The 188,458-nt window shown below is 73.0% G+C and carries 145 protein-coding genes, 1 tRNA gene and 1 other RNA gene; 82 read left to right on the top strand and 65 right to left on the bottom strand.

Annotation, left to right across the window (positions count from 1 at the left end; translation table 11 throughout):
- Positions 1–53 precede the first annotated feature (53 nt).
- The 7 genes from mtnA (at position 54) to LG396_RS27690 (ending at position 8,544) form a co-directional block, all read left to right on the top strand.
- Entirely contained in the window at positions 54–1,154 is a 1,101-nt protein-coding gene (gene mtnA / locus LG396_RS27660) for an S-methyl-5-thioribose-1-phosphate isomerase (protein WP_225796847.1), read from the top strand.
- Positions 1,155–1,259: 105 nt separating this feature from the next.
- Positions 1,260–1,937 carry a two-component system response regulator MtrA gene (gene mtrA / locus LG396_RS27665; protein ID WP_047016058.1) on the top strand — a complete coding sequence of 226 codons (678 nt, stop codon included), beginning with the start codon at positions 1,260–1,262 and terminating at the stop codon, positions 1,935–1,937.
- A gap of 1 nt (position 1,938) precedes the next feature.
- On the top strand, positions 1,939–3,966 hold the full coding sequence (gene mtrB, locus LG396_RS27670; protein ID WP_225796848.1) for an MtrAB system histidine kinase MtrB: 2,028 nt from the start codon (positions 1,939–1,941) through the stop codon (positions 3,964–3,966).
- Between the two features lie 67 nt (positions 3,967–4,033).
- Positions 4,034–5,845: an LpqB family beta-propeller domain-containing protein gene (locus LG396_RS27675; protein ID WP_225796849.1), complete on the top strand. Its 1,812-nt coding sequence runs from the start codon at positions 4,034–4,036 to the stop codon at positions 5,843–5,845.
- Between the two features lie 112 nt (positions 5,846–5,957).
- Positions 5,958–6,683, top strand: a complete 726-nt coding sequence (locus LG396_RS27680) for a ComF family protein (RefSeq protein ID WP_225796850.1) — start codon at positions 5,958–5,960, stop codon at positions 6,681–6,683.
- A gap of 329 nt (positions 6,684–7,012) precedes the next feature.
- Complete coding sequence (hpf, locus tag LG396_RS27685; protein WP_027745639.1) at positions 7,013–7,732, top strand: ribosome hibernation-promoting factor, HPF/YfiA family; 720 nt, start codon at positions 7,013–7,015, stop codon at positions 7,730–7,732.
- A gap of 92 nt (positions 7,733–7,824) precedes the next feature.
- The gene (locus tag LG396_RS27690; protein ID WP_018840459.1) at positions 7,825–8,544 is read left to right on the top strand and encodes a response regulator; all 720 of its coding nucleotides are present in this window, start codon (positions 7,825–7,827) and stop codon (positions 8,542–8,544) included.
- 73 nt (positions 8,545–8,617) lie between these two features.
- Here the strand turns inward: LG396_RS27690 and LG396_RS27695 are convergent, their stop codons facing one another.
- The 3 genes from LG396_RS27695 to LG396_RS27705 all read right to left on the bottom strand — a co-directional run bounded on the left by LG396_RS27695 (position 8,618) and on the right by LG396_RS27705 (position 11,279).
- Positions 8,618–9,817, bottom strand: a complete 1,200-nt coding sequence (locus LG396_RS27695; RefSeq protein WP_225796852.1) for a winged helix-turn-helix domain-containing protein — start codon at positions 9,815–9,817, stop codon at positions 8,618–8,620.
- A gap of 114 nt (positions 9,818–9,931) precedes the next feature.
- Positions 9,932–10,534, bottom strand: coding sequence for a GNAT family N-acetyltransferase (locus tag LG396_RS27700; protein WP_225796853.1), 603 nt, complete (start codon positions 10,532–10,534; stop codon positions 9,932–9,934).
- Between the two features lie 151 nt (positions 10,535–10,685).
- Positions 10,686–11,279 carry a GNAT family N-acetyltransferase gene (locus LG396_RS27705; protein ID WP_225796854.1) on the bottom strand — a complete coding sequence of 198 codons (594 nt, stop codon included), beginning with the start codon at positions 11,277–11,279 and terminating at the stop codon, positions 10,686–10,688.
- A 306-nt stretch (positions 11,280–11,585) separates the two neighbouring features.
- On the opposite strand from LG396_RS27705, the gene secA reads away from it, so the two are divergent.
- Positions 11,586–14,429: a preprotein translocase subunit SecA gene (gene secA, locus LG396_RS27710; RefSeq protein WP_100303121.1), complete on the top strand. Its 2,844-nt coding sequence runs from the start codon at positions 11,586–11,588 to the stop codon at positions 14,427–14,429.
- A 117-nt stretch (positions 14,430–14,546) separates the two neighbouring features.
- Here secA and LG396_RS27715 read toward each other — a convergent pair whose 3' ends face one another.
- On the bottom strand, positions 14,547–15,314 hold the full coding sequence (locus tag LG396_RS27715) for an Rv3235 family protein (protein ID WP_225796855.1): 768 nt from the start codon (positions 15,312–15,314) through the stop codon (positions 14,547–14,549).
- Between the two features lie 241 nt (positions 15,315–15,555).
- On the opposite strand from LG396_RS27715, the gene LG396_RS27720 reads away from it, so the two are divergent.
- The 7 genes from LG396_RS27720 (at position 15,556) to LG396_RS39430 (ending at position 28,068) form a co-directional block, all read left to right on the top strand.
- Positions 15,556–16,068, top strand: a complete 513-nt coding sequence (locus tag LG396_RS27720) for a DUF6912 family protein (protein ID WP_037752132.1) — start codon at positions 15,556–15,558, stop codon at positions 16,066–16,068.
- Between the two features lie 46 nt (positions 16,069–16,114).
- Positions 16,115–16,768 carry an HAD family hydrolase gene (locus LG396_RS27725; protein ID WP_018840466.1) on the top strand — a complete coding sequence of 218 codons (654 nt, stop codon included), beginning with the start codon at positions 16,115–16,117 and terminating at the stop codon, positions 16,766–16,768.
- Positions 16,769–17,328: 560 nt separating this feature from the next.
- Positions 17,329–22,323, top strand: coding sequence for an NAD-glutamate dehydrogenase (locus LG396_RS27730; RefSeq protein ID WP_225796856.1), 4,995 nt, complete (start codon positions 17,329–17,331; stop codon positions 22,321–22,323).
- Positions 22,324–22,573: 250 nt separating this feature from the next.
- The gene (locus LG396_RS27735; RefSeq protein ID WP_225796857.1) at positions 22,574–24,193 is read left to right on the top strand and encodes a stealth family protein; all 1,620 of its coding nucleotides are present in this window, start codon (positions 22,574–22,576) and stop codon (positions 24,191–24,193) included.
- 7 nt (positions 24,194–24,200) lie between these two features.
- Positions 24,201–25,259, top strand: a complete 1,059-nt coding sequence (locus LG396_RS27740) for a hypothetical protein (protein WP_225796945.1) — start codon at positions 24,201–24,203, stop codon at positions 25,257–25,259.
- The gene (locus tag LG396_RS27745) at positions 25,256–26,863 is read left to right on the top strand and encodes a hypothetical protein (protein ID WP_225796858.1); all 1,608 of its coding nucleotides are present in this window, start codon (positions 25,256–25,258) and stop codon (positions 26,861–26,863) included. Before LG396_RS27740 ends, LG396_RS27745 begins: the two co-directional genes overlap by 4 nt.
- Positions 26,860–28,068, top strand: coding sequence for a glycosyltransferase (locus tag LG396_RS39430; protein WP_308190135.1), 1,209 nt, complete (start codon positions 26,860–26,862; stop codon positions 28,066–28,068). The genes LG396_RS27745 and LG396_RS39430 overlap by 4 nt, the downstream gene beginning before the upstream one ends.
- Before the next feature lie 155 nt (positions 28,069–28,223).
- Here LG396_RS39430 and LG396_RS27755 read toward each other — a convergent pair whose 3' ends face one another.
- The 8 genes from LG396_RS27755 to LG396_RS27790 all read right to left on the bottom strand — a co-directional run bounded on the left by LG396_RS27755 (position 28,224) and on the right by LG396_RS27790 (position 43,748).
- The gene (locus LG396_RS27755) at positions 28,224–29,870 is read right to left on the bottom strand and encodes an oligosaccharide flippase family protein (RefSeq protein ID WP_225796859.1); all 1,647 of its coding nucleotides are present in this window, start codon (positions 29,868–29,870) and stop codon (positions 28,224–28,226) included.
- Positions 29,867–30,862, bottom strand: a complete 996-nt coding sequence (locus LG396_RS27760; RefSeq protein WP_225796860.1) for an FkbM family methyltransferase — start codon at positions 30,860–30,862, stop codon at positions 29,867–29,869. Before LG396_RS27760 ends, LG396_RS27755 begins: the two co-directional genes overlap by 4 nt.
- Positions 30,863–30,869: 7 nt before the next feature.
- Positions 30,870–32,795: a stealth family protein gene (locus tag LG396_RS27765; protein ID WP_225796861.1), complete on the bottom strand. Its 1,926-nt coding sequence runs from the start codon at positions 32,793–32,795 to the stop codon at positions 30,870–30,872.
- 11 nt (positions 32,796–32,806) lie between these two features.
- Positions 32,807–35,068: a bifunctional glycosyltransferase/CDP-glycerol:glycerophosphate glycerophosphotransferase gene (locus LG396_RS27770; protein ID WP_225796862.1), complete on the bottom strand. Its 2,262-nt coding sequence runs from the start codon at positions 35,066–35,068 to the stop codon at positions 32,807–32,809.
- A 173-nt stretch (positions 35,069–35,241) separates the two neighbouring features.
- The gene (locus LG396_RS27775) at positions 35,242–36,165 is read right to left on the bottom strand and encodes a carbohydrate ABC transporter permease (protein ID WP_018840476.1); all 924 of its coding nucleotides are present in this window, start codon (positions 36,163–36,165) and stop codon (positions 35,242–35,244) included.
- Positions 36,162–37,568 carry a carbohydrate ABC transporter permease gene (locus LG396_RS27780; protein ID WP_018854432.1) on the bottom strand — a complete coding sequence of 469 codons (1,407 nt, stop codon included), beginning with the start codon at positions 37,566–37,568 and terminating at the stop codon, positions 36,162–36,164. Before LG396_RS27780 ends, LG396_RS27775 begins: the two co-directional genes overlap by 4 nt.
- Positions 37,569–37,590: 22 nt before the next feature.
- A complete protein-coding gene (locus tag LG396_RS27785) occupies positions 37,591–38,967 on the bottom strand; it encodes an ABC transporter substrate-binding protein (protein ID WP_225796863.1) in 1,377 nt (458 codons plus the stop codon).
- Positions 38,968–39,494: 527 nt separating this feature from the next.
- Entirely contained in the window at positions 39,495–43,748 is a 4,254-nt protein-coding gene (locus LG396_RS27790) for an FHA domain-containing protein (RefSeq protein WP_225796939.1), read from the bottom strand.
- A gap of 536 nt (positions 43,749–44,284) precedes the next feature.
- Between LG396_RS27790 and LG396_RS27795 the strand changes: the two genes are divergently transcribed.
- The 4 genes from LG396_RS27795 (at position 44,285) to LG396_RS27810 (ending at position 50,026) form a co-directional block, all read left to right on the top strand.
- Positions 44,285–46,024, top strand: a complete 1,740-nt coding sequence (locus LG396_RS27795; RefSeq protein WP_225796864.1) for a serine/threonine-protein kinase — start codon at positions 44,285–44,287, stop codon at positions 46,022–46,024.
- 127 nt (positions 46,025–46,151) lie between these two features.
- Positions 46,152–47,549, top strand: coding sequence for a serine/threonine-protein kinase (locus tag LG396_RS27800; RefSeq protein ID WP_225796865.1), 1,398 nt, complete (start codon positions 46,152–46,154; stop codon positions 47,547–47,549).
- Positions 47,550–47,828: 279 nt separating this feature from the next.
- The gene (gene prfB / locus LG396_RS27805; protein ID WP_037730399.1) at positions 47,829–48,947 is read left to right on the top strand and encodes a peptide chain release factor 2; all 1,119 of its coding nucleotides are present in this window, start codon (positions 47,829–47,831) and stop codon (positions 48,945–48,947) included.
- Between the two features lie 293 nt (positions 48,948–49,240).
- The gene (locus LG396_RS27810) at positions 49,241–50,026 is read left to right on the top strand and encodes a hypothetical protein (RefSeq protein WP_225796866.1); all 786 of its coding nucleotides are present in this window, start codon (positions 49,241–49,243) and stop codon (positions 50,024–50,026) included.
- A 175-nt stretch (positions 50,027–50,201) separates the two neighbouring features.
- Here the strand turns inward: LG396_RS27810 and LG396_RS27815 are convergent, their stop codons facing one another.
- Complete coding sequence (locus LG396_RS27815; RefSeq protein ID WP_037753127.1) at positions 50,202–50,399, bottom strand: hypothetical protein; 198 nt, start codon at positions 50,397–50,399, stop codon at positions 50,202–50,204.
- Between the two features lie 237 nt (positions 50,400–50,636).
- On the opposite strand from LG396_RS27815, the gene ftsE reads away from it, so the two are divergent.
- The 5 genes from ftsE (at position 50,637) to ssrA (ending at position 54,516) form a co-directional block, all read left to right on the top strand.
- Entirely contained in the window at positions 50,637–51,326 is a 690-nt protein-coding gene (gene ftsE, locus LG396_RS27820) for a cell division ATP-binding protein FtsE (protein WP_018840485.1), read from the top strand.
- Between the two features lie 30 nt (positions 51,327–51,356).
- Positions 51,357–52,268 carry a permease-like cell division protein FtsX gene (ftsX, locus tag LG396_RS27825; RefSeq protein WP_018840486.1) on the top strand — a complete coding sequence of 304 codons (912 nt, stop codon included), beginning with the start codon at positions 51,357–51,359 and terminating at the stop codon, positions 52,266–52,268.
- Positions 52,269–52,421: 153 nt separating this feature from the next.
- Positions 52,422–53,537, top strand: coding sequence for a S41 family peptidase (locus tag LG396_RS27830; protein ID WP_225796940.1), 1,116 nt, complete (start codon positions 52,422–52,424; stop codon positions 53,535–53,537).
- 17 nt (positions 53,538–53,554) lie between these two features.
- The gene (gene smpB, locus LG396_RS27835; RefSeq protein ID WP_018840488.1) at positions 53,555–54,034 is read left to right on the top strand and encodes an SsrA-binding protein SmpB; all 480 of its coding nucleotides are present in this window, start codon (positions 53,555–53,557) and stop codon (positions 54,032–54,034) included.
- 112 nt (positions 54,035–54,146) lie between these two features.
- Positions 54,147–54,516, top strand: a transfer-messenger RNA (tmRNA) gene (gene ssrA / locus LG396_RS27840).
- A 110-nt stretch (positions 54,517–54,626) separates the two neighbouring features.
- Here ssrA and LG396_RS27845 read toward each other — a convergent pair.
- Both LG396_RS27845 and LG396_RS27850 read right to left on the bottom strand, forming a co-directional pair.
- Entirely contained in the window at positions 54,627–55,775 is a 1,149-nt protein-coding gene (locus LG396_RS27845) for a PP2C family protein-serine/threonine phosphatase (RefSeq protein ID WP_225796867.1), read from the bottom strand.
- A 167-nt stretch (positions 55,776–55,942) separates the two neighbouring features.
- Positions 55,943–56,803: a Crp/Fnr family transcriptional regulator gene (locus LG396_RS27850; protein WP_225796868.1), complete on the bottom strand. Its 861-nt coding sequence runs from the start codon at positions 56,801–56,803 to the stop codon at positions 55,943–55,945.
- A 24-nt stretch (positions 56,804–56,827) separates the two neighbouring features.
- Between LG396_RS27850 and LG396_RS27855 the strand changes: the two genes are divergently transcribed.
- Both LG396_RS27855 and LG396_RS27860 read left to right on the top strand, forming a co-directional pair.
- The gene (locus LG396_RS27855; RefSeq protein ID WP_225796869.1) at positions 56,828–57,088 is read left to right on the top strand and encodes a YciI family protein; all 261 of its coding nucleotides are present in this window, start codon (positions 56,828–56,830) and stop codon (positions 57,086–57,088) included.
- 92 nt (positions 57,089–57,180) lie between these two features.
- On the top strand, positions 57,181–58,479 hold the full coding sequence (locus LG396_RS27860; protein WP_225796870.1) for an MFS transporter: 1,299 nt from the start codon (positions 57,181–57,183) through the stop codon (positions 58,477–58,479).
- 162 nt (positions 58,480–58,641) lie between these two features.
- Here the strand turns inward: LG396_RS27860 and LG396_RS27865 are convergent, their stop codons facing one another.
- Positions 58,642–59,637: a YobF C-terminal domain-containing protein gene (locus tag LG396_RS27865; RefSeq protein WP_225796871.1), complete on the bottom strand. Its 996-nt coding sequence runs from the start codon at positions 59,635–59,637 to the stop codon at positions 58,642–58,644.
- Positions 59,634–60,833 carry an MFS transporter gene (locus LG396_RS27870; protein ID WP_225796872.1) on the bottom strand — a complete coding sequence of 400 codons (1,200 nt, stop codon included), beginning with the start codon at positions 60,831–60,833 and terminating at the stop codon, positions 59,634–59,636. Before LG396_RS27870 ends, LG396_RS27865 begins: the two co-directional genes overlap by 4 nt.
- Before the next feature lie 251 nt (positions 60,834–61,084).
- On the opposite strand from LG396_RS27870, the gene LG396_RS27875 reads away from it, so the two are divergent.
- Both LG396_RS27875 and LG396_RS27880 read left to right on the top strand, forming a co-directional pair.
- Positions 61,085–61,972 carry a LysR family transcriptional regulator gene (locus LG396_RS27875; protein WP_225796941.1) on the top strand — a complete coding sequence of 296 codons (888 nt, stop codon included), beginning with the start codon at positions 61,085–61,087 and terminating at the stop codon, positions 61,970–61,972.
- Between the two features lie 1,049 nt (positions 61,973–63,021).
- Positions 63,022–63,456, top strand: coding sequence for a hypothetical protein (locus tag LG396_RS27880; protein WP_225796873.1), 435 nt, complete (start codon positions 63,022–63,024; stop codon positions 63,454–63,456).
- 147 nt (positions 63,457–63,603) lie between these two features.
- On the opposite strand, the gene LG396_RS27885 is transcribed toward LG396_RS27880, so the two are convergent.
- On the bottom strand, positions 63,604–65,283 hold the full coding sequence (locus LG396_RS27885) for a beta-N-acetylhexosaminidase (protein ID WP_225796874.1): 1,680 nt from the start codon (positions 65,281–65,283) through the stop codon (positions 63,604–63,606).
- Positions 65,284–65,412: 129 nt separating this feature from the next.
- Here LG396_RS27885 and LG396_RS27890 point away from each other — a divergent pair, with 129 nt between their 5' ends.
- Genes LG396_RS27890 through LG396_RS27900 form a run of 3 tightly spaced genes read left to right on the top strand, consistent with a single transcriptional unit; the run spans position 65,413 to position 69,928 of the window.
- A complete protein-coding gene (locus LG396_RS27890) occupies positions 65,413–66,714 on the top strand; it encodes an ROK family transcriptional regulator (RefSeq protein WP_037753101.1) in 1,302 nt (433 codons plus the stop codon).
- Positions 66,711–68,651, top strand: a complete 1,941-nt coding sequence (locus tag LG396_RS27895) for an ABC transporter permease (protein WP_225796875.1) — start codon at positions 66,711–66,713, stop codon at positions 68,649–68,651. Before LG396_RS27890 ends, LG396_RS27895 begins: the two co-directional genes overlap by 4 nt.
- Positions 68,648–69,928, top strand: a complete 1,281-nt coding sequence (locus LG396_RS27900; protein WP_225796876.1) for an extracellular solute-binding protein — start codon at positions 68,648–68,650, stop codon at positions 69,926–69,928. The genes LG396_RS27895 and LG396_RS27900 overlap by 4 nt, the downstream gene beginning before the upstream one ends.
- Before the next feature lie 153 nt (positions 69,929–70,081).
- On the opposite strand, the gene LG396_RS27905 is transcribed toward LG396_RS27900, so the two are convergent.
- The 7 genes from LG396_RS27905 to LG396_RS27935 all read right to left on the bottom strand — a co-directional run bounded on the left by LG396_RS27905 (position 70,082) and on the right by LG396_RS27935 (position 80,731).
- Positions 70,082–72,988, bottom strand: a complete 2,907-nt coding sequence (locus tag LG396_RS27905; protein WP_225796877.1) for a glycoside hydrolase family 3 protein — start codon at positions 72,986–72,988, stop codon at positions 70,082–70,084.
- Between the two features lie 87 nt (positions 72,989–73,075).
- Positions 73,076–74,119 (bottom strand): LacI family DNA-binding transcriptional regulator, encoded by a 1,044-nt coding sequence (locus tag LG396_RS27910; protein WP_225796878.1) that lies wholly within the window; start codon positions 74,117–74,119, stop codon positions 73,076–73,078.
- Positions 74,120–74,135: 16 nt separating this feature from the next.
- Positions 74,136–76,421: an alpha-xylosidase gene (gene yicI / locus LG396_RS27915; RefSeq protein WP_225796879.1), complete on the bottom strand. Its 2,286-nt coding sequence runs from the start codon at positions 76,419–76,421 to the stop codon at positions 74,136–74,138.
- Between the two features lie 28 nt (positions 76,422–76,449).
- A complete protein-coding gene (locus LG396_RS27920; protein ID WP_225796942.1) occupies positions 76,450–77,214 on the bottom strand; it encodes a carbohydrate ABC transporter permease in 765 nt (254 codons plus the stop codon).
- A 53-nt stretch (positions 77,215–77,267) separates the two neighbouring features.
- Positions 77,268–78,278, bottom strand: a complete 1,011-nt coding sequence (locus tag LG396_RS27925; RefSeq protein ID WP_225796880.1) for a carbohydrate ABC transporter permease — start codon at positions 78,276–78,278, stop codon at positions 77,268–77,270.
- Positions 78,275–79,579: an ABC transporter substrate-binding protein gene (locus tag LG396_RS27930; RefSeq protein WP_225796881.1), complete on the bottom strand. Its 1,305-nt coding sequence runs from the start codon at positions 79,577–79,579 to the stop codon at positions 78,275–78,277. The genes LG396_RS27925 and LG396_RS27930 overlap by 4 nt, the downstream gene beginning before the upstream one ends.
- A 147-nt stretch (positions 79,580–79,726) precedes the next feature.
- Entirely contained in the window at positions 79,727–80,731 is a 1,005-nt protein-coding gene (locus LG396_RS27935; protein WP_225796882.1) for an NADP-dependent oxidoreductase, read from the bottom strand.
- A 101-nt stretch (positions 80,732–80,832) separates the two neighbouring features.
- Between LG396_RS27935 and LG396_RS27940 the strand changes: the two genes are divergently transcribed.
- The gene (locus LG396_RS27940; protein WP_225796883.1) at positions 80,833–81,813 is read left to right on the top strand and encodes a LysR family transcriptional regulator; all 981 of its coding nucleotides are present in this window, start codon (positions 80,833–80,835) and stop codon (positions 81,811–81,813) included.
- Here LG396_RS27940 and LG396_RS27945 read toward each other — a convergent pair.
- The 3 genes from LG396_RS27945 to LG396_RS27955 form a co-directional block, all read right to left on the bottom strand.
- Positions 81,810–83,075 carry a lactonase family protein gene (locus LG396_RS27945; RefSeq protein WP_225796884.1) on the bottom strand — a complete coding sequence of 422 codons (1,266 nt, stop codon included), beginning with the start codon at positions 83,073–83,075 and terminating at the stop codon, positions 81,810–81,812. The two genes, LG396_RS27940 and LG396_RS27945, sit on opposite strands and share 4 nt — an antisense overlap.
- Positions 83,076–83,449: 374 nt before the next feature.
- A complete protein-coding gene (locus LG396_RS27950; protein WP_225796885.1) occupies positions 83,450–85,087 on the bottom strand; it encodes an FAD-binding oxidoreductase in 1,638 nt (545 codons plus the stop codon).
- 327 nt (positions 85,088–85,414) lie between these two features.
- Complete coding sequence (locus tag LG396_RS27955; protein WP_225796886.1) at positions 85,415–86,686, bottom strand: MFS transporter; 1,272 nt, start codon at positions 86,684–86,686, stop codon at positions 85,415–85,417.
- 84 nt (positions 86,687–86,770) lie between these two features.
- Between LG396_RS27955 and LG396_RS27960 the strand changes: the two genes are divergently transcribed.
- The 6 genes from LG396_RS27960 to LG396_RS27985 all read left to right on the top strand — a co-directional run bounded on the left by LG396_RS27960 (position 86,771) and on the right by LG396_RS27985 (position 94,624).
- Entirely contained in the window at positions 86,771–87,736 is a 966-nt protein-coding gene (locus LG396_RS27960) for a LysR family transcriptional regulator (RefSeq protein ID WP_225796887.1), read from the top strand.
- Positions 87,737–87,961: 225 nt separating this feature from the next.
- Positions 87,962–90,409 carry an EcoAI/FtnUII family type I restriction enzme subunit R gene (hsdR, locus tag LG396_RS27965; protein ID WP_225796888.1) on the top strand — a complete coding sequence of 816 codons (2,448 nt, stop codon included), beginning with the start codon at positions 87,962–87,964 and terminating at the stop codon, positions 90,407–90,409.
- 85 nt (positions 90,410–90,494) lie between these two features.
- Positions 90,495–91,094 carry a type IV toxin-antitoxin system AbiEi family antitoxin domain-containing protein gene (locus LG396_RS27970; RefSeq protein ID WP_225796889.1) on the top strand — a complete coding sequence of 200 codons (600 nt, stop codon included), beginning with the start codon at positions 90,495–90,497 and terminating at the stop codon, positions 91,092–91,094.
- The gene (locus LG396_RS27975; RefSeq protein ID WP_225796890.1) at positions 91,091–91,987 is read left to right on the top strand and encodes a nucleotidyl transferase AbiEii/AbiGii toxin family protein; all 897 of its coding nucleotides are present in this window, start codon (positions 91,091–91,093) and stop codon (positions 91,985–91,987) included. Before LG396_RS27970 ends, LG396_RS27975 begins: the two co-directional genes overlap by 4 nt.
- A 1-nt stretch (position 91,988) precedes the next feature.
- Positions 91,989–93,494, top strand: a complete 1,506-nt coding sequence (locus LG396_RS27980; protein WP_225796891.1) for a class I SAM-dependent DNA methyltransferase — start codon at positions 91,989–91,991, stop codon at positions 93,492–93,494.
- On the top strand, positions 93,491–94,624 hold the full coding sequence (locus LG396_RS27985) for a restriction endonuclease subunit S (protein WP_225796892.1): 1,134 nt from the start codon (positions 93,491–93,493) through the stop codon (positions 94,622–94,624). The genes LG396_RS27980 and LG396_RS27985 overlap by 4 nt, the downstream gene beginning before the upstream one ends.
- A 25-nt stretch (positions 94,625–94,649) precedes the next feature.
- Here LG396_RS27985 and LG396_RS27990 read toward each other — a convergent pair whose 3' ends face one another.
- The 6 genes from LG396_RS27990 to LG396_RS28010 form a co-directional block, all read right to left on the bottom strand.
- A complete protein-coding gene (locus LG396_RS27990) occupies positions 94,650–95,321 on the bottom strand; it encodes a JAB domain-containing protein (protein ID WP_225796893.1) in 672 nt (223 codons plus the stop codon).
- 18 nt (positions 95,322–95,339) lie between these two features.
- Entirely contained in the window at positions 95,340–97,010 is a 1,671-nt protein-coding gene (locus LG396_RS27995; protein WP_225796894.1) for a DUF262 domain-containing protein, read from the bottom strand.
- A 466-nt stretch (positions 97,011–97,476) separates the two neighbouring features.
- Positions 97,477–98,145, bottom strand: coding sequence for a methyltransferase domain-containing protein (locus tag LG396_RS39820; RefSeq protein WP_308190136.1), 669 nt, complete (start codon positions 98,143–98,145; stop codon positions 97,477–97,479).
- A complete protein-coding gene (locus tag LG396_RS39825; RefSeq protein ID WP_308190137.1) occupies positions 98,142–98,465 on the bottom strand; it encodes a hypothetical protein in 324 nt (107 codons plus the stop codon). The genes LG396_RS39820 and LG396_RS39825 overlap by 4 nt, the downstream gene beginning before the upstream one ends.
- Positions 98,466–98,797: 332 nt before the next feature.
- A complete protein-coding gene (locus LG396_RS28005; RefSeq protein ID WP_225796895.1) occupies positions 98,798–99,205 on the bottom strand; it encodes a recombinase family protein in 408 nt (135 codons plus the stop codon).
- A gap of 91 nt (positions 99,206–99,296) precedes the next feature.
- Positions 99,297–100,505, bottom strand: a complete 1,209-nt coding sequence (locus LG396_RS28010) for a helix-turn-helix domain-containing protein (protein WP_225796896.1) — start codon at positions 100,503–100,505, stop codon at positions 99,297–99,299.
- A gap of 491 nt (positions 100,506–100,996) precedes the next feature.
- Here LG396_RS28010 and LG396_RS28015 point away from each other — a divergent pair, with 491 nt between their 5' ends.
- Both LG396_RS28015 and LG396_RS28020 read left to right on the top strand, forming a co-directional pair.
- Complete coding sequence (locus tag LG396_RS28015; RefSeq protein WP_225796897.1) at positions 100,997–101,614, top strand: dirigent protein; 618 nt, start codon at positions 100,997–100,999, stop codon at positions 101,612–101,614.
- A 31-nt stretch (positions 101,615–101,645) separates the two neighbouring features.
- Positions 101,646–102,155, top strand: a complete 510-nt coding sequence (locus LG396_RS28020) for a hypothetical protein (protein ID WP_225796898.1) — start codon at positions 101,646–101,648, stop codon at positions 102,153–102,155.
- 76 nt (positions 102,156–102,231) lie between these two features.
- Here the strand turns inward: LG396_RS28020 and LG396_RS28025 are convergent, their stop codons facing one another.
- Positions 102,232–104,034 carry a serine/threonine-protein kinase gene (locus tag LG396_RS28025; protein ID WP_225796899.1) on the bottom strand — a complete coding sequence of 601 codons (1,803 nt, stop codon included), beginning with the start codon at positions 104,032–104,034 and terminating at the stop codon, positions 102,232–102,234.
- A 199-nt stretch (positions 104,035–104,233) separates the two neighbouring features.
- On the opposite strand from LG396_RS28025, the gene LG396_RS28030 reads away from it, so the two are divergent.
- The 9 genes from LG396_RS28030 (at position 104,234) to LG396_RS28070 (ending at position 117,963) form a co-directional block, all read left to right on the top strand.
- Positions 104,234–107,479 carry a GH116 family glycosyl hydrolase gene (locus LG396_RS28030; RefSeq protein ID WP_225796900.1) on the top strand — a complete coding sequence of 1,082 codons (3,246 nt, stop codon included), beginning with the start codon at positions 104,234–104,236 and terminating at the stop codon, positions 107,477–107,479.
- Positions 107,476–108,747 (top strand): GTP-binding protein, encoded by a 1,272-nt coding sequence (locus tag LG396_RS28035; protein ID WP_225796901.1) that lies wholly within the window; start codon positions 107,476–107,478, stop codon positions 108,745–108,747. Before LG396_RS28030 ends, LG396_RS28035 begins: the two co-directional genes overlap by 4 nt.
- Before the next feature lie 458 nt (positions 108,748–109,205).
- Positions 109,206–110,591, top strand: a complete 1,386-nt coding sequence (locus LG396_RS28040; protein ID WP_225796902.1) for a nitrate/nitrite transporter — start codon at positions 109,206–109,208, stop codon at positions 110,589–110,591.
- Positions 110,592–110,642: 51 nt separating this feature from the next.
- Positions 110,643–111,782: a uroporphyrinogen-III synthase gene (locus LG396_RS28045; RefSeq protein ID WP_037753040.1), complete on the top strand. Its 1,140-nt coding sequence runs from the start codon at positions 110,643–110,645 to the stop codon at positions 111,780–111,782.
- Positions 111,783–111,912: 130 nt separating this feature from the next.
- Positions 111,913–112,461, top strand: a complete 549-nt coding sequence (locus LG396_RS28050) for a sigma-70 family RNA polymerase sigma factor (protein WP_018833997.1) — start codon at positions 111,913–111,915, stop codon at positions 112,459–112,461.
- Positions 112,458–113,177, top strand: a complete 720-nt coding sequence (locus LG396_RS28055) for a zf-HC2 domain-containing protein (protein WP_225796903.1) — start codon at positions 112,458–112,460, stop codon at positions 113,175–113,177. Before LG396_RS28050 ends, LG396_RS28055 begins: the two co-directional genes overlap by 4 nt.
- Positions 113,178–113,292: 115 nt before the next feature.
- Positions 113,293–115,581 (top strand): HelD family protein, encoded by a 2,289-nt coding sequence (locus tag LG396_RS28060; RefSeq protein WP_225796904.1) that lies wholly within the window; start codon positions 113,293–113,295, stop codon positions 115,579–115,581.
- A 387-nt stretch (positions 115,582–115,968) separates the two neighbouring features.
- Positions 115,969–117,402 carry an NAD-dependent malic enzyme gene (locus tag LG396_RS28065; protein ID WP_018834000.1) on the top strand — a complete coding sequence of 478 codons (1,434 nt, stop codon included), beginning with the start codon at positions 115,969–115,971 and terminating at the stop codon, positions 117,400–117,402.
- A 279-nt stretch (positions 117,403–117,681) separates the two neighbouring features.
- Positions 117,682–117,963, top strand: coding sequence for an HU family DNA-binding protein (locus tag LG396_RS28070; protein ID WP_018834001.1), 282 nt, complete (start codon positions 117,682–117,684; stop codon positions 117,961–117,963).
- A gap of 102 nt (positions 117,964–118,065) precedes the next feature.
- On the opposite strand, the gene murA is transcribed toward LG396_RS28070, so the two are convergent.
- Positions 118,066–119,427, bottom strand: a complete 1,362-nt coding sequence (gene murA / locus LG396_RS28075) for a UDP-N-acetylglucosamine 1-carboxyvinyltransferase (protein ID WP_018843844.1) — start codon at positions 119,425–119,427, stop codon at positions 118,066–118,068.
- 367 nt (positions 119,428–119,794) lie between these two features.
- Here murA and LG396_RS28080 point away from each other — a divergent pair, with 367 nt between their 5' ends.
- From LG396_RS28080 to LG396_RS28115, 8 genes are all read left to right on the top strand, one after another.
- Positions 119,795–120,379: a YqgE/AlgH family protein gene (locus LG396_RS28080; protein ID WP_018834003.1), complete on the top strand. Its 585-nt coding sequence runs from the start codon at positions 119,795–119,797 to the stop codon at positions 120,377–120,379.
- Between the two features lie 30 nt (positions 120,380–120,409).
- Complete coding sequence (locus tag LG396_RS28085) at positions 120,410–120,709, top strand: DUF3039 domain-containing protein (protein WP_018843843.1); 300 nt, start codon at positions 120,410–120,412, stop codon at positions 120,707–120,709.
- A 110-nt stretch (positions 120,710–120,819) separates the two neighbouring features.
- Positions 120,820–122,469, top strand: coding sequence for a beta-N-acetylhexosaminidase (locus tag LG396_RS28090; RefSeq protein ID WP_225796905.1), 1,650 nt, complete (start codon positions 120,820–120,822; stop codon positions 122,467–122,469).
- A 250-nt stretch (positions 122,470–122,719) separates the two neighbouring features.
- Complete coding sequence (locus tag LG396_RS28095) at positions 122,720–123,616, top strand: FAD binding domain-containing protein (protein ID WP_130456102.1); 897 nt, start codon at positions 122,720–122,722, stop codon at positions 123,614–123,616.
- Entirely contained in the window at positions 123,613–125,256 is a 1,644-nt protein-coding gene (locus tag LG396_RS28100; protein ID WP_225796906.1) for a 2Fe-2S iron-sulfur cluster-binding protein, read from the top strand. The genes LG396_RS28095 and LG396_RS28100 overlap by 4 nt, the downstream gene beginning before the upstream one ends.
- 85 nt (positions 125,257–125,341) lie before the next feature.
- Positions 125,342–127,642, top strand: coding sequence for a xanthine dehydrogenase family protein molybdopterin-binding subunit (locus tag LG396_RS28105; protein WP_018834008.1), 2,301 nt, complete (start codon positions 125,342–125,344; stop codon positions 127,640–127,642).
- 239 nt (positions 127,643–127,881) lie between these two features.
- The gene (locus LG396_RS28110) at positions 127,882–129,447 is read left to right on the top strand and encodes an IPT/TIG domain-containing protein (protein ID WP_225796907.1); all 1,566 of its coding nucleotides are present in this window, start codon (positions 127,882–127,884) and stop codon (positions 129,445–129,447) included.
- 112 nt (positions 129,448–129,559) lie between these two features.
- Positions 129,560–130,138, top strand: a complete 579-nt coding sequence (locus LG396_RS28115; RefSeq protein WP_225796908.1) for a dihydrofolate reductase family protein — start codon at positions 129,560–129,562, stop codon at positions 130,136–130,138.
- Here LG396_RS28115 and LG396_RS28120 read toward each other — a convergent pair.
- Complete coding sequence (locus LG396_RS28120) at positions 130,120–130,830, bottom strand: AraC family transcriptional regulator (RefSeq protein WP_225796909.1); 711 nt, start codon at positions 130,828–130,830, stop codon at positions 130,120–130,122. The genes LG396_RS28115 and LG396_RS28120 overlap by 19 nt on opposite strands.
- Before the next feature lie 398 nt (positions 130,831–131,228).
- On the opposite strand from LG396_RS28120, the gene LG396_RS28125 reads away from it, so the two are divergent.
- The 3 genes from LG396_RS28125 to LG396_RS28135 all read left to right on the top strand — a co-directional run bounded on the left by LG396_RS28125 (position 131,229) and on the right by LG396_RS28135 (position 141,981).
- Positions 131,229–135,470, top strand: a complete 4,242-nt coding sequence (locus LG396_RS28125) for a GDSL-type esterase/lipase family protein (RefSeq protein ID WP_225796910.1) — start codon at positions 131,229–131,231, stop codon at positions 135,468–135,470.
- Positions 135,471–135,499: 29 nt separating this feature from the next.
- Complete coding sequence (locus LG396_RS28130) at positions 135,500–138,634, top strand: golvesin C-terminal-like domain-containing protein (RefSeq protein ID WP_225796911.1); 3,135 nt, start codon at positions 135,500–135,502, stop codon at positions 138,632–138,634.
- 107 nt (positions 138,635–138,741) lie between these two features.
- Entirely contained in the window at positions 138,742–141,981 is a 3,240-nt protein-coding gene (locus tag LG396_RS28135) for a family 78 glycoside hydrolase catalytic domain (RefSeq protein WP_504968454.1), read from the top strand.
- Between the two features lie 211 nt (positions 141,982–142,192).
- On the opposite strand, the gene LG396_RS28140 is transcribed toward LG396_RS28135, so the two are convergent.
- Positions 142,193–142,267, bottom strand: a tRNA-Cys gene (locus LG396_RS28140).
- Between the two features lie 201 nt (positions 142,268–142,468).
- Between LG396_RS28140 and LG396_RS28145 the strand changes: the two genes are divergently transcribed.
- Complete coding sequence (locus tag LG396_RS28145) at positions 142,469–143,926, top strand: MFS transporter (RefSeq protein ID WP_026275990.1); 1,458 nt, start codon at positions 142,469–142,471, stop codon at positions 143,924–143,926.
- Between the two features lie 179 nt (positions 143,927–144,105).
- Positions 144,106–145,887: a DEAD/DEAH box helicase gene (locus LG396_RS28150; RefSeq protein ID WP_037753014.1), complete on the top strand. Its 1,782-nt coding sequence runs from the start codon at positions 144,106–144,108 to the stop codon at positions 145,885–145,887.
- A 23-nt stretch (positions 145,888–145,910) separates the two neighbouring features.
- Here LG396_RS28150 and LG396_RS28155 read toward each other — a convergent pair whose 3' ends face one another.
- Positions 145,911–146,309, bottom strand: a complete 399-nt coding sequence (locus LG396_RS28155) for a winged helix-turn-helix transcriptional regulator (RefSeq protein WP_225796913.1) — start codon at positions 146,307–146,309, stop codon at positions 145,911–145,913.
- A gap of 24 nt (positions 146,310–146,333) precedes the next feature.
- Here LG396_RS28155 and LG396_RS28160 point away from each other — a divergent pair, with 24 nt between their 5' ends.
- Positions 146,334–146,750: a YybH family protein gene (locus LG396_RS28160; protein WP_225796914.1), complete on the top strand. Its 417-nt coding sequence runs from the start codon at positions 146,334–146,336 to the stop codon at positions 146,748–146,750.
- A 25-nt stretch (positions 146,751–146,775) separates the two neighbouring features.
- The gene (locus LG396_RS28165; RefSeq protein WP_225796915.1) at positions 146,776–147,417 is read left to right on the top strand and encodes a GyrI-like domain-containing protein; all 642 of its coding nucleotides are present in this window, start codon (positions 146,776–146,778) and stop codon (positions 147,415–147,417) included.
- Here LG396_RS28165 and LG396_RS28170 read toward each other — a convergent pair.
- Positions 147,389–148,459, bottom strand: a complete 1,071-nt coding sequence (locus tag LG396_RS28170) for a DUF8692 domain-containing protein (RefSeq protein ID WP_225796916.1) — start codon at positions 148,457–148,459, stop codon at positions 147,389–147,391. The genes LG396_RS28165 and LG396_RS28170 overlap by 29 nt on opposite strands.
- Before the next feature lie 213 nt (positions 148,460–148,672).
- Positions 148,673–150,004 carry an FAD-dependent oxidoreductase gene (locus tag LG396_RS28175; protein WP_225796917.1) on the bottom strand — a complete coding sequence of 444 codons (1,332 nt, stop codon included), beginning with the start codon at positions 150,002–150,004 and terminating at the stop codon, positions 148,673–148,675.
- 233 nt (positions 150,005–150,237) lie between these two features.
- Between LG396_RS28175 and LG396_RS28180 the strand changes: the two genes are divergently transcribed.
- Positions 150,238–150,792, top strand: coding sequence for a COG4315 family predicted lipoprotein (locus tag LG396_RS28180; protein WP_225796918.1), 555 nt, complete (start codon positions 150,238–150,240; stop codon positions 150,790–150,792).
- A 41-nt stretch (positions 150,793–150,833) separates the two neighbouring features.
- A complete protein-coding gene (locus LG396_RS28185; RefSeq protein ID WP_037752999.1) occupies positions 150,834–151,418 on the top strand; it encodes a DUF6529 family protein in 585 nt (194 codons plus the stop codon).
- A gap of 18 nt (positions 151,419–151,436) precedes the next feature.
- Here the strand turns inward: LG396_RS28185 and LG396_RS28190 are convergent, their stop codons facing one another.
- From LG396_RS28190 to LG396_RS28205, 4 genes are read right to left on the bottom strand one after another with little or no spacing between them, the layout of a single operon-like run.
- Positions 151,437–151,976: a GNAT family N-acetyltransferase gene (locus LG396_RS28190; protein WP_225796919.1), complete on the bottom strand. Its 540-nt coding sequence runs from the start codon at positions 151,974–151,976 to the stop codon at positions 151,437–151,439.
- Positions 151,977–152,027: 51 nt separating this feature from the next.
- Positions 152,028–152,483 (bottom strand): DNA-binding protein, encoded by a 456-nt coding sequence (locus LG396_RS28195; RefSeq protein WP_225796920.1) that lies wholly within the window; start codon positions 152,481–152,483, stop codon positions 152,028–152,030.
- 45 nt (positions 152,484–152,528) lie between these two features.
- Positions 152,529–152,750, bottom strand: coding sequence for a DUF397 domain-containing protein (locus tag LG396_RS28200; protein WP_225796921.1), 222 nt, complete (start codon positions 152,748–152,750; stop codon positions 152,529–152,531).
- Positions 152,747–153,589 carry a helix-turn-helix domain-containing protein gene (locus LG396_RS28205; RefSeq protein WP_037753218.1) on the bottom strand — a complete coding sequence of 281 codons (843 nt, stop codon included), beginning with the start codon at positions 153,587–153,589 and terminating at the stop codon, positions 152,747–152,749. Before LG396_RS28205 ends, LG396_RS28200 begins: the two co-directional genes overlap by 4 nt.
- A gap of 168 nt (positions 153,590–153,757) precedes the next feature.
- Between LG396_RS28205 and LG396_RS28210 the strand changes: the two genes are divergently transcribed.
- Positions 153,758–154,216, top strand: a complete 459-nt coding sequence (locus LG396_RS28210) for an ATP-binding protein (protein WP_225796922.1) — start codon at positions 153,758–153,760, stop codon at positions 154,214–154,216.
- Here the strand turns inward: LG396_RS28210 and LG396_RS28215 are convergent.
- The 3 genes from LG396_RS28215 to hppD form a co-directional block, all read right to left on the bottom strand.
- Entirely contained in the window at positions 154,191–155,609 is a 1,419-nt protein-coding gene (locus LG396_RS28215; protein ID WP_225796923.1) for an FAD-binding oxidoreductase, read from the bottom strand. The genes LG396_RS28210 and LG396_RS28215 overlap by 26 nt on opposite strands.
- A 66-nt stretch (positions 155,610–155,675) precedes the next feature.
- Complete coding sequence (locus LG396_RS28220) at positions 155,676–157,868, bottom strand: acyltransferase family protein (RefSeq protein WP_225796924.1); 2,193 nt, start codon at positions 157,866–157,868, stop codon at positions 155,676–155,678.
- Positions 157,869–157,962: 94 nt separating this feature from the next.
- Positions 157,963–159,108, bottom strand: coding sequence for a 4-hydroxyphenylpyruvate dioxygenase (gene hppD / locus LG396_RS28225; protein ID WP_018851336.1), 1,146 nt, complete (start codon positions 159,106–159,108; stop codon positions 157,963–157,965).
- 125 nt (positions 159,109–159,233) lie between these two features.
- On the opposite strand from hppD, the gene LG396_RS28230 reads away from it, so the two are divergent.
- Positions 159,234–159,770 carry an Lrp/AsnC family transcriptional regulator gene (locus LG396_RS28230; RefSeq protein ID WP_225796925.1) on the top strand — a complete coding sequence of 179 codons (537 nt, stop codon included), beginning with the start codon at positions 159,234–159,236 and terminating at the stop codon, positions 159,768–159,770.
- Here the strand turns inward: LG396_RS28230 and LG396_RS28235 are convergent.
- The 4 genes from LG396_RS28235 to LG396_RS28250 all read right to left on the bottom strand — a co-directional run bounded on the left by LG396_RS28235 (position 159,748) and on the right by LG396_RS28250 (position 163,391).
- The gene (locus LG396_RS28235) at positions 159,748–160,260 is read right to left on the bottom strand and encodes an FBP domain-containing protein (protein WP_100303057.1); all 513 of its coding nucleotides are present in this window, start codon (positions 160,258–160,260) and stop codon (positions 159,748–159,750) included. The genes LG396_RS28230 and LG396_RS28235 overlap by 23 nt on opposite strands.
- 72 nt (positions 160,261–160,332) lie before the next feature.
- On the bottom strand, positions 160,333–161,628 hold the full coding sequence (gene serS / locus LG396_RS28240; protein ID WP_225796926.1) for a serine--tRNA ligase: 1,296 nt from the start codon (positions 161,626–161,628) through the stop codon (positions 160,333–160,335).
- A gap of 58 nt (positions 161,629–161,686) precedes the next feature.
- Complete coding sequence (locus LG396_RS28245; protein WP_225796943.1) at positions 161,687–162,439, bottom strand: S16 family serine protease; 753 nt, start codon at positions 162,437–162,439, stop codon at positions 161,687–161,689.
- Positions 162,440–162,731: 292 nt separating this feature from the next.
- Entirely contained in the window at positions 162,732–163,391 is a 660-nt protein-coding gene (locus LG396_RS28250) for an IclR family transcriptional regulator (RefSeq protein WP_018834033.1), read from the bottom strand.
- A 309-nt stretch (positions 163,392–163,700) separates the two neighbouring features.
- Here LG396_RS28250 and LG396_RS28255 point away from each other — a divergent pair, with 309 nt between their 5' ends.
- Positions 163,701–164,744, top strand: coding sequence for a GlxA family transcriptional regulator (locus LG396_RS28255; protein ID WP_225796927.1), 1,044 nt, complete (start codon positions 163,701–163,703; stop codon positions 164,742–164,744).
- A gap of 72 nt (positions 164,745–164,816) precedes the next feature.
- Here the strand turns inward: LG396_RS28255 and LG396_RS28260 are convergent, their stop codons facing one another.
- Positions 164,817–165,287, bottom strand: a complete 471-nt coding sequence (locus tag LG396_RS28260) for an SsgA family sporulation/cell division regulator (protein ID WP_225796928.1) — start codon at positions 165,285–165,287, stop codon at positions 164,817–164,819.
- A 184-nt stretch (positions 165,288–165,471) separates the two neighbouring features.
- Between LG396_RS28260 and LG396_RS28265 the strand changes: the two genes are divergently transcribed.
- Positions 165,472–167,283: an RDD family protein gene (locus tag LG396_RS28265; protein ID WP_225796929.1), complete on the top strand. Its 1,812-nt coding sequence runs from the start codon at positions 165,472–165,474 to the stop codon at positions 167,281–167,283.
- 55 nt (positions 167,284–167,338) lie between these two features.
- Positions 167,339–168,547 carry an RDD family protein gene (locus LG396_RS28270; RefSeq protein WP_225796930.1) on the top strand — a complete coding sequence of 403 codons (1,209 nt, stop codon included), beginning with the start codon at positions 167,339–167,341 and terminating at the stop codon, positions 168,545–168,547.
- Positions 168,548–168,676: 129 nt separating this feature from the next.
- Here the strand turns inward: LG396_RS28270 and LG396_RS28275 are convergent, their stop codons facing one another.
- Positions 168,677–168,964: a hypothetical protein gene (locus tag LG396_RS28275; RefSeq protein ID WP_026277039.1), complete on the bottom strand. Its 288-nt coding sequence runs from the start codon at positions 168,962–168,964 to the stop codon at positions 168,677–168,679.
- Between the two features lie 537 nt (positions 168,965–169,501).
- Between LG396_RS28275 and LG396_RS28280 the strand changes: the two genes are divergently transcribed.
- Complete coding sequence (locus LG396_RS28280; RefSeq protein ID WP_225796944.1) at positions 169,502–171,685, top strand: immune inhibitor A domain-containing protein; 2,184 nt, start codon at positions 169,502–169,504, stop codon at positions 171,683–171,685.
- A 115-nt stretch (positions 171,686–171,800) separates the two neighbouring features.
- Complete coding sequence (locus LG396_RS28285) at positions 171,801–172,106, top strand: hypothetical protein (protein WP_018834040.1); 306 nt, start codon at positions 171,801–171,803, stop codon at positions 172,104–172,106.
- A 279-nt stretch (positions 172,107–172,385) separates the two neighbouring features.
- Here LG396_RS28285 and LG396_RS28290 read toward each other — a convergent pair whose 3' ends face one another.
- Positions 172,386–172,973 carry an isochorismatase family protein gene (locus LG396_RS28290; RefSeq protein ID WP_018834041.1) on the bottom strand — a complete coding sequence of 196 codons (588 nt, stop codon included), beginning with the start codon at positions 172,971–172,973 and terminating at the stop codon, positions 172,386–172,388.
- Between the two features lie 93 nt (positions 172,974–173,066).
- Positions 173,067–174,389, bottom strand: coding sequence for a nicotinate phosphoribosyltransferase (locus tag LG396_RS28295; RefSeq protein WP_037752957.1), 1,323 nt, complete (start codon positions 174,387–174,389; stop codon positions 173,067–173,069).
- 137 nt (positions 174,390–174,526) lie between these two features.
- Here LG396_RS28295 and clpS point away from each other — a divergent pair, with 137 nt between their 5' ends.
- The 3 genes from clpS to LG396_RS28310 all read left to right on the top strand — a co-directional run bounded on the left by clpS (position 174,527) and on the right by LG396_RS28310 (position 176,978).
- Positions 174,527–174,835 (top strand): ATP-dependent Clp protease adapter ClpS, encoded by a 309-nt coding sequence (gene clpS / locus LG396_RS28300; RefSeq protein WP_018834043.1) that lies wholly within the window; start codon positions 174,527–174,529, stop codon positions 174,833–174,835.
- The gene (locus tag LG396_RS28305) at positions 174,835–175,434 is read left to right on the top strand and encodes a DUF2017 domain-containing protein (protein WP_018834044.1); all 600 of its coding nucleotides are present in this window, start codon (positions 174,835–174,837) and stop codon (positions 175,432–175,434) included. The genes clpS and LG396_RS28305 overlap by 1 nt, the downstream gene beginning before the upstream one ends.
- A 110-nt stretch (positions 175,435–175,544) precedes the next feature.
- On the top strand, positions 175,545–176,978 hold the full coding sequence (locus LG396_RS28310; RefSeq protein WP_225796931.1) for an amino acid permease: 1,434 nt from the start codon (positions 175,545–175,547) through the stop codon (positions 176,976–176,978).
- Between the two features lie 69 nt (positions 176,979–177,047).
- On the opposite strand, the gene LG396_RS28315 is transcribed toward LG396_RS28310, so the two are convergent.
- The 5 genes from LG396_RS28315 to LG396_RS28335 form a co-directional block, all read right to left on the bottom strand.
- Positions 177,048–177,998: a PLP-dependent cysteine synthase family protein gene (locus LG396_RS28315; RefSeq protein WP_018834046.1), complete on the bottom strand. Its 951-nt coding sequence runs from the start codon at positions 177,996–177,998 to the stop codon at positions 177,048–177,050.
- A complete protein-coding gene (locus LG396_RS28320; RefSeq protein WP_018834047.1) occupies positions 177,998–178,276 on the bottom strand; it encodes a MoaD/ThiS family protein in 279 nt (92 codons plus the stop codon). The genes LG396_RS28315 and LG396_RS28320 overlap by 1 nt, the downstream gene beginning before the upstream one ends.
- A 117-nt stretch (positions 178,277–178,393) precedes the next feature.
- Positions 178,394–178,528 (bottom strand): putative leader peptide, encoded by a 135-nt coding sequence (locus LG396_RS28325; RefSeq protein ID WP_372483578.1) that lies wholly within the window; start codon positions 178,526–178,528, stop codon positions 178,394–178,396.
- A 64-nt stretch (positions 178,529–178,592) separates the two neighbouring features.
- Positions 178,593–179,045 carry a M67 family metallopeptidase gene (locus tag LG396_RS28330; RefSeq protein WP_018851326.1) on the bottom strand — a complete coding sequence of 151 codons (453 nt, stop codon included), beginning with the start codon at positions 179,043–179,045 and terminating at the stop codon, positions 178,593–178,595.
- A gap of 105 nt (positions 179,046–179,150) precedes the next feature.
- Entirely contained in the window at positions 179,151–179,567 is a 417-nt protein-coding gene (locus tag LG396_RS28335) for a type II toxin-antitoxin system PemK/MazF family toxin (protein WP_100303049.1), read from the bottom strand.
- Between the two features lie 267 nt (positions 179,568–179,834).
- Between LG396_RS28335 and LG396_RS28340 the strand changes: the two genes are divergently transcribed.
- From LG396_RS28340 to rdgB, 4 genes are all read left to right on the top strand, one after another.
- Complete coding sequence (locus LG396_RS28340) at positions 179,835–180,587, top strand: MBL fold metallo-hydrolase (RefSeq protein WP_027741729.1); 753 nt, start codon at positions 179,835–179,837, stop codon at positions 180,585–180,587.
- 125 nt (positions 180,588–180,712) lie between these two features.
- Positions 180,713–181,471, top strand: coding sequence for a ribonuclease PH (rph, locus tag LG396_RS28345; protein ID WP_018834051.1), 759 nt, complete (start codon positions 180,713–180,715; stop codon positions 181,469–181,471).
- The gene (locus tag LG396_RS28350) at positions 181,471–181,857 is read left to right on the top strand and encodes a hypothetical protein (protein ID WP_018851324.1); all 387 of its coding nucleotides are present in this window, start codon (positions 181,471–181,473) and stop codon (positions 181,855–181,857) included. The genes rph and LG396_RS28350 overlap by 1 nt, the downstream gene beginning before the upstream one ends.
- Positions 181,854–182,465 carry an RdgB/HAM1 family non-canonical purine NTP pyrophosphatase gene (gene rdgB / locus LG396_RS28355; RefSeq protein WP_225796932.1) on the top strand — a complete coding sequence of 204 codons (612 nt, stop codon included), beginning with the start codon at positions 181,854–181,856 and terminating at the stop codon, positions 182,463–182,465. The genes LG396_RS28350 and rdgB overlap by 4 nt, the downstream gene beginning before the upstream one ends.
- Positions 182,466–182,565: 100 nt before the next feature.
- Here the strand turns inward: rdgB and LG396_RS28360 are convergent, their stop codons facing one another.
- From LG396_RS28360 to LG396_RS28375, 4 genes are all read right to left on the bottom strand, one after another.
- Positions 182,566–183,423, bottom strand: coding sequence for a fumarylacetoacetate hydrolase family protein (locus tag LG396_RS28360; RefSeq protein ID WP_225796933.1), 858 nt, complete (start codon positions 183,421–183,423; stop codon positions 182,566–182,568).
- A 48-nt stretch (positions 183,424–183,471) separates the two neighbouring features.
- Positions 183,472–184,293 carry a YidC/Oxa1 family membrane protein insertase gene (locus LG396_RS28365; protein WP_225796934.1) on the bottom strand — a complete coding sequence of 274 codons (822 nt, stop codon included), beginning with the start codon at positions 184,291–184,293 and terminating at the stop codon, positions 183,472–183,474.
- 125 nt (positions 184,294–184,418) lie between these two features.
- The gene (locus LG396_RS28370) at positions 184,419–184,742 is read right to left on the bottom strand and encodes a DUF6412 domain-containing protein (RefSeq protein WP_026275994.1); all 324 of its coding nucleotides are present in this window, start codon (positions 184,740–184,742) and stop codon (positions 184,419–184,421) included.
- Between the two features lie 154 nt (positions 184,743–184,896).
- Positions 184,897–186,189 (bottom strand): DUF445 domain-containing protein, encoded by a 1,293-nt coding sequence (locus LG396_RS28375; protein ID WP_225796935.1) that lies wholly within the window; start codon positions 186,187–186,189, stop codon positions 184,897–184,899.
- Between the two features lie 176 nt (positions 186,190–186,365).
- On the opposite strand from LG396_RS28375, the gene LG396_RS28380 reads away from it, so the two are divergent.
- Both LG396_RS28380 and LG396_RS28385 read left to right on the top strand, forming a co-directional pair.
- On the top strand, positions 186,366–186,908 hold the full coding sequence (locus tag LG396_RS28380; RefSeq protein WP_225796936.1) for a TetR/AcrR family transcriptional regulator: 543 nt from the start codon (positions 186,366–186,368) through the stop codon (positions 186,906–186,908).
- Positions 186,909–186,977: 69 nt separating this feature from the next.
- Positions 186,978–188,458: MFS transporter (locus LG396_RS28385; RefSeq protein WP_225796937.1), on the top strand; the 1,481-nt coding region annotated here is incomplete at its 3' end.

Here is a 188,458-nt window from a genome sequence, read left to right on the forward strand (position 1 = left end):
TGGGCTGCGGCCCAGGGGTTGAGTCATTTCCGGGGTCCTTGCAGACTGGGACAATGGCCGAGGAGATAGCCGCGCTTCGTTGGGATGAGCCGTCGGACGGGGGCGCCCCTGTGGTCGTCCTGCTGGATCAGACACGACTGCCCGTCGACGAGGTGGAGTTGGTCTGTGCCGATGTGCCGGCGTTGGTGCGGGCGATTCAGACGCTTGCCGTGCGGGGTGCTCCGTTGCTCGGTATTGCCGGGGCGTACGGGGTCGCTCTGGCGGCCGTGCGGGGTGATGACGTCGACCAGGCCGCCGACGTGCTTGCCGCGGCGCGGCCGACCGCCGTCAATCTGGCGTACGGCGTACGGAAGGCGCAGGGCGCCTTCCGGGCCGCTGTGGAGGCCGGGGACGGCGGTGACGGTGCTGCCGGGGCCGCTCTTGCCGAGGCGCGGCGGTTGCACGCCGACGATGCGCGGGCCAGCGCGCGGATGGCGGAGCACGGGCTGCGGCTGCTCGGCGAGCTGGTGCCCCGCGGTGGCTACCGGGTACTCACGCACTGCAATACCGGGGCGCTGGTGTCCGGTGGCGGGGGTACGGCTTTCGCGGTGGCGCTGGCGGCGCACCGGTCCGGGGAACTGCGGCAGCTGTGGGTGGACGAGACGCGTCCGCTGTTGCAGGGGGCCCGGCTGACCGCGTACGAGGCCGGCCGGGCGGGCATGCCGCACACGCTGCTGACGGACAACGCGGCCGGGTCGCTTTTCGCGAACGGGCAGGTCGACGCGGTGGTCCTCGGGGCGGACCGCATTGCTGCGGACGGGTCGGTGGCCAACAAGGTCGGGACGTATCCGCTGGCGGTGCTCGCCCGCTACCATCGGGTTCCGTTCCTCGTCGTCGCGCCGACGACGACGGTGGACTTCAGTACGCCGGACGGCTCGGCCATAGAGGTGGAGCAGCGGGCCGGGGGTGAGGTCACGGAGTTCTCCGTGCCGCACGCCGCCGGCTCCGGTCCGGGACAGGCCGCGGTTGCGTACGCGGTCGCACCTGCGGGCACGCAGGCGTACAACCCGGCATTCGACGTCACCCCGCCGGAGCTGGTGACGGCTCTGGTCACGGAGCGCGGGGTGGCCTCGCCGGTGACGGGGGATTCACTCGCGGAGCTGGTCGTGCGTTGACCGAGAGTGATCGTCTGGGGAAAGAGGCGCGTCGCGGCGGTGGCCGGGGCGTGACCTGGGACACGGGATTCTCTGTATGGGATGTGTAAATGGGATGATGTCGACATGAAGGGACGCGTTCTCGTCGTCGACGACGACACCGCACTGGCCGAGATGCTCGGCATCGTGCTGCGCGGGGAAGGCTTCGAGCCGTCATTCGTATCGGACGGTGACAGGGCGCTTGCCGCGTTTCGCGAGTCGAAGCCCGACCTGGTGCTTCTCGACCTCATGCTGCCCGGCAGGGACGGTATCGAGGTCTGCCGCCTGATCAGGGCGGAGTCAGGTGTGCCGATCGTCATGCTGACGGCGAAGAGCGACACCGTGGATGTCGTCGTGGGCCTGGAATCCGGGGCCGACGACTACATCGTCAAGCCGTTCAAGCCCAAGGAGCTGGTGGCCCGTATCCGGGCCCGGCTGCGCCGGTCGGAGGAGCCGGTGCCGGAGCAGTTGGCCATCGGCGATCTGGTGATCGACGTCGCCGGGCATTCGGTGAAGCGCGGCGGTGAGCCGATCGCGCTGACGCCGCTGGAGTTCGACCTCCTGGTCGCGCTCGCGCGGAAGCCGTGGCAGGTCTTCACGCGCGAGGTGCTGCTGGAGCAGGTCTGGGGCTACCGGCACGCCGCCGACACGCGCCTCGTGAACGTCCACGTGCAGCGGCTGCGCTCGAAGGTCGAGAAGGACCCGGAGAAGCCGGAGATCGTGGTGACCGTCCGCGGCGTCGGCTACAAGGCGGGACCGAGCTGACGTGTTCCGCGTGCTGCCGCGGGAGGGCGTGCCCGGCGGGCCTGTGCAGCCGTTCGTCCGGCTGTGCGTGCGCTGGGTACGCCGCCCGTTGCGTATCGCGACGAAGCTCTACCGGCGCAACATCCAGCTGCGGGTGGTCGCCACCACGCTGCTGATGTCGCTGGGCGTCGTCGTGCTGCTCGGGATCGTCGTCATCGGGCAGGTCCGCAACGGGCTGCTGGAGGCGAAGCTCGGAGCCGCGCACGGGCAGGCGCAGAGCGGCTTCGCGCAGGCGGAGATCCGGGGTGCCGCGGAGGAGCCCGGCAGCGGCAGTGAGGCGACCGCGGCCGTGAACTCCGCCGAGTGGCGGGCGGCCCTGGTCGAGCAGCTCATGGGCAGCGGGCAGGGGGTGGTGTCCGTACTGGTGATGAGCTCCAGCGTGAACAACGAGGCCACCGGCTCCTCCGACAACCCGCGCGGCTCGCTCGTCTCGGACGACACCTCGGTGGACAGCATCCCGGCCGATCTCCGCGAGAAGGTCGACAACGGCGGCGGCTCGGGGATCTACGAGCAGTACGCGCGCGTCTGGAAGCGCGGCTCGGGCGAGAGCGAGTCCTCGCTGATCATCGGCAAGCGGCTGAACGACCCGAACAACAACCCCTACCAGCTCTACTTCGTGTTCCCCTTCACGCAGGAGGAGAAGACGCTGAGCCTGGTGAAGGGCACGCTGGCGACCGCCGGCGTGTTCGTGGTGGTGCTGCTCGGCGCCATCGCCTGGCTCGTCGTACGGCAGGTCGTCACGCCCGTGCGGATGGCCGCCGGCATCGCCGAGCGGCTGGCGGCGGGCCGGCTGCAGGAGCGGATGAAGGTCAGCGGCGAGGACGACATCGCCCGGCTGGGCCAGTCGTTCAACAAGATGGCGCAGAACCTCCAGGTGAAGATCCAGCAGCTCGAGGAGCTGTCGCGGATGCAGCGCCGGTTCGTCTCCGACGTCTCGCACGAGCTGCGCACCCCGCTGACGACGGTGCGGATGGCCGCGGACGTCATCCACGAGGCGCGCGAGGACTTCGATCCGGTGACCGCCCGCTCCGCCGAGCTGCTGCTCGACCAGCTGGACCGGTTCGAGTCGCTGCTCTCCGACCTGCTGGAGATCAGCCGCTTCGACGCCGGTGCCGCGGCGCTGGACGCCGAGCCCGTCGACCTGCGGGAGATCGTGCGGCGGGTCGTGGGCGGGGCGCAGATGCTGGCGGACGCCAAGGGCGGGCGGCTGCTGGTCAAGGGCGACGAGGAGCCCGTGATCGCGGAGGTCGACGCGCGGCGCGTGGAGCGGGTGCTGCGCAATCTGGTGGTCAACGCGGTGGAGCACGGCGAGGGCCGCGATGTCGTCGTACGCCTCGGGGCGTCGGAGAGCGCGGTGGCGGTGGCCGTCCGCGACTACGGCGTGGGGTTGAAGCCCGGCGAGGCGACGCGGGTGTTCAACCGCTTCTGGCGCGCCGATCCGGCCCGCGCCCGTACCACGGGCGGTACGGGCCTGGGGCTGTCGATCTCCCTGGAGGACGCCCGGCTGCACGGCGGGTGGCTGCAGGCGTGGGGCGAGCCGGGCGGCGGGTCGCAGTTCCGGCTGACGCTGCCGCGGACCGGCGGGGAGCCGCTGCACGGTTCGCCGGTGCCGCTGGAGCCGGAGGACTCGCGGGCGCGGCGGGCGGCGCGGACGGCGCTGGAGCCGGGTGCGCTGACCGTGGCGCCGGCCGGTCCGACGGCGACCGGTGAGCTGCTGGGGACCGTACCGGCGCAGGGCGGGCGCGGCACGGGCGCCGCCGCGCGGGCGGCGGCGCCGCGGCCCTCGGCGCGGGCGGAGGCGGACCCGACGGCGCTGCCGGGCAGCGGGCGGCGGGTCAGCGGATATGCGGGGGCGGCCGACGAGGCGCCGGGTGCCGGGAGCGAGGATGGGCCCGGGAACGGGTCTGAGAGCGCGCCTGAGGGCGGCGAAGGCGGCGGTGAGGTCCCTAGTGAGGTCGGCGGCGAGGGGGAGCGCGGTGGTCGCGTCTAGGCGTGCGGAAGGGATGCCGGCGGTACGCGGGGCGGCGTCGGGTCCCCCGGGGCCGTACCGGCGCCGGATGCCGACGCGTACGCGCCGGTACGCCGCCGCGGCGCTGCTCGGCTCCTTCCTGCTCCTCGCCGGCTGCGCGTCCATGCCCGACAGCGGGGGCGTGCACCAGGTGCCGCTGTCGGAGCAGCGCGAGGATCCACGCGCGCGTACGTACGCGGAGCGGCCGGAGCCCGGTGCCACTCCGCAGCGCATCGTGTCCGACTTCCTGGAGGCCCTGCGCAGCGACGACTACGCCACCGTCGCCAAGGCGTATCTGACGAAGAAGGCGCGCACGTGGACGCCGGGGGAGACCATCGTGCTCGCCGAGGCGCCCTCGGTGATCCAGGAGCAGCCGAGCGGGTCGAAGCCGGTGACCAACGACAAGAGAAGCTCGGTGGTCGTCCGGCTGCAGGGGGCCAAGGTCGCGTGGCTCAACGAGGCGGGCACGTACACGCCGGACGAGCGTCCGTACAGCCTGAACATCGAGCTGTCGAAGGACCGCAAGTCGGGGCAGTGGCGGATCGCGGATCCGCCGCGGGGGCTGGTGATCAGCCGGGCGGACTTCGAGCGGACCTTCCAGCCGGCCAGTACGTACCACTTCACGGCGCGCAGCCGGGACACGCTGGTGGCCGACCCCGTGTACGTGCGGCGGCGGATCGACCCGGTGACGGACGCGGTGCGCACGCTGCTCGACGGGCCGGGCGGTCTGATCGGGTCGGTCACGGAGACGACGTTCCCCGCGCGGACGACGCTGGCGAAGAACCAGCGGCTGGCCGTCGACGAGGAGGGCACGCTGCGGGTGCGGCTCGCGCTGGAGACGAAGCCGGGGCTGCACACGTGCGAGCGGATGGCGGCGCAGGTGCTGCACACCGCGGAGAGCCAGGAGGGCGTGCGCGTCGACGATGTGGAGCTGCTGACGGCCAGGGACACCAAGATGTGCGACCTGAGCGCGGCGGCGGGCGAGCGCTACGCGCCGGACCGGCTGGCGCGCCATCCCGCGTCGCTGTACTTCATCGACGGCAAGAACCGGCTGGTACGGACCCCCACGGGGCCGGAAGGGGGCGAGGCGGGCCCGGCGACGGTGATCAGCCCGCTCGGAGACGGCAAGCCGGCGTTCGGGTCCGCGGCGGTGGCCAGGTCGGAGAAGAAGGCGGCGGGGGTGACGGCCACGGGGCGGTCGCTGTACGTGTCGTCGCTGGACGAGTCCTCGTCGCTGGGGGAGCCGCTGCTGACCAGCGATGCCACCGATGCGCAGGCCGAGCGCGGCGACGGGCTCACGGCGGCGAGCTGGGACGGGCTGGGCGACCTGTGGGTGGCCGACCGGGTCGGCGGCGAGTCGCGGCTGTACTGGATGGCGGGCGGCGCCGGTGACCCGGTGCGTATCGACGTCACAGGGCTGGAGGGGCGGATCGAGGCTCTGCGGATGTCGGCGGAGGGGGCGCGGATAGCGCTGGTCGTCAGCGAGGGGGAGGAGAGCCGCCTGGTGCTGGGGGCGGTGTCGGTGAAGGACGGCGTGCCGGTGGTGGCGCAGTTGCGTGACACGGGGGCGCTGGAGGAGGTGCGGGCCGTGTCGTGGGCGGGCGAGAGCCGGCTGCTGGTCGTGGGGCGTGAGTCCGAGGGCGTGCAGCAGATGCGGCTGGTCTCGACGGACGGGTCGGTGCCGCCGGCGGCGGAGCTGGGGCAGGGGCTGACCGGGGTGACCGCGGTGGCGGCGGCGGAGGACGGTACGAAGCCGCTGGTGGCCGCGACGGAGGACGGGATCGTGCGGCTGCCGCAGAACGCGTACTGGAAGGCGGTGCTGGGCGGCGAGGGCGGCACGGCGCCGGTGTACCCGGGGTAGGGCCGGGGGTCTGACCCGGGGTTCTGCCAGGGGGTTGTGCCGCCGGTTGTCCACAGCCGGGCGGTTGTCCACAGGGGTCGCGGGTGCCGGTGGCGGCGGGCATGGTGGACGCATGCGGGGGACAGGACGGGAATTGGCGGGGTTGGTGCTGCCCGCCGGCTGCGCGGGATGCGGGGCCGGGCGGGGTGCGGGGGCGCTGTGCGCGGAGTGCGCGGGGGAACTGACGGCGGGGGCGGTGCGGCGGGTGGTGCCCCGGCCGCGGCCGCCGGGGCTGCCCGCGGTGTTCGCGGCCGGGGCGTATGCGGGCGCGGTCCGGGGAGCGCTGCTGGCGCACAAGGAGCGGGGCGCGCTGCGGCTGGCCCGGCCGCTGGGCGCGGCCCTCGCGGCGGGGGCGCGGGCCGCGGCTGGGGACCGCGGTGAGCGCGTCGTGCTCGTGCCGGTGCCGTCGGCGCGGGGGGCCGTGGTGCGGCGGGGGCACGACCCGGTGCGGCGGCTCGCGCTCGTGGCCGCGGAGCGGCTGCGGCGGAGCGGGATACGGGCGGAGCTGCTGCCGGTGCTGCGGCAGCGGCGGGCGGTGGCGGACCAGGCGGGGCTGAACGCGGCGGCGCGGCGGCGGAACGTCTCCGGGGCGCTGGAGGCGGTGCGGGCCGGTGCGCTGCTGCTGCGGGCGCCCGGGTGCCGGGTGGTGCTCGTGGACGACGTCATGACGACCGGGGCGTCGCTCGCCGAGGCTGCCCGGGCCGTGCGCGCGGCAGGCTGCCCCGGCGGGCCGGCGGCGGCCGTCGTGGCCGCGCCGCGTGACGCGTTCGAAGCTGGTCGCGCGTGTTCGCGCCCTTGATCGCAATCTTACGTTTCCGCAGGTAGAACGGAGGTATAAGTACCTGATCGGACCACATCCGCCTCAGGGGGTGCCGTGGCATCTCAGGCGAGCTATGTTCGATTGTGAGGAGGGTGTGAGGACAGTGGATGGGCCGAATCCGCTGGATCCGATGGGGTGTCGATCTTGTCGGTGGGGGAGGAGGAGGTGAAAGCCGGTCCTCCCGCGAGGAGGTTCCGGCGGCAAAGAACCCCGAGGCTCCGGCAACCACCGGAGCCCCAGCGCACCAAAGGACCGGCTTCGCCCGTCAGCTCAGCGGTACGCGGAGCCGCTCCAGAACGGAGTTCTGCGTGGACATCGTCGTCAAGGGCCGCAAGACCGAGGTTCCCGAGCGGTTTCGTCGGCACGTGGCCGAGAAGCTGAAGCTGGACAAGATCCAGAAGTTCGACGGCAAGGTGATCAGCCTTGATGTCGAGGTGTCCAAGGAGCACAACCCGCGGCTGGCCGACCGCTGCGACCGGGTGGAGATCACAGTTCACTCCCGGGGGCCCGTGGTGCGCGCCGAGGCGGCCGCGGCCGACCCGTACGCAGCCCTGGACCTGGCGACGGCCAAGCTGGAGGCGAGGCTGCGCAAGCAGCACGACAAGCGCAAGACGAGGCGGCCCGGCAAGGACCGCAGGACCGCCGCCGAGGTGGGCGAGGTCGTCGCGCACGCGGCGCTGCTCACCGACGACGGGGAGCTGACGACCCCGTCCATGGAGACGACTGCGGAGAGCGAGACGCGGCCGAACGGCTCCCGGCTCCTTCGCCGCGGCCCGCTGGAGGTGGACGGCGACGGCCCGCTGGTGGTGCGCGAGAAGACGCACGCCGCCCCGCCGATGACGCTGGACCAGGCGCTGTACGAGATGGAGCTCGTCGGGCACGACTTCTATCTTTTCGTCGACTCGGACAAGAAGCTGCCCAGCGTGGTCTACCGCAGGCACGCGTATGACTACGGCGTGATCCACCTCGACCCGTATCCGATCGAGGAGTCCATGCCCGATGGCGCTGGGGGCGCGTTGGGCGGCTGAAAGGCGACGGTAGGCGGGCGGCGGGGGCGTCACCCCGCCGCCCGATCGTGAAATCATGTGCGCGCACGGCAAATCGGTGCCTGGGGGCAAGCGTGGCGGAGTTCGAGCTGAGCGGAGCTGGTGAGCCGAAGGCGTCGGTCGGTCCCCGGGAGGAGCCGATCCGGGTCCTCGTCGTGGACGACCATGAGCTCTTCCGCCGCGGCTTGGAGATCGTCCTCGCGCAGGAGGAGGACATCCAGGTCGTCGGCGAGGCCGGCGACGGCGCCGAGGCCGTGGACAAGGCCGCCGACCTCCTTCCGGACATCGTGCTGATGGACATCCGGATGCCGCGGCGCAGCGGCATCGAGGCGTGCACGGCCATCAAGGAAGTCGCCCCGAGCGCGAAGATCATCATGCTGACGATCAGCGACGAGGAAGCCGACCTCTACGACGCGATCAAGGCGGGCGCGACCGGCTACCTCCTCAAGGAGATCTCCACCGACGAGGTCTCCACCGCGATCCGCGCCGTGGCCGACGGGCAGTCGCAGATCAGCCCGTCGATGGCGTCGAAGCTGCTGACCGAGTTCAAGTCGATGATCCAGCGCACCGACGAGCGGCGTCTCGTGCCGGCCCCGCGGCTGACCGACCGGGAGCTGGAAGTGCTCAAGCTCGTGGCCACCGGGATGAACAACCGCGACATCGCCAAAGAGCTGTTCATCAGCGAGAACACGGTGAAGAACCACGTGCGCAACATCCTGGAGAAGCTGCAGCTGCACTCCCGGATGGAGGCCGTCGTCTACGCGATGCGCGAGAAGATCCTCGAAATCCGCTGAGCCCCGCGGGCGCCGCGCCGGCGCCCGAAGCCCCGCCGCACGCAGATGCCGTGGGGCTCAGGAACCGGGCCGGTCAGCCTGCGGCCACGGCCTTCTCCGCCGCACGTGCGAGCGGCGTGTGCAGCTCCGGCGGACTGACCCGCTCCACCCGCACCGACTGCGCACCGACCCAGGTCGCCGCCTCCGCCAGCGCCGCCGCCGTGGGCTCCACGGCCTTCGCCGGCGTGACGCCGTTCGGCCGGTCGGCACCCAGCGTCACCTGGCGGGCCACGAGCGTGCTCCCCTCGCGGCCCGGGTCGACCCGGCCGACGAGCTGGCCGCCGGCGAGCACCGGCATGGCGAAATACCCGTGTATCCGCCGGGGCTTCGGCACGTACGCCTCCAGCCGGTGCGTCAGTCCGAAGATCCGCTCCGTGCGCGGGCGGTCCCAGATCAGGGAGTCGAACGGGGACAGCAGCGTCGTCCGGTGCCGTCCCCGCGGGGCGTCTGCCAGCGCTTCCGGGTCGGCCCACGCCTGCTTGCCCCAGCCCTCGACCTCCACCTCGACAAGGTCCGTGTCACCCACGACGGAGGCGACCTGCTCGCCCTTGAGGCGGTGATAATCAGCCAGGTCCGCGCGCGTGCCCACGCCGAGCGCCCGGCCCGTCTGGGCCACGAGCCGGCGCAGGCACTCCTCGTCCGCCAGGTCGTCGTGGAACAGGGCATCGGGCACGGCGCGTTCCGCCAGGTCGTACACCCGCTTCCAGCCGCGCCGGGCCGTGACGACCACCTCGCCGGCGTCGAGCAGCGTCTCCACCGCGATCTTCGTCTCCGACCAGTCCCACCACGGGCCGCCGTTCTTCGCCCCGCCCAGGTCCGTGGAGGTCAGCGGGCCGTCCGCACGCAGCCGGTCCAGGACGGCGGCGCGGGAGCCGGCCGGGTCCTGCAGACGGTGCCAGCGGTAGCCGCGGGCGCGGTGGTCCCGGCGGCGGAAGGCGAACAGCGGCCACTCCTCGATGGGCAGGACGCACGCGGCATGCGACCAGTACTCGAAGGCGGTCGTCCCCGACCAGTACGCCGACTCCACCGCCTCGCGGCCGATCGCGCCCAGGCGCGCGTACGGCACCAGCTCGTGCGACCGGGCGAGCACCGAGATCGTGTCCAACTGCACCGCGCCCAGCCGCCGCAGCACACCGCGGGCCCCGGCGCGGCGGTCGGGCGCACCGAGCAGCCCCTGGGCGCGCAGGGCGATACGGCGGGCGTCGTCGGCGGAGAGAGACACGTTCGTGGTCATGCCGGCGAGCGTAGAGCCTGCCTCTGACAACCCGGGCCCGCAGCCCCGCCCGCCTGCCTTCCCGGCCGCCTGCCTCCCTGGCGGTCCGCCTTCGCGCCGGTCGTCCGGCCCGGGTCAGCCCGCCGTGCCCGCCCTGTGTGCGGTACGGGCCTCGTACGGCACCTGCGGGGCGAGGCCCAGGTCCGACGGCAGCAGCGACGCGACCCACGCGTCCCGCCGCACGCCCCGGTGGACGAGCCGGGAGCGCAGCACGCCCTCCATCGTGAAGCCGGCCTTGCGCGCCACCGACCGCGATCCCTCGTTGCCCACCTGGGCCAGCCACTCCAGCCGGTCCGCGCCCAGCTCCGTGAACGCCCACCGCGCCAGCGCCGCCACCGCCTCTCCCGCATACCCCTGCCCGCGGTGCCCCGGGGCGGTCCAGAAGCCGACCGAGCGGACGCGCTCCTCGGGCCCGGCCGTGCGGCCGACGCCGGCCGAGCCCACCAGCGCACCGCTCTCCAGGTCGGTGAGGACCAGGTCGTACTGCCGGTCCTCGCGCCAGCCGGCGGGGATGATCTTCAATACGTACTCCTCGGCGTGCTCCCGCTCGTACGGCGAGGGGACCGGCAGCCAGCGCTGGATACCGGGGTCCTGGCAGGCGGCCAGGACGGCGTCGACGTCACCCGGCTCCGCGGGCCGCAGCAGCAGGCGGTCGGTGACCAGCGTGATCGGGTCCATGGTGAAGATTGTCCGCTTCCCGGGCGGGCCGCGCCAGCAGCACAGTTGGACACCCCGTACGCCGTCGGACACTCACCGCGATGGCGCGGGCGGCCCCTGCGGCGGCCACGGCGCGGCCGGCCCGGGCCGGGCCCTTCCGTACGTACGGCGATCAAGCCGCCGGCGGCGCCGGGAGATACGGCAGCCGCGACTCCAGCCCCGCGTCCGAGGGCAGCAGCGAGCCCACCCAGGCGTCCCGCCGCGTGCCGTGGTTGACGAACCACGAGCGCAGTGTGCCCTCCATCGTGAACCCCGCCCGCAGCGCGACCGCCCGCGACGCCTCGTTGCCGACTTCGGCGAACCACTCCACCCGGTCGATGCCCACCTCCGTGAACGCCCACCGCACGACGGCGTCCACCGCCTCCGCCGTGTACCCGCGCCGCCGCTGCTCCGGCGCCGTCCAGTACCCCAGCTCCGCGACGCGCTCCGCGTGCCGCGACGGCGTGAAGCCGACGAGTCCCATCGAGCCCACCAGCGACCCGCCGTCGCGGGTGAAGACGCCGAAGTTGTACATCGTGTCCTCGCGCCAGCCCGCCGGGCCGACCTTGAGGACGAAGTCCTCCGCGTGCGCGCGCCCGTACGGCGACGGCACGCGCGTCCAGCGCTGCACGTCGGGGTCCTGGCAGGCCGCCAGGACGGCGTCGATATCGCGGGCTTCCATGGGCCGCAGCAGCAGCCGGTCGGTATCCAGTGTGACGGGTTCCATCCCGGGATTCTCCGCCCGCGCCCCCCGCCCCGCCACGGCTTTTCCGCCCCTCCGCCCCCGGCCGTGCACCCCCTTCGCGGCGGGCCGCGGGGGCCTTTGCGGCACTTTCCGCGGGGTTCCGCCGTTGACACGTACGGTGACGGCACCTAACGTCCCTGGGCTGGACCTCCCGGGGCGCCCGCGTCCTCGCATACGATGGCCGGTGCGGCCGTGGGCTCCGCGAGGCCCGAGAGGAGCCCCAGAGGACAGGGGCCGCACCAGCGCACCCGACCGTGCCAGGCCCGACCGGCAAGGAGCCAGCCCAAAGTGTCCGTCTTCGGAAAGATCATGCGCGCAGGAGAAGGAAAGATCCTGCGCAAGCTCAACCGCATCGCGGACCAGGTCAACTCCATCGAAGAGGACTTCACCAGCCTCACCGATGCCGAGCTGCGCGCACTGACCGAGGAATACAAGCAGCGGTACGAGGACGGCGAGTCCCTCGACGACATCATGCCCGAGGCATTCGCCACCGTCCGCGAGGCGGCCAGCCGCATCCTCGGCGAGCGGCACTACGACGTCCAGATCATGGGCGGCGCGGCGCTGCACGCGGGCTATGTGGCGGAGATGAAGACCGGCGAGGGCAAGACCCTGGTCGGCACGCTGCCCGCGTACCTCAACGCGATCTCCGGCAAGGGCGTGCACATCGTCACGGTCAACGACTACCTGGCGCAGCGCGACTCGGAGTGGATGGGCCGCGTCCACCGCTTCCTCGGCCTGTCGGTCGGCTGCATCCTGGCCAACATGCCGCCGGCGCAGCGCCGCGAGCAGTACAAGTGCGACATCACCTACGGGACGAACAACGAGTTCGGCTTCGACTACCTGCGCGACAACATGGCGTGGTCGAAGGACGAGCTGGTGCAGCGCGGCCACAACTTCGCGATCGTCGACGAGGTCGACTCCATCCTCATCGACGAGGCCCGTACGCCGCTGATCATCTCCGGCCCCGCCGACCAGGCCACCAAGTGGTACGCGGACTTCGCCAAGCTCGTCACCCGGCTGTCCAAGGGCGAGCCGGGCGACCCGCGCCTCGGCAAGCAGGAGACCGGCGACTACGACGTGGACGAGAAGAAGCGGACCGTCGCCATCCACGAGGCGGGCGTCGCCAAGGTGGAGAACTACCTGGGCATCGACAACCTCTACGAGTCCGTGAACACGCCCCTGGTCGGCTATCTGAACAACGCCATCAAGGCCAAGGAGCTGTTCAAGAAGGACAAGGACTACGTCGTCATGAACGGCGAAGTCATGATCGTCGACGAGCACACGGGCCGTATCCTCGCCGGCCGCCGCTACAACGAGGGCATGCACCAGGCGATCGAGGCCAAAGAGGGCGTCGACATCAAGGACGAGAACCAGACGCTCGCCACGATCACCCTGCAGAACTTCTTCCGCCTCTACAAGCGCCACGACCGCGACGGCAAGGAGGAGCCGGGCCTGGCCGGCATGACCGGTACGGCCATGACCGAGGCCGCCGAGTTCCAGCAGATCTACAAGCTCGGCGTGGTGCCCATCCCCACCAACCGGCCGCTGGCGCGCATGGACCAGTCCGACCTGATCTACCGCACGGAGGAGGCGAAGTTCTCCGCCGTCGTCGACGACATCTCGGAGAAGTACGAGAAGGGCCAGCCGGTGCTGGTCGGCACGACGTCGGTGGAGAAGTCGGAGTACCTCTCGCAGCAGCTCAGCAAGCGCGGCGTACCGCACGAGGTGCTCAATGCCAAGCAGCACGACCGCGAGGCCGTGATCGTCGCCCAGGCCGGCCGCCGCGGCGCGATCACCGTCGCCACGAACATGGCCGGCCGCGGCACCGACATCAAGCTCGGCGGCAACCCCGAGGACCTCGCCGAGGCCGACCTGCGCCAGCAGAACCTGGACCCGGTCGAGCACTCCGAGCAGTGGGCGGCGCTGCTGCCGGCCGCGCTGGAGAAGGCGGAGGCGGCGGTCAAGGCCGAGTACGAGGAGGTCAAGGACCTCGGCGGGCTGTACGTGCTGGGCACCGAGCGGCACGAGTCGCGGCGCATCGACAACCAGCTGCGCGGCCGCTCCGGCCGCCAGGGCGACCCTGGCGAGTCCCGCTTCTATCTCTCCCTCGGCGACGACCTGATGCGGCTGTTCAAGGCGCAGCTCGTGGAGCGCGTCATGTCGATGGCCAACGTGCCCGACGACGTGCCGATCGAGAACAAGATGGTCACCCGCGCCATCGCGTCGGCCCAGTCGCAGGTCGAGCAGCAGAACTTCGAGACGCGCAAGAACGTCCTGAAGTACGACGAGGTCATGAACCGCCAGCGCGAGGTCATCTACGGCGAGCGCAAGCGGGTGCTGGAGGGCGAGGACCTGCACGAGCAGGTACGCCACTTCATGGACGACACCATCGACGCCTACATCCAGGCCGAGACCGTCGAGGGCTTCGCCGAGGAGTGGGACCTCGACCGGCTGTGGCGCGCCTTCAAGCAGCTCTACCCCGTCTCCGTGACGGTCGAGGAGCTGGAGGAGGCCGCGGGTGACCGGGCGGGCATCACCCCCGAGTTCATCGAGGACATGGTCAAGGACGACGTCCGCGCCCAGTACGCCAAGCGCGAGGAGCAGCTCGGCCCGGAGATCATGCGGGAGCTGGAGCGCCGGGTCGTGCTGTCGGTGCTGGACCGCAAGTGGCGTGAGCACCTCTACGAGATGGACTACCTCCAGGAGGGCATCCAGCTGCGCGCGATGGCGCAGAAGGACCCGCTGGTGGAGTTCCAGCGCGAGGGCTTCGACATGTTCAACGCCATGATGGACGGCATCAAGGAGGAGTCCGTCGGCTACCTGTTCAACCTGGAGGTCCAGGTCGAGCAGCAGGTCGAGGAGGTCCCGGTGCAGGACGCGGCGCCCGCCGACGCCGCGCCGCAGGACGCGGCGCCCGCGCCGGCGATCCTCGCCAAGGGCCTCGACCAGCCGCAGCGCCCCGACCGGCTGCACTTCTCCGCGCCCACCGCGGAGGGCGGCGTCGAGGAGGGCGAGTTGGCCACCGACGGCGCCCAGGCGCCGGCGGCCGCGGGCGCGGGCGACGGCCGCACCCGCGCGGAGCGCCGCCGGGCCCAGAAGGGCGGCTCGAAGGGCAAGCGCCGCAAGAAGTGACGGCGTAGCGCGTTTTCCGTACGGCGGGGCCGGTCCGGTGGGACCGGCCCCGCCGTCGTCGTCGCGGGTACGGGTACGGGGGCGCCGGCCCCGTACCCGTGCGGGCCCCGGCCGGCCTCAGGCCGGGTCGCGCTGCGGACTCGGGTCCATCTCGACCGCGGCGCAGCGCCAGCGGCGGTCCGGGCCCAGCTCCAGGCGGAAGGCCAGCGCCCGCAGCCGGTCGCCGACGGCGACGCGGGCGAACGCCTCGATGACGTCGGGCGCCGGGCGGCAGTAGCCGCACGCGCGCAGCTCCGGGCGCGGGCCGTCGCGCAGCGGCAGGTCGTCGGCGAAGGCGGCGAGTTGGTCGTAGGCGCCGCCCGCCGTGTGGCCCAGCAGCCAGTGCATCGGCCGCCGGCCGCTGAGCACGAGCAGCAGCCGTTCGGCGAACCACTCGTGCGGGCGCAGTTCCCCGGACGGGCGGCGTGCGGGCACGCGCGCGGGGCGGCGGGTGTCGCGCCGGTCCGGCGGGGCGGTACGGGCGCGCGGCCGGCGGCGCGGGCGGGCCGGGGCGCACCGGGGTTTCCCGGGCGCCGGCCGGTGCGCCGGGTCCGGGTCGTACGCGCCGCCGGGTGCCGGCTCCTCTGCCGGCTCCCGCGCCCCTTGGGGGACGGGGTCCGGCGGTGGTGCGCACGCCGGTCCGGCCGCCGGTACGTACGGCACGTACGGCCGGTCCCGGGCCTCCTCGCGCGGTGTCCGGTGAGCCGGGCCGCCCGCGGTGCCGCGGTCCGGCCCGTGCCGGGCCCCCGTGCCGTCGCCGGAATGCTCCTCCGGCTGCGGCCCGCCGTCAGCGTCAGGCCCGTCCGTCGGCCGGCCGGCGCCCGGCCGGGTGTGTGTGGTCGTCACGCTGTCACCCCCGTGATGCGTGTGGTTCGCGATGCCCGAAGGTCTACCGGCGCCCCGCGCCGCCCGCAACGCCCCCCGCTCTTCCGCGGTCCCTCGTGGGAATTCACCCCTCCAGGTGACGCACCCCCTCCCGCGCCCGCCCGCGGGGCCCGTCGCGCCTGCCCGGGGCGTCGCAGCCGGTGCCGTCCTCCGCGCCCGGGCAACCCACTCGGACGGGGGACCGCCGCCGTATAGTTCGCCCATGCGCGTGTACGTCCCCCTGACCCTGCCCGGCCTGGCGCGGGCGCACGAAGCCGGTGAGCTGGGCCCGGCGCCGCTGGCGGCCTATGCCGTGACGCCGGCGCTGCGCGAGTGGTACGTCTCGGACAACCTCGAAGAGCTGGAGTACGCGGCCCTCACCCGCGCCGCCCAGGCGTCGCTGCGGCTGCTGGCGATCGCCCCCGCACCCGGTGCCCCGCCGCGCCGGGTCGTGGTCGCGGCGGAGCTGCCCGACGGCGCCGCGACCGCCGACCCCGATCGGGGGATGGACCCCGCCGCCATCGGCGAGGTGCGGGTCGCGGCGGCGGTGCCGCTGAGGCTGGCGGCGGCGGTGCACGTGGACGCGGACGACGCGGCGGCGGACGTCGCGGCGGCCGTGGCGGCGCTCGGCGCCGCGGACGCCGGGGACGACGACGCGCGGTTCACCGTCGACGGCGCGGAGGACCACGAACTGCTCTGGTACGGCGTACAGGAGATCGGGAACCTCGTCGGCTGACGAAAATCCCGGCCCGGTTGTCACACCGGCCGGTTACCTTTCTGGGGTGCGTACACACCTCGTCTGGGACTGGAACGGGACGCTCTTCCACGACATCCAGGCGGTGATCGAGGCGACCAACGCCTCCTTCACCGAGCTGGGCCTGCCGCCGATCACGCTGGAGCGCTACCGCGAGCTGTACTGCGTCCCGGTGCCGCGGTTCTACGAGCGGCTGATGGGCCGGCTGCCGACCTCCGAGGAGTGGGAGGTCATGGACGAGGCGTTCCACCGGCACTACTGGGTGCGGGCCGAGGCGGCCGCTCTGGCGGAGGGTGCGGCGGAGCTGCTGGCGCAGCGGCGGGCCGCGGGGCAGACGCAGTCGCTGTGCTCCCTCGCGCCGCACGAGCAACTGCTGCCGATGGTGCGCTCGCACGGCATCGCGGACCACTTCGTCCGGATCGACGGCCGCACGGGCCCCTCCGACGGCGGCAAGGCGACGCACATGGTGCGGCACCTCGGCGCCCTCCAGGGCATAGACCCGTCCCGTACGGTCGTCATCGGGGACGCGGTGGACGACGCCACGGCCGCGCGGCACGCGGGTGTACGGGCCGTGCTGTACACCGGTGGTTCGCACAGCCGGGCGAGCCTGGAGGCGGCGGGCGTCCCGGTGGTGGACAGCCTGGCGGAGGCGGTCGCGGCGGCGGACGAGCTGGCGGCGTAGGGGCGTGGCGGCGGGGCGAACCGGCGGCACAGTAGTGGCCGCCGGGCCCCTCCGGCACCCCCGGCCCCTACCCCCGCCGAGGTGACGTTCGCCACCTTGGGAGCACTCTCCCCAACCGGGTCATGCGGAAGGCTTTAGTCCAGGTGAAGGACGTTCCGCAGGGTGGAGAAGCTGTGCAGAACGTCAAAGAACGGGGGCTGTGTTTGTACACATTCGGCCGTGGACGCCGCCTGGCCCCAAGGGGATAGCCTGGTGGGCGTGATCAGCCCGATATCTCATTGGGGCGACGGAGGTGGGGCCCGCGGGGCCCCCACCGCGCTCGCCCCGGCGTCGGTCGGCGCCGGGGGCCCCGCCCGGGGGACGGCTGATCGGCGAAACCGGTGCCGCCGCCCGATGATGGCCGGAAGCGGACCGGTGCGCTTCCCGTTCCGGCACGATGCCGCACATGGCCCGGAGGCATCCGGGCCGCGGTGCCGTGCCCGCTCGTCAGCAAGGGCCGGGGAGGACTCCCGGCCCACAAGAACCGTCACGCAACGGCGCGCGACAGGAGCCTGAGGACCATGCAGATCAAGCTGGCTGAAGCCAAGAACGAGCTGCTCGCGCGCGCGGCGCGGGTGGACGGGACGGGTGAGGGGGGTTTGGCTCCCGACACCCTCGACGCGTACCTCCAGCGCTATTACCTGCATACCGCGCCCGAGGACCTGCTCGGCCGTGACCCGGTCGACGTCTTCGGCGCCGCGCTCTCCCACTACCGCCTGGCCCAGAACCGTCCGCAGGGCACCGCCAACGTGCGCGTGCACACGCCCACGGTCGAGGAGAACGGCTGGACGTCCAGCCACAGTGTCGTTGAGGTAGTAACTGACGATATGCCCTTTTTGGTGGATTCCGTCACTAATGAGTTGTCCCGTCAGGGACGCGGCATTCATCTGGTGATCCACCCGCAGATCGTCGTCCGCCGGGACGTCACCGGACGGCTGCTGGAGGTGCTGGACGCCGGCCGCGACCCGAACGCCTCGCCGCCGTACGCCCGCGGCCTCGAAGACCTGCCGCACGACGCCGTCATCGAGTCCTGGATCCACGTCGAGATCGACCGCGAGTCCGACCGCCAGGACCTCAAGCAGATCACCGCCGATCTGCTGCGGGTGCTGTCCGACGCGCGCGAGGCCGTCGAGGACTGGCAGAAGATGCGCGACTCCGCCCTGCGCATCGCCGACGACCTCGACGAGGAGCCGCTGCCGGACGACATGCCCACGCAGGAGGTGGAGGAGGCCCGGGAGCTGCTGCGCTGGCTCGCCGCCGACCACTTCACCTTCCTCGGGTACCGCGAGTACCGCCTGACGGTCAACAGCGACGGCGAGGAGCTGACCGCCGTCCCCGGCACCGGCCTCGGCATCCTGCGCGCCGACCCGTCGCACGCCGCGTACGGCAAGGACGACGGCAGGCCGCAGCCCGCCTCCGAGTCCTTCCACCGGCTGCCCGCCGACGTCCGCGCCAAGGCCCGCGAGCACCGCATGCTGGTGCTCACCAAGGCCAACAGCCGCGCCACCGTGCACCGCCCGGCCTACCTCGACTACGTCGGCGTCAAGAAGTTCGACCCCGAGGGCAACGTCATCGGGGAGCGGCGCTTCCTCGGCCTGTTCTCCTCCGCCGCGTACACCGAGTCCGTACGCCGCGTGCCCGTCGTCCGCCGCAAGGTCGCCGAGGTCCTCAGCCGCGCGGGCTTCACGCCCAACAGCCACGACGGCCGCGACCTGCTGCAGATCCTGGAGACCTACCCGCGCGACGAGCTGTTCCAGATCCCCGTCGCGGAGCTGCAGTCCATCGTCATCAGCGTGCTGTACCTCCAGGAGCGCCGCCGGCTGCGGCTCTTCCTCCGGCAGGAGGAGTACGGGCGCTACTATTCGGCGCTCGTCTACCTGCCGCGCGACCGCTACACCACGTCCGTGCGGCTGCGGCTCGTCGAGATCCTCAAGGAGGAGCTGGGCGGCACCGCCGTCGACTTCACCGCCTGGAACACCGAGTCGGTCCTGTCCCGGCTGCACTTCGTCGTCCGCGTCGACCCCGGCACCGGGCTGCGCGAGCTGACCGAGACCGACGTCCATCGCATCGAGAACCGCCTCGCCGACGCCTCCCGCTCCTGGAACGACGGCTTCACCGAGGCGCTCGTCGCCGAGTTCGGCGAGGAGCGCGCCGCCGAGCTGGCCCACCGATACGCCGGCGCCTTCCCCGAGGGCTACAAGGAGGACTTCCCGCCCCGCGCGGCCGTCTCGGACCTCCAGCACTTCGAGAAGCTCAGCGAGCGGAGCGGCGCCGACAAGTTCGCCCTCAGCCTGTACGAGCCGGTGGGCGCCGCGCCCAACGAGCGCCGGCTGAAGGTGTACGGGGCGGGCGCGCCGTTCTCGCTGACCCGGGTGCTGCCCGTGCTGCACAACCTCGGCGTCGAGGTCACCGAGGAGCGGCCGTACCTGCTGCGCTGCAACGGCGGCGGCACGGACTCCTGGGTCTCCGACTTCGGGCTGCAGTTCCCGCCGTCGCAGAACGGCGGCGGCCTGGAGGTCGGCGAGGACGCGCGCGAGCGCTTCCAGGAGACCTTCGCCGCGGTGTGGAACGGCGAGGCGGAGGACGACGGGCTCAACGCCCTGGTGCCCGTCGCCGGGCTGACCTGGCGGCAGGCGATGGTGCTGCGCGCGTACGCCCGCTATCTGCGCCAGGCCGGCTCGAAGTTCACCCCGGCGTACATGGAGGACACCCTCCGCACCAACGTGCACACCACCCGGCTGCTGGTCAGCCTCTTCGAGGCGCGTATGGCGCCGGAGCGGCAGCACGCCGGGCGGGAGCTGACGGACGGCATCCTGGAGGAGCTGAACGGCGCGCTGGACCAGGTGGCCTCCCTCGACGAGGACCGCATCCTGCGCTCGTTCCTCACCGCCATCCAGGCCACGCTGCGCACCAACTACTTCCAGCACGACGACGACGGCAGCTGGCACTCCTACCTGTCGCTGAAGCTCGACCCGCAGGCCATCCCCGGACTGCCCGAGCCGCGCCCGGAGTACGAGATCTGGGTGTACTCGCCGCGCGTCGAGGGCGTGCACCTGCGCTTCGGCAAGGTCGCGCGCGGCGGGCTGCGCTGGTCCGACCGGCGCGAGGACTTCCGCACGGAGATCCTGGGCCTGGTCAAGGCGCAGGAGGTGAAGAACACCGTCATCGTCCCGGCCGGCGCCAAGGGCGGCTTCGTCGGCAAGCGGCTGCCGGACCCGTCGGCGGACCGCGACGCCTGGCTGGCCGAGGGCATCGCCTGCTACAAGACGTTCATCTACGGCCTCCTCGACATCACCGACAACCTCGTCGGCGGCGAGGTCGTGCACCCCAAGAACGTCGTACGGCACGACGAGGACGACACGTACCTGGTGGTCGCCGCCGACAAGGGCACCGCGACCTTCTCCGACATCGCCAACGAGGTCGCCGTCTCGTACGACTTCTGGCTGGGCGACGCCTTCGCCTCCGGCGGCTCCGCCGGATACGACCACAAGGGCATGGGCATCACCGCCCGCGGCGCCTGGGAGTCGGTCAAGCGGCACTTCCGCGAGCTGGGCGTGGACTGCCAGACGGAGGACTTCACCGCCGTCGGCATCGGCGACATGTCGGGCGACGTCTTCGGCAACGGGATGCTGCTCAGCGAGCACACCCGGCTGATCGCCGCGTTCGACCACCGGCACATCATCGTCGACCCCGACCCGGACCCGGCCGTCTCCTACGCCGAGCGCCGCCGGCTCTTCGAGCTGCCGCGCTCCTCCTGGGAGGACTACGACACCGCCAAACTCTCCGAGGGCGGCGGGGTGTTCTCGCGCAAGGCGAAGGCGATCCCGGTGAACGCCAGGATGCGCCGGGCGCTCGGCATCGGCGACGGTGCGGCGAAGATGACGCCCGCCGAGCTGATGAAGGCGATCCTCCAGGCCCCGGTCGACCTGCTGTGGAACGGCGGCATCGGTACGTATGTGAAGGCCTCGACGGAGGCGCAGGCCGACGCCGGCGACCGGGCGAACGACGCGATCCGGGTGGACGGCGCCGACGTACGGGCGCGGGTCGTCGGCGAGGGCGGCAACCTCGGGGCGACGCAGCTCGGCCGGATCGAGTTCGCGCGCATCGGCGGCCCCGAGGCCCGGGGCGGAAAGATCAACACCGACGCGATCGACAACAGCGCGGGTGTGGACACGTCCGACCACGAAGTGAACATCAAGATCCTGCTCAACCAGGTCATCGGCGACGGCGACATGACCGTCAAGCAGCGCAACAGGCTGCTGGGCGAGATGACCGACGAGGTCGCGGCGCTGGTGCTGCGCAACAACTACGCGCAGAACACCGCCCTGGCCAACGCCGTCGCGCAGGCACCCAGCCTGCTCCAGGCCCACCACCGGTACATGCGCAAGCTGAGCAAGGAGGGCGCGCTCGACCGGGACCTGGAGTTCCTGCCCGGCGAGAAGCAGATGCGCGAGCGCCTCGCCGCGGGCCTGGGCCTGACCCAGCCCGAGCTGGCGGTGCTCCTCGGCTATACGAAGATCACCACGGCCGAGGACCTGGTCGCCACCGGGCTGCCGGACGACCCGTACCTGGAGCGGCTGCTGTTCGCGTACTTCCCGCAGCCGCTGCGCGAGCGCTTCCCCGACCAGATCCGCGCGCACGCGCTGCGCCGCGAGATCGTCACCACGGTGCTGGTCAACGACACGGTCAACACCGGCGGTACGACGTTCGTGCACCGGCTGAAGGAGGAGACCGGCGCGTCGACCGAGGAGATCGTACGGGCGCACACCGCGGCCCGCGCGATCTTCCACCTGGGCGACTTCTGGGACGAGGTCGAGACCCTCGACAACGTCATCGCGGCCGACGTCCAGACCCGCATCCGGCTGCACTCCCGCCGGCTCGTCGAGCGCGCCACCCGCTGGCTGCTCAACAACCGGCCGCAGCCGCTGCAGCTGGGCGAGACCATCGACTTCTTCAGCGAGCGCATCGGGCAGGTCTGGGCGGCGCTGCCCAAGCTGCTGCGCGGCACGGACCTGGAGTGGTACGAGCGCAACCAGAACGAGCTGACCGACAACGGCGTCCCGGCCGAGCTGGCGCAGCGGGTCGCGACGTTCTCGGCGGCGTTCCCGACGCTGGACATCGTCGCGGTCGCCGACCGGACCGGGCACGAGCCGCTGGACGTCGCGGAGGTGTACTACGACCTCGGGGACAGGCTGCACATCAGCAAGCTGATGGACCGCATCGTGGAGCTGCCGCGGGCCGACCGCTGGCAGTCCATGGCCCGCGCGGCGATCCGCGAGGACCTGTACGCGGCGCACGCGCTGCTCACCGCGGCGGTGCTGTCGGCGGAGCCGGACCAGGAGGGCGACGCGGTCACGCCGGAGCTGCGGTTCAAGACCTGGGAGGAGAAGAACGCGGCGATCCTCGGGCGGGCGCGCGCCACGCTGGAGGAGATCCAGGGCTCGGAGTCGTTCGACCTGGCGAACCTGTCGGTGGCGATGCGGACGATGCGCACCCTGCTGCGGACGAACCGCTAGGGCCTGTCGTTTGGGTCCCGCCGCGAGCCCGGCGAAGATTCAAACGACAGACCCTGGGGCCGGCGGTGGTGTCGGTGCGGCGCGGGGGCGCGTTGGCGCTTGCGTGCGCGGGCGTGCGGGCGGCTCACGGGCCGCCCGCACGCGGCATGCGGTCGGCGTGCGTCGAGATGCACTCGGCGTGCGGGCGACGTGGGTGACGCGGGGCGTTGCACGCAAGTCCGAGGCGGGCGAATGACGTAGTTTGTCCCGCATGGGGCAGACAGCCACGGACCAGCGACCGCCGCGCACCGGCCCCGGTACGGCGTCCGTCGTCGCCGCGTACCGCCGCGCGCTCCCCCGCGCCGTCCGCCGCCAGCTCGCCGCCCTGGCCGCCCCGCACCACGCCGACAGGCTCCGCGCCGCGCTCAAGGCCCGCCGCGAGCAGGCCGCCTCCGAGGCCCCCGGCCGCATCGTCGTCACCGTCGACGGCCGGCCGTACATCGCCCACCTGCAGCGCGCGCTCTCCCCGGTGCAGGCCCGCCGCGTCGCCGTGCTCGCCGTCACCCGGGCGCTGCGCACCGCCGGCGTCCCGTACTTCGCGGTGCGGGCCCGGGCATGCGGCCCCGCGGTCGTCGCCGTCCCGGCCGCCGCCCGCCACCGGGCCGGCCGGGCGCTGGCCCGGCTGTGCCGGGTGCAGCCGGCGTACGTGACGGTGGTGGCGGGCGCGGGTACTCCAGGTCGCGCGGATGCGGACGCCCGCGGGCACGCGGGTACGGGTGCGGGTACGAGGGCGGGGGCGCGCGGCGCCGGAACTCGGGCCGGGCTCGCGCAGGAGGGCGCCGCCGGTCCGTACCCCCGGCTCGTGCCCGGCTACGAGCCGGGCGTCTGGCAGCAGTTGGAGAAGGCCGACGTGCTGCGCCTCACGTGGTTCCGCACCGAGCCCGGCCGGCGCCTGGTGATCGGTGCCGACTCCGGCTGCGAGGTCGAGTTCTGGCACGCGGACCCCACCGGCGACCGGCTCCTCGCGCCGCGCCCCGGCCGCGTCACCGACAGCGTCCCGGCCGGCGCCACCACCGTGAAGATGACCGACCGCGGCTCCTGGGGCTGCGGGAGCCGGCTCACGCTGCGTACCCGCGAGGAGTTCGTGCACCCGCTGCCCGAGGACGTCACGTACGCGATCGACGCCGTCTACACCTGGACCGACCCCGAACTCCGCTACGCGCTGCGCTCCCTCGCCACCTACGCGCCCTGGATCCGCCGCATCCACCTGCTCACCGACGACGGCGCCCCGCCGTGGCTCGACACCGCGCACCCGGGGCTGTCCGTCGTCGGGCACCGCGAGGTCTTCGCCGACCCCACCGTGCTGCCGACGTCCAACCCGCGCGCCGTCGAGAGCCAGCTGCACCACATCGACGGCCTCGCCGAGCACTTCCTGTACTTCGGCGACCGCCTCTTCCTCGGCACCGAGACCGTCCCGGAGAACTTCTTCCTCGCCAACGGACTCACGCGTTTCTTCGTCTCCCCCGCGCAGGAGCCGCTGCGGCACGCCCCGCACCCCCTGCGGCGCAGCGTGCTGTGCGAGATCGAGCGCGAGTTCGGCAACCGGCACACCGCCACCGCCGCCCACAGCGTCCCCCGCCGCGACGACCTGGCGATCCCGTCGTCGCTGTACCACCACTACGCCGCCCACACCGGCCGCGCCGCCGCCGCGACGCTGCGCCACGCGGACGTCGACCTGTCCGCGGGCGGCGCGGACGCCGCGCTGCGGGGCCTGCTGGCGGCACGGGACCGGACGGTGATCCGGGTCCGGGGCGAGGGCGCGCCGGGGCTGCTGGGGGCGTTCCTGGAGGCGTACTTCCCGGTGCCGAGCGCGTACGAGCTGCCGGGGTGAGCGCGGGGTGACGGCGGTGGTCGGGTTCCTGGACGCCGAGCACCTGACGGTGCTGGACGGGCGGACGCTGAACGTGTGCGTGCGGCTGCCGGAGGGCGGGGCGCGCCGGTCCGGCGCGTGGCTGCGGGTCGGGGACCGGGCGCTGCGGCTTCAGGCGGCGGGGGAGCGGGCGTTCGGCACGTACGTGGTGGAGCCGGTGGCGGGAGGGACCGGCGGGGCACGCGGGTGGCGGGGGCGGTGGCCCGGGCCGGAGCGCCGGAAGAGCGCGGCGGCGGGGCACGGGCTCGAGGTGATCGCCGTCGGGGAGGGCGAGGTGCGGGAGTTGGGCGTGGCGGTGGCGCTGGAGGGCCGGCGGGGGCGCGAGGAGTACGGGCTGAGGGCGCCGGGCGCGGTGGCACACGGGGCGGTCGCGGAACACCGCGCCGGCGCCGCCGCGGGCGCTTCCGGCGGGCCCACCCGGCTCGATCCGCCGCACCCGGACGGCTGGCGCATCACCGTCGCGCCGCCGCGGGAGGGGGGCGTCGCGGCGCTGCGGGCGGACCGGCTGCCGCCGCACGCGGAAGTGGACAGGGTGGCGTTGGGCTGGACGGAACTGGCGATCCACGGGCGGGTCGTGGGCCCCGGGGCACCGGCGGCGCAGCGGCGGCCGGGCGACCCGCCCGCGCGCCGGCGTTCCGGCCGGGCCGCCGAGGAGGCGTCCCCCGGGTCCTCCGGACCCGCACCCGGCGGGGAGTTCGCGTGCGAGCTGGTGGGGCGCGGGGCGGCGTGTGCGCTGCGGGTGGCGGGCTGCCGGGACGGGCGGTTCGTCGCGGTGCTGGGGGGCTGGGAGTTGGCGCGGCTGGCGGAGTGGGGCGGGGAGCGGACCTGGGATCTGCGCGTACGGGCCTGGGGGTGCGCGGTGCCGGTGGGGCGGCTGCTCGGCGACGTCGTCGACCCCGGGCGCGTACACCGGTTGCCGAACCGTTTGCTCATCGCCGACTCCGGCGACGTCCTGCGGGTCGCCCCGCGCTACACCGCCGCCGGGCGGCTGGTCGTCGTCACCGAGGTCGTGGGGGAGGCGCGGTGAGGATCACGTTCCTGGGGGTTCCGGCCGCCGCGGCACAGGACGGCGCCGTACGGGGCCTCGCTTCGCGGCACGACGTGGAGTTCCTCGCCGGTCCTGACCCCGCCGCCCTGCGCACGCTCGACGCCGACGTGCTCGTCACCGCGGACCCCGGCCACGTACCCGCCGTCTGCGCCCTCGCCCCCGCCCGCACCCTCACCGTCCACCGGGCCCCCGGCCCCGGCCGCCCGCCGCCGCCCGGCGCCCCGGAGCTGGACGCGCTCGTCGTACCGGCGGAGGCCGACCGCGCGGCGTACGAGGCGGAGTTGGGCCCGGCGGCGCCGCGGATCGCGGTCGTCCCCGACGGCGCGCACGCCGCCGACCGCTGGCACGCCCTCCTGACCGAGCTGGCCGCCCTCCGCGCCGACGAACCCCGCCGCCAGCGCGACCGCGCCGACCGCGCCGCCTTCCACCGCGCCGCCCTCGCCCCCGGCCTCCCGTCCCGCACCCCGCCACCGCATCCGGTGCCCCCGGCGGCGGAGCTGCGGCGGTGGGAGGAGGCCGTACGGGCCGGGGGGAGCGGGGCCGCGCGACTCGTCCGGGCCGCGGGGCAGGTGGCCGAGGTACGCGACGACCTGCTCGCCGCCGACGCGTACGCCGCCAACCTCCGCCTCGCCGCGGACGCGCTGGAGGCAGCGGACGTGCCGTACATCCTGCTGCGCGAGGCTCCCGACGCCGACGACCTTCGCGACGGCGCTGCCGATGGCGCCCCCGCTGCGGGCACCGCCCCCCGCCACCGCCTCGCCGTCGACGCCGGCCTGCGCTCGCGCACTTGCCGCGCGCTCGCCGGCGCGTATCCCGGCCAGGCCGTCTACGTCGCGCCCCGCCACAGCGACGCCCCCGCCCTCCCCGCCGAACTGCTCACCGCCGCGGGCGAACCGCCCGCGCTGCGCGTCCACCGCCCGTACCTCACCTCCGGCCGCACCCTCCGCTACGGCCCCGAGCACGGCTGCGACATCGAGTTCTGGCACCGCCCCCACCGCGGCGGCGCGTACGCCGCCCCGTGCGCCCCCACCGCGCTCGGCGTCACCCTGCCGTCGCTGACGCCGACCGCCGTGCTCTACGTGGACGACCGCGCGTTCCCCACGCTGCGCGAGTTCGTCACCGAGCCCCGCCCGCCCGCGGAAGCCGTCTACACCAGCACCGGCCCCGCGCTGCGCTACTCGCTCCGCTCCCTGGCGATGTTCGCGCCCTGGATCGGCCACACCTACGTCGTCGCCGAGACCCCGCCGCCCTGGCTGGACACCGACCGCCCCGGCCTCACCGTCGTCGACCGGCGCCACCCCCTCGACGGCCTCTCCGCGCACGTCCTGCCCCTCGCCGACGACGTGTTCCTCGGCCGCGCGCTCCACGCCCGGCGCCGTACGGGTCCGCTGCACGTCGACTCCGCGGGCGGCCACGAGCCGCGGCGGCTCGACAGACTGTTCGCCGGCCGCGACACCGACGTCTTCTGCCTCTGCCTCGACGGCAAACTTCCGCGGGGCGTACAGGCGTTTCTGGAGGGGTACTTCCCGGTGCCGTCGCCCTACGAGCGCGCGGGGGCGCGCAGGGAGGGCGTGCGGGCGTGAGGATCGTCTTCCTGGTCACCCGCGCCGACGAGCCGGGCGGCCTCGCTCACGCCGTCCGCACCCGGGCCGGCCACCTCGCCGCCCGCCACGACGTCGAGGTCGTCAGCGTCTTCCGCACCCGAGACCGGCCCCCGCCCGGTCTCGACGACCGCGTCCGGCTGCGCCACCTCGTCGACCGCACCGGCCCCGTCCCCGTACCGCTGCGGCCGACCGCCCTCACCGACCGCGCCCGGCAGCAGCTCGCCGCCGTACCCAGCGCGCTCGTCGACCCGGACCTGGACCCGGACTTCGACGCGCTCGCCGACACCGAACTCGCCCTCGCCCTGCGCACCCTCGACGCCGACGTCCTCGTCACGGCCTCGCCCGCGCTGCCGGGTGCCGCCGCGGACCACGCCCCGGCGGAGGTGGTGCGGATCCACGAGGAGCACGGTGCGGGCGAGGGGGCGCCGCCGGCGCGGGTGGGGGAGTGCGATGCGGTGGTGGTACGGACGGAGAGCGCGCGCCGGCGGCTGGCGGCGGCGCTGGGCGCGGCGGCGCGGGACCCGGCGGCGGGCCCGGCGGCGCCGCGGCTGGCGGCGATCCCGTACCCGGCGCCGGACGGCTTCCGGCCGCGGTCGTCGCGTACGACGCGGACCGCGGTGCTGGCCGGCCCGCTGACGCGGGCGGACCAGGCGATCGCGGCGTTCGCGGCGGCCGCCCCGGACGGCTCCGGCTGGCGGCTGCGGATCTTCGGGGACGGCCCGGAGCTGCCGCGGTTGCGCCGACGGGTGGCGGAACTGGGGCTGTACGAGCGGGTGGAGCTGCTGGGCCCGAGCCCGTCGATGGCGGCGGAGTGGGCGAAGGCGGGCTTCGCGGTGCTGCCGCAGGGGAGCGCCGAGGTGCTGGAGGCGTACGCGGCGGGCGTCCCCGCGGTGGCGCACGACGTCGCCGGCGGGGCGGCGGACGTCGTACGGGACGGGGTGGACGGCCTGCTGGTGCCGCCGGACGACGTGGCGGCGCTGGCGGGCGCGATGGCCCGGCTGATGGCGCCGGACGCGGAGCTGCTGCACCGGCTGGGGGCGGGCGCCCTCGCGGGGACGGGGCGGTTCGCGGCGGACGGCGTGACGCGGCGGTGGGAGGAGCTGTGCGCGGAGCTGGCCGCGGTGCCGGTGGCGGTACGGGCCGGGCGCGCGTCGCGGCACCGCGGGGGCGGGCCGGACGGTTAGGACGCGGCCGAGCGGGCGGATCCGGGGGCCCGGGACCGTACGGCCCTCGGGCCCGGCGGGGCCGCGGGACGGCGCCTCCCGGTACGCGCCGTCCCCTGCCGCCGATCCGAGCAACAACGCCCCTGCCGCCGTGTCCGATACGTGCCGCGGTGCCGTTACGGGACCGGGGCGCCCGCCTGGCCGCGGGGTGCCGGGGTGCGGGTCGACGTCCGGGGGCGCGGGGGCGGCGCCGGGGTCGCGTGGTGGCCGGACAGCGCCGCGGAGAGCGGCAACTGCCGGTGCAGCGCCGCGCACAGCAGCGCGACGGGCGCGAGCGCCAGCAGACCGTAGAGCAGCGCGGGACCCGGCTCCGCCGCCGTGGATCCGGCCAGCGCCGCCAGGGCCCCGGCCGCCGCCCCGATGCCGGCGTGCACCGCGTGCGCCCGCAGCACCTCCCGTACCCGCACCAGCCCGCACCGCCCCCACCGCGCCAGTTGCAGCGCGTGCCCCGCGGCGGGCCCGGCGGCAGCGGCGCAGGCCAGCAGCGGCAGGGCGGGGCCCGAGCCGCGCCACGGGAGGACGGCGGCGAGGGCGGCGGCGGTGGTGAGGAGCACGACCAGGTGCGTACCGAGGAGTTCGCGGCGCCGGCCGCGGGCGAGGTCGAGGGAGCAGCCGGCGGCGTAGACGAGTTGCAGCGCCGCGGCGGCGCAGAGCCACGGCACGAGCGCCGCGGCGGACTCCCAGCCCGGGCCGAGGAGCAGGGCGAGCGCGGCGGGCCCGGCACCGGCGGCGGCGCCGAACACGGCGAAGGCGGCGGCGGAGGCGGCGGTGACGGCGAGGCGGGCGGTGGGCGCGCCGACGCGGTGAGGGCGCCCCGGCCGGCGTCCGGTGCCTGCGCGCGTCCCAGCGCCTGCGCCGGGGCCGGTGACGTCGCCCTGCCCCGTGTCCAGGCGCAGGTCCCGGCCGAGCCCTCCGTGCGCGCCCCCGCCCCAGCCCGTCGCCCGGCTCAGCACCCTGCCGTACACCGCCACCGGTACCTCGCACAGCACCGCGGCCCGCGAGAACACCGCCGCCGCGCCGGGACCGAGCAGCCCGCAGACCGCCCACAGCGGGGCGCCAGCGACGACCAGCCGCAGCAGCCCGAACCAGGTCGTGAACCGCGGGGCGCGGATCAGCGCCGCGGCCTGCACCGCGGGGCCGTCCGGCAGCGGCGTACGGGACAGGAGCAGCGCCGCGGCGCCGAGTGTCACGGCGGCGGCGACCGGCAGCATGGCGGCCAGGCCGAGGGGGTCGGCGTCCGCGGTGAGCAGCAGGATGCCGGTCGCGGCGCCGGCCGCCTGCCCGCCGGTGTCCGCCAGTACGGCGGCGCGGGCGCGGCCGGCGCGGCGGAGCGCGATGACCGCGGCCTCGGCGGCGGGGTGGCAGAGGAAGGCGCAGGCGAGGAGGCGGAGGAGGGGTGTGGTGTCGGGGGTGTGCAGGAGCAGGGCGGGCAGCGGCGCGGCGAGTTGCGCGACGGCGAAGCCGGTGAACCCGGTGATCCCGGCGAGCCGGAGCGCGGCGTGCGCGGTGGGCCGCGTCGGCGTCCCGGGGCGGTGCAGACAGGCGGCGGCGCCGGTGGCGGCGAGGTGGGCGAGGAGGTGGACGGCGGTCAGCGCCACCGCGTACGCGCCGAGGGCCGCGGGGGAGACGTGGCGGGCGGCGTAGGCGAGGCAGCAGAGCTGGAGCAGCAGCCCGAACGCGGCGCCCGCGAACTGCCAGCCGCCGGACGTGGACCCGGCCGCCCGCCCCGTCCGGCCCGCTCCGCCGGCGGCGGCCCCGGTCACCGTCCCACCGCCTGGCGCCACATCCGCGGCAGCCGCCCCACCGGCACCCGGCGCGGCCGCGGCGGTGCCCCGGCCGCCTCGTGCGGTGCGTTCCACCCGCGGGGGAACGGCTCGCCCGGCGGCACCAGGACGTTCTCCTCCTTGCCGCACGCCAGCACCGCCCGGAGCCACTGCCGCTGCGCGGCGTAGAAGTCGTCCGTCAGCGGCTGCGGTGCGAACAGCCAGTCGCGGCACTGCCCCTGGACGTGCGGCCCGTAGCTCTTCGCGTCGTGCGTATGCCACGGCGTCTCCGGGTGGATGAGGTGCAGCCCGTACCCCAGTGCCGTCAGCTCCGCGAGCACCGCCGCCATCGCGGCCGCGTCCGTGCCGGGCAGCACCTCGCAGACGATCCACGGGCGGTGCTCGCGCAGCACCCGGCGCGCGCCCGCGAGGACTTCGGGCTCGTGCGTCTCGACGTCGATCTTGATCAGGTACGGCGCGTGCCCGTGCCGCTCCGCGAACTCGTCGACCGTGCCGACAGGTACCCGCACCGACTCGGTGTGCGCGCGGTGCGCGGCGTTGAGGGAGTTGGAGCTCTCCGCCTTCAGCGACAGGTACAGCTCCGCCGTGCGGCTGCGGTCCGAGAGCGCCAGCTGCCGTACGTCGAAGCGCAGTCCGTTGCCGTCGCGCAGGCCGCGGCACAGCTCCGCGGTGCGCGGGGTCGGCTCGAAGGCGACGGTCTGGAGCCGTTTGGCGCCGTGGACGAGGTCGACGAGGGCCGCGTACAGCCCGATGTGGGCGCCGATGTCGTAGACCGCCGCGTGCGGCGGAGCCTGCTGGGCGAGCGCCAGCAGCGCCGCCTGCGTCAGCGGCTCGTAGCCGGCGAGGCCCGCGCGGCGCAGCTGGCGCTGGACCGCGGTCTCCTTGCGGCTGAGCACGTTGAGCGCGCGGGGGTACGCGCCGGTGCCGGGCGGCGCTGCCGGGTTCACCGGCGTGCGGACGGCCAGGGGCATGGCCTGCTCACCTCTCGAACGGGCTGGGATGGGGGAAGTACGCCTCCAGGAACGGCCGTACGAGCGCCACCTGCCCGGCCAGGTCGCCCGCGCCGGAGAGCGTGTCGTTGAGGCAGAAGACGTTCCGGTCGCGGCGGCGCAGCAGCCGCGCCAGGCGGGCGGCGAGGTCCGGGTGGGCGAGGTCGAAGTAGTCGTACGGGATCTGCCCGGGGACCGCGCGGCCGGTGAAGGCGGCGTAGTAGTGGTGGAACGCGGACGGGATGCTCAGGTCCGTGGCGCTGCGGAAGCGGCTCGCCGCGGTCTGCCGGTGCCGGTCGGGGAAGCGCTCCTCGATCTCGGCCAGGGTGCTGCGGCGCAGGGCGTGCGGCGTGTGCTTCATCTTCTGTGTGACGTACGTGCCGAACCTCTGCTGGAGCAGCGCTCTGTTGTTCTTTCCCGCGATCGACACCGGTACGTCGCCGGGGGCCGGCGGCCCGGAGGGCAGCAGCGCGCGGGACGGGAAGTAGCGGGTGATGCCGCTGGGCAGGAAGAAGCGGTCGGGCAGCAGCGGGGCGCCGAGGAAGACGTCGTCGTTGAAGTAGAGGAAGTGCTCGGCGAGGCCGTCGATGTGGTGCAGTTGGCTCTCGATGGCGTGGGAGTTGAACGTGGGCAGGACGCCCGGGTCGGCGAAGACGTCGCGGTGGTCGATGACCGTGAGGCGGGGGTGGGCGGTGTCGAGCCAGTCGGGGGCCTGGTCGTCGGTGACGAGGTGGACGTGCCGGATCCAGGGGGCGTACAGGTGCAGTGAACGGAGCGAGTAGCGAAGCTCGTCGCGGTTGAGGTAGCGGGCGTCGTTCGCGGCCTCGGCGTGGTACGGGACACCGCCCGCGGCGGCGCGGCGGCGGCGCCACGCGGGGTCGTCCCCGTCGACCCACGTGTAGACGGCGTCGACGGGGAAGGGCAGGTCGTCGGGGAGCGGGACGGTCATCTCGGGGCGGGTGCGGACCTCGGGGGCGCGGCCGAGGGAGTCGGCGAGGACGAAGCGGGTGAAGAGGTGCCCGGGCGCGGTGACATGCGCGCCGTCGCGCGGCACGGACTCGACGGCGCGGTTGAACCGGGGCGCCACCAGCCGGCCGCGGCCCTCTTCCGCGTCGTCCGGGCCGCTCTCCTCGTCCGGTTCCTCCGCCCAGAACTCCACGTCGCAGCCGTAGCCCGGGCCCAGCAGCGTGTGCCCGCCGCGGTCGGCGTAGTAGCAGGCGAACCGGACGACGGCCGCCCCGGCGAGCGCCTCCCACGCGGCGGGCTCGGCCGCGGAACGCACCCGGCGCTCGGGGCGCCTGCGGCGGTCGGGGAGGCAGACGTAGCCGGGGTGCTCCGCGCACAGGGCGGTGAGCGCGGCGACGGCGCGGGCGCGGAGGGAGGCGGGGACGGCGACGGCGGTGGAGACGTTGCCGTAGCCGCGGACGGCGAAGTGCTCGACGCCCGCCGCGTCGAGGGCGCCGGTGACCAGGCGCAGGTTCTCGTTGCGGGCGTGCAGCGGCGTGGGGGCGTCGAGCACGGCGGCCAGCCGGGTCTGGCCGCGGTGGTGGACGACCCGGCGGTCTGGTCTGTCGAGTTGGCCGGTGGCGCGCAGCTCGCGCAGCACCGAGCGCTGCCCCGGCTCTGGCACCCGCCGGGAGACGGCGCCGAGCGCGCGCTGCACCCGGTGGCGGGCGGCGGGGGTGGCGACGGCGACGACGAGCCGGCGCACGCGCCGCGGCACCGCGCGCCGGTAGCGGCGCACGAGCCACGGCTGCCCGGGCTGCGCCCCGTTGGCCTCCGCGGCGTACGGGGGGTGCGGGGGGTGCGCCGGGTACGGGCCGGGCTGCGCCGGTCCGGGGCGGGGGCGGCCGGCTCCTGCGGCGGGGGGTGCCGGGGGCGCGGCGGCGGGTCGCGTGCCGCGGGTCTGTGTCATCCGTACCTCCGTCATTCGCTGTGCGCCACCGCGCTTCCCGTCGGCCGCGGCAGCACCCCGGGGACACCCCGCGCCACCTCCCCGGGCCCCGGCACCGGCGGCCGGCCGGCCTCGCCCAGGAACACGTGGCGGACGACGCGCTCCGCGGCGTGCCCGTCGTCGTACGGGCAGAAGCGCTGCCGGAACCGCGCGAGCAGCGCCGCGGCGGCGGGGGCGGCGTGGGCGCCCGCCGCCAGCGCGCCGGCGATCTCGTCCGCGCTGCGGCAGACGAGGCCGGGCGGCTCCGCGGTGATGTCGAAGTACGTGCCGCGCGCGAGCCGGTACGCCTCCCAGTCGGCGGCGTGGACCACGATCGGGCGGCCGAGCAGGGCGTAGTCGAACATCACCGACGAGTAGTCCGTGAGCAGCGCGTCGGAGGCGAGGCACAACTCGTCGAGCGACGGGTGCGCGGTGACGTCGAGCACGCCGGCGGGCGGGGCGCCGGCGGGCGCCGCGTCGTGGAAGTAGTGCGCGCGGGCGAGCAGCACGACGTGCGCGCCGTGTGCGCGCAGCGCATGGGCGAGGGCGCCGAGGTCGAGCGGGGGGACGTGGCCGGGCAGGTAGTCGCGGTGGGTGGGCGCGTACAGGACGGCGGTGGCGCCCTCGGGGATGCCGAGCCGGGCGCGCAGTTCGGCGCGCGCGGAGCGCGCGAGGGGCGCGCCGGCGAGGACGTCGTTGCGCGGGTAGCCGTACTCCAGGGTGGTGTGGTCGGCCGGGTAGGCGCGGCTCCAGGCCAGGGTGGAGTGGCGGTTGGCGGAGAGGCTGTAGTCCCAGCGGTCGACGCGGGCCATGAGCGCCGCGAAGTCCATGCCCGCCGCGCCCGCCGGGTGGTCGGCGAGGTCCAGGCCCATCTTCTTCAGCGGCGTGCCGTGGTGGGTCTGCACGTGGACCTGGCCGCGGCGCTTGACCACGTACTGCGGGAAGTTGACGTTGTTGACGAGGTACGTGGCGCGCGCCAGGGCGCGGTGGCAGGCGCGCGAGCCGGGGTGCAGCACCCGTACGCCCGGCGGCACGGTGTGCGCGTGGCCGGGGTGGGCGATCCACGCGGTTGCCAGGCCGGGCACCAGCTCCCTGGCCTTGGCTTCGAGGGCCGCGGGGTTGCAGGAGTAGCCGCGGTACCAGTACGCGGCGAAGACCGCCAGGTGCGGGTCGAGCGGCAGGCGCAGTTGGATGCGGTAGTAGAGCCGGCCGCAGCCGGCGCGGGCGCGGCGTGCGGCGCGGCCGGCGAGGTCGCGGGTGCGGGAGAGGAGGCGGCCGGTGGCGCCGAGCAGGTGGAACGCCCGCCGGGAGCCGAACCGTACGAGCAGGTGCCGCGTCCGGGCCCGCAGCCCGGGCCCGGCCCGTACGGCCCGTACACCGCCCCCGTACCGCGCGTACTGCGCCCGCGCCCGCCGGAAGAACTCCGCCCGCTTGTGCCGCGGCACCCGCCCGCTCTTGTTGAAGATCGTGGTCAGGTGGTCCACCATCCGCACGAACAGCACCGGCCGCCACCCGTCCAGCCGCCGCGCGGCGAGGAACGCGAACACCCGGTCGTACTGCTCGAAGACGTCGAGGTGCTGCTCGCCCGGCGTGCCGAGGATGTTGCCGGACCGCCGCTGCCGGTAGTGCACGCACACCCGGTCCAGCACCGCGACCCGCTCCGCGGACAGCAGCGCGGGGTACGTCCACGGGGTGTCCTCGTAGTACCCCGGCGGGAAGCTGAGGCCCTGGGCGGCGACGAAGTCCCGCCGGTACGCCTTGTTCCACACCACCATCAGCAGCCGCAGCAGCTCCGGCCGCTCCGCCAGCCGGAAGACCCGCGGCTCGCGCTCGGCGAGCAGGTCGGCCCGTACGTTGCGGGCGTGCCGGCCGTCCCAGTAGGTGCGGGCGTAGTCGTAGACCAGGACGTCCGGGTCCGCGGTGGCCGCGAGCCGGTCGGCGATCGCCTGGAGCGCGCCGGGGACGAGGGTGTCGTCGCCGTCGAGGAAGAGGACGTAGTCGCCGGTGGCGCGCTCCAGGCCGGCGTTGCGGGCGCGGCCGAGGCCGACGTTGGCGGTCAGGTGGACGGCGGTCAGCCGCGGGTCGCGGGCGGCGGCGCCGTCGATGATCTCGCCGCAGAAATCGGGGGAGCAGTCGTCGACCGCGATGACCTCCACGTCCGTGAAGGACTGCGCGAGCACGGACTCCAGGCACTCGTCGAGATACGCCTGGACCCTGTACGCGGGGACGATGACGCTGAACCGGGGCACGGACACATCCGAGGGGCGGGCGGCGGCGGAAGGACAGTCCGCTGGTCGGAATGTCCTTATTTCTGGTATCCGCCACCGTAACGGCGGCGCCGCGCACCCGGCCGTACGACAGTACGGCCGCCCGGGTGATCCACCCGGACGGCCGTACCGCGTCAGTGTGTCCGTACCTGCCGCATTCCCTACTTCACGGCGCCCGCCATCACACCCGAGACGAACTGCCGCTGGAAGGCGAAGAAGACGATCAGCGGGATGATCATCGAGATGAACGCGCCGGACGCGATCAGCTCGATGTTGCTGTCGAACTGCCGCGTCTGCTGCTGCACCGCCACCGTCAGCGGCGGCTTGCCCGGGTCGGCGAAGACCAGGGCCACCAGCATGTCGTTCCACACCCACAGGAACTGGAAGATGCTCAGCGCCGCGATCGCGGGCCCGCCCAGGGGCATCACGACGCGGAAGAAGAGCCGCATCTCGCTCGCCCCGTCGATACGCGCCGCCTCCAGCAGCTCCCGCGGGATCTCCGCGAAGAAGTTCCGCAACAGGAAGATGGCGAACGGCAGCCCGAACGCGGTATGGAAGAGCACCACGCCCGTGATCGTGTGGAACAGGTTCAGATCCCGGTACAGCGACGCGATCGGGATCAGCGCCACCTGCACCGGCACCACCAGCAGGCCCACCACCGCGAGGAACACCCAGTCCCGGCCGGGGAAGTCCATCCACGCGAACGCATAGCCCGCCAGCGCGCCGATGACGACCACCAGCACCGTGGACGGCACGGTGATCCAGATCGTCGTCGGCAGCGCGCCCATCACGTCGTCGTTGCCGAAGAGCGCGTCGTACGTGTCCGTGGTGAGCTGCCCCGGATCGCCGAAGACCTTCCACCAGCCGGTCGTCGCGATGTCCGCCGGGTCGCGGAACGACGACAGCAGCAGCCCCACCGTCGGCGTCAGCCACAGGAAGGCCACGATCACCAGGAACGCCCGGACCGCGCCGCCGCCCGCGTACCGCCCGATGCGGGAGGCGACCGACTCCTTCGCCGGGGCCTCGCTCTTCGCCTCCCGCGGTTCCGGCTTCGGTGCGGTCTCCGCCGCTGCTGCGGTGGTCATCGGCCGGACTCCTTTCGCAGGCGGCGGATATTGAAGATCATCACGGGGATGACCAGGAGCAGCAGTACGACGGAGATCGCGCTGCCCACGCCCAGGTCGGGCTCGGTGCCGGCGAACGCCTGCTGGAACAGCTCGACGGCGAGCACGTTGCCGTCCTCCAGCCGGGCGCTCGGCACGATGATGTAGACGAGGTCGAAGATTTTCAGCACGTTGATCATCAACGTGACGAGCACGACGGCGAGTACGGGCGCCAGCACCGGCACCGTGATGCGCCGGAACACCTGCCACTCGTTCGCGCCGTCGACCCGCGCCGCCTCCATCAGCTCCCGAGGCACCGACGCCAGACCCGCGGCGATCAGCACCATCGCGAACCCGGCCCACATCCACACGTACGCCGCGATCACCGCCGGCGTCACCAGCGAGGGACCGAGCCAGTCGACGCCGCCGTACGCCTCCGCGAAGTTCGAGGCGGGCAGCCGGAGCTGCGCCCCGTCCGCCGCGGCGGGCAGGGTGAACGTACCGTCGGACGCCGTCGTGGCCGAGGCGACGACCTTGCCGTCCTTGACCGCCTCGACCTTGATGTCCTTCAGCGCCTTCTCGCCGCTGTCGACGACGTCGGGCTCGCCGCCGCCGGGCTTGAAGTCCAGCCACACGGTGCCGTTGACGCCGTCGCCGCCCGCCTTCGGCTCGGCGGCCGGCTGCTCGCCCTCCGCGTCCTGCGGCTTCACCGCGACCAGCGGCAGCAGCGCCGTCCGCCCGGCGCTGACCGTGGCATCGGAGGTGTACGGGCCCTTGTCGGGGCCCTTCAGATCGCCGTTGGGGCGCGGGCGGGCGCCCGGCCAGGGCGCGGGGTCGCTGAACGTGTCGTGGATGGTCGTCCACGCCGCGTTCGCGGCGCCGCGCTCCGGCTCGTTCTGGTAGACGAGGCTGAAGATGACGCCCGCCGCCAGCATCGAGATGGCCATCGGCATGAAGACGACCATCTTGAACGCCGTGCCCCACCGCACCTTCTCGGTGAGGACGGCGAAGATCAGGCCCAGCGCCGTGCAGATCGCGGGCGCGACGAGGACCCAGATCAGGTTGTTGCGCAGCGCGGTGCGGATGCGGTCGTCGCTGAACAGCTCGGTGTAGTTGTCCAGGCCGATGAACTCGTCGCCGGAGACGTCGAAGAGGCTGCGCCAGACCGAGTACCCGATCGGGTACAGGACCAGCGCCCCGAGCAGGACCAGCGCCGGCAGCAGGAACGCCACCGTGATCCAGCTCTTGGTCCGTACGACCGACCTGGGCGGCTTGCTCTGCTTCTTCTCCTGTGACGCGTTCTTCTCTGGTGACGTGCGGCCCGGCGGTGCGAGGGGGGAGGGTGCGGCGGAGTCCGCCGCACCCCCCGCCGACGAGGTCGACATCAGGGTCTCCCTGCTCCGTCCGTCAGCTCTTGTACGCCGCGGCCGCGGCCTTCTCGAGGGCCTGCTGCGCGCCCTCGACGTCCTTCGGATCGGCCAGGAAGTCCTGCAGCGCCTTCCACTCGCCCTTGCCCGCGGTGCCGCCGAAGTCGGCGGGCGCCTGGTCGGACATGTCGAAGCGGAAGTCGTCCCCGGCGTCGACGAGCGCCTGCGCGATCTCGCGCTGCACGTCGTTCGGGTACGCGGCCGCGTCCATGTTCTTGTTCGGCGAGATGAAGCCGCCCGGCTCCGCCCACGTCTCGGCCGCCTCGGTGGACGACAGGAACGTCAGCAGCGCCTGCGCGCCCTTCGAACCGGTCAGGGACACGGCCGCGTCGCCGCCGGTGACCACCGGCTTGTCCGGGCCGACCGCCGGGAACGGGAAGATCTTCGCGTCCTCGCCGACCTTCGCGTCCGTCTCGTTGACGAACGCGCCGACGAAGTCGGCCTCGAAGACCATGGCGGCCTTCGGGTTCTCCAGGTCGGCGAAGGGGGCGATCGCCGAGTCCGGGAACGCCATCTTCGTGGCCTTCTGCTTGCCGCCCGCGACCAGGTTGTCGTCGCCGAACAGCTCGCCGAGGGTGGTCAGCGCGTCCGTCACCGACTTGTCGGTCCACGGGATCTCGTGCGCGGCGAGCTTGTCGTAGTTCTCCGGCCCGGCCTGCGAGAGGTAGATGTTCTCGAACCAGTCCGTGAGCGTCCAGCCGTCCGCGCCGCCGACCGCCACCGGCGGCACGCCGGAGTCGGAGACGAGCTGCGCGGTGTCCATGAAGCCCTGCCAGTCCTCCGGCTCCTGGGCGCCCGCGTTCTCGAAGGCCGTGGTGTTGTACCAGACCAGGGACTTGTTGGCCGCCTTGCAGTACACGCCGTACTGCTCGCCGTCCACCGCGCCCAGGTCCTGCCAGCCCTGCGAGAAGTTCTTGCCCAGCTCCTTCTTCGCGGCGGCGTTCAGGGGCTTCGCCCAGCCCTCCTTGACGAACTCCTGCAACACGCCCACCTGCGGCGCGAACACGACGTCCGGCGGCTTGCCGCCGGCGACCTGGGTACGGACGAAGGACGCGACGTTGTCGCCGGTGGGCACGTACTCCACCGTGGCGCCGGTCTGCTCTTCGAAGACGTCGAGGACCGCCTCGAAGTTCTTCTGCTCCGGCCCCGTCCACACGGCGCCGACGCGCAGTGACTCACCGTCCAGCTTAGGCAGCTTGACGCTCGAACCGGACTTGTCCGTGTTCCCGCCGCCGTTGTCGTCATCGCCGTCGTCGCCGCACCCGGCGGCGGTCACGGCGAGGGCGCCTGCGGCGACGATCGCCACCGCGGCCCGCACGACTCTCACGTGCTGCAGTGTCTGCAGCGAACTGCGCATCCCAGCCTCCCCAGGAACGCGGGGCAGATGGGGTGTCCCGTGCCGGCACAAACCTGCCCCGCAAGGTCTGTGCCGTGTACCGGTGCGAATTGCTGTGGAGTATGTCCTACGCCCGGACCGGCAGCCCCGCAATAGCGCCTTCTGCGCAATCCTCGTAAGCGGCCGTTTCGTGATCCGTCCGTGACAGGGAGCGTTCGGGAGGTGAAGGCGGGCCCGGGCGGGCCGGAGGTGGGGAAAGGCGCAGAAACCGCTGGTGGGGGGCGACTTGAAGAGAAGTGGGTGCGGTCGTGGGGCGTGACGGGAGAGTTCGGCCGTTGGAGGGAGGCTGGTTGCGGTGGGTTGACGGCGGAGACACCTGGGGTAGCAGATTGTTGCTGGGGGGACGGGTGGGGCGGATGGTGCGAGTGGGGCGTTGAGGGCAGGAGCGTGCGCGGACGGGCGCGCACGAAGCGTGCGAGAGGCGTACGTGGCCACCGCGCGGCCGCGGCGCAGACGCGGCGGGCCGGCCGGGGGCGGGGCCGCGGGTCCTACGGGGACGGGGTGCGGGTGTCGTCCGGCTGGGCGGCGGGCGAGCCCGCGGCGCGCTGGAGGGCGCTGGCGAGGAGGGCGAGGTCCGTGGGCCCGTTGCCGAGTTCGCGCAGGGGGCGGCTCGTCGGGGGCGAGCCCATGCGGGCCCACTCCAGCGGGACGACGGTCGGCCGCGCGGTCGCCGTACGGGGGATGCGGCCGGTGACCCGGGCCGCCTGGAGCGGCACGGGCTCCGCCCCGGCGGCGCAGAGCAGCCCGCGCCCGGGCGGCATGTCCTCGCCGCCGAGCACGACGTGGTGCGCGGCGCCGGAGACGGCGGCGGTGCCGGCGGTCGCCTCGGGCTGCGCGGAGGCGGTGACCAGATGTATGCCGAGCGGGCCGCCGTCGCGTGCGATGGCCTCCACGACGCGGACGACCGACCCGGCGGCCGGGCGCGCGCGGCTGCCGAGGGCGGGGGCGACGAGGGCGTCGTAGTCGTCGACGAGCACCACGACGGCGGGCGGGGTCTGCCGCCGCCCGGCGTGAGCGGTGGCGGCAGCGGGGGCGCCGGGCGCCGGTGTGCCGTACGCGGCTGCGGCGCCCGGGCGGTGCGGCGGTGCGGACGTCCGGGTGCCGCGGGGCGGGGTCGCCTCGCGGCTGCCGGCGGCGCCCTCCGGGCCGGGGGAGGCACCCGGGCCGGCCCCCGCACCGGTTCCGGCCGGTGTTCCCGTACCGCCTGCCGCGCCCGGCGCCTCCTCGGGCGCCGACCGGGGGCGCAGGCGCAGTGTGTTGCTCTGCGGGGCCTGTATGTCCGCCGCGCCGCCCGGCCGCGGCTCGCCCGCCGACCGCGGGCCCGGGATCGCCGGGCCCTGCGGCGCCGGCTCGCCCTCCGGGGCGTACAGCGCCGCGCGGCGCTTGAACTCCGCCCCCAGCTCCTGCGCGAACTCCCGCATCCGCACCGGGTCGGAGGCCACCAGATACCCCGAGACGTGCGGCAGGTCCGCCGCCGCGCCGAGCGCGTCGCCGCGCTCCCGCCCGGCGCCGTCGACCAGCACCAACTGCAGCCGCTCCGGCGGCTCCCCGGCCGCCAGCGCGGCGGCGAACGAGCGCAGCAGCTCCGACTTGCCGCCGCGCGGGGCGCCCTCGACCGCCAGCGGCCCGGCGCCGAGGTCGGCCATGAGCCGCCCGGCGGGGCCCTCGCCGAGCACCGCGGCCACGCGCGGGGCGCCGGCCCGGGACTCCAGCCAGCGGGCGGTGAGCGCGGTGGGGGTGGCGCGGGCGAGGTCCAGCTCGTCGAGGAGGCGCACGGCGCCCGGGAGGGTGCCGCGGCGGGCGGGGTGGGCGCCGTCGGCGTCGTCGCGCTCGCCGTACGGGGCCAGCGCGCGGGCCAGCCGCTCCGCCCACGCCGCCGACACCGCGTCGACCGTGCCGGCCGGCGCCGCGGAGCCCTGACCGGAGGCGGCGGCCTCGAACCAGGCGCCGGCCGCGGCGGGTTCGGCAGGCGCCGCGAAGCCGTCGCCGCGCATGCGGGCGCGGCCGGTGCCGTAGGCGGTCGCGGGGGAGGAGGCGTCGCCGTGGTCGCGGCCGGCGTCGTACGCCCCGGCCGCGGGCTGCTCCGCCGCGGGCTGCTCCGCCGGGGCGGGCGGCGCCGAGGCGCCGGGGGCGCCCGGCCCCGTGGTGCCGCTGCCCGGCGCCGCCGCCGGGCGCTGGAGGAGGCGCAGGCCGGTGCCCACGTCGCCGCTGAGCAGCCCCACCGCGCCGCAGGCGGCGAAGCCGGGCGCCGCCGCGCCGGCCGCGGCGTAGGTCGCTGTCAACGGCGAGGCGGGGGTGGCGGGTGCGGTCTCGGCGAGGCAGACGACGTGCACGCCCGCGGCGGGCCCGCGCTCGGCGAGCCGGGCGACGGCGTCGCGGACGGCGGCCGTGCCCGGATCGCCGTCGACGACGACCACGCTGCGCGTCCCCGGCACCGGCTGCTCCAGCCGCCGCTGCAACTCGCCCACGCGCGCGGCCGCCTGCTCCCGGTCGTACGCGACCAGCAGCCGGCAGTCCTGGCCCAGCCGCGGCCGCACGTGCGGGAGCCAGCCGGCCCACGCCCAGTCCTCGACGCGCGCCTCGTGCGACCGGGTCGGGTCTGCGGAGATCAGCACGATTTCGAGGGCGTCGGGCCCGTGCAGCGCGGCGAGTTGGGCCACGACGGACCGTGCGAGCCCGGCGAGCCTGCTCCGCGGCCCGGCGAGCGCGAGGGACCCGGCCCGGCGCAGGTCGACGGTCAGGGGAGCGGTGCCGCCCCCGCCCCGGAACTCGGTTCCCAGCCGCACCACGAGCGCGTCGGCGTGCGCACTCCCGCGGTGGAAGACGAGGCCGCGGCCGCCGGTGCCGCTGGGCGGGGCGGAGTCGCGTGCCTGGGTGCCGGGACGGCGGGAGCCGTCCGCGGCGCCGGTCGCGCCGGGATGTGCGGTGTCGCCGGACCGGGCGGGCGCGTGACCGCCGGCGCCGGGATGCGGGAGTCCGCCCGGGTCGCCTTGGGACACCGTGCCGCCCGGATGCCCGGAGTGGTCCGCCGGAATGCCGCCCGCGGCGTGGAGGAAACCCGGGCGGTACGCCGCTTCGCTGGCCAGGGCCGCGAGCAGGAGGGCGGCGGCGTCCGGGTAGCGCTCGTGCAGGTCGGTCCGCGCGGTGCCGGCGGGGAGGGCGCGGGCCGTCGTGGCCGGGGAGGGAGCTGCCGCTCCCAGCCCGTCCTCCCGGCCACCGAGCCGGCGCGCCCACGCCCGGATCCCGCGCCGCGGCGAAGCCGGCGGCGCTACGGACGCGGCCCCCGCGGCACCGCCGCGGGACCGCAGCTCCGGCGGCACGACCGTGCCCCGCGTGGGCGTGCCGCCCCTGCGCGGCGCGGAGTCGCCGGGTCCGCGCGCCCCTTCGGCGCCCGCGCGGCCGCGCTCACGCCCGGCGCCGGGCTCCGGGCCCCGCCCGGCACCGGGCTCCGCGTCCCGCCCGGCGCCGTGTCCGGGATCCGCGGCCGGGGGCCCGCTCTGCGCCTCGCCGTACCGCGGGTCGGCCGCCGCGGGGCGTCCGCCCCGCCCGGTGGGCATGTGCCCGTCGCCGTACCCCGATTCCGTGGCCGCGGCGGGGGCGCTCCGCCCGGGGGCGCCGTGGTCCTCGCCGTACCCGGGTGGCGCCGGGGCGGGGCCGCGCCCGGCCCGCGCGCCGCCGGCGTCGCGGGATCCCCCGCCGCCGTGCGCACCGGGCCCACCGGCGTACCCGCGGGCCGCCCCCCTCAGGCCCGGGCGACCGCTGCCGGACCCGCCACCGCGGCCGGGCTCCCCGCCCGCGCCGCCGGGCTCCGCGCCCCGCGCGCCGCCGTCCGCCCCGTCGGCGGCGCCGCCTCCGTGCTCCGGGCCGCCGCCCGCCGGCCAGCCGGTGCCCAGGCCGCTCGTCGTCCTGCCCGGCTCCTCCTGCGGCCGGCGCTGCTCGGGGACCCGGCTGTGCTCCGCCGACCCCGACTCCGCGCCGGGCTCCGCTCCGTCCGCTCCGCCCGCGCGCGTACGCCCTGACCCGGACGACGCGCTGGGCCCCCCGCCGTGCCCGGCGTCCGCGCTCCCGTACCCCGCGCTCCCGTGCTCCTCCGCCCCCGCGCCCCCGGCCCCGCGTTCCGCCGGCGCGGCGATCCGCAGCGCGGACTCCCCCACCCGCAGCACCGCGTCCGCCCGCAGCGGCACCGGGTCCGTGCCCACCGGGGTGCCGTCGACCGTCGTGCCGTTCGTCGAGCCCAGGTCCGCCACCGTGATGGCGCCGTCCGGCGCGACCGTCAGCGTGCAGTGCAGGCGCGAGACGTCCGGGTCGTCCAGGGGGACATCCGCCTCCGCCGATCTGCCGATCCGGATCTGGCCGCCGTGCAGCAGGTGGACCCCGCCCGCGTCGGGGCCGGCCACCACCCGCAGGCTCGTGACCGCCGTCGCGTCCGCCTCCGGACCCGGGCCGTGGCCCGGGTCTGCGGGGCCGCCGAGGCTCAGGACGGCGCCGTCGACCAGCGGGGGTTCGCCGAGGAGGGTGCGGTCCGGGTCGAGGAGCCGCCGGCCCGCGTACACCGCGACGCCCGCGCCGCCGCCCGTGCCGCCCGCGGTGCTCCCGCCGCCGCTCGCGGCGGCCGCCGCGGCGTCGAGGAGGCCGCCGGCGACGGCGCCCAGTGCCGTGCCGGCAGGTGCGGTGACGATCACATCGCGGCCGCGGGCGACCGCGCCGCCGCGCGTCGCCTGGACGGTCAGCCGGATCTGCATGCCGGTCACCGCTCCCTTCCCTGGGCAGGGCCGATTCGAGGGCCGCGGTCATATTCCCATCTCCCACCGACAGCCCGCTGCGAGACCGGTGTTGGTGGATCTTGTATGGCCGCTTCCTGCCCCGACTCCGACTCAAAATTTGCTATTACGGACCACTGTTGACACCTTCGTCAGCCCTACGGGGCAACCAACGACCGGGAAGCTGACGTCTCTCCTTCGCACAGGCGTCACGGAACGGCTGCGGACGGGCGATACGGCGGTACGGCACGGGTGAGAGCGCGCCGCGAACGGGTACTGCGTCCGCACGGGGTGCGGGACGCCCACGGCGAACGGGCACCGGACGGGCCCGGGACGACGGAAAACAGACAGGGCACCTTCCGGGGAACCGGGCGGGCGGGGGCGGGCCGGGAAGCCGGGCCCCCGGTGCCGCCCGACCCCGCCGGGTGCCGCGGCGGCGCCACTAGAGTGGTGCAGATGGCCCACGGACCGACCGGTCCGCGGGCCGGGAGAACGATCACGACCAGGGAGCGCATGACGTGCGGCCGGTAGGCAGCAAGTACCTCCTCGAAGAGCCGCTCGGGCGGGGTGCCACGGGCACCGTGTGGCGTGGCCGCCAGCGCGAGACGGCGGGGGCGGAAGCCGCCGTGGCGGGCAGCCCCGGCGAGGTGGTCGCCATCAAGGTCCTCAAGGAGGAGCTGGCGGGCGACCCCGACGTGGTGATGCGGTTCCTGCGCGAGCGCTCCGCGCTCCTGCGCCTGACCCACCCGAACATCGTCCGCACCCGCGACCTCGTGGTCGAGGGCGATCTGCTGGCCCTCGTCATGGACCTCGTCGACGGCCCCGACCTGCACCGCTACCTCCGCGACAACGGCCCCTTCACGCCCGTGGGCGCCGCGCTGCTCACCGCCCAGATCGCGGACGCGCTCGCCGCCAGCCACGCCGACGGCATCGTCCACCGCGACCTCAAGCCCGCGAACGTGCTGCTCGCCGGCAGCGCGGGGCCCGACGGCGTCGGCCGGATGCAGCCGATGCTCACCGACTTCGGCATCGCCCGGCTCGCGGACTCCCCGGGCCTGACGCGCGCCAACGAGTTCGTCGGCACCCCCGCGTACGTGGCGCCCGAGTCCGCCGAGGGCCGCCCGCAGACCTCCGCGGTGGACGTCTACGGTGCCGGCATCCTGCTCTACGAGCTGCTCACCGGCCGGCCGCCCTTCGGCGGCACCTCCGCCCTCGAGGTGCTCCACCAGCACCTCAACCAGGAGGCGCAGCGCCCGCCGGGCCTGCCGGACCCGATGTGGACCGTCGTCCAGTCCTGCCTGCGCAAGAACCCGGACGAGCGCCCCAGCGCCGAGAACCTGGCCCGCGGGCTGCGCACCGTGGCCGCCGGCATCGGCGCCGGCGCCACCCCGGAGCAGGCGACCGCCGCCCTCGGCGTCGCCGCGCTCCTCGCCGCCGACCCGCACCCCACGCAGGTCCCGGGCACCGGCGTCGGGGCGGCCGATCCGACGCAGATCCTCCCCGGGGGCAGCGGCCCCGGGCAGCAGGGCGCGTACGACCCGAACGCCGCCACCAGCGTCCTGCCCGCCGGCGCCGCGGGAGCCGCGGCCGGTGGCGCGGCGGGCGCCGCCGCGGCGCACGGCCGGCAGAGCCCGGGCGGGCCCGGCGCCGAGGACGGCACCCGCGTCATGCCCATCACCGACGGGCCGCCGCAGCCGGAGGGCCCGCACCCCTGGGAGACCCAGATGCGCGCCGCCCGCGACCGCGGCGAGCAGACCCAGCAGATCGGCTACCTCGACCCCAGCGAGGACCCCCTGCGCCGCCGCCCGCCGCGGCGCGTCCAGCGGCGCCAGCCGCCGCCCGAGGCGTACGCGGCCCCGCCGCCCCGCCGCGAGCCGCAGCCCCAGCGCTACGAGCCCCGCCCGCAGCAGCCCGCGCCCCCGCCCCAGCAGCCCCCGCGCGAGCGGCGGCGCAGCGCGAACCCGATGCGCATCCCGGGCCTGGGCTGTCTGAAGGGCTGCCTGTTCACGGTCCTCATCCTGGTCGTCGGCTCCTGGCTGGTCTGGGAGCTGACCCCCCTCCAGGACGCGATCGCGGACGGCAAGGGCTTCTGGGACCAGGTCACGGACTGGACCACCGACCTCAAGAACTGGATCTCGGACCTCAACGACGCCGCCGACGACGCCGAGAAGACCGGCGACAAGATCAACGAAGGTGTCAACGACCTCCAGGACGCCCAGAACGGACTGAACGACCTCAAGGACGCCACGGGCCAGTGACCTCCGGGGTGCGCCCGGGCCGTGAACCGCACTCCGACCTGTGAGCATGCCGACAAGTCGACACCCACGGGGGGTTTCCGGGCCGGTCCGGCACCCAACGTCCGCGACGCCGCGTAGCTTTGACGCCATGGCACGCAGAATCGGCAGCCGATACGCCGCCCATCAGGTGATCGGACGCGGCAGCGCGGGCACGGTGTGGCTGGGCGAGGGACCGGACGGGCCGGTCGCCGTCAAGCTGCTCCGCGAGGACCTGGCCGAGGACCGGGAGCTGGTCGAGCGCTTCCTCGGCGAGCGCACCGCGCTGATGAGCCTGGACCACCCGCGCGTCGTCGGCGTCCGCGACCTCGTCGTCGACGGCCGCGACCTGGCGCTCGTCATGGACCTCGTCCGCGGTACGGACCTGCGCACCCGGCTGGAGCGCGACCGCCGGCTGCTGCCGCAGGCCGCCGCCGCCATCGCCGCCGACGTCGCCGAGGCCCTGGCCGCCGCGCACGCCGCGGGGGTCGTGCACCGGGACGTCAAGCCCGAGAACGTCCTGCTGGACTCCGACGCGCCCGCCGGCCCCGGCGGGGCGCCGCCCGCGCTGCTCACCGACTTCGGCGTCGCCAAGCTCATCGACGCCCCCGGCCGCGCCGCGCAGCCGCCCCCGGCGCCCGGAGGACGCGGGGGCACCCCCGCCCCGCCCCGCGGGCGCGGCGGCGCCGCCGTGGGCACCCGGGTGCCCACCCAGCGGCGCGTCATCGGCACCCCCGACTACGTCGCCCCCGAGATCGTCGAGGGCCTGCCCGCCCGCGCGGCCGTCGACATCTACGCCCTGGCCACCGTGCTGTACGAACTGCTGGCCGGCTTCACGCCCTTCGGCGGCGGCCACCCCGGCGCCGTGCTGCGCCGGCACGTGACGGAGACCGTCGCGCCGCTGCCCGGCATCCCCGACGAGCTGTGGGAGCTGCTGCTCCAGTGCCTGGCGAAGGCGCCGGCATCGAGGCTGCGGGCGGCGGAGCTGGCCACGCGGCTGCGCGAGATCCTGCCGGACCTGGAGGGGCTGCCGCCGCTGGACGTCGAGGAGTCGGCGGACGGGGCGGACGACCCCGGCGACGGCCGTTCGCCGCACACGATGCGGCTCGGCGGCGACCGCGCGGCGGCCGCCGGGGCCCTCGCGGGGGCCGGCGAGCCGGGCATGACCGGCGCCGGCGGCGCGCCGCTGCGCGGCTCGGTGCCGCTGGTGCGGTCCGCGGCGCCGGACTCCAACCGGGACACCCACACGAGCATGCGCATGCCCAGCGCCGACGAGCTGGCCGGCGGCGCCCGCGGCACCGCGCGCGTACCGCGGCTGGCCGGCCAGCCGCGGCCGGGCTCGGCCCGCGCCGCCCGCGCGGGCACGACGCGCGCGAAGAGGCTGAAGCTCACGGTCGCGGCGGCGGTCATCGCCATCGCGGGCGTCGGCGGCTGGCTGGTCGCGTCCGGCGGCGGTGACGACGGCGGCGGGAGCGGCGGCGGCGACCGCTCCACCACCTCGGAGCCCTGAGCCCGGCCCGAGCCCCCGGCCCCCGGCCCGTACCGGCGACCGGGTGCGCCCGGTCCGCAAGGAGGCGAGGGGACCCGCGGGCGCCGCACCGCACAGGCGCAGGTCCCGGCGGGCGGCTCCGCGAAGGCGGCCCGGGCCTCCGGCCGCGCATCCGCCGCTCCGCGTCGGCCGGAGCCGCCGGCCGGGCGGGACCCCCGGCACCGGCCCGCGTCCCGCGGAACACGCGTCCCGCGGATACGCGCCACCTGCGGCCGCCGTGTGCAGCGGTACGCTGGTGGGGTGGCAGCACCTGATGTATCCGAATCGCTCAAGGCCCTCAGCTCGACCATGGACTCCATCGAGGCGGTGCTCGACCTCGACAAGCTGAGGGCCGGCATTGCCGCGCTCGAAGAGGAGGCGGCGGCTCCCGCCCTCTGGGAAGACCCCGAGAACGCGCAGCGGGTCACCAGCCGGCTGTCCCTGTTGCAGGGGCAGTTGCGCAAGACCGAAGAGCTGCGCGGGCGGATCGACGACCTCGAGGTCCTCTTCGAGCTCGCCGAGAGCGAGGGCGACGCCGACACGCAGCGCGAGGCCGAGGGCGAGCTGTCCGACGTCCGGCGCGCGGTCGAGGAGCTGGAGGTGCGCACGCTGCTGTCCGGCGAGTACGACCAGCGCGAGGCCATGGTCAACATCCGCGCGGAGGCGGGCGGCGTGGACGCCGCGGACTTCGCCGAGCAGCTGCAGCGCATGTACCTGCGCTGGGCCGAGCACAAGGGCTATCCGACGGAGGTGCTGGACACCTCGTACGCGGAGGAGGCCGGCATCAAGTCGACGACCTTCGCGGTCAAGGCCCCGTACGCGTACGGCACTCTCTCCGTCGAGCAGGGGACGCACCGCATGGTGCGCATCTCTCCCTACGACAACCAGGGCCGCCGCCAGACGTCGTTCGCCGGCGTCGAGGTGCTGCCCGTCGTGGAGCAGACCGACCACATCGACATCCCGGAGAACGAGATCCGGATCGATGTCTTCCGCTCCTCCGGGCCCGGCGGCCAGTCCGTCAACACCACGGACTCCGCGATCCGGATCACGCACCTGCCGACCGGCATCGTCGTCTCCTGCCAGAACGAGAAGTCGCAGATCCAGAACCGCGCCGCCGCCATGCGCGTGCTGCAGGCCCGCCTGCTCGCCAAGCGCAAGGAGGAGGAGCAGGCGAAGATGAACGCGCTCAAGGGCGACAGCGCCGGCTCGTGGGGCAACCAGATGCGGTCGTACGTGCTGCAGCCCTACCAGATGGTCAAGGACCTGCGCACGACGCACGAGGTGGGCAACCCGCAGGCGGTCCTCGACGGCGAGATCGACGGCTTCCTGGAGGCGGGCATCCGCTGGCGCAAGCAGCAGGAGCAGGCCGCCGACGGCTGAGTCCCGGCGGTCGCAGGGCGGGTGCGCACACCCGTTCGCCTGCTGCAATTCCACGTCTGACCGCGGGCGTTGCGAGTGTCACAGTCGTGCACCACTTACCCCGGACATTGGCCGGAAAAGGGTACAACCCCGCCTCAACTCGCTTGACGCTCCAGTGAATACCCGAGAGGCTGGCCGCCGAGCTTTGTAGGTGTGTGGGGTTCGTGTGACTCAGGGGGGTAAACCCGCCGCGAACAGGCCCCGTACCGACGCCAGCCCAAACTGACGAGTACGGCTACTGGGGGTAGCGAGCAATGACGAACAAAGTGCGTGTACGGGTGGCGCGGGTCGCCGCCAGCGCGCTGATCGCCGGCGGGGCCTCGCTCGCCGCCGCGGGTGCCGCGCAGGCCACCGGCGACGACGGTGGCGAGACCGGTCGCCAGGGCCTCGGGATCGAGATCAACGCCATCGGCGGTGGAGGCGAGGACGACGGCGGCCTCACCGACGGCGGCGAGATCGCCGGCCCCGGTGGCGTCGATGACGGTGGCACCACGGACGACGGTGGCACGACCGACGATGGCGGGACCACCGATGATGGCGGGACCACCGACGACGGTGGCACGACCGATGATGGCGGGACCACCGATGACGGCGGGACCACCGACGACGGTGGCACGACCGACGATGGCGGGACCACCGATGACGGCGGGACCACCGACGACGGCGGCACCACGGACGACGGCGGGTCCACTGACGGCGGTGCCGACGACGGCGGGTCCACTGACGCCGGTGCCGACGACGGCGGTTCCGGTGACGACGGTGGTCAGCAGACCACCGGCGGCCAGCAGACCACCGGCGGCACCGGCGGCGGCGACACCGACTGCGAGCTGGACGGCGACAGCGTGATCTGCGAGGCCGAGTCGACCTCCGGCGGCAGCGAGCCGTCCCCGGCCGGCGACAGCAAGCCGCAGGACGAGCTCGCCGACACCGGTTCCAGCGGCACCACGTACCTGCTCGTGGGTGCGGCCAGCATCATCGCCGGCGGCGTCGGCTTCCGGCTGCTGCCGCGGCTGATGACGCGCAACGAGTCGGCTGCCTGACCCGCAGCGCACGCCGTACAGGCGACACGGAGGGCCCGGAGCGATTCGCTCCGGGCCCTTCCGCGTGCTTCGTGGCGCTGCGTCACACGCCGTCGATCATGAATATGTGATACGGATCACACGCGCGGGTGCTCTGTGTACCGCACTCCCGCGCCGCCCCCGCCGACTTCGCCGGCTATGCCGTCCGCTGCTGGAGGAACAGCACCGCAGCCACGGCCGCCAGCAGCGCCAGCAGTATCCACACCGTGGTCGGCGGCACGCTGCGCCAGCCGCTCTCCTGGCGCATGCGCTCCCTGCTCGCCCGGCAGACGGGACAACGGCCCTCGCTCACGGGTCCCGCACAGTTCGCGCAGACCAGCCAGTCGCGTGTCATGTGCCTCCTCCTCCCGCTTCGCTCGTGGTGCCCCGCAGGTTCCACTTCTCCACCTACCACTGTGCCAGGTCCGGACCGAATCGGCGCGCGCCGACCGGTCCCCGCCCGATCCCCGACCGATACCCGTCCGGGCCCCGGGCGGTTTGTCCGTGACGAAACGCACCAACCGCCCACGGCGACTGCGCGCCCCCTCCGCATTCGCGTAAGGTCACCTGCGACCGCGACAGGGAGCCCAGCGTGATCCGATTCGACAACGTCACCAAGCTGTACCCCAAGCAGAACCGCCCCGCGCTCCAGGACGTCTCGCTGGAGATCGAGCGCGGCGAGTTCGTGTTCCTCGTGGGGTCCTCCGGCTCGGGCAAGTCCACGTTCCTGCGGCTCATCCTGCGGGAGGAGCGGACCACCCACGGCCAGGTGCACGTGCTCGGCAAGGATCTCGCCCGGCTGTCCAACTGGAAGGTGCCGCACATGCGGCGCCAGTTGGGCACCGTCTTCCAGGACTTCCGGCTGCTGCCGAACAAGACCGTCGCGGAGAACGTCGCGTTCGCCCTCGAAGTGATCGGCAAGCCCCGCGGCCAGATCCGCAAGACCGTCCCCGAGGTGCTCGACCTGGTGGGGCTCTCCGGCAAGGGCGAGCGGATGCCCGGCGAGCTGTCCGGCGGTGAGCAGCAGCGCGTCGCCGTCGCGCGGGCGTTCGTCAACCGGCCGATGCTCCTCATCGCGGACGAGCCGACGGGCAACCTCGACCCGCAGACCTCGGTCGGCATCATGAAGCTGCTCGACCGCATCAACAGGACCGGTACCACAGTGATCATGGCCACGCATGATCAGCAGATCGTCGACCAGATGCGCCGGCGCGTCATTGAACTCGAGTTGGGGCGGCTGGTACGCGACCAGTCCCGCGGTGTGTACGGATACCAGCACTGAGCTGCTGCCCCCGGAGCTGAAAGGACGGGCATGCGCGCCCAGTTCGTCTTCTCGGAGATCGGTGTCGGTCTCCGCCGCAACCTGACGATGACCTTCGCGGTGATCGTCTCCGTGGCCCTGTCGCTGGCCCTGTTCGGAGCCTCCTGGCTCATGGGCAAGCAGGTCGACACCATGAAGGGCTACTGGTACGACAAGGTCAACGTCTCCATCTTCTTCTGCAACGAAGTGGACGCCGAGACCTCGCCCAACTGTGAGAAGGGCGCGGTCACGGCGGAGCAGAAGAAGGAGATCCAGGACGACCTGAACGCCCTGGACATCGTCGAGGACGTCCAGTACGAGTCCAGCGAAGAGGCGTACAAGCACTACAAGGAGCAGTTCGGCGACTCCCCGCTGGCCTCCTCCCTCACGCCGGACCAGATGCAGGAGTCGTTCCGCGTCAAGCTGACGGACCCCGAGCGGTACGAGGTCATCACCAGCGCCTTCGCCGACAGACCCGGTGTTCAGGAGGTGCAGGACCAGCGCAATGTGCTGGAGAGCCTGTTCAACCTGCTCAACGGCATGACGTACGCGGCGATCGGCGTGATGGCGCTGATGCTGGTCGTGGCGATCATGCTGATCGTCAACACCGTACGGGTGTCGGCGTTCAGCAGGCGCCGGGAGACCGGGATCATGCGGCTGGTGGGGGCGTCCAGCGTCTACATCCAGTTGCCGTTCATCGTCGAGGCCGCCGTCGCCGGACTGATCGGCGCGAGCTTCGCCGCCGTGCTGCTGGTCGGCGGCAAGCACTTCCTCATCGACAACTGGCTCGCCGACAAGATCCTGTTGATCAACTTCATCGGCTGGGACGAGGTGATCCGGGTCCTGCCGCTCGTCGTCGCGATCGGCCTGCTCATGCCGGGCATCGCCGCGTTCTTCGCGCTGCGTAAATACCTCAAGGTCTGACAATCAGGGCGGGTGTGGCCTACGCCACGTGCGTGCCGCGGCGTGGTCAACTCCCCCTGCGGCACCCGCCGCTGTCCTACACTCAGCGGCATGTCGGGTTCGTCTGACAGCGACAGGCCCCGCAGCGCCTTCCGCCGCGGGGCCTCCCTGACGTTGGTCTTCGTCAGCGTCCTGGCCACCGGCGCCGCCACCGGGTCCTGGCCCGGCGAGCCCGAGCGCCCGCCCAAGGTGCTCACCGGCCACGTCGCCGACGAGCAGGCCTACGAACCGCGCGCCGGCGAGGGCGGCACCGCCGACTCCGCGGGCGAGCTGGTCAGCCGCAGCGGAGACCGCTGGTCGACGGCGTACAGCGCGCGCGAGTACGAGTCGCTCCAGCAGATGCTGGCCGGCAGATACGTCGGCGTCGGGCTGTGGATCAAGACCGACCGGGCCGGCGCCATGGAGATCGCCCAGGTCGGGGCGGACAGCCCCGCCGACGAGGCGGGCATCCGCACCGGCGACACGCTGCGCGCCGTCGACGGCACCCCGGTCGCGGGCCGCCCCGTCACCGAGGTCGTCGCGCTGCTGCGCGGCGAGGAACTGGGGGAGGGGGCGCGCGGAAGCACGGTGGTGCTTGCGCTGCAGCGCGGCGAGCGGCGGTGGGCGCGGCCCGTGCGCCGGGTCGAGCTGAGGACCGAGCCCGTGACCGTACGGCAGGACAAGCCGGAGGACGACGGCGCCGCCGCCCCCGTGATCCGGGTGGAGAGCTTCACCCGCGGCAGCGGCGCGGAGGTGCGCCGGGCCGCGGCCGGGGCCCGCGGCAGCGACGGCGTCATCCTCGACCTGCGGGGCAACTCCGGCGGCCTGGTCGTGGAGGCCGTCGAGGCGGCGTCGGGCTTCCTCGACGACGGGGTGGTGGCGACGTACGACCTGAACGGCAACCAGCAGGCGCTGTACGCGAAGCCGGGCGGCAACACCCGTACGCCGCTGGTCGTCCTCGTCGACGGGGGCACGATGAGCAGCGCCGAGCTGCTGGCCGGCGCGCTCCAGGACCGCGGCCGCGCCGTCGTCGTCGGCACCCGCACCTTCGGCAAGGGCTCCGTGCAGCTGCCGAAGGCGCTGCCGGACGGCTCGGTCGCCGAGCTGACGGTCGGCGAGTACCGCACCCCGGCCGGGCGCAGCCTCGAGGGAGTCGGCGTCACCCCGGACCTCGACCTGGCCGTCACCGGCGACCGGGACGCCGAGGAGGAGGCCCGCACGGTTTTGAGTGGCCTCGGGAGCGGCGTCTAGGCGACAATGGCCCGGCTATGGGTAAAGACACGGGTCGCAAGCTGATCGCGCAGAACAAGAAGGCGCGGCACGACTACCTCATCCTTGACACGTACGAGGCGGGTCTCGTGCTGACCGGTACCGAGGTCAAGTCGCTCCGCCAGGGGCGGGCCTCGCTGGCCGACGGCTTCGCGCACCTCGACGGCGGCGAGATCTATCTGCACAACGTGCACATCCCGGAGTACTCGCAGGGTACGTGGACGAACCACACCGCGCGCCGCAAGCGCAAGCTGCTGCTGCACCGCGCCGAGATCGACAAGCTGATCGGCAAGACGCAGGAGACCGGGCTGACGATCGTGCCGCTGGCGCTGTACTTCAAGGACGGCCGGGCGAAGGTCGAGATCGCGCTGGCGCGCGGCAAGCGGGAGTACGACAAGCGGCAGACGCTGCGGGAGAAGCAGGACAACCGCGAGGCGCAGAAGGCGATCTCCGCGGCACGGCGCAAGTTCCGCGGCTGACCTGCGCGGACGCGCGCGTGCCGCGGTGGAATACGGTGGCACGGTGTGGCGTTGTTCCAGTAGGCTGTGTCCAGCAGCTCCGCGTGGGTTGCGCACCTTGAAAACACCACATGGGGATGATCGGTTTCGACAGCGGCTGTCGGAGCAGGAGAAGCGAGCCGAGGAAGCGGCCATGATCTCGTTAACCACAGGCCGAAACAAATAATCGCCAACACCAAGCGCGATTCCTTCGCCCTCGCTGCCTAAGTAGCGACTTGCGAAGTGTCAGCCCGGGGGTGTTCCCGACCCGGATCCTGGCATCAGCTAGGGAACTCCACTGCTAGACCCGGTCACGGGGTGTAGCAGGACAAACCACAGTGACTGAGCCCGTCGGAGACTTGTCCGCGTGATCTCCGGGGCCGAGAAAAACGTAGCGGACTGCGCTCGGAGAAGTCCTGTCCCTGCACCGTTGGACGCGGGTTCGATTCCCGCCATCTCCACGAACGCGATAGGCGACGTGTGCCCACGGAAGGCGTGGGCGGGCGTCGCCTTCGTCGTTTCTGCGCGGCTTCGCCTTCGTCGTTTCTGTGTAGCTCCCCCTTCCCGTGCCTGGTCAGAGCGGTGGCGGGGTGTCGGGGAGGCGTTCGATGGCGAGGAGGGCCGCGTCGTCGGCGAGCTGTCGGCCGGCGTGCCGGAGCAGGTCGGCCCGTACCCCCGCGACGAAGCCGTCCAGGTCCTTGTCCGCATGCCGCGCGGCGCTTTCGGCCAGGGGGAAGTAGACCCCGTTCTCGTTGCGGGCCTCGATGAACCCGTCGGTGTACAGCAGCAGCCGCGCCCCGGGGCGGAAGTCGATCGTCTGCGGGACCGGCAGCGTGCCGACGAGGCCGCCGAGCCCGATCGGGAGGCCGGGCCGGTCGGGCAGCTGGCCCGTGACGGTGCCGGAGTTGATGAGCAGCGGCTCGGGGTGGCCCAGGTGCACGATGCGGGCCACGGGCTCCTCGGTCGGGATCTCCACCAGCAGGGCGGTGGTGAAGCGCTCGCTGTACGCCTCGCACGGGTCGTCCCGGTCGATCTCCCGCAGCGCGGTCTCCTCCATCCGCCCGGCGACCTCGCCGATCGTCGGCTCACGGTACGCAGCCTCGCGGAAGCACCCGGTCAGCACGGCGGAGACGCCGACGGCCGGCAGCCCCTTGCCCCGTACGTCCCCGATGAGCACCCGGGCGCCGAACGGGGTCTGCAGCGTCTCGTACAGGTCCCCGCCGATCTGCGCCTCCGCCTCGGCGGCGAGGTAGACGCTGCGCACGGCGAGCCGGTCGATGCGCGGCGGCGGCGGTCGCAGCAGCGCGCGCTGCGCCGCTTCTGCCACCGACCGGACCTGTCTCAGCTCCGCCTCGCGCTTCTCCCGGATGACGGCCGCCACGATGCTGGCCAGGCCCACGGCGGCGGCGGACGCGAGTGTCATGTCGGAGCTGAGGGCGCCCCAGACGTCGTGGTAGACGTTCATCGCCACCGTCAGGGCGACGACGATGGCGGAGATCACGGCGGTGGCCCGTACGGAGATGGTCGCCGCGGCCACCACCGGTGCGGCGACCAGCAGCGGCGCCACCTGCGTCGTGCGCGGGGTCGCGACGTCGATGACCACCGTGATGGCGATGATCAGCACCGGAAACAGGACGAGGGGGACCCGGGACGCGCCGGGAGGAGCGGGGGTCTCGGCGCCTCCGACATCGCGGCGGTGGCCGCCGCGCGGCGGGAGTCGCATGGCGATGGCGTCCTTAGGGCGGTTTGTACCTTATGTTCCGACTCATTCGAGGATATGCCACGTCAGAGGAGGCGACGCCACCACGCGGCCCGATCGGGGGCGGTGGAGTGGCTACGGGGAGGTAGGGCGCGGCGGCGGCAGGGAGCGGGTGCCGTCCCGCGGCGCGGTCAGTGCTCTCCCGGCGCGGCGCGCAGCGCCAGGGCCTCGGGGGCGGTGATCTCCACCTCGCCGCGGGCGTACGTCAGCAGGCCCTCGCGGCGCAGCCCCGACAGCGCGCGGTTCAGGGTCACGCGGGTGACGCCGAGGTGATCGGCCAGGGGCTGCTGGCCGCCGGGCAGGGGGACGCGGGCCGAGTGGAGCCGGGCGGCCTCGGCCAGCAGCCAGGCCGCGAGCCGGGCGGGCGTGGGGAGGGTCGCCGCCGCGGTGAATCGGGTCTGCTGGTCGCGGGCCTGGGCGGCGAGGGTGCGCAGGACGTGGGCGCGTACGGCGGCGGCGCCGTCGACGAGGGCGAGGAAGTCGGCGCGGGGCAGGCTGCGCGCGGTGCTGGGGGTGAGGGCGGTGAACGTGGCGGTGTGGCCGCGGTCGTCGATCACCGCGACCTTGTCCAGCGCGCACGGCCCGGACCACGCCCCGACCCGTACGACGCGGCCGGCCGCGGACACGACGGTGGCGGCGACCCGGCCGTCGAGGAGGAGCAGCAGGTGGCCGGCGGGGTCCCCGGCCGTGCGCAGGACGTCCCCGGCGGCGTAGCGGCGGGGGACGGAGCGGTGCCAGAGGGCGCGGAGGCGGGCAGGGGGGAGGCCGCGGAGCAGCGGTACGCCCCGGAGGACGGCGGCCGGCCCGGCGTCCGGCGAGCCGGGTGCGGCGGTTTGTGCCCTGGCTTTCGGCGTCCCGGGTCCGGCGGCCTGTGCCTCGGTCCCTGCGGTCCCGGGGCCGTCGGCGGGTGCTCCGGCATCCGGCGGCCCGGGAGGCGCAGCCTGCTCCGGCGGTCTCCCGTCGCGTGTATCGGGCGATACAGATCCGCTCACACCCCTGACCGTACCGTCCCCGCCATGCTCGTACTCGAACTGCGCTTCGCCCCCGCCCCCGCCCGCCTCGCGGCCCGGCCCGCCCACCGCGACCGGCTCGTCCGGCTCCAGCGCGACGGGACCCTCCTCGCCGCCGGCCCCTGGGCCGACGACTCCGGGGCCCTGCTCGTCTTCGACGCGACCCGCGACCGGCTCGACGCGCTCATGGCCGACGACCCCTACTACCGCACCGACGGCGTGCAGGTCGTCGGCGTACGCGAGTGGACCCCCGTCGTCGGCCCGTGACTCATCCTCCTGGCCATCCTCCCGGCCCTTCCTGGTTCGTCTCCTGGCCGCGCCCTTGACCTCGACCTTGGTTCACCCGCAACGCTGGCGGCGTGATCCGCCCCCTCGTCCCGCGCGCCTACCGCCCCGTGCTCGCCCACCCCCGGCTGCGCCGCCTGCTGCCCGCCTTCGTGGCCTCGGACTTCGGCGGCGGCATGAGCATGGTCGCCGTGGCGTGGCTGGCCATCGTCATCGCCCCCGAGGGCCGCGAGGGCCTGCTCGTCGGCGCGGCGCTCGCCGCGTACGCGCTGCCGGGGGCGGCGGGTGTCCTGCTCCTCGGGCGGTGGCTGCGGAAGCTGCCCGCGCGCCGGCTGCTCATGGCCAACTGCGCGCTGCGCGGCACCCTGCTGGGGTGCGTCCCTCTGGCCTGGGCCTTCGGGGTCCTGGACCCCGTGACGTACGTCGTGCTGCTCGGCTGCTCGTCGGTGCTGACGGCCTGGGGGAACGCGGGGAAGTTCACGCTGGTCGGCGAGTTGCTGCCGGAGCGGCACCGGCTGGCCGCCAACGCCCTGCTCGGCGCCAGCATGTCCACGAGCATCGTCGCCGGCCCCGCCGCGGCCGGGTTCCTCGCCGCGGCCGTCAGCCCGGCGTGGGTCATCGGCCTGGACGCGCTCACGTACGGGGTGCTCGCGGTGCAGACGGCGCGGCTGGGACCGGGATCCGGGGAGCGCCCCGAGGCGGCGCCCGGGCCCGCCGGCCGCGGGCTGCGGCTCCTCGCCCGACAGCGCGAACTCCTCGCGATCCTCGTCCTCACCTGGCTGTTCTTCGCCCTCTACGGTCCCGTCGAGGTCGCACTCCCGCTCTATGTCACCGGGACGCTCGACGGCGACGCCGGGCTCCTCGGCCTCTTCTGGACCGCCTTCGGCGTCGGCGCGGTCGTCGGCGGGCTGACGGTCGGCGCGCTGCGGCGGCTGCCGCTGTGGCCGGTGACGCTCGGGATCGTCGCGGGCTGGGGTACGACGCTGCTGCTGCCGTACGGGCTCGGGGCCGGAACCGCCGCGGCGATGGCGTGCTTCGCGCTGGGCGGCGCGGTGTACGGCCCGTACCCGGCGCTGTCGTTCACCCTCTTCCAGAACCGCACCCCGCAGGGCTGGCTGACCACGGTGCTCGCGGCGCGCGGCGCGGTGCTGCTCACGTCGACACCGGTCGGGGCGGCGCTCGGGGGACCGCTGGTCGCGGCGTTCGGGGCGCGGGCGGTGCTGGCGGGGTCGGGGGCGGCGACGGTGGGGGTGGCGGCGCTGGGGGCGGGGGTGTGGCTGGCGTCGCGGAGGGCCGGTGCCGTGGCGGAGGCGGGCGACCGGCCGCCCGACGACGACGGGGGACGGGGGGACGGCGCGCAGGCGGCGGTGTGACGTGGGCGGGGGTGCTGTGGCCCGCGCGTGTGCCGGGACCTGCGCGTGGATCCCGGACCTGCGCGCGGACGCCGGGACCTGCGCATGGACGCCGGGGCCTGCGCCTGGGCTGCCGTGACCTGGGCGTACGCGCCGTGGCCTGCCCGTGCCCGCCGTGAACTCTCAGGCCGCCGCCTCCAGTTCCCTCCGCAGCCGCCCGTACGTCGGCGCCAGCCTGCGCAGCACCTCCGCCACCGCGGCGCCGTCCCCGCGCACCAGCGGGTACTGCACCGCTCCCACCAGCCGGGCCTGTTCGCGCAGCACCCCCGCCGCGGCCGGAAGCCCCGCCCGTTCCACGTGTACCGCAGCGTCCGCGAGCCGCCGGGCCCCGACCCGTACGGCGAACGCCTCCATCAGCCCGCGCGCCCCGGCGCCCAGCCGGCCGTGGTCTCCGCCGCCCGGTCCGCCGTCCATACCCGCCTCGACCCGCGCCGCCAGCCTCTCCAGCGCCTCCGCCCCGGCGACCGTCCCCGCCGGCACCGCCCGGTCCGCGCGCCCCGCGAGCCACGCCACCGCGCCCGGCAGCGCCGCCCGTACCGCCGCCACCTCCGTCACCGCACGCACCCTCTCGAACCCCGCCCGCATCACATACGGCTCCGCCGTGTACTCCACCGCCTCCGCCCGCCAGGACGCCAGGAACTCGGGCACGGGCAGCGTCGCGTACGGGTGGCCGTGCGGGTCGTGGAGGAGGACCGTCCGGTCGTCCGCGGCCAGGGCGACCACGTAGTGGTCGTTGCCGTCGTACGGGCTGCCGCCGCCCGGCGGCCCCCAGGGGGTGCCGGGGTGGTACAGCAGCAGGCCCATGTCGACCGGCCCGACCAGCACCGGCCCCCGCGCGCAGGCCTCCCGCAGCCGCGCCATCGCCTCGTCCGCGGACCCGCCGGAGGTGCGGTCGCAGCGCAGGCCGAGCAGGTCGACGGCGTCGTCGAGCCCGATGTCCGGGTCCCAGCCGTACGGGTCGAAGAGCGGGACCGTACCGCCGAGGAGCTGGACGCCGAACGGCGAGCCGGTGAGTGTCTCCACGAGGGAGGGCGAGGGGGCGGGGGTGCCGAGGGTCCCGAGGGACATGACGAGGGAGTTGGCGTAGCAGTAGGGGCCGGAGCCCGTGTAGTCGGTCATGAGTCCAGGCAACTGCCTGACACGGTGGGAGAGTCCAGCGTGCGCGGGGCCGGCTGAGGGGCGGCGGCGGTGTGCGTCGCGGGTACGCGCCCGAGGAGCGTCACCGCGAGCGCGCCCAGCGCCAGCGCGCCGCCCAGCCACAGCACCGACCGCGTGCCGAAGCCGTCGACCATCCGGCCGCCCGTGAACGCACCGAGGGCGATGGCCCCGTTGAACACCGCCACGAACAGCGACGTCGCGCCCTCCCGGGCCCGCGGGGCGGCCATGCCGAGCCACGTCTGCGTACTCACCGACACCCCTCCGTACGCCAGCCCCCACACGACCAGCAGGACCGCCGCACCCGCCACCGACAGCCCGAGCAGCGGCACGAGCAGCAGGGAGCCGGCGAGCGTGGCGCCGATCACCAGCACGGTGCCGCGCAGCCGCCGGCCGACGCGGGCGCCGGCGGCGAAGTTGCCGGCGATACCGGCGATTCCGTACGCCAGGAGGAGGGCGCCGATCATCGACGGCCCGACGCCCGAGAGGTCCTCCAGGATGGGCCGTACATACGTGTACGCGGCGAAGTGGCCCGTGACCAGCAGGAACACCACCGCGAGCCCGGTGGCCACCCGGCTGTTGCCGGCCAGCCGCAGCACCCCGCCGAGCGCGACCGCCTCCTCGGCGGGCAGCGGCGGCAGCAGCACGGCCATGGCCGCGGTCACGAGCAGCGCCAGCCCGGCGACGACGAGGAACGCGGCGCGCCAGCCGACGAGTTCGCCGATGTACGCGCCCGCGGGCACGCCCACGACGGAGGCGACGGCGACGCCGCTGAAGATGAGGGAGGTGGCGGGACCGACGGCCGCCGGGGGCACCAGCCGTACGCCGAGGCCGCCGGCGAGGGACCAGACGCCGCCGAGGCCGATGCCGACGAGCACGCGGGCGGCCATCATGACGGCGAAGCCGGGCGACCAGGCGGCGAGCACGTTGGCCGCGGCCAGGAGCACCATCAGGGAGCAGAGGACGAGGCGCCGGTCGAGCCGGCCGACGGCGGCGGTGACGAGGGGGGCGGAGAAGGCGGCGATGAGGCCGGTGACGGTGAGCGTCAGGCCGGCCGTGCCTTCGCTGACGTACAGCGAACCGCTGATGGGCGTGAGCAGACCGACCGGCAGCATCTCGGACGTGACCACGGTGAAGGTGCCGGCCGCCACGGTCGCCACGGCGGGCCAGCCGCCGGATCCCGGCGCGGGTGGGGATGGGGATGGGGGTGAGGGGGATGAGGGTGCGGACGGCTCGTCGGGTTTTGCCATGGCCTCAGCCAAGCCGGGCGGGAGGGAGGGGAACAAGCGCGAAGTGTTCATGCTTCTATGAGGTGGGCTCATCGAACGGCGGCGCGTGAAGGCGCCGCGCTGAGGGGCGGCACGGCATGGGGAGCGCAGGTCAGGGGGCTGAGGGCGGGAATCCGGCGGCGGTGGGGAGGGTGGAGATCCGCGAGCTGGAGTGCTTCCTGGTCCTCGCGGAGGAGCTGCACTTCGGACGTACCGGCGAACGGCTGTATGTATCGCAGAGCCGGGTCAGTCAGCTCCTCGGCGCGCTGGAACGCCGCGTCGGCGCCCGGCTGGTGGACCGCACCAGCCGCCGGGTCGGGCTGACCCCGGCGGGCGAGGACTTCCTCGCCGCCCTCCGCCCGGCGTACGCGGCGCTGCGGGCGGCGGTCGACGGTGCCAGGGAGCGGGCGCTGGGGGTCGGAGGGCCGCTGCGCATCGGGTTCCAGGGGGTGGTGGGGTACGGATTCATGGACGTGGTCGGGGAGTTCGAGGAGCGGCACCCGGGCTGCACGACGCGGATCACCGAACTCCCGCTGGCGGACCCGTTCGGGGCACTGCACCGGGACGAGGTGGACACGGCGGTGGTGCTGCTGCCGGTGGCGGAGCCGGGGCTGGTGCTGGGCCCGGTGTTCTCGGTGGAACCGCAGTACGCGGCGGCCTCGCGCCGGCACCCCTTCGCCGCCCGCACGGAGGTGGACGCGGAGGACCTGGCGACGACGCCGCTGATCGGCGTGAGCGGCCCGGCCCCGGACTACTGGCGGGAGGCCCAGTCCCCGGCGCACACCCCGGCGGGCACGCCGGTGCCACGGGGCCCGGAGGTGGGGACGCTGCAGGAGGGCTTGTCACAGGTGGCGGCGAACAGGGGGGTGATGCTGCTGTGCAGGCCGACGTCGGAGTACCACCCGCGGGGGGATGTGGTGTATGTGCCGGTGAAGGGGGTGGGGGACTCGGCGCTGGGGTTGGTGTGGCGGGGGGACAGGGAGAACGGGAGGATCCGGGCCTTCGCGGAGGCGGTGAGGGGGAGGCGGTGAGGCGGCGCTCTCTCTGCCGTCTCTAGCCCTCACTCCCGCCCTAGGGTAGGCGCCTGGTCTGACAGCGACGGGGTTCGGCGGGTTGGGGGTTGTCGGGTGTGTGGGGCGGGTGCGTGGTGGGCGTGAGAGCCGGTGTCGGGGGGTTCGGCGTGGGGGTGGGCGGCCTCCGTTGATGTGAACCGGTGTCCGGGGGTGGGGCGAAGGGAGAAGCGGTGTCGTTGGGGCTCCCCCCGGTCCACCCTTCTCCTGAGTGTGCGGGCCTGCGTCCGGCGTCAAGGGCGTTCCCTCCGCTTCGCTGCGGGAACGTCGCTTCGCGATGGGGCTTCGCCCCACCCTTGACCCCGGACTCCGGCCCGTGACAGACCGGCAGCTAAGGGTGGCCCGGGGGGAGCGGCGCCCCTTGAATCTCCTACGTGCCGGTCCCCGGCCGACGTGGGCCGGCCGGTCGGTGCCGGGGGCGCCCGGCACGCGGACGACCGCTGTTCCGGGGGGTGAACTGAGTGGGGGCCCCCGCTCAGACGTCGACGCCCGGTTCGGCGGGGCCGTGCCGTGTGGGGAGAAGCCCAGTCCGTCGGCGTGCGCTTCGGGCAAGAACCGGGGCACGGCTGCGAGTTCGTATCGAGGGGCGCATGGACGTTGGAGAGGGCTTCGGACCCGTGTGGGCGTAGCGGTGGCGGAAATGGAGCAAAAGTCGGCCCACGAGGGCGTTTTGCCCGGGTTTATAGGTTCGGATACCTCGAGTTTGTGCCGGTGTCGTGCGCTAGGCGGCTGAATCGCTCATCGAGTGCTTCCCGTGAGGCGAAACTCGGCCTGCGTGGGTGATTTGGGGTAGTTCAGGAGGGGGATTTCCGGGGATTCATACCTATTTTGCTACGGCAGCGTCGTCCTTGTCCCGATGCCCCCGGCGCCGACCAGCCGGCCCACGTCGGCCGGGGGTCGGTGCGTACGGGGTTCAAGGGGTGCCGCTCCACCCCCCGCCCACGCCCCCTTCCTCCGCGCTACCGTGGGCGTTCACCGCCTGGTGTGCCTCCATCGAACAGGAGCAGGCCGTGTCCGACTCCTCCTCCTACGCCTGGGAACCCACAGGGCGGCCAGGCGACTTCGGTCCGTTGGCTCCCTGGACTCTGGAGCAGACCACCTACCTCGCGGCCACCAGCACCCCCGTCCGCTGCCTGCCCGTCGTCCTGCAAGGCCACGTCATCGGGTACCTCTGGGCCTCCGCGACCGAAGGCGCCGCCTCCTACGTCGGCCGAGCAGGCACCGGAGCGGTCGGGTTCGACGCCGGCGGGCCGTGGCATCGGCGGCTCGAAGAAGCCTGGGGTGCCGGCTTCTCCGCGTGGGAGGCCCTGCAACTCTGGGTCGGCGAACCGGAAGACCCCCGCGCGGGTGCGATCCCCGCCGACGCCGAGACGCTGGTCCTGCCCGACTCCCAAGCCGCGCGCGGCCTCGCCAGCCACGCCGACAGCTACGACCGCCTGCCCTGACGGCGGCGGACGAGCAGACCTGCCCCCGGTTCCCGGACGTGCATCCAACCGGCCGACAGCGCGCGCCCAGGCCCCCCGGACCTGGGACTCCAACCGGCCCGCCCCGGCGCGGGGGCCGGGCCGGTCACCGTTTCGTACTCCCGCCCCCTACCTGATGTTCCTCGTGTCCGCCTCCACCTCCGCCAGGTACTCCTCCATCGTCACCGGCCTCCCCCGCACCCCCGGCCGCCGTTCCCACGGCCGCGGTCCCTCCGGGCGGCGGTACTCCACCCCCAGCGCCTCCAGCCGCTCCAGGTGGTGCGCCAGCCGTTCCGCGAAGGCCGCACCGTCCCGTGACGGCGCGCACCACACCGTCTCCGCGAACGCGCTCATCCGCGGGAACGCCTGGTAGTCCAGTGCCCGGACGTTGTCGATCGCCTCCGTCCACAGGCCGCACTGCGCGCCGATGACCAGCTCCGCCGCCGGCGTGCCCCGCAGTTCCTCCGGGACCGGTTCGAAGGCGTAGACCTCCTCCACCGGGAGGACCGTGCCCACCGGGACCGGTTCGTCCGCGGAGTCCGAGGCGCGGTAGTCGAGGTAGACCTGGCGTGCCGGGCTGGTGATCACCTGGTGGCCCTCGCGGGCCGCCCGGACCGCGCCGTGGTTGTCCCGCCACGACACGATCGTCGCCGCCGGCGGCAGGCCGCCCTCCAGGATCTCGTCCCAGCCGAGCAACTGCCGCCCGCGCGCCTCCAGGTGGTCCGAGACCTGCCGGATGAACCAGCTCTGCAGCTCGTCCTCGTTGCGCAGCCCCAGCTCCGCCATCCGCGCCTGCGCCGCCTCGCTCGCCTTCCACTGGTCCTTCGGGCACTCGTCGCCGCCGACGCAGATGATCGGGCTGGGGAACAGCTCGATCACCTCGTCGAAGACGTTCCGTACGAAGTCCAGCGTGCCGTCGGAGACGTTGAGGATGTTCGACTTCACGCCCCAGCCCGTCTCCACCGCCAACTGCGCGCCGGTGTTGCCCAGTTCGGGGTACGCCGTGATGGCGGCCTGCGTGTGCCCCGGCACGTCGACTTCCGGTACGACGAGGATGTGCCGGGCCGCCGCGTACGCGACGATCTCGCGGATGTCGTCCTGCGTGTAGTAGCCGCCGTGCGGCCGGCCGTCGCCCGTCTCGTTCCAGCCGGGCTTCGACTCCGTGCGCCAGGAGCCGATCTCCGTCAGCCGCGGGTAGCGCTTGACCTCCAGCCGCCAGCCCTGGTCGTCGGTGAGGTGGAAGTGGAGCACGTTCAGCTTGTGCAGCGCCATCTGGTCGAGCACGCGCAGCACGTCGCGCTTGGTGAAGAAGTGCCTGGCCACGTCCAGCAGGACCCCCCGCCAGGCGAACCGCGGCCGGTCCTCGATCTCGACGCAGGCCAGCTCCCACGGGCCCTCGTCGAGCGCGGTACGGCGCAGGGTGTGCGGCGGCAGGAGCTGGCGCAGCGTCTGCACGCCGTAGAAGGCGCCGGCCGGGCCGCCCGCGGCGATGCGGATGCCGTCCGGGGTGATCGTCAGGCGGTACGCCTCCGTATCGGGCCCAGTCACCGGTGCAGTCCCCGGTGCAGTCCCCGGCTCAGTCCCTGATCCAGCCCCGGCCCCCGGCCCCGCGGCCAGGTCCGGGTCCAGGGCCAGCTCTATCCCGCCCCGCCCCGGCGGCAGCGTGCAGCCCGTCCCGGGCAGCAGCTGTTCGCGCAGGACGCGGGCGACCGGGACGAGCGCCGGATCGGCGACGTGCAGCGGGGTGTCCGGGCCCAGGGCGTACGAACCCGGGCGGGGGGAGCTGCGCGACGGCGTGGGGATGATCAAGGTCGTTCTCCGTTCGACGGGTTGACGCTGGCGTTCTCCACTCCATATAAAGGGCTCCATCGTAAATATGTAAAGGACTCCATCGTTAGTCGTTCCGGCTGGTGGTGGGCTCCGGGAGGGGCGTGGCGCATGGCATCGGCAGCGGAGCTCGGCGGGGACCTGTCCCGGCTGCGGCATCTCAACTCGCTGGCGGTCGTGGACGTCCTGCGCGGCGCCGAGCCGCTCACGCTCACCGCCGTCGCCGAGCGGACCGGCCTGTCGCGGCCGTCCACCAAGGACGTCGTCGGCCAGCTCGTGGAGCTGGGCTGGGTCGAGGAGATGGGGCCCGCGCAGGGCACCGTCGGGCGGCCCGCGCGGCGGTACCGGTTCCGTGCCGACGCCGGGCACGTCGCCGGCATCGACATCGGCGTGCACAGCGTGCGCGCCGCCATCGCCGACCTCGACGGCACCGTCCACGCCCAGACCCACCGCACCGTCGGCCCCGGCACCCCCGTCGACGACCGCATCGCCGCCGCCGACGGGGCCGTCGCCGACTGCCTGGCAGCCGTGGGGCTGCGGCGTACGGACCTGTGGGCCGTCGGCGCCGGCACCACCGGCATCGTGGACCGCGCCGGCAGGGTGCAGTACTGCGCCGGCGTCGCGAACTGGACCGGCGTCGACCTCGCCGACCGCATCGGCGCGCTCTTCCCCTGCGCCGTGCAGATCGACAACGACTCCCGCCTCGCCGCACTCGCCGAGCGCGAGTGGGGCGTGGCCAAGGGCGTCGACGACACCGTCTTCCTGCACGCCGGCCGGCGCACCGGCGCCGCGCTGGTCGTCGGCGGGCAGGTGCACCGCGGCTTCGGCGGCGTCGCCGGCGAGGTCGGCATGCACCCCGTGACGCACTGGGTCACCGCCGCCTCGTACCTCCACGACTGCCCGGCCGTCCCCCCGGACGTGCCCCAGAGCGACGCCGCCAAGCACACCTTCGCCGCCGCCCGCGGCGGCGACCCCATCGCCGTGGCGGCCGTCGAGCGGTACTGCGACGACCTGGCGCTGGGCACCTCGGCGATGGTCATGACCCTCGACCCCGAACTGGTCGTCCTCGGCGGCGCCTTCTCCCGGGCCGCCGACGTGCTGCTGCCGCGGCTGCGGCGGCGGCTGGAGGACGTGTGCCTGCGGGTGCCGGAGCTGCGCGCCTCCGCCCTCGACGAGGAGTGCGTCGCCGTCGGCGCCATCGGGCGGGCCGTGGCCCATCTGGACGGGGAGCTGTTCGGCGGTGCCGCCGGGCAGATCGTCCCGCTCCACGACCTCGCCCCCGCGGGCGCGAGGACCCCGCAGTCCCCAGGCCACCCGGGCGATCAGCGCCACCCGGGCGTGCAGGCCCAGCGGCGCGATCCGGGCGATCAGGGCGCCCCGGGACCTGACCGAGCAGCAGGAGGTGCCCGTTGACGACGACGCCCCGCACCGAGGCGACCGCCGATCCCGTACGGAACGAAGGCGGCGCCCCGCCGACGTCCCCCGCACCCCGGGCCGGCACCGCGCCGCCTCCCGTGAGCCCGCTGCGCGCCCTGTGGCGGCGGACCGTCCCCGTCCGCTGGCTGGCGCCGAGCACCCTGCTCATCGCGGCCGTGATCGTCTTCCCGGCGATCTACATGGTCGGGATGTCCTTCGTCGAGATCAACCGCATCGGCCTGACCGACGGCTTCGCCGGCCTGGAGAACTACCGCAGCCTCTTCGCCGAGGACGAACTCCCCGGCGTCGTCGGCAACACCCTCCTGTGGGTGCTGGTCGTCGTCGGCCTCACGGTCCTGGCCTCCCTCGCCCTCGCGCAGTTCCTCGCCAAGGACTTCTTCGGCCGCCGCTTCGTCCGGCTCGCGCTGATCGTGCCGTGGGCGACGTCCCTGGTCATGACCGCCACCGTCTGGCGCTTCATCTACGAGGGCGGGAACGGCCTGCTCAACCGGCTGCTGATGGATCTGAAGATCCTCGACTCGCCGGTGGACTGGTACAAGGACCCGGACATCGCCTTCTACTCGCTGATGGCGGTCGGGATCATCACCTCGATCCCCTTCACGGCGTACGTCCTGCTCTCCGGGCTGCAGACCATCCCCGGCGAGCTGATGGAGGCCGCGAAGATCGACGGCGCAGGGCCGTGGACCACCTGGCGCCGCGTGACGCTGCCGATGCTGCGGCCCTCGCTGACGGTCGCGCTCGTGCTCAACATGCTGCACGTCTTCAACGCCTTCGCCCTGATCTGGGTGATCATGGGCAAGACGGCCGGCAACCACGCCGACACCTCCGTCACGTTCATGTACAAGATCGCCTTCACCGGCCGGCTCGACACCGGCGAGGCCGCCGCCCTCGGCGTGCTCAACGTGATCGCGATCAGCCTCCTCATCGCCGTGCTCATCCGGCTCCTCAAGGGCCGCGCTCCCGCCGCGTACGGCAAGGAGCGCGCGGGCGGCGAGGCCGCCGAGGCCCTCGGCCGCCGCACACGGCTCGCCTCCGCAGCCCTCGCCCGCGCCGTACGTCCCGTGACCGGGCCGCTGGCCGCCGGGTGGCGGCGGGTGCGGCACATCGGGCTGCCGCTCGCCGGGCTGTGCGTCGCGCTGTTCTTCCTCGCGCCGTACATCGCGATGTTCCTCGGCTCGCTGAAGACCGACGCCGAGCTGTTCCAGGTGCCCGCCGACTACCTGCCCGACGAGTGGGCCTGGTCCAACTACGCCGACGTGTGGGACAAGATCCCGCTGGCCGGCTACTTCCGGGTCAGCCTCGTCGTCGCGCTGGTCTCCACCGCCGTGGTGCTGCTGATCGCCGCGCCCGCCGCGTTCATCCTGGCCCGGACGAACTTCCGCGGCCGGGGCGCGTTCCTCGGCCTCGTGCTGGTCTCCCAGATGTTCCCCGCGGTGGCGCTGCTCATCGGCCTGTACCGGGAGGCGGTCTTCACCGGCGGGATCCACAGCTACTGGTTCATCATCGCGGTCAACTGCGCCTTCAACATCGCCTTCGCGATCTGGATCCTGCACACCCAGTTCAGCTCCATACCCCTGGAGATAGACGAGGCGGCGATGCTCGACGGGCTCGGCCGCTTCCGGATCATGGTGCGGATGGCGCTGCCGCTCGCGGCGCCCGCGCTCATCACCGTCACGATCTTCACGTTCATCCAGGTCTGGAACGAGTTCGTCATCTCGCTGACCGTCTTCAACGAGCCCACCGAGAACCGGGTGCCGCTCACCGTCGGCGTGCAGCAGTTCGTGGGCCTGTACGAGACGAACTACCAGTACCTCTTCGCCGCCTCCCTGATGGCGATCGTGCCCGCGGTGATCCTGTTCGCGCTCATCGAGCGGTACCTGGTGAGCGGCCTGACGAAGGGCAGCACGAAATGAGCCACCCCACGCCCGGCAGAAGGCCCGGCAGAAGGGCCGTCCTGCGCACCGGCGGCGCGCTCGCCTCCGCCTCCGCGCTCGGCGCGCTGGCGGCGGCCTGCGGCCGGCCCATCGCGGCCGGCGACCCGAACTCCATCAAGGTCGTCATCGCGCAGTACACCGACGGCACGCAGCCGTACTGGCGCAAGCTCGTCGCGAAGTTCGAGGACAGGAACCCCGGCAAGAGCATCAAGCTGCAGATCATCGACTGGGGCAACCTGCAGACCCAGATCAACACGATGGTGCAGACCGGACAGCTCCCCGACATCGCCAACCTCAACCTCTTCGCCGACTACGCCGACGCCGACCTGCTGCACCCCGCCGAGGACGTCCTCACCCCCGAGGTCTACGGCGACTTCATGCCCGCCTTCGCCGAAAACGCCTCCTTCCGGGGCCGGCAGTACGCGCTGCCGTTCCTCGCCACCGTCAACGGCATGTACTACAACAAGGGGATCCTGCGCGAGGCCGGCTTCGACGGGCCGCCGGAGACCCGCGACCAGTTCCTCGACGCCGTCGACCGGATCAAGGCGCTGCCCGGGAAGTACGTCCCGTACGGGCTGGCCCTCGGCATCGAGTCCGGGCACTACGAGTTCGGCACCTGGGCCCGCGCCAACGGCGGCGGCTGGACCGCGAACGGCAAGTGGGCCATCGACAGCGACCGCAACGTCGAAACGCTCGGCTTCCTCCAGGACCTCAGCAAGCGCGGCTACACCCAGCCCAACCCCGGCCAGACCAACCGCCCCGACGGCACCTGGCCGCTGTTCGCCCAGGGCAAGGCCGCGATGGTCTACGGCGCCTTCGGCGCGCGGGCGTTCCTGGACCTGATCGAGAAGGGCGACGTCGACTACGGGCTCGCGGTGCACCCGGTCAGCCACGGCGCTGAACCCGTCGCGCACGGGATCCAGGACTACCTGATGGCGTTCAAGAAGTCCGGCAACCGCGAGCTGGTCCGCGACTTCCTCAGCTTCTTCTACCGGCCCGACAACTACGTGCCGTACCTGAAGACCGAGGGCCTGCTGCCGACGACGAAGTCCGCGGTGGACGTGCTCAAGGACGACCGGAACGTCGGCCGGTACGTGGGGATGACCGGCCGGGCCCGGTTCGACCCCACGACGCGGCCGGTCTGGGCGGAGCTGCTCGGGGTGATGGGCAACGACCTGGGCAAGGCCGTCAGCCAGAACTCGGCGCCGGAGAAGGTGCTCCGCGAGTTCCAGTCCATCGCCGTCTCCGGGGACTGAGCGCCCCGGGACCGAACACTCCGGGGAGTCCCCGGGGACCTGCAAGCCCCGACGCCGCCGGCCCGTGGTGCCCTGAGCCGGCGGCGTCGGATCCAGCGTCCGCGGCGGGCGGCCGTCCTCCCGCCCGCCGCGGACACCCGACTTGGGCCCGGTTCAGCGCAGCGAGAAGTCCGCGACGCGCACCCCCTCGCCCGGCACCAGGTACACGTCCCGCCGCCCGGCCGCGCCCCGCAGCGCCGCCGTCACCTCCCTGTACGCGTACCGCGACCCCGTGCCCGGCACCGCCGCCTCACCCGCGACCGGGCCGTCCGGCGCGTCCAGCCGCAGCTGGAGTGTGCCCGTGCCCGGCGACTCCTTCGCCACCCGCGCCGTGAGCCGCCGCGCCCCGCGCCGCAGGTCCGCGTCCGCGAACAGCAGCCACGCGCCCGCCGACTCCGCCCCCACCGCCGTGCCCCGCGGCTTCGACTCGTCGACCAGCCGCACGCCCGCGTAGTCGTCGAAGTTCTCCGCCCGCGTCGTACGAGCGAGGTCCCGCGGCGGCACCGTCTCGCCGTCGACGGCCAGCTCCGCCCGCGCCCTGATGTCCCCGGACGAGGCGCCGACGAGCACGTCGTACGTGCTGCGCTCCACCACCCAGCGCTCCCGGGTGACGTCCCAGTGCGCCAGCGCCTCGCGCGCCAGCGGCAGCGTCACCGTCCGCGTCTCGCCGGGCCGCAGCGACACCTTCGCGAACGCCTGGAGCTTCTTCAGCGGCTGCTTCACCCGCGAGTCGCGCTGGCGCGTGTAGAGCTGCACGACCTCCGCGCCCGTCCGCCGGCCGGTGTTGGTGACCGCCACCGCGACGGCGCCGCGCAGCAGCCGCGGGCGGCTGTAGCGGAAGGCGGTGTAGGACAGGCCGTGGCCGAAGGGGTAGAGCACGTCGCCGGTGAAGTACTGGTACGTGCGCTCGTACTTGATGTTGTCGTACTCCAGGATCGGCGGCAGGTCCGCCGCCGACCGGTACCAGGTCTGGGTCAGCCGGCCCGCCGGGTTCACGTCCCCGAACAGCACGTCCGCGAGCGCGCGGCCCGTCTCCTGGCCCGCGTGGGTCGTCCACACCAGCGCCGGGACGTGCTCCTGCTCCCAGGTCAGCGTCGTGGGGTAGCTGTTCTCGACCACGACGACGGTCCTGGGGTTGGCGGCGAGCACCGCCCGTACCAGCGCCGACTGGGTGTCGGCCAGGCCCATGTCCTCGCGGTCGTCGGTCTCGCGGGCGTTGATGAACGGCATCGAGCCGACCACGACGATGGCGACCTCCGCGGCGCGCGCCGCGGCGACCGCCTCGCCGATGCCGTCGCGAAGCGTTTCGACGACGTAGCGGGACGCCTCGGCGGCGGTGCCGAGGACGAGGCCGCCGTCCTCGTCCCGGGCACGGAGGTAGACGGCGTCGCCCAACCAGTTCTCGTAGCCGGCGTAGCGCAGCACCACCGTGCCGTCGTCCTGCTCCTCCGGCCGGAACAGCTGTGAGACGAACCAGCCGTTGGGCTGGTCCTGGTCGTTGTAGAACTGGCCGTCGCGCAGGCCGACGACCTTGCCGTTGGCGAGGGCCCGCAGCGTGACGATGCCCTCGCCCCAGCCGAAGACGTCGAACTGCTCGGTCTCGCCCGTCGCCGTCGCGCTCTCCGCCAGCGCCGCCCCCTCCGCGCCGCTGCCCGCGCTGACGTAGCGGCCGGTCGCGGCGTTCTTCAGCGCGATACGGTCGACGCCCTCGCTCGTGGCCACCTCGGCGCCCGCGCCGAGGTGGTCGGCGATGCCCTTCAGCGGCGTGATCGCGTACGGCAGGCTGCCCGAGTACCAGTCGGTGTACAGGGTGTCGGCCAGCGGGCCGACGACCGCGACCTTCCGCAGCGTACGGGCGTCGAGCGGCAGCGCGCCGCCGTCGTTCTTCAGCAGCACGATCGCCTCGGCGGCGGTGCGGCGGGCCAGCCCGCGGTGCGCGGGGCTGTCGATGACGCTCTTGTCGAGGTGCCCGTACGGGCCGCCGTCCGCGGCGAAGTCGCCGAGGCGGGCGCGGATGTCGAGGATGTGGCGTACGGCGGTGTCGACGTCCGCCTCGGTGAGCAGGCCCTGCGCGAGCGCTTCCCTGACGGCGGCCGCGGTCGGGCCGCCGTCGGTGTCGTCGGTGGTGAAGCTGTCGACGCCGGCCCTGAGGATGGCGGCGTCGGCCTCGGCGAGGGTGTCGAAGTACTTCTGCGAGCCGGTCGCCGGGAGGTTGTTGGGGGCCCAGGCGTCGGTGACGTTGAGGAGGGTGCGGTCGGTCCAGGTGCGTACCGAGGCGTTCAGGTCGGTGACCGTGCAGGGGCGGCCGTTGACGAGGTTGTACGCGGTCATGACGCCGCACGCCGCGTCGGCGGAGATCGCCGCCCGGTACGCCGGCTCCTCGTATTCCTTCAGCACCCGCGGGCGCAGGTCGGAGGAGGTCTGGTCGCGGCGTACCTCGTTGTTGTTGGCCAGGTAGTGCTTGACGAGGGGCGCCGTCTTGAGGTTGTCGGGGTCACCGCCGGTGAGCCCGCGCGCGTAGGCCGTGGAGATCACGCCGGTGAGGTACGGATCCTCGGAGTAGCCCTCCTCGTTGCGGCCCCAGCGCGGGTCGCGCAGCAGGTTGACGACCGGTGCCCACACGTTCAGACCCCAGCCGGCGGGGCGTTCGTGCTGGAGGCCGCGCACTTCGTCGCCGACGGCCTCGCCGACCTCGCGGATCAGCGCCGGGTTCCAGGTGGCGGCGAGGCCGACGGCCTGGGGGAAGACGGTGGCGGGGCCGAGCCAGGCCAGGCCGTGCAGCGCTTCGGTGCCGGTGCGGAACGCCTTCATCCCGAGCCGGGGGATCGCGGGTTGCCACTGGTGGAGCAGGGATATCTTCTCGTCCAGGGTGAGTTCGGCCAGCAGTTCGCGGACCTTGCCGGCGGCGGCAGTGGCGCCGGTGGGCGTGGCCGCGGCCGCGGCGGTGCCGGTGAGCGCCGCGGCGAGTGGGCCGGCCAGCGGAAGGGCCAGCGGGGCGGCGAGAACAGTTCTTCGTTTCACGTGCGCGACTCCTTCTGATCAAGTCGAATCGCTTCGACCACGAGATGAGTGAGTTGCTCCGTTCCGTAGCGCGCGCCCCCGCGGTGCCTAGCCGCCGCGCGGCGCCGTCGTCGCCCGCCGGGTCAGCCACGGCGGCAGCATCGTCGCCTCCGGCACCTCCAGGCCGTCGAGCTTGCGCATCAGCAGCTCCACGGCCCGCGCCCCGATCCGCGCGGTCGGCACCGCCACCGACGAGATCGGCAGCGGCGCCTGCTCCGCCAGCTCGTCCGGGCAGATCGCCACCACCGACAGGTCCTCCGGCACCCGCAGCCCGAGCCGTCGGAACGCTTCGATGAGCGGCTGCACCACCGGCTCGTTGTGCACCACGACCCCGGTCAGCTCCGGGTGCTCCCGCAGCAGCCGCTCCGCCATCGCCTGCGCCGCCGCCGGCGTCGCCTCGCACGGGTGCACCGTCGACGTCAGCCCGCGCTCGTCCGCCGCCGCGGTGAAGCCCTGCGTGACGCGCTGCGCGAAGCCCGTCCGGCGCAGGTACACCTCCGGCGGCGAGCCGACCAGCGCCACGCACCGGTGCCCCAGCTCCGCCAGATGCGTCACGCACGCCCCGCCCGCCGCCGCGAAGTCCAGGTCGATGCAGGTCAGTCCGGCGGGCTCGGCGGGGAAGCCGATGAGCACCGAGGGCCGGTCCAGGGCCCGCAGCAGCGGCAGCCGGGCGTCGTGCAGCTGCACGTCCATGACGATCAGCGCGTCGACCAGCGCCGTGTCCGCCACCCGGCGCAGCCCCTCCTCGCCCTCCTCCTGGGTGAGCAGCAGCACGTCGTGGTCGTGCTGCCGCGCCGTCGTCACCACCGACACCGCGAACTGCATGACCACCGGCACATGGATCCCGCTGCGGAACGGGACGACCAGCGCCAGCACGTTGGACCTGCTGCTCGCGAGCGCCCGGGCGCCGGCGTGCGGGCGGTAGCCCAGTTCGCGGATGCTCGCCTCGATGCGCTCCCGGGTCTCCGCGGAGATCGGGCGCTTGCCGCTGAGCGCGTACGAGACGGTGCTCGGCGACACCCCGGCGTGCCGGGCCACATCGGTGATCTTGACCATCAACTCCCCCTGCTTGCCGCGCCGGCCGTTCGACATGCCGGACAGCCGGACCCTAGCCCAGCTCCGCCACGAGGACGCCGCGGCCCGCGTCCGCGCGTACCGTGGGACCGCCCACGACCTCCAGCGCCCACGGCTGCACGGCCCCGCCCCCGGACGCCGTCGCCGACGCCCGTACCGTGCCGCCCTCGCACACCACCGTGAACACCGTCCCCCCGGCCGGCACCTCCACCCGCGCCCCCGGCCGCAGCCCGTACGCCCGCAGCGTCACCCTGTCCGCGTAGGCGTAGTCCGGCCGGTCGTCCACCGCCCCCACCGGCAGCACCGCGCCCGGCCGCACCAGCACCGGCGCGCTCGCGAACCCGTGCCGCTCCCGCACCCACCGCGGCCCCCGCACCTCCTCGCCGCTCAGCAGATGCGTCCACGTGCCCTCCGGGACGTAGTACGAGACCTCGCCCCCGTCGCTGAACACCGGCGCCACCAGCAGGTCGGGGCCGAGCATGTACTGCCGCTCCAGATGCGTGCACGCCCGGTCGTCCGGGAACTCCAGCGCCATCGGCCGCATCATCGGCACGCCCTGCTCGTGCGCCTCGCGCGCCACCGCGTCCAGGTACGGCATCAGCCGCAGCTTCAGCTTCGTGAACACCCGCAGCACGTCCACGGCCTCCTCGTCGAAGAGCCACGGCACCCGGTACGACGACGAGCCGTGCAGCCGGCTGTGCGACGACAGCAGCCCGAAGGCGATCCACCGCTTGAACAGCGCCGGCGACGGCGTGCCCTCGAAGCCGCCGATGTCGTGGCTCCAGTAGCCGAAGCCCGACATACCCAGCGAGAGGCCGCCGCGCAGCGACTCCGCCATCGCCTCGTACGTCGACTCGCAGTCCCCGCCCCAGTGCACCGGGAACTGCTGGCTGCCGGCCGTCGCCGAGCGCGCGAAGACCACCGCCTCGCCCTCGCCGCGGTGCTTCTTCAACACGTCGAAGACCGTCTCGTTGTAGAGGTACGTGTAGTAGTTGTGCATCCGCTCCGGGTCGGAGCCGTCGAAGTACGCGACGTCGGTGGGCACCCGCTCGCCGAAGTCGGTCTTGAAGCAGTCCACGCCCATGTCGAGCAGCGCCGCGAGCTTGCCCGCGTACCAGGCGCGCGCGTCCGGGTTGGTGAAGTCCACCAGGGCCATCCCCGGCTGCCACAGGTCCCACTGCCACACCCCGCCGTCCGGCCGGCGCAGCAGGTAGCCGGCGTCGCGGCCCTCGGCGAACAGCGGGGAGCGCTGCGCGATGTACGGGTTGATCCACACGCAGATCCGCAGCCCCCGCTCCTTCAGCCGCCGCAGCATCCCCGCCGGGTCGGGGAAGACCCGCGGGTCCCACTCGAAGTCGCACCAGTGGAACTCGCGCATCCAGAAGCAGTCGAAGTGGAAGACGGACAGCGGCAGGTCGCGCTCGGCCATCCCGTCGATGAAGGAAGTGACGGTCTCCTCGTCGTACGAGGTCGTGAACGACGTCGACAGCCACAGCCCGAACGACCAGGCCGGCGGCAGCGCGGGCCGGCCGGTCAGCGCCGTGTACTTGCGCAGGATCTCCTTCGGCGTCGGCCCGTGGATGACGTAGTACGTCAGCTCCTGCCCCTCGACGCTGAACTGCACCCGCGACACCGCCTCCGAGCCCACCTCCAGCGACACCCGCCCGGGGTGGTCGACGAAGACGCCGTAGCCGGCGTCGGTGAGGTAGAACGGCACGTTCTTGTACGCCTGCTCGGTGGCCGTGCCGCCGTCCGCGTTCCAGATGTCCACGACCTGGCCGTTCTTGACCAGCGGCCCGAAGCGCTCGCCCAGCCCGTAGACGTGGGTGCCGACGGTGAGCCCGAGCTGCTCGCGCAGGTAGTGCCGGGCCGGCCCGCCGCCGGAGGCGTCGGTCTCCATGATGGCCATGCCCTTGGGACCGGAGGACGTCAGCGGCCGCATCCCGTCGGTCGTCAGGAAGTCCAGCCGCCAGGGGCCGGCGCGCGTCACCCGCAGGGCGAGGCTGCCGGCGGTGAGCAGGGCGTGCTCGTCGTCCTGGCTCGCGTGCGCGTGCGGCCCGGACCCGGCGAGGCGGAAGCGGGGCCCGGCGTCCGTGCCGCCGTCGAAGTGGGTGAGCGTCACGCCGATCACGTCGGGCATGGGGGAGTGGCAGGAGACCGTCATGACCGGGCCCTTCAGCAGATCGCCGCGGTGCCGGATGGGCTGGGTCGGTGCGTGCACGTCCAGCGTGCCGTCCCCGGCGGTGACGTCGAGCACCTCGGCGGGGTACGCGGCGCGGACACCCGGGCGCAGCATCCAGTAGCCATCGGTGAACTTCATGCGCAGCCTCTCGGGGTCGGTCGGCGGGTCACTTGACCGCGCCCGCGGCGATGCCGCGGGTCAGGGTCCGCTGGAAGATGAGGAAGAACGCGATCGCCGGCAGCACGCCCAGCAGGGCGGCGGCGTTCGTCATCGTGGCGTCCATGTCCCGCTGGCCCTGGAGCACGCCGAGGGCGACGGACACGGTCTGGTTGTCGTCCGAGACGAGCATGACCAGCGGCAGCAGGAACTCGTTCCACGTCCAGATGAAGAACAGCACCATCAGCACGCCGATCGTCGGCCGGCTGACGGGCACCACCACCCGCCACAGCACCTGCCACTTGCTCGCCCCGTCGATCCGCGCCGCCTCGATCACCTCGCGCGGGAACCCGCCGAGGACCGAGGCCAGCAGGTACGTGCCGAAGGCGGACTGCACGACGGTGAAGACGATCACCACGCTCAGCCGGGTGTCGTACAGGCCGGCCTCCTTCGACAGGTAGTACAGCGGGTAGACCAGCGCCTCCTGCGGCAGCATGTTCGCCAGCACGAAGAACGCCAGCACGTACGGCCGCCCGCGGATCCGGCCGATGCCGATGGCGTACGCGCTGAGCACCGACAGCACGACGGCGAGCACGGCCACCGAGCCGGAGATCAGCACGGAGTTCCAGAGCTTCTGCCCGAAGTCGACGCGCTCCCAGAAGTCCGCGAGCCCGTCGAGGTACACGCCGTCGGGCATGCTCAGCGGCCCGTCGCTGCTGTACTCCTCGGGCGACTTCATCGCGTTCATCAGCACCACGAGGAACGGCAGCACCATGAACGCCGCGCCCAGCACCAGCGCCGCGAGCACGGGGTACTTCCTGACCGCGGTCACGAGTTCTCGTCCTCCGCCCTCGTCTGCAGCTTCAGGGCGACGACCGCCAGCACCAGGATCAGCACCGTGAGGACGGTGGAGATCGCGGCGCCGTAGCCGGCCTGGAAGTTCTCGAAGAAGTTCTGGTACGCGAAGTACGACGGGACGTTCGTCGCCCCGCCCGGGCCGCCGCCGGTCAGGACGTACACCATGCCGAAGACCTTCAGCGCCGCGATCGTGCACCACAGCAGCACCACCGCGATCTCCGGCCGCAGCTGCGGCAGCGTCACGTGCCAGAACCGCCGCCACCAGCCCGCGCCGTCCAGCTCCGCCGCCTCGTGCAGCGCCGGGTCGAGGCGCTGCAGCCCGGACATGAAGATCACCAGTGGGAAGCCGATCTGCACCCACACCATCACGGCCATCACGCTGTACAGCGCCCAGTCCGGGTCGCCCAGCCAGTCCTGCTGGAGCGCGTCGAGGCCGACCGCGCCCAGGAGTTCGTTCAGTGAGCCGCTCTCCGGCGCCAGGATCCAGCTCCACACGATGCCGGCGACCGCGATCGGCAGCACCTGCGGCAGGTAGAAGCAGGCGCGCAGCACCGCCACCCAGCGGCTGCCGGCGTGCCGGCCGACGAAGTCGAAGAGCGCCGAGGCCAGCACCAGCCCGAGCGCGGTGGGGAGCAGCGCCATCGCCGCGACCATGGCCAGGCTGTGCCGGAAGGACTCCCGGAAGTCGTCGTCGCCGAGGAGCCGGTCGTAGTTGTCCAGGCCGGTGAACTCGGGGGTGCCGACGCCGCTCCAGTCGGTGAAGCTGATGCCGGTGTTCATCGCGAACGGCACGACGATGACGACGAGGAACGCCAGCGCGCCGGGCAGCAGGTAGAGCGCGTACGAGCCCTCGGTGGACGTCCGGCGCGCACGGCCCGTACGGTCCGCCCGGCTCCTCCGCCACCGCCGGCGGGAGGGGGTTCCGCTCCCGCCGGCGGCGCGGGCCGCGCCCTTGGAGGCCGCGGTGATCGGGGCGCTCATTCCTTGAGCACGTTCTCGTCGTACTCGGCCTGCAGCGACTCCAGTACGTCGCCGGGCTCGGCGCTGCCGGTGAGGAGCTTCTGCGTCTCGGAGGTCATGGAGTCGTAGAAGCCGTTGGCCGGCCAGTCGGGGTAGTAGGCGAGGCCGTCGTTGCCGGCGAGGGTCGTGTAGTCCTCGATGAGGGCCTTCGACTTGGGGTCGGTGACGGCGGCGGGGTCGGCCGCGACGGGGACGCCGCCGTTGTTGCCCAGGGTGTTCTGGATGCCCTTCTTCATCGTGATGTCGATGAAGTCGTACGCCAGCTCCTTGTTCTCGGCGCCCTCCGGGACCACCCACAGGTTGCCGCCGGAGCCGAGGGTCATGGTGCTCTCGGGCCACAGGAAGGTGTCCCAGTCGAACTTCTGCACCTCCGCCTGGAAGCGCCCGAACCACCAGCTGCCGGAGAACAGCATCGGGTGCTTGCCCTGGATGAAGGAGACGCCGGCGTCCTCGGCCTTGGTGCCGGAGGAGTTCTCGGCGACGTAGCCCTTGTCGACCCAGTCGGCGAAGGTCTCGGCGGCGTACGTCCAGGCCGCGTCGGAGAAGTCGGTCTCGCCCCCCATCTGGAAGGAGTCGACCCACGCCTTGTCGGCGCGGCTGAGCGCGAGCTGGTAGAGGTACTGCTGGGCCATGTACTCGGCGCCGGCGTTGGCGAAGGGCGTGATCCCGGCGTCCTTGAACGTTGCGAGCGCGTCCTCCAGCTCCGCGAACGTCGTCGGGACCTCGACGCCGTGCTCGGCGAAGAGGTCCTTGTTGTAGTAGACCATCGTGAACTCGGCGTAGTTGGGGATGCCGTACCAGGCGCCGGAGCCCATGACGCCGCTCTCGTCGTACCGGCTGGTGGTCGCCACGGTGGGCGGCACGGCGTCGGCCCAGCCGCGCTCCTCCGCCTCTTCGGTGAGATCGGTCAGCAGGCCCTGGCGGGAGAGCTGGCCGGTGGTGGCGTTGCCCTTGTTGTACTCCATGAGGTCGGGCGCCTGGTCGGAGTTGAGGACCTGCGGGGCGGTCTTCTGGATCTGCTCGAAGCCCTTCTCCTCGAACTCGACCTTCACCCCCGGGTGGCTCTCCTCGAACTCCTCGACGGCCTCGGCCCACGCCTTGCCCATGGCGCTGTCGGGGCCCTCGTAGTGCCAGAGCCGGAGGGTCTTGCCGTCGCCGGAACCGCCGCCGTCCGAGCCGCCGCACGCGGCGAGCGTGCTCAGCGACAGTGCTCCCGCCAGGGCGGCAGCCAGCAGGCGCGCCCTTCTCCGTGCCTTCAACATCCACTGCCTCCGTGGGAGTTTCGGCCTCGTCGAATCGGTTCGATGAGGGGTGTCGAAGCGCTTCGACGGAGGAAGGTAGGGAGGGCCCGGGGGTATGTCAATGGCGTTGACAAAATGCGGTGGCGGTGGCGGTGGCGGCGGTGGCCGTCAGGCGTCCGCCCCGGCCGCCCGTACGATGATCTTGCCCTGGTTCTCGCCGCGGAGCATCCCGAGGAACCCGTCGACGATGCCGCCGAAGCCGTCGACCACGGTCTCGTCCAGGGCGACGCGCCCGCTCTGCAGGTGCGGCACCACGAACTCGTACAACTCCTCCTGCACATGGCCGTGGTTGCGGACCAGGAAGCCCTCCATGCGCAGGCTCTTCTCGACGATGTCGGGGAGGTTGCGCAGCGCGTAGGGGGTGCCGGTGCTGTTGTACTGGGCGATCGTGCCGATCCGCACGATCCGCCCGTACTCGCGCAGCGACGAGATCGCCGCTTCGAGGTGCTCGCCGCCGACGTTGTCCATGTAGACGTCGATCCCGCCGGGTGCCGCCCCGGCGAGCAGCCCGGCCACCGGGCCGGCGTGGTAGTCGAAGACCTCGTCGTAGCCGACGTGCCCGGTGAGGTACGCGGCCTTCGCCGGCCTGCCCACGCTGCCGACGAGCCGGCCCGCGCCCATCAGCCGGGCGAGCCGCCCGGTGGCCGTGCCCACGCCGCCGGCCGCGGCCGAGACGAACACGTCCTGGCCCTCGCGCAGTTCGGCGACACGGGTGAGACCGACGTAGGCGGTCAGGCCGGTGCCGCCGAGGATGCCCAGGTGCGCGGAGAGCGGTACGCCGTCGAAGCGGGGCACCGCGTGGGCCTGGTCGGGGGTGACGACGGCATGGGTGCGCCAGCCCTGCCGGTGGAAGACGATCCCGCCCTCGCGGAGCGACGGGTGGCGGGAGTGCACGACCCGGCCGATCGTGCGGCCCTCCAGCGGCGCGCCGAGCGCGAAGTCCCCGTCCATCATCTCGCGGTGGTAGGGGTCCACCGACCAGTACAGGTTCTCCACCAGGGCCGTTCCCGGTCCGGGCACCGGTACCGGGGACTCCACGAAGGCGAAGTGGCCGGCGGTGGGGAAGCCGTGGGGGCGGGCGGTCTGGTGCACGGTCAGCGCGGTCTCGGTCATGGCGGCGACCGTACGGAGGAAATACGGGCGCCGGGGAGTGGGTTGTGCTCATGGTCCGGCACGATCCATGAAGAGCCCTCATAGAAGCAGGTGGGACCCCTATGGCAGGTGCAGCCCCGCGAGCGTCCGCATCCGGTGCGGCTGCCGCCGCCGACCTCGCCCCGCGCGAGCTGCGCATCCTCGTGGCCGTCGAGCGCGAGCGCGGGTTCTCGGCGGCGGCCGAGGCCCTCGGACTGACCCAGTCCGCGGTCTCGCACTCCATCCGCGGGACGGAACGCAAGGTCGGCGCCGTCCTCTTCGAACGGGGCCGCAAGGGCGCGACGCCGACCGCGGCCGGTGCCGCCGCTGCCGCCCACGCCCGCAGGGTGCTGCGGCTCCTGGAGACCCTGGCCGCGGAGGCCCGCGGCGCCGGCACCGGCACGGTCGCCGGCCCGCTGCGCATCGCCGCCTTCCGCAGCGCCGCCCTCCACCTGCTGCCGACCGTCCTGGAGCGCCTCGCCGCCCGCTGCCCCGGCATCGAACCGGAGGTGTACGTCGTCCGAGAGCTGGGCGCGGGCACCGCCGGCGAGGTCGCCGAAGGGCGCGCGGACGTGGCCGTCGCCACGGTCGGCGCCTCCTCGCAGACGCCCGCCGGCCTCGTCGGCGGCGTACTCGTCGAGGAGCCCTACTCGCTGGTGCACCCGGCCGGCCACCCCGCCCCGCGCTCCCTGCCGCTGGTGGACTGGCACGAGAACTGCGGCTCCTACACCCGCAGGTGGTGGGCGCGGCAGGACTGGATCCCGAAGGCGACCGTCCTGACCGAGGACGACGGAGCGGTGCTCTCCATGGTGAGCAGGGGCCTGGGCATGGCGATCATGCCCGCGCTCTCGCTGCACGACGCGCCGGACGGCATCGCGGTCACCGATCTCGGCCCCGGCCGCCCGACCCGCTCCGTGGGCTACTTCACCACCCCGGAACTGGCCGCCGGCGCCGCTGTACGCGCCCTGATCCGCGAACTCAGAGCGGCGTCCGGCACCGGCTCCGTACCCGGGCCGGCACCGGTCCGGGACGGGTCCGGCAGCGGAAGCCGGGAAACCGGCTAGGGCAGTACGCCGCCGAAGGCCACGCAGGCCGGGCTCGGCGCGGCGGCGGTGGCGCCGGTGCGGCGCAGGGCGCCGGCGCGGGTGACGCGGAACGACACCACGTCGTCGCTGTTCTGGTTCGCCACCAGCAGCACGTCGCCGGCCGGGGAGAGGGCGAAGTGCCGCGGCCACGCGCCGCCGGTCGACGTGGTCTCCCGCAGGTCCAGCCGCCCGTCGGCGCCCACGGCGAACCGGGCGATGCTGTCGTGCCCGCGGTTCGACACGTACACCGTCCGGCCGTCGGGGTGCACGGCGACCTCGGCGCAGTAGCTCTCGCCGGTGAAGCCGCGCGGCAGCGTGCCGAGGGTCTGCAGCCAGCGGAACGTGCCGCGCTCCGGGTCGTACGTGAAGGCCGTCACCGACGACGTCAGCTCGTTGACGACGTAGACGAACCGCCCGCTCGGGTGGAACGCCAGGTGGCGGGTGCCCGAGCCGGAGGCGACCTGCATGAACGGCAGCGGGTTCGGCGTCAGCTTCCCGGCCTCGGCGTCCAGCTTCCACGCCCAGACGCGGTCGGTACCCAGGTCGGCGCCGAAGACGTGGCCGAACGCCGGGTCGAAGGCGACCTGGTGCGGGTGCGGGCCGCTCTGCCGCTCCGGGTCGGGGCCCGTGCCGGTGACGGTGACGGTGTCCGAGACCGGCGAGGGCGTGCCGTCCGCGCCGAGCGGGACGACGGCGAAGGTGGCGCCGCCGTAGTTGGCCACGATCAGGTGGTCGCCGCTTTCGTCGAGCGCGCCGTGCGCGGGGACGCCGGGCACGGGCTGGTCGCCGGTGCGGGTCAGCTCGCCGGTGGCGGTGTCGATGGCGTACGAGACGACGCCGCCGCCCTTCTGCCCGTTCCAGGTGCTCACCTCGCAGACGGCGTAGAGCACGGGCAGCCGCGGATGGACCGCCAGCCACGAGGGGTTGGCGACGCCGGGCACTTCCTGGATCGTGGTGAGGCGCCCGTCGCCGGCCATGCGGAACGCGGCGAGTCCGGCGGGGGCGCCGGGGCCGCCGGCGTAGCCGCCGACGTAGACGGCGCGGGGGCCGCGGGCTGCCGCCGCGGCGGAGGCGGGCGCCGCGGCCGCGGGTGCGGCCGACGCGGGCGAGGCGGAGCCCAGCGCGGGAACGACGCCCGCCAGCGCCGCGGCGCCGAAGACCGGCAGCATCTGGCGCCGGCTCGGTCCTGTGGGGCCCTCGGGGGCGGGTGCGGAGTCGGGGGGCGGGGCGGAGGCGTGCAAGGCGGTGCTCCTTTCGTGGCGGGACGGTCACCGTTGGAGCGGGACGGCCGGGGCGCAGGGTGGCACGGTACGTGAGCCGGCTCGATACGCGGCTGAGCGCGGTGTGCGTACCGGGGCGCGGCCCGTGCGGCGGCGGTGGCGCGTGGGTCGGTGGTGGCGCGTGCAGCGGTGGTGCGTGGAGCGGTGGTGGTGCGTGGGGCGGCCGCCGCGGGTGAACCGGTCGCGGTGCGTGCACCGTTCGCGGCCCGTGGCCCTTCGGCCGTACGCCACCAGCATCCCGGCACGGCCGCTCCCCGTCGACGGCGCGTGCCGCCCGGCCCGGGATCCCCGGTGCCCCGGGCCGGCGGCGCGCGCCTCGGCCGCCTGCCGGCGGGCTACTCGGGCAGCCGCACGGACTGGGCGTGCCGGAAGACGTTCCCCGGGTCGTAGGCGGCCTTGACCTGCTGCAGCCGGGGGTAGCCCTGCTTGTAGTAGAGGTCGTGCCAGGGGGTGTCCGACGTGTTCCACTCCGGGTCGCTGAGGTCGATGTCCGGGTAGTTGATGTAGCAGCCGTCGTTGACCTCGTTGGGGACGGGGACGCCGCCGGTGTCCGCGTACACGTCGCGGTACATGTTCCGGATCCAGGAGAGCTTCGCCGCCTCCTCGGCGTCCTCGCTCCAGTACGCCTGGTACTGGAGCTTGAGGATCGAGTCCCGCTGCGGCGCCGCGGTCGCGTCCGTGCCGACCGCGTTGACCTGCGCACCGTACGAGTCGATCGACACGAGCGCGCTGCGCTGGTCGGTCTCGGTGAGGTTCTTGTACATGGCGGATATCTGCTCTTCCGGGAACGCCTGCCGCAGGTACGCCGACTTGTAGTCGCCGCGCCCGCCCCAGCCGGACCCGCCGAGCTGGCGGGTGGCGACCAGCCACGGGCGCGCCTGCGGCGCGAACAGCTCGGGCATCGCCCGCATCTCGTTCGTCGACAGCGTCGTCGGCTGCGCGTCGCCCATGTGGCCGCCGATCTCGGCGAGGAAGTCGTCGAGCCTGCCCGCGGCGCCGGGCTGGGTGGCGTCGATCTGGGTGGTCATCGAGATGGAGCCGCTGGCCTTGGTGCTGCAGACGAGCATGCTGAACATCCCGGCGTACGGATTGCCGGGTTCGCTGTACTCCGCGTAGAAGTTGCTGTAGTTGCGCAGCAGGGTGCGGAAGCGGTCCTCGGTGATGGTGTTCCAGGACCACGACTGCTGGTGCACGTACACCTCGCCGGGCGGCTGCGGCAACTGCTTCTCCGGCGCCAGCCGCTCGGTGCCCGGGGCGCGCAGGAAGTAGCGGGTGACAATGCCGAAGTTGCCGCCGCCACCGCCGGTGTGCGCCCACCACAGGTCGTGGTGCGGGTCGTTCTTGTCGCTGGTCGCCACGATGGCGCGGGCCTTGCCCGCGGCGTTCACGACGACGACCTCGACGGCGTGGATGTAGTCGCTCGTCAGCCCGAACTGCCGGGACAGCAGCCCGAAACCGCCGCCCTGGATATGGCCGCCGGCGCCGACGGAGGAACACGAACCGCCGGGGATCGTCACCCCCCAGCGCCGATAGAGCTCCATATAGACCTCCATCAGCGTGCAGCCCGGCTCGATGACGAAGGCGCGCCTCTTCTGGTCGTACGAGATGTCGTTCATCGCCGACAGGTCGATGACGACCTGGGTGTCGGAGTGGTAGACGAATGCCTCGTAGCAGTGGCCGCCGCTGCGTACGGCGACGCGCTTTCCGGCGCGTACGGCCTCCTCCACCGCGGCCACCACCTGCTCGGTCTCCGTGGCCACCCGGATGGCGTCGGGCCGGGCGCGCCAGCGGCCGTTGCTGCCGGAGACGAAGTCGGGATAGCGGGCGTCGGCGGGCGTGATGGTCGAGGCGGGGACGTCGCGGGTGGCGGCTCCGGCCGAGGTCGCGGCGGCGAGTTGGCCGGTGCCGAGGGCGGCGGCACCGCCTACGGCGGCGCTTGAAAGAAGTACTTTCCGGCGTGAGACGTTGTCCATGAGGAAACTCCCGTCGGCGCAGAGGGAAAATGGGCAGCACAAAGTCCGGCGGCACGCATTTGCGTAGGCAGAAGAATTTCGTCGGGGCGGCGCTCGATGCGGGAAGATGTTAATCCGGGGTGGCCGGGACGTAAATCCCGGTTTGGGAATGCCCGTATCCAATTCCCTGATACTCGGCGGGAGTTGGGCCGCCGCCGCGGGGCTGCTGTGGGCCGTTGCGCGGGGCGCAGCCAACGGAATGTAACAGACCGCCCGGGAGAACACCGGCGCGGAAGGACTGCTTCGGGCCGCGGGGCGGCGCGCGGCGCAGTGTGGGATGTGCGGGAATCAGACGTCGCGTTCTGCGGCGGCGGGGATTGCCGCGGTCCTCAGCGCGGTGGCCGCGAGTGCGGCGGCGGTGGCGGCGGCGAGGGGTACGGCGTACGCGGCGGCCGGCGTGCCGGCGGCCCAGCCGCCCGCGGCCCAGCCGCCGGTGGCGGAGCCGGCGGCGATGCCGGCGAGGAGGGCGGTGACGGCGAGGGTCATGCCCTCGTTGAGGCGCCCGGCGGGGATGCGGGACTGCACCAGCGACATGCCGGTGATCATCGTCGGGGCGGTGGCCATGCCGGCGGCGAGGAGGGCGGGCGCGAGGAGGGCGAGGCGGCCGGTGGCGGCGGCGAGGAGCGGCAGGAGCATGAGGGCGGCCATGGCCGCGACGCAGCGGCGGAAGACGGGTTCGGGGGTGGTGTCCCGGGGCCGCCGCGCCCCGTAGGCGAGGCCGGCCAGGCACGAGCCGGCGGCCAGCAGCGCGAGGATGCCGCCCGCGGCGGCGGGCCGGCCGAGGCGGTCCGCGTACGCGATCGTGACGACCTCCATCGACCCGAACACCGCGCCCGCGCAGCCGAACGCCGCCAGCAGCGGCGGGAACCCTGGCAGCCGCAGCGGCGACCGCGTCCGCTCGCCCGGCGCCCGCGGCCGGGGCGGCGGTTCGGTGGCGCGCTGGGCGGCGAAGAGGAGGATGCCGGTGACGAGGAGCACGGCGCCGGCGACCGTGCCCGCCTCGGGGAAGGCGGCGGTGCAGAGCAGGGCGGCGAGGACGGGGCCGGTCATGAAGCACAGCTCGTCGGCGGCCTGTTCGAAGGAGTTGGCGGTGTGCAGGGCGGCGGCGTCGCCGGGGGTGCCGGCGTCCGGGCCGCGGAAGGCGTGGGCCCAGCGGGCGCGGGACATGCCGCCGGTGTTGGGGGTGGTGGCGGTGAGGATGTAGGCGGCGAAGAGCGTCCAGGCCGGGGCGCGGACGTGCACGCAGAGCGCGAGCGCCAGCGAGCCGAGGGCGGCGATCGCCGCCGCGGGCACGGCGATACGGGCCTGGCCGCGCCGGTCGACGAGGCGGGCGGTGAGCGGCGCGACGACGGCGGTGGCGGCGAGGCCGGCGGCGGGGACGGCGCCGGCGAGGGCGTACGAGCCGTAGCGCTCGGCGATCATGATGACGGCGCTGACGGAGAACATGCCCATGGGCAGCCGGGCGATGAGGTTGCCGGCGGTGAACGCGCGGGCGCCGGGGACGGCGAAGAGCCGCCGGTAGGGACGGAGGGCGGCGGCGAGCGGGCGCGGGGAGGGCATGCCGAAAACCCTGGCCGCAGTCGCCCGCGGGGGTCCAACACCTGATCGCTGGCCATTCACGCGCGTACGTTGTGAAATGGCCGGATGCCGACCGCACCCCGGGATGCCGAGCCGCGGCTGCTGCGCGCCTTCGCGGCCGTGGCGGACGAACTGCACTTCACCCGCGCCGCGGGCCGCCTGTACGTGGCGCAGCAGGCGCTGAGCCGCGACATCCGCAGGCTCGAACGCGAACTGGGCGCGGAGCTGTTCGCCCGCACCACCCGCCAGGTGCGGCTGACCGCGGAGGGCGAGCGGCTGCTGCCGTACGCCCGCAGGGTGCTCGCCGCGTACGACGACCTCGCGGGCGCCGCGGACCCCCGCTCCCGGCCGCTGCTCGTCGACGTCGGCGCGCGCTACAGCACGGGCCAGCGGGTCCTGGACGCCGCCCGCGCGGCGGCGCCGGACCTGGAACTGGTCGCGCGCTTCCACACCGGGCTGACGGGCGCGGCGGCGGAGATCGCCGCGGGGCGGCTGGACGTGTCGTTCGGCCGGGTCGCGGGGCTGCCCCCGCCGGTGCGGGCGGGCCTGGGGCACGAACTGGTGCGGCTGGAGCCGATGGCGGTGCTGCTGCCGTCGGCGCACCGCCTGGCGGCCCGGCCCGCGGTGCCGCTGGCGGCGCTGGCGGGGGAGACGCTGTACGCGGCCGACGGCAACGCGGCGACGGCGGAGTGGACGGACCTGGCCCGCGAACTCCTCGGCGAGCACGGCATCCGCCTGGCGGCACCGTTCCCGGAGATCGACGGCGAGGCGGAGTTCGTCCGGCTGGTGCACAAGCACGGCTGGTCGGTGCTGGCCACCACGGAGTTCGCCGACATCCCCGCCATGACCCTGCGCCCCCTGACGGACCCGGTCCCGCTCTCCCCGGTCAGCCTGACGTGGCGCCGCGGCCTGACCCACCCGGGCCTGGACGCCCTGCGCACGGCGGCAAGGAAGCTGGCCCGGGAGCACGACTGGCTGCACCACCCCGCCGGCGCCTGGCTCCCGGAGGCAGACCGCGCCCTCTACCCCTGACCACCGGGCCCGCGTTCGTTGCTCCGACGCCAGGCCGACAGGGCACCCCGCGACGGCATCGCGGCCGGTCGAGCTGGGCCAGGGCTGACGGGCGTGCTCGACGGTCTGAGTGTGTCGTCGGGGAGCACACCTTCCGGTGTACGTCAGAGAGGCTGGATCTCCTCGATGGTGAGGACAGCCGTGATGAGCGGCACTACTGTCCGTGTGGTGACGGATGCGCACGGGATGACAGAAGACGAGACGTGCCGGGCACTGGTCATACCTGCCCTCGCGGATTCCGGGTGGGCCGACGATCAGGTTCGCCCGCAGTTCCGCATCAACGACGGGCGGCTCACAGCCACGCCGAAGCGGCACGTCTACGGAGACCCCCTGGTTGCCGACTACGTGCTGGAGTACGCGCCGGACGTTCCCATCGCTGTCGTCGAGGCCAAGCGCTACCGCGTCGATGTCGACGACGGTGTGGAGCAGGCTCGTCGGTACGCCGCGAAGCTCGGGCTGTCCTTCGCCTACGCCACCAACGGCCGGCAGATCGTGGAGATCGACTACAGCGGTACTGCTCCCGCAATCCGGGAGATCGAGCGCTTTCCCACTCCCGCGGAGCTGTGGACCCGGTACCTGGCTGACCAGCAGGCGGACTCCAGCGTGGGGCGCGAACTCCTGGCCGCCCCCTACGACCACACGCTGCGGAACTCGGACAACACCGCCAAGCGGCCCCGCTACTACCAGCGCGTCGCGGTAGCCCGCACCCTTGCGGCCATCGCCGCAGGGCAGAAGCGGATCCTTCTCGTGCTGGCCACCGGTACGGGGAAGACCATGGTGGCTCTTCAGGCGGTCGCCAAGCTCTACAGGTCTCAGTGGATCTCTGGCCGCAAGCCCAGGGTTCTGTATCTGTCGGATCGTTCGATGCTTGTCGACGACCCCAAGGACAAGTACTTCCTCCCCGTCTTCGGCCAGGACGACGTCCACAAGATCAGCGGCGACCCCGTGCGGGGCCGGAAGATCTACTTCGCCCTTTACCAGGCACTGGAGAAGGGCGATGAGGAGGAACTTTTCCGTCAGTACGATCCCGACTACTTCGACCTTGTCATCGTGGACGAGTGCCATCGGGGCAGCGCACGGGACAACTCGCAGTGGCGTCGCGTGCTGGAGCACTTCTCACCCGCGACACAGCTCGGGCTGACCGCAACCCCGATCAGTAAGAAGGAGGCCGACACCTTCGACTACTTCGGCGAGCCCGTCTACACCTACTCGCTGGCCGACGGCATCGAGGACGGCTTCCTGGCCCCGTACCGGGTGCGCCGGGTCCGGCTCAACGTGGACATGGAGGGCTACCAGACCGAACCCGGGCAGCGGGACACGTATGGCAACGAGATCCCGGAGGGCGTCTACGGCCCGAAGGACTTCGAGCGGGTCATGGTCATCCTGGAACGTACGGAGGCGGCGGCGCAGTACGTCATCGACTACCTGCGCTCCACTGCGGAGGACGGCAAGCACGGCAAGACCATCGTGTTCTGCGAGAACAACGATCACGCCGCGCGCATGCGCACGGCTCTCTTCAACGCGGCTTCGGCGGAGGTGCAGGCGCACCACGACTATGTCGTGCGGATCACCGACGCCGACGGCCCTCACGGTCGCGCTCTGCTCGATGACTTCCGTAAGGACGACTCCGACGAGCCGGTGATCGCCGTGACGTCGAAGCTGCTCAACACCGGCATCGACCTGCCCGCCGTGCGCAACATCGTGCTGTTCCGGCGTATCGGCTCGATGCCCGAGTTCAAGCAGACCATCGGCCGGGGCACCCGTCTGTGCCCGGAGATCGGCAAGGGATCCTTCGACATCATCGACTTCGTCGAGGCCACCCGGCTCTTCAACGACCCCGGCTTCGACGGTCCTCCGCTCCGCGTCGTACGCGACACCGCCGACGAGCAGGGGCACGTGGTCGGGAGCGCCCCGGAAACTCCGGAGGGCGACGAGATCGACCCGGAGGCGGTGGCAGAGCCCGAGGCCGAGTATGACCAGGAGGACGGCGGCAGCTTCGACGCGCATCAGGCCGAGGACAGGGTGGACGACCCTGACGAGGTGGACCGTATCCGGTCCCGCGGCAGGCGCTACGTGGTCAACGGAGTCCACGTTTACAAGTGGGGCGAGCGGCGCTACCAACTCGACACGGACGGCCGGACGATGAAGCTGGTGACCGTCCAGCAGTGGGTACACGACCGCGTCCTCGAACTCGACCTGGCACCGGACAAGCTGCGCTCCCGGTGGGCCGCTGCCAGGAGCCGGCGAGAGCTCATGACCATGCTGCAGGCCGCCGATGTCGAGGCAGAGGAGCTGCCCGCGGAGTTCGGCAGCCCGGATGTCGATCCGGTCGACCTGTTACTGAACGTTGCCTGGGGACTGCCGCTGGTCAGCCGGGAGGAACGGCTATACAGGTTCTTGCACGAGCACCGGGACTTCTTGGAGTCCTTCCAGCCGCAGGCCCGGCAGGTGCTGGAGGAGATGCTGCTGAAGTTCGCCGAGCATGGCTCGCCCCAGCTCAAGCCGGAGACTCTCGGGGTGCGCCCCTTCACCGAGATGGGTTCGGTGGTCGAACTGGCGAATCACTTCGGTGGCGCGCAGCCTCTTCACGAGGCCATTGATGAGCTGAGCAAGCGTCTTCTGGAAGCCGCGTAAGTAAAATCAAACTTTAGTTTGATGTTGACGAGTTTCGGTAAACTAAAAACGACTGTTAGGTATTCGCTTCTGGTAGCCTGGAGTGGTGCTCAGGGACCGTACGGACACCAGGGCTGCCCTCTGGCGTATCGCCGGCGGGCAGCGGGGTTACTTCACAGCTGCTCAGGCGCTTGAAGTCGGGTACTCGTACCAGGCACAGCGGTACCACGCCCAGCGCGGCAACTGGACGGCTGTCGACCGAGGTATCTACCGCTTCCGCGAGTTCGACGCCCTGCCTGGAGGTGAGGACGACCATCTGGTCCGCTGGTTCCTGTGGAGCAAGAGCCGCGCGGTCGTCTCGCACATCACCGCCCTGTCGGTCCACGACCTGGGGACGGCCAACCCCTCACAGATCCACCTCACGGTCCCTCCCGGTTTTCGACAGAAGGACGATGCCGTGATCCTCCATCGGGCTGAACTCGCCCAGGACGAGATCGAGGAGCGCGACGGCTACCGCGTGACGACACCGGTACGAGCGATCATCGAGTGTGCGGCTGCGCAGATGGACCAGGACGTGGTGGACTCCGCCGTCGCCGAGGCGCTAGCGGGAGGGCTGTCCACCCGGCGAAGTCTCCTGCACGCGGCCCAGCGGCTCGGGCCGCGAGCGGAACTCGGCGTCGAGCGGGCGCTCCAGGAGGCGCAGTGACCGGTCGCTATCGTGACGCCACCGCGCTCAGGCGGGCCCTTGAGGTCCGGCTCAAGCAGCAGGCAGCCGACACCGGTACAGACCTGGCCAGGCGGCGCCGTCTCGTCGTCTTCGACCGAGTCGCAGCCCGCCTCTCCGCTGATCCGGCGGGGGGCTGGGTTCTCAAGGGCGGGGCGGTGATGGAGTTCCGTCTGCGTGGCAGAGCGCGCACCACCAAGGACATGGACCTTGCTGCCCGCCCGGACGGCGAACCGGGACTTGATGGCCCGGCAGTGCGTGATCTTCTCATCGACGTACTCGCAGTGGACGAGGACAAGGATGGCTTCCTGTTCCAGGTATCCCCTCCCGTCGAGCTGAAGGCGGATACCGCAGGCCGGGGCGGCTGGCGCTTCTCCGTCGAGTCCCGGCTGGCAGGCAGGATCTTCGCGACCGTACGCATCGATGTCGTCGTACGGGGAGAGGAGATCGCCCTGACCGAAAGGCTGCCACTGCCCAACACCCTGGGCTTCGCCGGAACTCCGCCCCGACACATTGAGGCTGTAGACCGCCGCCAGCACTTCGCCGAGAAGTTGCACGCCCTCACCCGTGACTACGGTGACCGTCCCAACACGAGGGTGAAGGATCTCGTGGACCTGGTACTGCTCATCGAGAGCGGTCTGGTCGCGGACACATCCGTGGTCGACGCTGTACGGCATGTGTTCGCGGTACGGGCGACACACGAGGTGCCGGCGGCGCTCCCCGAACCACCGCCGAACTGGGCCGGCATCTACCCCGAACTGGCCGAGGGCCTCACGAAGGCTCCCCCTCGACTCGACGCCGCGCTCGACCTGGCGCGCGGATTCTGGCGCGAGGCATCTGACAACGGCGAAGCCGAACCGAAGCAGAAAGAGTGAGATGGCGTCCCCCAAGAAGAAGGCTGCTGCGGCCACCACGTCGAGAGCGCGGCTCGCGTCCGTCATCAAGTCGGCACGCGACACCATGCGCAAGGACGCCGGCCTGAACGGCGACCTCGACCGCCTGCCCCAGCTCTCCTGGCTGCTGTTCCTCAAGGCGTTCGACCAGCGTGTCGAGCGGGTTGGGCCGCTGCTGGACCCTGACTACCGTCCGGCGATCGAGAAGCCGTACCGGTGGGAGGACTGGGCGACGGATCCGGACTTCAGCGGCGCCGACCTGAAGACGTTCGTCAACGACAAGCTCATCCCGCATCTCGCCGGACTGAAGGGTGCCGACGGCGACGCCGAGGACCCGAGGAACGTTCTGTCGACCATCTTCAAGGACGTCAACAACCGTATGCAGTCCGGGACCCTCCTCCGGGACCTGGTGAACCTGGTGGAAGAGATCCACTTCGACTCCTCGGACGACATCCACACGATGGCGTTCCTCTACGAGTCGATCCTCAAGGAGATGCGAGACGCGGCCGGCGACTCCGGCGAGTTCTACACCCCTCGCCCGGTCAACCGCTTCATGGTGCAGCAGTCCTTCCTCGAACTCGGGGAGTCGATCCTCGACCCTGCCTGCGGTACCGGAGGCTTCCTGGTCCAGGCATACGAGGACCTGGCGCAGCAGGTGGAGACCGACACCCAGCGCAGGCAACTGCACGGCGACATCCGCGGTATCGAGAAGAAGTCCCTCCCGTACCTGCTGGCCAGCATGAACCTGCTGCTCCACGGCATCGGGGCGCCGCGGTTGGTCCGGGAGAACGCCCTGTTGCAGATGCGGGATGCGACGGCGGCGGATCGCGTGGACGTGGTGCTGACGAACCCGCCGTTCGGGGGTGAGGAAGAGCGGTCGGTGGTCGAGAAGTTCCCGAAGGGCTACCAGACCCAGGAGACTTCGTGGCTCTTCCTGCACGCCATCCTTGACCAGCTGAAGAAGGGCGGGCGCTGTGCGATCGTCCTGCCGAACGGCAGCCTTTTCGCCACCGGCGAGAACAGCCTTGGCGCTCGCATCAAGCAGAAGCTGATGAAGGAGTGCAACCTGCACACCATCGTCCGCTTGCCGCAGGGGGTGTTCGCGCCATATACCCAGATTCCGTCGAACCTGCTGTTCTTCGAGAAGGGGAGGCCGACAGAGGAGGTCTGGTTCTACGAGGTCTCGCTGCCGGAAGGCCGTCGCGGCTATACCAAGACGAAGCCGATGCGGGTCGAGGAGTTCGACCCGTGTGTGGAGTGGTGGGGTGGCAAGAGTCGCGAGGGCCGCGAAGAGGGCGGAAACGCGTGGAAGGTACCGGCGACCGAGATCGAGAAGGCCGGGTTCAACCTCGACATCCCGAACCCACACGGTGGGGATGATCTAGCTCACCGGTCTCCGGAGGAGCTTGTGAACGAGCTCATCAAGACAGAGAGCGAGATTCTGGGGCTGCTGGAGGAGCTGCGCGAGGAACTGGGTGGCACTGCATGAAGCTCACGGAGTACCGCGTCGACGACCTCATGAGGCTGGTCCGGAGGCAGGTCGATGTCCGCGAGGGGGAAATCTATCACGAAATCGGCCTCCGCTCATTCGGCAATGGCGTCTTCCATAAGCCTCCCGTGACTGGTGAAGAACTGGGGGGTAAGAAAGTCTTTCATGTTAAGCCGGGGGATCTTCTCTTTAGCAGCGTCTTCGCCTGGGAGGGGGCAGTAGCCCTCGCCTCAGAGCAGGAATCCGGGAGAATCGGTTCGCATCGATTCATGACCTATGAGGTTGACACGACGAGAGCGAATCCCCGGTACCTTCTGCACTACTTCTATGGCGGTCCTGGCCTGCAGGTGATTCGCGAATCCTCTCCTGGTTCGGCGGGGCGTAACAGGACGCTTGGAATCAAGAACTTTGAGCGTCAGATCGTCCGGGTACCAGGCCGGGACGAGCAGTGCCGCATTGCCAGCAAACTCGATGCCGCCATGTCGCAAATCGCGCAGTTCGCCAACCTGCGTGCGCATTCCAGCCAGCTCGCCCGCCAGTACACAGACTCGCTGCTGCGACCCATCGTTGACCGGGCTCCGCTTTCCGTCGGGCTGCGGCAAAGTCGCAATATGGTCGATGTGGAACCCGAATCCCGATACGCTATCACTGGCATTTATAGCTTTGGACGGGGATTGATCAAGCGCCCCACCATCCTAGGCAGTGATACTGCCTACGTACGACTCGCACGCCTGCACGCGGGGCAAGTGGTCATGAGTAAACTAAATGCCTGGGAGGGGGCCCTTGCTGTTGTTGGTGATGCGTTTGACGAGACCTATGTATCGCCTGAGTATCCCAGCTTTGACATCAACGATACAGATGTGGATCCCTCCTACATCGAACACTTGCTAGGGTGGCCGGGTCTTTGGTCGTCGCTTACCCCACGCGGTTCCATGGTCAGGCGTAAGCGGACTACTCCTGCGACCCTTCTGGCCACAGAGGTCCCGCTTCCCAGCCTCACCGAGCAACGGCGTATCGCGCGGCAGCTCACCATGGTTCGGGAGGCAACCGACGCCGGAGCAGAACAGACTGCACAAGTAGCTGCGCTCCGCCCCGCCCTTCTCAACGCTGCGTTCTCAGGGCAGTTGTAGTCGGCGCCGGAGCGGCCCTTTCAGCTCAGCCGCCAGCCTCCACCCGCCGCCACCCCCGGTCCGTTACCACCACATGGTCCAAGAACCGGAGTCCAACGGCCTCCGCTCCCGCCGCCAGGCGGGCCGTCGCGCGGCGGTCGGGCTCGCTGGGTTCCGCGCGGCCCGTGGGGTGGTTGTGGGCCACGCCGAAGGCCGTGCCTCCCGTGGCCAGGACCAAGGCCAGCACATCGCGTACCGGCAGAAGAGAGCGGTCAACCGCGCCGTCCGTCAGCGCCGCCTTGCGCAGCACCGCCCCCGCCGCGTCGCAAACGACGACCACCACCCGCTCGTGCCTCAAGCCCGTGAGCAGCGGCGCCGCGATCCTTGCCAGATCCGCGGATCCGCGGACGTACTGTCGGCTCGCGGTATCAGCCGGTGCTGCCCGGCGCCCCAGATGAAAGGCCGCCGCAATGCGTGCCGCCTTCGCCGGCCCCACCCCCGATAGCCCCGCAACCAGCTCATGTGCCGGCGTACGAGAGAGCTCGTACAGCCCTCCGTGCCGAGCGATGAGCTGCCCCGCGAGCTCCACCGCATCGCAACCGTCCGTGCCCGAGCCGAGCAGCAGGGCGAGGAGTTCGCGGTCGGAGAGCGCTTCCGCTCCTCGGTTCAGCAGCCGCTCCCGGGGCCGGTCAGCGACCGGCACATCCGCCATCCGCATCTCTGCCCACCCCACCCCTCAGTCCGCCGAATCGCGGTCCATCGGTTCGTCCAGGCGGGCGTCGGAGTCCGCTTCCTCCTCCAGCCCTTCGTCCTCGGGCAACGGCTCCGCCTCACCCCTCGCGGCAGGGCTCACCGCTCCCGCCGCTCCACCGATCAACTGCATCAACCGCCGGTGCAACGTCTCCGACCTCACGCGCAGAAACGTGTCGTAGTCGTCCCTCAGCGCCGCCTGGTACGCGTCCTCCTCTACCAGGCACGTACTCAACCGCTCGCGCAGCGGACCTTCGCCCTCGATGTCGGCCAAGTCCCGCAGATACTGCGAGGGCGGCCGGTCGCTGACCCAGATGTTGCTGTGGGAGGTCAGCATGACCAGGTTGCCGCAGACGTTCGCCCCGGCACTGCTCACTCCGCGCGACCGCAGGAACGCCCTGGGGAAGAAGTGGTGGAACTCCTTGTCGTTCTGCCACGACAACGCCTTGCCCACGTCGATCCGCTGCCCGGTGAGCAGGTCCAGCGGATGCTCGTACGACAGGAGGAGCGCGAGGAGCTTGCTCGGTGCGTTCCGCTTGGAGAAAGCGCTCCGCCGCCACAGTGCGCTCCGCGGGAGCGCCGCCCCCGTTTCGATCTCCTGGGCCTCCCCCTTGGCGAATGCGGTGATCGCTTGCAGGTCCGGACCCATCTGGGCCTCGCTCCAACCCTTGAAGTACTCGCCGCTCGCGGTCAGCCAGAACCAGCGGCGCAACGCGTCGTACTGCGTGGATGAAGGCTTCGGTAGCTGCCGGAACAATTCGACGAGGACCGCGAACTGGTTGTAGTAGGGCAGAGCGTCGGCCTTCGGCGTACGGATCTGGGTGCTGAGGAAGTCCACTGTCCGCTCGGCCGCCTTCGCTGCCCCGACGACTGCCTCCCGCAACCGATCCTTGTCGACTTCTCTAAGACGGTTGATGTCTTTGGTGGAGAACCCGAATCCGGCGGCAACCGCGATCGTGCGGAGCATGGTCTTGGTGTCGACACGGCCGTAGTGCTTCGCGTCGAGGACCTGGAGCAGTGATTCGATCTGCTCCTTGAGGTCGAAGTCGGGCCTCCATGTGCCGGCCCGCGCCACATCGACGATGTTCATCGTCGTGCCCGTGCTGTTGATCCGCACGAAGACCTCCGCCGATTCCTCCGCCGACATGTGGTCCAAGGTGACCACCGGCACCAGGTAATTGGCGAACTGCTCGTACAGCTCGGTCGCGCGGTCCCGCAGCTCGGCGGACAACTCGGCCACTTGCCCAAAGAGGGACCCCGCCGAACTCACCTTCCGCATGGGGATGATGTGCGGTCCGGTCGGGCTCTCCGGGGTGGGCTGGAAGAAGCGCTCCACTTCCAGGTCGTAGGCGATGTCCCACGAGCCGGTGCCGCCGTGCAGTGCGCCGATGATGCTGGCGAGCCTCTGCTGGCCGTCGAGGATGTACTTGACCGGGCGACCGGGACGCGGTGGGTCCACCTCCAAGCCCGCGACGGTCTCCTCGCTGGCGAGTTGTTCGTCGGTGTCCCACAGCAGAAGACTGCCGATGGGATAGTTGCGCAGCACCGAATCCAGGAGATGGAGGATCTGGTGCGGTCCCCAGACGAACGCCCGCTGGTATTTCGGCAGCACGATCTCGCCGGTCAGCACACGGTCCGCGAGCCGGGAAACCGGCATGACCGTCGGTTCTCGGCTGGCGGACTGGCGCCTGCGGCCTGTTGCACTCACTCAGCGTGCCCCCCGTCTGCCGTGATCCCTGGAAGAGTGTCCGCTGCGAATCCTAGGGAGCAGCACTGACAGACGTGGCGCTCCCGACGGGATCGTCCGGAAGGTTCGGGATATTCGTGCCCGGCAGAGCTCACGCTTGCGTGCTGTCGGGCGCTGGCGCACCATGCCGGTCGGGATGTCCTCATTCCACGGCGTGCGTCGGAGGCGAGTGCGCGCGTCAGCCCATGCGGGGTACGGGGTGGTGGGGTCCGTCGAGCCAGGGGTGGTGTTCGCCGTCCGCTGCGTCGACGGTCAGGCCGAAGCAGTCGGCGGCCGGGCGCTCTTCGCCGGTCCACCAGTCGACGCCGGTCTCGATCTCCGTCCACAGCTCCCGCCCGCCGTCCTGGCTGACCCTGCCCGGCCCGCCTCCCGGCCCTCAGGACACCGCGGCCCAGGAACGGTCGCCCTCGGTCAGGCTGTAGACCCAGGCGGTCGCGCTGCCGTCGTCGTTGCGGGTGACGGTGTGCGTTGCCTCCGGTACGACGAGGCCGAGTACGAAGGCGCCGGCGGTCAGGTCGTCGGGGCCGAGGCCCGTGGTCGACTCGCGTACGGTCGCGGGCCAGGGGTCCGGCACGTACTCCGCGTGCCGGGGCCACCGGTCGCGCTGGGCGCGGGCCTTCACGAACTCCACCTCGCGCAGGAAGTCTCCGCTCGCACTCTTGCCGTCGTCGTCGACGACCAGCCGCACGAGGGCGTCCCGGTTGCTGAACGGGGTGCCCCACGGGGCGAGGATGATGCCGCCGGGGCGGACCTGCTCGATCCAGGCGGTGGGGACGGTGCGTAGCGCGCAAGTGGCGATGAGGCGGTCGTACGGTGCGCCGGGCGGGTCGCCGCCGAGCCCGTCGCAGGCGACGACGGTGGGGTGCAGCCGTTGTGCGTACAGCTTCGTCCGGGCGGCGGTCGCCACGTTCTCGTCGATGTCGACGGTGACGACGTTGCGGGCGCCGAGGCGGTGGGCGAGCAGCCCGGCGTTCCAGCCCGTACCGGTGCCGATTTCCAACACCTTCATCCCCGGCTCCACTTCGAGGTCACGGAGCATGGTCATGACCAGCGAGGGCTGGGAGGAGGAGCTGGTGGGTAAGGCGCCGGGTTCTTTGCCTGAGTGCGCGCCGTCGTCCCACGGGTGACGATCGCGCAGTTTCCGTCGGCGTATTCGCGCCATGTCGCGGGGTCGGCGGTACGCGAGACGGCGTTGCGCGGTGTGCCGGTGACGTGGTCGTACGGCCAGATGACCTCGGGCAGGAATCGCGCGCGGTCGACCGCGGTCCATGCCGGTCGCCATTCGGGGGTCAGGTCGCGGGAGTCGACGAGAAGCCGGCCCAACTCCTCCCAGCCGGGCCGCACCTCGGAGTTCTCGTGGGTCACTTGCGGTGGCCTCCGTTGCCGGGTGGGGTCTCGCTGTCCGGGCTCGGCGGGGGCGGGGGCGCGGGGGGCTGGGTGGGGGCGGGGTTGCCGCCGTGTCATGCGGGGTCGGGCATGGGGTATCTCCTTGATGTCGCTGCTGTGGGGCCCACCCCCGGGGACGGGAGCATCCGGGGGTGGGAGATCAGGCGGTGCGGGGCCCCGGCCAGGGCGTGCGGCTGCGGGGCGGGCAGCCCTGCGCCTGCCGGAGGCTCACGCACACCGGCCGGTCACCGAACGGCGCGGGTTCTGCACGCGATCGCCGGTCTACCGAGGGCTGGGCTCTTCGCCGGTGGTCACGGCCGCGTCCGTCGCGGCAGCGGTGCGGTGACGGTGATCCGGCCGTGGCCGGGTTCGAGGTCGTTCTCGCCGCCGGTGGTCATGCAGTAGCCGCCGGCCTGGTGGACCGCCAGCCGCAGGACTGCGCTGGCCTCGCGGTCCCGGCTGATCCGGTCCCAGGAGTCGACCAGGCATACGGCAGGGGCGGCGGACTGCCGTATGGCGTACGTCATCGCCTCCCACTGCGGCCGCGGCCAGTTGATCAGCGCGTGGTCCCCGCGGTCCACCCACTCCCCGGCGATCACCCAACCCCGCTCGACGGCATACCGGCGGCATCGCGTTATGCGCTCGTCCAGAGCGGCAGCCGCCAACGTGGCGTGCCGGTCGTAGACGAATGCGAGAGTGAGCGGGCCCGGGGTCCCCATGGTCGGCTCCATGTGACGGCGGTGGTCGGACAGCCACAGCCTGCCGACTCCGTGTAGTCGTGGTGTTACCCGTTCCGGGAACAACCTGGTGCTACCTGCCCACCCACGCCGCCAGCGACGTCAGCCCCTCCGAGGCGCGTCGCTGACGCCGTACCAGCGTGCCGACCGTCTCCCGCATCAGCGGGTGGTAACGGGCCTGCTGGGGGGCGACCTGTCGGGCCGTCTGGAGGGCGTCCTGCGCGGCCTCGGCGCGGCCCATCTGCGTGTAGGCCCGGCCCAACTCGATGTGATAGCGCCCCACGCGCATCCGCGGGTGCCCGGCGGGGAAGTGCAGGCTGCGGGCACGCTTCACCGCGCTGCCGAGCCGGCCAAGCTCGACGAGCGTGGCGACCTCGAAGTGCCCGACGCTCGCCGCGCCGAACGACGACCAGTAGACCTGCGGCACCTCGTGGCCGATCCTGTCGGCGACGTTCCGCGCCAGCTCCATGTGCCCCTCGACCTCGTCGGCGTCCTTCGCCTGCGCGGCGGCGATGGCGCCGGCGAGGTGCAGGCTGCCGGTCACGGCCAGGGCCTCCTGGGAGGCGGGCTTGTCGTGCGCCTCGACGAGCCGGTGGCCACGCTCCAGTACCTGCAGGGAGCGCCGGTTGTCGCCGCGGCGCAGGAGCATGCTGGACCGCTTGGACAGGCGCATCGCCAGCAGCAGGGGGTCCTGGGCCCGGTCGGCCATCCAGCCCATGCGTTCCAGCGCGATGGTGGCGAGTTGGTGGTAGCCGAGGCGGTAGGCGAACTCGTAGCTGACCCAGTAGCACCAGGACAGCAGCGCGGCAGTCCGCCGCTCGTCGTCGCTGCGGTCGGGTACCGAGGCCAGCGCGGTGGTGAGTTCGGCGAGCAGGCCGGGGAGCTGGGTGCCGACGCCTTTGTACTCGGTGGCGTAGGTGCTCCCGCAGAGCCTCTCCACGTCGGCGGCGATCCGCGGCAGGGGCCGCGGGGTGACCTCCGGGTCGGGACCGAGGTCGTAGACGTCCAGGGCCTCGGCCAGGGGGGCGATGAGCTGATCGAGGTGGTCCTGCTGCAACTGCGAGACGTAGGGCTGGCCGTTGAGGACCGCGATGTCCACTTGCAGCGGACGGGCGACGGCCGCGACGACGGCGGGCGTCGCGGGAGAGATACCGGCCTCGACGCGGGCGAGGTAGGCGCGGGAGAGGTGTGCCTGCTGTGCGAGGGCCTGCTGGGTCAGGTGGCGCAGCTTGCGGTAGTCCGCGATCCGGGCGCCAATGTGGTCGTCAGCGGGGTGAGACATGTCGGCTCCAGTTCTGACCTCGACACTCAGAACCGTACTCCCGAGCCGCCCGGGGATCAGAGGTTCAGGCCGCAGCGCGCCCGGGTCGGCCCGGCCGCGTCAAGCTCCTCCGTGGCTTCCTGCTCAACTGATCGGGCCGCGGCTGGCCGCCGCCGCCTACTCGGGCGGGTGTTCATGGACGGAAGTTCGCCCTTGCTCGCGGGGAAGGCACCCCAATGGCCCCAAGCTTGGTCCTCTGATGAGCACGTCGCCATCACCTCTATTAGCGTTGCCGCTAGACGGAGGGTCCGGCATGAACGAATTCGGAGGAAATTCGTCACGATCAGAGTGAACATGACGAACTTTCTCGATAGTGCCGCGGGCCTTCTCGTGCGCCTGCGGTCTCATATCCGCTCGGCTGCCTTGCCTTCTGTGAACCGACCCACGCGTCGCCGCCCCGGCAAAGCGTGGGTGGCCTGACCCTGTTCATTCCCCCGAACACGGAGGCAACCATGCGCTTCGCTCGTCGGCATTTCGCCCTTCTCGCCGTTGCGGTTCTCGGCGGCTCTGCCGGGCTCGCGCTCAACGGATCCGTGTCGGCCGACGCGATACCGCAGAAGACGGCCGCGACTGCGGCAACCCACCCGGCTGACGCTTCCTCGGCGATAGGCCGCACCATCAGCGTGGAGGCCCAACTGCAAGTCGGTGAAGAGCTGGATCTCGGTGCAACGGGCCGCACCGTCGGCGACCAGTTCATCTTCAGCGGGAATCTGGTGTCGACCGGGAGGCAAGGAGAAAGCCCCGTCGGCCGCTTCGGCGGGTTCTGCGTCATCACCGACCTCGAACGCAACGCGGGACAGTGCTCGTCGACCGCGGTGCTGCCGGAAGGACAGATCACCATCCAGGGCGAGCAAGCCGGAATTCCGGTACCGAGCCCGGTCGTCAACGCGATCACCGGAGGCACCGGGGAGTTCCGTAAGGCGCGCGGTCAGGTGACGCAGCGGGTGCTGACGCCGTCGACCTGGAAACTCACCTTCGAAGTTTTCGACGTTCAGCATCGCCGGACCGGGGACGGTCCCACTCCTTCCGAGGTGCCGATGCCCGTGCCTCCGACCTCCCCCGGCAAGTAGCCCCGCACCCGACACCACACATGGAGACGTCGTGATCAAGAACTCCCGCACCCTCATAAGCTGGGGCGTCGCCCTTGCCACCGCCACGGCCGCCACCGTCACGATGGGCGCATCCACCGGTGGCCCGCCGCCGCCGCTGCCGGCGGACCAGCAAACCCGTCATACGGCCGGTGAGGGGAAGGAACCGCAGACTGAGCCTCAGGCGGCAGAGCGCCGGCAGATCGCCACATCGGTCCTGGACAAGGACTTCACGTTCACACTCACCGCCCTGAGGTCGCAGACCGATCCGCAGGCCGCATCCGTGCGCCTTCAGGTCTTCACCTTCCAGGACGGTGTGTGGAGAGAATCGGACCGTGCTCTGGTCGGCGAGGTGGACTCCTGGTTCTGGTTCCCGCTGACCGGCCGCCACGCGGTGTGCGAGTTCTCCACCGCCGGTACGGAGCCCGCACCGGTTGCCGTCAGCCTGCTGATCACGCCATCGATCGGCTGCTCACCGACCGCGAACTTCCAGATCGAGAACGGGCAGATCATCCCCACCTGACAGCTCCGGTCGAGCGAGCGGAGCCGACGGCACGGGAACCGCGTGACCTGCCACGATCCGGCAGGTCACGCACCCCTCAGTCCTCCGGCGTGGGCTCCTCCGCGTTGCGCCAGATCGTCAGGTCGAACGTGACGTACGTCGCGTCCCCCGACTCGCCCTTGCCGCCGTACGTCGCCACCGCGATGTGGCCCGCGTCGCTCAGCACGCAGAACTCCTGGCCTGCGCTGATCTGGTCGAGGGTGATCTTCTCCGTGTAGCGGGTCTCCGCGCGGCAGGTCTCCAGGGTGCCCTCCTGCGCGTTGTTCAGCAGGACGAACTTCCCGTTGTCGGTGCCGATCCAGGAGTCCTCGAAGAGCGTGTCGACGTAGTAGTACAGGTCCTTGCCGCTGTAGGCGACGTCCCCCTCCTCCGGCCGCGGGGGGTCGTCGGCGAGCGAGACCGCGTAGTTCTGCGTCACGTCGATGCCCTCGTACGAGACCGGCGTGGGGTCGGGCCGCTCCTCCTTCTTCTCGCCCGAGGCCGCGCCCTCGGCCGCGTCCTTGCCGCTGCCGCCTCCGCCGCTGCTGTCGGCGCTGCTGGCGGGCGGCTTGCTCGCGTCGTCCTTGTCGGAGTCCTTCGGCAGCAGGGAACCGACGACCGCGGCGACCACGAGGACCCCCACCACCGCCGCCGCGACGATCAGCCCGGTCCGCTTCTTCCTGGGCTGCTGCGGGGGTGCGTATCCGTACGGGGGGTGGGCGCCCGGGGGCGGGGTGCGGTAGCCGGGCGGGGGAGCGGGGTGCGCCGGGCGGCCCGGCGGGGGCGGTGCCGCCGCGGGGGCCCCGGGGACTCCGGGGGCCGTCTGCGTCGGCGCCGCCGCGGCGGGGGTGAACCCCGGCGCCGGCGGCTGCGCCGGGTGCTGCGGCGCGAACTCGGTCGGCGTCGGCGCGACGGCCGGCTGCGGCGGCGGGGTCTTCGCCGGTTCCGGCAGCTGGAGCCGCTCGGTGATCGATCCGGCGACCGACTGCGGCAGCCAGTCCTCGCCCTGCCGCAGCGGTTCCGGCGAGATCTCGTGGCACAGCTCGATGACCTCGGTGAGGCTCGGCCGCGCGTCCGCGTCGCGGGTCAGGCAGCGGCTCACCAGCGGCAGCAGCTCCGCCGGCACCCGGCTGAGGTCGGGGTCCTCGTGCACGATCCGGTAGAGGACGGCGTGCGAGGACCCCTCGCCGTAGGCGGGGGAGCCGATCGCCGCGAAGGCCGCGATCTGGCCGAGGGCGAAGATGTCGGTGGCGGGGCCGATCGTGCCGGTCGACGCCTGTTCCGGCGCCATGAACGCCGGGGTGCCCACGCTGACTCCGGTGCCGGTGAGCGCGGTGGTCTCCGCGGCGCGGGCGATGCCGAAGTCGATCACGCGGGGGCCGTCGGAGGCGAGCAGGACGTTGGCGGGCTTGAGGTCGCGGTGGACGATGCCCGCGCCGTGGATGACGTGCAGGGCCTCGGCGACGCCGACGGACAGCAGCAGCACGCTCCGCAGCGGCAGCGCGCCGTGCTGGGCCACGGCGTGCGCGAGTGAGGGCCCCGGTACGTACGCGGTGGCCAGCCAGGGCTGTGCGCCCTCGGTGTCGGAGTCGATGACCGGCGCGGTGTAGAGGCCCTGCACCCGCTGCGCGGCCTGGACCTCCCGCTGGAAGCGCCGCCGGAACTCGGGGTCCTCGCTGAACTCGGGCCGGATCACCTTGATCGCGATGGGCCGGCCGCCGGGCGTGTACGAGAGGTACACCTTGCCCATGCCGCCCGTGCCGAGCACGGCGGCGAGGCGGTAGCCGCCGACCACGGCCGGGTCGCTCGGTTCAAGCGGCTTGAAAAGGCCGGCCGAAGGTGCACTCGCCATGGTGATCATCCCCTGTTCACGGCGGTTCAGATCCCGCCGTCCCCGAAGTCAAGCGGGAGCGTACCGACTTTTCCTCGCCGTCCTCACCACAGAGCGCAACAACCCTGCAACAACAGGTTTCGCGCGGGGGGTTGACGGGTCGCGTGGGTCTCCCTAGCTTCCGAAATCGATTTCATATCGTGGAGTCGAAGGATGCGGGAGGGCCGCCATGACCGTCGACCGCGCCGGAAGAGCCGGTGATCACGCCTGCCGCCCCGGGACCGGGTGCTGTCCGCCGGGGAGCTCCGCGCCGCCGGACGGGCTCAACCGGCGCGGGTTCGTCGCGCTCGGGGCCGCCGCCGCCGTGGCCCTGGGCCTGCCGCCGCGCGGGGCCGTCGCCGTGCCCGCCGACAAGGGGCTGGGCGACGGGTGGTTCAAGGAGCTGCGGCGGCGCGGCGAGGGGACCGCGTACCGGGGGGAGGCGCTCACCAACGTCGGGATGCCCGTGGGCGGGGTGGCGGCCGGGCAGGTCTACCTCGCCGGCGACGGGCGGCTGTGGCTCTGGGAGGTCGACAACCCCGACAGCTTCCCGTACGGCGGGGCCGACTGGCAGGGGCTGCACTACGCCGAACCGCTGCCGTTCACCTCGCCGTTCGCCACCGGGTTCGCCCTGCGGTGGCAGCAGGAGAAGGGCCCCGGCGGGACCCGGGCGCTCGACGGCACGGGATTCGAGGACGTCGCGTTCCGCGGGCGCTACCCCGTCGGCACCGTCTCCTACGCCGACCCCGGCGTCCCGCTCGCCGTCACCCTGGAGGCGTACTCCCCCTTCGTCCCCACCGCCGTCGAGGACTCCTCGCTGCCCGTCACCGTCCTCGACTACGAGCTGCGCAACACCGGCAGCCGGCCCCTGACCGCCGAACTCCTCGGCTTCGCCGAGAACCCCGTCTGCCTGCGCAGCCGCACGGCCCAGCCGGTCACCCTCACCGCCGCCCCCTTCGAGGGCGACGCCGCCGGCGTGCAGTTCGGCGCCCGCGAGGGCACGCTCCCTCAACCCCCGCGCGAGGAAATCGTTTTCGAGGACTGGGAGCGCACCGACTACGAAGGCTGGACCGTCACCGGCACCGCCTTCGGCGCCGGCCCCGTCACCGAGGCCGAGTGCCCCGACTACTTCAAGCGCTTCGGCGACCTCGGCGTCTCCGGCACCCGCTTCGTCACCTCCCACCACTTCCGCGGCGGCGGCGACGCCGCCGCGGCCGACGCCGCCCGGGGCAGGCTGGTCAGCGAGCCGTTCACCATCGAGCGCCGCTACGTCGCCGTCGGCGTCGGCGGCGGCAGCCAGGCCGGCAAGGCATGCGTCAACGTCGTCGTCGACGGCGAGACCGTCGCCTCCTTCACCGGCCGCAACGCCGAGCCGATGGCCCCGCGCGCGTACGACGTCAGCGCCCACGAGGGCAAGCGGGCGACCATCGAGATCGTGGACGAGTCGACCGGCGGCTGGGGCCACCTCAACGTCGACCGCATCCGCTTCACCGACGCCCCCGTCGCGGAACAGCCCATGGGCGAGCTGACCGACAACGGCACCTTCGCGCTCGCCGCCGCCCACCCCGACGCCCGCGTCCGGCCCTCCGTCGCCGACTGGTCCACCCCCGGCGCGCTCTTCGACTCCGCCGACGCCCCCGCGGAGGCGGACGGCGGCCGCACGACCGTCGCGGGCACCGTCACCGTCCCCGTACGCCTCGCGCCCGGCGGGACGGCGCGCGTCCGCTTCGTCCTCGCCTGGCACTTCGACCGCGTCGACCGGCAGCTCTTCGGCTACCTCACCGGCGCCGAGTCGCTGCGCCGGCACTACGGCACCCGCTTCGCCGACGCCCGCGCAGCCGCCGCCCACACCGCCGAGCGCGGCGGTGAACTCGCCGCGGCCACCCGCGAGTTCGTCCGCACCTGGTACGAGGACGCCACCCTCCCGCACTGGTTCCTCGAACGCACTCTCGCCCCCGCCTCCACCCTCGCCACCTCCACCGCCCACCGCTTCCAGGACGGCCGCTTCTACGCCTGGGAGGGCCTGTACTGCTGCGACGGCACCTGCACCCACGTCTGGAACTACGCCCAGTCCGTCGGCCGGCTCTTCCCCGCGCTGGAGCGCGACACCCGCGAGCGCGTCGACTTCGGCCTCGCCTTCCACGAGGACACCGGCGCCGTCGACTACCGCGGCGAGGCCGCCCGGCACGTCGCCCACGACGGCCAGTGCGGCAACGTGCTGCGCACGTACCGCGAGCACCTCATGGCCCCCGACACCGCGTTCCTCACGCGCGTCTGGCCGCGCGTGAAGAAGGCCACCGAGTACCTGATACGCGCCGACGCGCTCGACGGCCGCGAGGCCGACGGCGTACTCGAAGGCGAGCAGTACAACACCCTCGACGCCTCCTGGTACGGCGAGATCCCCTGGATCTCCGGCCTGTACGTCGCCGCCCTGCACGCCGCCGCGGCCATGGCCGACGAGATGGCCGACGCCGCCTTCGCCGCCGAGTGCCGCGAGCTGGCCGCCCGCGGCACGAAGGAGCTGGAGGCGCGGATGTGGAACGAGCGCCACGGCTACTTCGAGCACCTCGTCGACCCCGCCCACGCCGACGCCATCAACTCCAACCGGGGCTGCCACATCGACCAGATGTACGGCGAGACGTACGCCTTCCAGCTCGGACTGCCGCGCGTCTTCCCCGAGGACAAGGCGCGTACCGCGCTCGCGAACCTCTACCGGCACAACTTCCTGCCCGACGCGCAGTCCTACAAGGAGGTCTCCGGCATCCCCGGCGGCCGGATCTACTCCACCGCGGGCGAGGCGGGCACCGTCATGTGCACCTGGCCGTTCGGCGGCAGCGACACCGCGCCCGGCAGCGGCGAGCCGTTCGCCATCGGGTACTTCAACGAGGTGTGGACGGGGCAGGAGTACCAGTTCGCGGCCCACCTCATGCACGAGGGGATGACCGACGAGGCGCTGGCCGTCACGCGGGCCGTGCACGACCGGCACAGCGCGGAGAAGCGGAACCCGTACAACGAGATCGAGTGCTCCGACCACTACGCGCGCGCCATGATGAGCCACGCCGTCTACCTCGCCGCCACCGGCTTCGACTACCACGGGCCGCGCGGGCGGCTCGGCTTCGCCCCGCGGCTCTGGGACGGGCGGGACTTCGCCGCCGCGTTCGTCACCGCCGAGGGCTGGGGCCTGTACCGCCAGCGCCGCCGGGGCCGCACGCTGACCGCCCGCGCGGAGCTGCGCCACGGGACGCTGCGGCTCACCTCCCTCGCCGCCCCCGCCCGCGCCGGCGCGCGGGCCGCCGCGGAGCGGATCGGGCGGGACGGGCGGCGGCACCGGGTCGCGGTGCTGCGGACGGCGGCGGAGAACGGGCGGACGGCGGCGGAGTTCGCCGAGGCGGTCACGCTGCGGGCCGGGGAGACGCTGGAGGTGACGTACCGGTGACGGGACGGGACGCACCGGCGTCCGCCCCGGTGACCTTCGCCGTCGTCGGCGGCTTCCTCGGCGCCGGCAAGACCACCACCCTCGCCGCCCTCGCCCGCGAACTGACCGCCCGCGGGCGGCGGGTGGCGCTCGTCGCCAACGACCAGGGCGACGAGCTCGTCGACACGCGCCTCGCCGAGGCCGCCGCCGGCTGGGCCGGGGAGGTCACCGGCGGCTGCTTCTGCTGCCGCTTCGAGGACCTGCTCGACGTCGTCACACGGGCCGTCGAGGAGTACGGCGCGGACACCGTCCTCGCGGAGGCGGTCGGCAGCTGTACGGACCTGCAAGCGACGGTCGTACGGCCGCTGCACCGGCGGTACGGGGCGCGGTTCCGCGTCGCGCCGCTGCTCACGGTGGTCGACCCGGCCCGGTTCGCGGCCATCGGGCGGGCCGGGGAGGCCGACCTCGCGTACCTCTTCGACCGGCAGCTCGCCGACGCCGACGTGATCGCGCTCAACAAGGCGGACGCCGTGGACCCGGCGCTGTCGGCCGCGGTGCGGACCGCGCTGGCGGCACTGCACCCCCGCACGCCGGTGCTGACGTACTCGGCCCGTACGGGCACGGGCCTGCCGGCGCTCACCGAAACGCTGACGGCGCCGACCCCCGCGCCCCCGGCGCCGGACGCGGCCGCCGCGGCGGCCCCCGCGGCGCGCGAGGCGCCAACTCCGGCAGGCGGCCCCGGCGGCCGGATCGCGCCCGCGGCGCCCGCCGGGTCCGGCGACCACGCCGGTCCCGCCGGTCCCGGCACCACCACCGGTCGGAACCGCGACCTCGTCATCGACTACGACCGCTACGCCGCCGCCGAGGCCCGCCTCGCCTGGCTCAACCACACCGCCGAGGTCCGCGCCCCGCGCTCCGCCGCCGGCTTCCCCTCCGCCCGCTGGGCCGCCACCCTGCTCGCCGAACTGACCGCAGGCGCCGCCCTCGTCGGCCACGCCAAGGTCCACCTCACCGCGCCCGACGGCCGGACGACGAAGGCGTCCGCGGTCGGCGACGGCCGGGCACCGGCGGTGGACGCCGACGGCGGCGCGATGCGGTCGGCGCGGGCGCTGGTCAACGCGCGACTCGTCTGCCCCGCGGCGGAGCTGGACGCCGCCCTGGCCGCGGCGGTACGCGCCGCCGACGCCGCGGCGGGCGCGGCGACGTCGGCCCCGGCGCAGCCCGCGGCGTTCCACCCGGCGTACCCCCGCCCCGTCCACCGCCTCCCGGCAGAGCCGCCCCCGCGGTGACGGCCACCGCGACGGACACCGCGACGGCCCGCCGGGACCGCCGCCGCGACGGCCCGCCGGGACCGCCGCCGCGACGGCCCGCCGGGACCGCCGCCGCGACGGCCCGCCGGGACCGCCGCCGCGACGGCCGCCCTGCCCCGCCGTGACCGCCCCGCCGCCTCCCCCCGGGACCGCCGCCGCCCCCGCCGCCGGGAGCCCGTCCCGAAACGTCCCGCCCCCGCCCCTGTTACATCCGCATGACCCCGTAAAACCCCTGCTCCAGCCCCCGCACCGCCCCCCTCCACCCGCCCGGAACACCGAAATCTCACCTGTCAACCCCGCCTCCCGTGAGGGCAAGGTTGCGCCCGCGTCACCTGTCAGCACAGTCTGGAAACCCGCCGTCCCTACGGTCACCCTGAACCAGATCCGCCGCCCCCCGCGGGCCGGCGGCCCGCCGACGAAGGGCAGGGACGGCTGCGATGACCGGCTCCGGGCAGACCGCGCGCAGGGGGAAGCGCTGGATCGAGGAGTGGGATCCCGAGGACGAGGCGTTCTGGGCGGAGAAGGGGGAGAAGACCGCCAACCGCAACCTCCTCTACTCCGTCTTCTCCGAGCACATCGGCTTCTCCATCTGGACTCTCTTCTCCGTGCTCGTCCTCTTCATGGGCGACGAGTACGGCATCGACGCCGCCGGGAAGTTCTTCCTCGTCTCCGTCGCCACCCTCGTCGGCGCCTGCGTGCGCGTGCCGTACACCTTCGCCGTCGCCCGCTTCGGCGGCCGCAACTGGACGGTGTTCAGCGCCCTGATGCTCCTGCTGCCGACCGCCGCCGCGTTCGCCGTGATGGAGCCGGGAACGTCGTATGGCACTTTCTTGCTGGTCGCCGCGCTCGCCGGGGTCGGCGGGGGCAACTTCGCCTCGTCGATGACGAACATCAACGCCTTCTTCCCGCTGCACCGCAAGGGCTGGGCCCTCGGGCTCAACGCCGGCGGCGGCAACATAGGCGTGCCCGTCATCCAGCTCGCCGCGCTGCTCGTCATCGCCGTCGCCGGGGACGGCCGGCCGCGCGTGCTGCTCGCCGTCTACATGCCGCTCATCCTCGTCGCCGCCGCGCTCGCCTGGCTGCGGATGGACAACCTGGCGCCGGTACGGAACGACACCGGCGCGGCGAAGGAGTCCGTCCGGGACGCGCACACGTGGATCATGTCCTTCCTGTACATCGGCACCTTCGGCTCGTTCATCGGCTACAGCTTCGCCTTCGGGCTGGTGCTCCAGACCCAGTTCGACCGCACCCCGCTCCAGGCCGCGGCCGTCACGTTCATCGGGCCGCTGCTCGGCTCGGTGATCCGGCCGGTCGGCGGGTGGCTGGCCGACCGGTACGGCGGGGCGCGGATCACGCTGTGGAACTTCGCCGCGATGGCCGGCGCGACGGCCGTCGTCGTCTTCGCGTCCGTACGCGAGTCGCTGCCCGTGTACCTGGTGGGCTTCGTCGCGCTGTTCCTCTTCTCCGGGCTCGGCAACGGCTCCACGTACAAGATGATCCCCGGCATCTACCAGGCGAAGGCCCTGGCCATGGGGCTGCGGGGCGAGCAGGCGAACACGTACGCCAGGAGGCTGTCCGGCGCCGCCATCGGCCTCATCGGCGCGGTCGGGGCGCTCGGCGGGCTCGGCATCAACCTCGCCTTCCGGCAGTCCTTCCTCGCCAACGGCAACGGCACGGCCGCCTGCGTGGCCTTCCTCGTCTTCTACGCTGTGTGCTTCGTGGTGACCTGGGCCGTGTACCTGCGCGGGCCGCGCACGCCCGCCGCGCGCGGCGACGGCGCGGACGGCCCGCAGCCGCGGACCCCCGCGTACGCGGGGGTGTGAGCGCAGCACCATGGCACGGCACGAACGGCACCGACCGGGGAGCAGCGAATCATGACCGTACCCACCGAGGTCAAACCCCTGGAGGGCTTCTCCGTCGGCGTCACGGCCGCACGCCGAGCGGACGAGCTGAGCACCCTGCTGTCGCGGCGCGGCGCGATCGTGTACCGCGCGCCCGCGCTGCGGATCGTGCCCCTGCACGACGACGACGAGTTGCTGAACACGACGAAGGCGCTCATCGGCGACCCGCCGGACGTCGTCGTCGCCACCACCGCCATCGGCTTCCGCGGCTGGGTCGAGGCCGCGGGCGGCTGGGGCCTCGGCGACGCGCTTCTCGACAAGCTGGCGGGCGTCGAACTGCTGGCGCGCGGGCCGAAGGTGCGCGGGGCGATCCGGGCGGCGGGGCTGACCGAGTCGTGGTCGCCGGCGTCGGAGTCGATGGCGGAGGTGCTGGAGCGGTTGCTCGCCGAGGGCGTCGAGGGCCGGCGGGTGGCGCTGCAGCAGCACGGCGAGCCGCTGCCGGGGTTCGTCGAGTCGCTACGGGCCGCGGGCGCGGACGTCATCGTCGTACCCGTCTACCGCTGGATGCCGCCGGAGGACCCGGCGCCGCTGGACCGGCTGCTGGACGCGGTCGTGGTCCGCGGCGTGGACGCGGTGACGTTCACCAGCGCCCCGGCCGCGGCGAGCTTCCTGGACCGGGCGGCGACCCGGCACTGCCGCGACGAGGTCCTCGACGCCCTGCGCCACGAAGTGCTGCCGGCCTGCGTCGGGCCGCTCACGGCGCTGCCGCTGGAGCGGCACGACGTGCCGACCGCCCAGCCGGAGCGCTACCGCCTCGGCCCTCTCGTGCAGCTCGTCGCCCTCGAACTCCCCGCCCGCGTACGGTCGCTGCCGCTCGCGGGGCACCGCGTGGACATCCGCGGCCACGCCGTGATCATCGACGGCGTGCTGCGGCCCGTGCCGCCCGCCGGCATGTCGCTGCTGCGCACCCTGGCCCACCGGCCGGGCTGGGTCGTCTCCCGCGCGGAGCTGCTGCGCGCGCTGCCCGGCGCGGGCAGCGACGAGCACGCGGTGGAGACGGCGATGACCCGGCTGCGTACGGCCCTGGGGGTGCCGAAGCTCATCCAGACGGTCGTCAAGCGCGGCTACCGCCTCTCCCTGGACCCGCACACCGACGACAAGTACGACGAGTAGGGCGGGAACCGCGGCCGTCCCGCGGAAGCCGCGCCGGCCGCGGCCCGTCCCGTGGTCCGGTTCGAGGAGTGGCCGCGGTGCGTTGAACGCCCCCGCGGCGATCTCCGTACTCCTCGACCGGAGGTGAGGGATGCGGGACGATGCCGTGGTGGCAGCGCAGCGCTCGAAGCCGACTCCCGACGAGGAGTTGATGCGGGTCCTCTACCGCGAGCACGCGGGCCCGCTGTTCGGCTTCGTGCTGCGCCTGGTCGCCGGCGACCGGCACCGGGCGGAGGACGTCGTACAGGAGACGCTGCTGCGCGCCTGGCGGCACGCCGACGAACTGGCGGCCGCCGACGGCTCCGTGCGGCCGTGGCTCGTCACCGTGGCCCGCCGGATAGTGATCGACGGGCACCGCAGCAGGCAGGCGCGCCCGCGCGAGACGGACTCCGCGCCGCTGGAGAGCGTCCCGGCCGCCGACGACACCGACCGGGTGCTGCGGCTGATGACGATCTCCGACGCGCTCGCCGACCTGACCCCTGCCCACCGCGCCGCGCTGGTGGAGACGTACTTCAAGGGGCGGACGGCGAACGAGGCGGCCGAGGTGCTGGGCGTCCCGGCGGGGACGGTGCGCTCACGGGTGTTCTACGCGCTGCGCTCGCTGCGGTTGTCGCTGGAGGAACGGGGAGTGGTGCCGTGACCGAGCAACGGCATCCGGACGTCGGGGCGTACGCGATCGGCGCGCTGGAACAGGACGAGGCGGAGCGGTTCGAGGAGCACCTCGCCGGGTGCGAGCGGTGCGCCGACGCGCTGGCGGAGCTGGTGCCGGTCGCCGACATGCTGGCGGACGTGCCGCCGCCGCAGGAGCCGCCGCCGGGCGCGCTCGACCGGCTGCTGACGGAGCTGACGGTGGTACGGGCCCGGCAGCGGCAGGTGCGCCGGAAGCTGGTCGTCGCGGTGACGGCGGCGGCGGTGGTGGCGGTCGCGGCGCCGGTGGTGACGGCGGTGGTGCTGACCGGCGACGAGCCGGCGGCGGAGCAGCGGCGGGCGGACGTGTCGGGGCAGGAGGTCAGGGCCGTCGACCCGGAGACGGGCGTGGAGGCCAGGATCAGGCTGCGCCCGGTGACGTGGGGGACGAGCGTGGACCTGGACCTGCGCGGGGTCACGGGCCCGCGCCGGTGCGACCTCCAGGCGGTGGGCAAGGACGGCTCGCACGAGACGGTGACCAGCTGGGGCGTCCCGGCGGACGGCTACGGGGCCGGGAACGGCAGGAACGCGGGCGCCAGCGGCCAGGGCGGCGGGAACAGCCTGCGGACCTCCGGGGGGACGAGCATGTCGCCGGACGACATCGACCACTTCGAGGTGGTCACGTCGGAGGGCGACCGCCTGGTGATGGTCCCGGCGGAGGCCGGCTGACGCACCCGCCCGGCCCGGCCGCCGCCACACCCCCGCCGACCTGGGCCGACCTCCGGTCACTCCTTCGCGAGAGGTAAGATGAACGGCTGCCTTGTCCGTACGAAGGGGGCCGCGGGTGACCGCGCACATCACCGCCCCGGACTCCGTCCGGGATCGCGAGATCCAGGCCGAGCAGGACCATCTGGACCGCGTGTACGACCGCCTCGAGGAGAAGATCCACGAGGCGGAGTTCCTCATGAGCGACGCCGCCAAGCGCGGCCAGGTCGGCACCCCCGGCGCGCTCGCCGAGCGCGACGCCCAGGTCTTCCGCGCCGGTGTCCATCTCAACCGGCTGAACAGCGAGTTCGAGGACTTCCTCTTCGGCCGCATCGACCTCCTGCCCGGCAAGGACGGCGTCCGCGGCCCCGACGGCGCGTACACCTCCGTCGAACCCGCCGACGACGCCGTGGCCGGCGACGGCGGCGGCGGCGAGCAGCGCGCCCGCATCGAGGAGACCCTGCACATCGGCCGCCTCGGCGTCCTCGACGCCGACTACGCCCCCCTGGTCATCGACTGGCGCGCCCCCGCCGCAGCCCCCTTCTACCGCGCCACCCCCGTCGCCCCCGGCCGGGTCGTGCGCCGCCGCGTCATCCGCTCCAAGGGCCGCCGGGTGCTCGGCGTCGAGGACGACCTGCTGCGGCCCGAGCTGTCGGTGACGCTGGCCGGCGCCGCGCTGCCCGTCGTCGGCGACGGCGCGCTGATGGCGGCGCTGGGCCGGGCCCGTACGCACGCGATGCGCGACATCGTCTCCTCCATCCAGGCCGAGCAGGACACCGTCATCCGCGCGCCCGCCGCCTCCGTCACGGAGGTCGAGGGCGGGCCCGGCACCGGCAAGACGGCGGTGGCGCTGCACCGCGCCGCGTACCTGCTGTACCAGGACCGTCGGCGGTACGCGGGCGGCATCCTCGTCGTCAGCCCGACGCCGCTGCTCGTGGCGTACACCGAGGGCGTGCTGCCGTCGCTCGGCGAGGAGGGGCAGGTCGCGATCCGCGCGGTGGGCTCGCTGGTCGAGGGCGCCGAGGCCGCGCTGTACGACGAGCCGCGGGTGGCCCGCGTGAAGGGCTCGGCGCGGATGGTGCGGGTGCTGCGCCGGGCGGCGCGCGGGGCGCTGACGGTGGGGGAGGTGCCGCAGCGGCTGCGGGTGGTGGCGTTCGGCGCCCGGGTGGAGCTGGACGCGCGGGAGCTGCGGCGCGTACGGCAGGCGGTGCTCGGCGGTACGGCGCCGGTGAACCTGCTGCGGGCCAGGGCGCGCCGGTTCCTGCTGGACGCGCTGTGGCAGAAGTCCGGCGCCCGGCCGCGCTACGACGACCCCGAGCTGGCCGCGGAGGCGCGGGCGGCGTTCGACGAGGACATCTCCACCGAGGACGACTTCCTGGCCTTCCTCGACGCCTGGTGGCCGGAGTTGACGCCGCGGGGCGTGCTCGCGGCGCTCGCCGACGAGCGGCGGCTCGCGGGCTTCGGGCGGCGCGTGCTGAACCCCGCCGAGGTCCGCGGCGTCGCCCGCTCGCTGGCCCGCGACGGGCTGACCGTGCACGACGTGGCGCTGCTGGACGAGTTGCAGGTGCTGCTCGGCGCGCCCGCCAGGCCCGCCAGACAGCGGGAGCTGGACCCGCTGGACCAGCTGACGGGCCTGGAGGAGCTGACGACGTACGGGGAGCGCACCGCGCCCGCCGCGCGCCGGCGCGACGAGGAGCGGCAGGAGTACGCGCACGTCATCGTCGACGAGGCGCAGGACCTGACGCCGATGCAGTGGCGGATGGTGGGCCGCCGCGGGCGGCACGCGACGTGGACGGTCGTCGGCGATCCGGCGCAGAGTTCGTGGCCGGACCCGGAGGAGGCGGCCGCGGCGCGTACGGAGGCGCTGGGCACGAGGCCGCGGCGGCGCTTCACGCTGACCGTCAACTACCGCAACCCGGCGGAGATCGCCGACGTCGCCTCCCGGGTGCTGGCGCTCGCCATGCCCGGCACGGAGCCGCCGGAGGCGGTGCGCTCGACCGGGGTGGTGCCGCGGTTCGCGGCGGCGGGGGCGGATCCGTACGACACGGTGCGCGCGGAGGTCGGGCGGCTGCTCGCGGACGTGGACGGCACGGTGGGCGTCGTGGTGCCGATGGGCCGCCGGGAGGAGGCCCGCGGCCGGCTGGCGGACCTGGGGGAGCGCGTGGTGGTGCTGGGCAGCCTGGAGGCCAAGGGCCTGGAGTACGACGCCACGGTGGTGCTCTCGCCGGCGGAGATGGCGGACGAGTCACCGGCGGGCCTGCGGGTGCTGTACGTGGCCCTCACCCGGGCGACGCAGCGGCTGACGGTCGTCGCCACCGCCCCGGATCTCCCGGACGCCGAAGGCGTCCCCGACCTGCTGCGTCCGTAGCTCCGGCGGCCGCGGGAGCCACAGGGGCCGCCGGGACGGGAATGGCCTTGCGGGGATGGTTTGTTAGCCTGGCAGTGGCACCGGCCCGATCCATGCCCCCGGGCCCAACCTTAGGCGCTTCGAGCGCCCACTTGCCGCGAGGCGAGCTGGCGGGTCGGTGCCACCAGGCTTCTCCGGGCCGGGTGTGCGGCAGCAGTGCCGCGCACCCGGCCCGCGGCCTTTCCCGGGGCTCCGGACGCGCGTTGCCCGCCCTCCCGTCTTGTGGAAAAGTGATTCCGCCTTCCGGAGGGTTTCCGGATACCGCCCGGTAGGTGCGACCATCGATCCGATCCGCAGCGGGGCGTGTCGCGCCCCGTGGCTTCACCACACAAGAGGGAACACACGGCCATGGCAACGGCGCCAAGCGTCTCCTACTCGAACACGGTCCGGCTGGAGGTGCCCGCGGGCGGCAACGCCGTCAGCCAGCTCACCTCCGCCGTGGAGTCCTCCGGCGGCAGCGTCACCGGCCTCGACGTCACCGCCTCCGGCCACGAGCGGCTGCGTATCGACGTCACCATCGCCGCCGCCTCCACGGACCACGCGCGCTCCATCGTCGAGAAGCTCCGCGGCATCGAGGGCGTCAGCGTCGGCAAGGTCTCCGACCGTACGTTCCTCATGCACCTCGGCGGCAAGATCGAGATGCAGTCCAAGCACCCCATCCGCAACCGCGACGACCTGTCGATGATCTACACCCCGGGCGTCGCCCGCGTCTGCATGCAGATCGCCGAGAACCCCGAGGACGCCCGCCGGCTGACCATCAAGCGCAACAGCGTCGCCGTCGTCACCGACGGCTCCGCCGTCCTGGGCCTGGGCAACATCGGCCCCAAGGCCGCGCTGCCCGTGATGGAGGGCAAGGCGGCGCTCTTCAAGCGCTTCGCCGCCATCGACGCCTGGCCGCTGTGCCTGGACACCCAGGACACCGACGCCATCGTGGAGATCGTCAAGGCCATCGCCCCCGGCTTCGCCGGCATCAACCTGGAGGACATCTCCGCGCCCCGCTGCTTCGAGATCGAGGCGCGGCTGCGCGAGGCGCTGGACATCCCCGTCTTCCACGACGACCAGCACGGCACCGCCATCGTCGTGCTCGCGGCGCTCACCAACGCGCTGCGGGTGGTCGGCAAGGAACTGGCCGACGTGCGCGTGGTGATGTCCGGGGCCGGCGCCGCCGGCACGGCGATCCTCAAACTGCTGATCGACGCCGGCGCCAAGCACGCCGTCGTCGCCGACATCAACGGCGTCGTCCACTCCGGCCGCGCCGACCTGGTCGACGCCGCACCCGGCAGCGCGCTGCGCTGGATCGCCGAGAACACCAACCGCGACGGCCTCACCGGCACGCTCAAGGACGCCGTGCGCGGCGCCGACGTCTTCATCGGCGTCTCCGCCCCCGACGTCATCGACGGCGAGGACGTGGCCGCCATGGCGTCCGACGCCATCGTCTTCGCGCTGGCCAACCCCGACCCCGAGGTCGACCCGGCCGCCGCCCGCGAGCACGCCGCCGTCGTCGCCACCGGGCGCAGCGACTTCCCGAACCAGATCAACAACGTGCTCGTCTTCCCGGGCGTCTTCCGCGGCCTGCTCGATGCGCACTCGCGGACCGTCAACTCCGAGATGATGATCGCCGCGGCCCGCGCCATCGCCGACGTCGTGCACGGCGACGAGCTGAACCCGAACTACATCATCCCGAGCGTCTTCAACGACCGGGTGGCCCCCACGGTCGCCGACGCCGTCCGCGACGCCGCCCAGGCGGCGGGCGTCACGGCGCCGCCCACCGACGGGGCGTAACCGCCCCGGCACGCCGCGTGGGAACGGGCCCGGCCCCGGCGCGTCGGCTGGCTTTCGGGCCGCGCGTACGTCATAAGTGTGCGGATGGACGGGCTGCGGCGGACGACGCGCCAGGCCCTGGGGGCGCGCCGGATTGGCGTTTCCGCCGCAGGTGAGGGCAGGATGCGTAGTCGGGCGCGAGGCGCTGTCATGGGACCCGGTTTCGGGGACTGTCAGCGGGTCCTGGCAGCATCGGCTTTGATCTCACGCCTCAATGGCAAGAAAACACGGGAGACAGATATGAACCGCAGTGAGCTGGTGGCCGCGATCGCAGAGCGCGCCGAGGTGACCCGCAAGGACGCCGACGCCATGGTGGCCGCCCTCGCCGAGGTCGCCGGGGAGGTCGTCAGCAAGGGCGACGAGAGGATCACCATTCCCGGCTTCCTGACCTTCGAGCGCACCCACCGCAAGGCGCGCTCCGCCCGCAACCCGCAGACCGGCGAGCCGATCCAGATTCCCGCTGGTTACAGCGTGAAGGTCACCGCCGGCTCCAAGCTCAAGGAAGCGGCCAAGGGCAAGTAACGCCCGCAGACCGAGGAGGAGGGCGGCCGGACCCAGCGGGGGCGGCCGCCCTTCGCCTGTCTGCGGGCGGGTGCTGCGCGGATACGCCGCGGGCGGCGGGGCTCAGCCGGCCGCGGCGGCGACGGCCGGGACGTCCGGCAGCTCCGCGCGGGCGCCGAGGTCCGCGAGCTTCTGCAGGAAGTTCTCGTAGCCGCGGTTGATCAGGTCGATGCCGTGCACCCGCGAGGTGCCCTGCGCCGCCAGCGCCGCGATGAGGTACGAGAAGCCGCCGCGCAGGTCCGGGATGACCAGGTCGGCGCCCTCCAGCTTCGTCGGCCCGGAGACGACCGCGGAGTGCAGGAAGTTGTGCTGCCCGAAGCGGCAGGGCGTGCCGCCCAGGCACTCGCGGTAGAGCTGGATGTGCGCACCCATCTGGTTGAGCGCGGAGGTGAAGCCGAGGCGCGACTCGTACACCGTCTCGTGCACGATCGACAGCCCCGACGCCTGCGTGAGGGCGACGACCAGCGGCTGCTGCCAGTCGGTCTGGAAGCCGGGGTGGACGTCGGTCTCCAGCGCGATGGCGTTCAGCGGGCCGCCCGGGTGCCAGAAGCGGATGCCGTCGTCGCCGATCTCGAAGGCGCCGCCGACCTTCCGGAAGGTGTTGAGGAACGTCATCATCGAGCGCTGCAGCGCGCCGCGCACGAAGATGTCGCCCTCGGTCGCCAGCGCCGCGGACGCCCAGGAGGCGGCCTCCAGCCGGTCCGGCAGGGCGCGGTGGGTGTAGCCGCCGAGCTTGTCGACGCCGGTGATGCGGATGGTCCTGTCGGTGTCCATCGCGATGATCGCGCCCATCTTCTGCAGTACGCAGATGAGGTCCTCGATCTCCGGCTCGACGGCCGCGTTGGACAGCTCGGTGACGCCCTCGGCCAGCACGGCCGTCAGCAGCACCTGCTCGGTGGCCCCCACCGACGGGTAGGGCAGCCGGATCTTCGTGCCGCGCAGCCGCTGGGGCGCCTCCAGGTACTGCCCGTCGGCGCGCTTGTCGATCCGGGCGCCGAACTGGCGCAGCACGTCGAAGTGGAAGTCGATGGGCCGGCCGCCGATGTCGCAGCCGCCGAGGCCCGGGATGAAGGCGTGGCCGAGGCGGTGCAGCAGCGGGCCGCAGAAGAGGATCGGGATCCGGGAGGAGCCCGCGTGCGCGTCGATGTCGGCGACGTGCGCGCTCTCGACGTGCGTCGGGTCGAGCACCAGCTCGCCCGGCTCCTCGCCGGGGCCGACGGTCACGCCGTGCAGCTGGAGCAGGCCCCGTACCACGCGCACGTCGCGGATGTCCGGGACGTTGCGCAGCCGACTGGGGGAGCTGCCGAGCAGCGCGGCCACCATCGCCTTGGGCACGAGGTTCTTGGCCCCGCGGACGTGGATCTCGCCCCTCAGGGGCGTACCGCCGTGGACGAGAAGAACATCGGCGCTGTCAGGAGCTGTCATGAGGCTCGCGATCCTGGAGACGGGCTGGGACAGACAGAAATGCTAATGCCCCGGATACCCCCCTCCCCCGGGCCGGGGCAGGGCGGGGAACGTCATGAATTCGCTACAGAAACGGAAGGGAGACGTGGGGGGACTCTGCGTACGGCGCACGGGTGCACAGGGTGACCGGGAGCTTGCGCGCCCGGCGTGGCCGACCGCGCCGGGCGCCGGGGGGCGAGCGGGGCGCGCACCCCCCACGGCGTCGTGTGCGGACCCCCTGGGTCAGGAGAGGCGGCCGGGGCCGCCGCGCGTGGCGCGCGGTGCGCGCATTGCCGTATTCCTCGGCCGTCCGCTCCCCACGCGCCCGTAACTGCGGGATCATGTCCGCATGACGGAGGTGTCATCCCTCACGGGCCGGTTGCTGGTCGCGACGCCGGCCCTGACCGATCCGAACTTCACCCGGACCGTGGTGCTCCTGCTCGACCACGACGAGGAGGGGTCGCTCGGCGTCGTGCTCAACCGCCCGACCCCCGTCGGCGTCGTCGACGTGCTCCAGGACTGGGCCGACCTCGCAGGCGACCCCGGCGTGGTCTTCCAGGGCGGCCCGGTCTCCCTCGACTCCGCGCTCGGCCTCGCGGTGGTCCCCGGCGACCAGGGCGGCGGTGTGCCCGGCGGTGAGGGCCCGCTCGGCTGGCGCCGGGTGCACGGCGCCATCGGCCTGGTCGACCTGGACGCCCCGCCCGAGCTGCTGGCGGCGGAGCTGGGCACGCTGCGGATCTTCGCGGGGTACGCGGGGTGGGGTCCCGGGCAGTTGGAGGAGGAGCTGGACGACGGCGCGTGGTACGTCGTGGAGTCCGAGCCCGGGGACGTGTCCTCGCCCGCTCCCGAGGGCCTGTGGCGGGCGGTGCTGCGGCGGCAGCGCAGCGAGCTGGCGATGGTCGCGACATATCCGGACGACCCGAGCCTGAACTGATCCGCGGTGCCGTCGGTACCCTTGGCCACCATGAGCACTCCTCTCCCCGAGCCCGAACGCGGAACCGGCACCGGCACCCTCGTCGAACCGACGCCGGAGGTGTCGCACGGCGACGGCGACCACGAGCGCTTCGCCCACTACGTCCAGAAGGACAAGATCATGGCCAGCGCGCTCGACGGCACCCCCGTCGTGGCGCTCTGCGGCAAGGTGTGGGTCCCGGGGCGCGATCCGAAGAAGTACCCCGTCTGCCCCATGTGCAAGGAGATCTACGAGTCCATGGGCGCCGGCGGCGGCAAGGACGGCGGCAAGGACGGCGGCAAGAAGAAGTAGCGGCATCCCGGCCGCGGCCCCGGGTCCCCGGTCCGCGGCCCTCCGTTCCGCTCCCGTTCCACCGCCGGAATGGTCTAGTCCAAGCCGCCTTCCTGGGGCAGGATGAGGTCATGGATCTCATCCCCGCGCCCAGCAGCGCCGCCCGCACCAGCGACACCGCGACCTTCGCCCTGGGCCAGGGCACCGTCCTCGCCGCAGGCGACGGCGCCGACGGCGTCGCCCGGTGGCTGCGCGCCGAGCTGGGCGCGGCCACCGGACTGCCGCTCGCCCCGGGAGACCCGGCCGGCGCCGCCGGGGCGGTCCGCCTGGACGTCGACCCCGCGCTCAGCCTCGCCGGCGGTCCCGCGGGCGCGGCCGGCGCCGAGGCGTACCGGCTGGAGATCGGCCCCGGCGGCGTGCACCTGACGGGCGGCGGCCCCGCCGGACTCTTCTGGGGCGCGCAGACCCTGCGCCAGCTCCTCGGCCCGCAGGCGTACCGCACCGCGCCCCTCGGCGAGCGCACCTGGGAGCTGCCGCACTGCCGCATCGAGGACGCCCCGCGGTTCGGCTGGCGCGGCTTCATGCTCGACGTCTCCCGGCACTTCCTCACCAAGCGCGAGGTGCTGCGCCACCTCGACCTCATGGCCGCGCACAAGCTCAACGTGCTGCACTTCCACCTCACCGACGACCAGGGCTGGCGCATCGAGATCAAGCGCCACCCCAAGCTCACCGAGGACGCCTCCTGGCGCCCGCGCACCAAGGTCGGCCACCGCGCCTCCGACATCTGGGACGAGCGCCCGCACGGCGGCTTCTACACCCAGGACGACCTCCGCGAGATCGTCGCGTACGCCGCCGCCCGGCACATCACCGTCGTCCCGGAGATCGACATCCCCGGCCACTCGCAGGCCGCCATCCACGCCTACCCCTGGCTCGGCAACACCGACGTCGTCGACACCGCGGCGCTCGACGTCTGGGGCGACTGGGGCGTCTCGGAGAACGTCCTCGCGCCCACCGACGACGTGCTGCGCTTCTACGAGGGCGTCTTCGAGGAGGTGCTCGACCTCTTCCCGTCCACGTTCGTACACGTCGGCGGCGACGAGTGCCCCAAGCACCAGTGGAAGGCGTCGCCCGCCGCCCAGGCCCGCATCCGCGAACTCGGCCTGGCCGACGAGGACGAGCTGCAGTCGTGGTTCATCCGGCACTTCGACCGCTGGCTCGCCGACCGCGGCCGGCGCCTCATCGGCTGGGACGAGATCCTCGAAGGCGGCCTCGCCGACGGCGCCACCGTCTCCTCCTGGCGCGGCTACGCCGGCGGCATCGCCGCGGCGCAGGCCGGCCACGACGTCGTGATGTGTCCGGAGCAGCAGGTGTACCTCAACTACCGCGAATCGGGCGCCCCGGACGAGCCGGTGCCGATCGCCCAGGTGCGTACGCTGGAGGACTTCTACCGCTTCGAGCCCGTGCCGCCGCAGCTCGACGGCGCCGCGGCGGAGCACGTCATCGGCACCCAGGCCAACGTCTGGAGCGAGGTGCTGGAGAGCCCGCAGCGCTTCGACTACCAGGTGTATCCCCGCCTCGCCGCCTTCGCCGAGGTCGCCTGGTCCGCCCTGCCGCCGTCCGCCGAGCGGGACTTCGCCGGCTTCACGGCCCGCATGGAGGAGCACTACGCGCGCCTCGACGCCCTCGGCGTCGACTACCGCCCGCCCGGCGGCCCGCGGCCGTGGCAGCAGCGCCCCGGGGTGCTCGGACGCCCGATCGAAGGGCCGCCCCCGATCGTGTGAGGCCGACGGCAGCCCCGGAAGTCGTACAAGCCTCCCCGAAGAGTGACAATCCCCACTCGGCGCCGAGCAGGTCCCAATCCGGGCCCGCGAGTTGGGCGCCGAGCGGGGTACGCTCGTGTTCTTCCGCGCCGCCGGAGGCGGCCCCGGACCGTGACGGATGTGCCAGAGTTGCCACGTCCCGGCCGGGAGCCCGTACCGTACGGCGGAACGGCCGGAACTCCTGGGGGACACTGCGGAAGGGGCAGCCGGGTTGACCACTCATGCACCGCAGGCCGCGCAGACGGTGGTGCTGCCGGACTCGCTCGACGAAGCGGTCGCGGCGCTCACCGCCATGCCCGCCGCCGTGCCCGTCGCCGGCGGGACCGACCTGATGGCAGCCGTCAACGCGGGCCTGCTGCGCCCCTCCGCGCTCGTCGGCCTCGGCCGCATCAGCGAGCTGCGCGGCTGGCACTACCAGGACGGCGCCGCCCTCCTCGGCAGCGGCCTGACCCACGCGCGCATCGGACGGCCCGACTTCGCCGCGCTCATCCCGGCGCTCGCCGCCGCCGCGCGCGCCGCCGGGCCGCCCCAGGTGCGCAACGCGGGCACGCTCGGCGGCAACATCGCCTCCGCCGACCGCACCGGCGACGCGCTGCCGGTCCTCGCCGCGCTCGACGCCACCGTGCTCATCGCCGAGCCCGCCGGCGGGCACCGCGAGATCCCGGTCAGCCATCTGCTCGCGGGCGTGGAGATGCTGCGCACCGGCGAGCTGATCGCGTTCGTACGGGCGCCGCTGCTGCACGCGCCGCAGGTGTTCCTCAAGGCAACGGGCCGCACGGGGCCGGGGCGCGCGGCCGCCTCGGTCGCGTTGGTGCTCGATCCGGCGCGCCGCGCGGTGCGGTGCGCCGTCGGCGCGGTGGCGCCCGCGCCGCTGCGGCCGATGGAGGCCGAGCAGTGGGTCGCAGGACTGATGGACTGGGACGGCCACCGCGGGCTGCCGCCCGAGGCGCTGGCCGCCTTCGGCGACTACGTCGCCGCCGCGTGCATCCCCGACCCGCCGCCCGGCGCGGAGGGCGAGGAGCCGCCGCGGCTGCCGGCGGCGGCGCTGCACCTGCGGCGTACGGTGTCGGCGCTGGCGCGCCGGGCACTGGGGAGGGCGCTGTCGTGAGCCGGGAAAATGGGGACGACCAGCAGCCGCAGTACGGCACCGGAGGCTGGCAGCCGATGCCGCAGGGCGCGGACGGCGACCCGGACGCCACGGCGTTCGTGCAGTTGCCGCCGGAGGTGTTCCCCGAGGCGGACACGGGCGTGCCGCTCGCGGCGCCGGGGCACGGGTACGTACCGCCGCCGATAGCGGTTCCGGCGACCGACCCGGGGCAGACGGGGCAGTTCCAGATCCCGGAGGGGCTGAGCGGGCAGACGGCCGCGGCGGCCGCGGAGGGGTACGCGCAGGAAGAGCCGTACGGGTACGGGCAGACGGCCGCGGACCAGGGGCAGACCCCGGGCGACGGCCAGGGACAGGGACACGACCACGGCCGGGCGCGCCGGGCCGGGGCCGGGCCCGGCGGCTTCGGGCAGGCCGGCATGCGCGCGGTGGCGGAGAGCCGCCGGGCGGCGCTCGCCGAGGAGGCCGAGGGGTACGCGCAGGGCGCGTACGGGGCGCAGCCCGACGCGGGCAGGACCGGCGCGCAGCCCTGGAGCCCGGACCAGCCCTACCCCGCGGAGCACGACCCGGCGGCCGGTACGGGCGGCTGGCCGGGGGCCGCCGCGCACGCCGACCCCGGCGACGGCCCGTACGGCGAGGTCCCCCCGGGCCACGCCCAGCACCCCGCCGACGGCGAAGGGCCGCCCGCGGAGGGGCAGATCAGCGCCTGGCGCTCGGTGCGGCAGGACGGCGACGGCGGGACGTCGCCGGGCTGGTCGATCCCGACCGCCTCCGACGACCTGCCGGAGGACTCCGGCGAGTACGCGCTGCACGACCGCCCCGCGGGCGCCGGGCAGCCGGACGGCGGTGCGCGGGAGCACGCGGCGCCGGAGGCGGAGGCGGGCGGCGTACCGCAGCCGCCGGAGGCGGACGAAGCGGTCCCGGCCGCCCCCGCCGAGCCGGCCGCCGCCGAACCGGAACCGCTGCCCGAGCCGGCCCCGGCCGGCGCCCTGCCGCCGGACGAACACCCCCTCGCCTCGTACGTGCTGCGCGTCAACGGCGCCGACCGCCCGGTGACCGGCGCGTGGATCGGGGAGTCCCTGCTGTACGTGCTGCGCGAGCGGCTCGGCCTCGCCGGCGCCAAGGACGGCTGCTCGCAGGGCGAGTGCGGCGCGTGCTCGGTGAAGGTCGACGGCCGGCTCGTGGCTGCGTGCCTGGTGCCGGCGGCGACGGCCGCGGGCGCCGAGATCCGCACCGTCGAGGGCCTGGCTGACCAGGGCGTGCACTCCGACGTCCAGCGGGCGCTGGCCGCGTCGGGCGCGGTGCAGTGCGGGTTCTGCGTGCCGGGCCTGGCGATGACGGTGCACGACCTGCTGGAGGGCAACCACACGCCGAGCGACCTGGAGGCCCGCCAGGCGCTCAGCGGCAACCTGTGCCGTTGCACCGGCTACCGCGCGGTGCTCGACGCCGTCCAGGAGGTCATCGCGGGCCGCCGCGCCCCGGACACCGACCCGCCGGACACCGCCGGCGTTCCGGACGACGCCGAGCGCGCCCGAATCCCGCAGCAGGCGGGCCCGGGCGAAGGCGGCGCCCACCCCGCCCCGGACACCGTCCGCATGCCCCCGCCCCGCCCCCCGAACCCCCACGAGGGAGGCCCCCGGTGACGCCCTCCACGAACCCCGGGCCCGCCGCCTCCGCCGTGCCCGAGGGCCCTCGCCACCACCGTCGGAGCAGGAGGGAATCCGCCCCGTGAACCCCTCCCAGGAGCGCACCGCCGCGCCCTCCGCGACCACCGCCGTCCCCCCCGCAGAACCGGAGGGCCACGGCATCGGCGCGTCCCTCCCCGCCACCGACCTCGCCGCCAAGACCGAGGGCACCTTCCCGTACGCCGCCGACCTGTGGGCCGAGGGCCTGCTGTGGGCCGCGCTGCACCGCTCCCCGCACGCGCACGCGCGGATCGTCTCCGTCGACACCTCCGCCGCCGAGGCCATGCCCGGCGTCCGCGTCGTCGTCACCCACCGCGACCTGCCCGACGCCGCCGACCACGGCCGCGGCGTACGCGACCGGCCCGTCTTCGCGCACGACGTCGTACGGCACCACGGCGAGCCCGTCGCCGCCGTCGCCGCCGACCACCCCGACACCGCGCGGCTGGCCGCCGCCGCCATCGCCGTCGAGTACGAGCTGCTCGACCCCGTGACCGACCCGCAGGCCGCCTTCGAGGCCGAGCCCCTGCACCCCGACGGCAACCTGATCCGGCACATCCCCCTGCGCTACGGCGACCCGCAGGCCGCCGGCGAGGTCGTCGTCGAGGGCACGTACCGCATCGGCCGCCAGGACCCCGCGCCCATCGGCGCCGAGGCCGGGCTCGCCGTGCCGCGCCCCGACGGCGGCGTGGAGATCTACGCCGCCGCCACCGACCCCCACTCCGTGCGCGACCAGGTCTCCGCCTGCCTGGGGCTGGCCGCGGACCGGGTCAAGGTCGTCGTCACCGGCGTCCCCGGCGCCACCGGCGACCGCGAGGACGGCTCCATGCAGCTCCCTCTGGGGCTCCTCGCGCTGCGCACCGGCTCGCCCGTGAAGCTGCTCGCCACGCGCGAGGAGTCCTTCCTCGGCCATGCCCACCGCCACCCCACCCTGCTGCGCTACCGGCACCACGCCGACGCCCGCGGCAAGCTCGTCAAGGTCGAGGCGCAGATCCTCATGGACGGCGGCGCCTACGCCGACACCTCCGCCGACGCGCTGGCCGCCGCGGTGTCGTTCTCCTGCGGCCCGTACGTCGTCCCCCACGCCTTCGTCGACGGCTGGGTGGTCCGTACGAACAACCCGCCGTCCGGCCACGTCCGCGGCGAGGGCGCCATGCAGGTCTGCGCCGCGTACGAGGGGCAGATGGACAAGCTCGCCGCGGCGCTCGGCATGGAACCCGCCGAGCTGCGCGCGCGCAACGTGATGGCCACCGGCGACCTGCTGCCCACCGGCCAGACCGTCACCTGTCCCGCGCCCGTCGCCGAACTCCTCACCGCCGTACGCGAGGCGCCGCTGCCGCCCGAGGACCCCGGGGAGCGGGCCCTGCTGCCCGGCGGCCCCGAGGGCGCGGGCGAGCCGGGCGTCGTGCGCCGGGGCGTGGGCTACGGGCTGGGCATGGTGCACATGCTGGGCGCCGAGGGCGCCGACGAGGTGGCCACCGCGACCGTCCGCGTCAGCGGCGGCGCCGCCACCGTCATCTGCGCCGCCGTCGAGACCGGCCAGGGCTTCGCCACGCTGGCGCGGCAGATCGTGCAGGAGGTCCTCGGCGTCGACGAGGTGCACACCGCGCCCGTCGACACCGACCAGCCCACCGCGGGCCCCGCCTGCCACGGGCGGCACACCTGGGTCTCGGGCGGCGCGGTGGAGCGGGCCGCGAAGATGGTCCGTACGCAGCTCCTCCAGCCGCTGGCGCAGAAGTTCGGCATGTCCGCGGAGCTGCTGACGATCGCCGACGGCAAGATCACGTCGTACGACGGCGTGCTGTCGACGACCGTCGCGGAGGCGCTGGAGGGCAAGGAGCTATGGGCCACGGCGCAGTGCCGCCCGCACCCGACGGAGCCGCTGGACGCCAACGGGCAGGGCGACGCGTTCGTGGGCATGGCGTTCTGCGCGGTGCGCGCGGTGGTGGACGTGGACGTGGAGCTGGGCGCGGTGCGGGTGGTGGAGATGGCCGTCGCGCAGGACGTCGGCAAGGTCCTCAACCCGCGGCAGCTCGCGGCCCGGATCGAGGCCGGCGTCACGCAGGGCGTGGGCGCGGCGCTGATGGAGAACCTCCGTACGAACAAGGGCATCGTCCGCCGCCCCGACCTCACCGGCTATCCGCTGCCCACGGCGCTCGACGCGCCGGACGTGCGGATCGTGAAGCTGGTCGAGGAGCGGGACGTGGTGGCCCCGTTCGGCGCGAAGGCGGCGAGCGCGGCGCCGGTGGTCACGTCGCCGGCGGCGATCGCGGCGGCGGTGCGGGCGGCGACGGGGCGGCCGGTGAGCCGGCTGCCGATCCGGCCGCAGTCGGCCGCGGTGCAGTAGCGGCGGCGTAGCGGTGCAGTAGCCGTGCAGTAGGGGGCACCTTCGGGGGCGTCGGCCACCAATGCCCGTTATGTGGATCATGAGGCGATACGGTCCGCGGGAAGAGCCGCGGCCGTACGCACCACCCCGCTGTACGCACCCCCCGTCGTACGTACCCCCGCCGTACGGCCGAGACGTGCTCCTCCGGGGCCTCTCCCCGCCCCGCCGCCCTCCCCGAGCCGCGCAGGCAAGGAGCACCCATGAAGACCTCCGACCGGCCCACCCCGCCGACCTCCTCGTCCCCGCTGACCCCGCAGGTCACGATGACCCTCGCCGCGCTCGCCGCCACCGCGGCGACCCCGCGGCCCTCGGGGGAGACGGTGGCGGAGCAGACCGTACGTGTCCGGAGCGGCATCGAGACGCAACTGGCGAACTCCCCGGTCGTCGCGGGCTGGCAGCTGCTGTGGCTGGCCATCAGCCCGGACAACGCCAACCTCGTCTACGTCGCCCTCAACACCGACGGCTCGAACCAGGTCGCCGTCGTCGTCCGCGGCACCGTCGACAACCCGGCGGACATGCTCGAAGACCTCGACGTCGGCACGCTGGTGACGTTCACCCCGGCGGGCGGGGCGGAGCCGCTGGCCGTCTCGGCGGGCGCGATGGCGGCGTTCACACAGGTCACCACGGCGCGCGGGGCGGTGGGGCTGCCGGCGGAGGCCCCGGCCGGCGGGGACGGTCCGATCCCCCTGATGGCCACGCTCACGGAGGAACTCGGCACCCTCCTCCAGAACCTCCCGCCCTCGCCGCAGCCCGCCGTCTGCCTCATCGGGCACAGCCTCGGCGGCTGCGTCGCCACCATGCTGGCGCCGTACCTCCAGGCGTACGACTGGCCGGCGAACCCGCCGCGGCTCGGGCTCGTCACGTACGCCGCGCCGACCGCGGGCCTCCAGGGCTTCGCGGACTACGTCGACTCCCTGCCCTGGAGCCCGTACGAGCGCCACGTGAACGCCTACGACCTGGTCCCGCTGGCCTGGTCGGACCTGACGGCGGCCATGTCCTGGTACCCGCCGCCGGGGCCGACGGCGACCGACGAGGTGAAGGCACTGCTGCTCACGATCGACGGGTTCCGGAAGGGCAACGTCTACGTCCAGCCCGCCGCGAACGACCCCGTCACGGTGAACCCGAACTACCAGACCCACGACCCGGCGCTCGTCAACCAGACGAGGGCGGACTTCCTCGGCCAGGTCGCGTACCAGCACGCCAACGCCACGTACCTCGCCCTGCTGGACGCCCCGCCCCTGACCGCCGGACCGGTGGTGACCGGCCTGAGCCCCACCACGGGGGGCGACGGCACGCAGGTCTCCCTCACCGGCAGCGGCTTCGACTCGTACACCGCCGTCGACTTCGGCACGGTGCCGTGCACGGACTTCACCGTCGACTCCGCCACCGCCATCACGGCCTACGTCCCCGAGGGCGCCGGCATCGCCGACGTCCGCGTCACCAACCTCCTCGGCACGTCCCCCGCCATCCCGGCGGCCCGCTTCGCGTACGGCCCGACCGCCCCGGTGGCGATCACCTCGATCTCCCCGGCCCGCGGCAGGGTCGACACGAAGGTCACGATCAAAGGCACCGGCTTCACCCGGAGCGCCAAGGTCCTCTTCAGGAACCACGCCTCGGCCCACGTCGACCACGAGTCCTCCACCCAACTCACGGCCAGGGCCCCGCGCCACCTCCCGACGGACCCGGCGACGGTGGACATCGTGATCGACACAGGCTTGGCCACGTCCCCGAGGGGCCCGTACGACGAGTTCACCTACGGCGACTGAGTCCGGCCTGCGGCCGGGCAGAGCACCCGGCTGTCGTTTTCGTCCAAGACGGCCGCGGCGGCCGCGATCTAGCGTGGTCCAGCAGCTCGCCCGATCATGAGGAGAAAGCACCATGCGTGACCTGGTCTACACCGCCTTCATATCGCTCGACGGCGTCGTGGACTCGCCGGGGGGCGGGCCGGGGGAGGAGCACCGCAGCGGCGGATGGGTGGTCAACGATCTCGAGTTCGTGCCGGAGGCCTGGTCGCTGAAGGGCGAGGAACTGGCCGACACCACGGCGCTGATGTTCGGCCGCCGCAGCTACGAGGCGTTCGCGCCGGTCTGGCCCGGCTCGGAGGACCACGCCGACTACAGGGAACTGCCCAAGTACGTGGTGTCGACCACGCTGTCCGACGACGCCCTCGTCGACGGGTGGGGGCCGACGACCATCCTGCGTTCGACCGAGGACGTCGCCGCGCTCAAGGAGGGCGAGGGCGGCGCGATCTTCATCCACGGGAGCGCGGAGCTGGCCCGGCGGCTGTCGGACGCGGGGCTGATCGACCAGTACAACCTGCTCGTCTTCCCCGTGCTGCTCGGTGCCGGGAAAAGCCTGTTCGGCCGGGCCGACCGCGACAAGCAGATGCTGACGCTGCGGGAGTCGGAGAGCTACTCGAACGGGATCCTGAAGCTGGTCTACGACGTCAGGCGCTGATCCGGATGGAGGGCGATCGCGCCGCCGACGCCCTCGCGCAACTGCGTTGCGGTGCGCCCGACGTAGGAGCGCAGCGCCCGGGCCAGGTGCGGCTCGTCGTAGTAGTCGAGCTTGGCGACGACGGAAGCGGCCGGGTCGCCGAGCGCCAGCAACTCCGCCGCGGTGCGGGCCCGCTCGATCTGCCGGACGGCCTTCCGCGTCAGCCCGGTCGTGGCGCGGAACCGGCGTTCGACCGTGCGCGCCGACACGGCCGGGCGGTGCCCCCGCAGCACCTCGGCGACGAGCGGGTCGCGGACCACGATCCCGGCCCGGACGAGCCGCTCGACCAGGGCCTCGGCGTCGTCGGCACGAGGTGTCTCCCAGGGCGCACCGTCCAGCCGGAACGTCCGGCGGGTGGTGTCGGGCAGCGCGATGCCGCCGTCGACCAGCGCCGGCGTGGGCACGGCCCGCAACGAGGTGCCGAGGGCGAACTCGATGCCGGTGAAGACCGCGCCCTCCGGCACGGGCGCCGTGCCGGTCCGGGTCTCGGGTCCGGTGACGGCCGCGTACGCCCGGCCGTCCTGCCGCCAGAACACCAGGCCCCAGTGCACCCCTGCGACGGACGTCATCGCCGTGACCTGCTCGCTCGTGCAGGTCCACACGGTGTCGACCCAGGGCGAGTCGGACCGGCGCGTCGCGAAGCGGAGTTCCACGGGCAGAGAATACGCCGCGCGACAGCCGCGGCGAAGGCCCGGAACCCGCGGACCACCAGGTAGAACGCCCAAGACGGAACCGGAGCCGGACGCACGAGGAGGGCGGCACCCCACCGGGTGCCGCCCTCGTCGTGCGGCTGGTCGGAGGCTCGCCTTATGCCGCGGGAACCGGCGGTCGTGGTCAGCATGGTCCGTCCCATCCGGCGGCCGTTCGGAGAACGGTGAGCCTGGTCGCGGGGGCGGCGCAGAAGCGCGCATCCTTGGTCGCCGCGTACGGGCCTCGTGGACAACGAAGTACGGCCCGGAGGCCAGTGGTTGACAAGATGCATCATGTGCGCAAGATTTGCAGATACTGCATAGTCCATTCATCATGGCAATCGCGCCTGCGGAGGACGACGATGTTCACCCCATTGCGACCGCTCGCGTCTGCCGCGCTGCTCCTGGCATTCGTGGCGCCAGCTCCCACCTACGCGGCGAGCTCCGCTGCAGCGCCTGCCCCAGGCTCTCGTCCGGTCATCACGGAGACACCGAACCAGATCACCGTCACGGCGTCCGCGTACTCGATGACGGTCACCAAGTCCGGTTTCCGCTACGGGTTCGCCGGTCCCGACGGCAAGGTGACCCTGCCACCACACGCTGAGTCCGGGCTCCGGGTCCGGGCCAACGGCGCCGGCGCCTTCGCGGACGCCGTCGATACCCGGCTGGTGAACAAACCCTCCGCGGCGACGGCCGTCCTGGACGTCACCCTGTCCGACGACTCTGTCGCACGGGTGCAACTGCGCCCGACCGCCACGACGGTTCGCATCAAGGTCGAGGACGTCGACGAGCCGGCGACCATCGACCTCCGCACCGGGCCGGTCGACGGACCTGCCTACGGGCTGGGAGACCACGGCTCGATCGAGAACGGTCAGCCGGTTCAGGGCACCCCGTGCAGCGGCAAGGTCGAGGCACGCTCTACGACCGATCTCCGCGGCCTCGCACTCGACAACATCACCAATCAGGGTTCCTGCAAGCGTTTCGTCTCCACGTTCACGGTCTTCCCGGCCCAGGGCACAGCGGAGGTCCTGTTCGACGAAGGCCAGAAACGGTTCGGGTTGAACGAGAGCGAGAACCGGCTTGGCGTCGACGGTGCTGACGGTGTGGACGCGCTCCACTACCTCCTCGGTGGGGACCTGAAGCAGGTCTATGCCGACTACCGAGAGCTTCAGCGCGACCACGGCTACCAGGACGTGCTTCCGAACCCGAGGATGTTCGAGCTGGGCTGGGAGGCCTACGGCGCGCTGGGCTGGAACACCTACCAGGAGTCGGTGACGAAGACGGTCAAGGGCTTCGCCGACCACGGTTACCCGCTGAAGTGGGGCGTCGTCGGTTCAGGCTTCTGGCCCGGACCGCGCGGCGTCCCAACCGAGGGCACCACGAACAGCTTCGGCATGTGGGACGACACATTCGAACCGGGACGGGAGGACGCCCAGCCCGGGCTGCCGAACCCGCGCTACCCGGACCCGGACTCGCTGAAGCGGCTGTTCGCCGAAAACGACATGTCGCTCCTCCTGGGCGCCCGGAACAACTTTCCGGCGACCAAGGACGACGGAGGCAACTACAACCCGGTGACCGACGGGCCATTCGTGCCCGAGGCAATGGACAAGGGCTACCTCGTGAAGGACGACGACGACTCCCCCACCGTCCTCACCCGGACCCAGTTCCCCAGTGGCGCCAGCTACGTGCTCGACGGCTCGAACGCCGAGGCCGTCGACTGGTTCGTCGACGAGTCCCGGGCGTGGGGTGTCGACGGGTTCAAGGAGGACGCCATGCTCTACGAACCCGACCTGCACCTCGACGGCAACTGGAACCCGCTCCAGGAAGCGCTGCACGACGACGGCAACCTGATGATGGTGCGCAATGCCGCGTACGCCGTGCCCGGCGATGTCCTCCGGATCAACGACACGATCTACGGGACCGGCGATGTCTACCACGAAGACCCCGACCGGATGCCGGTCAATCTGCTGAACATGGCGGCGTCGGGAGCCGCCAACCTGTCACCGGACATCATCGGCGGGACGCCGGGACCGTCACTGTCGGATCCGGCCTATCAGTCGTACTTCATACGTAACGCGCAGTTCAACGCGATGGCGCCGGTGATGACGTTCGGGAAGGGGCCCTGGGAGCTCGGCCGCTCCGACTATGCGGCGTCGGTCAAGAAGCTGGCGTTGTGGCACGACGCCCTCCACCCCTACATCTACGACGCCGTCGTGGACGGCCACGAGTCGGGGTTCCCACACGCCATGACCCCGCTCCCGATCGCGTATCCGGATGACCCGAACACCTACGACCTGGCCAACGACAAGACCCGGCAGTACGAGTGGATGATTGGCGAGTCGTTGCTCGCAACGCCGGTCTTCGGTTCCGACTTCGAGACGGCGGCGTCGAGGGACGTGTACCTGCCGGCCGGGAAATGGATCGACGTCAGCACCGGGGCCACGTTCACCGGTCCGACGACGTTGAAGGACTACGCGATCGGCACCGACCGAGTGCCCGCGTTCGCTGGTGGCAAGGGCGTCGTGGTGACCCGTGGCAAAGCGGGGATGCGCGCCGAGGTCTATCCGATCGCCACCGATTCGACCTACGAGTGGACCAACGGATCGGATCGCTCTGCCATCGTCAACGCGAATACCGGCTGGGACCCCGAGTCGCTGGTCATCACGGACACGACCACCGGCGAGTCCGTCAAAGCAACCCTCGACCAGACCACCGGGGCGGTCCGGTTCCCGATTGCACCCGGACATGACTACAAGCTGACCGGTGGCGGCGACGCCGAGCACTCCATCCCGCTGCCCCACGCAGCTCCGGCGTCGGCACCGGACCCCGTCGCCGTTGTCACGGACGACGCGGGCACGTCGCTTTCCTGGCCCGAGGTCGACGATGCCCGGCACTACGTCGTCGGAGTCGACGGCAGTGAGCGGTGTCTCTCCGGCGTGGTCGGCTCGACCGACGGGACTACGCTCCCTCTCGGGACGTCGAAGACCGGTGGCACCTACACGGTGTCCGCGGTCAACGAGCTCGGGTCCGGTCCGGCGTCGAAACCGGTCACCGTCGCCCCCACCGACAACGGATCCGCCGTGGTCACGGTCACCGACGAGGGTTCCCCGCCGCGGTGCGACCCGGACCGTCCGGCGTATGCGGAGTCCGGGACATGGCAGGGGAGTTCGTTGTCGGGCTTCGACGGCACGAAGTCCCGGTTCACCCGGACCGGCGGGGATACGGCGACCTGGACCGCGGACCTCGCCACGCAGACGTACGACGTGTCGGTCTGGTTCCCGCGCGCTACCAACAGCGCCGCCGAGGTGACGTACACCGTCCATCACGCCGACGGTGACACCGACGTGTCTCTACCCCAGGCCGACGCCGGCGATGCCTGGCTGTCGCTGGGCGAGTTCGGTTTCACCGACTCCGAGCCGGCGTCGGTGACGATCACTGCCGGCGACGGAGTAAGCCGGACCGACGCCGTCCGCTTCACCCCGGCGGTGGACGACCCTCCGCATCCGGGCACCGGCACCTGGACAGCCTCGTCGTCACTGCTGGAGGACATCACGATCTCCGGTCAGACGGTCCGCAACGTCGTGCATACCAGCATCGGTGGCTCGGGTCTGCGCATCCGGCTGACCAATGCCTTCGGACAAGGTCCGGTGAAGTTCGGCTCGGTGACGGTCGGTGCGCAGAAGTCCGGAGCGGACCTGCTTGACGGAAGCGTGAGCGACGTGACCTTCGGTGGAGCACCCGCGATCACCATTCCCGTCGGCGGTTCAGCGGTCAGCGACCCGGTCGACGGGACGTGGGAACCGGAGTCCGACGTGGTGGTCAGTGCGTATGTTCCGGATGACGTCCAGACCGTGACAGGACATCTGCGCCCCACGGCTACCTCCTACCTGGGCGACGGCGACCACACCGCAGATACCGACGGCGCCGCCTACACCGGTGAACTCAACCACTGGCTATGGCTCGACAGGGTGTCGTTCGACTCGACCGACGCCAGCGGCGCGGTCGCCGTGATGGGCGATTCGCTGACCGACGGCGGCGGGGACGTACCGGATACCAATCTGCGTTGGACCGACCATCTGGCCCGGCGGATCCTCCGAGAGCTGCCCTCTGACGAGCAGATGGGCGTCCTGAACGCTGGGATGTCCGGAAACCGGATCTTGTACGACGGTTACGGGCCGCGGGCCCTGGATCGCCTCGACCGGGACGTTCTCGACCAACCCGGGGTGCGGACGCTGCTGCTGTTCCAGGGCATCAACGACGTGTCACGCAGCGTCACCGCGGCCGGCCCGCTGATCGACGGCATCGACGAGATCATCAACCGAGCCCACGATCGCGGTCTACGCGTCGTCGTTGCCACCCTGGCTCCGTTCGAGGGCTCGTCGACGTACACCGAGGAGAAGGAATCCGTCCGTCAGGCCGTGAATGCCCACATCCGCGACGATTCCGCGGCTGACGCCGTGGTCGACTTCGACATCGCCCTGGCCGACCCGGAGCACCCTCTCCGGCTCGCCCCGCAATACGACAAAGGCGACCATCTGCATCCGAGCGACGCAGGTCGCGAACGGCTGGCCGAGGTCGTTGATCTAGCGTCCCTGCGTCCGTGATCTTCCGGCTCGATGACGATGGAGTTCCCATGCGCCGACTCATGAGCAGGAGATCTGCCGCCCCGGTTCTCACTGTCGTCCTGACGACCGCCGTGCTGTCAGGGCCGGCGACGGCTGAATCGGCGACTGACACGACGGACGTTCTCGATAGCGGTGAGGTCCTCGTGGTGCGGGGCGGCACGTATGACCTGCGGATCGTCAAGGACGGATTCCGGTATTCGTTTCTCGATCCATCCGGCGCCGAGATCGTTCCACCTCACGCTGACTCCGGGCTCCGGTTCCGCGCCCAGGGCGCCACGGGGTTCGTCGATGCAGTCGACGCTGATCTGGTCTCGGCCCCGCACGCCAGGAAGCCGCTGTTCGACGTCGCGCTCGAGGACGGATCGCGCCTCAAGGTTCGGATTCACCCATCCGGCAGTTCGGCCCGGTTCTCGATCGAGGATCTTCCGGGCGACGGCGGCGCGATAGATTTCCGCGTCGGCGGTGTCGCTCCCGCGTACGGCCTCGGCGACCACGGCGCCTGGGCGGACGACTCCGGCGAGCAGGGCGAGTCGTGCAACAGCCGAGTGAAGGCACGCCCGTCCACCGAGCTGACCGGCCTCGTGCTCGACGATGTCACCAACGGCGGCAGCTGCCAGCGCTTCATCAGCAACTTCACCGTGTTCCCGAAGCAGCGCTTCGGGCAGGTGCTGTTCGAAGACGGTCAGAAGCGGGTCGGCCTTACCGACACCGAAACCCGCCTCGGAGCAGCCGGTGTCGATCGCATCGACGGCCTCCACTACTTCGTCGGAGCCGACCTCGAACAGGTGTACGGCGACTACCGGCGCGCCCGTCACCAGCACGGGTACCAGGACGCGCGCCCGAACCCGGAGATCTTCGGCCTGGGCTGGGAAGCGTTCGGGGCGCTGAGCTGGGACACCTACCAATCCTCGGTGACCGGGACCGTCCAACGGTTCATCGACGAGGGCTATCCGCTGTCGTGGGGCGTCGTCGGCTCGGGGTTCTGGCCCGGAGAGCGGAGTACTCCCGACGAAGGCACCACGAACAGCTTCGGGATGTGGGACGACACCGCCGAACCAGGCCGGGACGACGGACTTCCGAACCCCCGCTATCCCGACCCGGAGACGCTGAAGGCGTTCTTCGCCGACAACGACGTCAAGCTTCTCCTCGGCGCCCGCAACAACTTCAAGGCGCTGCCGTCCGACGGTGGGAACCTCGTCGAGAAGAACGACGGTCCGTTCGTGCACGAAGCGATCAAGAAGGGATACCTGATCAAGGACCCGGACGGGTCGCCGACCGTGGTGACGAAGGCGGTCTTCCCCGACGGCCACAGCTATGTGCTCGACGGGTCCGATCCGAAGGCGGTCGACTGGTTCATCGAGCAGGTGAAGGCGTGGGACGTCGACGGGTGGAAGGAAGACGCCATGCTCTACACACCCCGGCTGCATCAGGACGCCACCTGGAACCCGGTCCTCAAGGCGATGCACGACGCCGGCGACCTCGTGATGGCGAGGAACGCCGCGTACTCGCTCCCGGGCGACACGCTGCGGATCAACGACACGATCTACGGGACCGGCGAGAACTTCCACACCGATCCGGACCGGATGCCGGTCAATCTGCTGAACTACGCCGCGAGCGGCATCGCGAGCCTGTACCCCGACTACGTGGGCGGCACACCCCAGGTCCCGATGGACGATCCGTCGTATGCGAAGTACTACGTGCGAAACGCTCAGCTCGGCGCGCTCAATCCGGTGATGGCGTTCGGCCGCGGGCCCTGGGAGTCGGGCCGCGAGGACTATTCCGATGCGGTGAAGAAGATGGCGCTCTGGCACGAGTCGATGCGGCCCTATATCTACGACGCCGCCTTGGACGGACATCGGACGGGCTTCCCGTCGGCCATGACCCCGCTGCCGATCGCATACCCAGACGACGAAAACACCTACGGCCTCGCCAACAACACCACCCGGCAGTACGAGTGGATGTTCGGCGAGTCCGTTCTGGCGACCCCGGTGTTCGGCGCCGACTTCGAGACCGCGACGTCGCGCGACGTATATCTCCCGGCCGGAAAGTGGATCGACATCGAGACCGGTTCGGTCTTCCGCGGTCCGACGACCCTGAAGGATTACGCCATCGGTTACGACCGGGTGCCGGCGTTCGTCGGCGGTAAGGGTGTGACCGTCACCGGCTCGGGCGGCGACCTGCGGGCGCACGTGTACCCGATCCAGACGGGCTCGGCCTACGAATTCACCGACAGTGAGGACACCTCGCGTATCCGGAACGACAACACCGGATGGGACACCGATTCCCTCACCGTCACCGACACCTCGACGCGCAAGGTCGTGGAGTTCGACGTCGATCCGGTCACAGGTGCCCTGTCGTTCCCGATCACGGCCGGTCATGACTACCGGCTCACGGGGGGCGGCAGCGCGGAACACACCGTGCCGGTCGATACCGAACTGCCCGACCAGGTCACCGGCCTGTCGCACGACGACGCGGACGGCTTGACGGCCCTGCGATGGAACGCTGCGGCCGGCGCCCGTGCGTACGTGGTGTCGGCCAGTGGCCACGGCGCGTGCCCCAGCGACGAAGAGGTCGTCCTCGGGGCAACGACCGGCGCGGTCGAACTGACCCTCGGCGCGACTGAGTTCGCAGGTGGGACTTATCGGGTCCAGGCGATCAACAACGTCGGTACCGGCCCGCACTCCGAGCGCCACACCGTGGATCCGCCGCCGGACGACGGCGGGTCCGGCGTGGTTACGGTCACCAACGAGGGCGACCCTCCGACGTGCGACCCGGACCGTCCGGCGTATGCAGAGACCGGAACGTGGGCGAGAAGCGCCGAGTCGGGCTTCGACGGCACGCCGTCCCGGTTCACCCGGACCGGCGGGGACACAGCGACCTGGACGACTGGCGTCGCCAGGCAGACGTACGACGTGTCGGTCTGGTTCCCACGCGCCACCAACAGCGCCGCCGAGGTGACGTACACCGTCCACCACGCCGACGGCGAGACCGACGTGCCTCTATCCCAGGCCGACACCGGCGGCGCCTGGTTGTCGTTGGGCGAGTTCGCGTTCACCGACGCCGAACCGGCATCGGTGACACTGACCGCCGGCGACACCGGGGTTTCCCGAACCGACGCCGTGCGTTTCAGCCCCAGCCCTTAAGGGCTGTCCACCGAAAAGGCACAACCACCTGCGATCCCCGTCTGTGGCCCTTTAAACATTCCGATAGGGGAGTTGTTGTGTTCCGGCTCCGATTCCTTGTGATTCCCGTGATAGCGGTTCTCCTGTCTGCGGCGTCGGTAGCGCCGCCGGCATCGCCAGCGGCCGGACGCGGGCTGGCCGTCGCCGATACGACGGTGGAGGACGCGCACAATCCGTTGGGTATTGACGAGCCCCGTCCCCGCTTGAGCTGGGTGTTGGAGTCCTCCGAGCGGGCGCAGTTGCAGAGTGCCCGTCGGCTCCAGGTGGCGTCCACGGCGGACCGGTTGACCCGCGGTCGGCCGGACGTGTGGGACTCCGGTTGGGTGACATCGTCGCAGTCGGTCAACGTCGCCTACGCGGGTCCGGCCCTGCAGTCCGGTGAACGGTATTTCTGGCGGGTTCAGGTAGCCGACGGTGACGGTGATCGCTCGGCGTGGAGCGATACGTCCTGGTGGGAGATGGGGTTGCTCGACGAGTCCGACTGGGAGGCCGAGTGGATCGGCGCCCCGGAAGGGCCCGCCAATCCGGCCGGGGCCTCCTGGATCTGGAATCCGGAGGGCGACCCGGCAAGCTCCGTGGCCGCCGGCACTCGCTACTTCCGCCGGACGTTGGAGTTGCCTGCACAACCGGTGAAGCGGGCAACGATGGTCCTGGCCGCTGACGATGCGTTCGTATTGCACGTCAACGGCACAGAGGCCGGACGCTCCCACTCGCGGGTTTTCGGCGGTCGCATGGCCATCGAGGCCGACCTCGCCGGCCTGCTTACCGCCGGATCCAACACTCTCGCGGTGTCGGCCCGCAACCGGTATGTCGGTCCGGCGGGCCTGGTAGCCAAACTCGAGGTCGAGCTGGCCGACGGCCGGCTCGTGGAGGTCATGACGGATGCGTCCTGGCGGGTATCGAGGCAGAACGAGCCGGGCTGGAACCAGCCCGGTTTCGACGACTCCGATTGGTCCGGCGCGCTTGAGGTCGCGGCCTACGGAGAAGGCCCGTGGCCGAACCAGGTCCGGCTTCGGCCGACTCATCCGCCGGCACCTCTGCTTCGCAAGGAGTTCGATGTCACCAAACCGGTCAGCCGAGCCCGGCTTTACGTCAGCGGGCTCGGATACGGCAATTACTTCCTCAACGGTGAGCGGATCGGCGACCGGGTCCTCGATCCGGCGTTCACCGACTACAACAGGCGGGTGCTGTACTCGACGTACGACGTGACCAGACAGCTCAGGTCCGGTGCCAATGCGGTCGGCGCCGAGCTGGGCCGAGGTCACCTCGGGTTCGTCGAACCGGCCGGGGGCGCGGATTTCGTCGACGACACCAAGATGCTGCTGCAACTGGAGGTCGAGTACGCCGACGGCACCACCCGGACGGTGGCCTCGGACGGGTCTTGGAGGGTGGCCGAGGGACCGACCGTCTACGACAACATCGCCACGGGCGAGACCTACGACGCCCGGCGGGAACTACCGGGTTGGGCAACGCCCGGCTACGAGGAGACAGACTGGTCGACCGCTGCGGTCCTCTCGCCGCCAGCGCCGATGGTGCGGGCGCAGTCGATGCCGCCGATCACGGCGACCGACATCGAGCCGGTGCGCATCACGGAGCCGAAACCCGGCGTCCACGTGTTCGACCTGGGACGAACCACAGCCGGTTGGGCCCGGCTGTCGGTCTCCGGTCGGGCCGGCACCGAGATCCGGATGCTCTATGGCGAGGAACTGAATGACGACGGGACGGTGCGGAACCTCGGACACCACGACCCGGACCGGAGCGATGCGGCGGGACAGCTCGACATCTACACCCTCAACGGCAAGGGCAGGGAGGTCTGGGAGCCCGGGTTCAGCTACACGGGTTTCCAGTACGTCCAGGTTGAGGGCCTACCCGAACCGCCCACCACCGACACCATCACGGGCCGGGAGGTGCACAACGCCGTCGACTCGGTGGGCGACTTCACGTCCTCCAACGGCCTGTACGGTCAGATCCACGACGCGATGCGCGCCACCATCCTCAACAACCTGCAGGGCATGCCGACCGACAGTCCGACATTCGAGAGGCGCGGCTGGTCCGGGGACGCGCACGTAGCGCTGCCGACGATGCTCTACAACTTCGACATGGCCGCCTTCTTCAAGAAGTGGCTGAACGACTTCGAGGACAACCAGGTCGATACCGCGCAGAACAGAAGTGACGACCACGAGCGGGGGCCCGGGCGGGTGACCGTCGTTGCTCCATGGCCGAACGACTTCCGCTCCACCAGCATCTCCGCTGCCTGGACCGGGGTGCTTCCCGCGATGGTGTGGTCTCTCTACACCAGCTACGGCGACCGCACCGTGCTCACCGAGCACTACGCGTTCCTCACCAGGTACATGGATTTCATGGAGACCCAGCTCGACAACGGGATCATGAGCGTCGAACAGTACGGCGATCACGCGTCACCGTTCGGGTCGAACCCCGAGGAGGATCGGCGACTCGTCGGCACCGCATACTTCTACAAGTCGGCCCGCGAGATGGAACACATCGCCACCACTCTGGATCGAACGGCCGACGCAACGCGCTACGGCACCCTGGCCGACGACATTCGGGATCGCTTCCACGATGCCTTTTTCGACCAGGAGCACGGCTACTACGACACCTTCGAAGGAATCGAGTACAAGCAGACCTCCAACGCCGTGGCGCTTGCCTTCGACATGGTCCCAGAGGCGCACGAGGCGTCGGTCGTCCAGAGCCTGGTCGATGACATCGAGGCGCGCGGGTGGCATCTCAACACCGGCATCCTGGGCACCAGTGTGCTGCTGCCCGTCCTCTCTGAGCACGGCCACCACGACGTTGCGCATCGTCTCGCAAGCCAGACCACCGAGCCCAGTTGGGGTCACTGGATCAGGAACGGAGCGACGACCATTCCGTCACGGTGGTCCATAGCTCCCGGTTCCAACAACCATTACATGCTGGGCACGGTTGACGAGTGGTTCTACAGCGACGTTGCCGGCATCTCACCGGATCCGTCAGGTCCCGGCTACGAGAGATTCGTCGTCAAGCCGCGTCCCGGTGAGCTCAGGCACGCCAATGCGACGTACAGGTCGATCCGCGGAGAGATCGGGGTCGCGTGGGAGCACGACGAGGACGCGTTTGAGCTGGCCGTCACCGTCCCCGTCAACTCCACCGCTACGGTCCATGTGCCCACTCGCGATAGCGACACCGTCACCGAAGGCGGCAGGCCGGCCGTCCGAGCCAAGGGCGTGACGTTCATCGGGACCCAGGGCGAGTACGCGGTCTACGAAGTCGGCTCGGGCACCTACCGATTCGCCTCGGAGGTGCGTAGGTAGACCGTCGTGTTGCCCGGCGGCAAGGGGCCCTGGGTTCACATCCCGCCGTCCCGGCTCCCCGAGGGATCCTGCCCGGAGACGTCCACCACGAAGTCCCGCGCCGGCCGCCGTGCCCCCGTACCGGCCAACTGAGACGGGAACTGAGACCCCCGCACCACGAAAGGGCGGACCCGATAGGGTCCGCCCTCTTCGTTTTTCCTGGTCAGAGACGTGGAGGCCGTGGCGGGAATCGAACCCGCGTTACTCGCTTTGCAGGCGAGCCCCTCAGCCACTCGGGCACACGGCCTTGGTGCTGATGACGAGCGTAGGCGGGGGAGGGGGCCCGCTCAATGCGCAGCGGGGGGATGTCACACGGTGGCAACGGCCCGTGCACACCGGTGACGTCATGGGGCGGGCGTGACGCGGGTGGGGCGTAGGACCAAGGGACCGGGGAGTACGCGACCTTCGACAGGGGCTCTTGTCGGTGTGGGGCCTTACCCTGCTGCTCATGGCCCCCCTCGAATCGCGCGACACCGACGTCGCTCCCGCCGGCGCCCCGCCCGCCCCCGAGGGCGTGCTGCGGCGGCCGTACCGGGCGCTCAGCATCGGGATCGTCACCGTCGTCCTGCTGATCGCGTTCGAGGCCACCGCCGTGGGTACCGCGATGCCCGTCGCCGCGCACGACCTGGACGGCATCGGGCTCTACGCCTACGCCTTCTCCGCCTTCTACACCACCGCGCTCTTCGCCATGGTCTTCTCCGGCCAGTGGTGCGACCGCAGCGGCCCGCTGCGGCCGCTGACCGCCGGCATCGGCACGTTCGCGGTCGGGCTGCTGATATCCGGCACCGCGCAGGCCATGTGGGCGTTCGTCGCCGGACGGGCGGTGCAGGGGCTCGGCGGCGGGCTGGTGATCGTCGCGTTGTACGTGACCGTGAGCCGGGCGTATCCGGAGCGGCTGCGGCCGTCGATCCTCGCCGCGTTCGCCGCGTCGTGGGTGGTGCCGTCCGTCGTGGGGCCGCTGGCGGCCGGGGGCGTCACCGAGCACCTGGGGTGGCGCTGGGTGTTCCTCGGCATACCGCCGCTCGTCGTCGTGCCGCTGGTCGTCGCCCTCCCCGCGATACGCCTGCGCGCCCGCGGCCCCGTCGACCCCGCCGCGCCGCCCGCCCTCGACCGGCGCCGCATCCGGCTCGCGCTGGCCATCGCCGCCGGCGGCGGGCTGCTCCAGTACGCGGGGCAGGACCTGCGCTGGCTCTCGCTGCTGCCGGCCCTCGTCGGCGCCGCGCTGCTGGTGCCGGCGGTGCGGGTGCTGCTGCCGCGCGGTACGTATGTGGCCGCCCGCGGGCTGCCCACCGTCGTGCTGATGCGCGGCATCGCCGCGGGGTCGTTCATCGCCGCGGAGAGCTTCGTGCCGCTGATGCTGGTGACCCAGCGCGGGCTGTCGGTGACCGAGGCGGGCATGTGTCTGGCGGTCGGCGGCGCGACCTGGGCGCTGGGCTCCTGGACGCAGGCGCGGCCCCGGCTGGACCCGTACCGGACGCGGCTCGTCCGCATCGGCATGCTGCTGGCGGCCACGGCGATCGCGACGGCGCCGCTGGTGCTGGTGGAGTCGCTGCCGGTGTGGATCGTCCCCGTCGAGTGGGCCTTCGGCTGCTACGGGATGGGCATGGTCATCTCCGGTACGAGCGTGCTGCTCCTGAAGCTCTCCGCCCCCGAGGAGGCCGGTACCAACTCCGCGGCCCTCCAGCTCTCCGACAGCCTCGCCAACGTCGTCCTCCTCGCCGTCGCCGGCGTGATCTTCGCCGCCCTCGGCGGCGCGGCCGTCGGCCACGGCGCCCTGGGCTCGGGCGGCGACGCCCGGCCGGGGGCGTTCGTCGCGGTCCTGCTGCCGATGGCGGCGGTGGCTCTGGTGGGCGCGGCGGTGGCAGGCAGGCTGCGTACGACGGAGGCGAAACCGGCGGCAAGTTGAGGCGTACGGGGACGAACCGGACGTGCCCCGGGCCCGGTTCGTGTGAGTCTCGTCTCGTCCGGTGAGCCGGGGGTGGCGCGCGGGGCACCGGTAGGCTGACTCGGTTGCCGCTGCGCGACCGGCCTCGGACGACCGGCCTCCGAGGACCAGCCACCGACGACCGACCCCACCCGGAGACCGTGAGCACCACCTCTCATCACCTCTCACCGGCCTTTCCCGGCCGTGCCCCCTGGGGCACCGCCGGCAAGCTGCGCGCCTGGCAGGAAGCGGCCATGGACCGCTATCTGCAGTCCCAGCCCCGCGACTTCCTCGCCGTCGCCACCCCCGGCGCCGGCAAAACGACCTTCGCGCTCACCCTCGCCTCCTGGCTGCTGCACCACCACGTCGTGCAGCAGATCACCGTCGTCGCGCCCACCGAGCACCTCAAGACCCAGTGGGCCGAAGCCGCCGCGCGCATCGGCATCCGCCTCGACCCCGAGTACAGCGCGGGGCCGGTCGGCAGGAACTACCACGGCGTCGCCGTCACCTACGCCGGCGTGGGCGTACGCCCCATGCTCCACCGCAACCGCTGCGAGCAGCGCAAGACGCTCGTCATCCTCGACGAGATCCACCACGCCGGCGACTCCCGCTCCTGGGGCGAGGCGTGCCTGGAGGCGTTCGAGCCCGCGACGCGGCGGCTCGCGCTCACCGGCACCCCGTTCCGCTCGGACACCAACCCCATCCCCTTCGTCGTCTACGAGGAGGGCAACGACGGCATCCGCCGCTCCTCCGCCGACTACACGTACGGCTATGGCAACGCCCTCGGCGACGGCGTCGTCCGCCCCGTCATCTTCCTCTCCTACAGCGGCAACATGCGCTGGCGCACCAAGGCCGGCGACGAGGTCGCCGCCCGCCTCGGCGAGCCGATGACGAAGGACGCCACCGCCCAGGCGTGGCGCACCGCCCTCGACCCCCGCGGCGACTGGATGCCCAACGTCCTCAGCGCCGCCGACCGCCGCCTCACCGAGATCCGCCGCGGCATCCCCGACGCCGGCGGCCTCGTCATCGCCGCCGACCAGGACTCGGCCCGCGCCTACGCCAAGCTCATCAAGGAGATCACCGGCCACCGTGCCACCGTCGTGCTCTCCGACGACACGGGCTCGTCGAAGCGCATCGACGAGTTCACGGAGTCCGAGGACCGCTGGATGGTCGCGGTGCGGATGGTGTCGGAGGGCGTGGACGTGCCGCGGCTCGCGGTCGGGGTGTACGCGACGACGATCTCGACGCCGCTGTTCTTCGCGCAGGCGGTGGGCCGGTTCGTACGGTCGCGAAGGCGCGGCGAGACCGCGTCGGTGTTCCTGCCGACGATCCCCGCGCTGCTCGGCTTCGCGCACGAGATGGAGGTCGAGCGCGACCACGTCCTCGACAAGCCGAAGCCGGACGGCGAGGAGGACCCGTACGCCGAGAGCGAGAAGGAACTCGCCGAGGCGGAGAAGCAGCAGGACGAGGAGACCGGCGACCAGGACGAACTGCCCTTCGAAGCGCTTGAATCGGACGCGGTCTTCGACCGGGTCGTCTACGAGGGCGCCGAGTTCGGCATGCAGGCCCACCCGGGCAGCGAGGAGGAGCAGGACTACCTCGGCATCCCCGGCCTGCTGGAGCCGGACCAGGTGCAGATGCTGCTCCAGAAGCGGCAGGCCCGCCAGATCGCGCACAGCAGGAAGAAGCCGGCGGAGGACGCGGACCTCCTGGAACTCCCCGCCGACCGGCGCCCGGTGGTCACCCACCGCGAGCTGATGGAGCTGCGCAAGGAGCTGAACTCCCTGGTCGGCGCGTACGTCCACCAGAGCGGCAAGCCGCACGGGGTGATCCACACCGAACTGCGCCGCGTCTGCGGCGGCCCGCCGAGCGCGGAGGCGACCCCGGGGCAGATCCGGCAGCGGATAGCCAAGGTGCGGGAGTGGGCCACGCGCATGAAGTGACGCCCGGGGGCGCGGGGCGCGTCCTAGCCGCGGAGGCGGTCCAGTTCGGCCCCGGTGCGGTACAGCTCCACGAGCAGCGGGCGCAGCGCCTTCCCGGCAGGGGTGAGGGTGTAGCGCGTACGGACCGGAAAGCCCGGGAGCCGCTCCTGTACGACGAGCCCGCGGTCGCGCAGCGCGGACAGCCGCTCGGTGAGCACCTTCGGGCTGACTCCCGGCAGCCCGGCGCGCAGAGCGCCGAACGAATGCGGGCCGCGCATCAGTTCGCGCAGCACCAGCGTCGTCCAGCGGCCGGCGACCGCGGTGAGCGCGATCTCCACCGGGCACTCCGGCTCGGGCCGACGGGTGCGCCCGGCGGCGGTCGGCATCAGCTCCTCGTCCCAGGTCTCGCGGTCCCCGCCGTGGGTTTCCGTTTGGTGAGCCACGCCGCGCTCGGCTTGGCTGCGTCCATGACCCGTCACCCGCATCCCGGCCACGCCGACCCCCTCCGCCCGTACGAGGCCGAGCAGCTCCCGCACGCCTTCGCCGCCGCGTTCAACTCCGGCAGCCCCGACACCCTCTCCCGGATCTACGCCGACGACGCCGTCTTCGTTCCCCGCCCCGGCACGAGTGTCTCGGGGGAAGGGCTGGTGGCGGCCAACACCGAGTTCCAGGCGCTGGGCGTGCCGATTCGGGTCGAGCCGCGGCACGTGTACGTCACCGGAGACACCGCGCTGCTCGTCGTCGACTGGGTCCTCGACGGGCTCGGGCAGGACCGGGAGCACGTACACATCGAGGGCGCCGCCACCGACGTGGCCCGCAGAGGAGCGGACGGGCTGTGGCGGTATGTGATCGACAACCCCTTCGGTACGGCGGCCGCGGCGTGACGGGCCCGCCGGGCTAGGCTGACCCATGCCCCCTTCCGACGGCAAGTACGACGTGAAGCGCGAACTCAAGCAGTTCTACGCGCCGAAGAACACCGACTGGGCGCTCGTCGACGTACCGTCGCAGCGCTTCCTCGCCGTGGACGGCAAGGGCGATCCCAACACGAGCGCCTCCTACACCGAGGCGGTCGAGGCGCTGTACTCGGTCGCGTACACGGCGAAGTTCGCCAGCAAGCGCACCCTGGGCCGGGACTTCGTCGTCGGACCGCTCGAAGGGCTGTGGTGGGCGGACCGCCCGGAGGTGTTCGTGACGCGGGACAAGTCCGCGTGGCAGTGGCGCATGCTGATCAGCCTGCCGGAGTGGATCACGGACGACCTCGTCGAGGAGGCGAGGCGGGCGGCGTCGGCGAAGAAGGGCGCCGCCGCCCTGCCCGCGCTGCCCCTGCTCCGCGTCGAAACGCTGCACGAGGGCACCAGCGCCCAGCTCCTGCACGTGGGCCCGTACGACGACGAGGGGCCGGCGCTGGCCAGGCTCCACGACGAGTACCTGGCCGCGAACGGCCTCCGGATGACCGGCCACCACCACGAGGTCTACCTCAGCGACCCGCGGCGAGCCCGGCCGGAGAAGCTGAAGACCGTGCTCAGGCAGCCCGTCCTACGGGCGGAGTGACGCCGGACCGCTGCCCGCCCCGGCCGGAGGACTCCGCGCTCTCGGAGCGCAGGACGGCGGTGGTCCGGCCGGTGACCGGGTCGTGCTCCAGGACGACGTAGCGGCCGAGGACGGCGAGCGCGACGACGCAGGCGCCCATCTCCAGGCCCTCCTCGACGATGGTGCCGAGCATGAGCGTGAGGCTGTGGTCGTTCTTGTGCGCCCAGCCGTTGAACGCCTCGACGACCAGCGCACCCCCCAGATACACGCCGAGCGCCCCCAGCAGCCCGTACCGCAGATCCCGCGGCAGCCGCCGCGCCCACACCACGGCCACCACGACGCCCGCGACGGCGAGGATCGCCCCCGGCAGCACCCAGGCGTGCGAGGGCAGCGCGACCCCGGCGGTGTCCTTCCACGCCTTGCCGACCTCGCCGAGCCGCTCGTGGAGGGAGACGGTCTCGTCGACGCTGAGGAGCGCGGTGGCCGCGGAGAAACCGAGCCACGACAGCCGCCCGGGGCGGGCGTCACGCCCGCTGAGCAGCGCGGCGGCGAGGGCGACGCCGGCGACGGCGAGGAGGAGGGTGCTGTTCCACCAGGTGGCTATGTTCGCTTCGAGGTCGACGTTGACCATGCGGCGGACGCCGGGTATCGGCTCGAAGGCGTTGAAGCCGCGGGTGAGGAGATCGGCGGCGAGGACGAGGACGGTGATGCCCCCGGCACCCCAGAGGACCCAGCGGCGGCCGGGGGGAGGGGCGGCTTCGACGGACGAGGAGGCGGAGGCGTTGGCGGAGGCGGGGGCTTCAGAGGCTCCTGCGGTGGCTTCTTCGTCTTCCTCGGCGGCTTCCCCTGCGGTTTCGGAGTCTGCGACGGATCCGGCGTCTTCGGCGTCTTCTGCGACTTCGGAGTCCTCGGCGGATCCGGCATCCGGGCGGACGCCTTCGCGGGCCCCGCCGGGCCCGTCACCCCCGTCGGCTTCGGCGTCAGCCTTGGTCTTGGACACGGAATCGGCGGTTCGGCCGCCGGTGCCGTCCGCGTCCGGCTGGTGTATCTCAAGGTCGGTCATAAGCGCGGAGATTAACGGCACCGGACGGGGGTGAAGTGCCCGGGGTGCCCTTGTATGAAGCAGTTCTCACGTCTCCTTCATCCATGAGGGGAACCCGCCCCCGCCGAGGGAAAATCCGGCAAGGAGGCCGAAAGCCCGCTTCATCAGCACGTTCCGCGGCCCGGCGGGCACGTGGAGGAGCGGCCGCGGTGAGCGGTCGGATGAGCCGGTCGGTCAGCGCATGGCGCGCGCCGCGATCCGCGGCGACAGCAGCGACTCGGGGCGGCGGTTGAGTGACAGCACCGCGAAGAACGCCTCGCACACCACCGGGTCGGTGTTGGCCGCGGCCACCACCCGTGACATGTAGCGCTGCTGCATCCTGCCGAGTCGCCCCGGCTTCGGCCCGTCCGTGTCCGGGTAGCGGGAATCCTCGCCCGTGGCGATCGCCCAGGCGTGCCGCGCGCACTTCGCCACGGCCTTCTGCAGATCCGGTGCGCGTGCAGGGACCTCCGCCGGCCCGAGCGCCGCGATCCGGTCGGCGATGGCCTGCGCCTGCGTGGCCGCGACCGTCATCCCGTGCCCGTAGACCGGGTTGAAGCGGCACAGGGCGTCACCGACCACCAGCAGCCCCCGGGGCCAGTGCTTCGCCCGCTCGAAGTGCGTCCACTCGTTCGCCGTCGCCCGGAAGGCGACCGCGTCCGACAACGGCTCCAGGCCCGTGAGCGCCTCCGCCAGCTCGTCGGTGCGCAGCGAGGCGGCGAAGGCGAGCCAGTCCTTCTCCTCGATCTGCGGCCGGTGCTCACCCTGCCCGATCAGCGTGACCAGCCAGCGCCCGCCTTCGATCGGCACGATCACCCCGCCGCGCGGCACATCCGGGGTGGCCTGCACGTACATGGCCTTCCAGGGGCCTTCGGCGGCCGGGCGCCTGTAGTAGCGGGACGAGTAGCCGAGGTGCGCGTCGAACCGCTCCGTGGCCGGCGCGGCGTGACCGAGTTCGGTCAGCCAGCGGGCGACGCGGGAACTGCGGCCGGTGGCGACGACCACCAGGTCGGCGTGGACCGTGGACTCCTGGCCGCCGTTGCCGCGCTCGCGCAGCCGTACGCCGGACACCGCGGCCGCCCCGTCCCGCCCCGGCACCAGGGCGGTCACCTCGTGACGGGGCATCCATGCGATCGCGGGATGGTCGCCGACCCTGCGCCGCAGGGTCGACTCCAGCAGTTCACGCGAGGCGGAGAGGTAGTGCGCTCCCGGGACGTCGGCGAACCACCGGGCCGGAGAGAGCCAGCGCATCTGATCAGGGGCGCGGACGACGGTCGCCCCGGCGGCTTCGAGGTCGGTGACGGCCCCCGGTAAGAGCGCGTCCACCGCGGCCTGCCCGCGGGACCACAGGATGTGCACATGCCTCGACTGCGGCACCCCGGACCGGAACGCGGGCGTGCCGTCGGCGAACGCATCCCGCTCGACCACCGTCACCCGCTCGAAGCGACTGGCCAGCACGTGAGCGGCGAGCAGACCGGAGACTCCGGCTCCCACCACCACCGCATGGCGCGCCGAGTCGGTCGCCACGTCGCACTCCCTTGCCCTCGCGGACTGCGTTCCGCTTCATCATCCCGCACGCGAAAGGCGATCGACAGGGCGCGTTTGCCGGAGCCGGCGCCCCCGTACCCCTCCGTCGCGCCGCCATCTCAGTGAATCCGCGACCCGCTCAGGTGCCCGGGGCTGCCGTGAAACCGTAAATCAGTGAATATGCCTGTATTCGGCCCCTCGGACGTCGGGCCCTCACGAGTTGTGGAGCTGAGATGAGGCGTATCCGCCTGGCCGTCGTGGGCGCGGCCGCAATTGCACTGATCACCACCGCGAGCGCATGTTCCGGCAGCGACGGCGACTCCGCCGCCTCGACACCGTCGACCAAGGCGTCGGCCAAAGCCTCCGCCAAGGCGACCGGCGTGGCGCAATCAAGCGACCAGGCCACGGTCAAGACCGCCTCCGCCGACAAGCTCGGCACCATCCTTGTCGACGAACAGGGCCGGACCCTCTACCTCTTCGAAAAGGACACGTCGACCAAGTCGACCTGCGACGGCGCCTGCGCCAAAGCGTGGCCCCCGCTCCTCACCACCGGGAAGCCCAAGACCGACGGGTCCGCCCAGTCCAAGCTGATCGACACGTCGAAGCGCTCCGACGGCAAGACCCAGGTCACGTACAACGGCCACCCCCTCTACCGCTACCAGGGCGACTCCAAGCCCGGCGACACCAACGGCCAGGGCCTCGACCAGTTCGGCGCCAAGTGGTTCGTCCTCGACGCCGACGGCAAAGAGGTCGAGACCGGCGGCGACTCGGGCGGGTCGGGCTACTAGTCACCGTCCGACAGCCTCAGCCCGAGTCACGGACGATCGACATGCCGCCTGCAACCGGCCCCCGGTCCCACCGCCGTCCGTCCCCGGCACACGGCGCCTTCTTCGCTCTCGGCGTCGTGTTGCCGGTGGCCACGGCGGTGGCGATCTGGCTGGTCGGTGACCACCACACCCCCGAGTACACGACGAGCCTCTTCGGCGAGGAAGGCGAGGCCGCCGTCACCCTCAAGGCCCGCCTCGGCACAGCACTCTTGGGCCTCGCCGTCCTCCAACTCCTCCTCGCCCTGTGGATGTACGGGCGCATCCCCGGCCTCACCGCCGCCTCCCGCCCCGTCCGCATCACCCACCGCGTCCTCGGCTGGGGCGCCTTCGTCCTGTCCGTCCCCATCGCCTACCACTGCGTCCGCACCTACGGCGTGGAGACCACCGACACCCGCGTCCACCTGCACTCGATCGCCGGCTGCGCGCTGTACGGAGCCTTCGTCGCGAAGGTCCTCGTCGTACGCAGCCGCCGCCTCCCCGGCTGGCTGCTCCCCGCCGCGGGCGGCGCGCTGTTCGTGGCCATCGGGCTGCTCTGGTACTCGGCGGCGCTGTGGGCCCTCAACGACTACAGCGTTCCCGGCCTCTAGGTCTGTGACGGGGCGCCGTCAGCCTGCCGCCGCGTAACACCGCACGGCCACGCGCTGCTCCGGTCCCCACTCCTGCTCGACCGTGGCCAGCAACTCCCAGCCGAGCCGCTCGTACAGGGCTGTCGCCCCGGTGTCGGTAGCCACCACGTCGAGCACCGGATGCAAGCCGCGATCCTCCGCTGCCGTGACGGCCCGCGCCATCAGCAGCGCACCGATCCCGCGACCGCGGGCCCACGGGGCGACGAACAGCCGGTTCACCACCGCGGTCGCGTCGACACCCACCCCCGCGCGAGCGCTCCACAGCCCCGGTGCCGCGTCTCCCGCGTCGCTCCGCGACAGGACGACATGGCCGGCGACGCGGCCGTCCACCTCCGCCACCCATGAGGCGATGAGCGAGGGTGGCGTGAGCCATGCCGCCGGGCGGTCGGGCCAGTTCACCGGATAGCCGTCCTGCTCATGGACCTCTGCCAGCACCCCCACGCACTCACCGAGGTCGCGATCACCGCGCTGCCGGGTACCCGGGGGTGTGTCCGCGCCGGACACGCTCTCGCTGTTCACCGCGGCATGGAAACACGGCCCGAAGTCCGGTGACCAGCAATTTTCGCGACCCTAGCCCTCCTCCGAGTCCCCTGCCTCGGCCGTCGCCCGACTGGCCAGACGCTCGTACCGCTGCCGCGCCGCCTGCGGCGTGCCCAGCCCGAGCCCGAAGGCGATCTCCTGCCACGTCAGGCCCCGCCCCCGTGCCATCTGAAGGAGTCCCGTTTCCAGCTCGTCCATCTCCGCCCGGACCAACGGAACGAGGCTCAGTGCGGCCGTGATGTCTGCCCTGTCCACCTCCGGCTCGCCCTCCTCCGGCTGCACCGCCCCACTGAGCAGGAACGCCACGAGCCTGACGGCCTCGTGCGGCCCCACCGCCGTGGGGTGCACCTGTCGGTGGCGCTGCTCGTCAGTGGCCGCGTGCCGCTCGGCAATCCGATACAGCGACGCGTAGACGCGGTGCGCCCGCGCCTGTTCCGGGTGCGGAGGCGTGAAGGGGTCGGTGGGCCCGTCGGTCGTGTGCGACATGAGGCGAGTCTGTGGCAGCGCTCATGCTGATGTCAATGCGTTGTTTTAAACGGTCCGTTCAACTTGCGTGCGGGCGTACGCGACGAAGGCGGCCCAGGCGTCGGGGGTGAAGCGGAGTATGGGGCCCTCGGGGTCCTTCGAGTCCCGGACGTGGATGGTGTGCGGGGTGGGGGCTATCTCGATGCAGTCGCCGCCCTGCACGCCGCTGTAGCTGGACTTGACCCAGGAGAGCTCCGGGTTGAGACCTTCGGGCCGCTTGATGCTCATAGCTCTCTAGCCACCTGTTCGATAAGACGGACGGAACGCTCGGTGTCGAGGGCCTTCGTGAGCAGCGAGCCGTACCGGTGCCGGTAGTCGCTGACGGCGTCCCCGCTGCTGGTCGCGATCACCCTGCCCTGTGACTCCAGACAGACGATCTGTTTCCGATCGGCCCCTTCTAACAGCACCATATGCCCGTCCAGCCCGCAGTGTGCGGCTGCTGCCGTGGGCATGACTTGGATCTCGACGTTGCGCAGCTTCGCGCGCTCGATCAGCTTGCGCAGTTGCCGCAGCATCACTTCACGGCCACCGACCTTGCGGTGCAGTGTGGCCTCTTCGACGATGAAGATGAACGCCACCGGTGGCTTCTGACGGGTCAGCAGCGCCTGCCGTGCCAGACGTGCGGTCACGTGCTGGTCCATGGTCTCGTCAGCCAGAGGTGGGCAGTTGACGCTGATCAACGCACGTGCGTACTCCTCCGTTTGCAGCAGCCCAGGGACCAGCATCGGGTCGTACGAGAGCCTGCTTACCGCGTCCGCCTCCAAGGTCGCGAAGTCCCGGAAGAATGCGGGCAACTGAGCCCGGTCCACCTCCTCCTGCAACTCCTCCAACACACCCCCCGCCCCCGTCACTTCCTCCGCCCGCTCCGTGAACTCCCCCTTCGCCGGCCGCCTCCCCTGCTCCACCGACGCGCAGTGGTCCTGCGAATACCCCATCCGCTCGGCCAACTCCTCCTGCGTCAGCCCCGCCTTCGTGCGGAAGAACTTCAGCAGCTTCCCGTATGCGACCCAACTCCCCGGCCTGTCGTCGTCGTTGATGCGCTTACCCCGGCGGCGGTTGTTCCCCATCCGAACCACGCCCCTGTCTCTCGTACGCGCGTGCTACCCGGGCCAACGACCGACCCCGCCAAGGGTTCCGGGCAGCGGCTCGTACAAAGCAGGCCCCCTCTCGTACATAACGCTCCTGTCGACCGGCCGCCCTACACCCCCTCTCCCCGCCCCCGCCAACGTGGCTCCATGCACGCACCAACCGCCGACCCCACCCACCCCACCCTCTCCGCGCTCTTCAGCCCCACCCCCCGCGGCGCCCGCCGTGCCCGGCTCCTCGCCGTGCACCAGCTCGGCGACTGGGGCATCCCCCGCGCCACGCCCACCGCCGAGGCCGTCGCCGCCGTGACCGCCGAGCTGGCCGCCAACGCGGCCGTGCACGGGCGGCATCGGGGACGGTACTTCCGGCTGCGGCTGCTCCTGCAGGAGCACGTCGTACGGATCGAGGTCTCCGACGCCCGGCCCGAGCGCCCCGTGCCCACGGCCCCCGCCGCGGCGCCCGTGAACGCCGACACCGACCACGGACGCGGGCTCGTCCTCGTCGCCGCCTTCGCCGAGCGCTGGGGGTGCTTCCAGCCCGGTCCCGCCGTCAAGACCGTCTGGGCCGACGTCCGGCGCGACCTCAGAACAGCTTCCCCGGGTTCATGATGCCCAGCGGGTCGAACACCCCCTTGATCTCCCGCTGCAGCTCCAGACCCACCGGCCCCAGCTCCTTCGCCAGCCACTCCTTCTTCAGCAGCCCCACCCCGTGCTCGCCGGTGATCGTGCCGCCCAGCTCCAGGCCCAGCGCCATGATCGCGTCGAACGACTTGCGCGCCCGCGCCGACTCGTCCGGGTCGGCCGGGTCGAAGCAGACGTTGGGGTGGGTGTTGCCGTCGCCGGCGTGCACGCAGGTGCCGATGGTCAGGTCGTACGCGGCGGCGATCTCGGCGACGCCGTCGAGGAAGGCGCCGAGGCGGCTGCGGGGGACGCAGACGTCGTCGATCATCGTCGTGCCGCTGACGGCCTCCAGGGCCGGGAGTGCCGCGCGGCGGGCGGCGAGGAGCAGTTCCGACTCCGCGGCGTCCGCGGCCGGGACGACCTCCGTGGCGCCCGCCGCGGTGCACAGGGCGCCCAGGGCCGCCAGGTCGGCGGCCGGGTCGGGGGTGTCGAAGGCGGCGAGGAGCAGGGCCTCCGTGCTTTCCGGGAGGCCCATCCTCGTCAGGGAGTTGACGGCCCGTACCGTCGTGCGGTCCATCAGCTCCAGCAGCGACGGCACGTGCCCGCCCGCCATGATCCGGCAGATCGCGTCGCACGCCGCCGCCGCCGACGGGAACTCCGCCGCCAGCGCCAACTGCTGCCCCGGCGCCGGCTTGAGCGCCAGCGTGGCGCCGACCACCGCGCCGAGGCTGCCCTCCGAGCCGACGAAGAGCCGGGTCAGGTCGTAGCCCGCGACGCCCTTCGCCGTGCGGCGGCCGGTGGTGAGCAGCCGGCCGTCCGGGAGTACGACGTCGAGGCCGAGGACGTACTCCGCGGTGACGCCGTACTTCACGCAGCACAGCCCGCCCGAGCCGGTGCCGATGTTGCCGCCGATCGTGCACGTCTCCCAGCTCGACGGGTCCGGCGGGTAGAACAGGCCCTCGGCGGCGACCGCGCGCGACAGCGCGGCGTTGACGACGCCGGGTTCGACGACGGCGATCCGGTTGACCGGGTCGATCTCCACGATGCGGTCCATCCTCACGAACGACAGCACGATCGCCCCGTCGTCCGCGTTGGCCGCCCCCGACAGGCCCGTACGGGCACCCTGCGGGACGACGGGGACGCGCAGCGCCGTCGCCGTACGCATCACGTGCTGCACCTGCTCGACCGTCTGCGGCAGCACCACCGCCGCGGGCGTGCCCGAGGGGCAGAAGCCGGCCATGTCGCCCGCGTACGACGCGGTGACGTCCGGGTCCGTCAGCACCGCCGCGGCGGGCAGGCCCGCCAGGAGGGCCGCCTGCACCGCCTCGTTACCGACCACGCCGTTCCCGGCGCCTTCGCTCCTGACGGCCTCATCGCTCATGCCTTCAGACTGCAACGACTCCGCCCGCGGCGAAACCCCGCCGCACGCCACCAGCCGTCATCCGCCTCATGTCACCCGCGGCAGCTGGCCGTCCAGCCAGTCCGTCAGCGTCTCCATGTACGACGCGGTGATGTGCGCCCCGTTCCGGTACACGATCACGTTCCCGATCACCGCCGGGCACGTGCCGTCCTTGCACATCACCGGCTTCGGGTCGATGAGCCCGACCTCGTCGAACTTCGCGTTCGCCCGCGCGCTCACCGGCTCGTACCCGTACCCGTCCGCCTCCGAGAACGCGCAGTCCTCCAGATCCCGGACCGCCCCCGAGACGCAGGACGGGATGTCCTCGGGCGGGTACGGGTTGTCGGCGAGGGTGAGGACCGTGGCGCCGGTGTCGAGGAGGTCGTCCATGGTCTCCTCGTAGCCCTTCTGGTGCGCCTTCGCGCTCTCCTTGCCGCTCAGCCGCTTGCCGTCCTCCACGACGGTCTTGACGTCCTGCGTGCCCGTGATGATCAGGTCGGGGCTCTCGGCCTCGATCCGCTCCAGGGCGTGGTCGCGCCACTCGTCGCACTCGGTGTACGTGCGCTGGAGCTGGTTGTTGAAGACCGTGACCTGCGCCGGGGTGCAGGCCGACTTCGTCAGGGTGACCAGCCGCAGGCCGCGCCGCTCGGTGACCTTCTCGAGCGCGGGCGCGTACTGGATGGCGTGCGAGTCGCCGAAGAGCACGACGGTGTCGGTGCCGCCCGTGTTCCCGTACGCGCAGTCCCCCGACTCCGTCTCCTGCTGCCCGGCCAGGCAGCCGTCGTCGTGGACCTTGCCGCGGTCTTCGGTGGCCTTCTCCGGGAGCGGGCGCAGCGCCTTCGCGGACTTCTGCGGCTGCTCCTCGTCGGTGAGGGCGGCGGCGCCGCGGGCCTGGTCGGCGGAGGCGAGGGCGATCGTCGGGGCGGAGATCCAGGAGCCGGCCGCGACGAGCACCGTGACCGCGGTGCAGGCGGCGCCGACGCCCAGGGCGCGGGGGGTGGGGAGCAGGACGCGTGCGCGGCGTACGGGCTCCTCCACGAGCCGGTGCGTGAGCGCCGCGGGCAGCGCGGCGGCGGCGACCACGACGAGCATCCAGCGGACGGGCACCTCGCGGTCCAGCGCGAGGGGCACGAAGACGACCGCGGGCCAGTGCCACAGATACCAGGAGTACGAGATCCGCCCCGCGTAGCGCAGCGGCGGGACGGACAGCAGCCGGCCCACGGGGTGGGCGGCGAGCCCGCAGCCGGCGGCGATGACGGCCGCCGTGCCCAGCACCGGCAGCAGGCCCCACGGGCCCGGGAAGCGGGTGGCGTCGTCGAACCGCAGCCCGGCGTACGCGACGGCCGCGAGCCCCGCGGCGGCCAGGCCTGCGGCGGCCAGCCCGCCGGCCGTGAGGGCGCCGCCCGCGGGCGCGCCGGGGCGGGGGGCAGGCAGGGCGCGGCGCCAGGCGGCGGCGGGGACCAGGGCGAGAAGCCCGCCGACGGCCAGCTCCCAGCCGCGGGTGAACGTCGAGAAGTACGCGACCCCGCCCTCCTCGGCGCTCAGCCGCACGGCGTGCACGAACGACACCGCGGCCAGCGCCCCCAGCGCCACCGCCAGGCGCGCCCGCAGCCCGAAGCGGGCACCCGGCCCGAAGCGGGCCAGCGGACCCCGGCGGGCGGCGGCGCCCCGGCGGGCGGTCCGGAACGTCCACAGCACCGCCAGCACCAGCAGCGGCCACGCCAGGTAGAACTGCTCCTCCACCGCCAGCGACCAGTAGTGCTGGAGCGGGCTGGCCTCGGCGTCCGCCGCCGAGTAGTCGACCGCCCGGCCGGCCTGCTGCCAGTTCGTCACGTACAGCGCGGCGCCTGCCGCGTCGGCCGCGACGTTCCGGCGCTCCAGCGGCGGCATCCACTGCCATGCCGCCAGGCACACGGCGAGCACCACGACGGCCGCCGCGGGCAGCAGCCGGCGCGCCCGGCGGCCGTAGAAGCGCAGCAGCGAGACCTTGCCGTGCCGCTCCGCCTCGCGCAGCAGCAGGCCGGTGATGAGGAACCCGGAGACGACGAAGAAGACGTCCACGCCCACGTATCCGCCGGGGAACCAGGGGACGCCCGCGTGGTAGAGCAGGACCAGGCCGAGCGCCACCGCCCGGAGCCCCTCCACGTCGGGGCGGAACGCCGGGCGGCGCCGTTCGTCCTGCGCGTCCTGCCGGACACCCTCCTGCCGTGCAGGCTCCTGCTGCTCCCGCTCGATACGCATCACAATTGCGTATCATCCCCATCGCGGAACGGCCAAGCCGGGGTGGGGAAACCGGCAGGGATCAGGCAGGGATCGGGCAGGAATTACCCATAGGTCACAGGTTGCCGCGTTTGTCCTGTTCGCGCTCGATGGCCTCGAACAGCGCCTTGAAGTTGCCCTTTCCGAAGCCCATCGAGCCGTGCCGCTCGATGATCTCGAAGAAGACCGTCGGCCGGTCCTGCACCGGCTTGGTGAAGATCTGCAGCAGGTAGCCGTCCTCGTCGCGGTCGGCGAGGATCTTCAACTCCCGCAGCTCGTCGATCGGTACGCGGGTGTCGCCGACCCACTCGCCGAGGGTGTCGTAGTACGTGTCCGGCACGCCGAGGAACGCGACGCCGGCCGCGCGCATGGTCCGTACCGTGCCGACGATGTCGTTGGTGGCCAGCGCGATGTGCTGCACGCCGGGGGAGTTGTAGAACTCCAGGTACTCGTCGATCTGCGACTTCTTCTTGCCCGGCGCCGGCTCGTTGATCGGGAACTTGACCTTCAGCGTGCCGTCGGCGACGACCTTCGACATGAGCGCGGAGTACTCGGTGGCGATGTCGTCGCCCACGAACTCCTTCATGTTCGTGAAGCCCATGACCTTGTTGTAGAAGGCCACCCACTCGTCCATTTTGCCGAGTTCGACGTTGCCCACGCAGTGGTCGACGGCCTGGAACGTCCGCCGCGCCGGCGGCGCGACGAGCGGCTCGGCGGCGGCGAAGCCCGGCAGGTACGGGCCGTCGTAGCCGGTGCGCTCGACGAGGGTGTGGCGGGTCTGGCCGTACGTCGCGATGGCGGCGAGCACCACGGTGCCGTGCTCGTCCTTCAGCTCGTACGGCTCCTCGAGGCCCGTGGCGCCCTGCGCGACGGCGTGCGCGTACGCGGCGCGGGCGTCGGGGACCCGGAGGGCGAGGTCGATCACGCCGTCGCCGTGCTCGGCGACGTGCGCGTCGAGGAACCGGCCGCGGTCGCTCACGGCCTTGACGACGGAGGTGAAGACGAAACGGGCGGAGCCGTTCTCCAGCACGTAACTGGCCGTCTCGCGGCTGCCGTTCTCCGGTCCGGAGTACGCGACCAGCTTCATGCCGAACGCCGTGGAGTAGTAGTGGGCGGCCTGTTTGGCGTTGCCGACCGCGAACACCACGGCGTCCATCCCCTGCACCGGGAAGGGGTCGTCCTGCCGGATCTGCGGAGCGGGCTGATCAATGGTCTCGGTCATGCTCAAAAGGGTCCCCCCGGTTGGCAAGGTGTGCAATAGTTGCCGAAATTGCTGGACACATTGACCGGTGATATGGCGGGATGGTCGGGCTATCTGTACAAGCTGACCAACGAGGAGCGTGCGAGATGATCGATCAGCTCGACGGCCGGCTCCTGGAGCTGCTCGCGAACGAGCCGCGCATAGGCGTGCTGGAGGCCAGCCGCCGCCTCGGCGTCGCCCGCGGCACCACGCAGGCCCGGCTCGACCGGCTGCGCTCCGGCGGCGTCATCCGCGGCTTCGGCCCGGACGTCGACCCGGCGGCCCTGGGCTACCCGGTGACCGCGTTCGCCACCCTGGAGATCAAGCAGGGCCAGGGCAACGACGTACGCAGCCACCTGGCGCGCGTGCCGGAGGTGCTGGAGCTGCACACGATCACGGGGCACGGCGACATGCTGTGCCGGCTGGTGGCGCGGTCGAACGCCGACCTCCAGCGGGTGATCGACCTCGTCGTGGGGTTCGACGGCATCGTGCGGGCGTCGACGGCGATCGTGATGGAGAACCCGGTGCCGCTGCGGATCGTGCCGCTCGTCCGGCAGGCGGCAGGCGGCCCGCCCGGCCCGCCCGGGACGTCCCCGCCGCCCGGGGCCCGCGACGAGGGGGCTACGGACCGGCCGGCGCGGTGACCTTCGCCACGAAGTCGTCCAGGTTCCCCCACATGCGCGCGACACGCTCCGCCACGGTCAGCGACTCCTCCTGCGGCACGGTACGCAGCTTCGGCTGCCGCTTGCCGCGCAGGTAGAGCGAGCAGGCCAGGTCGGCGCAGACGTACACGCCGACCGTGTTCCCCTGCCGCCCCCGCGCGCCCGCCAGCGGCGCGGCGAGCAGCCGCACGCCGGAGGCGGAGTGCGCGGTCAGGCAGAGCTGGCACATCCGGGACCGCACCGCGCTGGCGCGGCCCGCCGCCGGCACGCGCAGGGTGATCCCGAGCGGCCCGCCGGGGCGGGGGACGATCAGGTGGGCGCGCAGCGGCGCACCGGGGTCGACCCAGCCGAGGAAGTCGAGGTCCGCCCAGGGCAGCGCGGCGAAGTCGAGCGGCAGCCTGAGCCGGCCGGCATCGCCCTTCGTGCTGTTCACGAAGGACGCGCGGATCTGTTTCTCACCGATCGGTTCCACGCCGGACGACGTTACGGAGATCGCGTACGGAGCGCATTCGATTTCCGGCCGGCGCCCGCGCCCCGCCGGTGCTCAGGTCCCGGCGGGCGTGCCGTCCGCGGCGATCCGCCGGAAGCCGAGGTACGGCACCAGGGACCCGGGCAGCAGGACGGAGCCGTCGGCCTGCTGGTGCTGCTCCAGGACGGCGGCCAGGGCGCGGCCGATGGGCAGCCCGGAGCCGTTGACCGTGGCGGCCGGGGTCGTCCTGCCGTTCTCGTCGCGGGTGCGGATGCCGGCGCGGCGGCCCTGGAAGGTGCCGAAGTCGGACACCGAGGAGACCTCCCGGTACGCGGCCTGGCCGGGCAGCCACACCTCCAGGTCGCAGGTCAGCCGCGCGGCGAAGCCGGTGTCGCCGGCCGCCAGCGTGACCACCCGGTAGGCGAGGTCCAGCTCCCGGAGGCAGGCCTCGGCGTGGCCGACCATCTCCGCCATCTCGGCCCGCGCCCGGTCCGGTGCGCAGATGCGCACCAACTCCACCTTCGCGAACTGGTGCTGGCGGATCAGGCCGCGGGTGTCCCGGCCGTAGGAGCCGGCTTCCGAGCGGAAGCAGGGGGTGTGCGCCGTCAGCGCGAGCGGCAGCTCGGCCGGCGGGATGATCTCGTCCGCGTACAGGTTGGTCAGCGGGACCTCGCCGGTCGGGATCAGGAACAGGTCCCGGTCCGCGACGGCCGTGCGGAACAGGTCCTCCTCGAACTTCGGCAGCTGGCCCGTGCCGGTCATCGTGCCGCGGGTGACCAGGAAGGGCACCGAGTGCTCCACGTACCCGTGGCGGCGGGTGTGCAGGTCGAGGAAGAGGGCCGCGAGCGCCCGCTCCAGCGCCGCGCCGACGCCCCGCAGGACGCTGAAGCGCGGCCCGGACAGCTTCGTCGCCCGGCCGAAGTCCAGGATGCCCATGGCCTCGCCGAGGTCCACGTGGTCCCGGGGCTCGAAGTCGAAGGACGGCGGCTCGCCGACGCGGCGCTGCTCGACGGCGTCGTCCTCCGAGTCGCCGTCGGGCGCCTCGTCGGCGGGCAGGTTCGGGATGCTCAGCAGCAGCTCCCGCAGCTCCTGCTGGAGCTTCGCCTGCTCCGCGTCCGTCTCGCGGATCTGCTCCTTGGCCGTACGGGCCGCCTCTTTCAGCGCCGCGATGTCGCCGCCCTGCTTCGCGGTCTGCTGCACCTCCCGGGCCAGGCGCTTGGCCTCGGCGCGCAGCTCGTCGCCGGACCGGACGCTCTTGTTCCGACGGGACAGCAGGCTCTCCAGGGAGGAGATGTCCAGGGTGTGGCCGCGGCGCGCGAGCCGGCGCACGGCGCCGTCACCCATCTCGATCAGAACGCGGGCATCATGCATCGGTGCCGTACTCCTCGGATGTGATCGTCGGGCCCCGACGGTAGCAAGGCCCGGCACGTCAGCAACCCGGTACGTCGCCGCCCGACTTCAGCGCCTTCAGCGACGCCACGGCGTCCGACAGCTTCTCCACCGGCACCAGCCGCAGCCCCTCCGGCAGCTCCGACTCCGCGTCCGAGCACTCCGCCTTCGGCACGAGGAACACCGTCGCCCCGTCGCGCTTCGCGGCCAGCGTCTTGAGCGCCACGCCGCCGACCGGGCCGACGGTGCCGTCCCGCGCGATCGTGCCCGTACCCGCGATGACCTTGCCGCCTGTCAGGTCGTCGGGGCCGAGCTTGTCGACGATCCCCAGGGCGAAGAACAGCCCGGCGCTGGGGCCGCCGACGTCGGTGAGGCGCAGCTCGACGTCCACGCTGCCGGGCTTGCGGCCGAGGTGGTCCAGGGCGGCGGTGACGGCGGTGTTCTGCGACTCGCGCATCTGCCCCGCGTTGTACTCGCGGATCTCCTTGCGGGAGTCGCCCACGGGGTACACCGCGTCCTTGGGCATCACGGCCTCGTCGGTGGCGAACCAGCCGGAGGCGATGTCCGCGAGGCGCAGGTCGACCTCCGGTCCGGTCGCGGCGATCGTCGTCATCCGCAACTCGCCGTCGGTGGGGTGCTGTTCGGCCCCGGACACGGTGATGACGGGGCTGCCCTGGTGGTCGCCGAGCACGTCGGCGGTCATCCCGGGCTTGGCGAGCGAGAACGGCAGCGGGGCGAACGCCGCGGCGGCGAGCAGCCCGGCCACGGGCGCGGCGCAGAGCGCGAGGGTCACACGACGAGGTGGCACGCCCCCAATCTACGGTGCCGCCGCCGGGCGGGCCGAACGGGAGGGGGCGGCCGGGGCCGTACGGAAGGGGCGGCCCGGTCCGTACGGGAGGGTCCGCGGTCGTACGTGCGGCGGCTCCGCCGCGCCGCGGCCGGCCCGCGGCGAAGCCGCCGGGCAGACGTCCGGGTCGCGTGCTCGCCGGCCACGGCCGATCCGCACGGCCGGCCGGTCCCGCGGGTGACCGCGGACAACCGGTCCGCGGCCGCGGACCGTCCCCGGGTCCCGCCGCGCCGTGCGGCTAGCGCAGGGCCTGGGCGACTTCCCTGGCCGCCGAGACCACCCGGGGGCCCACCTCGCCCGGCACGATCTCGTGCAGCATCACCACGCCCACGCTGCCCTCTATCCCCGACACCCCCAGCAGCGGCGCCGCCGCCCCGCTCGCGCCCGCCTCCAGCTCGCCGTGGGTCAGGGCCAGCGCCAGCTCCGCGTCGGTCTCGCATGCGCTCGGGCCGAGGCCGCGGCCCTTGAGTATCGCCCGGCCCGCCGCGCCCTGGTCCAGGGCGTGCCGGAAGCCGGCGCGGTAGGCGACGTGGTAGTCCGTCCAGCTCGGTTCGACGACCGCGACGGCCAGCGCCTCGCTGCCGTCGACCAGCGTCAGGTGCGCCGTCGCGCCGACGTCCTCGGCGAGCGAGCGCAGCGCCGGCAGCGCCGCCTCCCGCACCAGGGGGTGCACCTGCCGGCCGAGCCGCAGCACCCCGAGCCCGACCCGCGCCCGGCCGCCGAGGTCGCGGCGGACGAGGGCGTGCTGTTCCAGGGTGGCGAGCAGGCGGTAGACGACGGTGCGGTTGACGCCGAGCTTGTGCGACAGCTCGGTGACGGTCAGGCCGTGGTCGGTGTCGGCGAGCAGCTTGAGCACGCGGAGTCCACGGTCGAGGGTCTGGGAGGTCTCTGCGGGCACGCCGCCTCCTCAAGTGATGTGCGGCCCTTCCCGCGCCGGCGCACCCGTCCCTTGCAGCGCCCGCGCCTGGAGCCGCCGGAGCCGCAGGTGGCACCGGCTTGTGTCCGCGGCGGCTCTGCCGCGGATCTCGGAGCCCCGCCTCCGCCTGCTCGGCGGGGGTGTGCGGAAACCTAGCGAGCGGCACCGCTCAGCGGAAGACCCCGTCCAGAATCCGGTCAGGATCTTCCACGGCGGTCGCTTTCCGTGATCGTTGCGCGCGGCGCAATGCCCTCGAATGGCCGGATTAACCCCGCATGAAAGAATCGTGCCATGACCGGCTCCGAAGTGAATCCCCCCGCCACCGGACCGCACCGGGTCGCCGTCCTCGTCCGGGACGGCGTGATGCCGTTCGAACTCGGCCTCGTCCACCAGATGTTCGGCTCCGCGCAGGCCGGGGGGCGGCGGCTGTACGAGGTCGTCACCTGCGCGCTGCGGCCAGGACCGGTGCGTACCGACGCGGACTTCCCGGTGCTCGTCGAGCACGGCCCCGAGGCGCTGGCGGGCGCTTCGACCGTGGTGGTGCCCGCGTCGCACGCCGCTGACGCAGTCGAGAGCGCGGCCGAGGGCGCGGCCGGGAACTCCGGGTGGGGTGAGCCGTCGGAGGCGCTGCGGGCGGCCCTCGCGCGGGTGCGGCCCGACGCGCGCATTGCGTCCGTCTGCACCGGCGCGTTCGTGCTCGCCGCCGTGGGCCTGCTCGACGGCCGCCGGGCCACGACGCACTGGAAGTCGGCCGAGCTGTTCCGCCGCCGCTTCCCCGCCGTGCGGCTCCAGCCCGACGTGCTCTACACCGAGGACGGCGGCGTCCTCACCTCCGCGGGCGAGGCGGCCGGCATCGACCTGTGCCTGCACATGATCCGCACCGACCACGGCGCCGCCGTCGCCAACGACGTCGCCCGCCGCACGGTCGTGCCCCCGCACCGCGACGGCGGGCAGGCGCAGTACGTGCCGCGGCCGGTGGCCGAGCCGGAGCTGTCCACCACCGGCCGCGCCCGCGCCTGGGCGCTGGAGCACCTCGACCGGCCCATCGCGCTGCGGGAGTTGGCGGCGCGGGAGTCGATGAGCGTACGGACCTTCAGCCGCCGGTTCCGTGAGGAGACCGGCGTGACGCCGGTGCAGTGGCTCACCCGGCAGCGCATCGAGCGGGCCCGGCACCTGCTGGAGGAGACGGACCGCAGCGTCGACCGGGTCGCGGCGGACGCGGGGTTCGGCACGGCGGCGTCGCTGCGTCAGCACATGCACGCGGCGCTGGGCGTCTCGCCGACCGCGTACCGGGGCACGTTCCGCGGCCCGGGGCAGCTGCCGGCAGCGGCGTAGCGGCCGGCGGCGCGGGGGCGCGGCGCGGTCGCGCGGTGCGGCGCGGGGGCGCGGAGCGGGGCGTACCGGCGCTCATGTGTCGCCGGACTCGTCCGACGGCCACGGGTCGCTCAGCCACAACTCGTCCCGCGTCGCGGGCCCCAGCAGCTCCTCCAGCCCTTCGTCGATCCCGAGCCGGGTCATCTCCGAGCCCGGGGGCACGGCCCGCAGCGTGCGCTCCAGCCAGGCGGAGACCTGGGGGGCCGGCGCCTCGATGAGCGCGTCCCCGTCGGAGGACGTCAGCGCCAGGCAGACGACGCTCCCCGACGCGGACTTCGTCGGCCACACCCGCACGTCCCCGTGCCCGCACGGCCGGAACACCCCCTCCACCAGCAGCTCGCGGGCGAACGACCATCTCACCGGCGCCGCCGAGCCGATGTGGAAGCCGATGTGGACGGCGTACGGGTCGGACGACCTGTAGGTCAGCCTGGACGGAACCGGAACACTCCTCTCCGGCGAGAGCACGAGTCGCAGCTCCAGTTCGCGTTCCACCACTGTCTGCATGGCGTGGCTCCTCTCTTGTCGAACGTCACGCAGGTCCGGCGGGCCTGCGCGGGGAGAGAGGGCCAAACCGCGGTGCTCTTACGCGACTTCCGCAGACTTCCCCCGATCGTTTGACAAGTCTCATAAGGCGGAACGGGGGTGAGGCGGACCCGGCTGTCCGCCGGTTCTGGTAGATGTGGACCCCATGAGCGCCCCGACACCACCCTCCGGCGGCGGGATCCCCGGCCCCGGTTACTACCCCGACCCCTCCATCCCGGGCTACGTCCGGTACTGGAACGGTGCGGCGTGGGTTCCCGGCACCAGCCGCCGCGCGCACGAGGGCGAGGAGGCGGCCGCGGCCGCCGACGGGCAGGAGTCCGGCCCCGCGGCGGACGCGGGCACGGGCGGCCCGGAGAGCACGGAGAGCCCGCAGCGCGCGGAGAGCCCCGCGGACGCCGTGCCCGCCGCGTCCGGCCCGTCCCTGAGCGAGACCGGCCCGGTGTTCCTCGACGAGGAGGAGCCGCAGGACGCCCCGCTCCCCTCCCGCGGGCGGCACGCGCGCGGGAGCGGCGACGCCGACGACGTACGGGACGCGGCCGAGGCGGCGGCGTCCGCCGAGGAGCCGGCGGACGCGCAGGGCGCGTGGCAGGCGGTCGACGTCGTGGACGTCGCAGAACGGGCCGACAACCGCGTCGCCTGGGGCGCGCGGGAGGCGCAGGACCCGCCGGCGCTCACGGTGCCGGCCGAGCTGGGCGGCGGCGCGCCGGAGCCGGGCGGCGCCGGGGAGGAGTCCCGGCTGCCGGGCGCGCGGCACGCGGATGACGCCGACGCCGGCGCCGCGGGCGGCGGCGCCGGGCAGGAGGGCGGACAGGCCGCGCCCGGTGCGTACGAGCAGGACCGGCCGGGCGGGCTGCTCGGCCGCGACCCGCGCGTCGGCGGCGGCTCGTGGGGCGAGCAGGTACGGCGGCTGGCGGGGCCCGCGCCCGTACCGGCGCCCGGGACGCCGGAGGAGACGCGCGAGCCGGAGGCCGCGGGCGGGTCCGGACCGCAGTCCGGGGCGGGCGCCGAATCCGGGTCCGGCTTCGGAGCCGGTGCGGGTGCCGCGTCCGGGGCCGTGGATCCGCGGCAGGCCGCGGGTGGCTACGCGCCGTCGCCGACCGCGCCCGACGTGCCGAACGCGCTCCCCGCGCCGACCACCCCCGACGTGCCGCGGGCGCAGCCCGCGCCGACGACCCCCGACGTACCGGTGTCCCCGACGCCGACGACGCCCGAACTGCCGCAGCCCCGCCCCGCGCCGCCGCAGCTCGCGCCGCAGGGCGGCGGCCACTCCGCGCCGCCGCTGACCCCGGCCGCGCGCACGGCCCCGCCCGCCGTGCCGCAGCAGCGGCCCGCCGGGCAGTTCCCCGAGCGGGCCGCCGCCCGCGCCGAGCTGCCGCAGGGCGGCGGCGCCGGGGCCGGCACGGGGGAGCCGCCCGTCGTGCCGTGGCGCCCGCCGGCCAGTGACCCCTTCCTCAGCGCCGCGCAGGGCACCGCGCCGCCCGCCGGGCTCGGCCGCAGGCTCGGCGCCCGGTTCGTGGACGCGCTGCTGGTCGGCGGCGTCGTCGCCGCGGTCGCGGTGCCGCTGGTGAGCAAGTCCGTGGACCACGTACAGGGCAAGATCGACGCCGCCGAGGAGTCCGGCAAGACCGTCACGGTCTGGCTCATCGACGGCACCACGGGCCCGTATCTCGCCCTCGTCCTCGGCCTCTTCCTCGTCCTCGGCCTGGTCGTGGAGGCGCTGCCGACCGCGAAGTGGGGCCGTACGCCCGGCAAGCGGCTCTTCGGCGTGCGGGTGCTGGACATCGAGTCGCAGGACCCGCCGGCGACCGGCTCGGCGCTGCGGCGGTGGCTGACGTACGCGGTGTTCCTGCTGCTGCCGCTGATCGGGCTGCTGAACGTCGTCTGGTGCGCCTTCGACAAGCCGTGGCGGCAGTGCTGGCACGACAAGGCGGGGCGCACGTACGTGGCGCGCGGCTGAGCCGTTCGGCCCCGCCCGGGATGCGGGGCGGTGGCGCCCGGGGTCGACTCGGTGCATGAGCTCCGACCACGGCGAGGGCGCCGACCCGCACCGCAGGAAGCCCACGCGCTCGCAGCAGCCGCAGAACGGCGCACCCGCCGGCGGCACGCAGCACCCGGAGGGGGAACCCCCGCCGGGTGACGGGCACGGGGCACAGGAGACGCACGGGGCACCGGCCGAGGGCAGCGGCACGACGCGGCCGGTGGGCGGCCCGGCGAGGTCGGAGAGGCCGGGGCCGCCACCCCCGCCGCCCGCACCCGGGCCGGCGGACGGGAGCGGCGCCCCGGCGCAGGGGAGCGGAGGGCCCGAGGGCGGCGGCCTCCCGTCGTACGGCACCGGATCCGGCTCCGGCTCCGGCCCGGCCCCGCCCACGGGCCCGGACGCCACGTCGTCGTCCGGCCCGGGCACCACGCCTCCCACCGGCCCCGATGCCACGCCCTCCGAGGGCCCCGGCACCACGCCGCCCACCGGACCTGACGCCACGTCGTGGTCGGGTCCCGGGGCCACCCCGCCCACGGGTCCGGACGCCACGTCGTCCGGTCCCGGCGGCGCTCCGCCCCCGGGCTCCGGTGCCGGACCCGACTACGGCGGCGCCCCGCCCCCCGGCGCCGGCTCCCCGTACGACCAGCCGCCCGGCGCCATGCCCCCGCCCCCGCCGTCGTACGGCACCGGCCAGCCCGGCTACGGCGGCCCCGGGGGCCACCCCGGCTCTCCCGGCCACGGCGGCGCCCCCTACGGCGCGCCCGATCCGCGGCTCGCCGGGATGCCGCCGCTCGGCGGCCTCGGCCGCCGGCTGCTGGCGCGCATCATCGACGCCCTGATCGTGTACATCCCGGTGTCGCTCTTCCTCACCCTCATCGGCCAGATCGACGACTTCGCCGACACCGACAACACCGGCTCCCAGTACGGCTGGGGCATCTTCGGCATCCTCGCCTACCTCGTGTACGAGGGCCTGATGCTCACCCGCAGCGGCCAGACCGTGGGCAAGATGCTCATGAGCATCCGCGTCGGCATGCTGGAGAACGGCGCGGTGCCCGCCGGCGGTCCCGGCTGGATCCGCGCCGCCGTCTACTCGCTGCCGGGGATCGTGCCGTGCATCGGCACCCTGTTCTGGCTCTACAACGTGCTCTCCTGCACCTGGGACAGGCCGTACCGGCAGTGCGTGCACGACAAGGCGGCCAAGACCGTCGTGGTCTCCACGGAGGGCCAGCGCTTCACGCCGTAGCGCCGCCCGGGCGCCCGCCGGGACCGGCACACCGAAGCGGCCGGCGACCAACTGGTCGCCGACCGCTTCCTGTTCGGTTGGGCCTCGGCCGTCCCCCGTGGGCACCCTCGCGGGTGCCCCCGTGCCGTCTCAGTGCGGCGCGGACTGCGCGCCGACCGGCCGCCGGTCCGCCGCGGGTGCGGCGACACCTTCCGACCGCGCCACCACGACCGGCTGGTCCGCCCGTAAGGCGGGAGCGCGGCGGGAGCGCGGTACGGGAGCGGTCAGTGCGACGAGCACCCCGAGCGCCAGGGCGGTGACGCAGATCGCCACGAGGGCGATGGCTGCGCCTGCCTGCGAGAGCAGCAGCATGGCTGCGGCCGAGGCGATGACTGTGGCCGACCCGTAGAGGATTTGGGAGAGAGTCGGACGCGGCATGGCGGCCCCCTGGTGGGCTCAGCATCGGTACGGACGGGTGAACGTGCCGAAGGGCGGCCCCGTGCGTGCAGCCGCCCCCCACTACCCAAGCCGTTGCCCAACCCGGACTGCAAGTAAGCGTGACCTTACCCACTGGGGGGGTGCACGAGGGGGCGCACGGGGTCATGGCGGGGCGAGCATCGGCGTCACCAGGGGCTCCGACCCCGTAGCCCTCTGAAGTGTCCAAGTCAAGACTGTCATTTCTCTGTTCACTCCGGTCGAATGCAGGCACACCTATTCGTGCGGCGACGCGGGAGGGACAGCTCAAACGTGAAGAGCAGGCAAAGAAAGTTGTCAAAAACTGCCGTCACCACGGCGGTTGCAGCCGCACTCGGCGCGGCTCTGCTGCCTCTGGGGCAGGCGGCCGCCGACCCCGGCGACGGTGGTGCCCAGCTTGAGCGCCGCGATCCGGCGCGGGCGCCGAAGCACCAGGAGCACGACCTCGACGGCCCGTTCAGCAAGGAGCAGGACGCGCGCGAGCAGGCGGCGCTCCAGCAGTTGCTGTCCGGCGAGAAGCAGGCGCAGCCCCGGGCGAAGAAGGACGGCGGGACCGTCGTCAAGCTCGACGACGGCAAGTACGCCGAGCTGGGCCGGGGGACGAAGACCGACAAGATCTTCACCGTGCTGGTCGAGTTCGGTGACGACGTCGACAACGAGACGATGTACGACCCGGACGGTCCCGACGGCCCCGAGCCGCCCGTCGTGAAGTACGGCGGCGACGCGGGCCCCGCGCACAACCGGATAGCCGAGCCGGACCGGGAGGTGGACAACTCCACCGACTGGAAGGCCGACTTCGACAGGCAGCACTACCAGGACCTCTACTTCTCCAAGGACGCGGACAAGCAGTCCGTGGCGAAGTACTACGAGAAGCAGTCCTCCGGCAAGTACACGGTGGACGGCGAGGTCAGCGACTGGGTCTCGGTGAAGTGGAACGAGGCCCGCTACGGCTCCAACTACTGCGGCGACTCCACCTGCGCCTCCGTCTGGGACCTGGTGCGCGACGCGACCGCCAAGTGGGCCGAGGACCAGAAGGCCGCCGGGAAGACCGACGCCGAGATCAAGGCCCAGCTCGCCGAGTACGACGCCTGGGACCGCTACGACTTCGACGGCGACGGCAACTTCGACGAGCCCGACGGCTACATCGACCACTTCCAGCTCGTGCACGCGGGCGAGGACGAGTCCGCGGGCGGCGGCGTCCAGGGCGAGGACGCCATCTGGGCGCACCGCTGGTACGCCTACGGCACCGACGCGGGCAGCACAGGACCCGGTGAGAACAAGGCCGGGGGTGCCCAGATCGGCGACACCGGCGTGTGGGTCGGCGACTACACCGTCCAGCCGGAGAACGGCGGACTCGGCGTCTTCGCCCACGAGTACGGCCACGACCTCGGCCTGCCCGACCTGTACGACACCGCGGGCGGCGAGAACTCCACCGCCTTCTGGTCCCTCATGTCCTCCGGCTCGTGGCTGGGCCGCGGCAAGGACGCCATCGGCGACCTGCCCGGCGACATGACCGCCTGGGACAAGCTGCAACTCGGCTGGCTGGACTACGACACGGCCAAGGCGGCGACGCGCTCGAAGCACACGCTCGGCCGCGCCGAGGAGCAGAAGGACGGCAAGCCGCAGGCGCTCGTCGTCGAGCTGCCGGAGAAGGCCGTCACCACCACCATCACCAAGCCCGCCGAGGGCACCAAGCAGTGGTGGAGCGGCATGGGCGACGACCTGTCCAACTCCCTGACCCGGACGGTCGACCTGACCGGCAGGTCCAGCGCCTCGCTGGGCCTCGCGGGCTGGTGGGACATCGAGGAGAACTACGACTTCCTCTACGCCGAGGTCTCCACGGACGGCGGCGCCAGCTTCACCCCGCTCGACGGCACCGCGAACGGCGCGCAGATCCCGCGCGACGGCGGCGACCGGCCGGCCCTGACCGGCGTCTCCGGCGAGTTCCGCGACCTGGAGTACTCCCTCGACGCCTACGCGGGCCAGGAGGTCCAGCTCCGCTTCCGCTACCAGACCGACGGCGGGGTGGCGCAGAAGGGCTTCGCCGCCGACGCGTTGACGATCACGGCGGACGGCGAGGAGGTCTTCGCGGACGGCGCCGAGGGCGACGACGCGGGCTGGACGGCGGACGGCTTCTCGCGCGTCGAGGAGTCCTTCACCAAGGACTACCCGCAGTACTACATCGCCGAGAACCGGCAGTACGTGTCGTACGACAAGACGCTCAAGACCGGTCCGTACAACTTCGGCTGGACGACCGACAAGCCGGACTGGGTCGAGCACTTCCCGTACCAGAACGGCCTGGCCGTGTGGCTGTGGGACACCTCGCAGCTGGACAACAACACCAGCGTGCACCCCGGCGAGGGCCTGGTGCTGCCGGTCGACGCGCACGCGAAGCCGGAGAAGTGGGCGGACGGCTCGGTGATGCGCAACCGCATCCAGGCGTACGACTCCACCTTCAGCACCCAGCGGACCGACGGCTTCACCCTGCACAAGGACGGGAAGCCGACGAAGATCACGTCGAAGAAGGGCGCCTGGGTCTTCGACGACCGCAAGGGGACGTACTGGTACGAAGGGAACCCGGGCGGGAGCGTGCAGGTGCCCGACACCAACACGAGGATCTCCATCGTCCAGGAGCCCAGTCATGGCCGGACCATGACAATCCAGGTAGCGCCTTCCGGGCGGTGATTTTGTAAAACAGCAGGTCAAAGGCGTATCGGCCGCTGCCCCTGGCGGGGCGGCGGCCGATCGCGTAAAGATGGCGTGAGCAGTTCGACCGAGGGACGACCACGCGAGGAGCGCCATGGGCGGAGGAGGATTCACCAAGCTGCCGGACGGCAGCATGGTCGTCGCCGTCTCCCTGCCGGCCCCCGTGGAGGGCCGGCGGATACGCGTCCTCGTCCACGCCGCGAACCGCGCCAGGGCGCTGACGCGGCTGCGCAACCTCGGGCTGCGCTCGGTCTACCTCCGCGGCAACGCGCACCCGCCCACCCCCGACGAGGTGACCGCGGTGCTGTGCCATCCGGACGGCCTGGTCTGGCGCGGCTCACTCGACGACGACACGGAGTCCTGGCACCCGATAGCGGCACTGTTCCGTCTGGCGACGTAGCCGGCCGCCCGGCGTCCGCGGAGGGCCGGAGGGGCCCAGGGGCGCCGCCTGAGGGCCCCGCGGGCTCAGGGCCGCCTCGATGGACCCTGCTGACGTGTCCCCCTCGACGGCCCCGTGCCGGGGCGTCCGGCGCCCGCAGGCGGCCTGCGGACGCCCGGACGGGCGCCGGGGCCGCCCCCGCGGCACGGGGCCGCGGCGGCCGGAAGGCAGCCCCTGCGGGCACCGGCCCCCGCAGGCGGTCGCAGACGGCTCCGCAGCCGGCGCCCGCGGCGGGCCGGGTCAGCCGATGACCGGTTTGCCCGTCAGTTCCACGCCCGCCTCCGCCAGCTCTCCCAGCGCCCGCTGCGTGGTGTCCTCCGCCACCGCCGCCGTCAGGTCCAGCAGCACCTGCGTGCGGAAGCCCTCGGCCGCCGCGTCCAGGGCCGTCGCCTTCACGCAGTGGTCGGTGGCGATGCCCACCACGTCGACGTCCGTCACCTCCCGCGCGCGCAGCCAGTCCGCCAGCGGCACGCCGTTCTCGTCCGCCCCCTGGAAGCCGCTGTACGCCGCCGCGTACGCGCCCTTGTCGAAGACCGCCGAGATCGCCCCGGAGGCGACGGTCGGGGCGAAGTTCGGGTGGAAGCCGACGCCCTCCGTGCCGGCCACGCAGTGCCGCGGCCAGGAGTGCACGAAGTCCGGGTGCGCCGCGAAGTGGTCGCCCGGCTCGATGTGGTGGTCGCGGGTGGCGACGACGTGCTGGTAGCCGGCGGTGGACCGGCCGATCAGGTCGGTGATCGCGGCGGCCACGTCCGCGCCGCCGGTCACCCCCATGCTGCCGCCCTCGCAGAAGTCGTTCTGCACGTCAACGACGATCAGTGCACGATGCATGGTGGGCTGCCCTTCGTGAGTCGGCGTCGGCAGGACGGAGCGCTGGGGAACGAAGCGCCGCGCGTCCCGGTTCTCTGCCCGGTCGGCCGGGCGTCATACGTACTCCGTCGGCAGGACAGGCTCGCCCCTGGAGAGCTGGGTGGCGGACAGCGGCAGCCCGTCCCTGGCCTCGACGTGCCGGGCCCTGGCGTCGTCCATCGGCTCCCGGCCCACGACCTTCCCGCCGCGCACCAGGGGCACCAGCAGCTCCCGCCCGGCCAGCTCCGCCGGCACCTCCCCGGTGCCGACGACCTCGGCCTCCGCGACCCCGTACGCGTCCAGCCGGCGGGCCGCCCACTTCCGGCCGCCGATCGACGTCTTCCCGCCCGTCGAGCGCTTCGCCACCGGCACCAGCGGCGCGTCCGGGGCGTCGGAGGCGGCGCGGGCCACGAGCTTGTAGACCATCGAGCACGTCGGGTGCCCGCTGCCGGTGACCAGCCGGGTGCCCACCCCGTACGCGTCCACGGGGGCGGCGGCGAGCGAGGCGATGGCGTACTCGTCGAGGTCGCTGGTGACGATGATCCGGGTCCGCTCCGCGCCCAGCTCGTCGAGCTGCTGGCGCACCCGGTGCGCGACCAGCAGCAGGTCGCCGGAGTCGATGCGCACGGCGCCCAGCTCCGGACCCGCGACCTCCACGGCGGTACGGACCGCGGCGGCCACGTCGTACGTGTCGACCAGCAGCGTCGTCCCCACGCCCATGGACTCCACCTGCGCGGTGAACGCCTCCCGCTCGCTGTCGTGCAGCAGCGTGAAGGCGTGCGCGGCGGTGCCGACGGTGGGGATGGCGTAGCGGAAGCCGGCGGCCAGGTCGGAGGTGGAGGCGAAGCCGCCGACGTACGCGGCCCGGGAGGCGGCCACCGCGGCCAGCTCGTGGGTGCGCCGGGCGCCCATCTCGATCAGCGGCCGGCCGACCGCGGCGACTGCCATCCGGGAGGCGGCGGCGGCGATCGCGGAGTCGTGGTTGAGGATCGACAGCACCACCGTCTCCAGCAGCACGCACTCGGCGAAGCCGCCCTCGACGCGCAGCACGGGGGAGCCGGGGAAGTACACCTCGCCCTCGGGGTAGCCCCAGATGTCGCCGCTGAACCGGAAGTCCGCGAGCCAGTCCAGGGTCGGGGCGTCGACCACGTCGTGCTCGCGCAGGAAGCTCAGCACCTCGGGCTCGAAGCGGAAGCTCTCCAGCGCGTCCAGGACGCGGCCGGTGCCGGCCACGACGCCGTAGCGGCGGCCCTCGGGCAGCCGGCGGGTGAAGGTCTCGAAGACCGACCGGCGGTGCGCGGTGCCGGCGTGCAACGCGGCCTGGACCATGGTCAACTCGTAGTGATCGGTGAAGAGGGCCGTCGAGGGGACGGTGACCGGCAGCTTCAGTTCCGACATGCACCTGATCCTACGCCCATACTCGTCACACTGACGATTTCCGGTGTCCGAATGGCTGCGGCACCGCCTCGGGTGGCAGCATGGGGACCGTCAGGGCTGCGGTCGCAGCCGGAGCTAACGAGGAGTTGCCGCCAACCGTGAGCGTCGCACCCACGGAGATCGAGCGCCCGGAGACCGTCGAGTCCCAGTCACCCGCGGCGGTGCCTGAACCGGACGTCCCCTGGGTGACGATCGTCCACAACGACCCGGTGAACCTCATGAGCTACGTGACGTACGTCTTCCAGGCGTACTTCGGATATCCCAGGGAGAAGGCACGCAAGCTCATGATGGACGTACACACCAAGGGGAGGGCCATCGTCTCCAGCGGCTCCCGCGAGGAGATGGAGCGGGACGTGCAGGCGATGCACGGCTACGGCCTGTGGGCCACCCTCCAGCAGGACCGCTGATGGCGGGGCACTTCGAAGCGGTCCCGGGCGGCGGCGCGGCCGTCGCGCTGGACGAGCTGGAGATCTCCATCCTGCGCACGCTGACCGTGCAGTTGCTGGAGCTGATCGGCCCCGGCGACGGCCCCGCGGACGCGCCGCCGCCCGCCGACCCGCTGGACGCGCTCTTCGCCGAGGGCCCCAGCAAGCCGCCGTCCGACCCGGCCCTCGCGCGGCTCTTCCCGGACGCCTACGGCGAGCCGGACAAGGGCCCGGACGACGAGGAGCGGGCCCGCTCGGCCGAGTTCCGCCGCTACACCGAGCCGGAACTGCGGGAGGCCAAGCGGGAGAACGCCCTGGCCGTCGTCCGCGGGCTCGACCTGCTGACCGTGGAGGGCGAGGGCGGCGCGGTCCTCAAGCTCGGTCCCGAGGAGTCGCGGCAGTGGCTCGCGACGCTGAACGACCTGCGGCTGGCCATAGGCGCGCGGCTCGACATCCGGGACGACGACGACGGCGAGGTGCTGTTCCGGCTGCCCGACGAGGACGAGCGCAAGCCGATGGTGATGGCGTACCTGTGGCTGGGCGGGCTGCAGGAGACCCTCATCGAGACGCTGATGCCGTAGGCCGGCGGCCGTTCTGAGCCGGGCCCGTTCGGGTGAATGTACACATAATCACCCTTTTCCGGTGGTAAAGCTGCAGTCGGGGGACTGCACGGGAAAGGGCACCACTCCACATGACCACTGCGAAGGTCCCGGAGGACGGCCGCGGGGCTCCGCCCTCCGACGAGGGCTACGAGCGCGGGCTCGGCAGCCGCCAGATCCAGATGATCGCCATCGGCGGCGCCATCGGGGTGGGCCTCTTCCTGGGCGCCGGCAAGATCATCGAGAAGGCCGGGCCCAGCCTCATCTTCCTGTACGCGATCGCCGGCGTCGTCATCTTCTTCATCATGCGCGCGCTGGGCGAACTCCTGCTCTACCGCCCGGTCTCGGGCAGCTTCGCCGAGTACGCGCGCGAGTTCCTCGGCCCCTACTTCGGGTACGTCACGGGCTGGACGTACTGGCTGATGTGGGCCGTCACCGGCATGACCGAGCTGACCGCCGCCGCCATCTACATCAACTACTGGTGGCCCGCCGTCCCGCAGTGGGTCAGCGCCCTCGGCTTCCTCGTGCTCCTCTTCGGCGTCAACCTGATCTCGGTGAAGATCTTCGGTGAGCTGGAGTTCTGGTTCTCGATGGTCAAGGTCACCGCGATCATCGGCATGATCGTCATCGGCGTCGGCGTGCTGACCCTCGGCTTCTCCGACGCCGCCGCCACCGCCTCCACCACGAACCTCTGGAGCCACGGCGGCTTCTTCCCCAACGGCATCGGCGACAGCCTGATGACCCTCCAGGGCGTGATGTTCGCCTACCTCGCGGTCGAACTCGTCGGCGTCACCGCGGGCGAGAGCACCAACCCCGAGAAGACCCTGCCCAAGGCCATCAACACGCTGCCCTGGCGGATCGTGATCTTCTACGTCGGCTCGCTGATCGTCATCCTGTCGGTCGTCCGGTGGACCGAGTTCAGCGACGGCATCAGCCCGTTCGTCGCCGCCTTCGGCAAGATCGGCATCCCGCTCGCGGCCGGCATCGTCAACTTCGTCGTGCTCACCGCGGCCCTGTCGTCGTGCAACTCCGGCATGTACTCCACCGGCCGCATGCTGCGCGCCCTGGCCGCCAACTCCGAGGCGCCCAGGATCTTCGGCAGGCTCAGCCACCGCCGGGTGCCGGCCGCGGGCATCGCCCTGTCCGTCGTGGTCATGTCGGTGGGCGTGGTGCTCAACTACCTCGTGCCGGAGAAGGCGTTCGGCTACGTCATGTCCGTGGCCACCGCCGCCGGCATCTGGACCTGGGCGATGATCCTCCTCAGCCACATCCGCTACCGCCGCGCGGTCGTCGCGGGACGGCTGCCCGCCTCGTCGTTCCCGGCGCCCGGCGGGGTGGTGTGCAGCTGGCTGGCGCTGGCGTTCCTCGCCTTCGTCACCGTGCTCACCGCCCTGGACGCCGACGCCCGCGTCTCGCTGTACGTGGGCGCCGGCTGGGCGGTGCTGCTCTCGGGCGGCTGGGCGCTGAGCCGGCGGCGGGCCGCGGCCCGCGAGGCGGCACCGGAGTTCGCCGCGGGGGCGCAGTAGGCCCGTCCGCGCCGCCGCACCGGCCGCGGGCCCGGCGCCGTACGCGCCCGGGGCCCCGAGGCCCGGGGGCTATGCCCAGAGCTGGCCGTGCAGCGCCGCGACGGCCTCTTCCGTGGTCGCGGCCGTGTAGATGCCCGTCGACAGGTACTTCCAGCCGCCGTCCGCGACGAGGAACGCGATGTCGGCGCTCTCCCCGGCCCGTACCGCCTTGCGGCCCACGCCGATCGCGGCGTGCAGCGAGGCCCCGGTGGAGACGCCCGCGAAGATGCCCTCCTCGCGCAGGAGTTCGCGGGTGCGGGTCACGGCGTCCTCGGAGCCGACGGAGTAGCGGGTGGTGAGCACCGACTCGTCGTACAGCTCGGGGACGAAGCCCTCGTCGAGGTTGCGCAGCCCGTAGACGAGGTCGTCGTAGCGCGGCTCGGCGGCCACGATCTGCACGTCCGGGCGCTGCTCGCGCAGGAAGCGGCCGGCGCCCATGAGGGTGCCCGTGGTGCCGAGGCCGGCGACGAAGTGGGTGATCGACGGCAGGTCCGCGAGGATCTCGGGGCCGGTGGTGGCGTAGTGCGCGCCGGCGTTGTCGGGGTTGCCGTACTGGTAGAGCATCACCCAGTCCGGGTGCTCGGCGGCCAGTTCCTTGGCCACGCGCACCGCGGTGTTGGAGCCGCCGGCCGCGGGCGAGGAGATGATCTCCGCGCCCCACATGGCGAGGAGCTGGCGGCGCTCGTCGCTGGTGTTCTCCGGCATCACGCAGACCATGCGGTAGCCCTTGAGCCTCGCCGCCATGGCCAGCGAGATGCCGGTGTTGCCGGAGGTGGGCTCCAGGATCGTGGCGCCCGGGGTGAGCCGGCCGTCCTTCTCCGCCTGCTCGACCATGAACAGCGCCGGGCGGTCCTTCACGGAGCCGGTGGGGTTGCGGTCCTCGAGCTTCGCCCAGATCCGCACGCCCGGGGCGGGGGAGAGGCGGGGCAGGTGGACGAGGGGCGTGTTGCCGACGGCCGCGAGGGGGCTGTCGTAGCGCATCAGACGGAGCCGCCGGCGACGGCGGGCAGGATCGTCACGCTGTCGCCGTCGGCGAGCTTGGTGGCGATGCCGTCGAGGAAGCGGACGTCCTCGTCGTTGAGGTAGACGTTGACGAAGCGGCGCAGGTCGTCGCCTTCGACCAGGCGCGCGCGGATCCCGGTGTGCCGGGACTCCAGGTCCTCGATCAGCTCGGCCAGCGTGGTGCCGTCGCCCTGCACGGCCTTCTCGCCGTCGGTGTAGCTGCGGAGGATGGTCGGGATGCGGACCTCGATGGCCATTTCGGGGCTCCTGTGGGATACGGGGAGTCGGGCTGCGGGCGCTAGCGGGCGCGGATCGGCCGCGCCGCGGGCGGGGACGTACGCGGCCGGGCCGCCGGACGCCGGAGCGGGCCGGCGTCAGACGCGGCCGGCCGCGCGTGGCGGCGCGGACGGACACGCGGCACTGGCGAGACGGCAGAGGTCGACGTGCAGACGGGCGACGAGGAGCACCTGCCGGCCCGGGGGTTTCCGGGTCACGTCGTGGTCAACCATGACCTCATCGTATCGATTCCCCGTCCGCGTGCCGGATCGCCGTCCCATGATGCGGATCGCGGGCTCAGCGCGCGGGGGCGCCGTCGTACGAGGGGACCACGGTGACGTCCTCCTCGGTGATCACACCGTCCACGATGCGGAACGAGCGGAAGGAGACGGGCCCTTCGGCGTTGCCGGACTCGGCGGTGGAGACCAGGACGTAGTGGGCGCCGGGTTCGTTGGCGTAGGAGACGTCGGTGCGGGAGGGGTACGCCTCGGTGGCGGTGTGCGAGTGGTAGATCACCACCGGCTCCTCGTCGCGGTCGTCCATCTCCCGGTAGAGCCGGAGCAGGTCCTGCGAGTCGAACTCGTAGAACGTGGGGGAGCGGGCGGCGTTGAGCATGGGGATGAAGCGCTGCGGGCGGCCGTCGGCGGGCGCCGGGGCCGGTCCCGCGACGACGCCGCACGCCTCGTCGGGGTGGTCCTTGCGGGCGTGCGCGACGATCTGCTCGTACAGCTCCTCCGTGATGGTCAGCATGGCCGCAAGGATGGCACGGCCGCGGAGCCCGCACCTTGTACGTTCCGAACACTGAGACGAATCCGCTCGGATGCCGGGCGGGTTGCCGGGGCGGTCACGGGGCGGTCAGGTGTCGGACAGGTGCCGGACCCGGTCCCACACCGCCGTGTCCACGGGGCCGGCCTTGCGGCGGAGGTCCCGTACGGCGACCTCGGCCAACTCGCCGGTCTCCAGATACGCCGGGCGGTCCGTCCCGGCGCCGGCGGATCCGGGCGGCAGCGGGACCGCGCCGGGCCCGCCGCCGTCCTCGCGGACGGTGATCCAGGCCACCGTCGCCGACTCGGCCGCGGTCTTCAGCACCAGGCACACCCGGTCCCCGCCGGCCCCCGCGCCCGCCCTCCCGGACGGCGCCACGGCCCACCACACCTCGCCGGGCTCCGGCCGCCGGTGCGCACGCCGCACCCGCCCGAAGCTGTCGGCCAGCCCGGCGATCACGGCCAGCACCACCACGGCCACGACGGCCGGCCACCACGAGGCGTCCATGCGCCCGATCGTAGGCCCTTGCAGACAAATGGCGCCGTCCGCCCGCAGGTCGCGACACCGGCGGGATGTGTCAGACAGGGCCTGGCGCCCGCCGCCCGCCTGTGACACCGCCCTGGTGGGCACGCGGGCCGCGGCCCGTCGCCATACTGGTGATTCCGCCCACAACCGGGATGGCCGGGGGACCGCTGCGGCCCGTCCCGGCTTACCCTCGGCAGAGCCGGCGGGGCATCGTCGCCCCGTCCCGACCGTGCCGGAGGTCCCTCCCCGATGAAGCTCACCGTCGTCGGTTGCTCGGGCTCGTTCCCGTCCGCGGAATCCGCGTGTTCGAGCTACCTGGTCGAGGCGGAGGGGTTCGCGCTCCTGCTCGACATGGGCAACGGCGCGCTGGGAGCACTGCAGCAGCACTGCGGACTGTACGACCTCGACGCCATCCTGCTGAGCCACCTGCACGCGGACCACTGCATCGACATGTGCGCCTACTTCGTCGCGCGCTACTACCGCCACGACGGCGGCCCCGCCGAGGTCCTGCCCGTCTACGGCCCCAAGGGCACGGAGCAGCGGCTGACCACGGCGTACGCGGACACCCCCTCGGAGACGTCGATGAGCGAGGTCTTCGACTTCCGGGCGCTGGAGCGCGGCGCGTTCGAGATCGGCCCCTTCACGGTGCACGCGGACCGGGTGAGCCACCCCGTCGAGGCGTACGCCTTCCGCATCGAGCACGGCGGCCGCAGCCTCGTCTACTCCGGCGACACCGGCCCCTGCGGGGCGCTGACCGAGCTGAGCGCGGACGCCGATCTGCTGCTGTGCGAGGCGGCGTTCACGCACGGCCGCGAGGAGATCCCGGACCTGCACCTCAACGGCCGCGAGGCGGGCGAGGCCGCCGCGGCGGCGGGAGTGGGCCGCCTGGTGCTGACCCACATCCCGCCGTGGACGGACCCGCAGGTGAACCTGCGGGACGCGAAGGGCGTGTACGGGGGACCGGTCGAACTGGCGCGCGCGGGCGCGGTGTACGAGGTCTGAGGCGCCGCCCCACGCCTTGTACGGGGACATGCTCCGAGCGCACGCCGCCGCGGGCGGAGACGGGCCGCGGGGATCCGGGCGGGGACGACGGGTCGGCCTTCATGTGGGGCGGATAGGGTCGGGGCATGGCTACCTCTGAGACCTCCGCCGGCTTCGGCCGTGTCGACGGACGTACCCCCGCCGAACTGCGCCCGGTGGCGCTGGAACGCGGCTGGAGCATGCACGCCGAGGGGTCCGTGCTGGTGTCCTTCGGCGACACCCGCGTGCTGTGCACCGCCTCCTTCACCGAGGGGGTGCCGCGCTGGCGCAAGGGCAGCGGCGAGGGGTGGGTCACCGCGGAGTACTCGATGCTGCCGCGCTCCACGAACACCCGGGGCGACCGGGAGTCCGTCCGCGGCAAGATCGGCGGGCGGACGCACGAGATCTCCCGGCTCATCGGCCGGTCGCTGCGCGCCGTCATCGACTTCAAGGCGCTCGGCGAGAACACCGTCGTCCTGGACTGCGACGTCCTCCAGGCCGACGGCGGCACCCGTACCGCGGCCATCACCGGGGCGTACGTCGCCCTCGCCGACGCCGTCGCGTGGGGCCGCCGGAACAAGCTGATCAAGTCCAAGGCGACACCGCTGACCGGCACCGTGGCCGCCGTCAGCGTCGGCATCGTCGGCTCCGTGCCGCTGCTCGACCTCTGCTACGAGGAGGACGTGCGGGCGGAGACCGACATGAACGTCGTCTGCACCGGCGACGGACGCTTCGTCGAGGTGCAGGGCACCGCCGAGGGCGAGCCGTTCGCCCGCGCCGAACTCGACGCGCTGCTCGACCTCGCGGTCGGCGGCTGCGCGCAGCTCGACGGGCTGCAGCGCAAGGCACTGGAGGGAGACCAGTGATGGGGAAGAGGCTCTGGACCCGCGCGGGCGTCGCGCTCGCGGCGGGGGCCGCCGCGGTGACGCTCACCGGGGCGTGTGACGCGGTGAACAAGGCCATAGACTGCGGCCAGCTCGCCACCAGCATCGCCGCCGACGTCGACCAGTTGCAGCAGGCCGTCTCCGGCGCGGACGAGAGTCCGCAGGCCGCCGCCGACGCGCTCAACGAGATCGACAAGAACCTCGACGAACTCGGCGACAAGACCGACGACGCCGACGTCGGCGCCGCCGTCGACGACCTCCAGCGGGCCGTCGACAACGCCCAGCAGGCCGCCGACCGCGGCGAGGTGCCCGACTTCCAGCCGGTCGGCGACGCCGCCGGCGAGCTGACGAACGTCTGCACCCCGTGACCGCGCACCGTCTCGTCCTCGCCACCCGCAACCAGGGCAAGGTCACCGAGCTGCACGCCATCCTCGGCGAGGCGGGCGTCGACGCCGGACTCCTCGGCGCCGCCGACTTCCCCGACGTCCCGGACGTGCCCGAGACCGGCGTCACCTTCGCCGAGAACGCCCTGCTCAAGGCACACGCCCTGGCCCGGGCCACCGGGCTGCCCGCGGTCGCCGACGACTCCGGCCTCTGCGTCGACGTACTCGGCGGGGCGCCCGGGATCTTCTCCGCCCGCTGGGCCGGCCGCCACGGCGACGACGCCGCCAACCTGGCCCTCCTCCTAGCCCAGCTCTCCGACGTCGGCCCCGAGCACCGCGCGGCGCACTTCGCCTGCGCCGCGGCGCTCGCGCTGCCCGACGGCACGGAGCGCGTCGCCGAGGGACGGCTGGAGGGCACGCTGCGGTACGAGCCGGCGGGCACCGGCGGCTTCGGGTACGACCCGGTCCTCCAGCCGCTCGGCGAGGACCGCACGTGCGCGGAGCTGACCCCCGGGGAGAAGAACGCCATCAGCCACCGCGGCAAGGCGTTCCGCGCGCTGGCCCCGGCGGTTCGGGAGCTGCTCAAGGGGTGACCGCCGGGTACGGGCCGCCGCGCGCCCCGTACACACGCCACGTACACGCGCCGCGGGCGCCGCCGGATCCCTCCGGCGGCGCCCGCGGCGTGTTCAGGGCCTAGGCGTCCTTGAACTCCTGGCGCTGCCGGCCGAGGCCGTCGACCTCCAGCTCCACCACGTCACCGGCCCGCAGGTACGGCTTGGGCTCCGCCATCCCCAGCGCGACGCCCGCCGGCGTGCCGGTGTTGATCACGTCGCCCGGGTACAGCGTCATGAACTGGCTCAGGTAGCGCACCACATGCGCCACCGGGAAGATCTGGTCTGCCGTCGTGCCGTCCTGCCGCTTCTCGCCGTTCACCCACAGCCGCAGCCCCAGGGCCTGCGGGTCCGGCACCTCGTCGGCCGTCACCAGCCACGGGCCCAGCGGGTTGAACGTCTCGCAGTTCTTGCCCTTGTCCCACTGGCCGCCCCGCTCGATCTGGAACTCGCGCTCGGAGACGTCGTGGGCGACGGCATAGCCGGCGACGGCGGCCAGCGCCTCCGCGTCGGATTCCAGGTAGCGGGCCGTGCGGCCGATGACCACCGCCAGCTCCACCTCCCAGTCCGTCTTCTCGCTGCGCCGCGGCACGAGCACCGTGTCGTCGGGACCGACCACCGTGTCCGGGGCCTTCATGAAGAGGATCGGCTCCGCCGGGATGTCCGCGCCGGTCTCGGCCGCGTGGTCGTGGTAGTTCAGCCCGATGCACACGATCTTGCCGATCCGGGCCACCGGCGGCCCCGTGCGCAGGCCCTCGGAGTCCAGCGCCGGCAGCCCGCCGGTCGCGGCGGCGTCCCGTACGCGGGCGAGCGCCGCGTCGTCGGACAGCAGCGCTCCGTCCACGTCGGACACGACTCCGGACAGGTCCCGCAGGGTCCCTCCGTCGTCCAGCAGGGCCGGGCGCTCGCTCCCCGGCGGTCCGACACGCAGCAGCTTCATGTGATGACTCCCCTCTCCACGTCCGATCGATCATCCGTTGCCCGCTGTTTAGTCCGCAAGACCCTGTTCAGCCCGTGGACCCGAGTGGCGGTGGAGGAGAGTGCGTTCCGCGGCGGTCCAGGCGGTCGTGGTCGCCAGGTAGAGGCCCGCGGCGAGCGGCACGATCGCGGCCGTGACCAGGGTGCCGAAGGAGAGCAGGGGCAGCCAGCGGGTCAGCCCCGCGGCGGGGTGCGGGGGCTCGGGCGGGGGCGCGGCCTTCGCCTTCCTCCCCTTCTTCGTGTGCGTGGCGTTCCGCGCGTTCTTCGCCGCCTCCGCCTGCCGCAGGGCCTCCGCCTCCGCCTTGCGCTCGGCGAGCATCCGGCGGCTGCTCCAGAACGTGTACGCCGCCACCCCCGCGATCACCGCGAAGAGGCCCGCGTAGACCATCCCGTGCGCCCCGAACACCCCGCCGTCCGCGAGCGCGTCGGACCAGCGCCCGCCCAGCGGGGCGCCGAGCAGGGTGTGGGTGAGCAGGGCGTGGTCGTGGCCGGTGAAGAGCCGGTACATCACCATGAACACCGGGATCTGCAGCACCATCGGCCCGCAGCCCGCCAGCGGCGAGGCGCCGGCGTCCGCGTACGTCTCGGTGAGCGCGCGGCGCAGCCGCTCGGGGTCGCTCCGGTGCTTGCGCTGGATCTCCGCCACCTGCGGCGCGAGGTCCCGCCGCACCCGCTCGCCGCGGGCGGCGGCCCGCGCGAGGGGGTGCAGGGCGAGGCGTACGCACAGGGTGAAGACGATGATCGCGACGGCGGTGGCGGAGGCGCCGAAGAGGGGGTCGAGGGTGTCGGCGAGGGTGGACAGGAGGGAGGAGAGCGCGCCGAATACGGACATGGAGGGGCTCCACAGGGCTCGTCGTGCCGGATGAGGGGCGGCGTGACGGCCGTGGGGGCGGCGGAGGGGTACGTGCGCGGGCGCCGCGCGCTCGCGCGCGACGCGGGGCTTCCCGGGACCGGCGCCTACACGGCCGTCGGCAGACGACGGCCGGGTGCCCGGGGCCGCGGGCGGCCCGCGGCGTCGGGGTCCCGCTGGGGCAGGAAGGCGGTGCGCAGGGCGCGTTCGCGCAGGGCGGTGCGGATGCCGGCGGCGGACGCGGGCGGTGCGGCGGCGGCGCAGAGCGCGAGCCCCGCGAGCAGCGTCAGGGCGGCGGACGCGGCGGAGGCCGCGGCGCCGGCGAGGCCGGTGGCGACGCCCGTCTCGTCGAGCACGACGTCGGCGGCGAGGAGGAGCAGGGCGACGGCGACCGCGCGCCAGCGCGTGGCGGCACCGAGGATGCGGAGCATCGGCCCGTCCTCCCTTCGGCTCGCCGTCCCGTACGCGGTGTACGCGGGCGTCTGCGCGCATACTAACGCGGGGCCGGCGCAGCCGGCTCCGGGCGGGGGACCGCACGTTCCGGGAGCGCGGGACCGTCGCAGACGGGGGTTTGCGGACGGCTTCTCAGCCCGCGATCGCCCGGTACACCGTGTAGATGACCAGTCCCGCGAGCGAGCCCACCACCGTGCCGTTGATCCGGATGAACTGCAGGTCCCGGCCGATGTTCGCCTCGATCTTGCGCGACGTCTGGTCCGCGTCCCAGCCCGCGACGGTGTCCGAGATCAGCGACGTGATCTGGTGCTGGTACGTCGTCACCACGTGCGTCGCGACGTCCTCCGCCCAGCCGTCGACCTTCGCCTGGAGCCGTTCGTCCGCCGCCATCCGCTGCCCGAACGACAGCAGCGCCGCCCGCGCCCGCAGCCGCAGTTCGCTGCGCTCGTCGTCCGCGGCGCCGACGATCATGCCGCGCAGCGACGTCCACGCCGAGGCGATGAAGTCCTGCACCTCGTCGCGGTCCAGGATCTCGCCCTTGAGCCGCTCGACGCGCGCCCGGGTCGCGGTGTCGCCCTGGAGGTCGGCGGCGAAGTCGGAGAGGAACCGGTCGAGCGCGCCGCGTGCCGGGTGCTCCGGCGACTCGCGCATCTCGCCGATGAACCGCAGCAGTTCCTTGTAGACCCGCTCGCCGACCCGGCGGTCGACGAACTTCGGGGTCCAGCCGGGCGCCCCGCCCGTGACGGCGCCGACGACCGAGGGCCCGTTGAGGATCAGCCAGGACTCGGCGCGTTCGCAGACCAGGTCGACGACGCGGCGGTGGGCGTCGTCCGCGACGATCCTCTCCAGCAGCTTGCCGAGCCCGGGGCCCACCTCCAGGGCGGCGGCGCGGCGGTTGATGGCCTCGCCGACGACGGCCTGGACGTCGTGGTCCCGCAGGACGGCGAGCGCGCCGCGCAGCACGGTCGACGCCTCGGCGGTGACGCGGTCGGCGTTGTCGGGCTCGGCGAGCCAGCCGCCGACGCGGCCGCCGAGGCCGAGCGCGTGCAGCCGGGCGCGTACGACGTCGGCGGAGAGGAAGTTCTCGCCGACGAAGTCGCCGAGGCTCTGGCCGAGCTGGTCCTTCTTGGTGGGGATGATCGCGGTGTGCGGGATGGGCAGCCCGAGGGGCCGCTTGAACAGGGCCGTGACCGCGAACCAGTCGGCCAGCGCGCCGACCATGCCCGCCTCCGCCGCCGCGGCGACGTAGCCCGACCAGGCGCCGGCGCCGTTGTGCTGCGCCCAGCGGGCGAGGGTGAAGACCACGGCGGCCAGCAGCAGCAGGCCGGTGGCGAGGGTCTTCATCCGGCGCACGCCGCGCCGCTTCTCCGCGTCGGCGTCCGTATAGGCAAAGCCACCCGGTCCGACCCGTGCCGGCAGATCCATCGCGCTCCGTCCGCTCACGCCGTTCCCCGGAGGCCATTCTCCCCGGGCTCGGCACCATCTTTCACTTCCGGAACGGATCGCGGGTTCCCGGCGTCCCGGGCGGGGTGCGCGTCGGGCGGGTGCGGGAGGGTGGCGGCCTTCGTAACTTTACCTTCCGGATGGTAAAGTTACCTTCCATGCGACCCAGCTCCCGCACCCAGATCCTCGAAGCCGCCGTCCGCGTGGTCGAACGGGCGGGGATCACCGCCCTCACCCTCGACGCCGCCGCGGCCGAGGCCGGGCTGACCAAGCCCGGGCTGATGTACCACTTCCCCAACCGCGACGCGCTCCTGGTGGCCATCCAGCGGCACCTGACCGAGACCCTGGACGGGCACCTCCGCGCCGAGCTGGGCAAGCCGTTCGAGGAGGCCACCGCCCGCGAGCGGGCCGCGGCCTACGTGCGGTGCTGCGGCCAGGGCGGCGGGACGGCGGACTTCGTCTTCATGGTCGCCTCGGCGACCCGGCCGGAGCTGGCCCGGATCTGGGACGAGTTCGCGGACCGCTGGGCGCCCGAGCCCCCCGGCCCCGACCCGGACCCCGAGGCGGTCGACCTGTTCCTGGCCCGGGTCGCGGCGGACGGGCTGTGGCTGTTCCACGCCACGGCGCAGTCCACGCTCGCCCCCGGGGTCGCGGAGGCCGTGCAGCGGCGGCTCGCCGCGCTCACCGCCCCGGAGTCCTGAGGCCGTCCCGTACGCACCCGGCGTACCGGCACACGTCCTCACGCGTACACGCAGAAAGCAAGGTGCCCCATGTTCCAGGCGCGACGCTGGTGGGTGCTCGCGACCGTCTCCGCGGGACTGCTGCTCATCTCGCTCGACGTGACGATCCTCTACACCGCGCTGCCCACCCTCACCGCCGACCTCGACGCCGACGCCTCCTCGAAGCTGTGGATCATCAACGCCTATCCGCTGGTGATGGCCGGGCTGCTGCTGGGCGCCGGCACCCTGGGCGACCGCGTGGGCCACAAGCGGATGTTCCTCATCGGGCTCGTCCTGTTCGGCGCGGCCTCCACGGCGGCGGCGTTCGCGCCCTCGGCGGCGGTGCTGATCGGCGCCCGCGCATTCCTCGCGGTCGGCGCGGCGGCGATGATGCCCGCCACGCTGGCGCTGGTCCGGCTCACCTTCGACGACGAGCGCGAGCGCGGCATCGCGATCGGCATCTGGGGCACGGTCGCCGTCGTCGGCGCGGCCCTCGGGCCGGTCGCGGGCGGGCTGCTGCTCAACCACTTCTGGTGGGGCTCGGTCTTCCTCGTCAACGTCCCCGTCGTCCTCGCGGCGCTCGTCGCGACCGCGGTGCTGGCCCCCGGCGGCTCCGGCAGCAAGGAGCGGCCGTGGGACCCGGTGGCCTCGGTGCAGGTCATGGCGGGGCTCGTGGGCCTCGTGTACGCGATCAAGGAGGGCGCCCGGCCGGAGCCCGACCCGCTGCACATCGTGCCGGCGCTGCTCGTCTCGGCCGCCGGGTTCACCGTCTTCGTACGCCGCCAGCGCACCCGGACGTACCCGCTGATCGACTTCGCGCTCTTCCGCAACCGGCAACTGCTCGCCGGCGTACTCGGCGCCGGGCTCGCGATGTTCGCCACCGCCGGCGTCGAGCTGATCCTCGCCCAGCGGCTCCAACTCGTGCTCGGCCTCAGCCCGCTGCACGCCGGGCTGCTGGTCGCCAGCTCGGCCATCGGCGCGATCCCGGCCGGGATCGTCGTCGGCGGCCTCGTCTACCGCGTACCCGCACGGCACCTCATCGGCGGCGGCCTGCTTGTCGGCGCCCTCGGCGTCGCGCTGACCCTGCTGCTCACGCCGGGCGTCGGCCCGCCGGCCGCGGGGCGCACGGCGGCCTGGATCGTCCCCGCCGTCGTCCTGACCGGCCTCGGGCTCGGGGCGGTCATGACCGCGGCCTCCGCCGCGATCATCGGCGGCGCGCCGCCGCACCGGGCCGGCATGGCGTCGTCGGTCGAGGAGGTCTCGTTCGAGCTGGGCAGCCTCACCGGCGTCGCCGTCCTCGGCAGCGTCCTGACCGCCGTCTACACCGCCACCGTCGACCTGCCCGCCGGCGCCCCCGGGACGGCCTCCGACGGCATCGACGAGGCCCGCGCCGTCGCCGGCGAACTCCCGCCGGACACCTCGCGGTCGCTGCTCCAGAGCGCCGCGTCGGCCTTCGACAACGGCTACGCGATCACGCTGGCGGTCACCGTCGCCGTGCTGGCCGCCGGCGGCATCGCCGCCCGCCGCCTCGC

Origin of the sequence: Streptomyces aculeolatus (genome assembly GCF_020400605.1) — a bacterium.
Lineage (GTDB): Bacteria > Actinomycetota > Actinomycetes > Streptomycetales > Streptomycetaceae > Streptomyces > Streptomyces aculeolatus.

What these genes read in the sequence shown, in the direction of transcription:
- mtnA (WP_225796847.1), top strand. Translation starts at nt 54, where the DNA reads ATGGCCGAGGAGATAGCCGCGCTTCGTTGGGATGAGCCGTCGGACGGG.
- mtrA (WP_047016058.1), top strand. Translation starts at nt 1,260, where the DNA reads ATGAAGGGACGCGTTCTCGTCGTCGACGACGACACCGCACTGGCCGAG.
- LG396_RS27675 (WP_225796849.1), top strand. Translation starts at nt 4,034, where the DNA reads ATGCCGACGCGTACGCGCCGGTACGCCGCCGCGGCGCTGCTCGGCTCC.
- LG396_RS27680 (WP_225796850.1), top strand. Translation starts at nt 5,958, where the DNA reads ATGCGGGGGACAGGACGGGAATTGGCGGGGTTGGTGCTGCCCGCCGGC.
- LG396_RS27695 (WP_225796852.1), bottom strand. Translation starts at nt 9,817, where the DNA reads ATGACCACGAACGTGTCTCTCTCCGCCGACGACGCCCGCCGTATCGCC.
- LG396_RS27700 (WP_225796853.1), bottom strand. Translation starts at nt 10,534, where the DNA reads ATGGACCCGATCACGCTGGTCACCGACCGCCTGCTGCTGCGGCCCGCG.
- LG396_RS27705 (WP_225796854.1), bottom strand. Translation starts at nt 11,279, where the DNA reads ATGGAACCCGTCACACTGGATACCGACCGGCTGCTGCTGCGGCCCATG.
- LG396_RS27720 (WP_037752132.1), top strand. Translation starts at nt 15,556, where the DNA reads ATGCGCGTGTACGTCCCCCTGACCCTGCCCGGCCTGGCGCGGGCGCAC.
- LG396_RS27730 (WP_225796856.1), top strand. Translation starts at nt 17,329, where the DNA reads ATGCAGATCAAGCTGGCTGAAGCCAAGAACGAGCTGCTCGCGCGCGCG.
- LG396_RS27735 (WP_225796857.1), top strand. Translation starts at nt 22,574, where the DNA reads ATGGGGCAGACAGCCACGGACCAGCGACCGCCGCGCACCGGCCCCGGT.
- LG396_RS27760 (WP_225796860.1), bottom strand. Translation starts at nt 30,862, where the DNA reads ATGCCCCTGGCCGTCCGCACGCCGGTGAACCCGGCAGCGCCGCCCGGC.
- LG396_RS27765 (WP_225796861.1), bottom strand. Translation starts at nt 32,795, where the DNA reads ATGACACAGACCCGCGGCACGCGACCCGCCGCCGCGCCCCCGGCACCC.
- LG396_RS27775 (WP_018840476.1), bottom strand. Translation starts at nt 36,165, where the DNA reads ATGACCACCGCAGCAGCGGCGGAGACCGCACCGAAGCCGGAACCGCGG.
- LG396_RS27780 (WP_018854432.1), bottom strand. Translation starts at nt 37,568, where the DNA reads ATGTCGACCTCGTCGGCGGGGGGTGCGGCGGACTCCGCCGCACCCTCC.
- LG396_RS27785 (WP_225796863.1), bottom strand. Translation starts at nt 38,967, where the DNA reads ATGCGCAGTTCGCTGCAGACACTGCAGCACGTGAGAGTCGTGCGGGCC.
- LG396_RS27790 (WP_225796939.1), bottom strand. Translation starts at nt 43,748, where the DNA reads ATGCAGATCCGGCTGACCGTCCAGGCGACGCGCGGCGGCGCGGTCGCC.
- LG396_RS27800 (WP_225796865.1), top strand. Translation starts at nt 46,152, where the DNA reads ATGGCACGCAGAATCGGCAGCCGATACGCCGCCCATCAGGTGATCGGA.
- LG396_RS27810 (WP_225796866.1), top strand. Translation starts at nt 49,241, where the DNA reads ATGACGAACAAAGTGCGTGTACGGGTGGCGCGGGTCGCCGCCAGCGCG.
- LG396_RS27815 (WP_037753127.1), bottom strand. Translation starts at nt 50,399, where the DNA reads ATGACACGCGACTGGCTGGTCTGCGCGAACTGTGCGGGACCCGTGAGC.
- ftsX (WP_018840486.1), top strand. Translation starts at nt 51,357, where the DNA reads ATGCGCGCCCAGTTCGTCTTCTCGGAGATCGGTGTCGGTCTCCGCCGC.
- smpB (WP_018840488.1), top strand. Translation starts at nt 53,555, where the DNA reads ATGGGTAAAGACACGGGTCGCAAGCTGATCGCGCAGAACAAGAAGGCG.
- LG396_RS27845 (WP_225796867.1), bottom strand. Translation starts at nt 55,775, where the DNA reads ATGCGACTCCCGCCGCGCGGCGGCCACCGCCGCGATGTCGGAGGCGCC.
- LG396_RS27855 (WP_225796869.1), top strand. Translation starts at nt 56,828, where the DNA reads ATGCTCGTACTCGAACTGCGCTTCGCCCCCGCCCCCGCCCGCCTCGCG.
- LG396_RS27865 (WP_225796871.1), bottom strand. Translation starts at nt 59,637, where the DNA reads ATGACCGACTACACGGGCTCCGGCCCCTACTGCTACGCCAACTCCCTC.
- LG396_RS27890 (WP_037753101.1), top strand. Translation starts at nt 65,413, where the DNA reads ATGGCATCGGCAGCGGAGCTCGGCGGGGACCTGTCCCGGCTGCGGCAT.
- LG396_RS27900 (WP_225796876.1), top strand. Translation starts at nt 68,648, where the DNA reads ATGAGCCACCCCACGCCCGGCAGAAGGCCCGGCAGAAGGGCCGTCCTG.
- LG396_RS27910 (WP_225796878.1), bottom strand. Translation starts at nt 74,119, where the DNA reads ATGTCGAACGGCCGGCGCGGCAAGCAGGGGGAGTTGATGGTCAAGATC.
- yicI (WP_225796879.1), bottom strand. Translation starts at nt 76,421, where the DNA reads ATGAAGTTCACCGATGGCTACTGGATGCTGCGCCCGGGTGTCCGCGCC.
- LG396_RS27920 (WP_225796942.1), bottom strand. Translation starts at nt 77,214, where the DNA reads ATGGTGCTGCCGTTCCTCGTGGTGCTGATGAACGCGATGAAGTCGCCC.
- LG396_RS27925 (WP_225796880.1), bottom strand. Translation starts at nt 78,278, where the DNA reads ATGAGCGCCCCGATCACCGCGGCCTCCAAGGGCGCGGCCCGCGCCGCC.
- LG396_RS27930 (WP_225796881.1), bottom strand. Translation starts at nt 79,579, where the DNA reads ATGTTGAAGGCACGGAGAAGGGCGCGCCTGCTGGCTGCCGCCCTGGCG.
- LG396_RS27935 (WP_225796882.1), bottom strand. Translation starts at nt 80,731, where the DNA reads ATGACCGAGACCGCGCTGACCGTGCACCAGACCGCCCGCCCCCACGGC.
- LG396_RS27940 (WP_225796883.1), top strand. Translation starts at nt 80,833, where the DNA reads ATGGCAGGTGCAGCCCCGCGAGCGTCCGCATCCGGTGCGGCTGCCGCC.
- LG396_RS27950 (WP_225796885.1), bottom strand. Translation starts at nt 85,087, where the DNA reads ATGGACAACGTCTCACGCCGGAAAGTACTTCTTTCAAGCGCCGCCGTA.
- LG396_RS27955 (WP_225796886.1), bottom strand. Translation starts at nt 86,686, where the DNA reads ATGCCCTCCCCGCGCCCGCTCGCCGCCGCCCTCCGTCCCTACCGGCGG.
- LG396_RS27960 (WP_225796887.1), top strand. Translation starts at nt 86,771, where the DNA reads ATGCCGACCGCACCCCGGGATGCCGAGCCGCGGCTGCTGCGCGCCTTC.
- hsdR (WP_225796888.1), top strand. Translation starts at nt 87,962, where the DNA reads ATGACAGAAGACGAGACGTGCCGGGCACTGGTCATACCTGCCCTCGCG.
- LG396_RS27980 (WP_225796891.1), top strand. Translation starts at nt 91,989, where the DNA reads ATGGCGTCCCCCAAGAAGAAGGCTGCTGCGGCCACCACGTCGAGAGCG.
- LG396_RS27985 (WP_225796892.1), top strand. Translation starts at nt 93,491, where the DNA reads ATGAAGCTCACGGAGTACCGCGTCGACGACCTCATGAGGCTGGTCCGG.
- LG396_RS27990 (WP_225796893.1), bottom strand. Translation starts at nt 95,321, where the DNA reads ATGCGGATGGCGGATGTGCCGGTCGCTGACCGGCCCCGGGAGCGGCTG.
- LG396_RS27995 (WP_225796894.1), bottom strand. Translation starts at nt 97,010, where the DNA reads ATGCCGGTTTCCCGGCTCGCGGACCGTGTGCTGACCGGCGAGATCGTG.
- LG396_RS39820 (WP_308190136.1), bottom strand. Translation starts at nt 98,145, where the DNA reads ATGACCATGCTCCGTGACCTCGAAGTGGAGCCGGGGATGAAGGTGTTG.
- LG396_RS28005 (WP_225796895.1), bottom strand. Translation starts at nt 99,205, where the DNA reads ATGGGGACCCCGGGCCCGCTCACTCTCGCATTCGTCTACGACCGGCAC.
- LG396_RS28010 (WP_225796896.1), bottom strand. Translation starts at nt 100,505, where the DNA reads ATGTCTCACCCCGCTGACGACCACATTGGCGCCCGGATCGCGGACTAC.
- LG396_RS28015 (WP_225796897.1), top strand. Translation starts at nt 100,997, where the DNA reads ATGCGCTTCGCTCGTCGGCATTTCGCCCTTCTCGCCGTTGCGGTTCTC.
- LG396_RS28025 (WP_225796899.1), bottom strand. Translation starts at nt 104,034, where the DNA reads ATGATCACCATGGCGAGTGCACCTTCGGCCGGCCTTTTCAAGCCGCTT.
- LG396_RS28030 (WP_225796900.1), top strand. Translation starts at nt 104,234, where the DNA reads ATGACCGTCGACCGCGCCGGAAGAGCCGGTGATCACGCCTGCCGCCCC.
- LG396_RS28040 (WP_225796902.1), top strand. Translation starts at nt 109,206, where the DNA reads ATGACCGGCTCCGGGCAGACCGCGCGCAGGGGGAAGCGCTGGATCGAG.
- LG396_RS28045 (WP_037753040.1), top strand. Translation starts at nt 110,643, where the DNA reads ATGACCGTACCCACCGAGGTCAAACCCCTGGAGGGCTTCTCCGTCGGC.
- LG396_RS28050 (WP_018833997.1), top strand. Translation starts at nt 111,913, where the DNA reads ATGCGGGACGATGCCGTGGTGGCAGCGCAGCGCTCGAAGCCGACTCCC.
- LG396_RS28065 (WP_018834000.1), top strand. Translation starts at nt 115,969, where the DNA reads ATGGCAACGGCGCCAAGCGTCTCCTACTCGAACACGGTCCGGCTGGAG.
- LG396_RS28070 (WP_018834001.1), top strand. Translation starts at nt 117,682, where the DNA reads ATGAACCGCAGTGAGCTGGTGGCCGCGATCGCAGAGCGCGCCGAGGTG.
- murA (WP_018843844.1), bottom strand. Translation starts at nt 119,427, where the DNA reads ATGACAGCTCCTGACAGCGCCGATGTTCTTCTCGTCCACGGCGGTACG.
- LG396_RS28080 (WP_018834003.1), top strand. Translation starts at nt 119,795, where the DNA reads ATGACGGAGGTGTCATCCCTCACGGGCCGGTTGCTGGTCGCGACGCCG.
- LG396_RS28085 (WP_018843843.1), top strand. Translation starts at nt 120,410, where the DNA reads ATGAGCACTCCTCTCCCCGAGCCCGAACGCGGAACCGGCACCGGCACC.
- LG396_RS28090 (WP_225796905.1), top strand. Translation starts at nt 120,820, where the DNA reads ATGGATCTCATCCCCGCGCCCAGCAGCGCCGCCCGCACCAGCGACACC.
- LG396_RS28110 (WP_225796907.1), top strand. Translation starts at nt 127,882, where the DNA reads ATGAAGACCTCCGACCGGCCCACCCCGCCGACCTCCTCGTCCCCGCTG.
- LG396_RS28115 (WP_225796908.1), top strand. Translation starts at nt 129,560, where the DNA reads ATGCGTGACCTGGTCTACACCGCCTTCATATCGCTCGACGGCGTCGTG.
- LG396_RS28125 (WP_225796910.1), top strand. Translation starts at nt 131,229, where the DNA reads ATGTTCACCCCATTGCGACCGCTCGCGTCTGCCGCGCTGCTCCTGGCA.
- LG396_RS28130 (WP_225796911.1), top strand. Translation starts at nt 135,500, where the DNA reads ATGCGCCGACTCATGAGCAGGAGATCTGCCGCCCCGGTTCTCACTGTC.
- LG396_RS28145 (WP_026275990.1), top strand. Translation starts at nt 142,469, where the DNA reads ATGGCCCCCCTCGAATCGCGCGACACCGACGTCGCTCCCGCCGGCGCC.
- LG396_RS28160 (WP_225796914.1), top strand. Translation starts at nt 146,334, where the DNA reads ATGACCCGTCACCCGCATCCCGGCCACGCCGACCCCCTCCGCCCGTAC.
- LG396_RS28165 (WP_225796915.1), top strand. Translation starts at nt 146,776, where the DNA reads ATGCCCCCTTCCGACGGCAAGTACGACGTGAAGCGCGAACTCAAGCAG.
- LG396_RS28170 (WP_225796916.1), bottom strand. Translation starts at nt 148,459, where the DNA reads ATGACCGACCTTGAGATACACCAGCCGGACGCGGACGGCACCGGCGGC.
- LG396_RS28180 (WP_225796918.1), top strand. Translation starts at nt 150,238, where the DNA reads ATGAGGCGTATCCGCCTGGCCGTCGTGGGCGCGGCCGCAATTGCACTG.
- LG396_RS28185 (WP_037752999.1), top strand. Translation starts at nt 150,834, where the DNA reads ATGCCGCCTGCAACCGGCCCCCGGTCCCACCGCCGTCCGTCCCCGGCA.
- LG396_RS28195 (WP_225796920.1), bottom strand. Translation starts at nt 152,483, where the DNA reads ATGTCGCACACGACCGACGGGCCCACCGACCCCTTCACGCCTCCGCAC.
- LG396_RS28200 (WP_225796921.1), bottom strand. Translation starts at nt 152,750, where the DNA reads ATGAGCATCAAGCGGCCCGAAGGTCTCAACCCGGAGCTCTCCTGGGTC.
- LG396_RS28205 (WP_037753218.1), bottom strand. Translation starts at nt 153,589, where the DNA reads ATGGGGAACAACCGCCGCCGGGGTAAGCGCATCAACGACGACGACAGG.
- LG396_RS28210 (WP_225796922.1), top strand. Translation starts at nt 153,758, where the DNA reads ATGCACGCACCAACCGCCGACCCCACCCACCCCACCCTCTCCGCGCTC.
- LG396_RS28215 (WP_225796923.1), bottom strand. Translation starts at nt 155,609, where the DNA reads ATGAGCGATGAGGCCGTCAGGAGCGAAGGCGCCGGGAACGGCGTGGTC.
- LG396_RS28220 (WP_225796924.1), bottom strand. Translation starts at nt 157,868, where the DNA reads ATGCGTATCGAGCGGGAGCAGCAGGAGCCTGCACGGCAGGAGGGTGTC.
- hppD (WP_018851336.1), bottom strand. Translation starts at nt 159,108, where the DNA reads ATGACCGAGACCATTGATCAGCCCGCTCCGCAGATCCGGCAGGACGAC.
- LG396_RS28230 (WP_225796925.1), top strand. Translation starts at nt 159,234, where the DNA reads ATGATCGATCAGCTCGACGGCCGGCTCCTGGAGCTGCTCGCGAACGAG.
- serS (WP_225796926.1), bottom strand. Translation starts at nt 161,628, where the DNA reads ATGCATGATGCCCGCGTTCTGATCGAGATGGGTGACGGCGCCGTGCGC.
- LG396_RS28255 (WP_225796927.1), top strand. Translation starts at nt 163,701, where the DNA reads ATGACCGGCTCCGAAGTGAATCCCCCCGCCACCGGACCGCACCGGGTC.
- LG396_RS28260 (WP_225796928.1), bottom strand. Translation starts at nt 165,287, where the DNA reads ATGCAGACAGTGGTGGAACGCGAACTGGAGCTGCGACTCGTGCTCTCG.
- LG396_RS28265 (WP_225796929.1), top strand. Translation starts at nt 165,472, where the DNA reads ATGAGCGCCCCGACACCACCCTCCGGCGGCGGGATCCCCGGCCCCGGT.
- LG396_RS28270 (WP_225796930.1), top strand. Translation starts at nt 167,339, where the DNA reads ATGAGCTCCGACCACGGCGAGGGCGCCGACCCGCACCGCAGGAAGCCC.
- LG396_RS28275 (WP_026277039.1), bottom strand. Translation starts at nt 168,964, where the DNA reads ATGCCGCGTCCGACTCTCTCCCAAATCCTCTACGGGTCGGCCACAGTC.
- LG396_RS28285 (WP_018834040.1), top strand. Translation starts at nt 171,801, where the DNA reads ATGGGCGGAGGAGGATTCACCAAGCTGCCGGACGGCAGCATGGTCGTC.
- LG396_RS28290 (WP_018834041.1), bottom strand. Translation starts at nt 172,973, where the DNA reads ATGCATCGTGCACTGATCGTCGTTGACGTGCAGAACGACTTCTGCGAG.
- LG396_RS28295 (WP_037752957.1), bottom strand. Translation starts at nt 174,389, where the DNA reads ATGTCGGAACTGAAGCTGCCGGTCACCGTCCCCTCGACGGCCCTCTTC.
- LG396_RS28305 (WP_018834044.1), top strand. Translation starts at nt 174,835, where the DNA reads ATGGCGGGGCACTTCGAAGCGGTCCCGGGCGGCGGCGCGGCCGTCGCG.
- LG396_RS28310 (WP_225796931.1), top strand. Translation starts at nt 175,545, where the DNA reads ATGACCACTGCGAAGGTCCCGGAGGACGGCCGCGGGGCTCCGCCCTCC.
- LG396_RS28315 (WP_018834046.1), bottom strand. Translation starts at nt 177,998, where the DNA reads ATGCGCTACGACAGCCCCCTCGCGGCCGTCGGCAACACGCCCCTCGTC.
- LG396_RS28320 (WP_018834047.1), bottom strand. Translation starts at nt 178,276, where the DNA reads ATGGCCATCGAGGTCCGCATCCCGACCATCCTCCGCAGCTACACCGAC.
- LG396_RS28325 (WP_372483578.1), bottom strand. Translation starts at nt 178,528, where the DNA reads ATGGTTGACCACGACGTGACCCGGAAACCCCCGGGCCGGCAGGTGCTC.
- LG396_RS28330 (WP_018851326.1), bottom strand. Translation starts at nt 179,045, where the DNA reads ATGCTGACCATCACGGAGGAGCTGTACGAGCAGATCGTCGCGCACGCC.
- LG396_RS28335 (WP_100303049.1), bottom strand. Translation starts at nt 179,567, where the DNA reads ATGGACGCCTCGTGGTGGCCGGCCGTCGTGGCCGTGGTGGTGCTGGCC.
- LG396_RS28340 (WP_027741729.1), top strand. Translation starts at nt 179,835, where the DNA reads ATGAAGCTCACCGTCGTCGGTTGCTCGGGCTCGTTCCCGTCCGCGGAA.
- rph (WP_018834051.1), top strand. Translation starts at nt 180,713, where the DNA reads ATGGCTACCTCTGAGACCTCCGCCGGCTTCGGCCGTGTCGACGGACGT.
- LG396_RS28350 (WP_018851324.1), top strand. Translation starts at nt 181,471, where the DNA reads ATGGGGAAGAGGCTCTGGACCCGCGCGGGCGTCGCGCTCGCGGCGGGG.
- LG396_RS28360 (WP_225796933.1), bottom strand. Translation starts at nt 183,423, where the DNA reads ATGAAGCTGCTGCGTGTCGGACCGCCGGGGAGCGAGCGCCCGGCCCTG.
- LG396_RS28365 (WP_225796934.1), bottom strand. Translation starts at nt 184,293, where the DNA reads ATGTCCGTATTCGGCGCGCTCTCCTCCCTCCTGTCCACCCTCGCCGAC.
- LG396_RS28370 (WP_026275994.1), bottom strand. Translation starts at nt 184,742, where the DNA reads ATGCTCCGCATCCTCGGTGCCGCCACGCGCTGGCGCGCGGTCGCCGTC.
- LG396_RS28375 (WP_225796935.1), bottom strand. Translation starts at nt 186,189, where the DNA reads ATGGATCTGCCGGCACGGGTCGGACCGGGTGGCTTTGCCTATACGGAC.
- LG396_RS28380 (WP_225796936.1), top strand. Translation starts at nt 186,366, where the DNA reads ATGCGACCCAGCTCCCGCACCCAGATCCTCGAAGCCGCCGTCCGCGTG.